The organism is Variovorax humicola (assembly GCF_037889915.1).
Taxonomy (GTDB): Bacteria; Pseudomonadota; Gammaproteobacteria; order Burkholderiales; family Burkholderiaceae_C; genus Variovorax; species Variovorax humicola.
This window is the reverse complement of sequence record NZ_JBBKZV010000006.1, coordinates 1-222,962: the sequence shown is the minus strand read 5'-3', so window position 1 is coordinate 222,962 and position 222,962 is coordinate 1. Positions and strand designations below refer to the sequence as shown.

Here is a 222,962-nt window from a genome sequence, read left to right as displayed (position 1 = left end):
TGAGTAATCCCTTAAGCATTTCTTAGCAGCGCCCCGGGGCATGGATTTCTAGACTTCCCTTCAAGCAGGCAGGCGCATCCGGCACCCGTCGCTTCCAACCACCATGAAGGACCGATCACCATGAAGAACGACCTCGGCGAACTGCAACAAGTGGCACAGGCCGCATCCGCACAGGCCCCACGCGTCGACTTGTATGCGGGCATCCACAAGGGGCTGCGCGCGCTGATGGCAGACACGCTGCTGGCAGTAGGCCGCATGGACTGCGACGATGCGCTCGAACTGGCCCAGACCACGCAGCGCGTGATGCAACTGCTCGACTTCTGCCGCTCGCACCTCCACCACGAGAACGAATTCGTCCATCCGGCGATCGAGGCGCGTGCGCCGGGCGCAAGCGGGGTCATCGCGCATGAGCATGAAGAGCACGAGCGCGACATCCGCCTGCTCGCCGACATGGTTTCGGCCCTGCTTCAATGCGCGCCGGCAGGCCGGGCGCAGCTCGCGGCGACGCTCTACGGCCAGCTCTCGCTCTTCGTGGCGCACAACTACGAGCACATGCACATCGAGGAAACGGCGCACAACGCGGTGCTGTGGGCGCGGTACACGGACGCCGAGCTGATCGGCATCCACAACGCGCTGCTGGCCTCGATTCCGCCAGAGGAAATGATGTTCGCCGTGCGCTGGATGGTGCCGTGGCTGAACCCTGCGCAACGCACGGCCATGTTCGCCGACATGCAGGCCCACGCGCCCGCGCCCGCATTCCAGGCCGCGCTCGACGTGGTGCGTCCGCACCTGCGCGAGCATGAATGGGCCAAGCTCATGAAAAGCCTTGGCTTGCCCGTGACGCGCGGGCCGCTGGAAGGCTGTTAGCCCATCTGCAGCATCGTCACCGGTCGGTCGACGCGCAGGCGAAAGCGTCCGCGGCCGGTTTTCTCGATGCGGATGTGCGGGCTGTTCTCCACCAGCCGGCGCTGCAGCAGCACCAGGCGCGCCTCGAGGTTGTCGGCCACGTCGGGCAGGCCGATGCTCTGGTCGAGCCGCAGTTCGCGGTTGGTGAAGTCGCTGCGGCCCATGCTGGCATGGTCGCGCAGCAGCTTCCACAGGATGGCGCCGGCCACGCCCTTGATGAGGTACTGCCCGTCGATGAACACGCTGTCGTTGGCCCGGTAGTGCCTCAGCTCCAGCGCCGGTCCGCCCGCGTGTGCGCGCGGGGGCGCAGTGTCTTGCGTGGACGAAGCCTCGAGGGCCGGCTCCGCGGCGTTCTGCAGCAGCTCCAGCGCAGCGCCCAACTGCCCGGCGATGGCAACCAGCGCGTCCTCGTCCTCGTAGCCGAAGCGCATCTCCAGCGGGCTTTCGACAAAGAGCACGCCCAAGAGCCGGCCGGTCGAGACGATCGGCACCGCCAACTGGCTGTGCGGCTCGGGCAGGCCGGGGTAGGGGATGTCGGTGTCGAGCGCCACGCCCGGCTCCAGCAATTGCATGCTGCTGCGCACCGCATGGCTGTAGCTGGCCGCGTTGGTCACGTGGCTGATGCGCACCGGCGTGCATTCGCGCGCCGCAACGCCGATCACGCCGTGGCCCATCTCGATCTCGGAGCCCACGCCCGACGTGGCATAGCCCGCGCTGGCCACCGTGTAGAGGCGGTGCGCGGTGGCGTCCAGCATCAGCACCATCGCGTGCTGCACGTTCATCTGGTCGTTCAGGGTGGCGAGTGTGGCCTGCAGCAGTTCGTCGGTGCCGCTGCACCGCATCAGCCGCTCGGCCGAACGACGCAGCGCGCCCAGCAGGCCGATGGCCGGCGCGGGCGGCGCGGGCAGCGGGGCGCCGTCCACGCATTCGATGGCCAGCACTTCGTAGATGTCGGCGCCCAGCAGCTTGAACACGCCGGCCATGCCGGTGTGCGAGGCGATGCCGGCCAGTTGCGCCTTCATGCTCTCGAAGGTCGGGCCGCTGGTTTCGGTGCGCAGGTAGTGCAGGTGCAGCCGGAAGAAGGCGGCGGTGCGCGGGTGCATCACCAGCGCCGACGCGTACGGATTGGCCAGGATGTTCTGGCGGGTCTTGTTGAAGAACTGGAACGACAGCGCCACGTGCCGGTTGTCCACATAGCAGACCTGCGACAGGTAGGCGACGTTGGGCGTGCCGTCCTGCGCGCATGTCGCCATCATCGACGGCACCGCGCCTTCGAGACAGCCGCGAATCGCGGACAGCTCGATGGTGGCCATGGTTGTCATCGGGTCGGGCGGGTGGTTCAGGTCGTCGCGGTCAATGCGCTGCCGGCGCGCGGGCCGGGCGTCTGGTCGAAGGCGGCGGCCGGCGTGAAGCTGATCGCCACCAGGTCCTCGAGCCGGCAGGCCAGCATGGCGTCGACCACGCTGGTGTCGTAGCCGATGGAGCTGATCTCGCGCTCCATGGCAAGCAGGTAGCGTCGCAGCAAGGCGGTGTCGCCGACGTCGGCGTTGCGGATGTCGACCGCGCCCGCTTTTACCTGGACGGTGCGGTGGGTGGTCGGCTCGCTGAACACCACGGCAATCTGCCCGGTGGAAGCCACGTCCAGCAGCAATTGCCTTCCCTGGCTGCGCGCGACGTACACCGTGACGCGCGTGCCGTCCACCGAGATGCTGCTGCCCATGGCACGCATCAGGCTCGGCCGCAGTGCCGCGTCGCGCGACGCGACGACGGTCGACACACCCCTGTTCACCATCGCGATGAACTCGGGCGTGAGCAAGGTGCCGGGCGGGGCCGCGGTCATTGGGCTTGGGCCGCGTTTCTCAGTCGCCCACGGCCTTCACCAACATCACCGGAATGGCGGCTCCGTGCACCACCGAGTGGGAGACCGAGCCCAGCAGCGCACTTCGCAGGTCGCCCGCGCCGCTGGTCTGCATGATGATCATGTCGCAGCCGAACCCCTCGGCCATGTCCACCAGCGTGTGGCCTGGGTCGCCCCTGCCGACTTCGCTTTCGAACGCCAGTCCCGCGTGCCGCAGCAGCGCCTCGGCCGACGCCAGCAGGTGCGTGCCGGCGGTGGTGCTGACTTCCTCGAGCACGCCGATGTCGGGTGCCGACACCATCTCGTAGAGGTTGGCCGGCGTCTGCACGTTGGCGACGACGAAGCTCGCCTTCAGCCCCTCGTCGACGAGTCGGATCGCATGCCGCACCGCGGCCAGTGCGACGTCGGAGCCGTCGACCGGCAGAAGAATCTTCATCATCGCTTTCCCCCGGGAGCTGTGGATAGGCCGAGGATACGACGGAGGCACCGCTGCGTCACAGTAGAGTCAGTCCCTATGTCATTCGCGCCATCCATTCGCCCCGTTGCGCCCTTGCCCACGCGCGATGGTGTCGGGCCGAGCGTGGTGGCCCTGCCGGAGGGCAACTGGCCAACGATGCTGGACTTCCTGGTGGAACGCTTTCCGGCGATTGCCCGCAGCACCTGGCTGGAGCGCATCGCGGCGCGCACCGTGGTCGACGAGCGCGGCGAACCAGTCACGCCGACGCGGCGCTACCAGCCGCGCCTGCGCCTTTTCTACTACAGGGCGCTCGGGCCGGAGCCTGACTTGCCCGAGTATGAAACCGTGCTTCATCGAGACGCCGATCTTGTCGTCGTCGACAAGCCGCACTTCATGCCCGTCACGCCCTCCGGGCCGTACTTGCAGCAGAGCCTGCTGGTGCGCGTGAAAAGGGCGCTGGGCATCGACGCGCTGGTGCCGCTGCATCGCATCGACCGGGCAACCGCGGGGCTGGTGCTGTTCTCGGCCAACCCGGCCACGCGCGGCCGCTACCAATCGCTGTTCATCGACCGTGCGATGCGCAAGGAATACGAGGCCATCGTGCATTGGCCGCACGGCACGACGCTGCCAGCCACCTACAGAAGCCGCCTGCAGCCTGACGCGCACTTCATGCGCACGCAGGAGGTGCCCGGCGAGCCCAACGCGGAGACGCACATCGAGGCGCTCGAGGTGCGCGGTGGCCATGCGCGGCTTCGGCTGTCGCCCGTCACCGGCCGCAAGCACCAGTTGCGCGTGCATTGCAACGCGCTCGGCGTGCCGATCGTCAACGACGAGATCTATCCGTTGCTGAAGCCCTTCGGCCCCGACGACTTTGCGCGGCCGATGCAGTTGCTCGCCTGCAAGCTCGCTTTCGTCGACCCGGTCACCGGCGCGCCCAGGGCGTTTGCCAGCGCGCGTTCGCTCGCCGGCTGGCCCGCTGCGGCCTGAGGGGCAAAAAAAGCAAGCGCCGTCGTTGCCGTCACGTCGGATGGCAGGCGCAAGCTTCTCCGTGCGCGGCCATGACCAGCTCGTTGAGGATGCCGCAGTCAGCCGCCTCGTGCGGCTCGGCGCAGCGGCTGCGCAATAGCGTGAGTTGCGATTCCAGCGCCTGCAGGCTGGCAATTCGGGCGCGCACGCGGACGATCTGGTCGTCGATCAGGCGGTTGATGTCGCCGCAGTCGCCGTCGGGCTTGGCGCTGAATGCCAGCAGGCGGGCCACGTCGGCCAGCGGAATGTCGAGCGCCCGGCAATGCCGCACGAAAGACAAGCCCTCCACATGCTCCGGGCCGTAGGCGCGATAGCCGTTCGACTCGCGCGCGGGGGAGGGCAGCAGGCCAGTCTTCTCGTAGTAGCGGATGGTGTCGGTGTCGACGCCGGTCGCCCGGCTCAGTTCGCTGATTTTCATGATTTGCCCCCGCACGTTTTCAGGAACGCATGCTACGCGCTTGACCTTGGAGTGGCTCCAAGGTGTGAAATGCCCCTGAAAGAAAAATATGGCAAATCACACACACACAGACGGCGCAAATGCAGGCGCCTGCTGCGAGCCCGAGCTGGGCCCGATGGCACCGGCCGCGACCCTGGTCGCCGCTCCCGGCACGTTTCGCATCGCGACGATGGATTGCAGCATCGAGGAATCGGAAATCCGCCGCGTGGTCGAGCCGATCGCGGGAATCCGGGGGCTGCATTTCCAACTCGGTCGGCGGTTGTTGCGTATTGATGGCAGTGACGACGCGTTGCCCATGGCGCTGGCCGCGATCCGCAAGGCGGGCTTCGTGCCGGAGGCGGTGGGTGCCGGGCCGCTGGCGAGCGCCGACGCGCTCGGGCATGGCCATGTCCCCGCGCACGACCATTCGCGCGAGCACGATCAAGCGGCCGTGTCAGGCACGTCGATCTACGCGCGACTTGCCGCCGCACTGGGTCTCGCACTGGCTGCCGAATGCGTTCACTATTTCGCGCCCGACACGATCGCCTGGCGGGTCGGCGGCATGCTGGTTGCCGCCGTGGCGATCTGGCTCGCGGGCATCGAGACCTATACCAAGGGCCTGATAGCGCTGCGCCGCGGTCGCCTCAACATCAATGCCTTGATGTCGGTGGCCGTGACCGGCGCCTTCGTCATCGGCCAGTGGCCGGAGGCGGCAATGGTGATGGCGCTCTATGCCATTGCGGAATTGATCGAGGCGCGCGCCGTCGACAAGGCCCGCAATGCCATCCAGGGGCTGGTCGAACTGGCGCCGGACGATGCCGAGGTCATGCTCGACGGCGCCTGGCAACGCAGGAAGGCTGCCGCCATCGGGATCGGCACCATCGCACGCGTCAGGCCGGGTGAGCGCGTGGCGCTCGACGGTACGGTCCTCAAGGGGTACGGCAGCGTCGATCAAGCCTCGGTCACGGGAGAGAGCATGCCCGTCGACAAGGGACCGGGCCTGCCGCTCTTCGCGGGCACCATCAACGTCGACAGCGAACTCGAATACCGGGTGACGGCCGCGGCCAACGACACCACGCTGGCCCGCATCATCCACGCGGTGGAAGAGGCGCAAGGCACTCGGGCGCCGACACAGCGCTTCGTCGACCGCTTTGCCACCATCTACACGCCGACCATCTTCGCGCTGGCGCTGGCCGTGGCGGTGCTGTCGCCGTTGCTGCTGGGCTGGCCGTGGCTCGAAGCGGTCTACAAGGCGCTGGTGCTGCTGGTCATCGCCTGCCCTTGCGCGCTGGTGATTTCCACACCTGTCAGCGTGGTCAGCGGGCTGGCGTCCGCGGCGCGGCGCGGCATTCTCATCAAGGGCGGCACCTACCTGGAGACGGCCCGGCTGATCAAGGCGGTGGCACTCGACAAGACCGGAACGCTGACCGAAGGCAAGCCCAAGCTCGTCGAGGCACGGGCATGGGGCGGGGCGGACGATGCGGGCGCTTGGCAATCGTTGGCCAAGAGCCTGGCCGCGCGCTCGGATCACCCGGTCTCGCGGGCGATTGCGGCGGGACTCGACGTGGCGCCGGCCGAGGTCGATGCATTCAAGGCACTGGTCGGCCGCGGCGTCGAAGGCGTGGTGGCCGGCCGGCGACTGGTGCTGGGCAACCACCGGCTCATCAAGGAGCGCCAGCAGGCCACCGCCGCGCTCGATGCCGAACTCGAAGCCCATGAGGCGCAGGGCCGAACCGTGACGCTGCTGGCCGATGAAGCGGGCGTGAGGGCGCTGTTCGCGGTCGCCGACACGCTCAAGCCGGGCTCGGTGAAAGCCGTCGCGCAGCTGGCGCGCATGGGCGTGACGGCGGTCATGCTCACCGGCGACAACCCGACCACGGCGCAAGCGGTCGCTCGCGAGGCAGGCATTGCCGATGCGCGCGGCGGCCTGCTGCCGCAAGACAAGCTCGGCGCCATCGGCGAAATGCAAAAACGCTACGGCCTGACCGCCATGACCGGCGATGGCATCAACGATGCGCCCGCGCTCGCACAGGCCGACATCGGCTTCGCGATGGGCGCGGCCGGCACCGACATCGCCGTGGAGACCGCGGACGTGGTCATCATGAACGACAACCTCGGTCGCATTGCCGAGACCATCGCGCTGTCGCGCCGCACCCACGCCATCCTGTGGCAGAACATCGTCATCGCGCTGGCGATCAAGGCGGTCTTTTTCGTGCTCGCGGTGTTCGGCAGCGCGACGATGTGGATGGCCGTGTTCGCTGACATGGGCGCGAGCCTGCTGGTGGTGGCCAACGGCTTGCGCCTCATGCGCGATTGATATGACGCACCCCCGAAGCGCCTGCGGCGCCTCCCCCTCGAGGGGGCGCACCCGGCGGCCCGGCAAAGCCGGTTCCGCGGGTGCCCACGAACAGACCTCGCAGTGCTGAAATGAACCACCCCCGAAGCGCCTGCGGCGCCTCCCCCTCGAGACCCCTCGAGGGGGCGCACCCGGCGGCCCGGCAGAGCCGGTTCCGCGGGTGCCCACGAACAGACCTCGCAGTGCTCGTCCTGGTCCGCGAGGCGCCTGCGGCGCCTCCCCGTCTAGGGGCGCATCTGGGGGACTGGCGAAGCCGGTTCCGCGGTATTGCTGGCATTTGATCGCGCTGGTTTCATGCATCACGGGTCACGTGAAGGCGGCACCCATCGCGCGCGGCAAGCAGCTTCAGGCCGTGCCGGGCTGGGAGCTTCGGGCTGCGCGGACGTGATGCAGCCATTTGCCGATCAATACAGGCACGGCTGCAAGCACGCTGCCGAGAATCAGTCCGCCAGCAATGTCCAGGGGGAAATGAATCCCGACATACACGCGCGCCCAGCCGGTCAGCAGCGCCAGCGCAGCCAGGACCCAGCCGATCGGGCGCAACCGGGGCACGTACAGGAAGCACAACGCCACGGTGAACATCACGCTTGCGTGCGTGCTGGGCATCGAGCCGCGGCTGCCGTGCGGAACCCACAAGGGGCTCAATCCCACCATGAATGGCCTGGGCTGGTCCAGCAGGGCCGCGAACGCGTGTGTCAGCATGCCGGCCGCCGCAGCCATCAGGCACGCCGCGAGGATGTACCGCCGGTCGGCCCGGCGGCGCCAGGCTGCGACCGCGACGACGATCGCGGCAACCCAGGACGTGCCAACCGCCAGATGCGATGCCATCCACAGCAAGCTGGGGTTGGGCGCAAAGCCGCCCCCGATCCATTGAAAGAGTTGCTGGTTCAGCTGGCTCAGGAGGTTCACGATGAAGATCGCCTTGCTTGCACAAGGACGGGGGCAGAACGCTCCCCAGGACTGGCAGATCGCATGCGAGCAGCCTAACGCATGCGATTGACCAGTACCTGAATCATTCGTTCAGAAACTGGCCGGTCAGATCGGCGCTGCCCATGTGTTGCCTGGTGCATGGGAGTTGTGCGGAGCCCTGAACGGTGGCTTTGCGAGGCCATGCCGGTACATGTCGGGCGTCTGGCCGGTCCAGCGCTTGAAGGAACGGAAGAAGGAGTTGGGATCGACAAAGCCCAGCAGGTAGGCGATCTCGGTCAGGCTGGCCCGACCGGCCGCGAGATGGTGGCGCGCCATTTCCAGCCGCACTTCGTCCAGCAACGCGGTGAACTGTGCGCCTTCGCGCGCCAGCCGACGCTGCAGGGTGCGCTCGCTGACGCACAACATGCTGGCCACCTGCTCGATGGTGGGCAACTCGCCGCGCAGCGTCTCGCGCAGCGCGTCGCGCACAGCCTCGGTCATGTTGCAGGGCGCCCGGCAGGCGACCAGGTCCCGCTCGGCGGCGTCGTCGAACAACGCTGTGACCTTGGGGTTGGCGCTGACCAGCGGCAGGTCCAGGTCTGCGCGGCGGAACACGATGGCATCGTGTGCCTGTTCGAACAGTGCAGGACACGAGAACACCTCGGCATAGCGCGCATGGTAGGGCGGGCGCTCGCCGCGCAGTGTCACGCGCACGGGCTTGATCGGCTGCTCGGTGAAGATGCGTCCGAAGCTCAGCAGCGAGCCCATCTGGATGTCAATGCGGCAGCGGCTATAGGGGCGTTGCGGGCCGCTGTAGTGCATGCGGACTTCGGCCTCGCGCGCGTCCTGCGCGATCTGCAGGTCGCAGCCCGACATCAGGGTGTTGTAGCGGACGATGCGCGCCAGCGCCGCGCCGAAGTTCGGGCTCGTCATGGCCGAGAAGCCGACCACGCCAAACAACTCGGGCCGCATCTGCTTGCCGAGCACAAGCCCTGCAGCAGGATCGCCGACGCGCTCGTAAGCGACGGTAAAGAAGCGGTCGGCCTGTTCGTCGGTGAGGGGTTTCTTCAGGTCGTCGATGGCCAGGTTGGCGCGTGAAGCGAGTTCGGCCAGATCGATGCCGGCCTTCTGCAGGGCATGCAGCATGTTCAGCGGCAGGGGAACTGAGGGCGCCACGACGACCAGCCTTGTGCGTAAAAAAAGCCCGGCCGCGAACCTCGTTCAAGCTTGGCGCGATTGGCGAGTGGATTGGCGGCTGCGGACAGTCTTGCTCCCCTCATGAAGCTTAATCTGTGTCAGTAAGCAAACACAAGTATTACTTTCTGTATGGACATCGCGGCCCCCGCCATCGAGGCCGGAACGGGCGTGCGCAAGACCGGCCCGGGGGTCGGGCATGGCCGGCGCGCGCGCATCTTTCGAATCCGAGGTCGCCCGTGCCGCGCATCCTGATCGCGGAAAGCAGCGACGTGGACCGCGACTTGCTCTCGCGCCGGTTGGTTCGGCAGGGCTTCGAGATTGCCGTGGCGAGCGATGGTGCGGCGGCCATCGAGCGCGCGCGCATGGAGTCGCCAGACCTCATCCTCCTGGAAATGAACCTGCCCCTGATCGATGGCTGGGAGGCCGCGCGCCGGCTCAAGGCCGACGCTGGAACGCAGTCGATCCCGATCATCGGGCTGGCCACGCATGCAGTTGCCGGCGACCGCGAGCGGGCGCTCGAAGCGGGCTGCGATGACTTCGACTCCAAGCCCATCAACCTGTCGCGCATGGTCGACAAGATCAACGGTGCACTCGGCTTGCCAGGCAGCACGAAGATGGCGGCCAAATCACCCCGGGGAGACGCTTGACGCGCGACTCTTCCAGCGCGGAAATTGCATGCCGTCGCACCTGCTGCGCGCGTCATCCGGGCGTCGCGCGACGGGCGTAAAACCTACGGCGCTTCAACCGCCACCCGAACACAAGGAATCAGCCATGAGTACCATCAAGACCGAGGACGGGACAGAGATCTACTACAAGGATTGGGGCACCGGGCAGCCCATCGTGTTCTCGCATGGCTGGCCGCTGTCGGGCGACGACTGGGACAACCAGATGCTCTTCTTCCTGCACAAGGGCTACCGCGTGATCGCGCATGACAGGCGCGGGCATGGACGCTCCAGCCAGACCTGGACCGGCAACGACATGGACACCTACGCCGACGACCTGGCCGCCCTCACTGAATCGCTCAACCTCAAGGACGCGATCCACGTCGGCCATTCGACCGGCGGCGGCGAGGTCGCGCGCTACCTGGGCCGCCACGGGTCGAAGCGCGTTGCCAGGGCCGTTCTCATCGGCGCCGTGCCGCCGATCATGCTGAAGACAGCGGCCAACCCTGGCGGCCTGCCCATCGACGTATTCGACGGAATCCGTGCCGGCGTCGCGGGCAATCGCGCGGAGTTCTACCGCGACATCACGATGCCGTTCTATGGCTACAACCGGCCGGGCGCGAACATCTCCGAAGGCATCCGCCAGCACTGGTGGCTGCAGGGGATGATGGGTGGTGTCAAGGCGCACTACGACTGTGTCAAGGCATTCTCCGAAACCGACTTCACCGAAGACCTGAAGAAGATCGACGTGCCCACGCTGGTGATGCACGGAGACGACGACCAGATCGTGCCGATCGGCGCCTCGGCCATGCTGTCGGCCAAGCTCCTGAAGAAGCCCACGCTGAAGGTCTATCCCGGGCTGCCTCACGGCATGTGCGCGACGCACTCGGACCTCGTCAACGCGGACTTGCTGGCCTGGATCCAGAATGGATGAAACACCCCCGAAGCGCGTGCGGCGCCTCCCCCTCGAGGGGCCTCGAGGGGGCGCACCCGGCGGCCCGGCAAAGCCGGTTCCGCGGGTGCCCACGAGCAGACTTCACAGGGGTCGACCCGGCTTCATGCGCCGAGGGTCACGGGATGGTGGAAAACTGAATCGAAGCGCAAAGTCACTCCGATCGCAGCGCCTTTGGAACCTGGTAGCGCTCGCCGTCGTACTGCAGCTTGAAAGTGCGCAGCTTCGTGGGCAGCACCTTCTGGCTGCACTCGCCGCCTTCCTGTGACTCGGCGCGGCTTTCGGTTTGGGCGCGTTGCACGACCAGATCGGCAAAGCCCTCGTTCGAATCGCGGCTGACCGCCAGCGTGCCGCGCACCTGTTCGAAGTGTCCGGTACAGGTGGTGTCCCATTCGCCACCGTCCATGTCGAGCTCGATCTCGTCGAGTACCTTGCGCACCTTCGAGCCCTGCGCCACGTAGAGCTGAAGTGTCTCGCTGGCGTAGGGGTTGCTGCGCGACGCGCCGCGATAGCGCACCCGGATGCCGAAGGCGCGCGTGTTGGTCGCCAGCGAGTAGCGGCCGGTGTCGATACGGATGTCCTGGATGGCGATCGCATCTTCGGTCAGCGCATTGGGCTCGAACGCGCGTGCGAGGATGGTGTCGCGCTCGGTGTTGCCGTTGTCGGGCCGCTGGATGACGAGCAGTTCCAGGTCGTATCCGGTCACGCCGGGTTCGGAGGAGGGGCGCGGCATCGGCAGCACGACGATGCTGCGCCCCGGATACGCAGGCCAGGGCTTGCAAGCCGCGCGCTCTTCGTCGAGCCGGCGTTCGGGATGCAGCTTGCCGTGCATGCGTTCAGCCAGACCGCTTTCGCATGCCGCCTGCGCCGCCAGGGGCGGCAGGACGAGCAGCAGGGCGGCGGCAAATCGGGAGGCGCGCACGTTCGTTTCGAGGGGTCAACAGGCCAGGGCCGCGGGCCGATGCAGCCAGCGCGATGCGGCGGCGGCCAGCGCTTCGGGCGTGCCGCTGGTTTCGAGCACGGTGGCGATGTCGTCGTCGCCTTTGCCGGCCAAGGTGTGCGTGGCGTCCAGCAGGCGCCGCGTCTGTTGGGCGACCGGCGCGCCCGTGTCGATGAAGCGCACGATCGGGCCCGCATGACGCCGCAGTTCCTCGGCCACGAAGGGATAGTGGGTGCAGCCGAGCACCAGCGTGTCGATTTGATCTGGCGCCGTGCCGAAACGGCCGGCTGCATGCATGTAGCGGGCGCAGAGCTCGGTGATTCTGGCGGCGTTCGAGGTTTCGATCGCAGCGGCCAGTCCGTCGCAGGGCACCAGGCTGAAAGTCGCCTGGGCCGCCAGGGTGTCGCGCAGCTTCTTGAATTTCTGGCTGTCGAGGGTGCCACGCGTTGCCAGCACGCCGATGTGCCGGGTGGAACTGAGCGCCACCGCGGGCTTGAGCGCAGGTTCCACACCCACGACGGGCAGGTCTGGATACGTTGCGCGTACCAGGTGAATGGCGGCGGCCGTCGCGGTGTTGCACGCCACCACCAGCGCCTTGATCCCGTGTCGCTCGATCAGGTCGGCTGCGATCGCAAGCGTGCGCTGCGCGACGAAGCCGTCCTCACGTTCGCCGTAGGGCGCATTCGCGGCGTCGGCAAAGTACACGAAGCGCTCGTGCGGAAGTTCGGCGCGCAGCGCGTTGAGGACGCTCAGTCCGCCAACGCCGCTGTCGAACACGCCGATGGGCCGATCGGCGTTTGCGGGCGCGCCGATGGGCCGATCGGCGTTTGCGGGCGCGCCGATGGGTCGACCGGCGGTCGCGTGCGCGCCGGTCGGCCGCGCTGCGCTCGAACGACTACCGAGAAGCGAAGCGGTCAAGCCGGTTCCAGCGTGATGGTCTTGAACTCGCCCGAGGCAATGCGCTTCTGCCACTCGGCCGGGCCGGTGATGTGGGCACTGGTGCCGCCGGCATCGACCGCGACGGTCACGGGCATGTCGACCACGTCGAACTCGTAGATGGCTTCCATGCCCAGGTCCTCGAAGCCCACGACCTTCGCCGTCTTGATGGCCTTGCTGACCAGGTAGGCCGCGCCGCCCACGGCCATGAGGTAGGCGCTCTTGTGCTTCTTGATGGCTTCGATGGCGACCGGGCCGCGCTCGGCCTTGCCGATCATCGCAATCAGGCCGGTCTGGGCCAGCATCATCTCGGTGAAGCCGTCCATGCGGGTCGCGGTGGTCGGGCCGGCCGGGCCGACCGCCTCGCCCTTGACCGGATCGACCGGGCCGACGTAATAGATCACGCGGTTGGTGAAGTCCACCGGCAGCTTCTCGCCCTTCGCCAGCATGTCCTGGATGCGCTTGTGCGCGGCATCGCGGCCGGTGAGCATCTTGCCGTTGAGCAGCAGCGTGTCGCCCGGCTTCCAGCTCGCGACTTCCTCGGGCGTGAGCGTGTCGAGGTTGACCTTTTTGCTCTTGTTGTAGTCGGGCGCCCAGTTCACGTCGGGCCAGAGGTCGAGCGAGGGCGGCGTGAGGTAGACCGCGCCGCTGCCGTCGAGGACGAAGTGCGCGTGGCGCGTGGCCGCGCAGTTCGGGATCATCGCCACCGGCTTGCTGGCCGCGTGCGTGGGATACATCTTGATCTTGATGTCGAGCACGGTCGACAGACCGCCGAGGCCCTGCGCGCCGATGCCGAGTGCGTTGACCTTTTCATAGAGCTCGATGCGCAGCGCCTCGACCTTGCTGAGTTCGGCGCCCGAGGCCTTCTTGGCCTGCAGTTCGTGCATGTCGAGGTCGTCCATCAGGCTTTCCTTGGCCATCAGCGCGGCTTTCTCGGCCGTGCCGCCGATGCCGATGCCCAGCATGCCGGGCGGGCACCAGCCGGCGCCCATGGTCGGTACGGTCTTGAGCACCCAGTCGACCACGCTGTCGCCGGGGTTGAGCATGACCAGCTTGCTCTTGTTCTCGCTGCCGCCGCCCTTGGCCGCGACCGTGACGTCGACGGTGTTGCCGGGGACGATCTCGGTGAAGATCACGGCCGGCGTGTTGTCCTTGGTGTTCTTGCGGTCGAACTGCGGATCGGCCACGACCGAGGCGCGCAGCGTGTTGTCGGGGTGGTTGTAGCCGCGGCGCACGCCTTCGTTGATGGCGTCGTCCAGGCTGCCGGTGAAGCCGCTCCAGCGCACGTCCATGCCCACCTTGAGGAACACGTTGACGATGCCGGTGTCCTGGCAGATCGGGCGCTGGCCGGTCGCGCTCATCTTGCTGTTGGTGAGGATCTGCGCGATCGCGTCTTTTGCGGCCGGGCTCTGTTCGCGTTCGTAGGCCTGGGCCAGGTGCGCGATGTAGTCGGTCGGGTGGTAGTAGCTGATGTACTGCAACGCGGCAGCGACGGATTCGATCAGGTCGTCTTGGCTAATCGTGGTCATGAGGGGCTTTATAGGGTTGTCGGCTGGCGCGATACTGGCCAGCCCTCCATTTTCGCAGATCGAGCGCTCATGACGACCCGTACAGAAAGTGACACTTTTGGACCCATCGCAGTGCCTGCCGACAAGCTCTGGGGCGCGCAGACGCAGCGTTCCCTGCAGAACTTCGATATTTCCGGCGAACAGCAGCCGCGCGAGATCATCAAGGCGCTGGCGCAGGTGAAAAGGGCATCGGCCGTGGTCAACCACGCGCTCGGCCTGCAGGACGAGAAGAAAACAAACGCCATCGTCGCCGCGGCGGACGAGGTGATCGCCGGCAAACATCCGGACGAATTCCCCTTGGTGGTCTGGCAGACCGGTTCCGGCACCCAGACCAACATGAACGTCAACGAGGTGCTGGCCAACCGCGCGAGCGAATTGCTGGGTGGCGAGCGCGGCGAAGGCCGGCTGGTGCACCCGAACGACGATGTGAACCGCAGCCAGTCGAGCAACGACGTGTTCCCCACGGCGATGCACGTGGCGGCGGTCGAGGCCATCACGAGCAAGCTCTTGCCGGCGATTGCCAGGCTTCGCGGCACGCTGGACCAGAAGGCGAAGGACTTCGCCGACATCGTGAAGATCGGCCGCACCCATCTGCAGGACGCGACGCCGTTGACGCTGGGCCAGGAGTTCTCGGGCTATGTGGCGCAACTCGCACACGGCGAGGCGCATGTGCGTGCCGCGTTGCCGCATCTGTGCGAGCTGGCGCTGGGCGGCACGGCCGTCGGCACCGGACTCAATGCGCCGAAGGGCTATGCCGAGCAGGTGGCCGCCGAACTGGCGAAGATCACGGGCTTGCCGTTCGTGACTGCGCCCAACAAGTTCGAGGCGATGGCCAGTGTCGATGCGCTCGTTCACGCCCACGGCGCGCTCAAGACGCTCGCGGCCAGCATGACCAAGATCGCCAACGACGTGCGCTGGCTCGCCAGCGGCCCGCGCAGCGGCATCGGCGAACTCAGCATTCCCGAGAACGAACCGGGCTCGTCGATCATGCCGGGCAAGGTCAATCCGACGCAGAGCGAGGCGGTGACCATGCTGGCCGCGCAGGTGTTCGGCAATGACGTCGCCATCAACATCGGTGGCGCATCCGGCAATTTCGAGCTCAACGTGTTCCGCCCGATGGTGGCCCACAACTTCCTGCAGAGCGTGCGGCTGCTGGCCGACGGCATGGTGAGCTTCAACGACCATTGCGCCGCCGGCATCGAGCCGAACCGCGAGCGCATCACCGAACTGGTCCAGCGCTCATTGATGCTGGTGACCGCGCTGAATACGCACATCGGCTATGACAAGTCCGCCTTCATCGCCAAGAAGGCGCACAAGGAGGGCACGAGCCTGCGCGAAGCGGCGGTTGCCTCGGGTCACCTCACGGGCGAGCAGTTCGACCAGTGGGTGATCCCGGAGAACATGACCGGCCGCTGAATGGCTCAGTGCCGGTCCTCGGCGATCGCCGTCATGATCTTGTCGGTGTAGGCGATGGCCATGGCGGACAACAGGAAGGTGATGTGAATCGCCGTCTGGGCGATCAGCACCTTGTCGGTGTAATTCTCGGCATTGATGAAGGTCTTGAGCAGGTGGATCGAGCTGATGCCGATGATCGACATCGCCAGCTTCACCTTCAGCACCGACGCATTCACGTGGCTCAGCCACTCGGGCTGGTCGGGATGGCCTTCGAGGTCCATGCGGCTGATGAAGGTCTCGTAGCCGCCGACGATCACCATGATGAGCAGGTTCGAAATCATCACCACGTCGATCAGCGCGAGCACCACCAGCATGATCACCGTTTCGTTCAGCGTGGTGATGGGCGTGCTGGTCTTGTAGCCGATACCGGTGATGAGCGCCTGCAGCGCCTCGTCGCTGCCGAACGCGGCCTGCACCAGGTGCATCAGTTCGACCAGGAAGTGAACGACGTACATGCCCTGCGCGATGATCAGGCCCAGGTAGAGGGGCAGTTGCAGCCAGCGGCTTGCGAAGATGAGCTTGGGCAGGGGACGCAGCGGCGATCCGTTGCGGGGCTGGGCGGAAGTTGGATCAGTGAGTGACATCGGACGGGGTCAGGGGCGAAGGCGCGATTCTAGAAGCGCTTGTTTTGCGAACGGGAGATGCCCTTACGCCGTAGGATGTGAACGTCAGTGACCCGTAAGTGCCACCATCGACATTACGCCCCCGCAACCACCCCAAGGCCGAGGAGACATCCAGTCATGAGCAGCACATCGAAGAACATCGAGTCCGTATTGGTCGAGACCCGCGTGTTCCCGCCCGACGAACGCGCCACCAAGGGCGCGCGCATCTCCGGCATGGCCGCCTACGAGGCGCTTTGCAAGGAGGCGGAAACAGACTTCGATGGTTTCTGGACACGCCTGGCCCGCGAGAACATCCAGTGGACGAAACCGTTCACCCGCACGCTCGACGAATCCAACGCCCCGTTCTACCAATGGTTCGGAGACGGTGAACTCAACGCCAGCGCCAATTGCCTCGACAAGCACATCGGCACGCCGACCGAGAACAAGACCGCGATCATCTTCGAGGCCGACGACGGCGCCGTCACGAAGATCACCTACAAGGATCTGCTCACGCGCGTTTCGCAGTTCGCCAACGCGCTGAAGGCGCAGGGCATCCGGAAGGGCGACCGCGTCATCGTCTACATGCCGATGACCATCGAGGGCGTGATTGCGATGCAGGCCTGTGCGCGTATAGGCGCCACCCACAGCGTGGTGTTCGGCGGCTTCTCGGCCAAGGCGCTGCAGGAGCGCATCATCGATGCCGGCGCCGTGGCGGTCATCACGGCCAACTACCAGTTGCGCGGCGGCAAGGAACTGCCGCTCAAGGCCATCGTCGACGACGGCATTGCGCAGGGCGGCTGCACCACGATCAAGACCGTGCTGGTCTATGAGCGCACGCTGACGGACTGGAAGCGGGTCGAGGGCCGCGACATCAGCTTCACCGAAGCGCTGGCAGAAGTGGAAGGGCAGGGCCCGTGCGCACCGGAACCGGTCAACGCCGAGCACCCGCTGTTCATCCTCTACACCTCGGGCTCAACCGGCAAGCCCAAGGGCGTGCAGCATGCGACGGGCGGCTACCTGCTGTGGGCCAAGCTCACGATGGATTGGACCTTCGACCTGCGCCCGGAGGATGTGTTCTGGTGCACTGCGGACATCGGCTGGATTACCGGCCACACCTACGTAGCCTACGGCCCGCTGGCAGCCGGCGCGACGCAGGTCGTGTTCGAAGGCATCCCGACTTATCCGAGTGCCGGGCGCTTCTGGCAGATGATCGAGAAGCACAAGGTTTCGATCTTCTACACCGCCCCGACGGCGATCCGCTCGCTGATCAAGGCCGCCGAATCCGACGAAAAATCACACCCGGACCGCTTCGACCTCTCCAGCCTGCGCATCCTCGGCACCGTGGGAGAGCCGATCAATCCCGAAGCGTGGATGTGGTACCACCGGAACATCGGGCGCGAGCGTTGTCCGATTGTCGATACCTTCTGGCAGACCGAGACCGGCGGCCATGTCATCACGCCGCTGCCGGGCGCCACGCCGCTGGTGCCGGGTTCGTGCACCTTGCCGCTGCCGGGCATCATGGCCGCGATCGTCGACGAGACCGGCAAGGATCTGCCGAACGGCGCCGGCGGCATGCTGGTGATCAAGCGGCCCTGGCCCTCGATGATCCGCACGATCTGGAACGACCCGGAGCGTTTCAGGAAGAGCTATTTCCCGGAAGAGATGGGCGGCACGATCTACCTGGCTGGCGACGGCGCGGTGCGCAGCGCGGACCGTGGCTACTTCCGCATCACCGGTCGCATCGACGACGTGCTCAACGTGTCCGGGCACCGGCTGGGCACGATGGAGATCGAATCGGCGCTGGTGTCGAAGACCGACCTGGTGGCCGAGGCCGCAGTGGTGGGCCGGCCGGACGACGTCACGGGCGAGGCAGTCTGCGCCTTTGTGGTGCTCAAGCGTGGCCGCCCGACCGAGGATGAAGCCAGGCAGATCGCGGCCGACCTGCGCAACTGGGTGGCCAAGGAAATCGGACCGATCGCCAAGCCGAAGGACATCCGCTTCGGCGACAACCTGCCCAAGACCCGCAGCGGCAAGATCATGCGGCGCCTGCTGCGTTCGATTGCCAAGGGCGAGGCGATCACGCAGGACACTTCGACGCTGGAGAACCCCGCCATCCTCGAGCAATTGGGACAAGCCTACTAGTTGCATGAACTCACGGATCATGGGCACCTGACGCCCACAGATTCCTTGAGCACTTGCGTGGGGCCGATAGCGGTCACCCGAAGCGCGTGTGAGGTTGGCTTGGTCGCAGCGAGGCTATCAAGCGCCGCGCTTGTCGAGCACGAAAATAGTTTCTGCTTAGCTACATTCCGCGGCGATAAGAACAGCGCATTGCGCTTGGGGGGAACTACTTGAAGGTCTTGGTCTTGGGGGGATACGGCAATTTTGGCGCACGCATTTGCCGGGCCTTGAAAACCGAGCCCCAAGTTGAATTGCTCGTCGCAGGGCGGAGCGAATCGCGGGCTCGCGAGTTTGCGAGAACTTTGGGAAAACGTGCGACCGGTATCGCAGTCGATGTAGACACAGGATTTGCGAACACGCTTCGAGCTTTGGCGGTCGAGTTGGTCATTCATACGGCCGGACCGTTTCAGGCCCAAGGCTATGCCATTGCCGAGGCAACGGCCGCTGCCGGCGCACACTACATCGATCTTTCCGATGGCCGTCGATTTGTTTGCGACTTTCCCTTGGCGATGGACAAGGTCTTCCGGTCGGCCGGGCGCACTGCCATCAGCGGCGCGAGCACGGTTCCTGCGCTTTCGTCTGCCGTCGTCGGCCATCTGTGTGAAGGTTGGCAGCGCATCGAGAGCATTGACATTTGCATCGCGCCGGCGCAATCCGCGCCCCGGGGTGGTGCAACGATTGCAGCAGTGTTGAGTTACTGCGGCGAGAAAATTTCCGTTTGGGAAAACGGCCAGTGGCGGGCTCGCCGCGGCTGGGCGCATCCACAAGCCGTGACGTTCGCCCGGATGAGGCCGCGCATCGGTGCGCTCTGCGATATCCCTGACCTCGAACTCTTCCCGACACATTTTGGGGTCGCCGGGCGGGTCATGTTTCGCGCGGCGCTCGAGGTCAAGCTGACGCAGTGGGGATTTGCGACGCTGGCTACCGCACGAATGGCGAGGCTGATTCCCAATCCATCACGGTTCGCGCGGCTGCTGACCGCCGCCTCTCCGATGTTCGATCGCCTGGGCACCCAACTCGGAGGGATGGTCGTCCGCACAGCGGGCCTGGACGCAGTTGGGCGCCCGGTTCACCGCGCTTGGCACATTGCAGCGGATAACGATCATGGTCCGGAGATTCCCTGCATGGCAGCTATTGTGCTGGCGCGCAGGCTCGCCGCTGGTGGCAATGTTCCCGTCGGAGCGCACACCGGTACGGGACTTCTTGCACTCTCCGAGTTTGAGCCTGAGTTCGCCAAATGGGGCATGGTCATCGACACGATCGAGGAGGCCTGAGCCCATGGCGCGGATGCTGCGACATCAAGCATGGCAGAAGGGTCAGCCAAGATGACCCCGTTGAAGGCCATGCGGTTCAGCCTCGCTTTTGTCTGGCTAGCCACTGCACTCGTCAGCGTGCTGGAGCGCCACGGCCAAGCCGCGCAATTGTTGGCATCAGGTGGCATCCACGACGACGCAGTGGCCCAGTCGCTCATCCTCTCCGGTGCATTCGTCGACGCCGCACTTGGACTCTTCATGTTGCTGCGTCCGGCCCGCGCGGTGTTTCTTGCGGCGCTCGCTGTCATGCTGTCAATGACCGTGATTGCCACAGTGGTCGATTCCGCACTCTGGCTCGCGCCGCTGGGCCCGCTGACCAAGAATTTTCCTATTGCGGTTGCGCTTTACATCCTTGCGCGTGCGTCGAAATGAATCTGTATCTCACCCTCAAATTCCTCCACATCCTGTCGAGTGTGGTCCTGGTGGGCACGGGCTTCGGATCTGCCTACTACATGTACTTCGCGAACCGAAGTAGATACCGCGCCGCCCAATCGGCAGTGGTGCCGCTGGTCGTCCGCGCCGACTGGTGGTTCACGGCGCCGACCGTCATCATCCAGCCGATCACTGGTGTCGCATTGGCGCACATGGCCGGATTTCCACTCACTGCACCTTGGCTGGCTGCATCGATAGCCCTGTATTTCATGGCGGGGGCGTGTTGGCTTCCCGTGGTCTGGCTGCAGATTCGCATGTCGAAGCTGCTTGCGAATTCCGACCGCACGGGGAGCCCGCTCCCACCGCAGTATTGGACATATGCCCGTCTGTGGGAACTCCTTGGCTATCCTGCGTTCTTGGCCATGATCGCGGTTTTCTATCTGATGGTTGTCAAGCCGTCTTGGGGCAATTGATTTTGGCGCTCGCGGTGACAAACTACTAGCGGTCGAGCGCTCGTCGGACGGTGTCCATGGGCTCGTGTGAGTTACAAACGGGCCTCTACCAATGACACGGAGGACGAAATCATGGGCGTTAGAACAGGCTTTCTGCTTTTGCTTGTGCTGCTCATCGTGGCGCTTGCCGCGTTGAACTGGGGCATCATCATTCAGCCCACGTTGATGTCGCTCGGGTTCATGCAGGTCACCGCACCGTTCGGGGTCATCATGCTGGGCCTGACTTCGCTGCTCGGCGTGTTCTTCCTGGCGTATGTGTTCTATCTGCAGAGCTCGGTGATGCTGGAAACGCGCCGCCACACGAAGGAACTGCAATCGCAGCGCGAGCTGGCCGACAAGGCCGAGCTGTCGCGCTTCACCGAGCTGCGCAGCTTCCTCGAGGCCCAGGAACTCACGCGGGTGACGCAGGCCAACCAGCGGCAGGAGGCGCTGCTGGCGCGCGTGCAGCAGCTTGAAGCGTCGTTGCGCCAGCGCGCGGATCAGTCGGACAACACCACGGCTGCGCACGTCGGCCAACTGGAAAATCGCTTCGAGCCGCGCCCCGCCATCGGCGACGTGGTCCCGCAGCGCGGTTGATTACTTCGTCGAGAGCACCCAGGCCGCCAGCCGGGCGGCTTCGCTCTCGCTGACTTGCGGATTCGCCGGCATTGCCAGAGGTCCCCAGACACCGGCGCCACCCTTGACGATCTTGACCGCAAGCTTCTCGGGCGCAGTCTTGTCGTCCTTGTACCTGGCGGCGACGTCCTTGAACGCGGGGCCGAGGATCTTGCGGTCGACCGAGTGGCAGGCCATGCAATTCTTTGCCGTGGCCAGTGCCAGGTCGGCCATCGCCGGGCCGGCCATGACCTGGGCGAGGGCAGCCAGCAGCAGGGTTCTTCTCATGGGGAATTCGTATCCGTTGCGTTACAGTCGATCCGATGAGATTGTAGGGAGCACGGTGCGTGGCGAGGTGTGGCGCATCAATGAACTTTCCCGAGGGGCTTGCGCCATGTGGTTTCTTCTGTTGGGTGTGCTCGGTGTCGCTCTCAAGTTTTTCGAGATCGGACCGGTGGCCACGCTGAGTTGGTGGATCGTGCTGATTCCGTTTGCCCTGGCCATGGCCTGGTGGGCTTGGGCGGACTGGTCGGGCTACACCAAGGCCCAGGTCATCAAGAAGGAAAACGAGCGCAAGGAGGAGCGCATCGACCGGCAACGCAGCCGGTTGGGCATGCTCGGCGGCCCTTCCGGCCGCAAGCGCCGTGGCAAGGGCTGACACTGCCGCGGGCTTTTGGGCTCGCTTTCAGAACTTGTCGAGCACCGCGCCCGAACTGGCGCTCGACGCATTGAATGCGAACTTGGCCTGCACGCCGCGCGTGTAGCGCGGGGCCGGTGCCTTCCATCCTTCGCGGCGCTTCGCGATTTCCGCCTCGGGCACGTTCAGTTCCAGCACCAGCTTGTGTGCGTCGATGGTGATCGAGTCGCCCTCGTTCACGAAGGCGATCGTGCCGCCGGCATAGGCCTCGGGCGCGACGTGGCCGACCACCATGCCCCAGGTTCCGCCCGAGAAGCGGCCGTCGGTGATGAGGCCGACCGATTCGCCGAGGCCTGCGCCGATCAGTGCGCCGGTGGGTGCCAGCATCTCGGGCATGCCGGGGCCGCCCTTGGGACCGAGGTAGCGCAGCACCATCACGTCGCCGGCCTTGATCTTGCCCGCGAGGATCGCCTGCAGGGCCGATTGCTCGTCGTCGAACACGCGTGCCGGGCCGGTGATGACAGGGTTCTTCAGGCCGGTGATCTTGGCGACCGCGCCTTCGGGTGAAAGGTTGCCCTTGAGGATGGCGAGGTGGCCTTCGGCATACATCGGATTCGTGATCGGGCGGATCACGTCCTGGTCGGTGCGCGGAACGTCCGGCACGTCCTTCAGCACTTCGGCGATGGTCTGGCCGGTGATGGTGATGCAATCGCCGTGCAGAAGGCCCGCCTTCAGCAGCACCTTCATGACCTGCGGGATGCCACCGGCCTTGTGCAGATCGACCGCGAGGTACTTGCCCGAGGGCTTCAGGTCGCACAGCACCGGCACTTTCTTGCGCATGCGCTCGAAGTCGTCGATGGTCCAGTCGACCTCGGCCGCGTGAGCAATGGCGAGGAAGTGCAGCACCGCGTTGGTCGAGCCACCCGTGGCCATGATCACGGCGACGGCGTTCTCGATCGCCTTCTTCGTGACGATGTCGCGCGGCTTCAGGTCTTTCTTGATCGCCTCGATCAGCACCTTGGCCGATTCCTTGGCCGAGTTCTGCTTCTCGTCGTGCGGGTTCGCCATGGTGGACGAGTAGGCCAGTGACATGCCGAGCGCCTCGAACGCGCTCGACATGGTGTTGGCCGTGTACATGCCGCCGCAGGAGCCGGTGCCGGGGATGGCGCGCTTCTCGATCTCCAGCAGATCTTCGTCGCTCATGTTGCCGGCGGCGTTCTGGCCCACGGCCTCGAACACGCTGACGATGTTCAGGTCCTGGCCCTTGTAGCGGCCCGGCAGGATGGTGCCGCCGTAGACGTAGATGGCCGGCACGTTGGCGCGCAGCATGCCCATCATGCCGCCGGGCATGTTCTTGTCGCAGCCGCCGACGACGAGCACGCCGTCCATCCACTGGCCGCCCACGCAGGTCTCGATGCAGTCGGAGATGACCTCGCGGCTGACCAGCGAATACTTCATGCCCTCGGTGCCCATGGCCATGCCGTCGGAGATGGTCGGCGTGCCGAACACCTGCGCATTGCCGCCGGCTTCCTCGATGCCGGCGATGGCCGCATCGGCCAGTTTCTGCAGGCCCGAGTTGCAGGGCGTGATGGTGCTGTGGCCGTTGGCCACGCCGACCATCGGCTTCTTGAAATCGCTCTCTTCGTAGCCCATCGCATAGAACATCGAGCGGTTGGGCGCGCGCGACTTGCCGTCGACGATGTTGATGCTGCGGCGGTTGATGGGGGTGTCAGCCATGGTGTGTGCCTCTCTCGGGGAATATCTCGTGGGGCGCCAAGTATCGGCGCCTTCTGTGATTGCCGCCAATCCATTTCAAGGCGGCTATTGATATGCTGTGCGAATGACAGCCTCCATCGACCTGCGCGTCTGGCGCCAGTTTCTGGCGGTGGCCGAGGAACTCCATTTCGGCCGCGCCGCCACGCGCCTGCACATGACGCAGCCGCCGGTGACGCAGGCCATCGCACAGCTTGAAAAGGCCATCGGTGCGCGTCTTTTCGACCGTACGCGCCGCAGCGTCTCGTTGACGCCTGCGGGCGAAGCGCTGGTGCCCGAGGTCCGCGATTTGCTGGCGCGAGCGCAAGCGCTGCCGGCGCGGGCCCGTGCTGCGGCGGCGGGCGAAGTGGGGCGAGTGCGCCTGGCCTTTGTTTCGACCATCGGCTTCGAGCAACTGCCGGCCTGGGTGCGCGAATTTCGGGCGCTGTGTCCAGGGGTTGCGTTGGAACTGGTCGAGGCTACTGGCGACGTGCAGCTCGAAGCGCTAGCGCGCGGCGAAATCGATGCGGGCCTGATGCTGCATTCGCCGGGGTTTGCGCCGCCGGGGCTGGCGCATCTTGGCGTTGCGATGGAGTCGCTGGTGCTGGCCGTGCCGTCGCAGCATCCGCTTGCGCAAGCGAACGAACTTGCGCTCGATGCGGTGCTGGCGGAACCGCTGGTGGCGTTTCCGCGCCGCATCCTGCCTTCGGTATACGACGCGATCCTGGCGCTTTACCACGGGGTCGGGCGCGTACCCGATGTTGCGCAGGAAGCCATCCAGATGCAGACCATCGTCAACCTGGTGTCGGGCGGCCTCGGCGTGGCGTGGGTGCCGGAAAGCGTCACTCAGTTCCGGCGGGCCGGCGTCGTCTATCGCACGGCCGCGGAGTTCGCCGCTGCGCCCGGCCGGCGCCGCACCGCTCTGGCGCTGCCTGGCTGCGAAACCAGCCTGGTCTGGCCGGCAGCCAGCGACAACCCGGCGCTCGCGCGCTTCGTCGGCTTTGTGCGGGAGCGCGGGTTGGCACAATAGCCGGATGCTCATGTATCCCCACATCGACCCGATTGCACTGCAGCTCGGGCCGATCGCCATTCACTGGTATGGCCTGACCTATCTGGCTGCCTTCGGTCTGTTCTGGTTCCTTGGCACGCTGCGCCTGCAGCACGAGCCGTTCCGCTCGCTCGGCGGGCCGGGTGGCTGGAACCGCAAGGACGTGGAGGACATACTTTTTCTCGGCGTTGCAGGCGTCATCGTCGGCGGGCGGCTCGGCTACTGTCTTTTCTACAAGCCCGGCTACTACCTCTCGCATCCGCTCGAGATCTTCATGGTCTGGCAGGGCGGCATGAGTTTCCATGGCGGACTGCTGGGCGTGATCGCTTCGATGGTCTGGTTCGCGCGCTCGCGCTCGCGTCCGTTCTGGCAGGTGATGGATTTCGTTGCACCTTGCGTGCCGACCGGCCTGGCGGCTGGGCGCGTCGGCAACTTCATCAATGGCGAGCTATGGGGCCGCTTTTCGAGCCCGGACCTGCCCTGGGGCATGGTGTTTCCGCAGAGCGGATCAATGCTGCCGCGCCATCCTTCGCAGGTCTACCAGTTCCTGCTGGAAGGCTTGCTGCTATTCGTGCTGCTCTGGCTGTACGCGCGCAAGGAGCGAAAGCAGGGGCAGGTGGCGGCGATGTTCATGATCGGCTATGGCATGTTTCGCTTTGTCGCCGAGTTCTTCCGCGAACCCGACGACTTCCTGGGATTGCGGGCGCTCAACCTGAGCCAGGGGCAGTGGCTCAGCTTGCCGATGATCCTGTTCGGCGTCGGCCTATGGCTTTGGGCTGCACGGCGACCGTCCGCCGTCGTCACTGCTCGCTGATCCGGCGCGCGCCAGGCAACGCCAATTCCGCGCGTCGCGCATGGGGTTGAGTGGCCCGGGCAATCGCAAGAAGATAGGCATCCCGCAGCGCGCGTCCCGCAGGTCGGAGCGCTTGCGCCAGCTTCCACGAAGACTTGCCGAAGGCGTACGCTTGCGGGTCAACTCTGGAGCACATCATGGCCAGGAAAGCACTGATAGCGGCTTGTTACCTGATGGCGATCAGTTTGCCGGCATGGTCGGCCGGCAGCGAAAACGACGCCTCGCCGAGTAGAAGCGACCCCGATTTCGTGGCGGGCGAAAAGGCAGTCAAGGCCGAGCAATGGCCGGTCGCGGTCAAGTACCTGACCAACGTCGTGCAACGCGACGCGGCAAGCGCCGACGCATGGAATTACCTCGGGTACTCATACCGGCACATGAACGAGATGGACAAGTCGTTTGCCGCGTATGACAAGGCGCTTCAGATCAATCCGAAACATCGCAATGCGCGCGAGTACCTCGGTGAAGCCTACCTGCAAGCGGGCCGCCTGGAGGATGCCGAGGGGCAGTTGAAAGCGCTCGACAAGCTCTGCTTCCTGCCGTGCGAGCAATACCGCGAACTGAAAGAAAAAATCGCGGATTACAAGAAAGCGCACGTCGCCAAGTAACGGGGGCTTCACGCATCCATCTTCTCACTGGCCCACAATCATCGGTTGGCGCAGGTGCACTGCGCATGATCGTCAAGCTGGCGCGGCAAATGCGAGGCACTGCGCGAGATGGCGAAGCGGCAACAGAAACCGAGGGTTTGGCAACGTGAGTGCAACGGAATGGTTCAAGTCAAAAGTGCCGATGGCGCTGACCCGGCAGCGTCTGCCGGCTTCGAAGTCGATCGCGAAGCCGAGCGCGCGCTCGACCCATGAGCGCCTGCAGGCGACGCTGCGCAAGGCCGATGAGGTGTTGTCGCCGCGCGCGCTGCGCAAGGTGCTGACCGTCCTGGAAGCCGTTATCGATGCGCGCGTCAGCGAGGTCGAAGGCGGGCGCCGCGCGCATGCCGTCGCACTGGATTACCTGGCGGCCGATGCCGACGAGCGCCGGGACTACTGGTCGCTGATGAGCGAGCATTTCGCCGCCGACGCGCAGGCGCTGAGGTCTGCACGCGACCAGCATCAAGCCGCTGTCGGCACTGTCGAAGAAGGGCAGGCCGAGATGCGCTTGCGCCGCGCGCTGGTGTCGCCGCGCATGCGCCTTCTGCAACGCTTTGCGGTCGAACCCGAGGGCATGCGCTTCCTGGTAGACCTGCGCGCCGAGCTGCTGCCGCACCTGAAAGCCGACAAGCGCCTGCTCGCGCTCGACGGCGAACTGGAGCACCTGTTTTCCACCTGGTTCGACGTCGCCTTCCTGGAGTTGCGCCGCATCGACTGGGATTCGCCCGCATCGCTGATCGAGAAGCTGATCCGCTACGAGGCGGTGCACGACATCAAGAGCTGGGACGACGTGAAGAACCGGCTCGACCATCAAGACCGGCGCTGCTATGGCTTCTTCCATCCGCGGCTGCCGAACGAGCCGCTGATCTTCGTCGAGGTGGCGCTGGTCGACCGCATCAGCGACGGCATCACGCCGCTGCTCGACGAGACGGCGGAACCAGTGCAGCCCGCAAAGGCGACGACCGCGATCTTCTACTCGATCAGCAACACGCAGGCTGGCCTGCGCGGCGTGAGCTTTGGCGACTCGCTGATCAAGCGCGTGGTCGAGACGCTGCAGGACGAACTGCCGCGACTGAAGGTGTTCGCGACGCTGTCGCCGATTCCGGGATTTCGAAGCTGGCTCGCCAGGAACGCTGCCACGCTGGTGCCGCTGCTCGACGAGAAGCGTGCGAACGAACTCGGCAAGTTGACCGGTTCGCTGCCGCCGACGGCCGAGCGCTTGCTGGCCGCGGTCGAGGCGCCCGGCTCGCTCGACGATGCCAGGTCGCCGCTGCGCCAGTGGCTGACGCAATGCGCGGCTGAATACCTCGGCCGTGCGATGACGGATGCCAAGCCGGCCGACCCGGTGGCGCGCTTTCACCTGGGCAATGGTGCGCGCGTGGAGCGGCTCAACTGGGCTGGCGACCCGTCGCCCAAGGGGCAGAAGCAGTCGTGGGGTCTCATGGTTAACTACCTGTACGACCTCAAGCGCCTCGATAAACATCGAGCCTGGCTCGCCAATGGCAAAGTAGCCGTATCGGGCGACATCGAGAGCCTGTTCTTCAAGAGTTGAAAGATTGATTTGGGATGAGCGGTTCTGTTGACCTGCGGCGCGAAGGCGCCATTGCCTTCGTGACGCTGTCGCACCCCGGCCGCCTCAACGCCATGTCTCGCGCCATGTGGCTCGGGCTGCGGGCGAGATTCGCGACGTTGTCGGCGGACGAGGCCTTGCGCTGCATCGTCGTGCGCGGCGAGGGCGGGGCTTTTTGCGCGGGCGGCGATATTTCGGAGTACCCGTCGTTTCGCTTCGAGGAGGACAGCCTGCGCGCCTTCCACGAAGACGAGGTGTGGGCCGCGTTGCAGGCAATGCTCGATTGCCCGGTGCCCATGGTCGCGCAGATCGAGGGCGCCTGCATGGGCGCTGGCATCGAGATCGCAAGCTGCTGCGACATTCGGCTGGCCGCTGCGTCCGCGAAGTTTGGCGCACCCATCGCAAAGCTCGGTTTTCCGATGGCGCCGCGGGAAGCTGCGCTGGTGCAGCGTGCCGTCGGCGACGTGCTGGCGCGAGACATGTTGCTGGCGGCTGGCGTGCACGGCGCGCAACGGCTCTACGATGCGGGCTTTCTTCTGCAAGTGCTGCCCGACGCCGACTTGCCCGCCGCCGTGCTCGCCCATGCGACCCGTGTCGCCGCGCTCGCGCCCGCGGCCGCCAGGCTCAACAAGGCCACGTTTCTTGCGCTGGGCCGGTCCGCAGCGTCAGACCTTGTCGCGACCGCCTACCTCTACGCCGACTCGCCTGAGCACCGCGAAGGCATCGCCGCTTTCCTTGCCAAACGATCTCCCGTTTTTTGAGACATCCATGACAACGACAAACGCCAATCTCTTCGCAGCCTTGCGCGCTGCCTTTCCGGCCGATCTCGACGATGTTGCCGTCGAAACCGACGGCGGGCTTTTCTATTCGTGGCGCGACCTGGAGCGGGCCACCGCGATGATCGCCAACCTGCTCGACGCACTGAAGCTCGAACCCGGTGCGCGCATCGCGGTGCAGGTCGAGAAGTCGGTCGAGGCGATGTTGCTTTATCTTGCAACGCTGCGTGCCGGCTATGTGTTCCTGCCGCTCAATACGGCCTATCAGAGTGCGGAGATCGAGTATTTCATCGGCAACGCGGAGCCGGCCGTCGTCGTGTGCACCAGCGACAACGCCAATTGGGTCGGCGCGATTGCGCAGGCCGCCGGCACGCGCCACGTGTTCACGCTCGACGACGACCGCACCGGCTCGCTGCTCGACTTCGCGGCGCAGTGCAGCGACCAGCACGCCATCGCGCACAAGGCCGAGGACGACATGGCCGCCATTCTCTACACCAGCGGCACCACCGGCCGAAGCAAGGGAGCGATGCTGACCCATCGCAACCTCCTGTCGAATGCCGAGGTACTGAAAGACTATTGGGGCTGGAAGGAGGGCGACGTCTTGATCCACGCGCTGCCCATCTTCCATGTGCATGGCTTGTTCGTGGCGCTGCACGGCGCATTGCTCAACGGCAGCAGGATGCTGTGGTTCGGCAAGTTCGAGCCCAAGCGCGTGGTCGCGAAGTTGCCCGATGCGACGGTGTTCATGGGCGTGCCGACCTTGTATGTGCGAATGCTGGCCGAACCCGGGCTCACGAAAGAAGCGGTGCGCAACATGCGCCTGTTCGTCGCTGGCTCGGCGCCGCTGCTGATCGAAACCTTCAACGAATGGCGTGAGCGCACCGGCCACACCATCCTCGAACGCTATGGCATGAGCGAAACGGCCATGCTCACCTCCAACCCCTACAACCCGGTGCAGGGCGAGCGGCGGGGCGGTACCGTGGGCTTTCCGCTGCCGGGCGTGCAATTGCGCGTGATGTCGATGGAAGAGGGCGCCGATGGCCGCGAATGCACTACCGACGAAATCGGTGCCATCGAGGTCAGCGGCCCCAACGTCTTCGCCGGCTACTGGCGCATGCCCGAGAAAACGCGCGAGGAGTTCACGCATGACGGCTTCTTCAAGACCGGTGACGTCGGCAAGATCGATGGGCTGGGCTACGTCACCATCGTCGGCCGCAGCAAGGACCTGATCATCAGCGGCGGCTACAACGTCTACCCCGCCGAGATCGAGGGCTACATCAACGAACTGCCAGGCGTGGCCGAAAGCGCCGTCGTCGGCGTGCCGCATTCGGATTTCGGAGAGGTAGGCGTGGCCATCGTCATTGCCAAGTCCGGTGCGACAGTCGATGCCGAGGCAGTGCTGGCTACATTGAAGACGCAGCTGGCCAATTTCAAGATTCCGAAACGCTGCTTCGTGGTGCCCGAGTTACCGCGCAACAGCATGGGCAAGGTGCAGAAGGCCCTGCTGCGCGAGCAGCACAAGGGGCTGTTCAGCCAGCGCTGACGACCTACTGAACCAGCATCACCGAGATGTTGGTTTCGGCGACGACCTTGGTGGTGACCGAGCCCATCAGCGCGCGGCCGAAGATCCCGTGGCCGTGCGTGCCCATCACGATCAACTCGGCGTTGGCGGCGGTGGCTGCCTTGAGGATTTCCTCGGCCGGGTTGCCGTGCCGCAAGTCGAGCGTGTAGCCTTCGATCTTGTGTTCTGCCAGGCTGACCTTGACCGGGTCGATGACCTTGCCGCTTTCCTCCGCGTAGTAGCCATCGAGCACGTCCCTGCCCAGGTGGCGCGCGGCGCGATGCGGAATGCCGCTGCAAACATGCACAACCACGAGCTGATGGCCATCGACAAAGGTGGACCGATGCTTCGCCAGGTAGTCGATTGCCTTCTGCGTGTGCTTGCTGCCGTCGACCGCGATCACGATTTTCATGTCGATCCTCTTTCGATTTCCCTGGCTGAAAGGGACCGACGGCCCCGTTGGAGGGGCCGCCGATCGCTGAATAGGTGTCTGCAGTGGGGGCGCCGGACCCGCATCCTGAACCAGGGTTCAGGTGGGCGAGGGCAGCAAGGCTTCGGGTTCATCTGACGCGAGATGATCACGCCCGCCAAGCGATGTACCAAGCCCGGCTCCGGAGAGCATTGGAACAAGGAAATATTAAGCCCGACGCGTACTGCAGACAGTGCGGATTTTACGCCCGCGATCCTGTCGCGGCGGCCCTAAATTTCAGAGCAAATGGCCATCGCCGGCCAGTACCTGGTCGAGTCGACGAATGAGTTGCGGCAAGCGTGGATCGGTGGTATTTGCATCGTCCGCCGCGGGCGTTGGTGCAGGTGCGGCGGCGGCCTGGGCTGCGGAGGCGGCCTCGGCCTGCACCAGGTCGAAGGCCAGATTCAACGATGCCAGCACTGCGATGCGGTCGCGTGCCTTGACCTTGCCGGCATCGCGGATCTTGCACATGGCGGCATCGACCCGCTCGACTGCGCTGCGCAATTGTGCTTCTCCGTCTTCGGGGCATCCGAGCAGGTAGCTCTGGCCCATGATCTGAACTTCGATCTGCTTCATCGTCTCGTTCTCGAATTATTCCGTAGCGGGTGGTTCTTCCGGCAGGCGCTCGAGCATCGCGTCGATGCGCGTGCGCGCTGCTGCGAGTCGCGACTTGAGCGCATCGCGTTCCCGCGTGAGCGCCTCGACCTGTTCCTGCAACAGCGCGTTGGTGCGTTGCACCTCTTCATGGCGTACGAGCAATCGTTCGACTCGCTCGGCAATCTGGTCGATGGGGCTGGGGGCGGACATGGCTGGGGATTGTATGTGGCCCCCAGCGCGCTGCCTTGTGTGCCTTGCCACCCGGAGAGCGGGGAAAACACTGCCTTCCCGGAGCCATCTGGCGGGTGCCGCCGTGCGCCTAAAATCCGGCGCGTTGGTGCTCGCGCCGTGGTTCACGCGGCGCAGTTCAACGGGAAGCAGGAGTCGACGCCGTGTCACCGGCCGACGCCACCTGCGCTGCCCCCGCAACGGTCAAGCAGACGGTGCCCGAAGCCCAGGCTTCTGACGCCACTTTCATTCCTCAAAGCCACTGGGCGCCCTGAAACAGGCGCCTGGGAAGGCGGGTGAAAGAAGCGCTGCCAGCCCGGATACCGGCCAACGAGGCGGCTGCCTGCGCAAGCAAGGCGGCCATACGCCCACCCGCTGGCGGGGAAGCCGGTGACGGGCATTTGTCTGCGAGTCTTTCTTCCTTCTCATCATGATTCCCTGCGAAACCACCTTTCGGGCACCTGCGCGTGTTTCGGCCATCACGCTTGCGCTCGGCGCGCTCACGATGCTGCCCGCGCATGCGCAGCAAACCGAGCCCCGAACGCTGCCTGAAACCGTGGTCACCGCCACGCGCACACCGACCCGCGCCGACCAGCTGGTGTCCGACGTCGTCGTCATCGACCGCGCGCAGATCGACGAGTTGAGCGAGCGCACCTTTCCCGAGTTGCTGGCCCGCACGGCTGGCGTGCAGGTTGCTTCGAATGGCGGGTCCGGCAAGTTGAGCAGCGTGTTCATCCGGGGCACCGAGGCGCGCCACACCATCCTGTTGATCGACGGGGTGCGCTACGGCTCGGCGACGGCGGGTACGCCGATCTGGGACAACATTCCGGTCGACATGATCGACCACATCGAAGTGGTGAAGGGACCGGCCTCGGCGCTCTACGGCAGCGATGGCGTGGGCGGCGTGGTGCAGGTGTTCATGCGCAAGGCCCAGCCGGGCGACCCTGCATTCGTGCCGCGCGCATCGGCCACGATCGGCACGCAGGGCTATTCGCAGGAGGGGCTCGGCATGAGCGGGGCGGAAGGTGGGTTCACCTATTCGCTGGACGTGCAGCACACGCGCGACAAGGGGTTTTCGGCAACCAACGCCAACGTGCCCTTCGGCCTTTTCAACCCGGATCGCGACCCGTTCACCCAGGACGCGGGCAGCCTCTCGCTTGGCTACCAGTTCAACAACGACTGGAAGCTCACCGCGGGCGCGGTCTATGCCAATGGCGAGAACCACTATGACGACGGCCCCAACCGCGATACCTTCGGCATCGTGCGTACTCAAACCCAATACGTGGGCCTGCAGGGCAAGGTGATGGACAACTGGACGACGCAGCTTCGCGTGGCGCAGGGCATCGACCTGACGCGTGCGAAGGTCGCGGATGCCTTCAGCGTGCCCGGCCTGTTCGAAACCACGCAAAATCAATTCAGCTGGCAGAACAATGTGGCAACGCCGATCGGCGTTGTCATCGCAGGCCTGGAGCGCAACGTGCAGAGCGTGGAGAGCGACACGGCCTATGCCGTCACCAGCCGCTCCATCAACTCGGCCTTCATCGGGTTGAACGGCAATGCCGGTGCGCACAGCTGGCAACTCAACGCGCGGCGCGACGAGAACTCGCAGTTCGGCGACCACGACACCTGGTTTGCCGGCTACGGCTACCGCATCTCGCCGAACTGGCGCGTCAACGCGTCGTACGGCACGAGCTTCGTCGCACCGTCGTTCAACCAGCTCTACTACCCGTTCTTCAGCAACCCCAGGCTGCTGCCCGAGGAAGGGAAGAACGCCGACATCGGCATCACCTGGACGCAGGGCGCTCACAGCGTGAAGCTGGTCGGGTTCGACAACAAGATTCGCGGCTTCATCACGAACACCACGATTCCCCAGAACGTCCCGCGTGCGCGCATCCAGGGCTGGACGCTGGGCTACGACGGTACCTTCGATGCGCTCGGCGTGCATGCAAGCTACGACAGCCTGGACCCGCGCAACGAGCTCACCGGCAAGATGCTGCCGCGCCGTGCCAAGGACCAGGTCAACCTGGGCGTCGACTATTCGACCGGCCTGTGGAAGTTCGGCGTGACGGCGCTCTATGTCGGCCAGCGCTACGACGACGTTGCCAACACGGCTTCGACGCGTCTCGGCAGCTTCACCACGGTCGACCTGTTCGGCGAATACAAGTTGACACCCGACTGGACACTGCAGGCGCGCGTGGCCAACCTGTTCGACGCCACCTATGAAAGCGCCTATGGCTATAACCAACGTGGGCTGAGCGGCTTCCTGACGGTGAAGTGGTCGCCGCGCCGATGATGTCGCGGCTGCTGTGCCTCATTGCGCTGTGCTGGCTGACGTGGCCGGTGCACGCGTGGAGCGCGGTCAGCCTCGTCGACGACCGTGGCGTTCAGGTCACGTTGCCGCAATCGCCGCAGCGCATCGTGTCGATGCTGCCGTCGTTGACCGAAACCGTTTGCGCGCTTCACGCATGCGAGCGGCTGGTCGGCGTCGACGCCTATTCGAACTGGCCGGTGTCCGTGCAGGCGCTGCCGCGCGTGGGCGGGCTCGAGGATGCGAACGTCGAGCGCATCGTTGCGCTCAAGCCGGACCTGGTGTTGCTGGCCAAGTCCGCTCGCGTGACGGACCGGCTGGAGGCGCTCGGACTCAAGGTGCTGACGCTCGAACCCCGGTCGATGAAGGACATGGAGCGTGTGCTGGGGCAACTCGGCCGCGTGCTCGACAGCGAGGCTGAGGCGACGACGCTCTGGCAGCAGATCGACGGCGGCTTGAACCGCGCCGTCGCCGCGCTGCCCGCGGAGGCGCGCGGCAAGCGCGTGTACTTCGAGGTCAGCAGCGGGCCCTATGCGGCCAGCGAGTCATCGTTCATCGGCGAGACGCTGGCGCGGCTTGGCGCCGCGAACGTCGTGCCCGGATCGCTCGGGCCGTTTCCCAAGCTCAATCCCGAGTTCGTGGTTCGCGCCGACCCGCAGGTCATCATGGTGGGGGACCGCAATGCGGTGGCCTTGGCGGGGCGTCCCGGGTGGGAGCGCATCGATGCGGTGAAGTCGGGGCGCATCTGCGTGTTCACGCCGGCGCAGGGCGACGTGCTCGCGCGCCCCGGACCGCGCATGGCCGAAGGGGCCACCATCATGGCGAACTGCCTGAAGGACAAGTTCAAGTGACCAAGCCCGGGTTCGCCGTTGCGATCGTCGCCGTGAGCCTCGTGCTGGGACTCGTGGGCGTCAGCATCGGCAGCACCGGGTTCGAGAGCGTATTGGGCGCGTCGAGCGACGCGACTGCCATGCAGATCGTGCGGGACATCCGGCTGCCGCGCACCGTCGGCGCGTGGCTCGCGGGTGCACTGCTGGGGCTGGGCGGTGCACTGGCGCAGGGGCTGTTTCGCAACCCGCTGGCCGACCCCTATCTGCTCGGCAGTGCATCGGGCGCGAACTTCGGTGTGTCGTTGCTGCTCGTGGTGCTGGGCACATCTTCTGCGCTCGGACCTGCGGCGGGGGGGTGGGCTGCGCGCCTTGGCATGACGGGCGCCGCCTTCGTCGGCGCGGTCCTGGCCGTGCTGCTGACGCTGAGCCTGGCGCGCGGCGTGCAGCAGACGCTGCGTCTGCTGCTGGCCGGCGTCGTGGTCGGCATGGTGCTGGGAGCGGCGAGCGCGCTGGTCGTGCTGTGGGTGCCCGACATCATGCGGGCGATGCAGGCATTCATGCTGGGGACCACCGGCTTTCTCGGCTGGCCGAACGTGACGCTGCTGGCGGGTGCCTTGGTGCTATGCCTGCTGCCGTCGATCGCGTTTGCGCGCGCGCTGGATGCACTCACGCTGGGCGAGGCCAGTGCGGCCAGCCTCGGCATTGCCTTGCCACAGGTACGCGTCGCGCTGGTGGCTGCGCTGGCGCTGGCCACTGGTACGGCTGTCGCGCAGGTGGGGCTGGTGGCCTTTGTCGGGCTGGTCGCGCCGCATCTGGTGCGCGGCGTGGTCAAGCCGACACACAGGTGGCTCGTGTGGCTCGCTTCATTGATGGGCGGTGCATTGCTGCTCGCGGCCGACGTGCTGGCGCGCTGGCTCATGGCGCCGCAGGAATTGCCCGTGGGTGTGGTGACGGCCCTGCTGGGCGGCGGCTATCTGTTGTGGCTGATGCACAGGAGGGCGCTGTGACGACGGTTCCCGCGTTGGCTGCGCAGCGGCTTCAGGTCTCGTTGAGCGGACGGATCATCGTGGACGTCGAGGCGCTCGCATTGCCCGCGGGCCGCTGGACCGCTGTGGTGGGCCCCAACGGCGCCGGCAAGACCACCTTGCTGAAGGCGTTGGCGCACTTGCTGCCGGTGCAAGGCAGCGTGCAACTCTGCGGGCGCCCCATGGAGGATTGGCCCGCCAAGGCACGCGCCCGAGCGCTGGCATGGTTAGGCCAGGGCGAGCCCGGCGCCGACGACCTGCTGGCGCACGACGTTGCGATGCTGGGACGCCTGCCGCATCAGCCGTGGCTCGCCGCGCCGAGTGCGGCGGACCATTTCGCCGTCGAGCGTGCGATGCGCAAGACGCAGTGTTGGGATTGGCGCGACAGGCCGTTGGGCCGGTTGTCCGGCGGCGAGCGCCAGCGCGTGCTGCTGGCGCGTGCGTTTGCCGTCGAAGCGGAGGTGTTGCTGATGGACGAGCCGCTGGCCAATCTCGACGCACCGCACCAGGCCGACTGGTTGCTCGTGGTGCGCGAACTGGTAGCAGCTGGTCGAACGGTGGTGAGCGTGCTGCATGAACTCGGCATGGCGCTGCACGCCGACGAGTTGCTTGTGCTGCAGCGAGGCCGCATCGCGCATCAGGGCGCGAGCGCAAACCCCGACACACATGCAGCACTGCGGGACGTGTTCGACCACCGGATCGAGATCCACGAGGTCGCCGGCCAGTGGGTGGTCGTGCCGCGCTGAAGCGGGCACGGCTTTTGCGCAAGTTCAGAAAACGCCGAAGACCTTGAGCAGGATGATCACGCCGATCGGCACGCCGCAAAGCCAGAGGATGATGCTTTTCATGAGGTGCTCCAGGTAAGTTTGAGTACCCTGGAATCTCGCCTGCGATGTATGTCGTTCGTGCAGGATGGCGCACGCGCTTCGGGTGAGCGGGGGACTACACCTTTGTCCGTAAGACATTGCCTCTACTGGTGCAACGGCCCTGCACGTACGATGATTCCAATCCTCCATGCCCCTTAGTTTCATGCTTCCTTCATCGTCTTGCGCATTCCATCGCGCCGGGGTTTCGCCTTGACTGCGCGCTGCGTCATGGTGCTCGGCACCACCAGCGGCGCCGGCAAGAGTTGGCTCACCACGGCGTTGTGCCGCTGGCATGCGCGCCAGGGCTTGAAGGTCGCGCCGTTCAAGGCGCAGAACATGAGCAACAACGCGCGCGTGGTGGTGGGCGGCGAGATCGGCAGCGCCCAGTACTTTCAGGCACTGGCCGCGGGCGCCACGCCGGATGTGCGCATGAACCCGCTGCTGCTCAAGCCCGAACGCGACACGCACAGCCAGGTCGTGCTGATGGGGAAGGTGAGCGAATCGCTCTCCGCATTGCCGTGGCGAGGCCGCAGCGAAAAGGTCTGGCCGCACATTTCACATGCGCTGGACGAGCTTTGCGCCGCGAACGACGTGGTGGTCATCGAAGGCGCGGGCTCGCCGGCCGAGATCAACCTGATGGGCAGCGACATCGTCAACCTGCGCGTGGCGCGGCATGCGGGCGCGCGCTGCCTGCTCGTCACAGATATAGACCGCGGCGGTGCGTTTGCGCACCTGTACGGCACCTGGGCGCTGCTGCCTGAAGAGGATCGGGCGCGGCTCGCGGGTTTTGTGCTCAACAAGTTCAGAGGCGACGCCGCACTGCTGGCCCCGGCGCCGCAGATGCTGCAGGACATGACGGGCATCCCGACCGTGGCAACGCTGCCGATGTGGTGGCAACATGGGCTGCCGGAGGAAGATGGCTTGTTCGATGACCGCACGTCCGCATCCCAACCATTGCCCTCGGGGGCGAGGGTGGAGATCGTCGCGGTCGTGGTGTATCCGCGCATCAGCAACCTCGATGAGTTCCAGCCGCTCAAGAACATTCCAGGCGTGCGGCTTCGCTGGGCGCGCAGCGCGGCCGACCTGGCCGATGCCGACACGCTGATCCTGCCCGGCTCCAAGCACACCAGCGGCGACCTTGCCTGGCTGCGCGAGCAGGGGCTGGACCGGGCCATTGCCGCGCACGCCGCAAGGGGCGCGCGGGTGCTTGGCGTGTGCGGCGGCTTGCAGATGCTCGGTGAAGCACTGATCGATCCGCACGGCATCGATGGCAATGGCCCCGGCCTGGGCTTGCTGCCGGTGGTGACGCGCTTCGAGCGCGACAAGACGGTGCGGCACCGCACCGCCAGCTTCGGCGTACTGCGCGGGCCGTGGAGCGCGTTGTCGGGAATCTCGATGCAGGGCTACGAAATCCACCACGGCCAGACCCTCGAGCACACCGCGATGGCGGCAGCCGGCGCTCATGCGCATGCCGTGATGGCCGACGGACTGGCCTGGCAGAACGATGCAGGCAACGTGCTCGGCATCTACCTGCACGGCTTGTTCGAGGACCCGACGGCATTGCATGCGCTGTTCGGCGCAACGGCCCCGACGCTGGACAGCGTTTTCGATGGCCTCGCCAACTACATTGACCGGCACTTCGACGCAGGCGTTCTGCGTTCGCTCGCGCTGCAAGCACCATGAAGCTCTGGCTGTTGCGCCATGCACAAACCGACGCCGACCCCGGCGTGTGCTTTGGCTCGACCGACATCAGCGTGCCGCCCGAGGCCACGCATGCGCTGGCCCGGCAGGTCGCGCCCCTGATTCCCGCCGACGTGGTGGTGAGTTGTTCGCCGTTGCAGCGATGCGCCGACCTGGCGCTGGCCATCGAAGCCATCCGGCCGGAGTTGGCGGCCAGTGCCGACACCCGGTTGTCCGAGATGGATTTCGGCGCGTGGGAAGGCCGCGAATGGGCCGCGATTTCGCGCGCGGAGTTCGACGGCTGGATCGGCAACTTCGCGGACGCCCATCCCGGCGGCACCGGCGAGAGCACGCGGCAGTTCATGCGGCGCGTGGGCGACGCGTTCGACGAATGGCAACTCTCGGAGCGCGACGGCTTCTGGATCACTCACGCGGGCGTGATGCGCGCCACGCAATTGCTGGCGCGCGGCATGCGCGTCGCGATGCGCGCCGATCACTGGCCGCAAGCGCCGATCGACTTCGGCGAGTGCCTCATGGTCGAGCTCTGATCGGACCGTTGTTCAGCGACTTTGCTGTCGCCACTGGGCTTTCCACAGCCGCCGCAACTCGGTGGCGACGACTGGCGGTGGATTGCCCACCAGCGTGTCGCGGCTCAGGCGATGGACCAGCGCGAAGACCACGCCAGTCTCGGGCGCGTAGAGCTGGACGGCATTGTTGTCGAAGCAGTCGTGATCCTTGCAGAAGGCGTTGAACGCATAGCGCGAACCCGCCACATTGACCCATCGCGGCGGCGGCGCCGGCCCGTTCATCTGCGCGAGCCAGGGTTCGCGGGCATCCGGGCCGAGCGCCCTGCGCCAGATGGCGCTGAAGCGTGGCGAGGCAATGGCCACGTCGACACTGCCGCCTGCCGCCGCCGCGGGCGGGGCGGGTGGGGGTGGCGTCGCAGCCTTCATTTGTTCCGCAGCCGGGTTGCATGCGCGATAGTGCAGTGCCTGCAAGCGCGGGCCGAGCGCGGCTGCTGTCTTCGGGCCGGCGTTGATTTCAATGAAGCGGCCGCGTGTGTCGTGGTAGATGATGAACAGCAGCTCGGAGCCGCCCCGTACCTCGCTCATCAAGGCGATTTCGTAGTTGCGCGGCGGTGAATTGCCGAAGTAGCTGGCCGTGGCTTGCGGCCGGCTGCCGGTGAGCCGCTGGCCGTCGCGTTCGACCAGTAGTCCGTCGGCTTCGACCCGCAGCCGTGGCGCGGCCGGATTGGCGCAATCGGCCGACCAGATGCCACCGTAGAGTGCCAGCACATCCGGCGGCAGGCGCTGTGCCCGGGCCGGCATGGCAGCCGTGGCGCAGAGCAAGCCGGCTGCCAGGGCGGCGAATGCACGATGCGTCGGGAGGGAAGCCACAGGATTCTCCTGAAGTACCTCCGCGAAGCGTACACGCGAATCCTTCGCGCGGGGCTTCGAGGCAACCGGCTCTCAACCGGCTCCCGGCGTCGGCGTCTTGGGCTTGAAGTCGCAATACGCCGCCACCGCGCACTGCCAGCACTGCGGCTTGCGCGCGATGCAGACGTAGCGTCCGTGCAGGATCAGCCAGTGGTGTGCATGCAGCCGGTATTCGGGCGGTACGCGCTTCTCGAGCTTCAACTCCACCTCGAGCGGCGTCTTGCCTGGGGCAAGGCCGGTGCGGTTGCTCACACGGAAGATGTGCGTGTCGACCGCCATCGTCGGCTCGCCGAATGCCACGTTCAGCACCACGTTGGCGGTCTTGCGGCCGACACCCGGCAAGGCCTCGAGTTCGGCCCGCGTGCGCGGCACCTCGCCGCCGTGCCGCTCGACCAGCATGCGGCAGGCTTCGATCAGGTGCTTCGCCTTGCTGCGGTAGAGGCCGATGGTCTTGATGTAGCCCTCCAGTCCTTCGACGCCCAGGTCGAGGATGGCCTGCGGCGTGTTGGCCACCGGATAGAGCTTGCGCGTGGCCTTGTTCACGCCCACGTCGGTGGCCTGCGCGGACAGCAGCACGGCGGCCAGCAACTCGAAGGGCGTGCTGTATTCGAGTTCGGTCTCCGGCGTCGGGTTGGCGGCCTGCAGGACGGCGAAGAAGGGGGCGATGTTGTCTTTTTTCATGGGGATCGTGGTGAGCGCGGCAGTCCGGATTCGAAGCGTTGGCATTGTGCGAGGACGCCGGCCTGCACGGTGCGCCAGACGCGCTCCGGGAAAGTTGCGGGCAACTCGCGTTCGACCTTCAGCAGGGCCTCGGGCGCGTTGCGCACCAGGCCCAGCATCTTCTCGAACGCGTCGTCCACGCCCGATTGCATGGCCAGCGCCTGCCAATGGCGTGCCTGTATCGCTGCCAGCGCGTAGTGCACGTTCTTCGACCGCAGCGCCATGGCGAGCCTGGCTTTCTGGAACGGCACCTGGCTGGCTCCCTTGCCGATGATGGGCCATGCCGAGAGGACGTCGTACAGCGGCGTCATGGCATAGCCCCCGCCGCGTTTCAGGAAGACGGAGAAGTTCTTGGCATGGCCGTCCGTGGCGGCAAGCAGCCAGAAGGCCAATTGCGTGAGCACGAATCGCCGGCGGTCCGCCCGCGCGTCGTCGCTGGCGGCGAGCAGCGAGAGGCAATCCTGCATGCCGGGGCCGCCGTCGCTCTCGTACTTGAGCCGGGCGGGTGTGGCCGTGGCCTGGCAGAAATCTTCCTGCGGCAGGCGGGCGATCCAGCGGCCGTTGTCCATCCAGCGCCGATCGAAGCGCTCCACGACCAGCGCCTTCTGATCGCCGAAACGACCCATCTCCGTGCGGGCCACTTCGAAGCCGAGCGCCGCCATGACGCGTGCGCAAAGCCATTCGTTCTCGACCGAGTCGCTCATGTTCGCGCGCATGTTGCCCACCAGGCCCAGCGGCAGCTTGAGGATGTGCGTGGTGGGTGTGGCGCCATGCGGGCGATGCCAGCCGTCGCCGATGCGCAGCAAGGCGGTTTTCTCCTGCGCGCCGGCGATGGAGATGCGAAAGTCGCCTTCATCGCCGGCCGTCTGGCCCAGCACCGGATCGGCCGTGACGTTGCGCAGCGCCTGGGCCACCTGTGCCTCGGTCAGCGGCTCGCTGTCGATCCGGTCGAAGGGTTCGGGCGCCTGGCCTGCCGGCAGCAACTGCACGGCACCCACGCAATCGCGCCCGATCGCGGCCAGCAGGTCGGCGGCCTCGACGCTGGCAGCGCGGAAGCGCCGGCGCAGGCGTTCCCGGATGCGGTCGCTGTCGGGCAGCAGGTTGTCGAAGTAGCTCTCGACGGCAGGGCCGCGCAGTTCCTTGGTGCCGGCGGGTATCGGCAGCGAGAGGGATAGCGCGCGCACGTTCGGAGAGCGCAGCCAGGCGTCGTCATAGCGCAGCGCCGGCACGCCGGTGCGCGTCCAGTACCAGGCGCCGACATATTCGCCGTTCATCCATACGTCGAGCTCAGGGTGCGCCACGGGTTACCAGTCCGCCGGCGGCATTTCCGCGGTCATGACGGTGGCGGCCCCGGGCGGGACCAGCAGCAGCCGCGCATCGAGCGCATGAAGCAGTTGCATCAGTTGCGCGACGCTGACCGCCCCGGGGTTCTTCTCGATGTCGGCGATGCGTGTCTGCCGGACGCCAATGCGCGCGCCCACCTGCGCCTGCGTCAGCTTCTGCGATTGGCGCAGCGATTTCAGGTGTGTCGACAACTGGGCCGGCGAGTGGAGAGGGATGTTCATGAATATCGCCTCAAGGTAGTGAACGCAGAATATCGCCTTAAGGCGATGCTGTCAAAATATTGCCCTAAGGCGATATTCACTGCGGCCGATATTCGCCACAATGTCAGCCCCGAACGCGAGTCCTCCGAGATCTTCCCCATGCAATTCGCCACCCGCCTCGACAACGTCGAAACCTCCGCCATCCGCGAACTCTTCAAGCTGCTCGGCACGCCCGGCATCATCAGCTTTGCCGGCGGCTTTCCGGACAGCGCGATGTTCGACGTCGAGGGCCTGAAGGAAGCGAGCGCCAAGGCCTTGGCCGAGGAGCCGGGCGGGGCGCTGCAGTACGGCGCGACCGAGGGCTACGATCCGCTGCGCTCGCAACTGAGCAGCTTCATGAAGACCAAGGGCGTCGACGTCGATCCGAGCGGGCTGATCGTCACCACCGGCAGCCAGCAGGCGCTCGACCTGCTCGGCAAGACCATGATCTCGCCCGGCGACAAGGTCATCGTCGAAGGGCCGACCTTCCTGGCCACGATCCAGTGTTTCCGGCTGTACGGCGCGGAACTCGTCAGCGCGCCGATCGACGCCAACGGCGTGAAGACCGACGAACTCGAAAAACTCATCGCCGAGCACAAGCCGAAGTTCGTCTACCTGATCCCGACCTTCGGCAACCCGAGCGGCGCGATGCTGAACCTGGAGCGGCGCAAGAAGGTGCTGGAGCTTGCCGTGAAGTACCAGACGCTGGTGGTCGAGGACGACCCCTACGGCGACCTCTACTTCGGCGAGGCGCCGCCGCCGTCGATCATGGCGCTGACGAAGGACGTCCCGGGCAGCCGCGAACTTGTCGCGCACTGCGGCTCGCTCAGCAAGGTGCTGAGCCCCGGCCTTCGCATCGGCTGGATGATCGCGCCGGCCGCACTGCTGGCCAAGGCCACGATGTGCAAGCAGTTCAGCGATGCGCACACCAGCACGTTCGCGCAGGCCACCGCCGCGCAGTACCTGAAGAGCGGCCGCATGCCCGGCACGCTGGCCAATGTGCGCAAAGTCTATGGCGAGCGCGCCGCCGCGATGGGGGCGGCGCTCAAGAGGGAACTCGGCGACGCGATCGCGTTCGAGCAGCCCGGCGGCGGGCTGTTCTTCTGGGCGCGCCTCACCGGCGCCAACGGCAAGCTGGCCGATGCCAACGTGTTCGCGAAGAAGGCCATCGAGAAACTCGTGGCCTTCGTGCCCGGTGCGCCGTTCTTCGCAGCGAATCCCGACGTGTCGACCTTGCGCCTGAGCTTTGCCACGGCCAATGTCGAGAAGATCGAGGAAGGCATCGCGCGCCTCGGCAAGGCGCTCTGAGCCTCAGGGCGAGCGGTGCAGCCGCGGCGCCGACAGCAGCGCCAGGTTGTCGGTGATCGCGGCGTCCAAGTTGCGGTACTTGCCCGTCATCCGCGACAGCGTCATGATGGTCTGCAGCGCCTTCAGGTCCTTCACCGTCGGCGCCACCTTGATCTGCGCTATCGCGGCCGCCGTATTGCCGCCGTTGATCAGCGCCATCACCTTGCCTGCCCAGTCGTTTGCGCGCGCCATGTCTTCACCTGCCTTCCGTTGAACGGTCGACTGTACACAGCGAGGTACGATCGATCATGAGAAAAACCTTTCAGCTTCGCCCCGAAGGCAAGCACCCCGACCGCGTCCTCGACGCGGTCAAGCACGAGATCCGCAAATACCTCAAGCGCGAGCGCCGCCGCGAACTGCCGGCCGGCGTCGACTTCTGGGACTTCGACTGCAAGTTCGGCACGACGCAAGACACCGCCGCCGTGGTCCATCTCGCCGAAATCATTGACCTGATCGATGGCGTTGCGAAAGAGGCTGGCCCGCAGTTCTACGTCGAGATACTGGCGAAGCACGGCCATCGCAAGGCGAAGCCGGCAGGGGAGGAAACCGAATAGCGTCCTGCAACGCTCCATGCACGCTCCAGCACGCTCCATGCACGCGCCGGCCAGCGCGAGGTCGTGCGTGTCAGTTCAGAATTTCCAGCAGGCGGTCGAGCCCGCCTTCGTTGATGGCCACCATGGCCTGTTCACGCACCTTCGGCTTGGCGTGATAGGCCACCGACAGGCCGGCTTCGCCCATCATCGGGAGATCGTTGGCGCCGTCGCCGACGGCAATGGTCTCGGCCGGCGAGATGCCCAGCAGCGAGGCCACTTCGAGCAGCGTGCGCCGCTTCTCGGCGCCGTCGCAGATGTCGCCCCACGATTGCGTGACGACCCGGCCGGTGAGCTTGCCGCCGGCTTCGTCGAGCAGGTTGGAGCGCGCGAAGTCGATGCCGAGGCGGTCCTTCACGCGATTGGCGAAGAAGGTGAATCCGCCGGACACCAGCAACACCTTGAGACCCGCAGCCTTGCAAGCCGCCACCAACTCGGCAGCGCCGGGGTTGAGCCGCAGGCGCTCGTCGTACACCTGCTGCAGCGACGAAGCCGGCACGCCCTCGAGCAGCGCCACGCGCCGGCGCAGGCTTTCCTTGAAGTCCTTGATCTCGCCGCGCATCGTGGCCTCGGTGATCGCCGCGACCTCGGCCTTCTTGCCGACCGCGTCGGCAATCTCGTCGATGCACTCGATGTTGATCAAGGTCGAGTCCATGTCGAACGCGATGAGCTTGAAATCCGACAACTGCAACGGAGGCGCCACGCGCTGCACGACCAGGCCGGGGGAATATTCAGGGGAACTCATGCGATCGCGCTTTCTGCTTTCTTGGGTTGTCCGAGGCTGCGCAGGATATCCCGCACCATCTGCGCGCGGTCCTTCGGCTCCTTCAGCTCGCGCTCGATGCGCAGCTTCTCGTTGCCGGCCAGCTTGATGTGCTTGTTCTTCTGGATCAGCTGGATGATCGCCAGCGACTCCACCGGCGGATCCTTCTTGAAGGTGATGTGGATGACGCCCGGCGCCGCATCGACCTTCACCACGCCGTAGGGCCGGGCCAGCACGCGCAGGCGGTGCACGTCGATCAGCGTCTGCGCCTGCGGCGGCAGCTTGCCGAAGCGGTCGACGATTTCCTCGAGCAGCACGTCGATCTGGTCGGAGGTCTTCGCCGTGGCCAGCTTCTTGTAGAACGACAGGCGCAGGTGCACGTCGCCGCAGTAGTCGTCGGGCAGCAGGGCAGGGGCGTGCAGGTTGATCTCCGTCGTCACGCTCAGCGGCGCGAGCAGGTCGGGCTCCTGGCCGGCCTTCAGCGAGCGCACGGCTTCGCTGAGCATCTCGTTGTAGAGCTGGAAGCCGATCTCCATCATGTTGCCGCTCTGGTTGTCGCCCAGCACCTCGCCGGCGCCGCGGATCTCCAGGTCGTGCATCGCGAGGTAGAAGCCGGAGCCCAGTTCCTCCATCTGCTGGATGGCTTCGAGGCGCTGCGCGGCCTGCTTGGTGAGGCCATCGACGTCGGGCACCATGAGGTAGGCATAGGCCTGGTGGTGGCTGCGGCCCACGCGGCCGCGCAGCTGGTGCAACTGCGCCAGGCCGAACTTGTCGGCGCGGCTCATCACGATGGTGTTGGCGCTGGGCACGTCGATGCCGGTCTCGATGATGGTCGAGCACAGCAGGATGTTGAAGCGCTGCGCCACGAAGTCGCGCATCACGCGCTCCAGGTCGCGTTCGGGCATCTGTCCGTGGGCTACCGCAATGCGCGCCTCGGGCAGGATTTCTTCCAGCTTCTGGCGGCGGTTCTCGATGGTCTCGACCTCGTTGTGCAGGAAGTACACCTGTCCGCCGCGCTTCAGCTCGCGCAGCACCGCCTCGCGGATCACGCCGTTGCCCTCGGTGCGCACGAAGGTCTTGATGGCCAGCCGGCGCTGCGGCGCGGTCGCGATCACGCTCAGGTCGCGCAGGCCCTCCAGCGCCATGCCCAGCGTGCGTGGGATCGGCGTGGCGGTGAGCGTGAGCACGTCGACCTCGGCGCGCATGGCCTTCATCGCCTCCTTGTGGCGCACGCCGAAGCGGTGTTCCTCGTCGATGATCAGCAGCCCGAGGTTCTTGAACTGGACGCTCTGCGACAGCAGCTTGTGCGTGCCGACGACGATGTCGACCGTGCCATCGCCCAGCCCCTTGGCTGCGGCGGTGATCTCCTTGGCCGAGCGGAACCGGCTCATCTCGGCGATCTTCACCGGCCACTTGGCGAAGCGGTCGATCAGCGTCTGATAGTGCTGCTCGGCCAGCAGGGTGGTCGGTGCCAGGAAAGCCACCTGCTTGCCGCCCGTCACAGCGACGAAAGCGGCGCGCAACGCCACCTCGGTCTTGCCGAAGCCGACGTCGCCGCAGACCAGCCGGTCCATCGGCTGCGGCGAGATCATGTCCTGGATCACGGCGTGGATGGCGGCCTTCTGGTCGGCTGTTTCCTCAAAGCCGAAGTCGTTGGCGAAGGTCTCGTAGTCGCCCGGCGAATAGCGGAAAGCGTGTCCCTGGCGGGCTGCGCGGCGAGCGTAGATGTTGAGCAGCTCGGCCGCCGAGTCGCGCACCTGCTCGGCCGCCTTGCGCTTGGCCTTTTCCCATTGGCCCGATCCGAGCTTGTGCAGCGGGGCTTCGTCCGCGCTCACGCCGGTGTAGCGGCTCACCAGGTGCAGTTGCGACACGGGCACGTAGAGCGTGGCCTTGTCGGCGTATTCGAGGTGCAGCATTTCCTGCAGCACCGGCGAGCCGTCGGCGTTCCTGCCCTGGCCCAGATCCATGTTGACCAGGCCGCGGTAGCGCCCGATGCCGTGCGCCGAATGCACGACCGGGTCGCCGATGTTGAGCTCGCTGAGGTCCTTGATCAGCGCCTCGACGTCGCTGACCTGTTCCTGCTTCTTGTTGCGGCGGCGCGTGGTGGGCGCGGTGGCGAACAGTTCGGTTTCGGTGACGAGGTCGATGCCGGCTTCGAGCCAGGCGAAGCCGGAGGCCAATGCCGCGGTCGCGATGCCGATGCGTTCGTCGGTGTCGGCCTGGAACTCCGCCAGCGTGTCGAAGGCCGGCGGGTTGACGCCGCTGGCACGCAGGAAGTCGAGCAGGCTTTCGCGCCGGCCGGCGCTCTCGGCCAGCACCAGCACGCGCTGCTGCGTGTTGCGCAGATGCGTTTGCAGCCGTTGCAGCGGCTCTTCGGCGCCACGCACCACAGAGAGCGGCGGCAGCACCTCGAATTCGGCGAAGGGGGCAGCCTCCGCGTCGCTGCTGCGCAAGGCCAGTTGCGCATGCGGCTTGGCGCGCGCGTAGAACTGCTCGGCATTCAGGAACAGCGCTTCCGGCGGCAGCGCGGGCCGCTCGGGATCGTTCCGCACCAACCGGAAGCGCTCGCGCGTGTCCTGCCAGAAATGCTGGAACGCCGGCTCCAGGTCGCCGTGCAGCACCACGGTCGCTTCGGCGCCGAGGTAGTCGAACACCGTCGCCGTCTCTTCGAAGAACAGCGGCAGGTAGTACTCGATGCCGGCCGTGGCAACGCCGTTGCCCATGTCCTTGTAGATGCGGCTCTTGGTCGGGTCGCCTTCAAGCAGTTCGCGCCAGCGGCTGCGGAAGCGCGCGCGCGCGTCGTCGTCCATCGGGAATTCGCGGCCGGGCAGCAGGCGCACCTCGGGCACGGGGTAGAGGCTGCGTTGCGTGTCGGGGTCGAAGGTGCGGATGGAGTCGATCTCGTCGTCGAACAGGTCGACGCGGAACGGCTGGGTCGAGCCCATGGGGAACAGGTCGATCAGCCCGCCGCGCACCGCGTATTCGCCCGGGCTCACGACCTGCGTCACGTGGCTGTAGCCGGCCAGCGTGAGCTGCGCCTTGAGCTTGGCCTCCTGCAGCTTCTGCTTGGTCTTGAAGTGGAAGGTGTAGCCGGCCAGGAAGGCCGGCGGCGCCAGGCGATACAGCGCGGTGGTCGCGGGCACCAGCACCAGGTCGGCCTCGCGCTGGCTGATGCGCCAGAGCGTGGCCAGCCGTTCGCTGATCAGGTCCTGGTGCGGCGAGAAGCTGTCGTAGGGCAGTGTTTCCCAATCGGGGAACAGCGCGCAGCGCAGGCCGGGGGCGAAGAAGGCGAGTTCATCGATCAGCCGCTGTGCATCGTTGGCGTCGGCCGTGAACACGGCAACGGCGCGGCCGGCCGATTTCTCGCGCTCGGCCAGGCGTGCAATCAGCAGCGCATCGGCGGAAGAGGGCGGCCGCGGCAGCGTGAAGCGCTTGCCGGGGACGAGAGAGGGGAGATCCATGGCTTGGTGCAGACAATGCAGAACACCCCGCGCCGACGGGCGAGGGGTGTGCGGGGCGAATTCTAGAATGGCGGCCCTTTCGCTGCCGTGCCCCATGTCCCAATCCCCTGAGCGCCTGTTCGTCGTCATTCCCTGTGCGGGCACGGGCAGCCGCGCGGGCGGCGAGGGGCCCAAGCAGTACCGGCCGGTGGCCGGCGTACCGATGGTTGCGCACACGGTCGCCGTTTTTCGCGCATTGGCAGATCGGTTGGCCGGCTTGGCCCTGGTGGTTTCCCCGGGCGACGAAGCGGTGCATGCCGCCTTGCCGGACTTCCCGCGCGCTGGCGAACGCCTGTTGCACTGCGGCGGCGCGACGCGCGCCGCGACCGTGCTCGCGGGCCTGCACGCACTGCTGGCCGAAGGCGCAGGCGAGCAGGATTGGGTGCTCGTCCACGATGCGGCGCGATGCCTGGTCACCCCGGCGCAGGTCGAGGCCCTGATCGCGGCTTGCGCAGGCGATGCGGTGGGCGGCCTGCTGGCCCATCGGCTCGCCGACACGCTCAAGGCCGCGACGCCCGACGGGCGCGTCGGCGCCACGCTCGACCGCACCGACAAATGGCTGGCCCAGACGCCCCAGATGTTCCGCATCGGCATGCTCGTGGAGGCCCTGGAGCGCGCCGGAGACACCGTGACGGACGAAGCCGGCGCCATCGAGGCCATGGGCCTCGCGCCCAGGCTCGTGCCGGCCAGCGCCCAGAATTTCAAACTCACCTACCCGGAAGACTTCGCTCTGGCAGAAGCCATCCTGAAAGGCCGCACCTCGCCATGACCACTGGCTTTCCATTCCGAATCGGCGAGGGCTGGGACGTCCACCAACTCGTCGCCGGCCGCAAGCTGATCCTCGGCGGCGTCGAGATCCCGCACAACACCGGCCTGCTCGGCCATTCCGATGCCGACGTGCTGCTGCACGCCATCACCGACGCCTTGCTCGGCGCGGCAGCGTTGGGCGACATCGGTCGCCACTTCCCCGACACCGATGCGCAATTCCGCGGCGCCGATTCCATCGTCCTGCTGGCCGAGGCTGCACGCCGTGTGCGTGCTGAAGGCTGGCAGATCGGCAACGTCGACAGCACCGTCATCGCGCAGGCGCCGAAGCTGGCACCGCACATCGCCGCGATGTGCACGCGCATCGCGGAAGCCCTGGCCATCGAGCCGGGCCAGGTCAACGTGAAGGCCAAGACCGCCGAGAAGCTCGGCCCGGTCGGCGAGGGCCGCGCAATGGAAGCGCGCGCGACGGTGCTGCTGCACCGCTGATTCAAACGACCGGCTTCGGCACCGGTGGCTTGACCCCGGCAGCCGCGCGCGGCATCCGGATGTGCGCCGCCAACCCGCGCCCCGGCGTGCTGGTGAGCGCGAAGGTGCCGCCCATCCGGTCAATGTTCTTGGCCACGATCGAAAGGCCGAGTCCCGCGCCTGCAGCCGAGGTCCGCGCCGCATCTCCGCGGAAAAACGGCTTGGTCAACTGCGACAGCAGGGCAGGCGCCACACCCGCACCATGGTCGCGCACCTTGATCAGTACCGCGTCGTTGTGCGCCTGCGCCTGGATATTGATGTCCGCCACGCCAGTGGCCGGCGACTTGCCGTAGCGCCGTGCGTTCTCCACCAGGTTCGAAATCACCCGCGTCAGCTCCACTTCGTCCGCCATCACCGCGAGCTCGGGCGCCACGTCCACCTTGATCTTCACGTCTTCATGATCCTGCACGGCGTAGGTGCAGGCGTCTATCACGTCGCGTAGCAGCACCGGCTTGAAGTCCACGTGGTCCGGCCGCGCGTAGTCCAGGAATTTGTCGATGATCGAGTCGAGCTGCGAGATATCGGCCGCCATGTGGGCCCGCGCGTCTTCATCTTCCACGCTCATCTCGGTTTCCAGCCGCAGCCGAGCCAGCGGCGTGCGCAGGTCATGCGAAATGCCGGCGAGCATCACCGCTCGGTCCTGCTCGATCTTGGCCAGCTGGTCGGCCATGCGGTTGAAGCCGATGTTGACTGCGCGGATTTCGTTCGTCCGGGCCCGCTCGTCGAGCCGGTGCGCCTCGTACTCCCCGTCCCGCACCTCGCGCGCCGCCCGCGACAACTGGCTCAACGGCCGGTTGATGAATCGCGTGATCAGTGCCGCGCCGGCCAGCGACAGCGCCATCGCCGTGATCAGCCACACCAGCCAGGTTCGCCCGCCGACCCGGCTGAAGCGCGTCGGATCGAGCAGCAGCCAGTAGTTGTCGGTCTCGATCGTGAAGCCGATCCACAGGCCCGACTGGTTGTTGACCTGGCTCGCGACGACCGTGCCCTCGCCCAGCCGGTCGATCAGTTCCTCGGTCACGCGCTCGTCCAGCGTGCCGCTGGTGTAGGGCTCGAAGCGGTCGATCGGCTCGCGCGGCAGGATGCGCACGCCTTCCTGGTCGGCCAGGGTCTTGATCAGCGAAACGCGCGTGATCGCGTCCGAATACACCAGCGCCGCCCGCGTCAGGTTGACCAGCGAGGCGATCTGGTGCGCCGTCTGGATCGCGCGCGGCTCGTACTCCAGTTGCCGGAAAGTCTGCAACCACGCCACCGTGCTACCCACCAGCAAGAGAGCCAAAAGGAAGAAGGTGCGCCAGAACAGGCTGAAGCCAACTTTCAGCCGGGCGCCGCGCGATGCCTGCCCGCCGCCTTCGAGCGGGCTCGGCAGCGTCAACTGCGAGCTGTCTTCGGCCAGCGGGGAGCGTTGTGTTGTCCGGGGTCCGTTGGGGAGGGGCACGCTGTTCAGGTCGTGCCGTCCGGCACGAATACGTAGCCGACGCCCCAGACCGTCTGGATATATCGCGGCGCCGCGGCGTCAGACTCGACCAGCTTGCGCAAGCGCGAGATCTGCACGTCGAGGCTTCGGTCAAAGGGCTCGAATTCGCGGCCGCGCGCCAACTGCGCCAGCTTTTCGCGCGACAGCGGCTGGCGCGGATGGCGCACCAGTGCCTTGAGCATGGCGAATTCGCCGGTGGTCAGCGAGAGTTCCTCGCCGTCCTTGCGCAGCGTGCGCGATCCCAGATCGAAGCTGAAGGGGCCAAAATTCACGGTCTCGTTGTCGGTGGACGGTGCGCCCGGGGCTTCCAGCGGCGGGCGGCGCCGCAGCACCGCATGCACGCGCGCCAGCAGCTCGCGCGGGTTGAACGGCTTGCCGAGGTAATCGTCGGCGCCAACCTCCAAACCGACGATCCGGTCCACGTCCTCGCCCTTGGCGGTCAGCATGATGATCGGCGTGCGGTCGTTGGCGGCGCGCAGGCGGCGGCACACCGAGAGGCCGTCTTCGCCGGGCATCATCAGATCGAGCACGATCAGGTCCACCGTGTCGCGCAGCAGGATGCGATTCAGCGCCTTGCCATCCTCCGCGACGATCACCTCGAAACCTTCTTGCGTCAGATAGCGGCGCAGCAGGTCACGGATGCGGGCGTCGTCGTCGACGATGACGATCTTGTCGGTGCGGGCAGGAACTTGAGTCATTTCAACAACGGTGAATTTGTAACAGCGCTGATTCTGTATGCGTTGCCGCCCCATTGAGGTAGTTTTAGCATTTGCCTGACAATAAGTTACAAAACTTGCGGACGCACGCTTTACCGCTGCCAACCGTGTGGCTGACGGTGGCAGAGTGCTTCTGATACGACTTCTGGCTGCCCATGCGACCCGCCCTCTGCACTTTGTTTTTGATGTTCGCCGCTTCGTCTGCTTCCGTGCAGGCGGCGCAGGAAATCGACGTCGGCGGTGGTTTTCGCCGGAGTGAGTTGCGGAATGCGGTCGACGCGCACCGTGCGGCACGGATCGCCCAGGTCCAGCGTGAGGACGCAATGGCGGGGCGGCATCTCACGGCCGCCGAGCGACTTGAACTGCGGGAGCAGTTGCGGCGCCAGTGGGCCGAATCGTCCACGTCCAATACACTACGTTCGGCCGAATCGCAACCCCCTGAGCGCATCGTTCCCGCGTCTGCACCGATGGCGATGCCGATCGCCGACGCCCAACCGGCGCGTTTGTCGGCGGGGACCGCGCGGGACCAGCGCCCCTGAAATCGGGCGCCCAGCCGGCGCCTTCCACTCGAAAGTCCCGATTTGAATGTCATTCGATGGACAGCGGCAAGTGCCTTGTTGGCAGTTGCCAACGCTGCCTCTGCCCAGACTCCTCCGCCCCAGAACGTCTTGCAGTTGTCCGCCAGCGGCACCGTCGTGGCGCAGCAAGACCTGCTGAGCATGACGCTGTCCACCACGCGCGACGGACCCGATCCAGCCGCGATCCAGAGCCAGCTCAAGACCGCGCTTGACGCCGCGCTGGCCGAGGCTCGCAAGAGCACGCAATCCGGGCAACTCGATGTCCGCACCGGCAACTTCAACCTTGCCCCTCGCTACACGCGCGACGGCAAGATCAGTGGTTGGGCAGGCTACGCCGAACTGGTGCTCGAAGGACGCGACTTGCCCCGCATCGCGCAAGTGGCAGGCCGCATCACGACGCTGACGGTCGGCAATGTCGGTTTTGCCCTCAGCCGCGAACAGCGCGCCAAGGTCGAAGTCGAAGCCCAGACCCTCGCCATCAACGCGTTCAAGCAAAAGGCGGATGAACTCGCGAAGGGTTTCGGCTTTGCCGGCTACACGCTGCGCGAGGTGTCCGTCAACGCGAACAGCGACGAGCCGGTCCGTCCGCGCATGATGGCGGCGCAGGCCAAGTCCCTGGCGTCTGACGCCGCTGTGCCGATCGAGGCGGGCAAGACCAACGTCGTGGTCAACGTGTCCGGATCCGTGCAACTGAAATAGCCGGCGCCGGATCGCGAGCTTATTGCGCTGTCCAGCCGCCGTCCATCTGCCATGCCACGCCGCGCACCTGCTCGGCCGCCGGCGAGCACAGGAACACGGCCAGGCCGCCAAGTTGATCGACCGTCGTGAACTGCAGCGAAGGCTGCTTCTCGCCCAGAAGTTCGTTTTGAGCCTGGCTCACTGGAATGCCTTCGCGCGCCGCGCGGTCGTCGATCTGCTTCTGGACCAGCGGCGTCAGCACCCAGCCCGGGCAGATTGCGTTGCACGTCACGCCCGTCCTTGCGGTTTCCAGCGCTACCGACTTGGTAAAGCCTACGACGCCGTGCTTGGAAGCCACGTAAGCCGACTTCTGTGCCGAAGCCACGAGCCCGTGGGCGGATGCGATGTTGACGATGCGCCCCCAGTTGGCCTGACGCATGGCCGGAATGGCAAGGCGCGTGGTATGGAAGGCGCTGGTCAGGTTGATGGCGATGATTGCGTCCCACCGCTCGGCTGGAAAGTCCTCGACGTTGGCGACGTACTGAATGCCCGCATTGTTGACCAGGATGTCGACGCGGCCGAACCTGGACGCGGCGAACTTCATCAAGTCCTCGATCTGGTCTGGCTTGCTCATGTCGGCGCCGTGATATTCGGCTTGGACGCCCAGCGCCTCGACTTGCGCCTTCGGCCCCTCGGCATCGCCGAATCCGTTGAGCACGATGTTCGCGCCTTGCTGCGCGAGAGCTTTCGCGATACCCAGTCCGATACCACTGGTGGACCCCGTCACGAGGGCGGTCTTGCCTTTGAGCATGATGATCAAATCTCCGGATGAATTAGGATGCAACGAGAAGAATTATCAGCGGCCGCAAGGCCTTCTTTCATGACCGAACCCACCCTCCATTTCACCCCCTGTAACGACGCCGCAGGCGGCCACCGCATGGCCTGGTGGCAATGGGGAAATCCCGCAAGTTCGCACCTGGTGATGTGCGTGCACGGCCTCACGCGTCAGGGCCGCGATTTCGATGAACTCGTGAAGGCGTTGCTGATGCGTGCCGGCGGCAATGTGCGCGTGGTCTGCCCCGACGTGGTGGGGCGCGGCGCGAGCGACTGGCTGCGCGACCCCAATGAATACCAGCTTCCGCTGTACGCCGCCGACATGCTCACGCTGCTTGCGCAGTTGCAGCGCGAACAATCCATCGCCACCTTCGACTATGTCGGCACCAGCATGGGAGGGCTGATCGGCATGGTGCTTGCGGGCAATCGCGAACTGCCGTTGCCGGCGCCGATCCGTCGCCTGGTGTTGAACGACGTCGGCCCGGTCATCAACCCCGATGCAATCAAGCGCATCAGCGCCTACGTGGGGCAGAGCGGGCGATTTGCCTCGGTGGCCGACGCCGCGGCCGCGATGTGGGCGATCTCGACCACCTTCGGCCCGCATACGCCGACGCAATGGATGGAACTGTCACGCCACATGGTGGTCCCTGCCTCGCAGCGCAGCGCCGACGGGCGTGCCAAGGTCGCGCCCGAAGCCGGCGTCGACGACCATGCTTTCCTGCTGCACTACGACCCGGCCGTCGGCACGCCATTGCGCGCGCTGACGCCGGAGGGCATTGCGCAGTCCGAAGCTGTCATGTGGTCGCTCTATGACGGCATCACCGCGCAGACCATGCTTCTGCGCGGCGCGGTGTCCGACTTGCTAAGTTCCGCGACGGCGCAAGCCATGACGCAGCGCGGCCCCCGCGCGAAGCTCGTCGAGTTCGAGGGCGTCGGGCACGCGCCTACGCTTGTGGCACCGGATCAGCACGACGCGATCAATTCGTTCCTTCTTTCGCCGTGAAGCGAGAACTCACCAGTCCTGCGGCCGGAAAGCCATCGGAGTCGATGGTCGACTACCCACTGTCGGCCGCCACGGCCGACAAGACGCCCGTGCAAGCCAATATGCTGGCCCGTGCCCGCGCGTTTGCCGAGCCGTTGATCGCGGACGAGACGCTCGACACCGGCGAGAACACGCTGGCCCACGCAGACGCTGTCGCTGCCATCGTCGCCGCGATGGGTGGGTCGGAAGCGATGCGGGCCGCCAGCTACCTGGTTTATTCGTGCCAGCACCTGAACCGTCCGCTCGAAGTGATCGCCAAGGTGTTCGGCGACAACTTCGCGGCGCTGGCGGTCGAGACGACCAAACTGGTCCATGTCCAGAAGCAGACCCGCTCGGCCGCGGTCGGCGCGCATGCCGACGGCGGCACCAACCAGACCGAGAACGTGCGCAAGATGCTGCTGGCGTTCTCGCGCGACCTGCGCGTGGTGATGCTGCGGCTCGCCTCGCGGCTGCAGACGCTGCGCTATGCGGCGGCCAGCAAGCGGCCTGTGCCCGAGAGCGTGGCGCGCGAGTCGCTGCAGGTGTTCGCGCCGTTGGCCAACCGGCTCGGCATCTGGCAGGTCAAGTGGGAAATCGAGGACCTGTCCTTCCGCTTTCTCGAACCCGAAACCTACAAGCTCATCGCGCGCCTGCTCGACGAAAAACGGATCGAGCGCGAAGGCTACGTCGAACATCTGCGCACCCGCCTGGAGCGCGACTTGAAGGGCCAGGGTGTGCAGGCCGCGGTTCACGGACGACCGAAGAACATCTACAGCATCGTCAAGAAGATGCGCGGCAAGTCGCTCGACTTTGCGCAGGTGTTCGACATCCTCGCGCTGCGCGTGGTGGTAAAAGACGTGAAGGATTGCTACGCTGCGCTGGCCTGGGTGCATTCGCATTTCCAGCCGATCGACGCCGAGTTCGACGACTACATCGCACGGCCCAAGCCCAACGGCTACCAGTCGCTGCACACGGTGGTGCGCGAGGTGGTGGGCGGTGTTGCCGGCAAGCCCATCGAGATCCAGATCCGCACGGAGGAAATGCACGACCATGCCGAGCATGGCGTCGCTGCGCATTGGGCCTACAAGGAGGCCGGCCCCAAAGGCTATGTCGGGGTGTGGGCCGGTGGCGAATACGACGCGAAGATCGCGGTACTGCGCCAATTGCTGGCATGGGAGCGCGACCTGTCTGGCGGCCAGCACGGCCAGGGCCTGTTTGACGATCGCATCTACGTCCTGACGCCCGACGCAGCCATCGTCGAATTGCCGCAAGGCGCGACGGCAGTCGACTTCGCCTACACGGTGCACACCAGTCTCGGCCATCGCTGTCGCGGCGCGCGCATCGACGGCGCGATGGTGCCGCTCAACACGCCGCTGCAGAACGGCCAGACCGTCGAGATCATCGCGGCCAAGGAGGGCGGGCCTTCGCGCGACTGGCTCAATGCCGACCTCGGCTACCTGGCCAGCCATCGGGCACGCGCCAAGGTGCGCGCTTGGTTCAATGCGCAAATCACGCACGAGACCGTGGCAAGGGGACGGGAGGCCGTCGAGAAACTGTTGCAGCGCGAGGGAAAGACCGCGCTCAAGCTGGAAGACCTGGCTTCCCGGCTTGGCTTCAAGTCTGCGGACGACCTGTTCGAGGTCGTCGGCAAGGACGAGTTTTCGCTGCGCACCATCGAGACGCTGCTGCGCCCGCCCGAGCCGCCGCCGAGCCCCGACGACGGCGTGCACATTCGCAAGTCGCGCGCCACCGAAAAGGCTGTGCAGGGCGGCGTGCTGGTGGTCGGCGTGTCGTCGCTCATGACGCAGCTTGCCAAATGCTGCCGGCCGGCGCCACCGGATGCCATCAGCGGATTTGTCACGCGCGGTCATGGTGTCAGTATCCATCGTTCGGATTGCAGCAACTTCCGCACGATGAGCACGAACAATCCCGAGCGCGTGATCGAGGTGGAGTGGGGCGCGAAGAAGGGCGAAGAGGGCGCCGTCTACGCTGTCGATGTGGCCGTGGAGGCGTCGGACCGCCAGGGCCTGCTGCGTGACATCTCGGAAGTCTTTGCACGCGAGAAGATGAACGTGATCGGCGTGCAGACCCAATCGATCAAGGGCACCGCGTGGATGACGTTCACGGTCGAGATTCCCGATGCAGCACGACTGATGCAGGTGCTGGCCGTCGTCGGCATGGTCGACGGCGTGCGCCATGCGCGCCGCCGTTGATGCGTTGATGATTGCGGCGAGGTCGAGGCCGGCGCCAAAAAAGCATGTTATAGTCGATGGCTTCACACATCAGGCCCATAGCTCAGCTGGTTAGAGCGCTTCCTTGACATGGAAGAGGTCGGCGATTCGAATTCGTCTGGGCCTACCAAATTTCCCGGTGTTGAATGAATCAAAGCCACTTGAACAAGTGGCTTTTTTCTTGGGCGGATCATCTGATCGTCCACCGCACAAGGGAGTTAACCCGTTCGTTCAGTGGCGAATGCCGTTGTGATTGTGTTAACTTGGGTGTCTCTCGTGACAACTCGGAAGCCCAGCGAATCCATGGCCTCGACGCCGCCTTATCCGGCGACCGAAGAACTTCGGCTCGCTTCCCTTCTGCGGCAGGCGCCGCTCGAATTCGCCCGCGTGGTCTACGGCCTGAATGACCGGGCCAGCGGTCGTGCCGGCACCATGGCGGCCGAAGAGGTGGCCCGCACCGTGCGCCAGGGTGTCCCTGTCACGCGCGAACGTGCCGAGCAACGGGCCCGTGCGTACCTTCCGGTCGCAGGCCACGAGCACTGCCCGCGTTGCTGGGTTTTCAACGGCATCAAGAGCCCGCTGCACTTCCGCGAAGCGAGCGACGATCGTCCCGAAACCGCAATCTGCAAGGTCTGCGGCGCTGAGTACACAAGCTCCCTGGACTAGCCTTCAGGATTCTCGAAAACCACTACGCAGGCGGTCAGGGTAAACCTTGGCGCAGTGCAGCAAAACCGCTCCCTAGAATGCCTCGGGCGTGGTCGATTCCGACCTCAAGGAGTTCTAGTGCAGAGTAAGAAAGTCGGTGGAAAGCCGGCCTTGCGGGTCATCAAGAAATACCCGAACCGGCGGCTGTATGACACTGACACTTCCACCTACATCACGTTGGCGGAGGTCAAGCAACTTGTCATGTCGAATGCGTCGTTCGTAGTGCGCGATGCCAAGAGCGGCGACGACCTGACGCGAAGCATCCTGCTGCAGATCATCCTGGAAGAAGAGGCGGGCGGCGCACCAATGTTCACCGAGCAGGTGCTCGCCAGCATCATCCGTTTCTACGGTCAGGCGATGCAGGGCTACATGGGCCCCTATCTCGAGAAGAACATACAGGCCATGACCGAGATGCAGGCGCAGCTCAAGGAAAAGGCCCAGGGGCTGACGCCCGAGATGTGGTCGAACTTCATGAGAATGCAGTCACCCATGCTCCAGGGCCTGATGGTCAACTACGTCGAGCAGTCCAAGAACGTCTTCGTGCAGATGCAGGAGCAGATGCAGAAGAACACCGAACAGGTCCTGGGCGCCTTTGGCATCAAGCGCCCCTGAATCCGGCAAGGCCGGCGATAGCTGGGACAATACGGGGCTATGAGCGAAGTTGCACTCCCCGAACGCGCGGCCACGTCGGCCGCCCCCAAAGTCGGCTTTGTCAGCCTGGGCTGCCCCAAGGCCTTGACCGATTCCGAATTGATCCTGACCCAACTGAGTGCTGAAGGCTACGAAACCTCGAAGACTTTCGAAGGCGCCGATATCGTCATCGTCAATACCTGCGGCTTCATCGACGATGCGGTCAAGGAAAGCCTCGACACTATCGGCGAAGCGCTGGCCGCCAATGGCCGCGTCATCGTCACCGGCTGCCTCGGCGCCAAGTCGGGCGAGGACGGCGGCAACATGGTCCGCCAGATGCACCCGAGCGTGTTGGCCGTCACCGGCCCGCATGCGACGCAAGAGGTGATGGACGCGGTCCACGCCAACCTGCCCAAGCCACACGATCCGTTCATCGACCTGGTGCCCAACACGTTCGGCATCGCGGGCCTCAAGCTCACGCCACGGCACTACGCCTACCTGAAGATCAGTGAAGGCTGCAACCATCGTTGCACCTTCTGCATCATCCCGTCGATGCGCGGCGACCTGGTGTCACGGCCGATCGGCGACGTGCTGAACGAAGCCAGGGCATTGTTCGAAGGCGGCGTGAAAGAGCTTCTGGTCATCAGCCAGGACACCTCGGCCTACGGCGTCGACACCAAGTACCGCATGGGCTTCTGGAACGGCAAGCCGGTGAAGACACGCATGCTCGACCTGGTGAAGTCGCTCGGCGAAATCGCGGAGCCTTATGGCGCATGGGTGCGCTTGCACTATGTGTATCCGTACCCGAGCGTCGACGAGGTGATTCCGCTGATGGCCAGCGGCCATGTCCTGCCGTACCTCGACGTGCCGCTGCAGCACAGCCATCCTGGCGTGTTGAAGCGCATGAAGCGGCCGGCGAGCGGAGAGCGCAATCTGGAGCGCATCGCGAAGTGGCGCGAGATCTGTCCGGAATTGGTGATTCGAAGCACGTTCATTGCGGGCTTTCCTGGCGAGACCGAAGAGGAGTTCGAGCATCTGCTCGACTTCATCCGGGAGGCTGAGATCGACCGTGCTGGATGTTTCGCCTACAGCCCGGTGGCTGGCGCGGCGGCCAATGAAATTCCCGGCATGTTGCCGGCTGCCGAACGCGAAGCGCGCCGTGCGCGGTTCATGGAAGTGGCCGAGTCGGTGTCGATCGCGCGCCTGCGCCGCCGCATCGGCGCCAGCATGCAGGTGCTCGTCGATTCGGCACCCGGCATGGGCCGCAAGGGTGGCGTGGGCCGCAGCTATGCGGATGCGCCGGAGATCGATGGCGTGGTGCGTTTATTGCCGCCTGAAAAGTTCAGCAAGACGCTGAAAGTCGGAGAATTCACGCGCGCCCGCATCGTCGGCGCGGAAGGCCACGACCTGGTGGCGGTGCCTGTATGAGGGCGCAGTAATAATGCGCCCAGGCGCTGCCGTTCAGGCAACAAAAAAGCCACCGGAGACCGGTGGCTTGATTTGCAAGATCCTGGTAGGGGATCTAATTGATTTGGTGCCCAGAAGAGGACTCGAACCTCCACGATGTTACTCGCTAGTACCTGAAACTAGTGCGTCTACCAATTCCGCCATCTGGGCCCACATATCTGCCGAAGCAGCTATGTTTTGAATTTCAGGAAAGAAAGAGATTGTATCATCAAAAATAACGGCCATCCCAGCGGCTTGCTGGATGAAGTTGAAGGCACGGTTCAAGGCCATCGCGACGGGCACGGTTTCGTGCAGCGCGACGACGGTGAAGCCGACATCTACCTCCCCCCCAACGAGATGCGCGCGGTGCTGCACAAGGACCGCGTCAAGGCGCGTGTCGTGCGGCAAGACCGGCGTGGACGTCCCGAAGGACGGGTCGTCGAAATCGTCGAGCGGCCCGAGCAGCCCATCATCGGCCGACTGCTGCATGAAGGCGGCATCTGGCTGGTGGCGCCGGAAGACAAGCGCTACGGCCAGGACGTCCTGATTCCCAAGGGCGCAACCGGCACTGCCAAGACGGGGCAGGTCGTCGTCGTGCAACTCACCGAGCCGCCCGCGCTCTTTGGCCAACCCGTGGGTCGTGTGAAGGAAGTGCTCGGCGAGATCGACGATCCGGGCATGGAGATCGAGATTGCCGTGCGCAAGTACGGCGTTCCGCACGAGTTTTCCGAGGCCTGTATCGCAGCTTCGAAGGCATTGCCCGACAAGGTTCGCCCCACGGACAAGAAGGACCGCATCGACCTCACCGACATTCCGCTGGTCACCATCGACGGCGAGGACGCACGCGACTTCGACGATGCCGTGTACTGCGAGCCCGCCAAGGTCGGCCGCGCCAAGGGATGGCGCCTGCTGGTGGCCATCGCCGATGTCAGCGCCTATGTGCAGACCGGCTCGGCCATCGACATCGATGCATACGACCGCGCGACAAGCGTCTACTTTCCGCGCCGCGTGATTCCGATGCTGCCGGAAAAGTTGTCGAACGGGCTCTGCTCGCTCAATCCAGAGGTCGAGCGCCTGTGCATGGTCTGCGACATGCTGGTTGCCGCCGATGGCGAGATCTACGCCTACCAGTTCTACCCGGCGGTGATGTTCAGCCACGCCCGCTTCACCTACACCGAAGTCGCCGCCATCCTTGCCAATACGCGTGGCCCGGAAGCGGCCAAGCGCAAGGACCGCGTCAAGGACCTGCTGAACCTGGCCGACGTCTACAAGGCCCTGCTCAAGCAGCGCGGCAAGCGCGGCGCGGTCGACTTCGAAACCACCGAGACGCAGATCATCTGCGACGACGCCGGCCGCATCGAGAAGATCGTGCCGCGCACGCGCAACGAGGCGCACCGCCTCATCGAGGAAGCCATGCTTGCGGCCAACGTCTGCAGTGCCGACTTCATCGCCGAAGGCAAGCACCCGGGCCTGTACCGCGTGCATGAAGGGCCGACGCCCGAGAAAAAGGAAATCCTGCGCGGCTACCTCAAGGCGATGGGCGTGGGCCTGTCGATCACCGACGATCCGAAGCCGGGCGAGTTCCAGGCGATTGCCGATGCCACGAAGGAGCGGCCGGACGCGCAGCAGATCCACACCATGCTGCTGCGCTCGATGCAGCAGGCGATCTATACGCCGATCAACAGCGGCCACTTCGGCTTGGCCTACGAGGCCTACACGCACTTCACGAGCCCGATCCGGCGCTATCCGGACCTGCTGGTCCATCGCGTGATCAAGGCGATTCTGAGCAAGAGCCGCTATCAACTTCCGATGCTGCCTACGCCGGGCGAAGCCCATGCCAAGCTGGCCAAGCGGCTGGCTTCGCGCGTCAAGGCGCCGAGCGCCAAGCCCGCCAAGGCCACCGTCGCGCCGACGAAGGAAGTGCAAGCCTGGGAAGCAGCGGGCCTGCACTGCAGTGCCAACGAACGGCGCGCCGACGAAGCGAGCCGCGACGTCGAGGCCTGGCTCAAGTGCAAGTACATGCGCGAGCATCTGGGCGAGGAATACAGCGGCGTGGTCAGCTCGGCGACGACCTTCGGTATCTTCGTCACGCTCGATGCGATGTACGTGGAAGGCCTCGTGCACATCACCGAACTCGGTGGCGAATACTTCAAGTTCGACGAGCAGCGGCAGGAACTGCGCGGCGAGCGCACAGGCATTCGCTATGCCATCGGAACGCGTGTGCGTGTGCAGGTCAGCCGGGTCGACCTCGACGGCCGCAAGATCGATTTCCGCCTGATCCGGGAAGGCGAGGACCTCATCGCGCGCGCGATGAAGGAAAAAGGCGTGAAGGAAAAAAGCGGTTCGTCCGGCGGTGGTGGTTCGTCGTCCAAGGCCTCGGACAAGCGCTCGTCGCGGCAGCCGCGCTTGCACGGCGACAGCAAGGCTGAAGCCGTTGCGGCCGTGATGGCAAGTGACCGTCCATCGCAGCAAAGTGCCATGCAGGCCTTCAAGTCGGCCGTCAAGAAGGCCGCCAACAAGATGAAAGGGCGCAAGCCGCGCCGCCCCTGATCGATCAACCAGCAAGAAAGTGATGATGGAATGACAGCAGTGACAACCCCGGCTTCGCGCATCGCGATCGTGACCGGCGCCGGCACCGGTATTGGCCGCGCTGCCGCACTGGCCCTGCTCGCCGACGGCTGGAGCGTGGTGCTTGCCGGGCGGCGAGCCGAGCCGTTGGAGGCGGTTGCCAATGAATCCGGCGCGGGTGCGCGCGTGATCGCGGTGCCGACCGACGTGGCGAGCGCGGCATCCGTCGAGGCGCTGTTTGCGGCGGCGGTGAAGCAATTCGGCCGGGTCGACCTGCTGTTCAACAACGCCGGCATCGGCAATCCGCAGGGCCCGTTCGAGGACTGGACCGCCGAGCAGTGGAAGGGCGTGGTCGACATCAATCTGAACGGGATGTTCTATTGCATCCAGCAGGCCTTCCGCACGATGAAGGCGCAAACGCCGCGCGGTGGCCGGATCATCAACAACGGTTCGATCTCGGCCACGACGCCGCGACCGAACTCGATCGCATACACGGCGACCAAGCACGCCGTTCAGGGCATGACCAAGACGGCGTCGCTCGACGGCCGCAAGTACGACATCGCGGTCGGCCAGGTCGACGTGGGCAATGCGATGACGGCCATGGGCGGCCGCATGGCGCAGGGCGTGCCGCAGGCCAACGGCGAAATCGCCGTCGAGCCGGTGATGGATGTGGAGATCGTCGGCCGCTCTGTGCTCTACATGGCCAACCTGCCGTTGGAAGCCAACGTCTTGTTCCACACGGTCATGGCGACCAAGATGCCCTTCGTGGGCCGCGGCTGAGACAGCGGGTCAACGCCCGCCGCGCGCCAGCGCGCTGGCGGTGAGCGGCGTGGCCGGCCAGTGGTCGGCCAGGTCGCCGTGATGCCACACCGCTTCCTGCGCCGCTTCGAGCGCGGGCAGGCCGCCGGCCAATGCCGAGCCGACCATGCCGGCCAGCACGTCGCCCGTGCCGGCGGAAGCAAGGCGGGCATTCCCGGTCAGGTTGATGCGGGGCCGCGCGCCCGGCGCCGCGATCACGGTGCCGGAACCCTTGAGCGCGACCACGCTGCCGAAGCGATCTGCAAGGCGTTGCGCGGCGCTGAGCCGATCGGCCTGAACTGCGGACGTGCCGACGTCGAGCAGGCGCGCGGCTTCCAGCGGATGCGGCGTGAGCACAGTCGGAAGGCCGCGACGGCCGCGCGCTTCGAGCAGAGTCTGCAATGCAGGATCGAGTGCGATGGCGTTGAGCGCATCGGCGTCGATTACCGCTCGCTGCGCCGTCGACAACACGCGTGGGAGCAATGCGCGTATCGCGGCGCCACCGCCGCAGCCGGCAACGGCTGTCATTTTGCTCAAATCCAGCGAGGCAGGATCGCGCAGCATCAGCTCTGGTTGCGAAGTGTCCAGTGCCGCGTGGCCATCGAGCAGGGCCGCGAAGACGCGGCCTGCCCCGGCGTGCAGGGCTGCGGATGCTGCCAGCAATGCGGCGCCTGCCATGCCGGGTGCGCCGCCGATCACGGCGACGTCACCATAGCTGCCCTTGTGCGAGGACTGCAGGCGAGGGCGGTTCGGCGGAGCGCCTGCGAGCCAGGCTGCGGGTGTCGCCGCGGACGCGCTGCAATCCAGGTCATCGAGCCAGACTTCGCCTGCGGCATCGCGGCCCTGGGCGGTGAACAGGCCGGGCTTCAATGTCAGGAGGCTGAGGCAGAAGCGGGCCGCGTGGCCGTTGCCCGGCGGCGTTCGATCCAATGCAAGGCGGCCGGTGTCGGCGTCCAGGCCCGAAGGCACGTCGACGCTGAGCACCGGCGCCGTGTCGCCATGCATGCGGCGAAGCCATTCGGCCATTTCGCCGTCTGGCGCGCGGCTGGCGCCAATGCCGAGCAATGCGTCGATCGCCAGATCCCAGGCCACAGGTGGCGATTCGGCGAAGGCCACGCCCGCGGCACGGGCCCGCTCGAGCGAGGCGCGGGCGTCGGGCGGAACGCGGTCCGGATTGCCAAGCCAGGTGACGATCGGCGCGAAGCCGCGCAGCTTCATTTGCGCCGCGGCTTCCAGCCCGTCGCCTCCGTTGTTGCCGGGACCGCAGGCGATCCACACCGTGCGTGCGTGCGGCGCAATGGCCATCGCAAGCCTGGCGACTGCAAGGCCTGCCCGCTGCATCAGCGTGTGCGGCGCCAGGGTGGCAGCCGCGACCTGCTCCAGAGTGCGCGTCCCGGCGACGTCGAACAGGTCTGCAACCGTCGAAGGGGTGACGCGCTGCATGGACTTCACCTCCGTGTCAGTGCACCAGCAGGCGCTCGACGCCCAGGCCTTCGAGATCGACGCCGGGGTCGTTGCCGCCGATCAGGTCGGCCAGCACGCGCGCGCTGCCGCATGACAGCGCCCAGCCGCTGGAGCCATGTCCCAGGTTCAGCCAAACGCCGGGGATGCCGCTGGGTCCGAGGATCGGTGGACCATCGGGCAGCATCGGGTGCGCGCCTTTCCACTGTTGTACGCCCGCTTGCAGCGTCACCGCGCCCGGGAACCAGTCGTGCAGCACCTTGTACAGCGTCCGCAACGCGGCGGGATTGACCTCGTCGCGCGAGCCACCGAGTTCGGCGCCACCGGCCACGCGCACGCGCAGGCCAAGACGCGAGATGGCGACCTTGTAGTGCTCGTCCATCACCGCGCTGCGCGGCGCGTTGAGCGGCTCGCGGATGTTGGCGCTGATCGAATGGCCATTGATCGGCGCCAGGGGAATGCGCAAGCCGAGTGGCTTAAGCATGCGGGCCGAGTCGACGCCGGCGCACATCACGATGGCATCGAACTCATGCGCCTCCGAGCCGCCGGCGAGCGATATCGCCCGCGGTGCCGCGCGCGTCAGCGGTGCGATGTCGCAGCCGAAGTGAAACTGCGCGCCGAGCGCCTCGGCCTCGCGCTTGAGCAGCAGCGCGAACTGGCGGCAGTTGCCGACCTCGTCATCGGGCAGGTGGATCGCGCCGCTGAGCGAAGTCTCGGTGCTGAGCGCTGGCTCGATCTTGCGTGCCTCGTCGGCGTCCAACTGCTGGAACTTGGTGCCCACGGCCCGCAGCACGTCGAGGCCGGGTTGCACCAGTTTCAAGTCGCGCTTCGATCGCAGAAGCACCAGGTAGCCATCGCTGCGTTCGTAGGTGAGTTCGCAGGCCTCGGTGATCTCGTGCAGACGCGTGCGGCTGTAGAACGCCAGCCGTTGCATTCGGGTGCGGTTGGCCAGGTAGGTTTCGAGCTTGCAGGCGCGCTGCCATCGGCTCATGAATGCCAAGTCGCGCATGGCGAGCGGCCAGCGCATCTTGATCGCGCCGTGTCTCGACAGCAGCGAACGCAAGGCCTTGGCGCGCATGCCGGGCGCCGCCCACGGCGTCACGTAGCCGGGTGCGACCACGCCCGCATTGGCAAAGCTGGCTTCTTCAGCGGCGGCGCCACGGCGCTCGAAGACCATGACTTCATGGCCGTCGCAGGCCAGTTCCCAGGCAGTGGTGACACCGATGATGCCGGCGCCCACGATTGCGATTTTCATTGGATTCGAAAAGTCAGAAGAGGGCGCGGCGTAGCGTGCCAAGTGCCGAGGATAGACGACGCGAGGCCGGCCGCATCGTCCGCCTGGCGAGGATTCGGTGCGACGTTGTGCCAGCGCAGCAATTACCGAGCCGGATCGGCCGCGTGCGGCACCCATTCAGGCGGTGCGTGCTACACGGTTTGCAGCGCCTGCTCGGCTTGTGCGGCGACGGCCAGCACGGCATCGTCGTGCAGCGCGGCGTGCCAGATCATGAGGCCGACGGGCAAGCCGCCCGCCACGGGACACGGGATCGAGATCGCGCAGCCGTCGAGCATGTTGATGATGGTCGGATTGCGCAGCAGCAGGCCGTTGACGCGGAAGAACTCGTCGTCCCGTTCGACGCCGGGCGCCACGCTGGCGATGGCCGGTGCGGTGATCGGCAGGGTGGGCGACAGCACGGCGTCGAAACTCGACAGCAACCCTTCCATCCGATCGATCCAGGCGCGCCGCGCGTGCACCAGTTCGATGTATTCGTGTGCCTTCATCCCCGCGCCGTTGACGATGCGCCTGGCGACGCGCGGGTCGTAGCCGGCCCCGCTGCGCTCGAGGAGCAAGCGGTGCCAGGCATAGGCTTCAGCGGCCGCGAAGCCGCCCGTCGCGTTGATGGCTGCCAGGTCGGCGAGCGGCGGCAGCGTGATCTGGTCGATGCGAGCGCCGGCCGCACGGAGACGATCCAGGGCCTCGTCGAAGGCAGAGGCGACGGCCGGTTCGAGCCCTTCCAGGAACACGTTGGTGACGACGGCCAGGCGGTACGCAGCCAGTGGCGCGTTGCCGCGCGTGACGCGGCGTGCGGCAAGGATTTCATGAGCGATGACCGCGTCGCGCACCGAGCGCGTCATGGCGCAGACGGTGTCGAGCGTGGTCGACAGCGGCAACGCGCCGTCGGTCGGCACCAGTCGTGCAGTGCTCTTGAAGCCGACGATGCCGTTGAGCGCGGCCGGAATGCGAATCGAGCCACCGGTGTCCGAGCCCAGGCCGATGAAGGCCGCGCCGCTGGCCACGGACACAGCCGCGCCGGACGATGAGCCCCCGGGAATGCGCGGCAGGGCCGCGTCACGCGCATTGGCCGGGGTGCCGTGGTGCGGGTTCACGCCCACCCCCGAGAAGGCGAACTCGGTCATGTTGGTGCGGCCGATCAGCGTGCCGCCGGCGGCGCGCAGGCGAGCCACGGCCACCGCGTCGGCCTTCGCGGCGGGCGCATGGCTCAGCACCCTGGAACCGGCCGGTGTGGGCTGGCCTTCGATGTCGAACAGATCCTTGGCCGAAAAGGCGAGGCCGGCAAGCGGCCGGTCGGGGTCGGAGCGATCCGCTTCGTTGCGCGCCTGGTCGAACATGGGGCGCGTGAAGACATGGAGGCACGCCGGCGATTCGGCGGCTGCGATGGCGCGCGCCATTTCGGTGCGCGCATCGGTGCGGCCCGCGCGGAGTGCGAGGCGTGTGGCGTCAAGGTCAGGCATGCCCCCATGCTATACTCCTTGGGTTTCGCTGAGAGGGCGCCATCGGGGTCTACCCGGACAATTCAGGCGACCTTCAGTTAAGAAACACATCCGCAAACCAGCCCACTCAAGGTGTTGCGTGTCGCTCGCAGATTGCAGGTGGCCGCAAAACGGGCTGGATTTAAGACACAACCTTTGGAGTTATTCCTATGTCGACCACCATGCGCGAAATGCTGGAAGCCGGTGTCCACTTCGGTCACCAAACCCGCTTCTGGAACCCCAAGATGGCCCCGTATATCTTCGGCCATCGCAACAAGATTCACATCATCAACCTGGAAAAGTCGCTCCCGATGTTCCAGGACGCGATGAAGTACGCCAAGCAACTCACTGCCAACCGCGGCACGATCCTGATGGTCGGGACCAAGCGCCAGGCCCGTGAAATCGTCGCGACCGAAGCCCGTCGCGCCGGCGTGCCTTTCGTCGATACCCGCTGGCTCGGCGGCATGCTGACCAACTTCAAGACGGTCAAGACCTCGATCAAGCGCCTGAAGGACATGAAGGCCCAGCAGGAAGCCGGCCTCGATTCGCTGAGCAAGAAGGAACAACTGACCTTCTCGCGCGAAATCGCCAAGCTCGAAAAAGACATCGGGGGGATCCAGGACATGGCTGCGCTGCCGGACGCGATCTTCGTGATCGACGTGGGCTTCCACAAGATCGCCGTGGCCGAAGCCAAGAAGCTCGGCATCCCGCTCATCGGCGTGGTCGACTCGAACCACTCGCCTGAAGGCATTGACTACGTGATTCCCGGCAATGACGACTCGTCGAAGGCCGTCACGCTGTACGCACGCGGCATCGCCGACGCGATCATCGAGGGCCGCAACAGCGCGACCGGCGACGTGGTCAAGGCCATCGCCGAAGGCAACAGCGACGAATTCGTTGAAGTCGAAGAGGGCGCCTCCGCCTGATAGGGCGCTTCTGCGCGCCTGAAGAAGGGGCTTCGTGGCCCCTTTTTTTTAATCTGAATACTGAGAAAACCGGAGAAATCAAATGGCTGCAATCACCGCAAGCATGGTCGGCGAACTGCGCGCAAAGACCGATGCGCCCATGATGGAATGCAAGAAGGCCCTGACCGAGGCCGAAGGCAACATGGAAAAGGCCGAAGAGTTGCTGCGCATCAAGCTCGGCAACAAGGCTGGCAAGGCGTCGGCCCGCGTGACGGCTGAAGGCGTGGTCGCCGCGTACGTCGACGGCAACGTCGGCGGCATGATCGAAATCAACTGCGAAACCGACTTCGTCACCAAGAACGACAGCTTCCTGGCCATGGCCAAGGCCGCCGCCGAACTGGTTGCCAAGGGCAATCCGGCCGACATCGCCGCGCTGGGTGCGCTGGCCTACTCGCAAGACGGCTTCGGCCCCACGCTCGAGGAAGTGCGCAAGGGCCTGATCGGCAAGATCGGCGAGAACATGAGCTTCCGCCGATTCAAGCACTTCAATTCCGGTGCCAAGCTGGCCTCGTACCTGCACGGCACGCGCATCGGCGTTCTGGTCGAGTTCGAAGGCGACGACACGGCCGCCAAGGACGTGGCAATGCACATCGCCGCCATGAAGCCGGTCGCGCTGTCGACCGCCGACGTGCCTGCCGACCTGATCGAAAAAGAGCGCGCAGTGGCGATGGGCAAGGCCGAGGAAGACCGCAAGGTCGCCGAAGCTGCCGGCAAGCCGACCCAATCGGCTGAAATCGTCGCCAAGCGCGTCGAAGGCGGCGTGCAGAAATTCCTCAAGGAAGTCTCGCTGCACAACCAGCCCTTCGTGAAGAACGACAAGCAAACCGTCGAGCAGATGCTCAAGGCCGCCAGTACCTCGATCAAGGGCTTCACGATGTTCATCGTGGGCGAAGGCATCGAGAAAAAGGTCGACGACTTCGCTGCCGAAGTGGCTGCCCAGGTGGCTGCCGCCAAGGGCGAGAAGCCCTCCGCCTGACCGACGCGAACAACGGGGGCGCGCGTGCGGCCCCATCACGCTCCCCGCTTAAACTCGCCCTCGCGAACCACTCAAGGAATCTCTTCATGCCCAATGCCCGTCCAGCCCACAAGCGCATCTTGTTGAAGCTGTCGGGAGAGGCGCTGATGGGAGACGATGCCTTCGGCATCAACCGCGCGACCATCGTTCGCATGGTTGAAGAAGTGGCCGAGGTGGTGAACATGGGCGTGGAAGTCGCCGTCGTCATCGGCGGCGGCAACATCTTTCGCGGCGTGGCCGGCGGGTCGGTCGGCATGGACCGCGCGACGGCCGACTACATGGGGATGCTGGCCACCGTGATGAACGCGCTGGCGCTCGCCGACGCGATGAACAAGCAGGGGCTGATCGCCCGCGTGATGTCGGCGATCGCCATCGAGCAAGTGGTCGAGCCCTATGTGCGTCCCAAGGCCCTGCAGTACCTCGAAGAGGGCAAGGTCGTGATCTTCGCGGCCGGCACCGGCAACCCGTTCTTCACCACGGACACCGCTGCCGCGCTGCGTGGCGCAGAGATCGGTGCCGAAATGGTGCTGAAGGCGACCAAGGTCGACGGCGTCTACACCGCCGACCCCCAGAAGGACCCGAGTGCCACGCGCTATGCGACGCTGAGCTTCGATGAGGCCATTGCACAGAATCTCGGCATCATGGATGCCACCGCTTTCGCGCTGTGCCGCGATCAGAAGCTGCCGATCAAGGTGTTCTCGATCTTCAAGAACGGTGCGCTCCGGCGCGTCGTGATGGGCGAGGACGAAGGCACGCTGGTTCACGCTTGAGGCTTGAGGAGTATTTGAAGTGACCATTGCAGACATCCGCAAGGCGACCGACACCAAGATGGACCAGTCGCTCGCAGCATTCCAGAACAACCTGACGAAGATCCGCACGGGCCGCGCCAATCCGGCGTTGCTCGACTCCATCCATGTCGACTACTACGGCTCGCAGGTGCCGCTGAGCCAGGTCGCCAATGTGGCGTTGCTCGACGCACGCACCATCAGCATCCAGCCGTGGGAAAAGGGCATGGGCGCCAAGATCGAGAAGGCGATCCGCGAGAGCGACCTGGGGCTCAATCCCGCTTCGATGGGCGACCTCATCCGCGTGCCGATGCCGCCGATGAGCGAAGAGCGCCGCAAGGAAATGACCAAGCTCGTGCGCAACGAAGGCGAGGCCGCCAAGATCGCCACGCGCAACCTGCGCCGCGACGCGAACGAAGCGGTCAAGAAGCTGGTCAAGGACAAGGCCGCGTCGGAAGACGACCAAAAGCGCGCCGAGGCCGAGATCCAGAAGGTGACCGATCGCCACATCGCGGATATCGACAAGCTGGTCGCGGCCAAAGAGGCCGAGATCATGGCGGTCTGACCAGCTCATGAGTGCCTCGCCTGCAGTCCCCCATCACATCGCCATCGTGATGGACGGCAACGGACGTTGGGCGACGCGGCGCTTCATGCCGCGCGTGGCAGGGCACAAGCAGGGCGTGGAATCGCTTCGGCGCTGTGTCAGGGCCTGTGCCGATCGCGGGGTCGGCGTGTTGACCGTCTTTGCCTTCTCGTCTGAAAACTGGAATCGTCCGGTCGAGGAAGTGTCCGGGCTCATGGACCTGATGGTCGGCGCGCTCAGCCGGGAAGTTCCCCGACTCCGCGAAGACGGCGTGCAGCTCCATTTCATCGGCGAACGCGGTGGCTTGTCCGACAAGATGATTGCGGGCCTGGTGCAAGCCGAGGCTGCGACCGCCCACAACACGCGCCTTGTATTCAATGTCTGCTTCAACTACGGCGGTCGCTGGGACATCGCCCGTGCCGCTGCGCAACTGGCAGCGCGCGGCGAGCCGTTGACCGAAGGGAATCTCGATCGCGCGATGGCGCTCGCCCATGTGCCCGACCCGGACCTGTTCATCCGGACCGGCGGCGAGCAGCGGCTTTCGAACTTCCTGCTCTGGCAAAGCGCGTATGCCGAGCTGTTCTTCAGCGACAAATTGTGGCCCGAGTTCGACGAGGCCGCGCTGGACGAGGCCATCGCCGCGTTCAGCAATCGCGAACGCCGCTTCGGCAAGACTTCGGCGCAACTCACCGGCGGCGCGCCGAAGTCGCCCCGGCAACCGGCCTGAGGCGCATGCTCAAGCAACGAATCATTACCGCGCTGGCACTGCTGGCCGTCTTGCTGCCTGCCCTTTTCTACAAGTCGTACGAGCCCTTTGCCGTCGTCATGCTGGTGCTGATTGGTGCCGCCGCATGGGAGTGGGGCCGGCTCAACGGCTACGGGCCGCGCATGTCGCTGTTGCTGGGTGCCGAGATGGTGCTGCTGTGCTCGCTGTCCTGGTGGGTCGGTCTGCTGGGGCAATCGCTGGGTCTGGTGTGGATCGTTGCCAGTGCCGCGTGGGTGCTCGGCGGTGCGGCGCTGCTGCGTGTCGCGGTGCCGGGTTGGCCGAAAATCCCGCGCGGGATTCGCCTCGTCGGCGGTCTGCTGGCCTTGTGGGTCGCCTGGCTGGCGGTTGTGCAGGCGCGCATCGTCGGGATCAATTTCCTGCTGTCGATCCTTTTGCTGGTCTGGGTGGCCGACGTGTTCGCCTATTTCTCGGGACGCGCGTTCGGACTCAAGTTCACGAAGGGGAAGCTCGCGCCATCGATCAGTCCCGGCAAGAGCTGGGAGGGCGTATGGGGCGGCATGGCTGGCGTCGTCGTGCTGGCATTTGTGTGGGTCTGGTCGGATCGTCGACTGGAAGCGTCGGTGTACAGCCTTTACACTCGCCTGGACGCGCGCGGCTGGTGGCTGCTTTTGTTGGGCGTGCTCTTTCTGGCTGCGATGAGCGTGGTTGGTGACCTCGTCGAATCGCTCATCAAGCGCAGCGCTGGCGCCAAGGACAGCAGCAACCTGCTGCCGGGCCATGGCGGGGTACTGGACCGGGTCGACGCGCTGCTGCCGGTGCTCCCGCTGGCGCTGATGTTGGTGTCGCTGTGAACGAAGAACGCAAGCTTTGCGTGACGGTGCTCGGATCGACCGGTTCGATTGGCCTCAGCACGCTCGATGTCATCTCGCGCCACCCGGAGCGTTTCGAGGTGTTTGCGCTGTCGGCCGCCACGAAGGTGGATGAACTGTTGGCCCAATGCGCGCGCCACAAGCCCCGCTACGCCGCCATGGCGAGCGCGCCGCACGCTGCCCAATTGGCCGAGAAGCTCAAGCAAAACGGCCTTCGAACGACTGTGCTGACCGCGCACGGTGCGATGGAAATGATTGCGTCGCATGAAGAGGTCGATGCCGTCATGGCCGCCATCGTCGGCGCGGCGGGCCTCGGGCCTTGCCTTGCAGCGGCGCGGGCCGGCAAGCGCCTGATGCTGGCCAACAAGGAGGCTATCGTCGTCGGCGGCGAACTGTTCATGCGCACGGTGCGCGACGGCGGTGCCAACCTGATGCCCATCGACAGTGAACACTCCGCCATCTTCCAGTGCCTGCCGGAAGACCGCAGCACCTGGGCCGAGCGTGTCGATCATGTCCTGCTGACAGCTTCCGGCGGTCCCTTCAGGTTGCGCGACCCGAAGACGCTGGGGGCCATCACTCCCGAAGAAGCCTGCGCGCATCCGAATTTTTCGATGGGGCGGAAGATCTCTGTCGACTCTGCCACCATGATGAACAAGGCGCTCGAGGTAATCGAGGCCAAGTGGTTGTTCGACCTGACACCCGAACAGGTCAAGGTGGTGATCCATCCGCAGCAAATCATTCATTCGATGGTGCAGTTCCAGGACTCTTCGATGATCGCTCAGCTTGGTACGCCGGACATGCGGGTACCGATCGCCTGCGGCCTGGCCTGGCCGGAACGCATTGCAAGCGGCGCGGAGCGACTCGACTTCGCATCGTTGTCGGCCCTGACGTTCGAAGAGGCTGACGTGGCGCGCTTTCCAGGCCTGCACCTTGCATGGCAGGCGCTGCGCGCCGTGCCTGGCACCACGGCCGTGCTGAACGCAGCAAATGAAGTCGCCGTCGAGGCTTTCCTGGCACGCCGACTGCGCTTCGATCGCATCCATGCAGTGAACCTTGAAACTTTGGCAGCGGTCGCGCCCTCCAAGCCTGGATCACTGGCCGAATTGCTGGCGCTCGATATCGAGGCACGCGCGGCTGCCAACGCCGCGGCACTGCGGCTCGCCGCCTGACGCGCTGCATCGCATTACAGGGGATACCGGATGCTCACCATCGTTGCCTTTATCGTCGCGCTCGGCCTGCTGATCACGGTGCATGAATATGGTCACTACCGGGTGGCGGTGGCGTGTGGCGTGAAGGTCAAGCGCTTCGGCATCGCGACTTTGCCGTTCGGCGATCCCGACAGTCCCAGCTTCGTGTCGCGATTCCTGTGGCGCATCAGCAAGCCGGTGTGGGTCTTCAAGCCGAAGCGGCAGCACCGGGGGCAGGACACCGAATTTGCGCTGGGCGTATTTCCGTTTGGCGGCTATGTCCAGATGCTGGACCAGCGCGAGGGCGATGTCGCGCCCGAAGAGTTGCATCTTGCGCTCAACACCCAGCCGCTGCGCTCGCGCGTTGCCATCGTGGCCGCTGGTCCGATTGCCAACCTGCTGCTCGCGGTGTTGCTCTATACGCTGGTCAACTGGATCGGTGTGCAGGAGCCGGTGGCCCGGCTGGGGCGCCCCGTGGTGGCATCGCTGGCCGAACAGGCCGGCCTGCGCGGTGGTGAACTCATCGGCGCCGCGGCCTATGTCGGCGACACGCTGGAACCGGTGCAGTCTTTCGAAGACTTGCGCTGGCGCATGACGCGCGCAGCACTGGACGGCCACGACCTCGAACTTGAAATCGCGGGCGAGGCCGGGCGGCCGACGCGCATGCTGGTGCTGCCGCTGAGCCGCATCGAGGCCAAGGATGCCGACGCGCAGCTGTTCCGCCGGATCGGTGTAGTCGCGCCGATGACCCGGCCGGAAATCGGCGAACTGGTCGCTGGCGGCCCCGGCGCAAAGTCCGGTCTGCAACGCGGCGATCTGGTGCGAATGGTCGGCAGCGAGGCGATCGTCGACGGGCAGCAACTGCGCGACGTCATCCGTGCGTCGGTGGACGTCGACAAGCCGCGCACTCAAGCCTGGCGAATCGAACGGAGCGGGCACAGCATCACGGTCGACGTCACGCCCGAAGTGCGCGAAGAGGGCAAGGTCAAGGTTGGCCGGATCGGAGCCTATGTGGGCACCGCTCCCGACATGGTCACGGTGCGGCAGGGCCTCGTGGATGGCGCGTGGCACGGTGTGGTGCGAACCTGGGAAGTGTCCGCGCTGACCGTGCGCATGTTGGGCAAGATGGTGATTGGCGAGGCTTCGCTGAGAAACCTCAGCGGACCACTCACGATTGCCGACTACGCCGGCAAGTCCGCCAATATCGGCTTCACGCAGTACCTATTGTTCCTTGCACTGATCAGCGTGAGCCTCGGTGTGCTGAACCTGATGCCGTTGCCGGTCCTCGATGGAGGACACCTGATGTATTATCTTTGGGAGGGGCTGACTGGCAGGGGCGTCTCCACGGCTTGGATGAACGGGCTTCAAAACGGTGGGCTCGTCTTGCTGCTGGTCATGATGTCGATCGCACTTTTCAACGACGTCTCACGGCTCTTTGGTTAACTTTCCTCCGGCCCTTTCCGTGCCGGCTTATTTCTCAGATGAACAAATCAAACAGTCGCTTTCGTATGCGCAGCGTGGTCGCTTTGGTTGCGGGCGCGCTGGCCGCCACCGCCGCCTGGGCCGTAGAGCCCTTCACGGTGCGCGACATCCGCGTCGAAGGACTGCAACGCGTCGAACCCGGCACCATCTTCGCTTCGCTGCCGTTTCAGGTGGGCGACACCTATAACGACGAGCGCGGCTCCGCTGCCATCCGCGCGCTGTTCGACCTGGGCCTGTTCAAGGATGTGCGCATCGACGTGAATGGCAACGTGCTGGTCGTGATCGTCGAGGAGCGGCCCACCATCGCCGGCGTCGATTTCGCCGGCACCAAGGAGTTCGACAAGGCGGCACTGACCAAGGCGCTGCGTGAAATCGGCCTGGCGGAAGGCCGGCCGTTCGACAAGGCGCTGGCGGACCGTGCCGAGCAGGAACTCAAGCGCCAGTACATCAGCCGCAGCCTCTACAACGCGCAAATCATCACCACGGTCACGCCGACCGAGCGCAATCGCGTGAACCTTACTTTCTCGGTGAACGAAGGCGACTCCGCCCGCATCAAGGAAATCAAGATTGTCGGCAACAAGGAGTTCAGCGAATCGACCTTGCTGGGCCTGTTCGACCAAGACAGCGGCGGGTGGCTCTCCTGGTACACCAAGTCGAACCAGTACTCGCGCGCCAAGCTCAATGCCGACCTCGAGACGCTTCGCTCGTACTACATCACGCGCGGCTACCTCGAGTTCCGAGTCGACTCGACGCAGGTCGCGATTTCCCCCGACCGGCAGGATCTTTCGGTCACGGTGAACATCACCGAAGGCGAGAAGTTCACAGTCGCCGGCGTCAAGCTCAGTGGCAACTACCTGGGCCGCGACGACGAGTTCAAATCGCTCGTGAGCATCAAGCCGGGCGAGCCCTACAACGGCGAGGCTGTTGCCCAGACCACCAAGGCTTTCACGGATTACTTTGGCACCTTCGGCTATGCATTTGCACGCGTGCAGGCGCGTCCGGACGTCGACCGCACCAACAACACCGTCACCATGAATCTGGTGGCCGAGCCGGCGCGTCGTGTCTACGTGCGCCGTGTGAGCATCGGCGGCAACAACCGCACGCGCGACGAAGTGGTTCGGCGCGAGTTCCGCCAGTTCGAAGCTTCCTGGTACGACGGCGACAAGATCAAGCTGTCGCGCGACCGTATCGACAGATTGGGTTACTTCACCGAAGTCAGCGTCGATACGCAGGAAATCCCCGGCACCCCCGACCAGGTCGACCTGACCGTCATCGTCGCCGAGAAGCCCACAGGCACGCTGCAATTGGGCGCCGGCTTCTCGACGGCCGACAAGGTATCCATCACGTTCGGCGTGACGCAGGAAAACGTATTCGGTTCGGGCAACTACCTGGGCCTGCAGGTCAACACCAGCAAATACAACCGGACGATCTCGATCAACACGACCGATCCTTATTTCACCAAGGACGGGATCTCGCGCACGTTCAGCCTGTATCACAACTCGACCAGCCCGTACTACACGGTGGACGGCAACTACAGGCTTGTCAGCGAAGGCGGGAGCATCCGCTTCGGTGTCCCGTTCAGTGAGGTCGACACCGTCTTCTTCGGGGTCGGCATCGAGCGCTACAACTTTGATCCGGGCAGCAACATCGCGGCCTACACGCCGCAGTCCTATCGCAACTATTTCGATTGTTCGCCCACGCCGGCTTCCGCGCTCAATTGCGCGGAGCCCAACAAGTGGGGCATCCCCCTGACGGTGGGCTGGGCCCGTGACGATCGCGACAGCGCGCTGGTGCCGACGCGCGGCAGGCTTCAACGCGCCAACCTCGAAGTGGGCGTGGCCGGTGACATGCAGTACGTCCGGACCGGTTACCAGTACCAGCAGTTCTTTCCGCTGAACAAGCAATACACGTTTGCCATCAATGGCGAGGTGGGCTATGGCAAGGCATTCGGCAGCAAGGAATATCCGATCTTCAAGAACTTCTATGCGGGCGGCCTGGGTTCCGTGCGCGGGTTCGAGCAGAACTCCCTCGGCCCGAAAGACGTGCCGATCCTTGGCCAGACGGAAGGCGCAGCAATCGGCGGTACCAAGAAGGCCGTCTTCAATGCCGAATTGGGCACACCATTCCCGGGTGCGGGCAACGACCGCACATTGAGGCTCTATGGTTTCTTTGACGTCGGCAACGTGTTTGCCGATCACAGGACCATCGAAACGGAGGCGCAATGGGAGGCCCAGCAGAAGCTTCGCGCGTCCGTGGGCATCGGCATCAGCTGGGTTTCGCCGCTCGGACCCTTGCGGATCGCGTACGCGATTCCGGTCAAGCAGCAAAAGGAGATTCCGGATCCGAACAACCCGCTGATCCCATTGGTGTCCAAGGATAGAATTCAGCGCGTTCAATTCCAGATCGGAACTGCCTTTTAATGACTCATTTGGTCCGTGCCTTCGGCGCCCTGTTGATCCCCGTTTTTGCGCTGTGTGCCGCGCCAGCACAAGCGCAGCAGGACACTTTCCGGGTCGGCTTCGTGAATCCCGACCGTGTCCTGCGCGAGGCCACGACGGCGAAGGCGGCCCAGGCGAAACTGGAGGCGGAATTCTCCAAGCGGGACAAGGATCTGCAGGCTCAGGGTGAGGCACTGAAAGCGGCTTCGGAAAAGTTCGAGCGCGAGGCGCCGACATTGACGGAAACGCAGCGCGCCACGCGCCAGCGCCAATTGGTCGACCAGGACCGCGAATTCCAGCGCAAGCGCCGCGAATTCCAGGAAGACCTGAACGCGCGCAAGAACGAAGAATTGCAAGCGGTCTACGAACGCGCCAATCGCGTGGTCAAGCAAGTCGCCGAAGCAGAGAAGTACGACGCGATCCTCCAGGAAGCGATCTACATCAATCCCAAGCATGACATCACCGACAAGGTGATCAAGGCGCTGAACGCTTCCACAGCGGCGGGTACGGGTACGGGCGCGGGCACAGGCAAGTAAGGCAGCGACGGGAGTGGCGCTACGCCTTGGAGCCATTGTCGAAGCCCTTGGGGGAGAACTCCAGGGTGATGCGGAACTGAACATTGCGCGGCTCGCGCCGCTTCAGAATGCCAGTCCCGATTCGCTCAGTTTCCTGAGCAATCCGAAATTCCTGAAAGAACTCGCAAGTTCGGTTGCCGGTTGCGTCATCGTCTCACCCGCGCTTCGCGAGCAGGCCGCCGCGCGCGGCGCCTTCATCGTCACGCCCGATCCGTACCTGTACTTCGCGCGCCTGACGCAGCACTGGAAGCGCGCCCATGCCCGGCCGGACGGACCGCGCATCCATCCCAGCGCGGTGGTGGACCCGGAGGCTGTGGTCGATCCCACGGCGCGCATTGGCCCGCTCTGCGTGGTCGAGCGGGGCGCGCGCATCGGCGCTGGCACGGTGCTGAAGTCGAACGTGACCGTGAGTGAAGACTGTCAGATCGGCGCGCGATGCCTGGTGCATCCCGGTGCCGTGATCGGTGCCGACGGCTTCGGCTTGGCGCCAGACCGTGGCACCTGGGTCAAGATCGAACAACTGGGCGCCGTGCGCATCGGCGACGACGTCGAAATCGGCGCGAATACCTGCATCGACCGCGGCGCGCTGGAAGACACCGTGATCGAAGACGGCGTCAAGCTCGACAACCTGATTCAGGTGGGCCACAACGTCCGTATCGGCAAGCACACGGCAATGGCAGGATGCTCGGCGGTCGCAGGCAGCGCGGTCATCGGCCCGCATTGCACCGTCGGCGGCGCAGGCATGGTGCTGGGGCATCTCACGCTGGCAGAAGGCGTCCATATTTCGGCCGCATCGCTCGTGACGCGGTCCATCCACAAGCCGGGCCAGTACACCGGCGTGTTTCCCATCGACGACAATGCCGCGTGGGAGAAGAACGCCGCCACGCTAAGGCAACTCCACGGCTTGCGCGATCGCATCAAGGCCCTTGAAAAGAAGTGATAGCAGGACACGCAATATGACGACGCTCGACATCCACCAGATTCTCAAACTGCTGCCGCATCGCTATCCGTTCCTGCTGGTGGACCGGGTGCTCTCCATGGAAAAGGGAAAGCGCATCACGGCACTCAAGAACGTGACGATGAACGAGCCATTCTTCAACGGCCACTTTCCGCATCGCCCCGTGATGCCGGGCGTGCTGATGCTCGAAGCCATGGCGCAAGCTGCCGCCCTGTTGTCCTTTCATTCGCTGGACATGGTGCCCGACGACAACACCGTCTACTACTTTGCGGCCATCGACGGCGCGCGCTTCAAGCGGCCGGTGGAGCCGGGTGACCAACTCACGCTGGAGGTCACCATCGACCGCATGAAGGCGGGAATCTCGAAGTTCACCGGCCGTGCACTGGTGGGCACGGAACTCGCCTGCGAGGCCACACTGATGTGCGCGATGCGGCAGATCAACTGAACAGCGTCCGGGCATGACGCAAGTCCACTCGACGGCCATCGTCGACCCCGGGGCGCAGCTCGACCTCACGGTCTCGGTCGGCCCCTATGCAGTCATCGGTCCTCACGTGAAAGTAGGGCCCGGTACCACCATCGGGCCCCATTGCGTGATCGAAGGGCGCACCACCATTGGTGCCGACAACCGGGTCTTCCAGTTCTCCTCGATCGGCGCAATTCCGCAGGACAAGAAATACGCAGGCGAGCCGACCGAACTGGTGATCGGCGACCGCAACACCATCCGCGAGTTCTGCACCTTCAACCTGGGCGTGCCGGGTGCAGGCGGCATCACGCGCATCGGCCATGACAACTGGATCATGGCCTACACCCACATCGCGCACGACTGCCATGTGGGCAACAGCACCACGCTGGCCAACAACACGACCCTGGCAGGCCATGTCGAGCTGGGCGATTGGGTCACGGTCGGCGGATTGGTCGGCATACACCAGTTCGTGAAGATCGGCGCGCACGCCATGGTTGGATTCGCCACGGCTGTGTCGCAGGACGTGCCGCCTTACATGCTGGTCGATGGGAATCCGATGGCTGTGCGGGGTTTCAACACCGTCGGCCTGCGCCGCCGTGGCTTCACTGCGGAACGGCTGGCGGCGGTCAAGCAGATGCACCGCCTGCTGTACCGACAGGGCCGCACGCTCGACGACGCGCGCGGTGCGATCGATGCATTGGCAACCGAGATGCCCGAAGCAGCGGCCGACGTCGCGCTGATGAGCGACTTTCTCGCGGCCAGCACGCGCGGTATCGCGCGGTGAAATGAAACACCCCCGAAGCGCCTGCGGCGCCTCCCCCTCGAGGGGGCGATACCAGCGGCCCGGCAAAGCCGGTTCCGCGGGTGAAGTGAAACACCCCCGAAGCGCCTGCGGCGCCTCCCCCTCAAGGGGGCGATACCGGCGGCCCGGCAAAGCCGGTTCCGCGGTATCCCTGGCATTTGGCGGCGCCGGTTTCGTGGGTCGCGGGTCACGCGGTAGCGTGTCTCGAGGGGGCGCACCCAGCGGCCCGGCGAAGCCGGTTCCGCGGGTGCCCACGAACAGACTTCGCCGTGCTCGTCCTGGTTCCATGCGCCGAGGGTCATGCGGTAGCGTGGTGGAAAACTGAAATGACGACCCCCACCGCACAGCGCCAGTTTTCACTGGTCGCGGGCGAAGCGTCCGGCGATTTGCTGGCCAGCCTGTTGCTTGAAGGCTTGCAGGCGCGCTGGCCCGACATGAAGGCCGCGGGTATCGGCGGCCCGCGCATGCTGGCGCGCGGCTTCGAAAGCTGGTGGCCGCAGGAAAAGCTTGCGGTGAGCGGCTATGTCGAGGCACTGCGCCACTACCGGGAAATCGCCGGCATCCGCCGCCAGCTCAAGGCGCGGTTGCTGCGGGAGTGGCCGCAACTCTTCATCGGCGTCGACGCACCTGACTTCAACCTGGACCTGGAAGCTGGTCTGCGCAGCCGCGGAATGAAGACGGTTCATTTCGTCTGTCCCTCTATCTGGGCCTGGCGCGCCGACAGGGCCGACAAGATTCGCGCGGCGGCCGACCGTGTCCTGTGCATCTTTCCATTCGAGCCGGCGCTGCTCGACAAGCTGGGCATCGCCGCCAGCTATGTCGGGCATCCGATTGCCAACGTGATCCCGATGGTGCCGGATCGAGGAGCGGCGCGAGCCGCGCTCGGCATCGCGCCCGAGGCGCCCGTGGTCGCGTTGCTGCCGGGCAGCCGGCGCGCCGAATTGCGCTACATCGCACCGAGGTTCTTCGCGGCCGCAGCGTTGATGCATCTCGCACGACCTGAAATCAAGTTCATCGCGCCCGCGATTCCAGCGCTGCGCGGCGAGCTCGAGCAAATGCTGAAGTCCAGTCCGATGGCCGGCAAGGTGCAGGTGCTCGAAGGCCAGTCGCATGCCGCGCTGGCCGCCTGCGATGCCACGCTGATTGCGAGCGGCACTGCCACGCTGGAGGCCGCGCTGTTCAAACGCCCCATGGTGATTGCCTACAACATGCATTCGCTGTCGTGGCGGCTCATGCAAAGGCAGCAGTTGCAACCCTGGGTCGGATTGCCGAACATCCTGTGTGGCGAGTTCGTCGTGCCTGAGTTGTTGCAAGACGCTGCCACGCCCGAGGCGCTGGCCGAGGCCACGTTGGCTTGGATGGGGTCGCCGGAAAGGGTGGCCGCATTGGAGCAGCGATTTGCGACGATGCACGACGAGTTGCGCCGCGATACACCGACACTTTGCGCCGATGCGATCCAGAAAGTTCTTGAAAGCTGAGCAGGCCACGCTGGTCTGGGACGCGCCGGGCCTGATGGCCGGCGTCGACGAGGCCGGCCGCGGCCCGCTGGCCGGTCCGGTCGTCGCGGCCGCGGTGATCCTCGACGACCTGCGGCCGATTCGCGGGCTGGCAGATTCGAAGACGCTGACGGCGCTGCAGCGGGAGCGCCTGCACGATCAGATTCTTGCGAAGGCGCTTTGCTGTTCCGTGGCGCAGGCGAGCGTCGAGGAAATCGACCAGTACAACATTCTGCAGGCGACGATGATGGCCATGCGCCGCGCCGTGGAAGGACTTCGCCTCAAGCCGGCCAAGGTGCTGGTCGATGGCAACCGGCTGCCGGTGCTCGATGTGCTGGCCGAGGCCATCGTCAAGGGCGATGCGCGCGTGAAGGCGATTTCGGCGGCCTCGATCCTGGCCAAGGTGCATCGCGATCGCCTTTGCGAACAACTGCACCTGGAGTTTCCGCACTACGGGTTCGCCAATCACAAGGGCTACGGCACGCCGGAACACATGGAGGCGCTGGAGCGGCATGGCGCATGCATTCACCATCGGCGCTCGTTCAGTCCGGTGGCAGCGGCTTTCGCACGCATGGCCGTGTGCGAGCCGCAGGAAGCCCCATGACTTCGCCCGAAGTCCAGCACATCACGTCGCGCGACAACCCGCTGCTGAAGGATCTTCGCAAGCTGGTGCATGACCCCGGCGCCTATCGCAAGCTGGGCAGGCTCTGGCTCGAAGGCGACCATCTTTGCCGCGCGGCGCTCGCGCGTGGCGTGCTTCCGTCCGTAGCCGTTTTCTCCGAATCCTTCTGGCCGTCTGCGCCTGCGGACTGGGCGCGGTCCGCAGGCAAGACAGTCGTGGTGGCCGACGCCCTGTTGGTCGGCATCAGTGGGCTCGAATCGCCAGCGCCGATGGGCTTCGTGCTCGAACTGCCGCCGCGGCCCGAACTGATTGCAGATGCCGCCACGGTCGTGCTGGATCGATTGCAGGACGCGGGCAACGCTGGTTCGATTCTTCGCAGTGCTGCCGCGTTCGGATTTACGCAGGTCATTGCACTCAAGGGCACCGCGGCGTTGTGGGCTCCGAAAGTGCTCCGTGCGGGGATGGGTGCGCACTTCGGCCTGCGCTTGATTGAAGGCGCGGCCATCGACGCACTCGATGCATTGCAGGTGCCGCTCATTGCCACCAGTTCGCATCGCGGCGAGTGGCTTCACAAGGCTCGCCTGCCGAATCCTTGCGCATGGCTCATGGGCCACGAAGGGCAGGGCGTTGCGCCCGAGTTGGAAGCCCGCGCGACGCACCATATCCGCATCGCGCAGCCCGGTGGCGAAGAGTCGCTCAACGTTGCCGCGGCGGCGGCGATATGCCTTCATGCAAGTGCCGCCTCGGCGAAACCGTGAGTGCCGCCGGCTATAATCAAGGGCTTTCCCGCTCACACCCCGCCCACAGCGCATCAAGCCTAACTCCTCGACGAAAGTCGCGACCCATCGATTCAGGTCCTGGGTGCACTCTGGGCGTCATCCATTCGGAGAATCCCAGTGCTTTTGTCTCTCAAGGGAGCTTTCCCGCCCGCCATCCTGGCGCTTGCAGACGGCACGGTCTTTCAAGGCAACTCGATTGGCGCCACCGGCGCCACCACCGGCGAAGTGGTGTTCAACACCTCCATGTCCGGCTACCAGGAAATCCTGACCGACCCCAGCTATTGCCAGCAGATCGTGACGCTCACGTATCCGCACATCGGCAACTACGGCGTCAACACGGAAGACATCGAGGCCGACAAGATCCATGCCGCCGGCCTGATCATCAAGGACCTCCCGCTGGTCGCGTCCAACTTCCGCAAGACCGCCACGCTCAATGAATACCTGGTGGCCGGCAAGACGGTCGCCATCGCCAACATCGACACGCGCAAGCTCACGCGCCACCTGCGCACGCATGGCGCGCAGAACGGTTGCATCCTCGGCCTGGCCGAAGGCGAGGCGGTGACGCAGGCGTTGATCGACAAGGCGGTCGCCGCGGCCAAGGCGGCGCCGAGCATGTCGGGCCTCGATCTCGCGAAGGTGGTGTCGGTCCGGCAAACCTACGAGTGGAACCAGACCGAGTGGAAGCTCGGCGCGGGCTACGGCGTGCAGATCACGCCCCGGTTCCACGTCGTCGCCTTCGATTTCGGCGTGAAGAAGAACATCCTGCGCATGATCGCCCAGCGCGGCGCGCGCATCACCGTCGTGCCGGCGCAAACGCCCGCGGCGGACGTGCTCAAGCTCAAGCCCGATGGCATCTTCCTGGCCAACGGCCCGGGCGACCCGGAGCCTTGCGACTACGCGATTGCCGCCGTCAAGGAACTGATCGAAACCGGCATCCCGACCTTTGGCATCTGCCTCGGCCACCAGATCATGGCGCTGGCCTCCGGCGCCAGGACCTTCAAGATGAAGTTCGGCCACCATGGCGCGAACCATCCGGTGAAGGACCTCGACAACGGCCGCGTGAGCATCACGAGCCAGAACCACGGCTTCGCGGTCGACGAGAAGTCGCTGCCTTCCAACCTGCGCCCCACGCACATCAGCCTGTTCGACAACACGCTGCAGGGCCTGGCGCGCACCGACAAGCCGGCTTTCTGCTTCCAGGGCCACCCGGAAGCTTCGCCCGGCCCGCACGACATCGGCTACCTGTTCGACCGCTTCACGGCATTGATGGAAAAGAAATGAACCCCCATGTTTGCGGCTACGCCGCTGCACTGCCCCCCGAGGGGGCGCTCGCCTCCTTGAGCCGGCCCAGCGGAGACGAAAAGAATGCCTAAGCGCACAGACCTCAAGAGCATCCTCATCATCGGCGCTGGCCCGATCATCATCGGCCAGGCCTGCGAGTTCGACTACTCCGGCGTGCAGGCCTGCAAGGCCCTGCGCGAAGAAGGCTACAAGGTCATCCTGATCAACAGCAACCCGGCGACGATCATGACCGACCCGGCCACGGCCGACGTCACGTACATCGAGCCGATCACCTGGCAGACGGTCGAGAAGATCATCGCCAAGGAACGCCCCGACGCCATCCTGCCGACCATGGGCGGCCAGACCGCGCTGAACTGCGCGCTCGACCTGTGGCGCAACGGCGTGCTCGACAAGTACAAGGTCGAGCTGATCGGCGCGACGCCAGAAGCCATCGACAAGGCCGAAGACCGCCTGAAGTTCAAGGATGCGATGACCAAGATCGGTCTCGGCTCGGCACGCTCAGGCATCGCGCATTCGATGGAAGAGGCGTGGGCCGTGCAGAAGAGCGTCGGTTTCCCGACGGTCATCCGCCCGAGCTTCACGCTCGGCGGCACGGGCGGCGGCATCGCCTACAACCCGGAAGAATTCGAGACCATCTGCAAGCGGGGCATCGAGGCCTCGCCGACCAACGAACTGCTGATCGAAGAATCGCTGCTCGGCTGGAAAGAGTACGAGATGGAAGTGGTGCGCGACAAGGCGGACAACTGCATCATCGTCTGCTCGATCGAGAACCTCGACCCGATGGGCGTGCACACCGGTGACTCGATCACCGTGGCGCCGGCCCAGACGCTGACGGACAAGGAATACCAGATCCTGCGCAACGCCTCGCTGGCCGTGCTGCGCGAGATCGGCGTGGACACCGGCGGCTCGAACGTGCAGTTCTCGATCAACCCGAAGGACGGCCGCATGGTCGTCATCGAGATGAATCCGCGCGTGTCGCGTTCGTCGGCCCTTGCTTCCAAGGCCACCGGTTTCCCGATCGCCAAGGTCGCCGCCAAGCTGGCCGTGGGCTACACGCTCGACGAACTGCGCAACGAGATCACCGGCGGCGCGACGCCGGCGTCGTTCGAGCCGTCGATCGACTACGTCGTCACCAAGATCCCGCGCTTTGCCTTCGAGAAATTCCCGCAGGCCGATTCGCGCCTGACGACGCAGATGAAGTCGGTCGGCGAAGTCATGGCCATGGGCCGCACCTTCCAGGAATCGTTCCAGAAGGCGCTGCGCGGCCTCGAGGTCGGCGTCGACGGCCTGAACGAAAAGACGCAGGACCGCGAAGTGCTCGAGAAGGAACTGGGCGAGCCCGGCCCCGAGCGCATCTGGTACGTCGGCGATGCCTTCGCGATGGGCCTGAGCGTCGACGAGGTGTTCGCGCTGACGAAGATCGACCCTTGGTTCCTGGTGCAGATCGAGGAGATCGTGAAGATCGAGCTCGAGCTGGAGACCAAGTCGCTCGACGACATCGACCGTGAAACGCTGCTCGCGCTCAAGAAGAAGGGCTTCTCGGACCGCCGCCTCGCGCGGCAGCTCAAGACCACCGACACCGCGATCCGCGAGAAGCGCCACGCGCTGGGCGTGCGTCCGGTCTACAAGCGCGTCGACACCTGCGCCGCCGAGTTCGCGACCAACACCGCCTACATGTACTCGACCTACGAAGACGAGTGCGAAGCCGCGCCCACCGACAAGAAGAAGATCATGGTGCTCGGCGGCGGCCCGAACCGCATCGGCCAGGGCATCGAGTTCGACTACTGCTGCGTGCATGCCGCGCTGGCGATGCGCGAGGACGGCTACGAGACCATCATGGTCAACTGCAATCCCGAGACCGTGTCGACCGACTACGACACCAGCGACCGCCTGTACTTCGAGCCGCTGACGCTCGAAGACGTGCTCGAGATCGTCGACAAGGAAAAGCCGCTCGGCGTGATCGTGCAGTACGGCGGCCAGACGCCGCTGAAGCTCGCGCTCGGCCTCGAGGCCAACGGCGTGCCCATCATCGGCACCAGCCCCGACATGATCGACGCGGCCGAAGACCGCGAGCGGTTCCAGCAGTTGCTGCACAAGCTCGGCCTGCGCCAGCCGCCGAACGCCACCGCCCGCGCCGAACCCGAAGCGCTGGCCAAGGCCGCCGAACTGGGCTACCCGCTGGTGGTGCGTCCGAGCTACGTGCTCGGCGGCCGTGCCATGGAAATCGTGCACGAGCAGCGCGACCTCGAGCGCTACATGCGCGAGGCCGTGAAGGTGAGCAACGATTCGCCCGTGCTGCTGGACCGCTTCCTGAATGACGCCGTCGAATGCGACGTCGACTGCATCCGCGATGCCACCGGCGCCACGCTGATCGGCGGCGTGATGGAGCACATCGAGCAGGCCGGCGTGCACTCCGGCGACTCGGCATGCTCGCTGCCGCCCTACAGCCTGAAGGCTGCGACGATTGCCGAACTCAAGCGCCAGAGCGCCGCAATGGCCGACGCGCTGAACGTGGTCGGCCTGATGAACGTGCAGTTCGCCATCCAGGAGAAGGACGGCCAGGACGTGATCTACGTGCTGGAAGTCAACCCGCGTGCCTCGCGCACCGTGCCCTACGTGAGCAAGGCGACCGGCATCCAACTCGCCAAGGTCGCGGCGCGCTGCATGGCCGGCCAGTCGCTGGCGGAGCAGGGCGTGACGAAGGAAGTCACGCCGCCGTACTACAGCGTCAAGGAAGCCGTGTTCCCGTTCGTCAAGTTCCCGGGCGTGGACACCATCCTCGGCCCCGAGATGAAGTCGACCGGCGAAGTGATGGGCGTGGGCAAGACCTTCGGCGAGGCCTTCGTGAAATCGCAACTGGGCGCCGGTACGCACCTGCCCAAGTCGGGCAAGGTGTTCGTCTCGGTCAAGAACAACGACAAGCCGCGCGCGGTCGAAGTCGCCCGCGGCCTGGCCCAGCTCGGGTTCGAGTTGATCGCCACGAAGGGCACGGCAGCGGCGCTCAGCGCTGCCGGCGTCACTTGTGCGGTGGTCAACAAGGTCACCGAAGGGCGCCCGCACATCGTCGACATGATCAAGAACAACGAGATCGCCCTCGTGATCAACACCGTTGAAGAGCGCCGCAACGCCATCGCCGATTCGCGCCAGATCCGCACGTCGGCACTGCTGGCTCGCGTGACCACGTTCACCACGATCTTCGGTGCCGAAGCGGCCGTCGAAGGCATGAAGCACATGAACGAGCTGAGCGTGATTTCGGTGCAGGAGATGCACGCGCAACTGCTGCAGTAACCTTCGCCCAGCTCTGGACGTGTGTAATTTCAGCGGGCCGGCGGATGCCGGTCCCGCGTCGGTTCTGAACGGAGTACCAGTCTTATGGAATCTCAAGTCGTAGAGATCGATCTTGCCGACTGGGCCGGTGCGAAGCCCAACGATGCATGGATTGCCGCGCTTGAAGCCGGCAAGGTGCTGTACTTTCCGCACCTCGGCTTCGAGCTGCTGCCTTCGGAGAAAAAGCTGCTCGATCCTGCCCTGCTCGCCAAGGGCGTGCGCAACATCAGCCTGGACGGCAATGGCAAGCTGAAAGGCGTCGAAGGCGACGATTCTGTGCAGCAGGCGGCTGGAGCGATGATCGGACGATTCCGCTCACAGGCCCGCCAACTGATCGATGGCCTGCTGCCGCACTACAGCCCCTCGTTGCGCATGGCGCCGACCAGTTTTCGGCCAGCGCAGGTCGAGACGCGTGTGCAATCGTGGCGTGCAGATGACCGCCGCCTGCATATCGATTCATTTCCGTCGCGGCCGAATTACGGCGAGCGCATCCTGCGCGTGTTCACCAATCTCAACCCCCAGGGCGCCCCGCGCGTCTGGCGTGTCGGAGAACCGTTCGAGGCCGTTGCCAAGCGCTTCCTGCCGCGCGCCAAGCCGTATTCGCGCCTGCAAGCCAAGCTGCTGCAGAAGCTGCGCGTCACCAAGTCATTCCGCAGCGAATACGACCATCTGATGCTGCAACTGCATGACGGGATGAAGTCCGACATGGAGTATCAGGAAAAGTCGGCGCAGGAAACCATGCCGTTCCCTTCAGGTTCGGTTTGGGTGTGTTTTTCCGACCAGACATCGCATGCCGTCATGTCGGGCCAATTCATGGCCGAGCAAACCCTTCATTTGCCCGCTGCTAGCCAATACAATCCGTCGGCAAGTCCGCTGGCCATCCTGAGCCGGCTGACCGGACGAACTCTCGTCTGAACCCTCACCCCACATACCGCCGGACGGCGACGTTCGGCGGTTTCGCTTTTTGAGACAACAAACCATGGCCACTATTCCGATTACGAAGCGCGGTGCCGAGAAGCTTCGCGAAGAACTGCATCGCCTCAAGACCGTCGACCGCCCCTGGGTCATCAATGCGATTTCCGAGGCCCGCGCCCAGGGTGACCTGAGCGAAAACGCCGAATACGAAGTCGCCAAGGATCGCCAGGGCTTCATCGAAGGCCGCATCCAGGAGGTCGAAGGCAAGCTGTCGGCAGCGCAGATCATCGACCCGACGGCGCTCGACGCTGGCGGCAGAGTGGTGTTCGGCTCCACGGTTGAACTCGAGGAAGAAGAAACCGGCGAGGCCGTCAAGTACCAGATCGTCGGCGAGGACGAGGCCGACTTGAAGCTGGGCCTCATCAACATCTCCAGCCCCATCGCACGCGCGCTGATCGGCAAGGAAGAAGGCGACACGGCCGAAGTTCAGGCGCCCGGCGGCCTCAAGCGTTACGAAATCGTGGCGGTCCAGTACATCTGATGATGATGCGGAGCCTCATCGCGCGCCTGCCGAGTTTCGTCGCGGCGCTCTGGTGGGGCAGTCTCGGCACGATCGGTTTCCTGGTGGTGCCGCTGCTGTTCAGGAACTTGCCGTCGCCGGCGATGGCGGGCGGCATGGCGGCCAGGTTGTTCACTGCCCAGGCCTGGGTTTCGCTTGGCTGCGCCATGCTGCTGTTGATGTTCAGCCGGTCGGTCCGCATGCCTGAAGCGGGGGCTCGGGTCCACACGGCGCTGCCATTCGTCTTGCCGGGCCTCCTGCTGGCCTTGCTGGGCGAGTTTGGCGTTGCGCCGCGCATCGTGGCCCGCGACAACCTGCCGCTGTGGCACGCGGTTGGCAGCGGAATGTACCTCTTGCAATGGGCCTGCGCGGCCGTGGTGCTCTGGCGCGTGCTGCCGCAGACCGGGCCGCGGCCGAACTGATTATTTATTCGTGCCAGTGGTCGGCGACCCAGGCCGCCGGTCGAATGAATCGAAACCGGCGGTTGCGGCGGCCGGCCAGCGCATCGGGCGGATTGCATTCGCCGTGAAAGATCATCACCCGTGCGCCTTCCGGGACGAAGGGCGGGCGCCAGTAGTTGGTCGGCCAGATTGGAATCCCGCCGTACTTGAAGCTCGGGCACCAATCGCTTGGCCAATACGACAGCTTGCCCTGCGCATGCACGTAGTCCGACAGGTAGGTCTGCTCGTTACGAAACTTCTCGCGCATCGCAGTTTCGTTCGCGCGGAAATAGTCGAGCACATCAGCATGCGCACCGATCGTGAAGCGGTAGACCGACGAATTGCCGGTCACGCGCCAAGGACGGCGGTAGTCCTTGATGATCACGAACTCGCCGGGATAGGTGAAGAACTCGTCCAGGCTGCCGACCACCACGATGTCCAGGTCGAGGAACAGGGCCTGACCTTGCAGCCCGTAGACATCCGGCAGGTCGCGGCTCAGCGTGGTGAGCTTTCTCCAGGCGCGGTCGCGCACGCCAGCGGCCTCCGGTCGGATGTCCAGCCGCGGGATCGGGAAGCACTCGACTTCGCTGCGGATGCCGGCGCTGTCGTCGGTCAGGCAAATGAAGCGAAAGTCACCGGTGAGATGGCGGCGTGCCATCGCATAGAGCTTGTTGACATAGGTGGCCTCGTATTTCGTGCCCCACTTCATGCAAACGATGTGGCGCATGGGTTGCGCCGTTGGCCCTGCCGCCATCCTTCAATCCGCCTGTCGTTGCTTCTTGACCGACAGCGGCTTGCGCGGCTTGGCGCGCTTGATGTTGCCGCCCGCCGTCAGCCGCTGGTTGCCCAGCACGCGCAGCGTCTTGATCTCGGGCCGCTGGCCGGCACGCTTGCTGTATTTGACGACCTTGATGTCGCGCGGGCCGGGCATGCGGTCTTCGTCGATCTCCTTGACCTTCTCGGCCTTGGGGCGCCACAGCACCAGCAGCTTGCCGATGTGTTGGATCGGGGCGGCGTCGAGCTCATTGGCGAGCGTCTGCAGCATCGCATCGCGCGCCAGCCGGTCGTCGGAAAACACGCGGATCTTGATCAGGCCATGGGCCTTCAGGGCGGCGTCGGCTTCTTTCGTCACGGCCGGGGTCAGGCCGTCGCTGCCGATCATCACGATCGGATTGAGATGGTGCGCTTCGGAGCGGTGCACCTTGCGCTGGGCGGGGGTCAGTTGAATGGCGGGCATGCCCGTATTATCGAACCACTGTGAAACCATCCATTGCATTCCTCGCTTTTCATTGCTGCGCCAGTCCCCGAGGCCGGTCCGAATCGGGCGCCGCGCCTGGCCGCCCCAAGAAGGCTCGCGTCCCTGCGGGGGGCGGCGAGGACGCAAGTTGCCGAGCGCGCGGGCTCCCATGAGCACCAAGTCCACCGGCAAGAAGGTCAACAAGGCCTGGCTGCACGACCACATCAACGATCCGTGGGTCAAGCTGGCGACCCGGGAAGGCTATCGCGCCCGCGCCGCCTACAAGCTCAAGGAAATCGACGAGACGCTGGGCCTCATCAAGCCGGGTCAGCTCGTCATCGATCTCGGCTCGACGCCGGGTGCCTGGAGCCAGTACGCGCGGCGCCGCATGGCCCCGGGCGGCGCGGCGTCAGGCCAGCTCGGCGGAACCATCATCGCGCTCGACATGCTGCCGATGGAGCCGATCGAAGGCGTGACCTTCCTGCTCGGCGATTTCCGTGAGCCGGACGTACTGGCGCAACTGGAGTCCGCATTGCAGGGCCGCAAGGCTGACGTGGTGGTGTCCGACATGGCGCCGAATCTCTCGGGCATCGCGTCGGCGGATGCGGCTCGCGTCGCGCACCTGGTGGAACTGGCGGTTGATTTTGCCAATCATCACCTGAAGGCCGAGGGCGCGCTGGTCGCCAAGCTGTTCCATGGCAGCAGCTACGACCCGCTGAACAAGCTCTTCAAGGACACCTTCAAGGTGGTCAAGAAGGTCAAACCGAAGGCTTCGCGCGATAAGTCGGCGGAGACCTTTCTGGTGGGCATCGGCCTGCGGGTTGCAGATACGCCTTGATACCTGCGTCCCTGAAGGCACGGTTTTTCGGACAAACCCGTGCTTGGCGAGTGGCTGCTCGGCCTGAATAAGGCGATTTCGTAGCTTGAAAAGCCTAAAATGACCGCCAATTGCCTGCCTGGTGCGCGGATTGTCCGCCTTGTCTCACGCACCGCCCTGACTGGAGTTTCAGTTTGAATAATCAGTGGTTTTCGAAAATTGCCGTTTGGCTCGTCATTGCGATGGTGTTGTTCACTGTGTTCAAGCAGTTCGACACCCGCGGCGGCGCGGGGGCTGGTGCCGTGAGTTATTCGGAATTCCTGGACTTGGTTCGCAGCAAGCAGATCAAGACTGCGTCCATTCCAGAAAGCCTGATGGGCGGCGAAATCGTCGCGGTCAGCACCGATGATCGCAAGATCCGCACCAATTCCACCGGCCTTGACCGCGGACTCGTTGGCGACCTGGTCGACAACAACGTCAAGTTCGACGTGCGTCCGCGTGAAGAAGGCTCATTGCTGATGACGCTGCTGGTCAGCTGGGGTCCGATGCTCCTGCTGATCGGCGTGTGGGTCTACTTCATGCGGCAGATGCAGGGCGGTGGCAAGGGCGGGGCGTTCAGCTTCGGCAAGAGCAAGGCCCGGATGCTCGACGAGAACAACAACACCGTCACCTTCGCCGATGTTGCCGGCTGTGACGAGGCCAAGGAAGAAGTGAAGGAAGTCGTCGACTTCCTGAAAGACCCGCAAAAGTTCCAGAAGCTTGGCGGGCGCATTCCGCGCGGCTTGCTGCTGGTCGGCCCTCCGGGCACTGGCAAGACGCTGCTGGCCAAGTCGATCGCCGGCGAGGCCAAGGTGCCTTTCTTCTCGATCTCGGGTTCCGACTTCGTTGAAATGTTCGTCGGCGTGGGTGCGGCCCGTGTGCGCGACATGTTCGAGAACGCCAAGAAGAACGCCCCCTGCATCATCTTCATCGACGAAATCGACGCGGTCGGCCGCCAGCGCGGTGCTGGCCTCGGCGGTGGCAACGATGAGCGCGAGCAGACCCTGAACCAGATGCTGGTCGAGATGGACGGCTTTGAAACCAACCTGGGCGTGATCGTGGTGGCTGCCACCAACCGCCCGGACATCCTGGACGCTGCCTTGCTGCGCCCGGGCCGTTTCGATCGCCAGGTCTACGTCACGCTGCCCGACATTCGGGGCCGCGAGCAGATCCTCGGTGTGCACATGCGCAAGGTGCCGCTGGGCCAGGACGTCAACCCAAGCATCATCGCCCGCGGCACGCCTGGCATGTCCGGCGCCGATCTGGCCAACCTTTGCAATGAAGCCGCCTTGATGGCCGCCCGCCGCAGCGCGCGCGTCGTCGAGATGCAGGACTTCGAGAAGGCCAAGGACAAGATCTTCATGGGGCCCGAGCGCAAGAGCATGGTCATGCCCGAGGAAGAGCGCCGCAACACGGCATATCACGAGTCCGGGCACGCGCTGATCGGCAAGCTCCTGCCCAAGTGCGACCCGGTCCACAAGGTCACGATCATCCCGCGCGGACGTGCGTTGGGCGTCACCATGAGCCTGCCCGCGCAAGACCGCTACAGCTATGACCGCGACTACATGCTGAACCAGATCAGCATGCTGTTCGGTGGCCGTATCGCCGAGGAAGTGTTCATGCACCAGATGACCACCGGCGCCAGCAACGACTTCGAGCGTGCGACGCAAATTGCACGCGACATGGTGATGCGTTATGGCATGACCGAATCACTGGGCCCGATGGTGTATGCCGAGAACGAGGGTGAGGTGTTCCTCGGCCGCTCGGTCACCAAGACCACCAACATGAGCGAGTCGACCATGCAGAAGGTCGACGCTGAAGTGCGACGCATCATCGACGAGCAATACGCCCTGGCGCGCCGCCTGATCGAGGAGAACAGCGACAAGATGCACGCGATGGCCAAGGCCTTGCTCGAATGGGAAACCATCGACACCGAGCAGCTCGACGACATCATGGCCGGCAAGGAGCCGCGCCCACCGAAGGACTGGACGCCGCGCATTCCGCCGTCGGGCAGCAGTGGCGGCGGCACAGGTGGTACCGCCGTCAAGCCGGACCCGGCACCGACCGCGGCGTGAACGTCTTGCGTCGACAAGCAACGGGGCCATTGGCCCCGTTTTTTTCTTGAGAGAATGGGTCGGCCATGAGCTTTTGGCAGACCTCGCGGTTTCGCATCGACCTCACGCAGCCGCGCGTGATGGGAATTGTCAACGTCACGCCGGATTCGTTCTCGGACGGCGGTGCTTTCGATGACGCCACCGCTGCGTTGCGCCATTGCGAAGCGTTGATCGGGCAGGGCGCCGACATTCTCGACATCGGCGGCGAATCGACCCGGCCCGGGAGCCCGGCGGTACCGTTGGAGCTTGAACTGGCGCGCGTGTTGCCGGTCGTGCGCGAAGCGGTAACGCTCGGCGTGGCGATTTCTGTCGACACCTACAAGCCCGAGGTGATGCGCGCCGTGCTCGACATGGGCGCCGATATCGTCAACGACATCTGGGCATTGCGCCGACCGGGCGCGCGCGACGTGGTTGCCGCACATCCGGCCTGCGGCGTCTGCCTCATGCACATGCACCGCGATCCGCAGACCATGCAGGTAGCGCCGATGCAAGGCGATGTCGTGCCGCAGGTGCAAGCTTTCCTGGCCGACGCGGCGCGCAAACTGCGGGCGTTGGCAGTCGATGCATCGCGCATCGTGCTTGACCCGGGAATCGGCTTCGGCAAGACCGTGGCGCAGAATTTCGCGCTGCTGGCACGACAACAGGAATTGTTGGCGCCGGGCTATCCGTTGCTGGCTGGCTGGTCGCGCAAGTCTTCGCTCGGCGCAGTGACGGGTATTGCCGACGCGTCGGAACGGCTATTGCCGAGCGTGGTGGCGGCGGCGCTTGCAGCGGAGCGCGGCGCGCGAATCGTACGTGTGCACGACGTGCGCGACACGGTGGAAGCGCTCTCGGTGTGGCGCGCAATGAATCAAGAACAACCAAGGAAGGAAGAAACATGACACGTCAATATTTCGGCACGGATGGCATCCGGGGCAAGGTCGGTGTGCCGCCGATCACGCCTGACTTCGTCTTGCGACTTGCACATGCCGTAGGGCGGGTGCTGAAGCAGAAGGAGGCGCGCCCCACCGTGCTGATCGGCAAGGACACGCGCATTTCCGGCTACATGCTGGAGTCGGCCCTGGAATCGGGCTTCAACTCGGCGGGTGTCGACGTCGTGCTGCTTGGTCCGCTGCCAACACCCGGCGTGGCCTACCTCACGCGGGCGCAACGTGCCAGCCTGGGCGTGGTCATCAGCGCGAGCCACAACGCCTTTCCGGACAACGGGATCAAGTTCTTCAGCGCACAGGGCACCAAGCTCGACGACGATTGGGAACTGGCGGTCGAGGCCGCGCTCGAACAGCCGCCGGTGTGGGCTGATTCGGCCAACCTCGGCAAGGCGCGACGGCTGAACGATGCGACCGGCCGCTACACCGAATTCTGCAAGAGCACCTTCGCCAATGACCTGACGCTGCGTGGCCTCAAGCTGGTGGTGGATGCGGCCCACGGTGCGGCATACCAGGTGGCGCCTCAGGTGTTTCACGAACTCGGCGCGGACGTGACGGTCATCGGCTGCGCGCCCGACGGCCTCAACATCAACAAGGGTGTTGGCGCGACGCATCCGCAGGCGCTGATCGACACGGTCAACGCGCAGCATGCCGACTACGGCATTGCGCTCGACGGCGACGCCGACCGGCTGCAACTGGTCGATGCCGCCGGGCGACTGTTCAATGGCGACGAACTGCTGTACCTGATGGTCAACGAACGCCTCGCGCGCGGGGAGCGGCTGGAAGGCGTTGTCGGTACGCTGATGACCAACAAGGCCGTCGAGGTCGCGTTGCGCGCGAAGGGGATCGATTTCGTGCGGGCCAAGGTGGGCGACCGCTATGTGCTCGAAGAATTGACCAAGCGCCGCTGGGTGCTCGGCGGTGAGGGCTCGGGCCATCTTCTGGCGCTCGATCGCCACACCACGGGCGATGGCATCGTCAGCGCCCTGCAGGTGCTGCAGGCGTGCGTGCGGTCAGGCAAGAGCCTCTCGCAGTTGCTGACCGACGTGTCGCTGTTTCCACAGACGCTCATCAATGTGCGCCTGCGCGACGGGCAGGATTGGCGCAACAGCAAGGGGTTGGCGGACGAAACGAAGCGAATCGAGGGGGAACTCGGCGATGCGGGCCGCGTGCTGATTCGCCCCAGTGGCACCGAGCCGCTGCTTCGCGTGATGGTCGAGGCACGCGATCCAGCGCAAGCGGATCATTGTGCGCGCCGACTCGTCGCAGCGGTCGAGGCCGCTTGAAATCCGTATCGCATGGACCCGGAGCCCTTGTGATCGAAATCAGGCTCGCGAACTATGCCGACGATGTGGACGGTGCCGCGGTCATCTCGTTGCTCGACGCCTACGCACGCGACCCGGCGGGCGGTGGCACTGCCATTCCGCTCAAGTTGCTGACACGACTGCCGGGCGAGCTTGCGAAAAGACCGCAGGCCTTCACCGTGCTGGCGTTCGACGGCGACATGGCAGTCGGGCTGGTCAATTGCATCGAGGGCTTTTCGACCTTTGCCTGCAAGCCCCTCGTCAACGTGCATGACGTGGTCGTGCTTCCGGGATATCGGGGCCTGCGCATCACGCAAAGGATGCTCGAGTGCGTGGAGCAGGAGGCGAGGGCGCGCGGCGCCTGCAAGCTCACGCTCGAAGTGTTGTCGGGGAATAGCAGTGCGATTCGCGCTTATGAGCGCGAAGGTTTCGGGCCGTTTGCACTCGATCCTGCCTTCGGCACTGCGGTATTCATGCAGAAGAAACTCTGAGCAAGCTCAATTAGAAGCGCGTGATCGGCATGTCCGCTTCGCGCTTGTCGGCCGAGTACTTGCCCAGTTCCCACTTGGCGATCGCATTGCGGTGCACTTCGTCCGGACCGTCCGCAAAGCGCAGCGTGCGGGCGTGGGCATAGGCCATGGCGAGCGGGAAGTCGTCGCACATGCCGCCGCCGCCATGAACTTGCATGGCCCAGTCGATCACCTGGCAAGCCATGCTCGGCGCGACCACCTTGATCATCGCGATATCGTTCTTGGCGACCTTGTTGCCGGCCACGTCCATCAGCCACGCGGCCTTGAGCGTGAGCAGGCGGGCCATGTCGATCTTGCAGCGGGCTTCGGCGATGCGTTCCTGCGTGACGGTCTGCGATGCCACGGCCTTGCCGAAGGCGACGCGCGACGAGGCGCGCTTGCACATCAGTTCGAGGGCGCGTTCCGCGACACCGATCAGGCGCATGCAATGGTGGATGCGTCCCGGGCCCAGGCGGCCTTGTGCGATCTCGAATCCGCGGCCTTCGCCAAGCAGGATGTTGTCGACAGGCACGCGCACGTTCTCGAAGTACATCTCGACGTGGCCGTGCGGTGCGTCGTCGTAGCCCATCACGTTGAGCGGGCGCACGATGCGGATGCCCTTGGCGTCGGCCGGCACGATGACCATGCTCTGCTGCGAATGCTTCGGCGCATCCGGGTCGGTCTTGCCCATGGTGATGTACACGGCGCAGCGCGGATCGGCCGCGCCGGAGATCCACCACTTGTGGCCGTTGATCACGTATTCGTCGCCCTGGCGCTCGATGCGGGTCGAGATGTTGGTGGCATCGCTCGATGCAACTTCCGGTTCGGTCATTGCGAAGGCCGAGCGGATCTCGCCGTCAAGCAGCGGCTTGAGCCAGCGTGCCTTGATGGCTTCGGAGCCGTAGCGCGCGATGGTTTCCATGTTGCCGGTGTCGGGCGCCGAGCAGTTGAACGCCTCGCTGGCCCAGGTCACCGCGCCCATGATTTCGGCGAGCGGTGCGTATTCCTGGTTCGTGAGGCCCGCGCCTGCATAGCCTGCGACGTGCGCGCTGTCGACCGGCAGGAACAGGTTCCACAGGCCCTGGGCCTTGGCCTTGGCCTTGGCCTTCTCGACGGTCTGCAACGCGGACCAGCGCTTGCCTGCCGCCGTGTTCGCGGCCAATTCGGCCTTGTAGTCGCCTTCGGCCGGGTAGATGTGTTCGTCCATGAAAGCGCGCACGCGCTTTTGCAGGTCTTGCGTCTTGGCCGAATATTCGAAGTCCATCGTTGCTGTCTCCAGGGGTGAAATCGGGGTCAGGCACGTCGGGCAAATGCCCAGGCCATCTCCGCCATCGGGCGGGCGCCGCGGCCCGAGGCCACGGCTTGCTCGCTCGATGCGGTACCGGCCTCGACCCGCTTGGCAATGCCCTGCAGGATCGCGGCCATGCGGAACAGGTTGTAGGCCTGATAGAAATTCCAGTCGGGTGCGAGCGCCTCGGGGGTGGTGAGGCCGGTGCGCTCGCAGTACTTGCGGATGTATTCGCTCTCGGTTGGAATGCCGAGGCTCTTGTGATCGAGCCCACCGGTGCCGCGGCCCATGTCCTGCGGGATGTGCCATGACATGCAGTGGTAGCTGAAGTCGGCGAGCGGGTGCCCCAACGTGGAAAGCTCCCAGTCGAGCACCGCGATCGGACGCGGCTCGGTCGCGTGGAACATCAGGTTGTCGAGCCGGTAGTCGCCGTGCACGATGCTCGTCATCTTCTCGTCGCGCGCGCTGTCCGGCATGTTGGCGGGCAGCCATTCCATGAGCTTGTCCATCTCGGGGATGGGCTGCGTGATGGAGGCGACGTATTGCTTGCTCCAGCGGCCGATCTGGCGCTCGAAATAGTTGCCCGGCTTGCCGTAGTCGGCCAGGCCGCGCTCGGCGAACTTGACCGTGTGCAGCGCAGAGATGACGCGGTTCATCTCGTCATAGATCGCGCCGCGTTCGGCATTCGTCATGCCGGCCAGCGACTGGTCCCACAACACGCGGCCGGCCATGAATTCCATGATGTAGAAGGCGCGCCCGATGACGCTTTCGTCGGTGCACAGGCAATACATCTGCGGCACCGGGACATCGGTGCCGGCCAGGCCGCTCATTACCTTGTATTCGCGTTCGATGGCATGTGCCGATGGCAGCAGCTTGGCCACCGGACCTGGCTTGGCACGCATCACATAGCTCTTGCTTGGCGTGACAAGCTTGTAGGTCGGGTTCGATTGACCGCCCTTGAACATCTCGATCGTGAGCGGACCCTTGAAGCCATCGAGGTTCTTCTCGAGCCAGGCGCGCAGCGCATCGATGTCGAAGGCATGCTGCTGCGAAACGGCACGGGTGCCGATGAAATTCTGGTAATCGGTCATGTCAGATGTCTGCTTCGGAAATGCGCATCAAGGCAGAGCGATCGAGCACCACCAGCCCAGCCGGCTCGATGCGGATCGCGTTCTCGCGCTCCATCACTTTCAGTTCCTGGTTGACGCGCTGGCGCGAGGCGCCAAGCAGTTGCGCCAGCTCTTCCTGTGCCAGTTGCAGGCCGATTCGCATCTGGCTGCCGTCGTCCAGGTTGGGCACGCCGTAGCTGCGCACCAGGTGAATCAGTTGCTTTGCGAGTCGTGCGCGCAAGGGCAGCGTGTTGAGGTCTTCCACCAGCCCGAAAAGCGTGCGGATGCGGCGTGCCTGCAGGCGCATCAAGGCTTCGTAGAGTTCCACGTGCGCCGCAAGGATCTTCTGGAAATCGGCGCGCGCCACGTTCAGCGTGGTCGTGTCGCCATGCGCATAGGCATCGTGCGTGCGCCGGTCCCCGTCGAACATCGCCACATCGCCGAACCAGATACCCGGCTCCACATACGTCAGCGTGACTTGCTTGCCCGACACCGCCGTCGAACTCACGCGTACCGCGCCCTTGGCGCAGGCAATCCAGCTTTCGGGCGGATCGCCGCGTGCGGCCAGCAGGTCGCCGTCTTTGTAGCGTTTGACGAAAGCGCATCGAAGGATGTCGTGACGAAGCGAGGGTGAAAGTGATGAGAACCAGCGACCAGCATTGATCGCCTCTCGTTCTTCGATGGTAAGAATGGGGTCGTCCATTGTTCTGTCCTGTCGGCGACTGAAAGGGGGGCGGATTGTCGCTGTCGCGACCCGGTGCTACGTGTAGTGCGGCTTCGTCTTGGCGAGGAAGGCGGCAATGCCGATGCCGGCATTCGGATGGTGAAGGTTGCGCACGAAGTGGTCGCGCTCCTGCGAAAGTTGGTTCACCAGCGTGGCGCCTCGGCCTTCGTTGAGCAACTCCTTGATGCTGGCCAGCGCGTTGGGTGCACGCGCGCTGAGCGTGTCGGCCAGCGCCAGCGCGCCTTGCAGGGCCTGGCCTGGTTCGGTCAATGAATTGACCAGTCCCAAGTCATGCAGCCGCGTCGGCGAAATGCGCTCGCCGTTCATGAGCCACTCGGTCGCGATCTGGCGTGGCAGCATCTGTGCCAGTTGCCAGCTCAGGCCACCGTCGGGCGAAAGCGCGACGTTGCTGTACGACGCGGCAAACACCGCATCGCGTGCCGAGATCACAAAGTCGCAGGCCAGCGCGAGCGAGAAACCCGCGCCTGCGGCCGCGCCCTCGACGGCGGCGATCACCGGCTTCGGAAATGCGCGGATCGAGTCGATCCAGTTGTGCAGCCCGTCGATGCTTTCAGCCTGCACCGATGGATCACGTTCACGGTTTGCGGCCAGGCGCTGCAACGAGCCGCCTGCGCAGAACCAGGCGCCTTCGCCGACGATCACGACGTTGCGCACGTCGCTGCTGTTGTCCGCGCCGTTCAGCGCCTCGACGCCCGCGGCATACATCTCCGGCCCGAGCGCATTGCGCATCGACGGGTTGGAGATCGTCAGCACCATGGTCTGGCCTTCGGTGCGGCTCTTGAGCTCTGCGGTCATGGGATCTTTCTATTCCTCTTCGTGCAACATGCTCAGGCCCAGCGCACCGCGGCGGCGCAACCACGGGCTGGGGCGATAACGCGGATCGCCATAGACGGTCTGCAGGTTGAACAGTACTTCGAGGATGTTGGTGGGACCGTAGAGGTTGCCCATCGCCAGAGGCCCTTGCGGATAGCCGAGTCCGCGCGTCACCGCGGTTTCAAGATCGGCCGGTGTGCTTACGCGCTGCTGGCACATGTCGGCGGCGACGTTCACGATGGCTGCGATCACGCGTTGCGTGACGAAGCCGCCACTGTCGCGAATCACGCTCACGGCCTTGCCGTCGCGCGCAAACAGCGCATGTGCTGCGTTGCGCATGTCGATGCGGGTGGCCGGATTGGTGGCCAGCACGCGCCGCTTGGTGGTGGTGTCGTCGACCAGCATGTCGATGCCGACGGTGCGCGTGGCGTCGAGGCGTTCGACTGCGGCCACGGTGGTCACGTCGAAGCCAAGCGGTGCCACGAGGATCAGCGCGGCCGAGGAGGGGGTTGCGCCCGACTCGATCTGCCCGCCGAGTTCATGTACCAGCTTGATCAGTTCGGCACGGCGCGAGGCGCGTGGCGAGATCCAGAACGACGGGAGCGTGTCGACGACCGGTGTCGGAGGCTCGGCAGCTACCTGCATGACGCCTTCAGGGTAACGATAGAAACCCTCTCCAGACTTGCGGCCAAACACACCGGCTGCCACGCGCTGGGCTGCGATCGCGCTCGGGCGATAACGAGGCTCTTCGTAGTATTGACGGTAGATCGACTCCATTACCGGATGCGACACGTCCAGCCCGGTCAGGTCGAGCAACTCGAACGGTCCAAGCTTGAAGCCGGCCTGGTCCTTCAGGATGCGGTCGATGGTCGCGAAATCGGCCACGCCTTCACCGGCAATGCGCAGCGCCTCGGTGCCATAGGCACGGCCCGCGTGATTCACGATGAAGCCCGGCGTGTCCTGTGCCTGTACCGCTTGGTGTCCCATCTGCTGCGCATAGCCGGCCAGGCGCGCGCAAACCTCGTTGGCCGTCTTGAATCCGGCGACGACCTCGACCACTTTCATCAATGGAACCGGGTTGAAGAAATGAAAGCCGGCGAAGCGCTCGGGGTTCCTCAATGCCTTGGCGATTGCGGTTACAGATAGCGACGAGGTGTTGGTCGCCAACACCGTTGAAGGCGAGACGATTTCCTCCAGTTCGCGAAACAATTGGCGTTTCACCTCAAGGTCTTCGATGATTGCCTCAATCACCAGATCGCAATGGACCAGTTCACGGGTCGTTGAGACTGCATGAATCCTTGCAATGAGTGCATCGCGCTCAGTCGCTTCGAGCCGGCCCTTGTCGTGCAATTTTCTCCATTGCTCCGCAAGCGTGGCCAACGCCCGTTCAGCGGCACCGGGCATGCTGTCGACAAGCAACACCTTGCTGCCGGCCTGAGCGGCCATCTGGGCGATACCCCGCCCCATTGCGCCAGCACCCACAATGGCGACATTGGAAAAATTCACGGTCATTTGATAAAAGTCTCCTGATGAAAGAATTTGGTGTATCAGCGTGTCAGAATGTGTTTACTTTAGATTGCAAAGTGTCCGCCCAATCTTGAAACATCAACGCACCGCGGCAACCCTGATCCTGTTGGGGCTCGCATTCCCATCGTTCGCATTGACGATCGGCCGCCCGCAAGGTGCGGCGTGGATCGGCAAACCGCTCGATCTGGTGATTCCGCTGACGCTCGGGGACAGTGAAAGTGGAAATGCGTTGTGCCTCGAAGGCGACGTTGTGCAGGGCGATACACGCATCGACGACAAGCGTGTGACTTTATCCCTTGAGCCGGGTGCATCGGCGAACGCCCCGCGTTTGCATGTGCGATCAACCGTTCCGATCGAAGAGCCGGTGGTCAACGTCACCGTTCGCGCCGGCTGCGATTCGCGCTCGAATCGTACCTTCGTCCTGCTGGCGGATGTGCCGGTGGAAACTGCGAGCTTGCCCTCCACGTCGCGGTTTGCGGCGACGCCATTGCCATCTGCCGGTTCGTCGATGGATTCGGCGGGTGGGGAGCGCAGCGGGCGTGCGTCGCGCGGCGTGGGCGGCAGTGGGTCCGGATCGGGTGCAGGATCGTCGGCCCCGGTTCGTCGGGCTCCGCCGCCACGTCCTCGCGCTGAAGATGCCGGAGAAGCGCCCGTCCCGGCAGCGCGTCCGTCCCGCCGCATCATCGCCGCCCAGGCGCCGGTGGTCCGCCCTGCGCCGCCGCCGGCGCGCCCACCTGCAGTAGCTGCACCCGCGCTGCTGGTCGCACCGCCGCCGGCACCCGCAGCCCGCGTCGAAGCGCCTCCCGCAGGTCCGCGCCTGAAGATCGAGGCACTCGAGCCAGCGCTGTCGCGCGAAGGCAGCCTGAAGACTTCGTCCCAATTGGCGTTGCCCGCGACCGAGGATCTCGCCAAGCGTGCCCAGGCCGCAGCTCAATGGCGTGCGCTCGCGGCACCACCGGAGGACGCGCAACGCGAATCCCAGCGTATTCAAACGCTTGAAGCGACTCTGGCTGCCCTGCGCGAACAAACTGCGCAGAACCAGCGCGCCCTGCTCGAGATGCGAAGCGAACTGGCCGATGCGCGCGAGAGCCGCTATCGCAATCCGCTGGTCTATGCGCTTGTTGGGCTGCTGGCCCTGGCATTGCTGGCGATCGGATTGCTCTGGCGCCTGTCGCGTCGCGCCACCGCGCCGGCCTGGTGGGGTGAGGGCACCGAGCCGCGTCCGGTAAGCGGTGGCGGCAAGACGGTGCTGCCAGCAGACAGCAAGTTCGACGAGGAAGACGACGACGAGCACGAGCCAACACAGCGTGCGCCCTTGGGAGGTCGAGAACTCGATCCGCGCCATGTTGCATTGCTGGCAGCGACCAACGCCGACACGACCTACGGCCCGACCGGTGTCCCGGTCGTTGCCCCCATCGAGGTCGCGGCGACGCGTCCGGTCAATACCGAGGAACTGTTCGACGTGCAGCAGCAGTCGGATTTCTTCCTGTCGCTTGGTCAGCACGACCAGGCCATTGCAGTGCTGGTCGAGCACATCGCGGCCAATCCGGGCACCAGCGCATTGGCGTACCTTGACCTGTTCAAGATCTACCACGCCCTGGGGCGCCGCGAGGAATACGCCCAACTGGCGACCGACTTCGAGCGTGCGTTCAATGCCGAGGTCCCCGAGTTCGACGAATTCTCGCTCGGCGGCCGCGGCCTGGAGCACTACCGCAGCGCGCTCGCCCGTATCGAATCGCAGTGGCCGACCGCCGGCACGCTCGCGCTCATCGAGGAACTGGTGTTTCGCAAGCCAGGTGTGCATGAGGATGAGGCCTTCGACCTTGCCGCATACCAGGAACTGCTGCTGCTCTACGCGATCGCCAAGGAAGTCGTCGACCCCGATACGGCGCCCGCACCGATCACGCCTATTCCGTTCGTCGACACCTTCAGCCACGATATGCAGCCCACTGCGCGCGCCACGCTGACGACCGAACCGACCGTGATGATGCCGGTTGCGTCGGCTCCTGTTGCGCCTGCGGTGACCGCCCCAAGGCCGCCGGTGGAACCGTTTCCCTCGATCTATGGCGGCATCGACGACGGCCTGCTTGCTGAAACCGAGATGAGCCCGGTCGAGCCGTCGCAGCTTGAGCCGGCTGTCGACATGGATCTCGCGCAGTTCGACAAGACCGCGTTCGAAACTCTCGCGGCGCCGATCGAGCCCGCGGCGACGGCCCCGGCTCCGACCGATCCGCACGTCATTGATTTCGAATTGTTCGATCCCGAGACCGAGGCGGCGATCGCGCCACGCATCATCAAGCGCTGACTGAGCGCGGCGTCCTCGGTCCCCCAGTCAAATCCTGGGTCAATCAAGCGGGCCGCGGCAAGCGGTCGACCGCGATGCTGAGGGTCATGGCGACCAGCATCGCGCCCAAGCCGGCCCAATGCATCCAGCTTGCAGCATCGTGCGCCAGCAGCCACCCTCCGGTGGCGGCGCCAATTGCCTGCCCGATGAACATGCCCGAACTGTTGAGCGCCACCGAGCCCGCAGCCATTGCCGGCGCCAGGCCGACCAGCCGTGCCTGTTGAGCCGAGTTGGCCGCAAAGCAGCCGAGCCCCCAAGGCATCACCACCAATGCGAACACCACAAAATTGACGCCCAGCGGCCACAGCAACAGACTCGTTGCCATGAGCGCGGTGGTCAACAGCGCCGCTCTGCCGGCGCCAATGCGGTCGATGTAGCGACTGACCAGGATATTGCCGACGAGTCCGCATGCGCCAAACCAGGCCCACATGAAGCTTTGCTGCGTCGCGTCCGCACCGAGTTGCTGCTTCAGCAGCGGTGCAAAGTAGGCGAACACCACGAACTGGCCGGTGCTTTGCAGTGCGGTGACCGTCACCACTCCCATCAACGCAGGACTCTTGAAGACCCGCGCCCAGGCTGCGCGCGTGAGTGCAGCGGGGCGAACACCGGTCGGCATCGTCGACCAGATCCAGGCGGCGCTGCAGATTGCGGCAACGGCGATGACGAGGAACGCAGCGCGCCAGCCGTAGTGGCCGCCAAGCCAGGCACCCAGCGGCAGCCCCAGTACCGACGCCATCGACCAACCCAGGAAGACGAAGGTCACGCCCCGGCCGCGTTGATCGGGCGGCACCAGCATGCCCGCCGATGCCGCGGCTTGCGCCGTAAAGATGGCCGGGGCAAGCATCGTCAGCATGCGCACCACCAGCAGCTCGAAATAGCTGGGCATCAGGGCCGCGGCCACATGGCAGACCCCATACCAAACCATGGTCAGCGCAAGAAGCATGCGTCGGTCCCAGCCCGCTACGAGCGCCGCAAGCAGCGGCGCTCCGAAGCAGACAACCAACGCGCCCGCGGTCATCAACTGGCCCGCCGCCGAAACGCTCACGCCGAATGACCCACTGATTTCGTTCAGCGTGCCGGCGACGAGCATGACACCGGTACCGATAACGAAATTACCCGCCAGCAACGCCCAGAGTGAGGCGGGGAGCGGGGCCCGACTCAACGGCGAACCTGCAGTGCGCCAGGATTGACGATGTTGGTCGGATTGCCTTTGATGAAGCTTGCGACGTTGTCGAACGCCTGGCCGAAATAGAGCTCGTAGCTCTCTTGCTCCACGTAGCCGATATGCGGGGTGCAGATGCAGTTCTCGAGTCGCAACAGCGCGTGTCCCTGCAGAGGTGGTTCGCTTTCGAACACGTCGATTGCGGCGAGGCCGGGCCGGCCGCGATTGAGCGCGGCGAGTAGCGCGTCGGGCTCGACCAACTCAGCACGCGACGTGTTCACGAACAAGGCAGTTGGCTTCATCCGCGACAAGTCCGCCAGTGTCACAATGCCGCGTGTTTCGTCCATCAGACGCAAGTGGACCGACAGCACGTCCGACATTTCGAAGAGTGCCTCGCGGCTTGCCGCGACTTGCAGTCCGTCTGACCGCGCCTTCGCGCAACTTGCTTCACGGCCCCAGACAATGACCTGCATGCCGAAGGCCTGTCCGTAGCGCGCGACCAGTTGCCCGATCCGCCCATAACCCCAGATACCAAGCGTCTTGCCCTTGAGCACGGACCCCAGGCCGAAGTTCGGCGGCATCGAAGCCGATTTGAGGCCGGACTGCTGCCACGCGCCATGCTTGAGATTGCTGATGTACTGCGGCAGGCGGCGCATCGCGGACATGATCAATGCCCAGGTCAACTCGGCCGGGGCAAGCGGCGAACCGCTGCCTTCGGCCACCGCGACGCCCAGTTCGCTGCATGCATTCACGTCGATGTGGCTGCCCACCCGGCCTGTTTGTGAAATGAGCTTGAGCTTGGGCAGTTTCTCGACCAGTTGCCGCGAGATCTGCGTACGCTCGCGAATCAGCACGATCACGTCGGCATCTTTCAGACGCACTGACAATTGGCCGATGCCCTTGACTGTATTGGTATAGACCTTGGCGGCATAGGCGTCGAGCTTGGAGGCGCAGCGCAATTTACGCACCGCATCCTGGTAGTCGTCGAGGATCACGATATTCATGGCACGTTATTGTGCCTTGCACCCTCTGCGGCCGCGCGTTCCCGCCTTTGCCACGTCAATGCATCAGGCGCCTTGCATCGTCCGCGGCCTCCAGGGCGGCGAGCCGATCGAGCTCGGCGCAGACATCGGCCATACGGCCCGAGATGACTACGCGGCCCGTGCCACCGGCTGTGCGCTGCGTATCCAGAACGCGTATCACCCGCAGCGGCCTGGCGGCCGATGCTCCCTTGGTCGCGGTTGTGCGGGCCATGCACCCGGGGCGAATCGCCACGTAGCGCAGCGCCCTCGTGCGCTGTGCGCGGCGCGTTGGCATCCAACGGTTGGCCAGCGATTGCAGGGGCGTGAAGATTTCAGCCAAGGTCAGAAAAGCGATTCCCATGTGAACTCCAGATAGTGAGGTTGAACACAGGCAGGATTTCTTCGGTCGACTGCAACAGGGTGATGGCCTCGTCGCCATACGCCCGCCACCTGGTGCATTCGTTAAGGTGGCTACATCAACATCGTGTTGCGGATCAGGCCGACGGCCAAGCCTTCGATTTCGAAGGGCTCACCCGGCTGGACAATGATCGTCGGGTAGTCGGGGTTTTCGGCGTGCAGCTCAATAACATTCTTGTTGCGCCGGAGTCGCTTGACAGTGACTTCGTCGCCAATGCGCGCGACGACGATCTGGCCGTTTCGCGCTTCCTTGGTGGACTGCACGGCGAGCAAGTCCCCGTCCATGATGCCGGCGTCGCGCATCGACATGCCGCGTACCTTGAGGAGGTAATCGGGCTGGCGCTGGAACAACGTGTTCTCCACGTAGTAGGTTTGGTCGATGTGTTCCTGCGCGAGGATGGGTGAGCCTGCCGCGACACGGCCGATCAGCGGAAGCGCGAGTTGCGCCATGCCGGGCAAGCCAAGTGAATACTGGCTGGAGCGCGTTTCGTTGATTGCGCGCAGGACATCGCCCTTCAAGCGGATGCCGCGCGAGGTGCCGCTGACCAGTTCGATGACGCCCTTTCGCGCAAGCGCCTGCAAATGCTCTTCGGCCGCGTTGGCGGACTTGAAGCCCAGCTCCGCCGCGATTTCGGCGCGCGTGGGCGGTGCGCCGGTGCGTGCAATGGCGCTCTGGATCAGGTCCAGGATCTGCTGCTGGCGGGCGGTAAGCTTGACGGCAAAGTTCGACAGGTTGAGCATGCGCTTGACTCCTCACGGCACTGGCTGAATATCCAGTAGCTGTATTTTTAACCAGTTTCTGAAAGTTGGCAAGCATGGTGGCGAGCACGGCAGCGAAGGAGTCCAGGCGTGTGGTGGTGCTCGGCACAGGGGGCACCATTGCGGGGAAGGCCGCCAAGCCGGGCGACAACATCGGCTACACGGCGGCGGAAGTTGGCGTGGCGGAGTTGCTGGGCGGCATCGAGGTGCCCGGCGTCGCACTGCATGCCGAGCAGGTGGCGCAGGTCGACAGCAAGGACATGGACTTCGCGGTCTGGCAGCGCCTTGCCGCGCGTTGCACGCATTGGCTGGCACAACCCGACGTCGCTGGCATCGTGATTACGCATGGCACAGACACGCTTGAGGAGACGGCGTTCTTCCTGCATTCGGTGTTGCGGTCGCACAAACCGGTTGTGTTGACCTGTGCGATGCGGCCAGCGACAGCGCTGGCGCCCGATGGGCCGCAGAACGTACGGGACGCGGTCGTGGTGGCTGCCACTGCGGGTGCGGCAGGCGTCGTGGCGGTTTGCGCGGGTGTGATCCATGGCGCGCTCGACGTACAAAAGGTGCACACCTACCGGCTCGATGCGTTTTCCTCCGGTGATGGCGGGCCGATCGGTTACGTCGAGGAGGGCGCGGTTCGCTCAGTGCGGAACTGGCCCTCGGCGACCACGGAGCGGTCAGAGGCGGAGATCGATGCCATTGCAAGTGCCGCCACTGCGCCTCGCGTAGAGATCATCGTGAGCCACGCCGGCGCGAGCGGCGCGATCGTTGATGCGCTGGTCCAGGAGTTTCAGGCCGCACGCGCAGGCAGCGCCGAAGGTCTGGTAGTGGCCGCGACGGGCAACGGAACGCTGCATCACGAACTCGAAGCAGCGGCGATGAGAGCGCAGGCAGCCGGCATTGCCGTGTTGCGGGCCACACGTTGCAGCGGTGGTCGCATCCTGCCAAAGCCCGGCGATGCACTGCGTGATGCCGGCTTGCTGAGTCCGGTCAAGGCGCGGATCGCGCTGATAGTGGAATTGCTGCTGTGTCGTTCGACGCCGCAATGATGCGCCGTATCAGCGGCGGGGCACTCGAGCGCCCCGCGTGACCATCAACTGCCGAGGGCCGCGAATGCGCGCTGCGTAATGTCTTCCACGCTGCCAACGCCAGCGATGGCGCGGTACTTGGGCGCGAGCGCAGGCTCGGCATTGGCCCAGTTGGCGTAGTAGTTCACCAGCGGACGGGTTTGCTGGCTGTACACATCGAGCCGATGGCGCACGGTTTCTTCGTTGTCATCGGGGCGCTGGATCAGCGGCTCGCCGGTCACGTCGTCGATGCCTTCTACCTTCGGTGGATTGAACTTCACGTGATAGGTGCGGCCCGATGCGGAGTGCGAGCGGCGGCCGCTCATGCGTTCGATGATGTCGGAGAAGGGGACCTCGATCTCCAGCACGTAGTCGAGCTTGACGCCTGCGGCCTTCATGGCCTCGGCTTGCGGAATGGTGCGGGGAAAGCCGTCGAACAGGAAGCCGTTGGCGCAGTCCGGCTGCGAGATGCGTTCCTTGACGAGGTTGATGATCAGGTCATCGCTGACCAGTCCGCCGGATTCCATGACCGACTTGGCTTGCAGCCCGAGCGGCGTGCCGGCCTTGACCGCGGCGCGCAGCATGTCCCCGGTCGAGATTTGCGGAATGCCATACCTTTTGCAGATGAAAGTCGCCTGCGTGCCTTTACCTGCCCCGGGGGCGCCCAACAAAATCAGTCTCATGGTGTCCTCGAAAGGGTTCTTTAGGATATTTATCGACGCCGCGCGCATGCCGCTTCGGGCAGGGCTGGGCCGTATTGCTTCGAGGATAGCATGGGCTTTTGCCCGCGCCCGCCCGGAAAAACCGGTGCCGGCTACGAGATCGCGGCGATGCGGGCGCGTACTCGCACCAGGTCTTCGGGCGTGTCGACGCCCGGACCCGGCGCGTGGTCGCTCACGTGCACTGCGATCCGATGACCATGCCACATCGCGCGCAATTGCTCGAGCGCTTCGAGTGACTCGACAGGCGCCGGCGGCAAGCTCGGAAACTGGCGCACAAATCCTGCGCGATAGCCGTAGATGCCGATGTGCCGCAGCGGCGCAGGCGAGGGCAGCGCTTTCAGGGGCTGGCTGGCAAAGCCGTCGCGCCACCACGGTATCGGTGCCCGGCTGAAGTAGAGCGCGTGGCCCCGCGCGTCCAGCACGGCCTTCACCACATTCGGATTCAGGAAGTCCTCTATCGAGTCGATGGCGTGCACGGCGGTGCTCATCGACGCGCCGGGTTCATTGGCGAGCGTGATCGCCACGGCGTCGATCAAGGATGGATCGATCAGCGGCTCGTCTCCCTGTACGTTGACCACGATTTCATCGTCGGCCAGCCCGAGCAAGACGCAGGCCTCGGCCAGCCGGTCACTTCCGCTCACGTGGTCCGTGCGGGTCAGGAGAGTTTCGACGCCGTGGGTCCGGCAGGCGTCCATGATGCGCGCGTCGTCGGCGGCGACGACGACGCGCGCCGCGCTGGACAGACGTGCGCGCTGCGCAACCCGAACCACCATGGGAATGCCGCCGATATCGGCCAGCGGCTTGTCCGGCAGGCGGGTTGATGCCAGCCGTGCGGGAATGAGCACGACAAAACGGATGCCCGCGGCGGGCACCTGCATGGTGTCGTCGAGAACTCCAGCAGAAGCTGCAGCGCCCGGGAGTGGTCCCGTGCTGCTCAAAGCCCCAACTCGTCGTCGGAAAGAGTTCGCGCCTCGTTCTCCAGCAACACCGGAATGCCGTCGCGTACCGGATAGGCAAGACGCGCGGTGCGGGACGAGAGCTCCTGCTTCTCCGGGTTCCAGGTCAGCGGCCCCTTGGTCACGGGGCAGACCAGCAATTCAAGCAACTTGGTGTCCATCGACCGATGATAGCTTTGCGTCGAGCGCGATGAAGAACGCAGGTTCGGGTGTGAACACCAGCGGCACGGCCAGAGCATCGGGCGCAATGCGCCACAGCTTCACGGCGTCTTTCTCGGTGCAGACGAGGCGATGAGTCTCGCCGGGCGGACGATTCCAGCCGTCGAAGTCGTAGTGGTCAGGCAATGGCTCGCAGCGCTCCGGTTGGATGCCACGGGTGCGCAGCATCTCGAAAAAGGCCTCGGGCTTTGCAATGGCTGCCAACGCAATGACCCGCTGCCTGGCCAACTCCGCAAGCGGGATGCGGCTGCCGTCGTTGCGCAATGCATAGTCCGCCAATGTGCGTTGCGCCCGGTAGCCTTCGGCAAATGCGGGGCGCGCGCCCGTGTGCAGGACCAGGTCGCAGCGGCGCGGCCAGTGTTCGCGCAATGGCCCGGCTGGCAGCAGCCATCCGTTGCCGGTGCCGCGGTCGTCGAACACACAGATCTCGATGTCACGCGCCAGCGCCAGGTGCTGCAGGCCGTCGTCGCTCACGATCAGCCCGGTCCGTGGGTACCGTTGCAGCAACGCGCGCGCGGCCTCGATGCGCTTTCCGGCGACGAACACCGGCACGCCTGTCAGGCGGTGCGTCAGCGCCGCTTCATCGCCAACATCGCGCGGGTCGGCGCCGGGCAGGACTTCGCGGCAATCATTCGTCTTGCGGCCGTAGCCGCGCGAGATGACGCCAACCTCGACGCCGCGCGCGCGCAAATAGCGGACCAGGGCGAGCACCACGGGCGTCTTGCCCGAGCCACCTGCGATCACGTTGCCGACGATCAGCACCGGGACGCCGACGCGCTCGGTGCCCAAGACGCCAATCCGGTACAGCCACCGTCGCACCGTCGCAATTGCGCCAAATAGCAACGAGACCGGCCACAGCAGCCACGCCAGCGGCCCGCGTGCCAGCCATGCCCGCTGCAAATCCAAGGCTCAGCGCCCGGCTTGCGCAGCGGACTGCGTCGCGAACGTAATTTGCATCAGGCCGGCGCGGCGTGCCCCTTCCATTACCGTGATCACCGATTGATGCGAGGCGTTGGCGTCGGCGCTGATGACCACCACGGAGTCCTTGCCGCCACGGGAGGCGGAGGCGAGCGCGGCGGCCACCGTTTCCACGCTGCGATCGGGCAGGATGGTCTTGTTGATCGAGTAGCGACCATCTGCCGATACGGCTGCGATGATTTCCTTCGGGTAGTCGCGTTGCGCGTCCGCGTCGGCCACCGGCAGGCGCAACTGCATCTCGGTGAACTTGCTGTAGGTGGTGGACAGCATCAGGAAGATCAGCACCACCAGCAGAACGTCGATGAACGGGATGAGGTTGATCTCGGGCTCGTCGCGCGCGCCGTGGCGAAAGTGCATGCGGTCGCGCGTCATGACAAGTCTCCACCGGGCCGCCCCAAGGAGGCCGCGGCCCCGTCAGGGGGCAGCGAATACACGGAAAGAGGGCGCATCGGAATTATTTCCTCAGCGCGTTCAAGTGACGCGCGAAACGCTCACCGGCAAGTTCGAGATTCAACAGGTATTCGTCGACGCGTGTACGGAAGTATCGCCAGAAGATCAGCGTCGGAATCGCGACGATCAGGCCGAAAGCCGTGTTGTAAAGCGCAATCGAAATGCCGTGCGCAAGTTGTGCCGGGTTGCCCGACCCTACGCCGCCACTGGCGGGCGACTGCGAGCCGAAAATCTCGATCATGCCGATCACCGTGCCGAGCAGGCCCAGCAAGGGCGCTGCGGAGGCGATGGTGGCCATTGCCGGCAACCAGCGCTCCAACTTGTGCGCGACCGTGCGACCCGCTGCTTCCATGGCGGCACGGAGATCGTCCTCCGTGCAGCGCGGGTTCGCGTTGAGCGCCCGGAAGCCCGAGGCCAATACTTGTCCGAGCGCGGAATTCTGTTCCAGCTTGGTCACCACATCCGGCCCGGGAATCGAGGAGTGCGATACCGTGATGGCTTCGTCAAGCAGCTTGGGTGGAAGGACACGAACAGTCTTGAGGTTGACGAAACGCTCGATCACCAGCGCAAGCGCCAGCACCGAGCAAGCGAGCAATGGCCAAATCGGCCAGCCCGCGGCAACTATGATCGATAACAAATGATTCTCCGGCCGGGTGGATTGCGAAATTCGGCGCGATTATCTCCGAGCGACCGAGCTTGCAAGGGAGCGCCAACCCTGTAAGACGCGACGCACAGTTTCTGTGGACAACTTTGTGAGTAACCGCGTTGGAAAGACATCTGGAGCCGCATGAACAGGGGCTCCCGCTAGATCGACTTAATTTTGAGCAGCGTTTTCTTCCATAAAATCAATGACTTGCACGGCGGCGTATGTGCGTGTGGCTACATGGGTGGCTTGCCCACGCTTGGTGCACGCGGCTGTGGAGCAATCACCAGGCCAACTTGCTTTTCCGTGGGTTCGGCATGAATGAAATTAGTGAGAACTCACCGTCCGGCCCACGTGTCTGGCGGGTTGGCGCGCTGTGTCGCGCCGTCGCCGACGCGCTCGACGCGCGATTCAACCCCGTTACCGTGCGCGGTGAGATTTCAGGCTTCTCAAGGGCCTCGAGCGGCCACTGCTACTTCTCGTTGAAAGATGAGGCGGGCCAGTTGCGCTGCGCGATGTTCCGGCGCGCGGCAAGCCTGCTCGACTTCAATCCGCGCGATGGCGACCAGGTTGAGGTGCGCGGCCGCCTTGCGGTGTACGAGCCTCGCGGCGACTTGCAACTGGTGGTGGAGAGCCTGCGCCGCGCCGGCCAAGGTGCGCTGTTCGAGCAGTTTCTGCAGCGCAAGGCGCGTCTTGAGGCCGAAGGCCTGTTCGACCCCGCCCGCAAGCGCCCGCTGCCCATGATGCCGACGCGTATCGGACTGGTGACGTCGCTAGGCGCAGCCGCGTTGCACGACGTCGTGACGGCGTTGCGTCGGCGCGCGCCGCACATCGAAGTGGCGCTGGCGCCGGCAGCCGTGCAGGGTGCGCAGGCGCCGGCCGAATTGGTCGCGGCGCTGCACGCGCTCTACGCGCTGGCACCCGCGCCCGATGTCATCTTGCTGGTACGCGGCGGGGGTTCCATCGAGGACCTCTGGGCCTTCAATGACGAGGCATTGGCGCGCACGATCGTGAAAAGTCCAGTGCCGGTCGTGAGCGGCGTCGGGCATGAAACCGACTTCACCATTGCAGATTTTTGCGCCGACGTACGCGCACCTACGCCAACGGCTGCAGCCGAACTTGCGGCCTCCCCGCAGATGCTCTGGCTGGAAGCGCTCGACCTCATCGACGAGAGACTTGGCGACGCGCTCGACCGCCGGCTTGACGTGCTTGGCCAGCAACTCGACCTGGCTGCGAGTCGACTCGGACGGCCCTCTGGCCTGGTCGCACGACAGCGCCTGGGCCTGGCCCATCAGGCCCAGCGACTGCACTATGCGGTGGTCTCGAAAACAGAGCGGCTGGCCCATGCACAGCGGGCATTGCAAGATGAGTTGCCGTTGAAACTGGCGCGTTCGCTGGCGCAGCGGCGAGACCGGCTCGAGCGAATCGGCGATCGATTGCAACTGCTCGACCCGGCCCTCGTGTTGCAGCGTGGCTACGCGTGGCTGACCGATGAGGAAGGGCATGCGATCACGAGCGCGCGACAACTTGCGCCCGGCGATGCGGTGCGCGCGCGTCTGGCGGATGGGACTGTCGCGATGACGGTCGATGCAGGCTGAGGGGAAGCGCCCCCGTCCGACGTGAAGCGCGGCAATCCTTTCTAGAATGCTCGACTCCCACAACCAACTCACGAGTCAAAACATGGAACACGTACTTCCTCCGCTGCCGTATGCAATGGATGCGCTGGCCCCCGAGTATTCGAAGGAAACGCTCGAGTACCACTACGGCAAGCATCACAACGCCTACGTGGTGAACCTGAACAATCTTCAGAAGGGCACCGAGTTCGAGTCCATGACGCTCGAAGAGATCATCAAGAAGTCCAGTGGCGGCATCTACAACAACTCCGCGCAGATCTGGAACCACACCTTCTTCTGGAACTGCATGAAGCCGCAGGGCGGCGGCGCTCCCACCGGCGCACTGGCCAAGGCGATCGATGCCAAGTGGGGTAGCCTCGATGCGTTCAAGGAAGCCTTCACCAAGTCGGCTGTCGGCAACTTCGGTTCGGGCTGGACCTGGCTGGTGAAAAAGCCTGACGGCACCGTCGACATCGTGAACACGGGCGCTGCCGGTACGCCGTTGACCACCGCCGACACGGCGCTGCTGACCATCGACGTCTGGGAGCACGCCTACTATATTGACTACCGCAACCTGCGCCCGAAGTTCGTCGAGGCTTTCCTGGCGAAGCTGGTCAACTGGGATTTCGCGGCAAAGAACTTCGGTTGACCCGAAGACCGCACAAAAAAAGCCGACCCGCGGGTCGGCTTTTTTTGTGGGCGAGGGGATCAGCGATGTGCCTCGAATGGGGCGCCGCCAAGCTTGGTGCCCTTCTTGATGTTCTTCTTCGCGAACCAGCCCTGGTTCATCTCGAGCACATAGCGCACCGGCGCCTCGGAGCAGTGCGTGTTGGTGGTTTGCGGCTGCATGTCGACGAGGTTCACGATGCGCCCGTCATCGCCCACAAAGGCGGCGGTGAGAGGCAGGATCGTGTTTTTCATCCAGAAACACTGGGTGGACGGCTCCTCGAACACGAACAGCATCCCTTCCTGTTGCGGCATTTCCTTGCGGAACATCAGTCCAATCTCGCGTTCGCGCGGTTGCAGCGCGACTTGGGCATCAATCTGGTACATGCCCGCAGTCAGCCGAACGCGCTGCAGATTCATCTGCGGCTCTTGTGCCAGGGCGGGTGACAGGGCCGACAACGACAGGGCAAGCAATGCAAGAAGACGCTGGAACATAGGAAACTCTGGGCGTAAAACAGGCAGGTCGGTCACAAAAATGTCCGCGGAACCAGATGTCCGTGCGGGCTGCGAAGCTTACATCGTGTGCTGAACAGCCGCTTTGTGCTGGCGCCCGGGCGAGTGCCTCGCCCAGGGCGCATGGGTGTCGGAAAAAGAAAAGCGCCCCGAGGGGCGCTTTCGAAAGGCACAGATACGAATTACTTCGCGCCCGCCATGTCAGGCGTACCGCCTTGGGTCGAACGGCGCTTCTTGGTGCCGTCCTTGTTGGTGCGGCGGGTGTCTCGCGTTTGGGCACGCGCTTCGCCGGACATGGCTGCCTTGTCGGTGCCGATCGCGCCGCCTTCAGGCGTCTTGGCGATGTCGCCGGCGGGAGCCTTCACCTGGCCTTGTGGCTTCGAGTCCTTCCTGGCCTCGGCACGTTGCTGCGACTTGCTATTGGTGGCGTTGCCTTGCTCAGCGGAAGTACCGGCCGGGTTTTGGGCGTACGCACCAGCTGCGAACAGGCCGGCGATCATGACTGCGAGAATCTTGCTCATTACTGAATTCCTCATGGATGGTTTGAAAACGCCTCCCGGCCAGCAGAAGGTCTGCCAACAACGAAGGCGCCTTATCTGCGGTTGACAGATGTTTAGCCTTTGCCGGTTGCGTCTAAAATTCTACGGCCATTCAGCCGACGGGAAACAACACACTGTCTCCTCGTCACCACTCTCCATCATCCTCCGGAGCTTTCGCCCACATGCCCAGCTATCAGCACATCAAAGTCCCGACCGAAGGCCAGAAGATCACGGTCAACGCCGACAATTCCCTGAATGTGCCCGACCAACCCATCATTCCGTTTATCGAAGGAGATGGTACCGGTCTCGATATCACGCCAGTGATGATCAAGGTGGTGGATGCGGCGGTGGCCAAGGCCTACGGCGGCAAGAAGAAAATCCAGTGGATGGAGGTTTACGCCGGCGAAAAGTCGACCAAGGTCTACGGTCCGGACGTGTGGCTCCCCGAGGAAACTCTGCACGCCGTGCGCGACTACGTGGTTTCCATCAAGGGCCCGCTGACCACGCCGGTCGGCGGTGGCATTCGGTCGCTCAATGTCGCATTGCGCCAGGAACTGGATCTTTATGTGTGCCTGCGCCCCGTGCAGTATTTTCAAGGCGTGCCCAGTCCGGTGAAAGAGCCGCACAAGACCAATATGGTGATCTTCCGTGAAAACTCGGAAGACATTTATGCCGGCATCGAATTCGAAGCCGAAAGCGAAAAAGCCAAGAAACTCATCAAGATCCTGCAAGAGGAATTCGGCGTCAAGAAAATCCGCTTCCCGAATACTTCGGGCATTGGCGTCAAACCGGTTTCGCGCGAAGGCACCGAACGCCTGGTGCGCAAGGCCCTGCAATATGCGATCGACAATGACAAGCCAAGCGTGACCATCGTGCACAAAGGCAACATCATGAAGTTCACTGAAGGTGGCTTCCGTGACTGGGCTTACAACCTCGCGGCCAAGGAATTCGGGGCCGAACTCGTCGACGGCGGTCCGTGGATGAAGTTCAAGAATCCAAAGACCGGCAAGGAAATCACCGTCAAGGACAGCATCGCCGATGCGTTCCTGCAACAGATTCTGCTGCGCCCGGCCGAATACTCGGTGGTCGCCACGCTGAACCTGAATGGCGACTACATCTCCGACGCCCTGGCGGCCCAGGTCGGCGGTATCGGCATCGCCCCCGGTGCGAACCTGAGCGACACCGTCGCCATGTTCGAGGCCACCCACGGAACGGCGCCCAAGTACGCCGGCAAGGACTATGTGAACCCCGGGTCCGAGATCCTTTCCGCCGAAATGATGCTGCGCCACATGGGCTGGAAGGAAGCAGCCGACCTGATCATCAAGTCGATCGAGAAGTCGATCGCGAGCAAAAAGGTCACCTACGACTTCGCCCGCCTGATGGACGGCGCCACGCAGGTGAGTTGCTCGGGCTTTGGCCAGGTAATGATCGACCACATGTGATTTCGACGGCTGGCGCCTTCGGGCCCGGCAACGTCCAGACCCTGGTGTCCGGAAGGCACCAGGGTTTTTTTGTGCCGTGCACCCGTGTGCCGTGCCGTCTTTCACAGTGGGGCGGCCTTGTTTTGTCGGGAAGACGCCACCAATTCCTGTTGCGCCGGCATGGCGCTTGCTCGATCTATAGAATGATTTTCATGGCAACCAGAATCCCCTCGACTCCGAAAACGCCGCCGGTCACGAAGCCGGCGCGCGACGACGGCGACGCGGTCGTGCTGGAACGGCGCCCGCAGAAAACAGCACCTCCGCAGATGTACCAGGTGGTGATGCTGAACGACGACTACACCCCGATGGAGTTCGTGATCGTCGTTATCCAGGAATTCTTCAACAAGGACCGCGAGACCGCGACCCAGATCATGCTCAAGATCCACCTCGATGGCCGAGGCGTGTGCGGGGTGTTCTCGCGCGACCTGGCGGCTACCAAGGTGAATCAGGTGATGGAGGCGGCGGCCCAGGCAGGCCACCCTTTGCAGTGCGTCAGCGAACCCGTTGAATAAATTGCAATCCAACCCATATCGAACATATTTACAGCAAGGCAAAAAGGAAATCACATGATTGCCCAAGAACTGGAAGTCAGCCTGCACATGGCCTTCGTCGAAGCCAGGCAGCAGCGCCACGAGTTCATCACCGTGGAACACCTGCTGCTCGCCCTGCTGGACAACCCAAGCGCCGCCGAGGTGCTGCGGGCCTGCTCTGCGAACGTCGACGACCTGCGCGCGTCGCTCACCAACTTCATCAAGGACAACACGCCGCAAGTGGCGGGCACCGATGACGTGGACACCCAGCCGACGCTGGGCTTCCAGCGCGTCATCCAGCGTGCCATCATGCATGTGCAGTCCACCGGCAACGGCAAGAAGGAAGTGACGGGCGCCAACGTGCTGGTCGCGATCTTCGGCGAGAAGGACTCGCACGCCGTGTACTACCTGCACCAACAAGGTGTGACGCGCCTCGATGTGGTGAATTTCATCGCGCACGGCATCAAGAAGAGCGATCCGCCGGAAGCCGCCAAGGGCAGCAGTGAATCGTCCTCGAACGAGAGCGATGAGGGCGGCGGCGAGAAGAACGAGAAGTCTTCGCCGCTCGAGCAGTTCACGCAAAACCTCAACCAGGCGGCCAAGGACGGCAAGATCGATCCGCTGATCGGGCGCGATTACGAAGTCGAGCGCGTGATCCAGATCCTGTGCCGCAGGCGGAAGAACAACCCGCTGCTGGTCGGTGAGGCCGGCGTGGGCAAGACCGCGATTGCCGAGGGCTTGGCCTGGCGCATCACGCAGGGGGAAGTGCCGGAAATCCTGGCCGAGTCGAACGTGTTCTCGCTGGACATGGGTGCGCTGCTGGCCGGCACCAAGTACCGCGGTGACTTCGAACAGCGCCTGAAGGGCGTGCTCAAGTCGCTGAAGGACAAGCCGAACGCGATCCTGTTCATCGACGAGATCCACACCCTGATCGGTGCCGGCGCCGCTTCAGGCGGCACGCTGGACGCATCGAACCTGCTGAAGCCGGCGCTCTCGAGCGGCCAGCTGAAGTGCATCGGCGCGACCACGTTCACCGAATACCGCGGCATCTTCGAGAAGGACGCTGCGCTGTCGCGTCGCTTCCAGAAGGTCGACGTCGGCGAGCCGACCGTGCAGGAAACGGTCGAGATCCTCAAGGGCCTGAAGTCGCGCTTCGAGGAACACCATGGCGTCAAGTACGCGGTCGCGGCCCTGCAGGCTGCGGCGGAGCTGAGCGCCAAGTACATCAACGACCGTCACCTGCCCGACAAGGCCATCGACGTGATCGACGAGGCGGGCGCTGCGCAGCGCATCCTCGCGCCGAACAAGCGCAAGAAGACCATCAGCAAGACCGAGGTCGAGGACATCGTCGCGAAGATCGCGCGCATTCCCCCCGCCAACGTCAGCAACGACGACCGCGGCAAGCTGCAGACCATCGAGCGCGACCTCAAGAGCGTGGTGTTCGGCCAGGACAAGGCACTGGAAGTGCTGGCCTCCGCTGTCAAGATGGCGCGTTCGGGCCTCGGCCGCGCCGACAAGCCGATCGGCTCGTTCCTGTTCAGCGGCCCTACAGGTGTCGGCAAGACGGAGGCTGCGAAGCAACTGGCCTACATCATGGGCATCGAGCTGATCCGCTTCGACATGTCGGAGTACATGGAGCGCCATGCTGTGAGCCGCCTGATCGGCGCGCCTCCGGGCTACGTTGGTTTCGACCAGGGCGGTTTGCTGACCGAGGCGATCACGAAGAAGCCGCACGCAGTGTTGCTGCTCGACGAAGTCGAGAAGGCGCATCCGGACATCTTCAACGTGCTGCTGCAGGTCATGGACCATGGCACGCTGACCGACAACAACGGACGCAAGGCCGATTTCCGCAACGTGATCATCGTGATGACCACCAATGCGGGCGCCGAGACCATGAACAAGTCGACCATCGGCTTCACCAACCCGCGTCAGCAGGGCGATGAAATGGCCGATATCAAGCGCCTGTTCACGCCGGAGTTCCGCAATCGCCTGGACGCCATGGTGAGTTTCAAGGCGCTGGACGAGCAAATCATCCTGCGCGTGGTCGACAAGTTCCTGCTGCAGCTCGAAACGCAACTCGCCGAGAAGAAGGTCGATGTCACCTTCACCGACACGCTGCGCAAGCACCTGGCGAAGAAGGGTTTCGATCCGCTGATGGGTGCGCGGCCGATGCAGCGCCTGATCCAGGACACGATCCGGCGCGCACTGGCCGACGAGTTGCTGTTTGGACGCCTGATCGACGGCGGCCGCCTCACGGTGGACCTCGATGACAAGGAGGAAGTGCAGCTCGACATCACGCCGCTGCCGAAGAAGGAAGGCAAGTCGAAGCCTGAAGCCGAGGAAGCGGCTACCGGCTGATACGATTTCAGCCGTCAAACCAAAGGTCGGTAGCATTCGCTCCCGACCTTTTTTCTTGCCCCCACCGCCAATCGCCTTGAATTTTCTCGAACTCAGCCACGAATGGAAAACCGGCCTCTCGCTGGCATGGAGCGGCTATATCGCGGTGCTGTCGGTGTGGATCGTGATGCAGAAGCGGGCGCCGGTGTCGACCCTCGGCTGGATCCTCTCGCTGGCCTTCATCCCGTTCGGAGGCTTTCTCATCTATTACTTCCTGGGGCCGCAGCGGCTCAGGAAGCAGCGGCTCAGGCGGCTGCGCAGCCGGGCCGGCGCGCACAGTGCGGCTGACCTCGCGAGGCTCGGGCAGGCTGCTGAGCGTGCACCGCCCGCATTGCGCCAGATCGCCGGACTCGGCATGGCGGCGTGCGGCTTGCCGGTTTCGAGTGCCACGTCGGTCGAACTGCTGTCGGGTGGTGCGCGAACCTTCGAGGCCATCTTCGAGGCCATTGCCGCTGCCCGCAACCATGTGCACCTCGAGTACTACATCTTCGAGCCCGACCATGTCGGCACCGGGCTGCGCGACCTGCTGATTCAAAAGGCGAAGGAAGGCGTCGTCGTGCGGCTGCTGCTGGACGCGCTCGGCTCGAAGCGGGTGGGGCGCAAGTTCATGGCGCCGATGCACGCGGCAGGCATTCACGTTGCCTTGTTCCACGACACCCGCATAGGCCGGCGGCTGCGCCCGGTGACCAACTACCGCACCCACCGCAAGATCGTGGTGTGCGACGGGCGCGTCGGCTTCACTGGCGGTGTGAACATCACCGACGAAGAAGACAAGCGCACCCGACCCGACGCCTACCACGACGTGCATGTGCGTATCGAAGGCACTGCGGTGCGCTGGCTTCAGACTACCTTCATCGAGGACTGGACTTATGCGACCGGCGAGCAGTTGCGCCATCTCGACGAAGCGCTCGGCAGGCTGATGCCGCACGTCGAATCCGGCGACATCCCGGTGCAGATCGTCACCAGCGGCCCGGACAACCCACTGGAACCGATCCATCGCATGCACGTTTCGGCGATCAACTCGTCGACGCGTCGCGCGTGGCTGACCACGCCGTATTTCGTGCCGGGCGAGCCGGCGATGATGGCGTTGACCAGCGCCGCGTTGCGCGGCGTGGATGTGCGGCTGCTGGTGCCGCGGCGCAGCGACTCGGTGATCGTGAGCGCCGCCGCGAGGTCGTACTTCGACGAACTCATTGCCGCGGGCGTGAAGGTCTGGGAGTACAAGGAACGCATGCTCCACTCCAAGACGCTGGTGGTGGACGACAACTGCGCGATGCTCGGAACAGCCAACTTCGACAATCGCAGCTTCCGCCTCAACTATGAAGTGATGGCGGTGGTATATGGTCCAACGTTGCTCGAGCCATTGGCGGCGCAGTTCGAGACCGACCTGCAAAGCGCATCACCCGTGCGCGGCATGCGGCGCCAGAGCTTCTGGAAGCGCCTTGGCGATGCCACTGCGCGATTGTTTTCACCCCTTCTTTGACCATGCCCCACACCTTTCTCTGGCACGACTACGAAACCTTCGGGGCCAATGTCCGGCGCGACCGTCCGGCGCAGTTTGCGGGCATTCGCACCGATGCCGAACTCAATGAAATCGGCGAGGCGCTGATGCTGTATTGCAAGCCGGCGCCGGACTTCCTGCCGAGCCCGGAGGCTTGCCTGATCACCGGCATCACGCCGCAGGTGTGCCTGGAGCGCGGCATTCCCGAAAACCAGTTCGCCGCGCAGATCGAGCGGGTGTTCTCCGAGCCCGGCACCATCGGCGTGGGCTACAACACGATCCGCTTCGACGATGAGATCACGCGCTTCATGTTCTGGCGCAATCTGATCGACCCCTATGCACGCGAGTGGCAAAACGAATGCGGCCGCTGGGACTTGCTCGACGTGGTGCGCCTGACCTACGCGCTGCGTCCTGATGGCATTCAGTGGCCGGTGAAGGAGGATGGCCGGCCCAGCTTCAAGCTGGAAGATCTGGCGCGCGCGAACGGCCTTGCGCACGAAGCGGCCCACGATGCGCTGTCGGACGTGCGTGCCACCATCGCGCTGGCGCGATTGATCCGTTCGAAGCAGCCGCGCCTGTTCGACTTTGCATTGCGGCTGCACAGGAAGGACCAGGTCGCCGCCGAGCTTGGCTTCCCAGCCACACGCGAGACAGCCCGGCCATTCCTGCACGTCTCGGGCATGTTTCCGGTCGAACGTGGTTGCCTGGCCGTGATGTGGCCATTGACCAGCCACCCGACCAACAAGAACGAACTGCTCGCATGGGACCTGGCCCATGACCCGAGCGAATTGCCGCTGATGGACGTGGCCACGTTGCGCCAGCGCCTTTTCTCGCGCACGGCCGACTTGCCCGAAGGCATGACGCGATTGCCCGTGAAATCGATCCACCTGAACAAGTCGCCGATGGTGGTCGGCAACCGCAAGACGCTGGTGCCCGAGATGGCCCAGCGCTGGCAGATCGACATGGACCAGGCCATGCGGCACGCCGAGATCGCGGCCGGGCTGCCCGACATGAGCGCGATCTGGCCCCAGGTTTTCAAGCGACCGGCCGAAGGCAAGCCCGATGTCGACGAAGACCTGTACGGAGGATTCATCGGCAACGCCGACCGGCGTCGACTGAACCAGTTGCGCAGCCTTTCGGGCGCCGAACTCGCCCATGCGAGGACCGGCTTCGACGATGGGCGACTGGAGGAACTGCTGTTCCGCTACCGGGCACGCAACTTCGCCGACACCCTCAGCCCCGACGAAAGCGGGCGTTGGGAAGCGCATCGGGCGGCGAAGCTGCTGGAAGGCGAGGGTGGAGCGCTCAATGTCGACCGGTTCTTTGCCGAGATCGACACGCTCGCCGTGACGGCCGATGAGCGGGCCGAAACGATTCTGGGCGCGCTGTACGAATACGCCGAAGCGATCGCGCCGGAGGCCTGAGCGCTGGAGCCGCGCCCGGCCCACCGCAGCGAAAATGGAGCCCCGGCTGACTTTTCCCATCACATCAACAAAGAGAGACAAGATCGTGATACTCGTGACCGGCGCCATCGTCGCAACCGCCGCGACCTTCGATGAAGCGCTCAAGCTGAGCCTTGAACACGTTGATCGTTCGCGGGCTGAACCCGGCTGCATCTCGCACGCGGTGTTCCGTGACACCGGAAACCCGTGGCGGCTGGTGTTCTTCGAGCAGTGGGCCGATGCGGCGGCGCTGAAGGCGCACTTCGTGGTGCCCGCGTCGCGTGCCTTTGCCAAGGCGGTCGGTGCGCTCGCGGCCGAGTTGCCGACGATCCAGATCTACAACGCCGAGGTCGTCGCACCTGCAAGCCTGTGACGGCGCAGGTGGTACGGCGGCTCGTTCCGTCCGACGCGCCGGCCTATCGGGCATTGATGCTCGACGGCTACGCGCGCCATCCGGACGCCTTCACTTCCAGCGTAGCCGAGCGCGCAGCCTTGCCCATGTCGTGGTGGGAAGCACGTTTGTCCGCAGAGCCGACGCCAAGGGAAGTGGTGTTCGGTGCCTTCGATGGCACCGCGCTCGTCGGTGCGGCGGGCTTGTCGTTCGAGGCGCGGGAGAAGGCACGGCACAAGGCCAATTTCTTCGGCATGTACGTGACGCCGGGGTCTCGCAAGCACGGCTTTGGCCGCCGGATCGTTGACGCGGCCCTCGATGCGGCGCGCGCCCGCGACGGAGTCCGCTTGGTCCAGCTCACGGTGACCGAGGGCAACGCCTCGGCACGAACGCTTTACGAGCAATGCGGCTTCAGGGCTTTCGGGCTGGAGCCGATGGCGGTCGCCGTGGACGGCGCGTACGTGTCGAAGGTCCACATGTGGTTGCTGCTCTCGGCCTGAAGCGCGCTCGACGATTCGGACGGGCGGGGCTTCGGTGCGGGAAATCCCCGCAGCTCACGTCGGCCCGGCCGAGAGGGTCAATGCTGCGGAATGTCCTCGTGCAGGCACAGGATGTTGCCCTCGGTGTCGAGGAACCATGCAGCCTTTTCGGCACCCAGCACGCAGACGTGTTCCACGGTCTTCAGGTTGGGAAAGTCGTAGTCCTCGAACACGACGCCAGCGCCTTTCAATGTGCGGATGGCGCTTGCAATGTCCTTGACCTGGAAGCTCACCGCCGTGTGGTCGGCCTTGGTGCCGCCATCCTTGGGAAACAGCGCCAGCGTGGTGCCTCCGCAGCGATATGTGAATTTGCCATCGGGCCTCAGTCCCTCGGGCTTGAGCCCGAGCTGTCCTTCGTAGAAACGCCGGGCGCGGTCCAGGTCTTTGACCGGCAGCATCGTTGTCACGGGAGCATCCAGGAGCATGGCAATCCCCTTTGCGGTGGTGCGTATATTTTGCGCCAATGCAGATGCAAATGACACGAATGCGGCCCGCAGATTGCGGCATTGCCATGTTCAATCCCGCCGCGGTGGCCCCTTGAGTTCGACGACGTTGCCTTCGGGGTCGGAGAGGTAGATGGAAGGACCGTTTCCTTCGGCACCGTAGCGCGACTCGACGGGGCCGGCCTCGACGCCGTGCGCACGAAGGTGCTCGCGAATGCCGGTTTCGTCGAAAGGCTCGACGCGCACGCAGAAGTGGTCGAGGTTTCGCCCCTCCGGGCCAGGAGCTGCGCCGCCCATTCGGCCGAGCTGCCCGTCAATCGGCACGAGGTCGATGAGCGAACGGCCGGCGCGCAATTGCACGAGGCCGATGTCGTCCTGGCGCTTTTCGACGGTGCATCCGAGCGCGTCGCAGTAGAAGCGGACCATGCCTTCAAGGTCGACCACGCGCAGGACGAGATGGTCGATTTCGCGGATATGGATCATGGTGTGGACCCCCCGGACATGAATGCCGTGGCGGCAGGCCGCCCCGCCAGATGCAGCGCCGCGGTCGCTTCGGGTGTCTCTGCCAACAGCCTGCCCTTGCGATACACCTTCAGTCGCGTCGCGCGGAGGCGAATCGCTTCCACCGGGTCGCGCGCCTGCAGCAGCACGAAGCTCGCATCGCATCCTGCCTCGAGCCCGTAGCCCGGCAAGTGAAAGATCTTCGCGGCATGGGTCGTGACAGCATCGAAGCATTGCCGGATGCCGGCCTGGCTGGTCATCTGCGCCACGTGCAGCCCCATGTGCGCCACCTCGAGCATGTCGCCCGAACCCATGCCGTACCACGGGTCCATCACGCAGTCGTGGCCGAAGGCGACATTGACGCCGGCGGCCATCAGATCGGGCACGCGCGTCATGCCGCGTCGCTTCGGATAGGTGTCGTGGCGGCCCTGGAGCGTGATGTTGATGAGTGGGTTCGCGATCACGCTCACGCCGGCTTCGGCGATCAGCGGCAGCAACTTGCTGACGTAGTAGTTGTCCATGCTGTGCATCGAGGTGCAGTGCGAGCCGGTGACGCGGCCCTGCAGGCCCAGGCGCTGGGCCTCGAAGGCCAGCGTCTCGATGTGGCGCGAATGCGGGTCGTCCGATTCGTCGCAGTGCATGTCGACCAGCTTGCCGCGTTCGGCCGCGAGTTCGCACAGCAGCTTCACGCTGGCGGCGCCGTCGGCCATGGTGCGCTCGAAGTGCGGAATGCCCCCGACCACGTCGACACCCTTGTCGAGCGCGCGCCGGAGGTTGTCGATGCCACGGGCGGTGCGCAGCACGCCATCCTGCGGGAAGGCGACGAGTTGCAGGTCCAGGTACGGGGCCACCCGGCGCTTGACCTCGAGCAGCGCGTCGACTGCGAGCAGGCTGGGATCGCTGGTGTCGACGTGGGAGCGGATGGCGAGCAGGCCCTTGGCGACCGCCCAATCGCAATACGCCAGCGCGCGATCGATCAAGGCTTGTGCCGTCAGCAGCGGCTTGAGTTCGCCCCACAGCGCGATGCCTTCGAGCAGCGTGCCGCTTTGGTTCACGCGCGGCAGGCCGTAGCTCAGCGTGGCGTCCATGTGGAAGTGCGGGTCGATGAAATGCGGCGTGACGAGCATGCCCTGCGCATCGAGGGTTTCATGCGCGGGTGCGACCAGGCCGGCGGTGACTTCGGCGATGCGGCCGTCCTGCACGGCGATCGACATGTCGGTGCGGCCATCGGGCAGGGAAGCGTGGGTGAGAAGCAGGTCGAGCATGGTTATCTTTCGCCCTTGCGATAGGGCTTCATCAACGCTTGCGGATAAGCGGCCTTTCGCGCGACGAGCACCAGCGCAAGGATCGACAACAGGTAAGGCAGCATGAGGTAGAGCTGATAGGGCAGCACGGCATCGCCGGATTGCTGAAGGCGCAATTGCAGCGCATCGAAGAAGGCAAACAGCAGGGCGCCCAGCAGCGCCTTGCCCGGACGCCATGACGCGAACACCACCAGCGCGACGCAGATCCAGCCGCGGCCGTTGACCATGTTGAAGAAGAAGGCGTTGAACGCCGACAGGGTCAGGAATGCGCCCGCGATGCCCATCAGCGCGGAGCCCGCCACGACCCCGCCGGTGCGTGTGCCGACCACCGACACGCCCTGGCCCTCGGCCGCCTGCGGGTTCTCCCCGACCATGCGTACTGCCAGGCCGAGCGGCGTGCGGTACAGCACCCAACCGATCAGCGGCACCAGCAGCAGCGCGAGCAGGGTGAGCGCGGTTTGCGCATTGAGCACCGGGATCGGCAGCCAGTCCATCGGCGCGAAGGGTGTGATGGTCGGCGGCGTGTTCACCTTGGGAAAGCTCACGCGATAGCCGTAGTAGCTGAGCGATGTCGCCAGCAGCGTGATGCCCAGCCCTGATACGTGCTGCGACAGCGCCAGCCCGACCGTGAGCCACGCGTGCAACAGCCCGAACACGGCGCCGGTCAGCGCAGCCACGCCCACGCCGATCCACAGGGGTTGCCCGGCATACACGGCGAGCCAACCCGTGAATGCACCGGCGACCATGATCCCTTCGATGCCCAGGTTCAGCACACCGGCGCGCTCGCAGAGCAACACGCCCAGCGTGCCGAAGATCAGCGGCGTCGCAATGCGCAGCACCGCGACCCAGAAGGCCGGATTGGCGAGGATGTCGAGCAGGTCGGCCATGGCAACTACTTCCACCGCACTCTGTATTGCCCCAACAGCATCGCCACCAGCACCGAGATGAGCGACGTCGCCACGATCACGTCGGCGATGTAGGTCGGCACGCTGATCGCGCGGCTCATGCTGTCGGCGCCGACCAGTACGCCGGCGACGAACACGCTCGCCGCCATCACGCCGAGCGGATGCAGACCGGCCAGCATCGCGATCACGATGCCGCTGTAGCCGTAGCCGGGAGACATGTCGAGCGTCACGTAGCTGGTGCGGCCCGCCACTTCGATGGCGCCGGCGAGTCCCGCCATTGCGCCGGAGAGCAGCGCGACGGCCACCACGGTGCGCGTGGTGCCAACGCCGGCGAATGCAGCGGCACGCGGATTCGCACCAACCGCGCGAATGTCGAAACCCAGGACCGTGTGCTTGAGCAATGCCCACAGGGCGACCGACAGCACCATCGCCCACAGCAAGCCGGTGTGCACCCGCGTCTGCTCGATCAGCTTGCCGAGTTCCAGCTCGCCTTGAAGCGCGACGCTCTGCGGCCAGCCCATGGCGGTCGGATCCTTCATCGGACCGTCGAGCAGGGCGCTGACGCCCAGCAGCACGATGAAGTTGAACAGCAAGGTGGTCACGACTTCGTCGACGCCGAGCTTTGCCTTCATCAATGCAGGGCCGAGCAGAAGAAGGGCTCCGGCCAGGGCCGCGGCTGCCATCATCGCGGGGAACAGGATCCACGCCGACACGTCGAAGCCGGTGCCGTCGTGCATTCCGCCCACGGCGATGGCGGCCAGCGCACCGGCGTAGAGCTGGCCCTCGGCGCCGATGTTGAAGAGGCGGGCCCTGAATGCGACCGCGGCAGACAGGCCGGTGAGCGTCAGCGGAATAGCGCGCGTCAGCGTCTCGCTCAACGCGAACACCGAACCGAAGCCGCCCTTGAGCAACAGCGCGTAGGTTTGCGTGACCGGCTGCCCCGCCCAGAGCACCAGCAGCGCGGTGATGGCCAGCGTGAACAGCACCGCGCCGAACGGTGCGAACACCAGCGCGGCGCGAGAGACGGCAGGGCGCTTTTGCAGCCTCATGCCGGCATGTCCGCGTCGTGAGGCGCGCCCGCCATCGCGAGGCCGATGCTCTCGCGCGTCCATGCCCCGGCGGGCCGCGCTTCGCCCAGTTCGCCGCCGTGCATGACGGCGATGCGATCACCCAGCATCATCACCTCGTCGAGGTCGTCCGATATCACCAGCACCGCGGCGCCGGCGTCGCGCGCGGCGATGAGTTGCTGCTGCACATAGGCCACCGCGCCGATGTCGAGGCCCCATGTCGGCTGGTGCGCGACGATGAGCTTCGGCGTCGCGACGGCCCCGTCGGGCGCAAGCAGCGCGCGGCCCAGGATCAGCTTCTGCATGTTGCCGCCCGACAGCGAACGCGCGGTGGCGTCGAGCCCGCCGCCGCGCACGTCGAAGGCCTTGACGATGCGTTGTGCCTGCATCCGCGCCGCGTTGCGGCGCACCAGTGGGCCACGCCGGAAAGCAGGACCGCGCAGGCGCTCGGAGACGGCGTTCTCCCACAGCGGCAAGTCGCCCACGACGCCCACCGCGTGCCGGTCTTCCGGGATACGCGCCACGCCCTGTTCGACCAGCACGGCGGGCGAGGGGCGCAGCGGCATGCCGAGCAGATCGACCGTGCCCACGGTGGCGCGACGCGTGCCGCATAGCAGTTCGGCCAGCGCAACCTGTCCGTTGCCGGAGACGCCCGCGACCGCAACGATCTCGCCCGCATTCAGCGTGAGCGAGACGCCGCGCAACGCATCCCGTGAATCGCCATCGGTTCGCACATCGCGCAGCACGCAGACGGCGTTGTCGGCCGGGAGGCCCGGATGCCGCTCCGGCGGTTTTACCGCATGCCCGACCATCGCGTTCGCAAGCTGCGCCTGCGTGGCGCCGGCCGCCGGCAATTCGGCAACCAGCCTGCCGCCGCGCAGCACGGCAATGCGGTGCGACACGCGCAGCACTTCGCCGAGCTTGTGGCTGATGAAGATGATCGACAGGCCCTGCGCCACCATCTGCGCCAGCGTGTCGAACAGCGCCTCGCTTTCCTGCGGCGTGAGCACGGCAGTGGGCTCGTCGAGGATCAGGATGCGGGCGCCGCGGTACAACGCCTTCAGGATCTCCACGCGCTGCCGTTCGCCGACCGAGAGCGCGCCGACGCTGGCTTCCGGCACGACCGGCAGGCCGAAGCGCGCGGCAACCTCGAGCAGCTTGAGGCGCGCCGTGGACCTGCGCGTGAAGGGCTGCCAGAGCGGCTCGCTGCCCATCATCACGTTGTCGAGCACGCTGAGGTTGTCGGCCAGCGTGAAGTGCTGGTGGACCATGCCGATGCCGGCGGCCAGCGCGGCCTTGGGATTGCCAGGCAGGAGCGGTTCGCCGAAAGCTTCGATGTCGCCTTCGTCCGCGCGGTAATGGCCGAACAGGATCGACATCAACGTGGACTTGCCGGCGCCGTTCTCGCCGAGCAGCGCCAGCACCTCGCCGCGATCGAGCGTCAACGAGATCGCATCGTTGGCGACCAGCGTGCCGAAGCGCTTGGTGATGCCTTGAAGACGCAGGACCGTGGTCGTCACGGCGAGGAGCGCGCAGTCACTTTGCGGTTGACTTGGGTTGGCTGTCGTCGACCTTTACCGTGAACTTGCCGCCCTGGATGTCGGCTTCCTTCGCCTTCACCTTCGCCATGATGGGCGCCGGCACCTTGGCCTCGAACGTGCCGAGCGGTGCGAGTTCCGAGCCCTTGTGCTTCATCGTGGAGTACGGCCCGTAGTCTTCGGCGACGAACTTGCCTTCCTTCGCGAGCTTGATGGCCCGGTCGGCCGAGGGCTCGAAGTTCCACAGGGCGGACGCGACCACCGTGTCCGGATACTGCGCCTGCGTGTTGATCACGTTGCCGATCGCGAGCTTGCCCCTTTCCTTGGCTGCGTCGCTCACACCGAAGCGCTCGGCGTACATCACGTCCGCGCCCTTGTCGATCATGGCGAAGGCGGCTTCCTTGGCCTTGGGCGGATCGAACCAGCTGTTGATGAAACTCACGCTGAACTCGACCTTCGGGTTGGTCTCCTTCGCGCCCGCCATGAAGGCATTCATCAGGCGGTTCACCTCGGGAATGGGGAAGCCGCCGACCATGCCGATCTTGTTGGTCTTGGTCATGCCGCCGGCGATCATTCCGGTGAGGTAGGCCGGCTCCTGGATGAAGTTGTCGAACACGCTGAGATTGGGTGCCTGCGGCTTGCCCGAGGAGCCGAGCAGGAAGTACGTCTTCGGGAAGTCCTTGGCCACCTTGCGTGCCGCGGCTTCCACCGCGAAGGCCTCGCCCACGATGAGTTGGTTGCCGCCGGTCGCGTACTCGCGCATCACGCGCTCGTAGTCGGCGTTGGTGACGTTCTCGCTGGCCTTGTATTCGATCTCGCCGCGTGCCTCCGCCGCCTTCAGCGCCTTGTGCAGCCGGCTCGCCCACTGCTGCTCGAAGGGCACCGTGTAGACGCCGGCGACCTTGAGCTTGGCGCCTTGCGCCAGTGCGAGGCCGGGCAGGGCGCCAGCGCCCAGGGCGGCGCCGATGGCAGCAGTGCGGACGATCAGTTGACGACGTTTCTGGCTCGACAGGGACATGGCGATTTCTCCTCGTGGGTGGCTGCAAAAAAATCAGGCGTCACAGACCGCGGGCGCCAACAGGCGCCTCATTGGCATGCCGTGCACAAGACACCAGTAGTCGACAAAAGTGCTCGACGCGTGAATGCGGTGGATTTCGACGCAGCGCCCGAGCGTGAACCAGTCGTGCAGGGCCGATTCGATGGCGGGTCTTGCCCGATCGTCGTCGTGCTCCGGGCGCCGCAACTCGCTGCGGATCACCGTGGACGAGAGACCGGGCAATTCGGTGTCGCTGGCGAGGAACACCGTGCCCTTTTCGGTCAGCGCATTGACCTCGGCAGTCGCGTGTGCCAAGTCGCAGTCGATTTCGGAATGATGCGTGCGCACGTGTACGCCGATGGTGCCGGGCGGCAGCGACTGCCCGCCTTCGCGCAGTCGCAACTTGCTGGGCAGGTTGCCCGTGATGACGTTGCCACTCCAATGCCAATGCCAATCATGCAGCTCGTCCGGCGCCACGCCTTCGTGCTGCGGATGGTGTTCCGGCGTGCCGAGCCTGGCGATGTCGATGTTCGGGAACAACCAGACGTACTCGCCACCTTTTTCTTCGGTCAGTTGCAGGGCCTCGGGATTCAGGAACAAGTCTTCGGGCCGGAGTTCGCCCGTGGCGCGCCAGCGCAGTGGCCGGCCGGACACCTGCGCCGCCCACGCGGCGTTCATGCAGTTGCCGATGCCGCCGCGGGCTTCGATGGCTTTCAACTACTTGGTTCCGAAGATCCGGTCGCCCGCATCGCCCAACCCCGGCAGGATGTAGCCGTGGCTGTTGAGCTCGCGGTCGACCGCGGCGGTGTAGATGGGCACGTCGGGGTGGGCGTTCTGCATGGTCTTCACGCCTTCGGGGCAGGTGAGCAGGCACACGAACTTGATCGACTTGGGATTCAGTTCCTTCAGGCGGTCGACCGCAGCGACGGCCGAGTTGCCGGTGGCCAGCATCGGGTCGACCACGACCACGTCGCGGTTCTCCATCTCGCCCGGCATCTTGAAGTAGTACTCCACCGCCGTCAGCGTCTTCGGGTCGCGGTACAGGCCGATGTGGCCGACGCGCGCGCCGGGCACCACGCTCAGCATGCCGTCGAGGATGCCGGTGCCCGCCCGCAGGATGGACACCAGCACCAGCTTCTTGCCGTCGATGACACGGGCGGTCATCGTCTCCAGCGGGGTTTCGATCTCGATGTCCTGCATTGCCATGTCGCGCGTGACCTCGTAGGCCATCAGCATGCTGAGCTCGTTCAACAGGCGGCGAAAGCTGTTGGTGGAGGCATCCTTGCGACGCATCAAGGTGAGTTTGTGCTGGACCAGCGGGTGGTCGATCAGGTGGACATTGCTCATGATCGGGAAGATGTTGTCGTTGTGGAAGCCGCGAGACTAGCAGTTGAGTGCCCAGGACTAGAAAACGGTGCCATCGCTTTCGATACGCAGGGGGGGCGAGCCGTCGCGCAAGCGTTGTGCCAGAGCCCGGCCGGCGGCCCATGTGCCTCCCTCGAGAACGCAGGCCAGCGGCAATTCGTCGATGCCGCGATCGAGCACATGACGAACGCGTGGCGCCACCTCGTCGAGCAGGGCGACGGTGAGGGCGCGCCATTCGACGATGAACTCGTCGTGCACCTTCCAGTTGCGCTCCAGCAGTGAGGCGCTGCGGGGCACGATCACGCCGCTGTCGATGAAGAGGCCGCCGTTGCGGTATTCGGGCAGGCCGGTCAATTGGTCGAGCCCGCTGACGCGCACGCCGGCCCACTCGAAGGGTTCGAGCAGCGAATAGGTGAGCCACTGCGACAGCTTGTGGAAAGGCATCCAGCCGTTGGTCAGGCCCGGCCCGGTCACGGCGCTGTGGCGCCAGCAATCGCCCAGTGCGAAGGCCGGATCGCCGGAGGCAATGCCGCCGGGCATGTCGCTGCCGTCGGCCGCAATGCTGTCCACCGCGTTGGCGGCCGGCCAGATGCCCGACAGCGTGTCGAGCAATAGCGTGAGGATCTCGTGCGCCCTCACCTCGGCCGTGGGCGGAACGGCAGGTCCGTAGGGGCCCAGCAGCGCATCGAACAAACCGCCCGGACGGCCGTCCTCGCCGAACACTTCGGGCTGCGCCGCCATCGCTTCGCCGAGGCGGCGCAGCAGCATCGCGCGGCCTGCCAATCCGACCAGGGGATTGCTGGCACTCACCTGGAACGCGTCGCCGAGCCGGTCGGTGACCAGCCCGCGCAGTCCGGCCGCATCGGCGCGCAAAGGGTGCGCCGGATCGGACGAGAACAGCCCGCTCGTGAAGGCATGGAAACTCGCGACGCCAAGACCTTCGGAGCGCGAGAAACGCTGCCTGTTGGACGATTCGACATAGTGCCAATCCGGGCCTGCACCGGCATCCAGCAGCACGCTGACCAGCACCAGGTCGATACGTGCACGGGCTCGCTCGCGCTCATGCACGGCGGGACCCAGCAGGTCGTCGAGTTCCTTGAGCCGGTGGATGCCGCCGGCCTCGAAGTGGCGCCAGCGGCTGTGGTACGGGATCGGCCCCCACGTGTAGCGGTCGCGCGTGACCTCGGCGACGATGCGGGCGGTGTCTTCCATCTTCGCGTCGTCGCCGATGGTGAACCACTCCGATTCGCCGCGCCGCGCGCGGGCCAGCAGTGCGCGCGCCCGCCCACGCACCTCGGTCGTCGAACGAAGGTAGGCCGCGGCGCCTGCCGGGTGGGCGGTGTCGACGGCCAGTTCGGTCGCGGGGTCGATCTGTCGGTGGGTTCCCTCGCTCATTCCGACAGACCCCGCCCCTTGGCCTTCTTCAACTCCTCGGCATCGGGCACCGCGCCGGGCGTGAAGTAGCCCGCGGCCATCTTGGCGTCCATCTCGACGCGTGCATCGGCGGGGATCAGTTCGTCGGGAATGTTCACGCGCTCGCCGATCTCGATGCCCGAACCGGAGATGGCATCGAACTTCAGGTTGCTCATCGAGACAAGGCGGTGGATCTTCTTGATGCCGAGCCAGTGGAAGACGTCTGGCATCAGTTCCTGGAAGCGCATGTCCTGTACGCCGGCCACGCATTCGGTGCGTGCGAAATACTGGTCGGCCGTGTCGCCCCCGACCTGGCGCTTGCGCGCGTTGTAGACCAGGAACTTGGTGACTTCGCCGAGCGCGCGGCCTTCCTTGCGCGAGTACGCGACCAGGCCGACGCCGCCGCGCTGCGCGCCCATGATGCATTCCTCGATGGCGTGCGTGAGGTAGGGCCGGCAGGTGCAGATGTCGGAGCCGAACACGTCCGAGCCGTTGCACTCGTCGTGGATGCGCGCGGTGAGTTCGACCTCGGGGTTGGCCAGGTCGGCCGGGTTGCCGAAAATGTAGAGCGTCTGGCCGCCGATGGGCGGGAGGAACACCTCCAGGTCGGAGCGCGTGACCAACTCGGGATACATGCCGCCGGTCTCCTCGAACAGCACGCGGCGCAGGTCCGCTTCCGAGCAGCCGAAGCGCTTGGCCACCTCGGGCAAGTACCACACGGGTTCGATCGCCGCCTTGGTCACGATGGCGGCGCCGTTGGGGGTGAGGAACTTGCCGTCCGCCTTGAGGCGGCCCGACTGCAGCGCCTCGATCACTTCCGGCAGGATCACGTGGGCCTTGGTGATCGCGATGGTCGGGCGGATGTCGTAGCCGGCCGCAAGCTCGTTGGAGAACACGTTGGCGACGGTCGCGCCCCATGGGTCGAGCGACACGATCTTGCCGGGCTCGCTCCACTGCGGGTACGGGCCGATCACGTCGGTCGGCGAGGTGTTGGTGAGGTCGGCCTTGTGCTGCGGATCGAGCGCGCCGGCGGCAACGGCCAGGGCGCGGTACACGCTGTACGAACCGCTGTGCGTGCCGATCACGTTGCGGTGCGCGCGCTTGGTCGTCGTGCCGACCACCGGGCCGCGCTCGGTGGCCGTGGCTGCCGCCCAGTGAAGGGGCAAGGCGCCGAAGCCTCCCGCATGCGAGGTCAGCCGGATATGCCGAGGCGAAGCTGCAGCGGCGCCAGCGGCCGGAATGATCGGCGAGAGCGAAATCGACTCGGCCACGACCGTCGGGCCAGTGGCGTCGGCAGAGACCTGAGGGGGAGTCGTTGAAGCGGGCGTGGCGGATGAAGAAGTCGATGCGGTGTCTAAAGACATTGCGGTCCCTCAAAAACAGCAATGTAGCGACCACCTACCCGACTGGCAAGCCGGCCGTGGCGCGGGTACGCCATCCGCCGTACCGGGCTTCGCCAGGCGATCTTCGGCAGTCGGTCGAGCGAGGAGGTGCCGCCGCCGCGGACTGAGAGGCAAAGCAGGACGACTGCCGATGACAATGGCGTGGGCCAGGCAATCCATCGACCTTGGTACACCCGACATGAAGAAGATGGCCGCGATCTGGAACCGGCCGGCAATCGCCCTCACGTCATGCGTGATCAGGCGCGACAGGCCGTGAGCGACTGCATTCCAGGATCCACGCAGTCCGCTGGGAGGCGCATCGCTCATGGAGGCGCAGGCTTGGGTCATGGCGTACTTGGGCGCCGGTGACAGCGCGCGGCACAATCCGCCGAATCTCTTTTTTTCCACACGGCTGTAACCAATCGACTCGATGGCACGAACAACAGCTGGGAGCCTGGTGCAAGCAAGCGAAGCCGAGGCGAATTTGCGCGGCTTGTTTCTTCGCGGCCTCGACGGCGATGCCGCGGCCTATCGCCAGTTCCTGCAAAAGCTCAGCGCGCATCTGCGTGCCTTTCTGGGAAAGCGACTGTTTGGCTGGCCCGATGAAGTGGAAGACCTCGTACAGGAATGCCTGCTCGCCATGCACAACCAGCGCCACACGTACCAGCTCGACCAGCCCTTGACGGCCTGGGTGCAGGCCATCGCGCGCTACAAGATGATCGACCTGCTTCGCGCCAAGTCAAGCCGCGAGGCACTGCATGAACCGCTGGACGACGATCTTGCCGTGTTTGCCGAATCGGACACCGATGCCAGCGACGCCAGGCGCGACCTGGCCGGGCTGCTCGAAACCCTGCCGGACCGCCAGCGCCTGCCGATCGAGCACGTCAAGCTGCAAGGGCTTTCCGTGGCGGAGACGGCGGCTGCGACCGGGATGTCGGAGTCGGCCGTGAAGGTCGGCATTCACCGTGGGCTGAAGGCGCTGGCCGCCCGCATCAGAAGCAGCGCGTCATGAAAACCGACGACTTGATTTCGCTGCTCGCTGCCGACACCTTGCCGGTGCCGCATCGCGCGGCATCCCGGCGCATCGCGCTCGCCCTTGTGTTGGGTGTGCCGTTGGCGCTGCTCCTCATGCAGGTGGAGTACGGCGTGCGGCGCGACCTGGTGCAGGTCATGTTCTGGCCCATGTTCTGGATGAAGCTGCTGGTGCCCGTCACGATGGGCGTGGCGGGCTTCGTCATGCTCCAGCGGCTGGCCCGGCCGGGCGCCAAGGTCGGCGCAAGCTGGCTCGGATTGGCGATCCCGGTGCTGATGCTATGGGCCATGGCCATCGTGAGTTACCTGATGGCGCCGGAGGACCGCCGGCCCGACATGGTCTGGGGCCAGACATGGCGAACCTGCGCGCTCAGCATCGGGGAGATATCGCTGCCTGTTTTCGTGGCCGCGCTGGTGGCGTTGCGCGGCCTGGCGCCGACCCGGCCGGCATGGGCCGGGGCCTGCGCAGGCGCCATGGCGGGTGCGGCGGGAGCCGCGGTATATGCGCTGCATTGCACCGAGCTGGCAGCGCCGTTCCTGGCGATCTGGTACGTGGCCGGCATGGCGCTGCCGGGATTTGTCGGCGCATTGCTCGGCCCGCGCATTCTCAAGTGGTAGGGGACGGCGGATCACTCGTCGTGGCGATTGGACGTGGGCCGGTTCGTTCGACGGCCTTCCTGCGCCTTGATCCGACCGCCTGCCTGGCGGCCTACCGACTCTTCGAACCGAATATTCCCCCGAGCACCCCGCGCAGGATTTCCTTGCCGACACTGGTGCCGACGGTGCGCACCGCCGACTTGGCCATGGTCTGGACCAGCCCGTCATGCTTGCCGCCGCGCGGGCCGGTGGTGCCGAAGAGCAAGTCGTTCAGCCCATCCATGATTCCGCTCGACGCGCCGCCTCCCTGCGCGGTGCCGGGCAGGCCCGCGGCCACCGGCGGCGCGCCGGGTGCCGAGGCGGCGCGGCCCTTGAGTTTTTCGTAGGCCGATTCACGGTCGACCGCCTTTTCATACACGCCGGCCACCAGCGAACTGGCAATCAACGCCTGCCGTTGCGCGGGCGTGATCGGGCCGAGCTGGCTGCCGGGCGGCATGACGAATACGCGCTCGGTCACGCTGGGCCGGCCTTTTTCATCGAGCAGGCTCACCAGCGCTTCGCCCACCGCCAGTTCGGTGATGGCCGCTTCGATGTCGAGCCCGGGCTTCTGACGCATCGTGGTTGCCGTGGCCTTGACCGCTTTCTGGTCGCGCGGCGTGAAGGCGCGCAGCGCATGCTGCACTCGGTTGCCCAGCTGGGCCAGTACCGAATCGGGAATGTCGAGCGGATTCTGCGTCACGAAATACACACCGACACCCTTGGAGCGCACCAGCCGCACCACCAGTTCGATGCGCTCGATCAGCGCCTTGGGCGCTTCGTTGAACAGCAGGTGCGCTTCATCGAAGAAGAAGGCCAGCTTGGGCTGGTCGGGGTCGCCGATTTCGGGCAGTTGCTCGAACAGCTCCGACAGCAGCCACAGCAGGAAGGTCGCATACAGCCGCGGCGAATTCATGAGCTTGTCGGCCGTGAGGATGTTGATCACGCCCTTGCCGCCGACGGTCTGCATGAAGTCGGCGATGTTCAGCATCGGCTCGCCGAAGAACTTGTCGCCGCCCTGCGTTTCGATTTGTAGCAGCCCGCGCTGGATCGCACCGACGCTGGCCGCGCTCACGTTGCCGTACTGGGTGGTGAACTGGCTCGCGTTGTCGCCGACGTACTGCAGCATGGCGCGCAGGTCTTTCAGGTCGAGCAGCAGCAGGCCGTTGTCGTCGGCGATCTTGAACACCAGGTTCAAAACACCCGCCTGCGTTTCATTGAGGTCGAGCATGCGGCCCAGCAGCAGCGGGCCCATGTCGGAAATGGTGGCGCGCACCGGATGGCCCTGTTCGCCGAACACGTCCCACAGCGTGACGGGACAGGCCAGCGGCACCGGCAAGTCGAGGCCGCGTTCCTTCAGCACGCCGGCCAGCTTGTCGCCGATGCTGCCGGCCTGGCTGATGCCGGTCAGGTCGCCCTTGACATCTGCCAGGAACACTGGCACGCCGATGGACGAGAGCTTTTCGGCCATGGTTTGCAGGGTGACCGTCTTGCCGGTGCCGGTGGCGCCGGTGATCAGTCCGTGGCGGTTGGCCAGTGCGGGCAGCAGTGCGCACTCGGTCGTGGCGTGGCGGGCAATCAACAAGGGTTCGGCCATGGGTTCTCCGGGGCATGTGAGGGCGCCAGTCTATCCAAGCGGCCTCCTATAATTCCGGGCGCCTTGCCCAATAGTTCCCACTCACTCGTCCCGGAGTTTGCTTTGTCATCGACCGCCCAGTCTTCCCTTTCCGCCGACGGCGATATGTTCTCGCAAACCGCACTCGAAAATGAGTTGGCCGTGTTGTTGGTCGAGTCGCTCAATCTCGAGATTGCCGCGGACGAAATCGTGCCCACCGCCCCCCTGTATGGCGAAGGACTGGGCCTCGATTCAATCGACATCCTCGAAGTTGCACTCGAGGTGTCGCGCAAGTACGGATTCCAGTTGCGCTCGGACGACGAACGCAACCAACAGATCTTCGAATCGCTGCGCAGTCTCGCGACCCACGTCGCCCAGCACCGCAGCGCTGCGTGATCCGCTGCGCATGACGCGCTGGCGCCTGGCCATCCTGCTGTTGGGCGGTGCCGCTTACGCGGTGCTGTCGCACTGGATGATGCTGTATCACGCCACCGATCCGTGGGCCATGCTTGTGCTGCTCGTGCCGTTGTGGCTCACCGCGCTCGGCGTTGCGGGGTCGTATTTCGGACGCTGGGGCCTGCTGGCGGTCGCGGCGGCCGGCGCGGCCCTGTTCTGGCTGGTGATGAATGGCGAGGCGGGTGACACCAACCGCCTTTACGTGGCGCAGCATGTCGGCATCAATGCCTTGCTGTGCGGCTGGTTCGGCAGCACGCTGCGTGGCGATGGCTTGTCGCTGATCGGGCAGCTTGCACAGCGGGTGCATCCGCTCGTGGGCGAGATGCCTCGCTACACGCGCCAGGTCACGATGGTCTGGACGGCGTTCTTCGCACTCGTGGTCGTGTCCTCCATCGTGGTGTACCTGGTCTTGCCGTTCGCGGCATGGTCGCTGCTGGCAAACGTGCTGTCGCCGATCGGGGTGGTTTCGCTGTTTATCGGCGAGCACCTCTTGCGCTATCGCATCCATCCCGAGTTTCAACGCTCGCGCCTGATCGACGCGGTGCGGGCCTTTTCCGGGCCGGGCGATCGCCGAACCCCCTGATGAACGCACGGTTGAATACACAAAGCGCCGCGCTCCTCCCCTTGCTGGGGGCGCGCGACCTGGATGCACCGCTGGCCTGGCGTGCCGGCCGTGCCATTTCCGGGCGACAGTACCTTGCAGATGTGGCGCAATTCGCCGCACAACTGCCGGAACGCGGGCCGGTGGTGAACCTCTGTGTCGACCGCTACGCCTTCGCGATCGGGCTCGGCGCGGCGTTGCTGCGCGGGCTGCCGAGCCTGCTGCCGCCCGATGCGCGCCAGGACACGCTGGACCGCCTGCGCGAGGGCCAGCCCGACGTGTTCGCCGTGGCCGACGACCACCGGCTCGACGTGCACGGTATTTCGGTGGTCTGGATCGATCCGGCCGCGCATGCCACGGTCGACCCGGCTGCAGCCGTGCCCGAAATGGTGTCTGCCATGCACGCGGTCAGCCTGCTCACGTCCGGCTCCACCGGCGTGCCGCAGCCGCATGCCAAGAGCTGGCACACGCTGGTCTACGACGTCGCGGCGGCAGTGCCGCGTCTCGCTCAACTGCTGGGACTGCCTTCGCTCGCCGGCCTGAACCTGGTGACCACCGTGCCGGTGCAACACAGCTATGGGCTGGAATCGTCGGCGCTGCTTGGGATGCTGGGTGGTGCGGCATTCGACAGCAGCCGGCCGTTTTTTCCGGCGGACGTGGCTGCGTCGCTGGCCTCGGTGCCACGCCCGCGCGCACTGGTGACCACGCCGTTCCACCTGAAGAACCTGCTGCTCGCCGGCATCGAATTGCCGCCGGTCGACTTGATCCTGTCGGCCACCGCGCCGCTGTCGCCGCAATTGGCAGTCCAGGCGGAGCAGGCCACGGGCGCGGTGTTGATCGAGATCTATGGCAGCACCGAGTCCGGCCAGGTGGCCACGCGCCACACCGCGCAGAGCGATGTCTGGCATGCCCTGGGCGTGATCGAGGTGCACGTCGAAAAGGACGAAGGGGGCGACGAACGCTTTGTCTTCGATGGCGACTTCATTCCGCAGCCGACGCCGATGGCGGACATGCTCGAACTGATCGACGCGCAGCACTTTCGCCTGCTCGGTCGCGCCAATGACCTGATCCACGTCGCCGGACGGCGCAGTTCGCTGGGACATCTGAACTTCCACCTCAACAGCGTGCCGGGTGTGCTGGATGGCGCCTTCTGGTTGCCGGACGACGTGACCGATGGCGTGGTGCGGCCGATTGCCTTCGTCGTGGCGCCGGACCTGGATGCGCACGACATCATCGCGGCGCTGCGGCAAAGGCTCGAACCCGTTTTCGTGCCGCGCCGCGTGGTGCACGTGGCGTCGCTGCCGCATGAAGGCACGGGCAAGCTCACGGCGCGCGCGATGCGCGAATTCGCGCTGGCGCAGATCGCGGGCGATGGCACGGCGGTGCAGGTGACGCGCGAAGTTCCCATGGACCACCCCGTGTTCGCGGGGCACTTTCCCGGTCAGCCGCTGCTGCCTGGTGCCTTGCTGTTGTCCGAGGTGCTGGAGGCTGCGCACAGCGTGCCCGCGCTGGCCGCGCGCCTCGGCCTGCATCCGACGCTGGCGGTGGTCAAGTTCTCGGCGCCGGTGCGCCCGGGCAGCGCGCTGGTCATCGAGCTGCAATCCGAGGAAGGCGCCGCGCGAGGCGTGCGCTTCGAGGTGCGCTGCGGCGACAAGGTTGCCGCCAATGGCCGCTGGTTGCCGCGCACGAACGCTTTGTGAAGAGCGCGCCGCGATGAGCGTAGTCGACCCCTCCGACAATCAACGCCCGGCCGACTGGTCGCGCAAGCCCGAGCGCAGCAACATGCTGGCGCTGCGCGTGATCGTCTGGATCGCGTTGACGTGCGGGCGCCGCGTGGCGCGGCTGGTGCTGCATCCGATCTCCGTCTACTTCCTGCTGTTCTCGCCATCGGCGCGGCGCAACATCAAGCGCTACCTGCAGCGCGCCATCGGCCCGAACGTCGGGTGGCGCGACGGCTATCGGCTGCTGTATGCCTTTGCATCGACAGTGCTGGACCGGGTGTATTTCCTGCGCGGTCGCTGGGACTTGTTCGACGTGAGCATCAACGGCAACGTGCCGGTCGAAGCCGAGGCATTGGCTGGCCGCGGCGCCTTCCTCCTGGGCGCGCACATGGGCAGTTTCGAGGCGCTGGGCGCCTGCAAGCACAGAAGCCCGGACGCGCCCCGGCTGCGCGCGGCGATGCTGATGTTTCCAGACAATGCGCGCCAGATCACCGCCATCCTCAACGCGATCAGCCTGCCCGAAATGCGGCCGCATGTCATTGCGCTCGGCCGAGCGAATTCGATGCTGGCCCTGCGCGACTGGCTCGATACCGGCGGCATGGCCGGCTTGCTCGCCGATCGCACCTTGCCGGGGCAGGAAGGCGACCCGGGCGTGCAGCGTGGCAACAACCTCTCGATTCCGTTCCTCGGCAAGCCGGCCATCTTCAACGACGGCCCGTTCCGCCTGGCCGTGCTGCTGCGCCGGCAGGTGTATTTCATGTCCGGCCTCTACCTGGGCGGCGCCCGCTACGACGTTCAGTTCGAGCCACTGGCCGACTTCAGCAAGCGCATCACCGACCCGGCCGAGCGGGAACGCCGCATCCTGGAAGCGGTCGAAACCTACGTTGCCCGTCTCGAGTATCTTTGCCGCAAGTACCCGTACAACTGGTTCAACTTTCATGATTTCTGGCTGGAAGATGCGCGCTGACATGGTGTTGCGCCGGTTGCGCCCGCTATGGCTCTTGCTGCTGTTCGCGGCCGCGCCGGCATGGGCTTTCGACCTGAACGAACTGATGGGGTTGCTTGCCAAACGAAAGCAGGGCGAGGGCACCTTCACCGAGCAGCGCTATGTGCATGGCCTCGAAGGCCCGCTGTCGGCCAGCGGCACGCTGAGCTTCGTCGCGCCCGACCAGATGACGCGGCGCACGCTCACGCCGCGGCCCGAATCGATGGTGGTCGACGGCAACAACCTCACGCTCACGCGCGGCAACCGCACGCGCAGCATGTCGCTTGACAGCATGCCCGAGTTGCTCGGCATGGTCGAGGCGATGCGCGGCACGTTGAGCGGCAACGGCGCGGTCTTGCAACGCTACTTTCGCAGCACGCTCAAGGGTGGCAGCGCCGACTGGACGCTGGACCTCGAGCCGATCGACGACCGCCTGTCCGCGCAGGTCGCCTCCATGCGCCTGAGCGGCAAGGGCGGCGAAGTACTTGGGGTAGAGATGGAGTTTCGCGGCGGCGACCGTTCGGTCATGACGATCGTGCCGCAGCGCAACGGCGCGGTCGGGCCGATGCAGGCGCCGGCAGGGCGCACCACGCCGTGACCGCAGCTTCGGCCGGTCCCAGCCGCTCGCAAAGGGCGCTGGTGCTGCTGATCTGGCTGGCGGCGGTGCTGGCCGGCGTGGCCGTCATTTCCCGCACGCACTTCAGCGCCGACCTGTCGGCCTTCCTGCCGGCCAGCCCCGACCCGCGCCAGCGCGTGCTGATCGAGCAACTGCAGACCGGCGTCGCCTCGCGCACCCTGCTGGTCGGCATCGAGGGCGGCAAGGACGCGGCGCAGCGTGCCGACGTGTCGCGCGCCCTCGGCAAGGCCATGCGCGCGAGCGGTCTTTTCGATCAGGTGCAGAACGGCGACAACAGCGAATGGGAGGAGGCGGGCACTTTCGTGTTCGACCATCGCTATCAGCTCTCGCCCGAGGTCACGCCCGACCGCTTCACCGTCGAGGGCCTGCACAACGCGATCGACGAAACACTGTCTCTGCTGGGCACGCCCGCGGGCAACATCGTCAAGCCGCTGCTCGAGCGCGACCCGACCGGCGAGACGCAGCGCATTGCCGAGGGCCTGCTGCCTGCCAGTTCGCCGCGCAGCGAACAGGGCGTGTGGGCCTCGCGCGATGCGCCTCGCGCGATGCTGCTGGCCGGCACCAAGGCTTCCGGCAGCGACCTCGATGCGCAGGCCAGGGTCATCGCACGCGTGCAGGCCGAATTTGCCAAGGCCACGCAAGGACTCGGCGCCGGCGCACCCAAGCTGCTGATGAGCGGCGCGCCCGTGTTCTCGGTGACCAGCCGCGACCAGATCAAGCACGAGGCCACGCGCCTCGCGATCATCGGCGGCGTCGTGATGAGCGGCTTGCTGATGCTGGCGTTCGCCTCGCCGCGCGCGTTGGTCATTGCCTTGCTGCCCGTGGCGACCGGCGTGGTCGGCGGCACCGCCGCGGTGTCGCTGGTGTTCGGCCATGTGCATGGGCTGACCATGGGCTTCGGCAGTACGCTGATCGGCGAGACCGTCGACTACGCCATCTACTACCTGATCCAGGCGCGCGGCGCCCGCGTGCACGGCACCGGCTGGCAGCGCTGGCGCGACCTCAACTGGCCGACCGTCCGGCTCGGCCTGCTCACGTCGGTGTGCGGATTCGCGGCGCTGGTGTTTTCGGGATTCCCGGGCCTGGCGCAGCTTGGCGTGTTCTCGATTGCGGGGCTGGTCGTGGCTGCGCTGGCAACGCGCTACGGCCTGCCGATGCTCGCACCCGATGGTGCCACCGGCATGGGCATGCGCCACCTCATGGCCCGCGCCGCCGGGGCCATCGCGCGCACGCTGCCGAAGCTGCGTTGGTTGATCCTGGCAGTGAGTATTGGCGCGGCCGGCCTGGTGGCTTGGCAGGGCGGCGACCTGTGGCGGGCCAAGTTGTCGTCGATGAGCCCGATCAAGCAGGAGATGAGCGACCTCGATGCCAAGCTGCGCGACGATATCGGCGCCAGCGACGGCCGCACGCTGGTCGTGGTCCAGGCGGCAGACCAGCAGGCCGTGCTGCGTGCCACGGAAGCCGCCGGCGCGCGGCTCGATGCGCTGGTCGAGGGCGGCGAGTTGCTGGGCTTCGAAACCGTCACACGCATCCTGCCGAGCCTCGCGGCCCAGCAGGATCGCATCGCGAGCCTTCCTGACGCGTCGACGCTGCGCACCCGCCTGGCCGAAGCCACGGCCGGTGGGCCGCTGCCGGCCGCGCGGCTCGAACCCTTCATCGCCGAGGTCGACAAGGCGCGCACGCTGAAGCCGATCACGCGCGCCGACCTCGTCGACGGGCCGCTCGGCGCCGTCGTCAACGCGATGTTGTACGAGCGGCCGGGCGGCGGCTGGGCCGCGCTGATCGCGCTGCATACCGGCCCCAAGTTCGATGCGGTCAGGCTTGCAGCGGCGCTGTCGACGCTGCCCGAGGTGCAGGTGATGGACGTCGGCAACGAACTCAACAGCCTCTATGCGCACTACCTGCACGAAGCTTTCGTGCAGGTGATGGTCGGCGCGTTGGCGGTGGTGGTGCTGCTCGGCATTTACCTGCGTTCGGGGCGCAGGCTGCTGGCGGTGTGCGAGCCGCTGGCGCTGGCCGTCCTGCTCACGCTCGGCGGCATGGCGGCATTGCATGTGGCGCTTGGCATCCTGCATCTCGTGGGGCTGCTGCTGATCGTGGCGGTAGGCTCCAACTACGCGCTGTTCTTCGACCAGTTGCAGGAAGCCGGCAGGGCGGATGAAGACACGCTGGCATCGCTGATGCTGGCCAATCTGACGACAGTGGTGTCGTTCGGCTTGATCGCGATTTCGGATATCCCGGCGTTGTCTGCGATTGGCCGCGTGGTGGCGCCGGGCGCCTTGCTGGCGTTGCTGTTGTCAGCGGCGTTCATGCACAGGAAGACCACTGCGCGCGTTGCAAGCAAAATATCCATCTGATGTCGACCACTGCTTCACCCGCTTCCGAGATGTCCGGTTCATCGCGCATGCCGCCGATATTTCTTGCCAGCGTGGGCCTGCACCTGATGGCGATCGGCGGGGCGATCCTGGTTCCGGGTGCTTGGCCTTGGGCCCTGGCTGCCGTCGTGCTGAACCATGCATTGATCACCGGTGCGGTGCTCATGCCGCGCGGCCATTTGATCGGGCCGAACATCACGCACTTGCCGCCGTCGGCTGTCGCGCGTCGCGAACTCGCGCTGACCATCGACGATGGGCCGGACCCCGAAGTCACGCCGCAGGTGCTGGACCTGCTGGATACGGCGGGCGAGCGCGCGACCTTCTTCTGCATTGCCGAACGCGTGAGGACGCATCCGGCAATCGCACGCGAAATCATTGCGCGTGGGCACAGCATCCAGAATCACACGGCCCGGCACCGCCACAACTTCTCGCTGCTGGGGCCGCGCGGCTACGCCGACGAGATTTCGCGTGCGCAAGACATGCTGGTGGAAGTCATCGGCAAGCGACCGACCTGCTTTCGTGCACCTGCCGGTTTTCGGAATCCATTCCTGGCGCCGGTGTTGAGCCGGCTCGGACTTTCTCTCGTGAGCTGGACGCGCCGCGGCTTCGACACGCGCGAGCGTGATCCGGCCAAGGTGCTGGCGCGTCTCGTGCGCAACCTCGCCGCGGGCGACATCCTGCTGCTGCACGACGGCAATGCGGCGCGCACGGTCGACGGCAAGCCGGTCGTGCTGGAAGTCCTGCCGCCGTTGCTGCTGAAGATCAGGCAAGCGAAGCTGCGCGCCGTCACGTTGCCAGAAGGCTTGGCGGCATGAGCGGAGTGCGTACAAACGATGCCGCGTGGCGGCAACTGCATGAGGCTGCCACCGCGCCCTATCGAAAGGCGGGGAAGTTCGCCTACGAATTCGCGCGCGGCAAGCTGGGCCGCGATCCGGTCTTCCGTGGATTGATCGAGCGCGGGCTGATCGGCGCCGGACGCAGCCGCGTGCTCGACATCGGCTGCGGGCAAGGCCTGTTCGCCAGCCTGCTGTCGTCCATGGCAGGGATGCAGGCACGCGGCCAGTGGCCGCCGGGCTGGGCCGCCACGCCCGCGGCGGCCGACTACACCGGCATCGAGTTGATGCCACGCGACGTGGCCCGTGCGCAGTCGTCCATCGGACATCTTCAGCCGGCGCCGCGTTTCGTCTGCGGCGACATGTGCTCGGCCACGTTGCCCGACAGCGACCTCGTGGTGATCCTCGACGTACTGCACTACGTCGATCTCGATGCGCAAGAGGGCGTGCTGCGGCGCGTTCGCGATGCCTTGCCCGTCGGGAGCGGCAGGTTGCTGCTGCGCGTGGGCGACGCGGCGAGCCGGCGCGGCTTTGCCATCAGCCAGTGGGTCGACCGCACTGTGACGCGCGTTCGCGGCCACAAGGTGTCGCCGACCTGGGGCCGCACGCTGCAGGAATGGACTGCAGTGCTGCAACGGCTCGGCTTCAGCGTGCAAGGCATTCCCATGAGCGAGGGCACGCCGTTTGCCAACGTGCTGCTCGTCGCCGATCGCATCCAAGAATGACCCATCCACAAACAATGGACCGAGAAGCGATCGAGGTCCGCATTCCACACAGCGGCAAGATGTGCCTGCTGGAGCGTCTTGAAAGCTGGGACGCTGAGGCGATCCACTGCACGACCTCGACGCATCTGCAGCCCGACAACCCCCTGCGTACGGCGGGCGGCCTGATGGCGCCGAACGCGATCGAGTACGCCGCGCAGGCGATGGCCCTGCACGGCGGCCTGCTGATGGCGGAGGGCGAACCGCCGTCTGCGGGTTTCATTGCCAGCGTGCGCAACGTGCGCTTTGCCGTCACTCGACTCGATGACGTACCGGGGGCCTTGCAGGTGCGCGCCACGCGCCTGTCGGGCGATGCGCGCCAGGTGCTCTACGAATTCAGCGTCACCGACGTGAACGGCGCCGCGCTGGCCGACGGCCGCGCGGTGGTCGTGCTCAACACTCCCTTGCCCACATGACTGCAACGAATCTTTCCGGAAAGCGCGCCCTGGTCACCGGCGCGAGCGGGGCGTTGGGCGCCGCCATTGCACGACGCCTCGCGCGCGACGGCGCCACCGTGTTGCTGCATGCCAGCTCGCGCCCCGAAGCCATCGAGCAGCTTGCCGAATCGATCAAGGCCGCAGGCGGCCATGCCGAATGCCACGTGTTCGACCTGCGCAGCGACGAGGCCACGGCCGCCGCCTGCGCCGCGATGCTGCAAGGCGGTCCGGTGCAGGTCATCGTCAACAACGCCGGCGTGCATGACGACGCGGTGCTGCCCGGCATGCGGCCGGAGCAATGGCACAGGGTCATCGACGTGTCGCTCAACGGCTTCTTCCGCGTCACGCAGCCGCTGCTGTTGCCGATGCTACGCACGCGCTGGGGCCGCATCCTGAACATCTCTTCGGTGGCATCGCTTACCGGCAATCGCGGCCAGGTCAACTACGCAGCGGCCAAGGGCGCGCTCAACAGCGCGACCAAGGCGCTGTCACTCGAAGTCGCCGCGCGGGGCGTCACGGTCAACGCGATTGCGCCCGGCATCATCGCGTCACCGATGGCCGATGCGGCGTTCGATCCGGCGGTGATCCAGCAGATGGTTCCGGTAAAACGCGCCGGCACGCCAGACGAGGTGGCGGCGCTGGCCGGCTTCCTCGCGAGCAACGAAGCGGCCTACATCACGGGGCAGGTCATCTCGATCAACGGCGGAATGATCTGAGCTGCGTTACTCGCCGGTCTTCGGCACGAACTCGGTCAGGTACCGGTACTTGATGCTCTGCTCCCAGACCGGGTTCTCGCTGACCAGCAGCCGGAGGGTCCGCTCGAAGTTGTTGATTTCGCGCAACTCGGCCACGGCCTGGCTGTTGTCCTTGCCGAGGTGCGTGGTCGGAAAGATCTTCTGGACCGCGCGCCTTGCCGACTTCATCGTGGTTGGAACATCGAACAGTTCGAGGTGCGTCGAGCCGGCTTCCGGAAGTGCCTGGATGTAGAACGGGAAGTCGCGCAGCGCGCCGGGCTTCTTGGTGTCGCTGTTGCTGATGACAACCTGTGTCAGCCCCTTGATCAGGCTCTTGAGCGCTGCATGTTCCACCAGCTTCAAGTCGTCCGGAATGACAATGTTGAGGGTGAAACTCTTGTATTCGATCTCCCGCGCGCCGGCCGCTTCCTTGATGACCAGTGGCTGGTAGTTGTCGAGCTGGTCGCAGATCCGGGAGACGAAATTCTCGTAGTAGCCAATCGCCAACGCCGTGGAGGGAAGCTGCGTGAACTCGGCCGAATGCGCGTGGCGATCGAGGATTTCGCCGACGATGCGATCGGCCATCTTGACGAATGCCGCATCGGGCTTGCCGTCTGCGCGCCGCTTGAACTTGTCGAAGTGGATACCCTGGAGATCGGAGGGCACATGAAGCTTGTCCAGCACCAGCCCGTAGGTGCGCCGACGGCCCACGCGGCCAAGGAACAGGCCGAATTCGAACAGGATGTTGTCGCGGGCCGTGGCGTGCGTCTGGTCCCGGCTGGTCGTCTGGTCGTCCGAGGTGAACACCAGGATCGCGAATTCGTAGAGGCTGGATGCAGTGAGCAGCGAATCCAGGTAGCTCTCCATGCTGCGGAAAACATTGCCCGCATCCCATACATCCACGAGCGCCTTGTCGCCGAATCGCTTGGCGAAAGCGTTGGCGACGGGCAGCCCTTCGCTCGAAGAACCGATGAAGACGGTGGGTCTCTTGTCCATGGCGCGGTCCGATGCTGGTTGGGGCCAAAAACGGCCCCGTCATCGTGACCGCCGCGGCGCCCGAATGCAACCGGCCTTTTTGGGGATGCAGCGCCGGCTAGCCCGACCTCACTCGATCGAGACCCGGACTCACATTCAGTTGCTCCACCGAGCATCGCGCGACCCGCGATGCATGAAACCGACGCTGTCGCATTCCAGGGATACCGTGGTACCGGCTCTGCCGGCCGCCGGTATCGCCCCCTTGAGCCGCCACGACAGGCAGCAGGGGGGCTCATACTCAGTTTTCGACCAGGCTATCGCGTGATCTGCGATGCATGAAACTGGCACCGTCAGATACCAGGGATACCGCGGAACCGGCTTTGCCGGGCCGCTGGTATCGCCCCCTCGAGGGGGAGGCGCCGCAGGCGCATCGGGGGTGGGTCATTCCTGCCGCGGAACCGGCTTTGCCGGGCCGCTGGTATCGCCCCCTCGAGGGGGCGGCGCCGCAGGCGCTTCGGGGGTGTTCACTTCTGGAACGGTGGCATCCGCAGCAGGCGCTTCACCAGCAGCCACGGCAGGCGCAGCACGAACTCCACCATCAGGCGCATGTGCATCCAGGTCAGCAGCACGTTGTCGCGCCCGTAGCGGAAGTGCGAGACGCCGCCTTCGGCCGCGGTGAGGTACTTGACCGGCGCGTCGATGTTCACCGGCTTCACGCCGCGCCAGGCCAGCCGCACGACGGCCTCGGTGTCGAAGTCGAACCGGCGCATCCAGGGCTGCCGCGTCATCACGCTAATCAGCGCGTCGATGGGATAGACACGAAAGCCATAGAGCGAATCGCTGACCCCGGCAAACAGCGTCTCGAGTTGCGTCCAGCTGTTCGACACGCGCCGTCCACGCACGCGCAGAAGCGGAGCGCTGGCATCGAACACCGGGCGGCCGAGCACCATGGTCTCGGGTCGCGCGACGGAGGCCTGCATGAAGGCCGGGATCAGGTTCGCCGGATGCTGACCGTCGGAGTCCATGGTCAGCGCATGCGTGAAGCCCGCTTCCTGTGCCTTGCGCAGGCCGAACAGCACGGCGGCGCCCTTGCCCTGGTTTTCGGGCAGTTGCAGTACCTTGAGTCCGGCGTCGTTGGCGGCGAGCTGCGCCAGCCGCTGGCCGGTGCCGTCGGTGCTGCCGTCGATGACCACCCAGACGGTTGCCCATTGGGCACGTGCTTCACTGACAGTCGAAAACAGTCGCTCGCCGGTGTTGTAGCTCGGGATCAGTACGAGGTGTGTGCGCGAGTCGGCGTCTTGGGGCATGCGGGCTGCGCGTCGAGGGCGCGCTGTTCCAGGTTTTGGCGGAAGTACTGTTCGAGTTGCTTCAACAGCGCATTGGAGTCGTGCTCGGGCGCAAAGCGCTGGCCGAGGCGCAGCTTGAAGACGATCGGCAGCGGCGGCACCTTCCATATTGGCCAGCCCTTGGCGAGGTAGGGGGAATCGGTGTCGATGAAAACGGTCTGGATCGGCGCCTGCGCGAGCTTGGCAATGAGCGTGACGCCGGGGCGAAAGTGGTTGACGGGCTGTTCGACAGTGCGCGTGCCTTCGGGGAACAGCACCAGTTGGCCACCGGCGCGCAGGTCTTCGACGGCCAGGCGCACCATCGAGCGCGCCGAGTCGTTGCGGATGTATTGCGCAAGCCGCGCGCCGGCGCCGAGGAAGACATTCTTCATCAGGTCGGCCTTCATGATGCAGGCGCTGCGCGGCAGGTGCGCCACCAGCAGGAGTGCGTCGAGCATGGTCGGGTGGTTGGCGACGAAGATCAGCCCGCGCTCGTCGCGCAGGGCGTCCAGGCACTCGGCGTCGATGCGCATCATGCCGGTCATCGATGAAATCGCCCAGAACCAGCGGTAGGCCAGTGCAATGGTCGCCCGACCCAGCGTGCGCGCCAGGCGGGTGGGCAGCACCGGCTGCAACAGCATCGCGATGAAATTCCATACCAGCGAGATGAAACCGAGCAGCGTCAGCAGCGCGTAGAGCGGCAGGGCCAGCAAGGCTTTCTTGAGCGCGCGGAGAAGCAGCATCGCGAATCAGCCCCTCACTCGGCAAGCTCGCCGGCTTCGGTCGCGTGCGCTTCGATTTCGACCAGCAGATCGCTGCGGCAGATGTCGGCCTCGAGATACACGGCTTGCCGCATGAAGCGCGAGCCTTTACCGAGTGCCTGCTCGAGTTGCTGGCGAATCCCGGGTGCATCGGCGGGGCGGCGGACATACACGACGGCATCGCTGTGTTCCAGCGAGAACTGCGCGCTGGTGCGCTGGTTGGCCGCGGCGATCACGGTGCGCAGGTTGACCAGCGTTTCGGCCAACTGCGCCTGCACGTCGCCGGCATGCACGGTTTGATGACCGACGATGCTGGCCGTGCCGGAAATGAACAGCGCCACTTGGCCCGCACCCAATTCAGCCAGCGCGGCACGCGAGAACGTCGGCGACCGCGGGCCGTAGTCGCTCGGGTAATGGTAGGCCGATACCTGGCGCGGGTTTTCCACGGGAACCGGCGGCATGCGCCCGGCCAGGAAGCGCACGCACAGGGCGCCCTCGTGCACGCCCAAGGCGCAGGCAGCGGGCGCGCCCTCGAACGCCGCCTGGCCGGCTTCGAGAAAGGCCTGCTGGCGTCCGGTATTGAACTGCCGGTAGCGCTCCATGCCGCCGCCGTCCGCGTTGATGCGCGGCAGGTAGTTCCATATGCGCAGCAGGTGCGGGCAACCCGCGTGCTTCATGGCCTCGAACACATTGTGGTAGGCCCGATATGAAAGCGCGGTGAGGTCTTCGCCGACGGCGTTTTCGTCAAGGTCGACCACGCCGAGCAGCCAGTGCCCATCGGTGCGCCAGCGCACCACGCCGGTGGTGCCGGACTGCACCGCCTTGCCCGCATGCCACAGGTCGACCACGGGTTCGCTGTCGAGCAGCACGCGTGCCGACACGCCACTGATCCAGGAGTTGTTGCCGTCGGCGCCGTAGCTCAGCGCAGCAAACGGGCGGGCGCCACGGGCGGCGCGGGCCAGGCCCTGTGCCAGGGTCAGTCTTTCGACGCGAAGGGGCGGCGCTTCCGCCGCAATGCTGGCCGTCACTTGAGTTCTGCGAAGTTTTGGCCGACCAGGAGCCCGAGGTCAAGGCGGATCGGTGACTTGTCGTGAGTGCCTCCTGCCGGCCGCACGTTCTCCACGCGCAACGGATCTTGCAGGAACAAAGGGTCGCGCGGGGCGTCGTCGTTCTCCGGGCCCGTCGCGACGAGGGCGGCTGTTGTCAGGTCGTTCGGGTTGTTCATGCCGGTCGGGGGCTCGGAAGCAAAAAGTTGGACCGGTCCCTGCACGAAAGAGAGGCGCGTGCAAGTTGGTGTGCCAAGTGGGGCAGCCGGGCGTTTGGCTTCGGCGTCATCGGCGGATTATCCCAAAAAGCTTGGACGGCCCATTCGCCGAACCGGCGGCGTTGCGTTCGCCGGACAGTAAACTCGTGGACTCCTTTGCAAACACGAGAACGCGAGATAAAGAGTTATGGCCGGACACAGCAAATGGGCGAACATCCAGCACAGGAAAGGCCGGCAAGACGAGAAGCGCGGCAAGGCCTGGACCCGGGTAATTCGCGAAATCATGGTCGCCGCGCGGCTCGGCGGCGGTGACCTGGGCACCAACCCACGGTTGCGGCTCGCCGTCGAAAAGGCCAAGGCCGTCAACCTGCCCATCGACACGGTCAAGCGCAACATCGACAAGGCCACCGGCAACCTCGAAGGCGTCGACTACGAGGAGATCCGCTACGAGGGCTATGGCATCGGCGGCGCGGCCATCATCGTGGACACCATGACCGACAACCGCGTGCGCACCGTCGCCGAAGTGCGGCATGCATTCAGCAAGCACGGCGGCAACATGGGCACCGAAGGCTCGGTGGCTTTCCAGTTCAAGCATTGCGGCCAGTTCATCTTCGCGCCCGGTGCGAGCGAGGACAAGATCATGGAAGCGGCTCTCGAAGCTGGCGCGGAAGACGTCATCACGGACGACGACGGCGCCATCGAAGTGTTGACCGCTGTCGGTGACTTCGAAGCGGTGAAAAACGCGCTGGAAGCCGCGGGCCTGAAGCCGGAGGTTGCCGAAGTCACGATGCGGGCCGAAAACACCGTCGAGGTCGCCGGCGAGGATGCCGCGAAGATGCAGAAACTGCTGGATGTGCTCGAAGACCTCGACGACGTGCAAGAGGTTTATCACAACGCCGAGCTCTCCGAATGAAAGTCCTCGTCATCGGCAGCGGCGGACGCGAGCACGCGCTGGCCTGGCGTCTAGGTCAGTCGCAACGCGTGTCGAAGATCTACGTGGCGCCCGGCAATGGCGGTACCGCGCTCGACCATCGCTTCGAGTGCGTGCCCATCACCGATCCGGTTGAATTGCGCCAGTGGGCCGCCAAGGAAAAAATCTCTCTCACCGTTGTCGGCCCCGAGACGCCGCTCGCGGCGGGCGTGGTCGACGAGTTCCGTGCGCACGGCCTGCGCATCTTCGGCCCGACCAAGGCGGCAGCGCAGCTTGAAAGCTCGAAGGCTTTTTCCAAGGCCTTCATGAAGCGCCACAAGATCCCGACGGCCGAGTTCGAGACTTTCACGGACCCTGCCGCGGCCCATGCATACATCGATGCGAAGGGCGCCCCGATCGTGGTCAAGGCCGACGGCCTGGCCGCCGGCAAGGGCGTGGTCGTGGCGACGACGCTGGCCGAGGCGCACGAGGCCGTCGACTTCATGCTCGAAGGCAACAAGTTCGGCGTGACCCACAACGAAGGCGGCGCGCGCGTCGTCATCGAGGAATTCCTGCAGGGCGAGGAAGCCAGCTTCATCGTGATGTCAGACGGCCGCAACGTGACCGCGCTGGCCACGAGCCAGGACCACAAGCGCCTGCTCGACGACGACCAGGGTCCGAACACCGGCGGCATGGGCGCCTATTCGCCCGCGCCCGTCGTCACGGCCACGGTGCATGCGCGCGCGATGCGCGAGGTGATCATGCCGACCATCCGCGGCATGGAGCGCGATGGCATCCTCTTCACCGGCTTCCTGTATGCCGGCCTGATGATCGACGCGGAAGGGCACGTCAAGACGCTCGAATTCAACTGCCGCATGGGCGATCCGGAAACACAGCCGATCATGATGCGGTTCAAGTCCGATCTGTTCGAAGTGCTGTGGCATGCCACCGACGGCAAGCTCGACCAGGTCGAACTGCAATGGGACCGCCGCATCGCACTTGGCGTGGTGATGGCCGCGGATGGCTATCCGCTGGCGCCGCGCAAGGGCGACCTCGTCACGGGTCTGCCGCCCGAGGCGCCGGATGCCGTGGTGTTTCATGCCGGCACCGCGCTTGCGAATGGTGAAGTCCGCACCAGCGGTGGCCGCGTGCTCTGCGTGACCGTGCTGGCCGACAGCGTGAAGCAGGCCCAGCAACGTGCCTACGAAGTCGCGGCGCGCATTCATTTCGACGGTGTGCAGTACCGCCACGACATCGGCTTCCGAGCCCTGCCGCACCGTTGATGGACGAGGTCAGTTCGCCCGAGGCGGTCGCCGACTGGCTGCGGGGGCTGCAACAGCGCATCGTCGCGGCGATCGAGCAGGCGGATGGCGGCAGGGCCGTGCGCGATGCGTGGCAGAAGGCGCCCGGTGAACCGCTGCAAGGCCACGGGCTGACCTGCATCCTCGAAGGCGGTGCATTGTTCGAACGTGCGGGCTGCGGGTACTCGCAGGTGCGCGGCGCGAAGCTGCCGCCGTCGGCGACACAGCACAGGCCCGAACTGTCGGGTGCGCCATTCGAAGCGATGGGCGTCTCGCTCGTGTTCCACCCGCGCAACCCTTATGTGCCGACGGTGCATATGAACGTCCGCATGCTGGCGGCGTTGCCGGCTGGTGGCGAGCCGGTCTGCTGGTTCGGCGGCGGCATGGACCTCACGCCGTACTATGCCTTCGAGGAAGACGCGCGGCACTTCCACCAGACCTGCCACGATGCGCTGGCGCCGTTCGGCGATGACAAATATCCGCGCTTCAAGACCTGGTGCGACGACTACTTTTTCCTGAAGCATCGCAACGAGGCCCGGGGCGTTGGCGGCATCTTCTTCGACGACTTCTCGGAACTCGGCTTTGGGCAGAGCTTAGCGATGCTGCAGGCGGTGGGGGATGGCCTGTTGCCCGCCTACATGCCCATCGTCGAGCGTCGCCGAAGCACGGCGTATGGCGAGCGCGAGCGTGAGTTCCAGTTGTACCGGCGCGGCCGCTACGTGGAGTTCAACCTGGTCTGGGACCGTGGTACGCACTTCGGCCTGCAATCCGGCGGGCGCACCGAATCGATCCTGATGTCGATGCCGCCGCTGGCAAGCTGGTCCTACCGGCGCGAGCCCGAACCGGGTTCGCCCGAGGCCGCGTTGACGAGTGATTTTCTCGTTCGGCGCGAGTGGGTGTGACGCAAATCCGGCCGCGGATCGGTGTGTTCGGGGGGGCCTTCGACCCGCCGCACAACGCGCATGTGGCGCTGGCGCAGGCAGCGTTGGCGCAACTCGATCTCGCGCAATTGCGCATCTTTCCGACCGGCCAGGCCTGGCACAAGACACGCGGGTTGAGCAGTGCGGAACATCGCCTCGCCATGGCCGAACTCGCGTTCGAACGCTTGCCCGATGTCGTCGTCGACGCGCGCGAAATTCGCCGGTCCGGGCCAACCTATACACTAGACACCCTGCTCGAACTCAAAACCGAGTGTCCGGACATGCAACCTGTGTTGCTGATCGGCACTGATCAGGCCGCTGCGTTGCGCAGCTGGCATGGCTTTGAGGAGATTCTCTCCATCGCTATCATTTCAATAGCGCATCGGGCAGACCCCATACGCTCTGCAGCCCGATTCGATCCGCAGACTCTGGCGCCGCTTCCCCGCGGCGCACGATTCGAACAGCTCGATCTGGTGCCGATGGACATCAGCGCCACCGATATTCGCGCCCGCGTTGCCCGCGGCGCCGACATCTCTGGTCTGGTTCCACCTGCCGTTGCGCGCTATATTGCCCGACACCATCTCTACGCACCCGCCTGATGACCACTGAAGCCGCCGCCAAGAAAGACACCCAAAAACTCCAGCGGGCCATCGTCGATGGACTCGAAGACGTCAAGGCGCAGGACATTCAGGTTTTCGACACAGAGCATCTTTCACCGCTGTTCGAGCGCGTCATCGTGGCCTCGGGAACATCGAATCGCCAGACCAAGGCGCTGGCCGCGAGTGTGCGCGATGCGGTGCGCGAGGCCGGCTTCGGCAAGCCGCGCATCGAGGGTGAAGACAATGGCGAGTGGATCATCGTGGACTGCGGCGCGGCGGTGGCGCACATCATGCAGCCGGCGATTCGCCAGTACTACCACCTCGAAGAGATCTGGGGCGAGAAGCCCGTGCGATTGAAGTTCGGCGCGGCCAAGCCGGTAGCTGCAGCCAGCGCTGCACCCGCCCCGGTGGCGAAGAAGGCGACAACCTCGCTGCGGCGGACCAGCGCCGCCAAGACCGCCATTCGCGAAGCCGAGCAAGCCGCCAAGGCCGACAAGCCGTCGAGCCGCAAGCCAGCCGCCAAGAAGACCGCAGCCAGGAAGGCCGCACCGTCGAAGCGGACCGTGGCCAGCAAGACACCGATCAAGACCGTTGTCGCCGGCAAGCCGGCCGCGAAAAAACCCGCAGCCAAGAAGGCAGCACGCAAGACCACTGCCTCGCGCAGCAAATGAAGCTGCTGGTGGTCGCGGTCGGGCAGCGCATGCCTGACTGGGCGCAGACCGCCTGGGACGACTATGCCAAGCGCTTCCCGCCAGAACTGAAGCTCGAACTCCGCGCCGTCAAGACCGAGCCGCGCGGTTCCAAGACCCTCGAGACCCTTTATGCCGCCGAACGCGAGCGCATCGAAGGCGCGATCGCCAAAGGCATGCGCATCGTCGCGCTCGATGAACGCGGCACCTCGCTCACGACCAGGGCATTGGCCGCGCGACTGCAAGCCTGGCAGGGGGAGGGCGACGACGTGGCGCTGGTCATCGGTGGGCCCGATGGGCTCGACCCTGCCTTCAAGGCGGCGGCTCATGAGCGCATTCGCCTGTCCGACCTGACCTTGCCGCATGCGATGGCGCGCGTGCTGCTGGTCGAGCAGTTGTATCGCGCGTGGTCGGTCAACGCGGGCCATCCCTACCACCGCGAATGAAATCCCCGTTCATCTACCTCGCTTCCCAGAGCCCACGCCGCGCGCAATTGCTCAGCCAGCTCGGCGTCCGGCACGAGTTGCTGCTGGCCGCGCCCGACGAAGATGCCGAGGCGCTCGAGGCCGTCCGCGGCGGCGAGTCGCCGAGCGCCTATGTGCAGCGCGTGACCGACCTGAAACTCGATGCCGCGGTCGCTCGCCATGCACGTCTTGGCTTGCCGCCCGCGCCGATCCTCTGCGCCGACACCACGGTCGCACTGGGCCGCACCATCCTCGGCAAGCCCGAAGACGCACGGGACGCACATCGCATGCTCGCGATGCTCTGCGGCCGCACGCATCGCGTGCTGACCTCGGTGGGGGTGCAGAACGGCCGGCGACGGGTGGCCGCGCTGAGCGTTTCCCGTGTGACGTTCGGTGACGTCAGCCGCAAGGAAATCACCGACTATGTGGCGAGCGGCGAGCCGCTCGGCAAGGCCGGGGCCTATGCGGTTCAGGGCCGCGCGTCTGCGTTCATCGAGCACATGACGGGGTCGTATTCGGGCATCATGGGCCTTCCGATGTACGAGACATACGCATTGCTCAAACAGGCCGGTTTCCGGGCCTGACCCACAACCCATGCAAGACATCCTGATCAACTGGTCTCCCCAGGAGACCCGCGTGGCGCTGGTCGAATACGGTTCGGTGCAGGAGCTTCACGTCGAGCGAACGCTGGAGCGCGGACTGGTCGGCAACGTCTATCTCGGCAAGGTGTCGCGCGTGCTGCCCGGCATGCAATCGGCCTTCATCGACATCGGCCTGGAGCGCACCGCGTTCCTGCACGTGGCCGATATCGTCGCGCCATTCACGCCGGGTTCGCGACCGATGAGCGCGTTGCCCGAACGGGACCATCGCGGCAATGCCGGCGCGATGGTGCCCATCGAGAAGCAGGTGTTCGAGGGCCAGTCGCTGCTGGTGCAGGTCATCAAGGACCCTATCGGCAGCAAGGGTGCGCGGCTCTCGACGCAGATCAGCATCGCGGGCCGGCTGCTGGTGTTCCTGCCGCAGGACAACCACATCGGCGTGTCGCAAAAGATTCCGTCGGACCTTCGCGATGCGCTGCGCACGCGCATGCAGGCACTGATCGAGGCTGCGGCCGTCGCGGATGGCAACGGCACGGTGCCGGCCAACACGGGCGGCTTTATCCTGCGCACCAATGGCGAGGACTCGACCGATGCGGAGCTGGCCGACGATATTGCCTATCTGCGCAAGACATGGTCGCGCGTGCGCGACCTGTCGACCCGGCTGCCGCCGATGTCGCTGCTGCACCAGGACCTGAGCCTGCTGCAACGCGTGCTGCGCGACCTGACCAACGAAGAAACCCAGACCATCCGCATCGACTCGCGCGAGCAGTTCGAGGCGCTGCAGAAGTTCGGGCAGGAGTTCATGCCCAAGGCCGCCGAAAAACTGCAGCTCTACAAGGGCGAGCGGCCGATTTTCGACCTCTGCTCGGTGGACGAGGAAATCGCCCGTGCACTGGGCCGGCGCGTGGACCTCAAGTCGGGTGGCTACCTGGTCGTCGACCAGACCGAGGCGCTGACGACGATCGATGTGAACACCGGCGGCTTCGTCGGTGCGCGCAACTTCGACGACACCATCTTCAAGACCAACCTGGAAGCCGCGCAAGCCATCGCGCGCCAGCTTCGGCTGCGCAACCTGGGCGGCATCATCATCGTCGACTTCATCGACATGGTGCGAGACGACCATCGCGAACAGGTGCTGGCCGAGTTCCGCAAGCAGCTTGCGCGCGACAGGGTCAAGACAACGGCCGGAGGCTTCTCCCAGCTCGGCCTGGTCGAGATGACGCGCAAGCGCACGCGCGAGTCGCTGGCGCACATGTTGTGCGAACCCTGCCTGGCCTGCAACGGCCAAGGCATCGTGAAGACGGCGCGCAGCGTGGCCTATGACGTGCTGCGCGAAATCCTGCGCGAGGCGCGGCAGTTCACGCCGCGCGAGTTCCGCATCGTGTCGTCACCGCAGGTGATCGAGTTGTTCCTCGACGAAGAGAGCCAGCATCTGGCGGGCTTGAGCGACTTCATCGGCAAGCCGATCTCGCTGCAGGCGGAGCCTGCGATGGGCCAGGGCCAGTACGACATCGTGCTACTTTGATGCCCAGCCAGCGCCGCTAAACGGTCGCTGGCTGGCCCGCGTGCGCAGTCCGCATCGCATGGGTCTGCAGGCGCGCATACAAGCCATCGAGCTGCATCAGCTGCGCGTGGCTGCCAAGTTCGGCAATACGGCCGTGCTCCATGACGACGATGCGGTCGGCATGCTGGATGGTGCTGAGGCGGTGCGCCACGATCAGCGTGGTGCGGCCTTTCATCAGGCGGGCCAGGGCCTCCTGCACCAGGCGCTCCGATTCGGTATCGAGCGCGGAGGTCGCCTCGTCGAGCAGCAGGATCGGCGCATCCTTATAGAGCGCACGCGCAATCGCCAGCCGCTGCCGCTGGCCGCCCGAAAGTTGCGTGGCGTTGTGGCCGAGCACGGTGTCGATGCCGTCGGGCAGGCTGCCGACATGCTTGGCGAGGTTCGCAGCCTCCACGCAGGCGATCACGCGCTCGCGGTCCACCGTTGCACCCAGCGCGACGTTGGCAGCCAGCGTGTCGTTGAGCATGACGACGTCCTGGCTCACCATCGCGAATTGGGCGCGCAGGTTTTGCACTTTCCATTCGCCGATCGGATGCCCGTCGAGCAATGCGGTGCCGGCGCTTGGCAGCACGAAGCGCGGCAGCAGGTTCACCAGCGTGGTCTTGCCGGAGCCCGAAGGGCCGACCAGCGCGATGGTCTCGCCGGATTCGATCGTCAGGCTCACGCCGTCGAGCGCGCGCGCTTCGTCTTCTCCGCGGTAGTTGACCCGGATGTCGCGCAACTCGATGTGACCGGTCGCGCGTCTTGATTCGTAGGTGCCTTGCTGCTCGGGTTCGACATCGTCGATCAGTATCAGGCCGCGTTCCAGTGCGGCAAGGCCGCGCGTGATGGGGTTGGCCATGTCGGCCAGGCGGCGGATCGGCGCGATGAGCATCAGCATGGCCGTGATGTAGGCGACAAAGCCACCGACGGTCAGGCCCTGCTCACCGCTTTGCCACAGCGCGATCACCACCACGATCGACATGGCCACCGCGGCGAGCAATTGCGTGAGCGGCGTCATCGCGGCCGACGCGATGGTCGACTTCACCGCCAGCCGGTTCAGGCTGTTGCTCAGCTTTTCGAAGCGGCCCAGTTGGCCGGCTTCGGCGCCGTGCAGTCGCACCATGCGAAAGGCCAGCACGTTTTCCTCCACGACGTAGGCCAGCTCGTCCGTGGCCTGCTGGCCGAGCCGGGTGAAGTGGTAGAGCCGCTTCGAGAAGAACTTCATGATCCAGGCCACGCCCGGCAGCAGCACGCCGATGATGAGCGTGAGCTTCCAGTTCAGGTAGATCAGGTAGAACAGCAGCGCCACCGCCGTGAAGCCGTCGCGCGAGAGGCCCAGCAGCGCCTGAACCAGCAGCATCGCGCCGGTCTGCACCTCATACACGACGGTGTTGGACAGCGCGCTGGCCGACTGCCGCGAGAACAGCGCCAGTTCAGCACCGAGCAGGCTCTCGAACAGCACGCGCCGCAACCGCTGCATGCCCTCGTTGGCGATGCGTGCAAGCGCATATTGAGATACGAACTGGGCGAGCCCGCGGACTGCGAACAAGCCGATGACGAAGGTCGGCACCAGCCACATCGCCAGCTTGCCGTTGAAGCCTCGGTCGAGGAGGGGCTTGAGAAGCGCCGGTATCAGCGGCTCGGTGAGTGCGGCGATCATCGCGGACACGACGCCGAGCGCCCACCATTGGCGCGACTGGCCGAACCACGTCATGAGCCTTGCCAACCGGCGCGTCAGGGGAGGGCGCACGGTCGCGTCGTCTGTAGAAGGCTGCATGGCGGCGCATTCTACGGGTGGCCCTCGGGGGTCAGGTTGTACACAGTTTGTGACGTAGGGGCCGGCGCAGTGTGTACCATGTCGCTTCGTTACGCCCGGCTCAGAAACTTTCTGTCCGGAAACATCTCCGAACCGCATGATCAAGCCGTTGCACGACTACAACCCAACTCCTTCTTCATCGTTCCTCGCTCGCCGCAGCCTTATCGCGGCTTTTGCTGCCTCTCCCGCGCTTCCAGCACTCGCCCAGTTCCGGGTTGAAGTGACGGGCGTCGGCTTGACGCAGTTGCCCATTGCGCTGGTGCCGTTCAAGGGGCAGGACGCTTCCCCGCAAAAGATCTCCGCCATCGTGCAGGCCGACCTCGAACGCAGCGGCCAGTTCCGCGGCGTCGATGCGTCCGGGCAGGTGATGGACGAAGCCTCTCGACCCGATCTCAGCCTGTGGCGCCAGCGCACCGCGGACTCGGTGGTGGCCGGCAGCGTGACCCGCCTTGCCGACGGCCGCTACTCTGTGTTGTTCCGCTTGTGGGACGTGGTGCGCGGGCAAGACCTTGGCGGCCAGAGCTACACGGTTCCGCAAGCCGACCTGCGGCTGGCGGCACACCGCATCGCCGATTTCGTCTACGAAAAACTCACCGGCGAAAAGGGCATCTTCTCTACCCGCATCGCCTACGTCACCAAGGGCGGCCGCTACACGTTGTGGGTGGCGGATGCCGACGGCGAAAACGCGCAGGCGGCGTTGACCAGCCCCGAGCCGATCATTTCCCCGCGCTGGTCGTCCAACGGAGGGCAACTGGCGTATGTGTCGTTCGAGTCGCGCAAGCCGGTGGTGTATGTTCACAACGTGGCGAGCGGGCAGCGTCGCCTGGTGGCCAACTTCCGCGGCAACAACAGTGCACCGGCGTGGTCACCCGACGGTGGCACACTGGCCGTGACACTGAGTCGCGACGGCGGATCGCAGCTCTACACCATCTCTTCGAACGGCGGTGATGCGAAGCGCCTCACGCAAAGCAACAGCATCGACACGGAACCGGTCTACTCTTCCGACGGCGGCACGATCTACTTCGTGAGCGACCGCGGCGGTGCGCCGCAGATCTACAAGATGGGCGCTGGTGGCGGCAACCCGACACGGGTCACCTTCACGGGCACCTACAACATCTCTCCCTCCGTCAGCGGTGACGGACGGTGGTTGGCCTACATCTCCAGGGTGGGTGGTGCCTTCAAACTCCACGTGATGGAGTTGTCGTCCGGCAACGTATCAGCCATCACCGACACCACCGCCGACGAGAAGCCCAGTTTCGCACCCAACAGCAAGCTGATCGTGTATGCGACGCAGCTCGGCGGCAAGGAAGCGCTGATGACAACAACGCTGGACGGGAAGATCAAGGCCCGGTTGGCAGGACAGGCAGGCGACATACGCGAACCGGACTGGGGTCCGTTTCAAAAGCAATGATTAACACCGAGGAGTTCCAAATGTTGAAACGCACGATTTACTCGCTGGCCGTGGTGGCCCTGATTGCCGGTTGCTCGTCCAGCACCAAGCTGAACGACGCGCCCGTGACCGACACGCGCGGTGGCACCGGGCAAGGGCAAAGCTCCGTCGCACCGGTCAACGTCGACCAGAGCGCGCTGAATGCGCAAGGGCCGGTGGGTGTCGCGCGCATCGTGTACTTCGACTTCGACAGCTATACCGTCAAGCCCGAGTTCCAGTCGCTGATCGATGGACATGCACGCTTCCTCAAGGCGAATCCATCGCGCCATGTGTTCATCGAAGGCCACACCGACGAGCGCGGCGGCCGCGAATACAACCTGGCGCTCGGCCAGAAGCGTTCCGAAGCAGTGCGCCGTGCCCTGGCGCTGCTGGGCGTTGCGGACTCCCAGGTCGAAGCCATCAGCTTCGGCAAGGAGAAGCCGGCCGCTCAAGGCTCCGGAGAGGACGTGTGGGCGCAAAACCGCCGCGCCGAGATCTCGTACCGTTGATGAACCCCGCATTGAGTTTGCGGCGTATCGCTTGCGCCGCCGTTGTCATGTGCGCGTCGATCGGCGCAAATGCCGCGCTGTTCGAAGACGACGAGGCGCGTCGCGCCATCCTCGACTTGCGCCAGCGCGTCGAAACGATGCGCACGCAATACGAAGCCGCGGCCCAGCGCGCGGGCGAACAGAACGCGCGCACCGTGCTCGAGTTGCAAAACCAGATCGAGGGGCTGCGCAGCGATGTCGCACGCCTCACGGGGCAGAACGAGCAACTTGCCAAGACGGTCTCCGACTTGCAATTGCGCCAGCAGACGGCGGACGACAAGGTGAAGCGGAGCGAGCCCGCTCCCGTGAACGTGGACGGCCGCGAATTCACCGCCGACCCCAAGGAGAAGAGCGACTTCGATGCGGCGCTCGGCATCTTCAGAGCGGGCCAGTTCGGGCAGGCGCAATCGGCCTTTGCGGACTTCGTCAAGCGCTACCCGCAAAGCGGCTACAACCCGTCGGCGCTGTTCTGGCTCGGCAATGCGCAGTACGCCACGCGCAACTACAACGAGGCGATCGCCAATTTCCGCTCGATGCTCTCGCTCGCGCCGGACCATGCCAAGGCGCCCGAGGCCGTGCTCTCGATCGCGAACTGCCAGATCGAACTGAAGGACACCAAGGCCGCGCGCCGGACGCTGGAAGACCTGGTCAAGGCCTACCCGCAGTCCGAAGCCGCTTCTGCTGCTCGCGAACGGCTGGCGCGCCTGAAGTAGCAGGGCACCTGGACAACGCGATCGTGACCGTCGTTGCCTCGCCCGAAGCCGTCGCGGCCGACATGGCGCGGCGCTTTGGCGGCCTTGAGCGGCTCTATGGGATTGCGGGCGCGGCGCGCATTCGCGATGCGCACTTGATGGTCGTCGGCATCGGCGGTGTCGGTTCGTGGGCGGTCGAGGCGCTGGCCCGCAGCGGCGTCGGCAAGTTGACGCTGGTCGACCTGGACCACATTTCCGAATCGAACATCAACCGACAGATCCACGCACTCGATGACACCGTGGGTCAAGCCAAGGTGGAAGCGATGGCGAGCCGCATTGCGCACATCAATCCCGACTGCAGGGTCCTGGCGATCGACGATTTCGTCGAGCCCGACAACTGGGCGGCGATGCTAGCGCGCGCAGTGGACGCGCACGGGCCTTTGAATGCCGTGATCGACGCATGCGATGAAGTGCGCGCCAAGCTCGCGATGGCGGTGTGGGCGCGTAGCGGCAAGCATCGCTTCATTTCCGTCGGCGCCGCGGGTGGCAAGCGCCTCGCGCACAAGGTCGAGATCGACGACATCGCCCTGGCCACGCACGACCCATTGCTTGCGCAGATGCGCAATCGCCTGCGCAAGTTGCATGGCGCGCCGCGCGAGGGCAAGAAGATCGGCGTGACCTGTGTTTTCAGCCGCGAGGCCGTGGCGCCGCCTGATGCATCGTGTGCCATCGAAGAAGGCGACGGCAGCCTCAATTGCCACGGCTACGGTTCCGTCGTGAGCGTCACCGCAACCTTCGGCCAGTGCGCTGCAGGCTGGGCGCTCGATCAGATTGCGCAGGACTCCAAGCTATAATCTTTGGCTTTGCCGCGCTTGAGGCACGGTGAAGGAAGAAAGAGTGGGACGTTAGCTCAGTTGGTAGAGCAGCGGACTTTTAATCCGTTGGTCACTGGTTCGAATCCAGTACGTCCTACCAGAAATGACAAGGGTTAGCGGGTGAGCATCCGCTAACCCTTTTGTCTTTTTGGTCGCTCCCTCTCGACGAGGTCCATGGCCGCGATGAACCCTTGTGGCTAATGATCGCGGCGGGGCAGGAGCGGGCGTAGACGGATGCTTCGCCTACTGTCGCAGTCGGCCATCAGCAGAAGTTCGTGAACGTCCGCTATCTGGTTCCAGGATTCGCGTCCAATCAAAAAAAAAGCGGCCGTTGCGACGAGCGCGTGCGATTCGCGCTTGGTGCAACAAAGCCTCCGCTGAGCGTGCCGTCAGTTTTCCAACGGCCTGGGCCACTGTCTCAGCGAACCAGTTCGATCTCGGTCGGCCGCCACGCCTTGGTGAAGAATGCTTCCTCCGGGCTGTAGAGGCGCAGGAGCGTGAACCAGCCCTTGCCAGGAGTCGTCTGGATCCAGGTTCCCTCTTTGGCCGCTGCTGGTTTGGAGGGCGCGAAATAGACGGTGGTTGAACCGTCCGGGTTTGCTGCCGCCGCCGGCGACGGGTACGCTTGGCTGCCGGCGCGCGGGTAGCGCTGCGGTGTCTGTAGCATCGAGCGGGTTTGATTGTCGTAAACGGTGAACGACCAAAATTTGGCCGCTGGAATGTTGGCCGGCAAGGTCACCTTGTAGGTCTTGCCGCCGTCGAACGCATTCTTCTCGGCGTCCGTGAAGCCCATCAGGTACTGCGATCCGACATTGGGCACTCGCATGATCATGCCTGGTGAGTCCATCGTGTAACCGTAGTAGAACGCGGCGCGGGAATCGAGGGTTCGAGCACCGGTCGGGGGCAGAGGCTTGAACCCGTCCTTAGTGAACATGGGCGGTGGCGTCTCGAAATTGAACCCGCCTTGCCAGAGCATGTTGGCCCACATCGAGCCAGGGTAGTACGCCCAACCCGGGTAGTCGGCCCCACGCCAGTTCAGTGACCGGCCGGCCGCATTGCCCACCGCTGCAGCGTCCGTGAGAATCGCCCGCATCCTCGCATCCGGCTTGAAGGGCTTGCCCTTGACGACGCCGATGGCCGCAAGTTGGCCCAGGAGTTCCGGATCGAACGACGTGGCCGGCTCGAGCTGGACCAACTTGTCTACCATCTCGAAGTAGGAGAAGTCGCTCGGCGGAATCGTATTGAAGGCCTTGCCGCTTGCTTCCACGAACTTCGTCAGCGGAATGGGCGGGTTGGCCGCAAGCCGGACCTTCCCGTCCAGTGCCGTCGCAATGCTGGTTCCGTAGCCCCCTGGCGTGTAAGGATAGATCTTCAGCCCGTTCTTGATCGTCGCGACGGCCGGTTTGGGATCGTTGTTCTCCATGAACGCTCGCACCGCATAGAGGGCGTGCGTGGTTTTCGAGCGCCCTACAAAGAAGCCGCTGTCCGGAAGCGGGCCGTCATAGCCCGGCGGCACGATCAAGTACTTCCCTCCTTCGCCTCGATCGGGGCCGGGAGCGCCGATGTCGATGATCCATCCGAACCACATGTCGTTGAGGGTGCCGAGTTGCTTCGGCGGCACTTCAACCACCAGTGGGCCCTTTGTCAGGTCCAGGACCGCGAGGTTGTATATGGTGTCGGCATTGGCGGTGAGGAAAAGGGAGTTCGAGTCCATGAGGTCTGGGAAGATGACCACCGTGTTGTCCTCGGCCCCGATGCTCTTGAAGCCCTCGCGGATCGCGTAAGCCGATGCCCCTGAGAAGCTGTTCATGAAGGCGCTGATACCGCGCGCAAAGTCCACACTGTCGTATGCCTTGCGCGTGGTCTCCACGCTTGGGGCTCCGTCCTTGAACTCCAGAGTCCCTATGCGCGTTTCGACCCTGTCGGCCGTCCGGATGTTGTCTGGGATGGCTGCCGTCTGCGCAATAGTCAGGCCGTGCATCGTCAGCAGCGACAACGCTACGACGAACTCAGTAGTCGTTGTTCTCATCCGGTTCTTCTCCTCGTTTGTTGGTCGCAGGATAGGCCGAAAGAAATTCACGTGCCACTCGGCCTAAAGGGCAGTTGACAAGCCACCTCCACGAACATTCGCTTTTTCAGGTGGAAGCGGTCATTGAGGGCGACGGCCCGAACGTCTGTTACTGACCAAGCGGTCGGTGGCCGACCGGCATAAGCTAACCTTCGCGGCTACCACGAGTTCTGGGCGCAGAACCGCATCAAGGGCGACGCGGTCTTTGCAACGCTGGTGCTTCCGCTAGGCAAATGAGTTCCCGTTGTTTCCTGCGCGAAAGACGAGGCTTTTCCTGTAGCTCCTTGCCCCTTCAAATCGGCGCGAACGGCAGCTCTGTGGCGTCGAATCTTGACAGCGGAATTTCGCTTGTGAGCCCGTTGCAGACATACGAATCGATCGGCAGCGGACGTTCAGGCGCCTGGGAAACTTGTGAGGCTGCGACGTGCATTCGGCGAGCCGTTCGCGTTAAACAAGCGAAGGCGGTCGCTTCACAAAGCGATCTCACCTCGCTGCCCAGAACCATGTTGTCAAAGCATGCGGCCCGTCGTCCATGCCACCACGCATGTCGCCTGCGCATGGCGCTGCATCTCGTCCCGCGATCGCCCAGTGGGGGCGAGCCCGGTTCGATCGCGGACGCTCAGCCGGTTCAACGGAAGTGCAGCAAGGCCAAGCTGCCGACGAGGCCGCGTAGCGTAAGCCGATGTGGGTGCGGTGCAATACCGGCCAGGCTGTCCTGCGGTTCGATGCGGGCGAATCACACGATGTAATCCTGCGGTTGATCGTGACCGCCCAACCTATATTGCGGGGAATCGCCCGTCGGTTCAATGGGTACGTACGGAAGCGATGCCCGCTACGATGCTACGCCTCACGACCGCCGAGTGTCGGACGCCGGATCCACCTACTCCAGGAGACCCACAAATGGCCGATCTAATGTCCCTGCTGATGGACCTGTTCTCCGCGGAGGAACCGCCGGAGGTGCTGGGCCGCCGTATCCAGCAGAGCCTGCAGGTGATCCTGGCGGGCCTCGACGGACGCGAGACCTTGTCGGAAGCAGACACCGAGACATTGCGACGCGAACTGCGCATGCTGCTGAAGCTCGAAGGCATCCAGATCGCCGCCGCCGAGATCGACAAGGCCGAGCAGGTGTTGCAGTACATGCTGCGACCGAACATCGAGGAATGCCTCAACCTCTGGTTCGGCAAGTCCGAGCAGACCGACCAGGAGATCTGGACCCGCTTCGGCGCCGATGTCGCGATGGCCGCCAAGGGCCACTACGACCACTGGGCACTCGACGTCGACCACCCGCGCCTGCTGGTGGCGCTGGTCATCATCCTCGACCAGTTCCCGCGCAACATGTACCGCGACACGCCGCAGATGTACGCCTGCGATGCGCGTTGCCGCGACCTCGTGAAGCGCGGCCTGCGCGTCGGCGTGGCCGAGCGGCTGCGCCCGGTCGAAAGGGTCTTCCTGTGCCTGGTCCTGACCCACTCCGAGGCGCTCGACGACCAGCACCTGTGCATGGAGGAATGGGGGCGTGCGATGCTTGAACTGGCGTCCGACGACCCGCTCAACGCCTTCCACGAGATCTTCCACCGCCACGTCGCCGTGATCCAGCGCTTCGGCCGCTTTCCCCACCGCAACAAGGTGCTGCAACGCGCCAACACGGCGGCCGAGAACGACTTCCTCGACAACAGCTCGTTCCGCTTCGATCTGCCGCTGGTGCGCGGCCCGGGCGGCGACTTCGTCTTCGCGGGCTCGGTGAAGCGGCGCATCGTGAAGCTGCTCGACCATGAATACCGGACGCTGCTGCCGGATGTCGACGAGGCCCCGCACGGCGCCTTCGAGTTCAAGTACCTCGGGCCGGACAGGGTCTTCAGCAAGACACAGGAACAGCTCAAGAAGCAGGGCTACATCCGCATCGGCGACAGCGTGCCCGACTTCCATGCCGAGACCAGCCTGGGCCCCATCGACTTCCACGCCTTCATCGGCGAGTGCTGGTGCGTGCTGTTTTCGCACCCTGCCGATTTCACGCCGGTGTGCACCACCGAGCTCGGCGTCACCGCCAAGCTGGCGCCCGAATGGAGCGCGCGCAACGCCAAGGTGATCGGCCTCAGCGTGGACAGCACCGAGGACCACGCGCGCTGGATGGTCGACATCAACGAGACCCAGAACACGACCGTCAACTTCCCGATCATCGCGGACAAGGAACGCCGCGTGTCGATGCTGTTCGGCATGCTCGATCCGACCACCTTCCGTCACGGCGAGCATCTCGGCGAGACCATGACGGTGCGCAGCGTGTTCATCATTTCGCCGGCCAAGCGGGTCGAGCTGATCATCACCTACCCGGCCTTTATCGGCCGTAGCTTCGACGAGATCCTGCGCGTGCTCGATGCACTGCAACTCTCGGCCCGGCACCATGTCGCGACGCCTGCCAACTGGCACCCGGGCGACGACACGGTGGTGCTGCCGTTCATCTCGGACGAGGAAGCCGAACAGATGTTCGCTGAGCAGGGCGGCTTCCGCAAGGTGCGTCCCTATCTGCGCTACGTACGCGATCCGTCGTTGCGCATCTTCTGATTCATCAATCTGGCTAATGCACCAAATAAGTCGGCCGCGGCTGCGGGTTGTCCGACCCGGCGCGCCTCGTAGCATCGGGCCGCAGCCTGCCGACAAGGCGCTTAGCGTCCGTTCAACGCAAATTCTCAGACGACTTCGAATGACTCCTCCTGGCCGGCAACGCCATTCCGAGGTGGTTCCAGGAAGCTGCCGTTCGGCCGGGCCGCACGGAAATCCCCGGGAAGGCGGGCATATCGACCGATCGCTTCGCCGAGCTCTGGGATCGACGGCATGCCCGATTGATTGCCGCCCGGATCAGATCTCAGTTTGCTCAGAGATCTCCAATGCGTCGTCCACCTCGATGCCGAGGTATCTCACCGTCGACTCCAGCTTGGCATGGCCAAGCAGCAACTGCACGGCGCGCAGGTTTTTGGTGCGGCGGTAGATCAACGTTGCCTTGGTTCGCCCATCGAACGCGTGCCGTACTCAGCGGGATCGAGACCAAGTTCCTCGACCCAGCCTCGAGAATTCGAGCGTACTGCCGTGTGCCCAGGTGTGGTGAGGCGTGAACGCGGCTGGGGAACGAGAAGTCGTCGGATTTCAGCGCCGATTGCTTGATCCACTTCTGCACAGCTTCGCGCGTCGCCGACGTGATCTCGAACTGCACGGGGCGCTGGGTCTTGTGTTGCATCACTACGGCGCGGGTTGCCACCTGATCGCCGTGGCAGACGTCCCGAACCCTGAGACTGACGAGGTCGCAGCCGCGCAACTTGCTGTCGATTGCTGCTGTCGCCTTCGACGGAACGAAGATTCCTTCGCCTATCGGCGCTCTTGATTTTGTGCCGGGACTCGACGCGCTCACCATGAAGTTAGCTTTAACGACGATAGGAAGCGCTATCTCGAGAATATCGACGAAGGCTCAGATACAGGATTGGCCGAACAGATGGGCGAGAGGATTCGTGACCTTCTTCTCGCGTGGTGTTTCAGGGAGGTGGTCAGAGATACAGGATTGCAGCCCATAAATAGTCCGGGCCTTCGTGACCAATACGACGCGGCTCACTCGGACATGCAAGCCTATCTCACGGCGATTGCTTCACAGTGTTCCATACTTCGAACAACCGGCGAAGAGCCCGTCGTGCTGGTCGGTCGCTCAGCAGCAGCGACGTTGCTACATGAATATCGTTGGGGGAACGAACACTGGAAGTGCCCGCTTCCCACGGGTATCACTGTAAGTGCTGAGAAGGCGAGCGAAGCGCGTTCGATCGCACTCATCAACGGCGTGCCCGTGTTCGAGTTTGAAACGCCGTATGACGACTGCTTTGTATTGTCGACAACGATGCTTAAAAAATTGGCACTGGCTGGCTCGGGAGCCGACAGCGCCCTAGCAATCGATTGGCACGCTCAGGGCGACGATCGCTTGGTATTCGCTTTGACCTGGGAAGGCGATTTCCTCCCGGCACCAGGATAGCGTCCGCTTTCAAATTCCTCCAATGACGGCAGCGGGCCCAACGCGGTCTTCCTCTGCCCTCCCGGGCATGACCGCAGTACAAGCAGCCTCTCGAGCGGCCAGGCCAGTTGCTTGGACCGGCCTTGGGTCCAGGGATCTGTGCGCTTACTGGCGCGCCATCGCAATGCGCAGGGCCTCTTCCGGCGAGATCAGATGATCAACGCTCTCTGCGGCATCGGCTATGGCAAGTTGCACTCCCTTGACGCGCCCGTTGAACGCGTTGTCCTTGGGTCCGTAGTCGGGGGACACTGGCGCGCCGCTGTCTTCGCCCACGTCGCAGCCGTCGTCGGCCGAGAACACCATTGCCTGGGTGATCGGGACAGAGCCCTCGCCGGCCTTCTTGCCATCGACGAACAAGCTCACTTGGCCACCTTTGCCCAGGCCACCACCTGCATACGCGAACTCCATACGCACCTGATGCTCGCCGGCCGGCAGCGGATCTGCGGATTCGACGAAGTAGTGGTTCACGCCCGCAACGTTGTAGCAGTACTTGAGCTTGCCCCGGTGCGCATAGAGGCTCCATCCGCCGATGTTCGCGCCCTGCGCGATGATCACGCCCTGTGCGCCTGAGCCGGGCACCTCGACCTGGGCGGTGACGGAGTGGGACTTGTTCTTGAGGTTCAGAACACAGTTCTCCGACAGCCGGCTCATGCCGCCGAACAGCAACTGCGTCTTTCCCCTGATCAGGACGGGCCGGCCCGCGGTGTCGGGGTTCATCTTCTCGACCACCCGATCGTCGACGGGCAATACCTTGTAGCGTGTGGCCTCGATCAGCCACAGGCGCTGCAGATCATGCAGCTTCTCGGGCATCTGCTTGGACAGGTCACGGGCCTGGCTCCAGTCCTTGCTCGTGTCGTAGAGCTCCCAGACATCGTCGTCGAGCGGCACTGTCTTGCGGCCGACGAGGACCCACGGCGTCCCATGCTTGGTGACCGCGGTCCAGCCCTTGTGATAGATGCCGCGGTTGCCGAACATCTCGAAGTACTGCGTCTCGTGCCGCTCGGCCGCGTTCGCGTCGTTGAAGGTGTACAGCATGCTGACGCCCTCGAGTGGGTCTTGTGCCACGCCGTTGACCTCAACCGGCTGGGGCAGGCCCGCTGCCTCGAGGATCGTCGGCGCGATGTCGATCACGTGATGAAACTGCGAGCGCATCTCACCCTTGGCTTCGATCCCTTTCGGCCAATGGACGATCGTGCCGTTGCGCGTGCCGCCCCAGTGGGAAGCCACCTGCTTGGTCCATTGGTAGGGGGTGTTCATGGCGTGGGCCCAGCCCACTGCATAGTGGTTGTACGACTCCGGTCCGCCGAGCTTGTCGTAGCGCGCCATCAGGAACTCGGGCGTCTCGAGGGCGGCGAGTCCGTTGAAATTGGCCATCTCGTTGTAGGCTCCGTTCAGCGTGCCCTCGGCGGAGGCGCCGTTGTCGCCAACGATGTAGTAGACGAGCGTGTCGTCCAGGATGCCGAGCTTCCCAAGGCTGTCGAGCAGGCGACCGACATGGTGGTCGGTGAACTCCATGAAGCCCGCATACACCTCCATCTGCCGACGCAGGATCGGCTTCATCGTTTCGGGCATTTCGTCCCATGCCGGGATTTCAGCGTGCCGCGCGGTGAGCTCGCAATCGGCCGGGACCACGCCCAGCGCCTTCTGCCGGGCAATGGTTTCCTCGCGCAGCTTGTCCCATCCTTGGTCGAACTTGCCCTTGTACTTGTCGGCCCACTCCTTGGGTACGTGATGGGGCGCGTGCGTGGCACCGGGCGCGAAGTAGGCGAAGAAGGGCTTGTCGGGTGCCAGCGCCTTCTGCTGCCCGATCCAGGCCATCGCCTTGTCGGTCATGTCCTCCATCAGGTGATAGCCCTCCTCGGGCGTCTTCTTCGGCTCGACCGGGTTGGTGCCTTCATAAAGACTCGGATACCACTGGTTGGCTTCGCCCCCGATGAAACCGTAGAAATACTCGAAGCCGCCGCCGCCCGTCGGCCAGGCGTCGAAGGGGCCGACCGAGCTCGTCTCCCACACCGGTACCTCGTGGCACTTGCCGAATTGCGCGGTGGAGTAGCCGTTGAGTTTCAGAGTGCGGGCCAGGGGCGACATGGAGTTGGGAAGCACAGAGCTGTAGCCCGGCGCGCCCGTGGCGATCTCGGTGATGCCGCCCATGCCGCAGGAATGGTGGTTACGGCCGGTCAGCAGGGCCTGTCGCGTCGGCGAGCAAAGCGCGGTGGTATGGAAGCGGTTGAACTTCAGGCCGGCTGCGGCCAGCTTCTCCGCGTTCGGGGTCTGGCAAGGGCCGCCGAAGGCACTTGCCGAGCCAAAGCCGGCATCGTCGATGAGGACGATCAGTACGTTGGGCGCGCCCTTGGGCGGACGCAACTGGTCGATCGGCGGAAAGTGGGTGTCTGGGTCCTTGGCGTCGTAGGTGATGAGCCCAGGTCTGGCCGTGTTGCGCATCGGCAGATGGGTACGAATCCGCCCATCGTCCGAAACCGGGCCCTTCAGCTTGGCTTGTTCGCTCATGAGATTCACTCCTCGATTGAATCGATGAAGCGAATTCACATCACGGATGCGCCCGCTCCTTGGTCCCTCCCATCTGCTCGACGCAACGAGCGTACTCGGAACACGGCGCACCCGCCACAGGAAATTTCAACGCTGACGATACCTACGTTGTAGCCCCACAGTGACCTGCCCCTCTCGCCGTGCCATTCATGACGACGAGCCCGGGGCCACTGCGTTCGGACGCTGCAGAGTCGGCGACGATGTCCCCGACGCGGCGCCGGAGCGGGCTCACACATTGTTCGGGTTCATCCGGGGCCGCGGTACACACTGTCATCACTGCGGCGCAGACGCTGGCGGCCATGCGCGCGGCCGGAGCGCCTCGGCGCCAATCTGGATTTCGCAGCCTGCCGACGCCCCGGGGACCGCATCGGCCTGCGTTCATCTGCTCCGCGCAAGCGACCGCCGCCAACCCGATCCCGGGTGGCACGGAACGTGATATCCGAAGCCTTGCACTGGCCAGTGGGGCCGGTGTCCTCGTGCCCGGGAACGCATACAGGAGACTGAAGACCATGGCAAAAATTGATCGCATGATGGTGGGTGAATCGTTGGTGGGTGAGGGCAATGAAGTGGCCCACATCGACCTGATCATCGGGCCGCGCGGCAGCCCTGCCGAGAGTGCGTTCGCGCACGCGCTGACCAATCAGAAGGACGGCTTCACCTCGCTGCTGGCGGTGATTGCGCCGAACCTGCTGGCCAAGCCGGCGACGGTGCTGTTCAACAAGGTGACGATCAAGGGGGCCAAGCAGGCGGTGCAGATGTTCGGGCCGGCGCAGCGCGCGGTGGCCATGGCGGTGGCGGACTGCGTGGAGGACGGCACGATTCCGGCGGACGAAGCGGACAACCTGTTCATCTGCTGCGGGGTGTTCATCCACTGGCAGGCGGATGACGACAAGAAGATCCAGGACTTCAACTACCAGGCGACCAAGGAGTCGATCAAGCGCGCGGTGGCGGGTTCGCCCACGGCCGCGGAGGTGGTTGCCAAGAAGGGCAGCGTGAGCCATCCTTTCGCGGCGAACTGAACCGCAGGAGGCTCCGGCCCGGGGCCGGCAGCGGCCCGGGCCTTCGCGGCGGACTGTGGCGCGGTGTCGGGCGGTGCGCGATGAAGTGTGGAGCAGCGAATGGCGCGGCCAGGTCTGCCGCCGCGAGTGTGGCGACTCGTCAGCGCTTGCCCGGCACCATTCCCGAACCGATCAGGCGCAGCACGGCGCCACCGCGCGGGAACTGCGCTTCGGGCGGCGGTGCCCTGCGCTCGATCTGCACTCCCACGGCGGCCACGTCGCTGAATTTTCGTGGCTTGACCACCTTGACCCTGACCCAGTTCGCACCGAACTCACCGATCGCGATGTCGGCGATGGCTTCAGCGAAGGCCTCCAGCAACTGCAGCTTGTGCTCGGCCATCAGGCGGCGCAACCGCTCGCAGACGGCACCGTAGTCGATGGTGTCGACGATGCGGTCGGTGTCGCAGGCCCGTGCACGCGGCAGGCCCATGTGCACGTCGATGACCAGCGGCTGTGTGCGGTGCAACTCGGTCTCGTGGATGCCGATCACCGTATCGCCGACGAATCCCTCGATGAATATCACGTCCATCGCGGACAGATCCGGCATCTGCGCGGAGGCAGTCGAAGGTGGGCGAATCGACGGATTGGTGGGGTTCAGCATGCTCTTTCGTCCGGGAGGATCGTGCCGCCTGGGAGGAATTCCCTGCGAGATGATCCCCCCATATGTACCCCCGGTTTGCAAAATGCGGGCCACCCACTGCCGCTTTGTGCGACCGGGCGTTCGGCGCGCACCCGTGCACACCCCGTTGCGTTCGGTGGTCACTGCGCTCCAAAATCAATGAACCGGCGCCAATCGGCGCCGGGTGGAGACCTCGATGGCGCTGACGCTGCGTAATTCGGGACGTTCGGCGGATTCCCACGCCGATCGTGTTCTGGAAGTGGTGCGCGGTGGGTACCAGGAGCATAGCGACGATGTGGTGACGCTCTCCTGGATCCGCTGTCTCAACCAGTACAACCTGCGACCCGACAAGCCGCGCGACCCGGCCGTGATGGGTCGCGTACTGCTCGAGGAGCGCCGTGCGCGCCACGCCGCGGTTCTGGAGTGCGCGCGCTACGAGATGACGACGCTCTACCAGCAGCTGGCCGACACCGAGATGGCCGTGCTGTTGACCGACACCGACGGCGTGATCCTGCACATGGTGTCGTCGCCGGAGTTCGCTGCCGAGGTCGGACCTTTGGGCTTGCGCGCCGGCGGCGTCTGGAGCGAAACCGAGGCCGGCACCAACGGCATGGGCACTTGCATCGCCGCCGCAAGCCCGGTGTGCGTGCGCCGCGAGGACCACTTCTATACGCAGTTCACGCAGTTGACCTGTTCGGCCGTGCCGGTGTGCGACCCTTCCGGCAACGTCGTCGCCGCCCTCGACGTCACGAGCCGTTCCAGCCTGATGCAACAGCACTTGCTGGTGCTGTTGGCGATGACGGCGCGGATGATCGAGAACCGCCTGATCGATCACCAGTTCCGCAGTGCGCATCCGCTGCACTTCCACAGTCGCCCTGAGTTCGTCTATACCTTGCACGAGGGCAAGCTCGCAGTGGACGACGACGGACGCATCCTGGCCGCCAATCGCAGTGCCTTGTTCCAGCTGGGCCTGGAGTCGATGGACGAGATTCGCTCGCGGCGCATCGAGGATCTTTTCCAGACCTCGCTTCAGGACATGCTGCAGCGCAGCGCGTCATCGTCCTTCCACCCGGTCGTGACATATCGCACCAACGCGGCGTCGCGATTCTTTGCGGTGGCGCGGCGGCCGGCCGCTGCGGCTGACGCGCTGTGCCTTCCATCGTCGGCGGTCAGCGCCTCGCCATCGGCAGGCGCGTCGCTGGCGATTTCGCGCTCGAGGGCACGTCCGCCTGTCAAGCGCGCCCCGGCCATCGGTTGCGTCTTCGAAGACCCGCGCCTCGTCGCGCAAATGGAAATCGCCCGTCGTGTGATCGCGCGCGGCACGCCGGTCCTGCTCTGCGGCGAAACCGGGTCGGGCAAGGAAGTCTTCGCGCGCTCGTTGCACGAGGGGAGTCCGCAGGCCTCGGGCGCATTCGTTGCGATCAACTGTGCGAGCCTGCCGGAGGCGCTGATCGAATCCGAGCTCTTCGGCTATTGCGCCGGCGCGTTCACCGGCGCCCAGCGCTCCGGGCGCCGCGGGAAGATCCAGCAGGCCGACGGCGGCACGCTGTTCCTCGACGAAATTGCGGACATGCCGCTGGAGTTGCAATCGCGCCTGCTGCGGGTGCTGGACGAGCGCCGCGTCACGCCGCTGGGAACCGAGGAAAGCCATGCGGTCGACTTCCAGCTCATCAGCGCCAGCCATCGCCATCTTCCGACCCTGGTGCGCGACGGCCGATTCCGCGAAGACCTGTATTACCGGCTCGCCGGCGTCGAGGTGCAACTGCCGCCGCTGCGGGAGCGCAGCGACAAGCTGGAGTTGATCCGCGGCATGCTGGCCACCGAAGGCGGGCCCGACGCCATCCTGAGTGCCGAGGCCGAGCGCATGCTCATGGCGCACAGCTGGCCCGGCAATGTCCGTCAACTAGGGCATGTGTTGCGTACGGCGGCGGCGCTGGCCGATGGCGCGCCGATCACCCGCGTGCACCTGCCCGCGCTGGCCGTCAACCTCCATGCCGGCCACGAGGGAGAGCATGCTGCGTCGATGACTGGCGAGCGCGCCGGCGTCGTGGCCGCAACGCCTCCCTGCTCTCCGCCGGGCGCGCTTCACGGCGAACACCACGACGATGCCCACTCTTCGGCCAAGCTCAACCCGATCCAGACCAATGAGCGGCAGTTGCTGCTGCAGATGCTCGAGCAGCACCGCTGGAACGTGAGCAATGTGGCAAAGGCGCTCGACATCAGTCGCAACACCCTCTATCGGAAGATACACAAGCTCCAGATCGAGGTCTCGCACCCCGAGCAAGGTGCGTGAGCGAGCGTAAGGCCGGGGCCGAGGCGGCCGGCAAGGTGCCCTCCGGCAATCTGGCGTTGTTCGACCTCGACCATACGCTGGTGCCGTTCGACAGCGGCATGGCGTGGATTCGCTTTCTGATCCGCCGAGGCTTTCTTCCGGCCGATGCCGAAGAGCGCCACCTCGCCTTCTGTCGGCTCTATGTGGCGGGCACGCTCGACATCCACGCGATGCATCGCTCGAACATGCAGCCACTGCTTCCGGTCCCGCGGGCGACGCTGGCCCAGTGGCAACGCGAATTCGAAATCGAGATGGCACCGTGCATCCCGGCGCCGAGCATGGCCGCGGTCGAGCGGCACCGGGCGAACGGCGACCTGTGCGCCATCGTCACGGCGACCACGCGGCTGATCGCCGAGCCGATTGCCCGACTGTTCGGCATCGACGAATTGGTGGCGACGCGACCCGCGACCGTGGATGGCTCGCCGGATGCTGCATTCACCGGCGAGATCGACGGCGAACCTTGCTTCCGGCACCACAAGCTGAGCCGGGTGAACGAGTGGCTGGCGGCGCGGCCGGGAGGGTCGAGGACCAGCCTGGCCGAATTCGGGCGGTCGTGGTTCTATTCCGATTCCATCAGCGATTTGCCTTTGCTCGCTGCGGTCTCCGACCCCATCGCGGTCTGCCCGGACGACCGCTTGCGCGCCCACGCGCTGCAGTCCGGTTGGCCTGTTCTCGACTGGGCCTGCGCTTCAGCAGGCTGTTGAAATGCCTTGTTCGAAGTTCCCCCGCAAGTGGGCTTGGGCTGCCTGATCGTCGCCGTGGTGATCTCCCTCAACTCCGGGAAAGCAATTTGTGCCACGATGCACCCTCACTTCGGGCCTGACGCTGGAGATTCCGGGGGTCGACGCCGGGACCCAGGTGCAGGGATTCGCAAACGGACGCCCACCGGGCGAAGCAAGAGGAGCATGCAAATGATCGATTCGAGAAAAGCATCCTTTGGCCGGACAGTCGAGGTGCTCGCAGCAGCCGGCCTTCTGGCGCTGTCGGGCACTGCGCTGGCAACCAACCAGTCGCAGCAGCGCCAGGTCGGCCGGGACGTGAATCAGGCGGCCAAGCAAGACGCACGCTCGACCAAGGTCGACTGCAGGGCAGCGAACCAGCAGAGCAACGCCGCTTGCCGCCACGACAAGCGCGACACCAAGCAAGAGGGTCGCCAGGACAAGCGGGACATCAAGTATTGACCTGCTTTCTCGATCGGTGGCCCCGAGAATGACCCGTTTGAGCCATCGCTCTACGGGGTCCTCGTCCGTGCCTGCATTGCGCTTCTTGCTAGCCGTTGCCCTGGCCTTGCTGATGTCGGCCTGTGCCAGCCTGCCCGATCGGGTGGAGCGTGTCGAGTCGACGGCGCTGGCGGGCACCGAAAGCACCCACCTCGGACAGGCGCTGCGTGCGGAACTCGCGGCCCACGCCGGCAAGTCGGGGATCTATCCGCTCGGCGAGGCCAGGGATGCCTTCGCCGCGCGCATCCTGCTGGCCCAGGCGTCGGATCGCAGCCTCGACCTTCAGTACTACATCTGGCACGGCGACACCACCGGTCAACTGCTGTGGCAGGCCATCTGGCAGGCGGCGCAGCGCGGGGTGCGCGTTCGGATGCTGCTGGACGACGCCAACACCGGCGGCCTCGATCCCGTCCTCGCTGCGCTCGACGCGCATCCGAACATCGAGGTCAGGCTCTTCAATCCCTTTGCCAACCGCGGATTCCGCGTGGCCGACCTGGGTGATTTCGCGCGCCTCAATCGCCGCATGCACAACAAGTCCTTCACGGGCGACAACCAGATGACGATCGTCGGTGGCCGCAATGTGGGTGACGAGTACTACGGCGCGGACCTCAATGTCGGATTCCAGGATCTGGACGTGCTCGCCGTCGGGCCCGTGGTGGGCGAGGTCTCGGCCGAGTTCGACCGCTATTGGAACAACGAGTCCGCCTATCCCGTGGCGAGCTTGCTGGGCCCGGCGCCGAAGGACGGTGCCACCCTTCTGAACGAGAACTGGCAGAAGGTGCAGCAGGATCCGAAGGCACAGCGCTACGTCGATGCACTGCGGCAGTCGCCGCTCGTGCAGCAGGTGGCCGAGCGGAAGATCGCCTTCGAGTGGACCACCGCGCAAGTCCTCAGCGACGACCCTGACAAGGTGCGCTTTTCGCCGGAGCGCAAGGACCTGCAGATGATGCCGCGGCTCTCGGAGGTGTTCGGCAACGGGCAGCGCGAACTCGACCTGGTCTCGCCGTACTTCGTGCCCGGCCAGGGCGGTGCCGATGCCCTGGAGAAGATAGCTGCGCGCGGCGTGAAGGTGCGCGTACTGACGAACTCGTTCCAGGCCACCGATGTCGCACCAGTGCATGCCGGCTACGCCCGGTACCGCAAGGAGTTGCTGCAATCCGGCGTCAAGCTGTATGAACTCAAGCCGGGCCTGGCCGACGTCACGTCGAGGGACGACGACGGTCGCGGCGTCGGCGTCCCCGGCAGCAGCGGCTCGGGCGGGAGTTCTTCCGCGAGCCTGCATGCCAAGACCTTCGCGGTGGACCGGAGCCGCGTCTTTGTCGGCTCCTTCAACCTCGATCCCCGTTCGGCGCGCCTCAACACCGAGATGGGCGTGCTCATCGACAGCCCCGCGCTGGCTCAGCGCCTCTCCGGCCATTTCGACAGCGTGATCCCGGACCAGGCTTATCAGGTGCGGTTGCAGCCGGACAGCACCCGTATGGAATGGATCGACCGCAGCCCCGCTGGCGAGACCCGCTACACGGACGAGCCGGGCATCGGCCCGTGGCAGAGGCTGTGGATCAACTTCCTGTCGATCCTGCCGATCGAGGCAATGCTGTAGCCCCGCAAGGACGTGTTCAGGACGGCATCTTCAAGCCCGATGGGGCTTGCGGGGTGGGCGCAGCGCGCGCCTGGAGATCGTTGCGCACAGACCCCGTTGCGGCATCCACCGCTTCGACATCCGCATGCGCGGCAACGCCTTGCGCCCTGGCCATCACGGTTTGGCGAACCAGGCCGATGTGCTCGCGCAGCGTGTAGGCCTCGCTGGCATAGCTCAACGGGGCCCGGATGCGCGTGGCGGCCTGCTCGATCCGGCCGAGATCGACGAGCCATTGCTCGATAGGCAAGGGGCCAGTCCGTGACCGGACGTCGCGTTCGAGCAATGCCAGCTCTCCATACCAGCGATAGATGCGCGAGCGTATGCGCCAGCGGAACAGGCGCGGCAGGACGTTGGTCAGGGGAACGATCACGAACAGCACCGGCACCAGCAGCATGATCAGGCGCTCGAGATAGGCCGCGATGGTGAACGGCAGGTAGCGGTGAAGCACGCTGGGCCCGAAGCGGTGGTGGCGATCCGCATCGGTCGACACGGGAAGGTCCACCGCAGTAGTGTTCGGAAACTCGTCGTCCCTTTCGAAGTAGCTCTGCTTCCCATGCAGTTCGCGCGCGGCTTCGAGGAGCAGGTTGATGATGGGCGGTGACAGATCGTCGCGCGAAACCAGCATCGCCTTGGTGCCGATCAGCTTCACCTCCTGCTGCGGAATGTGCTGCTCGAGATCGATCGTTCCAGGAGGCAAGGTCAACTTCGTGATGTACGGAACCCTGCGCGGATAGGCTTCTGCGCGTGCCAGGCTCATCAGCTTGAGGTCCGGGTCGTGCAAGGCCTGCCAGACCGCCGGGAACTGCACGGGCCCGACCAGGAAGGCGGCGTCGACCTGTCCCGCCTGCAACGCGCGCAGGGCTTCCAGATTGACCAGGGGCACCAGGTCTGTGTTGAAGCGCGTGATGCCGTTCGCGGCGAGCAAGGGCTCCATGAACGCGCGTACGCCGCTGTCCGCCGAACCCACGGCGATCCGCTTGTAGCGAAGTTCATCGAACTGCTCGCGCACGACGCTGTCACGATAAAAGATCCACAGCGGTTCGTAGTACAGCGCGGCCAGCATGACCAGCGACCCGCGGTCATCCGGGCGCACCACGCCGCCATGCACGAAGGCCACGTCCACGCCGGATTTGGGATTCCGCAGCAAGCGCTCGTTCTCGTCCGCGCCGCCCGTCATGCGCTCCTCGACCGTCACGCCCTCGCGCGCCAGGATTTCCTTGTAGCGCTGCGCGTACTGGTGGTACGTGCCGTCGCGCAGGCCGGACGCGAGAACGATGTGGCGCGGAATGGCGCTTTGCAAGAACCATGCGCCCAAGAAGGCGACGGCCACGCATGCCACCGCGAGCAACGTCCAGCGCGCGTTCTCCTGTCGCGGTCCTGCAGGCACTTCATCCAGTTGCATACCGTGTCGAGTTTTCCGGCAATGTTTGGACCGGGTCCGCGAATGCGTCCCCGATTCCGTGACAACTCCACTTGTTCGGCGCAATCTACTCGTTCTGAATGCTGCCGTCTTGAGAGTTGTCACGTCAAAGGGCAAGCATTGCAAGACAATCGCATGTCTCAACCTTCGGAGGTCGACACATGACGACACCCACGCCAGACCTCGTGCGCGAGACACGGCTGTCCATGAAGCTGATGGATGTGTTCATCCGGGCCGGACTGGTGCTGGCCCTGACGCTGTTGTGCTTCCGGATCTTCGCGCCCTTCATCTCGATGATGGCCTGGGCGCTGATCCTTGCGGTGACGGTCTATCCGGGCCATCAGGCGGTGGCCCGCAGGCTCGGCGGAAAGCAAGGCCTGGCGGCCACCTTCGTGGTGCTGGTCGGCATTGCGTTGATCGTGGTGCCCATGGCCGTGGTGCTGGGTTCGATGGGCGATTCGGTCCACGCGACGGTCGAACGGGTGCGCGACAACAAGGTGGAAATCCCGGCGCCGTCGCCCGGCGTGGCCGAATGGCCCGTGATCGGCCCGAAGGTGTACGGCGTCTGGTCGCTGGCGCACACGGACATGCCCTCGGTCGTCCGGAGGATGCAGCCGCAACTCGGCGAACTGGCCGGCAAGGCGCTGGAGATGGTGGCCAGCATCGCCGGAACGGTGCTGCTGTTCATGGCCTCCTTCATCATCGCCGGCATCATCATGACCTTCGGGGAGTCGGGCGCCGAAGCCGCACGGAAGATCCTCGGGCGCATCGTCGGCACCGAGCGCGGCGTGCAGTTCGCGACGCTGTCCACCGCGACCATTCGCGCGGTGTCGCTGGGCGTGGTCGGCGTCGCGTTCATCCAGGCCATGGTCGTGGGCATCGTGATGATCGTGGCCGCCATTCCATTTGCCGGCGTGCTGGCCATGGTCGTGCTGGTGCTGGGCATCGCGCAGGTGCCGGCACTGCTGGTCACCCTGCCGGTGATCGCGTACATCTGGTTGGGCGGTAACCACGATACCGTGCCGGCCGTGATCTACACGGTGCTGCTGGCGATCGGCGGCATGCTCGACAACGTGTTGAAGCCGCTGCTGCTCGGCCGCGGCGTCGATGCGCCCATGCCGGTGGTGTTGCTCGGCGCGCTGGGCGGCCTGGCGGGCGCCGGCATCCTGGGGATGTTCATCGGCGCCACCGCGCTGAGCCTGGGCTACCAGATCCTCATGGCCTGGGTGGCGACTCATCCGGACGTCGTCACGGAAAGCGACCTGCCGCCAGCCACCTGAGCGCTGGAAGGCTATCTCGCCTGCGACGATCCAGACTTTGAAGCCAAGGCCGCCGACGTGATTGAAGTAGAAGTACTTCAACCCGACACGGCGAACTACTCCCGATGCAATCGTTGCAGGCCACTAGCTAGGCGCCTAGGCCTGGATCAATCCCCAGCGCAGCGCGACCAACGTCAGTTCCGACTGGTTGTTGGCACCCAGCTTCTGCTTCACGTGATACAGGTGCGTGCCTACCGTGCTTGGCGACAGATTGAGCGTCTCGGCGATCTGGGCCACGCTCTGGCCGCGCGCCAGTTGCAGGAACACCGAGAACTCGCGTTCGCTCAGCGTGTCGGCCGGACTCGCGTCGCCTTGGAATTGGGCCAGCGCCAGGGCCTGCGCCGTTCCGGCATCGACATAGCGCTGGCCGCGCGCCACGGCAGTCACAGCGGCGATCAGCGCATCGGGCGCGCTGCGCTTGGCCAGGTAGCCGAGCGCGCCGGCGCGCAGCGCACGTCGCGGATGGACCGTGTCCTCATGCGCCGACAGGACCAGCACGCGCGCCTTCGGGTCTTGCGCAAGCAGGCGGCGCATGGCCTCCAGGCCACCGATTCCGGGCATCGAGAGGTCCATCACGACCACGTCCGGCTGGACCCGTGCGTACTCGATGCAGGCCTGTTCGCCGGTGTCCACCTCGGCCACCACCTCGACCTGCGCGTCGAACAGCAGCATGCGAAAGCCCATGCGCACCAGGGCGTGGTCGTCGGCCAGCAACACGCGAATCATGCGGACTCCTTGCTCCCTGACGCAGGCAAGCGCACCTGCAGACGCGCGCCGTGGGGCTGCACGCTTTCGATTTCGAAGGCGCCGCCCAGTGCCTGCACGCGCTCGGCAAGCCAGCGCAGGCCGTAGTGCTCGCCACGATGCAGGTCTTCGGGTGCGAAGCCGGTGCCGTCGTCGAGCAGCGCCAGTCGCACCTCGCCAGCACGGCTTTCCAACGTCAGGCGCAGCCGGGTGGCCTTGCCATGGCGCATCGCATTGGTGATCCCTTCCTGTGCCGCACGGTACAGGGCCAGCGATGCGTCGGCGCCAAGCACGGCGTCGGCCAGGTCGACCTCGAGTGCGATCTGCACGTCGGCATGGGTGCGCTGCGTGCGCTCGATCAGGTCGTTGAGCGCCTCGGCAAGGCCGAAGTTGTCCAGCACCAGCGGCGTCAAGCGCGGGATGATCCCGTGCATTGCGTCGTATAGGCGTGAAGACTCGTCGGCGATCAGGCGAGCCGCCTGCTCGGCCTGCGGGTCGAGCGGGCGCATGCGCGTCGCGATCGACAGGGCCATGCTGCGCATTGCCGTGACCGACTGGCCGAGTTCATCGTGCAGTTCGCGCGCGATCAGGCGGCGCTCGGCTTCGATGTGCTTGTCGATCCAGCGCGTCAGTTCGCGGCTGTCGGACAACTGCGATTCGGCGCGCACCGCGCGGCGCTCGGTCTCGATGTTTCCCTGCAGCTCGCGGACCATGCGATTGAAGGCCGCGCCGATGGCCGCGGCCTCCTTGCCCGCCAACGGCGGCAGCACGGCGTCAAAGCGGCCGCCCTGAACCTGATCGAGCGCCTGGACGATCTGGCCGAATGGCCGTACGGCCCGCCCGACCAGCCAGAACACCATCGCGTTGACAGCGACCAGGAACGCAAGCGCACCGAGGCCGAGGTTCAGCATGTAGTCCCAGGCGTCGATCTCGGCGCGCGAGGCGTTCGCCCGCACGACCAGCTTGCCGTCGGGGAACGCGATGGACTGGACCGATGGCGTTGGCGAAATCAGGTCGCTGAACCATTCCGGCGCGTCGCGGCCGGCCTTGTAGGTGGGGGAGGGCGAGCGATAGAGTTCGTTCCCTTGCGCGTCGAACAGCGTCAGGTCGTTGGAGCGAATCCGCCCGATGCTCTGGAGGAATGCCAGCATCGCGGGGGTGCCCTGTGCCGCGTAGCGCAATGCCTGTCCTTGCAGCAGCAACGCTGCGACCCGATTGGCGGCCACCGTTTCCTCGTGCACGGACTCCCGCATGCTGCGCATCTCGATCGCCAGGATGGCCGCGGTGAAGATGACGGTCAGCGCAACGACGATCAGGTTGATCTTCAGCCGAAGACTCATCGGGCCTCCAGCGCGTAAGGGACCGTGGTGGGAGCAGACACCCGCGGGATGGTAGCGGCTTGGGCGGGCGTTGGCTCGATTCATGAAAATCATGAGTCTCGAATCATGATCCGAGGTCTGTTGCGATCCTGCTCAAGGCGCCACCATGCATCACGGGACTCGAGAAATCCCCGCGACTGCCAATCGGCAGCCGTGCAATCGTGCAAAGGAGACTGCTTATGCAATGGGAAACCCCAACAGCTCAAGACTTCCGCTTCGGCTTCGAAATCACGATGTACGTCGCCGCCCGCTGAGTTGGGCTGCTTGACCTCGAACCCGCGGGCCTGGCCTGCGGGTTTTCCTTGTCTTCGCCGGTCCGCCGACGCACTGACACTTGCCCATGCGCATCACAGTCCTGGGTTCAGCGGCCGGCGGCGGGTTTCCGCAGTGGAATTGCAATTGCCGCAATTGTGCGGGCCTGCGCGCAGGCACTTTGAAGGCCAAGGCGCGAACCCAGTCGTCGATCTTCGTGCAGCCTGACGAGGGCACCGATGGCGTGCTGTTCAATGCATCCCCCGACATCCTGGAACAGATCCGGAGCAAGCCCGCGCTGCAGCCAGCGCGCGCGATGCGCGATTCGGCCATCGCCGGCGTGGTGCTGATGGATGGCCAGATCGACCACGCCACGGGGCTTTTCATGCTGCGCGAACGCACGTCTGCACTACCGCTGTGGTGCACCGATCCGGTCGAGGAAGACCTGAGCCGTGGCAATCCGGTGCTGGCCGTGCTGGGCCATTACTGCGGCGTGGATCGGCATCGCATCGCGCTGGACGGCCGCTCGTTCACGGTGCCCGGTGTTGCTGACCTGAGCTTTCGCGCGTTGCCGCTGTCGAGCAAGGCCGCCCCTTATTCGCCGCACCGCGACAACCCGGTCGAGGGCGACAACATCGGCATGCTGATCTCCGATGGCCGCAGCGGCACGCGGGTGTTCTACGCGCCCGGCCTCGGGCAGATCACGCCCGCGGTGTTCGACGACATGGCTGGCGCCGACGCGGTGCTGGTCGACGGCACCTTCTGGACCGACGACGAAATGCCACGCTTGGGCCTGGGTACCAAGACCGCCCGCGACATCGGCCACCTGCCGCAGTCGGGGCCGGGCGGCATGCTCGAGTGGATGGCGAAGTTGCCGCCGCGCACGCGACGCATGCTGATCCACATCAACAACACCAATCCGATCCTCGACGAAGATTCGGAAGAGTTCGCGACGCTCGCGCGCGCCGGGGTCGAAGTCTGCGAGGACAACATGCTGATTCGCATATGAGCCAGACGCCTCCGGGCGTTGCCGGTGTCCACGAGCCGCCCATGCAACCGCCCATGCAACCTCTCACGCAACCTCTCACGCAACCCCCAGCGTGGTCGCGCGAGGAATTCGAAGCGAAGTTGCGCGAGCGCGGCCGCGCCTATCACATCCACCATCCGTTCAACGTGATGCTCAACAGCGGCCGTGCCACCCCCGAGCAGGTGCGCGGCTGGGTGGCCAACCGCTTCTACTACCAGATCGCGATCCCGATCAAGGACGCGGCCGTGCTGTCCAACTGTCCCGATCCCGAAGTTCGCAGGGGCTGGGTGCAGCGCATCCTGGACCATGACGGCTTCGAATTGAATGGTGTGCGCGACGAAGGCGGCGTGGAAGCCTGGCTGCGGCTCGCCACGGCCGTGGGCCTGACGCGCGAAGAGGTGATCGACTTGCGCCACGTGGCTCCGGCGATGCGTTTCGCGGTCGATGCCTACGTGAACTTCGCGCGTCGCGCGCCCTGGCAGGAAGCAGTCTGCTCGTCGCTGACCGAACTCTTTGCCCCGGAGATCCACAAGCAACGGCTGGCGAACTGGCCGGAACACTATCCATGGATCGAACCCGAGGGCATGGCGTATTTCCGCAACCGGGTGAGCCAGGCGCGGCGCGATGTGGAGCAGGGTCTGGCGATCACGCTCGCGCATTTCACGACCCGCCCCCTGCAGGAACGGGCGCTGGAGGTGCTGCAATTGAAGCTCGACATCCTGTGGGCCATGAACGATGCGATGGCCTTGAAATATGGGGTGACGGCATGACCGCGCTCACGGCCGCCACGCTTCCACGCGTCGGCGAGGGCTTCCGGCTGCAATGGGAGCCGGCTCAGAACGCCCATGTGCTGCTGTACCCGGAGGGCATGGTGAAGCTGAACCAGAGCGGCGGCGAGATCATGAAGCGCTGCGACGGACAGCGCAGCATCGCGGCCATCGTGAGCGAGCTGGAGACGGCGTTCTCGACGCGCGGGCTCGACAAGGACGTGCTCGCCTTCATCGAGATGGCCGGAAAGCAGAGGTGGCTCGCATGGGACTGATGCCGCCTGCCTCCCCCGGACCGCCGCTTTGGCTGTTGGCTGAACTGACGTACCGCTGCCCGCTGCATTGCGTGTTCTGCTTCAACCCGATCGACTTCGCGCGGCAGGAAGAAGAGCTGCAAACCGAAGACTGGTTTCGCGTGCTGCAGCAGGGACGCGAACTGGGTGCCGTTCAGTTGGGGCTTTCCGGCGGCGAGCCGCTGGTTCGCGATGACCTCGAGGAGATCGTCGCCGAGGCCCATCGACTTGGCTACTACACCAACCTGCTGACATCCGGCGTTGGCCTGACGGCCGAGCGCGCCGTGCGGTTGAAAGCGGCGGGGCTCGACCATGTGCAGTTGTCGTTCCAGGATTCGACGAAGGAGATGAACGACTTCCTGTCGCACACCAAGACCTTCGACCTGAAGAGCCGCGTCGCGAAAATCATCAAGGACCAGGGCTGGCCGATGGTGTTGAACGTGGTGATCCATCGGATGAACATCGACCACATCGACCGCATCATCGGCATGGCGGCCGACCTGGGGGCCGAGTACCTGGAGCTGGCGAACACGCAGTACTACTCGTGGGCGTTCCTGAACCGCGACCAGTTGCTGCCGACGCACGCGCAGTTGAAGCAGGCGGAGCGCACGACGGACGTGTGGCGCGCCCGGATGGGCGAGCGCATGCGCATCTTCTTCGTCGCGCCCGACTACCACGAGGGCAGGGCGAAAAAGTGCGTCAACGGGTGGGGCAACATGTTCCTCACGGTGGCGCCTGACGGCACGGCCTTGCCCTGCCACACCGCAAAGATGCTGCCGGGGCTGAGCTTTCCCAACGTCCGGGCTCACGACCTGCGCCACATCTGGGTCGAGTCCGAAGGCTTCAACCGCTATCGCGGCACCGGCTGGATGAAAGAGCCGTGCTCGTCTTGCGAATTCAAGGAAGTGGATCTGGGCGGCTGCCGCTGCCAGGCCTACCTCCTGGCCAACGACCCGGACGTTGCCGACCCGGCTTGCTTCAAGAGCCCGCACCATCAGCTGGTTGAAGAGGCGGTGGCGCGCGCGGGCAGACTGTCGCCGGCACAGGCAGTGGAGCATCCACTGGTGTTTCGTGAGCCCGCGAATTCGCGCAGGCTGGGGTGAATGAAACACCCCCGAAGCGCCTGCGGCGCCTCCCCCTCGAGGGGGCGCACCCGGCGGCCCGGCAAAGCCGGTTCCGCGGGTGCCCACGAACAGACTTCGCCGTGCTCGTCCTGGTTTCATGCGCCGCGTGGTCACGCGGTACCTGGTGGAGAACTGAGGTGGGGGCGCCGGAACCTGCCCGGCTTCGCAATGGGTCGACGACGTGTCGATGAGTGGGCCGCCGCTCCTGAAAAAGCGTCACTTCACGCCTCTCGCGGCAGTTCTCCATGCGCCTCGCGGGCGCCCTGCAAGGTCGCGCGACGTTCCTGCATGCGCCCGAGCGTCGCGGACAGCAGGAACCACGCAAGCGCCATCGGTACGGCACACAGCGCGATGGCGCCGATCTTGAGTCCGATCGCCTGCAGACTGTCGAAGACCCAGCCATAGAGCGCGTCGGAGCCGCGGTAGACCACCACGTCGATCATGTTCTTCGCCTTGTATTTCTCCTCGCGCCCGACGACCGTGAAGAACACCTGCCGTGCAGGATTGGCGATCGCGAAATTCATACACCGTTGCGTCACCTGGAACACGAGTACCACCGCGAGGACCGGCATCCACGCCAACACCAGGAAGCCGACCACATACACGATCGGCAACGCGGCGGCGGCCACGCCGGTGCCGAAGCGCTGGAGAAAATGCCCTGTTGCGAAGACCTGCGTGGCCAGTGTCAGCAGCCCGACGATCAGGTCGATGCTGGCGAAGATCCGTGTCTGCGCGCCCGCGCCCTGAACGCTCGACGCCACCACGTTGGCCTGTATGAGGTAGAGGATCGTTGCGCCGCAGGACAGCATGCTGACCCACGCAGCGACGCCGAGCAGGTAGGGCGACCGCACCAGTCCCGACAGCGCCGCAAAGGCACTGCCGCCAACACGCCGCTCGTCGCGCCGTTGCCCCTGCAGCGCACCGACGCTGCGTTCCAGACGCGCAGCGCAGAAGACCGCGATTTCCAGGAAAACGATGGCGGCAATCAACAGGTTGTGCGGCCCCAGCGGCACTGCCAGCGCGATCGTGATGATCGGTCCCAGCAGCCCGCCGGCGGTTCCACCGGCACCGATGAAGCCGAACAGCCGCTTGCCCTGCTCGCTGGTGAACAGATCCGCCATGAACGACCAGAACACCGCGACCGCGAACAGGTTGAACACGCTCACCCAGACGAAGAAAGTGCGCGCCACGATCACCGGCGCGATGCCCAGCGCCATCAGCAGCCAGAACAGCACCAGGTTGAGGACGAAGAAGTGATAGACGATCGGGATGAAGCGCGGGCGCGGCAGCCATGCGACCAGCGCGCCGTAGACCGGCTGCGCCAACAGCAGCGTCACGAAGGTCGCGGTAAACAACCAGGGCAGCGCCCGGGTGCCGCCTGCGATGCCCATCTGGTCGCGCAGCGGACGCAGCACGTAGTAGCCCGCCAGGAGCGCGAAGAAATAGCCAAAGGACCATAGCGCCGCCGCCAGTTCTTGCGGCGTCGCCGGAATCGCCCGCCGCAACCAGCCCTGCAGCGGCGTCATGGCGCCAGCGACAGCTTCTGCCTCAGTTCGGCTGCACTCACTGGCTGGCCGTAGCCCGGCCCACCGCGCTGGAATCGCCGGGCGTCGGCCAGCTTGCCGACCACAACCGGGTCGAAGCCGGCGTCCCGGACCAGTCCCGCCGCCACCTTCACGGCGTCCGGGTCGTCGCCGGCGATGGGGACCGCCAGCTTCGGATCGGGCCTGTTGGCCTCGCGCGTGAAGATCGTGTAGGACATGGTGTTGAACGCGCGCACCAGCCGCGCGCCGGAGAGGTATTTCTGCGAGACGACGCCGATGCCCTCCTGCTCGACCTCGTCGGCCACGGAGCCGTCGCGCGACGCCACGGCGTTGCAGGCATCGAGCATGACTTTGCCCTTCAGGTCGCGGCCGTAGTCCGCTCCGATCTGCGGCAGCGCGCCATAGGGCACCGCGATGAAAAGCGCGTCACCGAAGGCGATCGCTTGCGCCACGGTGCCCGCGCTGGCCAGCGGGCCGAGCCCGGCAGCGAGGTCCTTGAGTTCCTCAGGGTGACGCGAAGAGAACATCACCGGATGACCTGCCTTGACCCATAGCGCGCCGATGGCACCGCCGATGCGGCCCGCGCCGATGATGCCGATGCGCGTGCGGCTCGCGGCTGCCTGGGCCGATGCGGGGTGCGGCTTCAGCGCCAGGATGGCGGCCCATGCGCCGGCCGCTGCGAGCAGGCCGCGGCGGACGCGGCCCAGAGAAGATGGATGTCGCTGCATCGACTACCTCCTGCGTTCATCGAGCCCTGTGACGCGGGTTCGCATCGCATCATGTGCCGCAGGTTCCGGACGCGCAAGCCCGGGAGCTGGGCAACTCACGCTGTCCTAAGAAAAGCCGGCAAGGCCGGGCAGGACGGTGGCTCATGCCGACGGCTGCACGACCGGCTTGACCTGCACTGCGGTCACCGTCAGTTCAACTGGTCTCGCTGCATGCGAACGAAGAGGGTCGAGGCGTTCTTGCCGTTCAGCGTTTCGTACTGGTCCCAGCCTGCGAACTCCGGCAGCGCCGCCGCATTGGGCACGTCGCTCAGCGCGGTGCCGCCTTGCAGCAACTGCGCGACGCGTGCGCGCAGCTGCGTGAGGTAGCGCTGCTGCGCATCGATGGCCGCGACGGTCGTTCGTGCCCCATGTCCGGGCACGATGACCTGGACGGGCAACTGGCGCAGCGAGTGCAGTGCACCGAGCCAGCCGTCGAGATCGCCATCCATCGCGTCGGGAACACGCGCCTGGTCGAGCAGGCCGCCTGCGAACATGACGCCGCTTTGCGTGTCGAGCACCGCCACATCGCCGGGTCCGCTGCTATGCCCGAAGTAGAGCAGGCGCACCGGTCTGCCGATCGTGTCCAGCGTTTGCGTCTCGTCGAATTGCTGGTCCGGCGTGAACATCACCGTGCCCGTCATTTCTTCTTCGCCGAGGGTCTCCTTGAGCATCCTCAGGCACCGCTCGCAGCGAGATGCCATCAAGGCCGCGGCCTTGCGATGCATGAGCACAGGGATGCCGCGCGTACGAAACGCGGCAGCGCCGAAGAGGAAGTCTTTTTGTGCGTGGGTGACGAGTGCCAACCGTATCGGCTTGTCCGTCACGCCCCGGATGGTTGCCAGCAAGGCCTCTCCGTGGCGGTATGACGTGCCGGTGTCGATCGCCAGCACGCCGGTTTCGCCGACGATGAACCCCGCATTGCCGACGCGGCCGAGGGTGTGGGTGTCCACGCCACCGGCCATGCCCTGGACCATGAAGACACCGGCGCCGATCTCGATTGCCTTCGGCGCGACGTACGGTTGTGCGGACGGGGTGGGCGCAGCCGTAGCCGTCGCGGTCGCGGTCGCCGCCGCCGCAGACGCAGACGCAGACGCAGACGCAGACGCAGACGCAGACGCAGACGCAGACGCTCGCCCGGCGCCGGGTGCGGTGCAACCGGCGAGAAGCACCATGCCTGCCATCGCAACCAAGACTCCGAATCGCATCGCGACCCTCGGGCGCGTCGTCGGCATCACGGATGCAAGCCGCAAGCGAAGTCTCCCTGGAGATTCCCCGGCGTCATTCGGGCCGCCGGTATTTCAGCGAGCTTTCGAATCGGAGGTCATGCGAATCGACCACTTCGGCCTTCAGTTCCCCGTCGCCGCGCGGCACGAAGTAGAAGCGGAAGTTCGGGTTCTCGCTGATCGAGAAATCCACGTCGGCCGACATCACTGGTTGGCCCGCATACGTGATGTCGACCTGCCGCACGAAATGCGGCGGCGTGTAGAGCCGCGTGACCTGGTCGAGGGCCAGGCCGGAGTTGTTGGGGTGGCTGATCATCAGTTGCGCGAGTTGCGGCTGGTCGCTGTCGGCATGTCCCTCGACGCTCAACTTCATGCGGCCGAGCGTCTTCAGCGCAGCCTCCGCGTCCTTGCCCGGCGGCGCCGAGCAGCCGCCGGAAGCCTTGACGAAAGCGGTCGCCATCTGCAGCTTGCCGTCGTTCGTTTCGGCGATGGCGCGGATGTGGGTGTACTCGTCGACGCGCACGCGGGTCTCGATGTCGGCCCGTCCGCTCTGCGGCGTGAAACGGAAGATTGCCGAGATGGGCGAGGGGTTGTTGTCGATGATGAGGTACACCTTGTCGATATATCGCGCATGCGTCTGCCTCATGCGCGTCTTGATCGCGATGGGCACAACGGCGGCGTCTTCTGCGCGCACCGGCACGACGAGCGAGATCACGTCGTCGCTCGCGGCGGCAATCGGGCGCGACTGGAACAGGCTCACCCGCACCTTCTTCCAGATCGGGCTCGCGTCCGGGTTGTCGGCTGTCTTGATCTGCGCTGCCGTGTTCTGTCCCATGCCGAGGGGCACGATGGAAAGCAGAGCGATGAATAGCGGCGCGCAATAGCCCACGGCGCGCCTCGAGAGGGTCTTGAACCTGGAGATGTTCATGGCCTCGATGCCTTGGCCGCGGCAGGGGATGGCGCGGCGGAGGGCGTTGGATCGGCGTCTTCCCATTCCAGTTCCGCGAACGCCGCTGTCACGTTGCGTCGGTGGAAGCGATCCGCCAACAGCCATTGCGGGCCGGGCGCGACGCCGATGCTGTCGACGGCCTGCTGGATCGTCTGGTGCTTGCGGATTGCCGAGCGGGTGTCGCGAAGAAGGGCGTTCAGGTAGCCGGCTTGCGCCTCCATCACGGCGGGAAAGCCGGTGCTGACCGGCCCATGCCCCGGAACGACGACGTCGACCGGGAGGCGCCTCATGTCGGCCATCACCGAAACCCAGCCGCGCAGGCTGCCGTCGAGCGCCGGCAAGTGCTGCACGAAGAGGAGGTCTGATGCGAACAACGTGCGGGTACGCTGGTCGTATACCGTGAGGTCGTTGTCGGTGTGCGCCGTGGGCCAGGCCTGCAACGTGAGCACCCGGTCGCCGAGATCCAGGTCCATGGACTTGTCGACGCCGATGTCCGGGTAGACGATCGACGCATGCGTCAACCGGATGCCGAAGTCGCGTTGCAGCGCATTCAGGTAGAACGGTTCGCGCGCGGCCAGCGCGCGGGCGAAACGGGCGCTGGCGGCGAAGCGCGGCGCAGGTCCGTTGGGGTCGACGAAGGCCACGTTGCCGAGAACATGGTCAGGATGCGCGTGCGTGTTGATGACATAGCAGACCGGCAGCGGTGTCGTGCTCGCAACGGCGGCCTTCAATGCCCGGCCGATGGCGGGCGTGCCGCCGGTGTCGATCACCGCGACACATCGGCTGCCGACGACGAATCCCAGGTTGGCCACGTCGCCGCCGTTGGCGGGCGCCCAGTCCTCCAGCGCGCCGGTGTGAACGTACACGCCGGGCCGGACTTCATCGAGCGTGAGGGCCATTGCGTTGTTGGCGGCCTGCGCCAATGCACCTGCGACGCACAGGAGCGTTCCAGGCAGCAAGCCTCGCAGCAAGCCCCGCAGCAAGCCCCGCAGCAAGCCCCGCAACCAGCCTCGCAGCGACAACAGCAGCGACGCAAGCATCGGGAACGTGCTGCCTGCCATCACGTCACGCGACTACTTGATGTCGGCGTCGTTGATGAAGCATCCCTTTTCAGCCTTCGCCTGAAGGTCCTTGTAGCGCTTGATCTGCGGCTCCAGCGAAGGCGCATCACGGATCGCGCCGCCGCGCTCGCCGCCGATGGAGATGGCCTTGGTGATGGTGCTCATCGTGACGTAGTCGTCGTACTTCACCGTGCTTGCCAGCGCGTCGAGCACGCACGAGCACTTGTTGATCATTTCAAATTGCGGGCCCGGATGCGCGCGCATGCATTGCTGGACGTAGAGCACGCGCTCGACGGTCGGGAAGTCGTTGGTGGTGGCGGCACCGGCCGCATGGGCTGCGCCCGCAACCATCGAGAGCCAGAACAGGGTGAGCAGCGCGGGCGTTCGAAATGGTGTTTGCATGGGGATTGGGTTGAACTCCGTCAGGGTTGGCGCCGCCTCACGGCTTCAGCGGCGCCTTCGACATACATCTCTTCGACCATCAAGGGTTGCGCCTCTATCGACTCGCCCTGGATGCGTGTGCGAATGCCGTAGAGGCCGCCCGGAACGGCGTCCGACATCATGAACACATACGCCTTGTTGGCCAGCTTCTCGTAGCGCGGGCGCATCGGGTCGTCGACATAGGGGGTGATGCTGAACTCCCGCACGTCCACCGGCTTGCCGCGGTATTCGAGCGAGACGTCGCGCAGCGTCGCGCCCTGGTAGACAGCCATGCGGATGCGCTTGCGGAAGTAGTTGGGCTGGCCCTTGGTCAGGCGCTGCATCTCACGGATGTCGCGTTCGAGGAAGTAGAGAATCGCCGGGTTGCCCTGGGCGCTTTCCACCTCGGGCTGGCGCACGGCACGCGCGCCGGTGAAGAACTGCGGGCGCACGGCGCAGCAGGCGCCATCGGCTTGTGCCGTCAGCACCAGGTCCACCTTGTCGTCGAAGGCTTCTTCCAGCGTTCCGGTCTTGCGAAAGACGTAGTGCAAGGTAAGCGGAGGCTTCAGCTTGCCGATCTGGTTCTCCATGAAAAGCGCGCGCTCGGCGACTGAATAGTCGTTCTCGGCCCTGGCGATCCAGGGGGTCAGCATCGCCAGCCCGAGTGCCAGTCTCAGGACGATGTCGGCGGGGCTCGGGCGCTTCATCGCGGGGGAGAGAGAAGAGGGCGAAGTGGACGAACAGGGCGCCGCTACTTGGCCGGCGACGAGTACGAAGCGTCGACCAATGGCACGCCGTATTCCTTCAGGATGGCCTGGATCTGAGGCCCGTTCGAGTCGATGAGCCCTTCAATCTGCTTCTTCCATTCGCGTTCGCCGTAGCGAACGCCCATCGCCATCTCGTAGTCGAACTTGACGCCGGGCTCCGACTTCAACGGCACGACCACCATTTCCGGCGTCTTGACGCGCTGCGCGAAATAGCCGGCGATCGGCCCCCACACGATGGCCGCGTCGATCTTGCCCTGCGCCAGGTCGTTCACGATGATCTGGCCGGGGTATTGGTCGGGGTCGGGGCTCATCGAGGGGTAAGGCACGCCCCGGTCGACCAGGTTGTGCTTGTTGAGCCACGCCGACGCGGGCGAGACGTCGAATACGCCGATGCGAAGTTTGGAAAGCCTGGCAGGGTCGAGCTTCAGCAAGTCTTCGGCCGAGGCGACATGGTCCATGCCCTTGCCCTTGGGGTAGACCAGCGCATAGGTCGAGCGGTAATAGGGCTTGGTGACTGAGACCTGGTCATAGCCGGCGGGCACGCCGATCACGACGTCGCAGGGGTAGTCCGAGTCCGGCAACTTGAACTTCAGCGTGTTGCGGATGAAGGCCAGGCGCTGCGGAAAGGAGTAGTAGACGACCGGCAGGCCCATCGACTTGCCGAAGGTCTCGGCAATCTTGTTTTCGATGCCTTCGCCCTTGAGGTTGGAGAAGGGCAAGTTGTTCGGGTCCTGGCAGACTTTCAGCGCGGTGCGTGGTGCCGGCGCATCCTGTGCCGCCGCGCTCGCCGCCAGCGTTGCCATCGACGTTGCGACGGAGATTCCGATTGCCGCCCGTGCCAGCCCGCGAGCTGCACGGAGGCCGGTCTCATGGAGGCGTGAATCTGCATGGGTCATGGGGCAGGCATCTCTTCGACCTTGGCTCGCGTGATGGCGCCGTCGGACCGGCCCTTCAGGTAGGCATAGAGCTGGTTGATGTTCTGCATGACCTGCGGGCTGGTGGAGAAGCCGACCATGCCCTTGTCCAGCCGTCCGTTGGTCACCGTCTTGACGAAGTCGTCTTTCGACAGGGTCTTCAGGCTGGTGATGAGCGATGGCCCGACCATTCCTTCCTGGTTGGCGCCGTGGCAGCGGTCGCAGGCTGCGGCGCGCCAGGTTCGAAAGCCTTTCATCGTCTCGCTGTCGACCTTGTAGCCATCGACCACCTTGTATAGCGGCTTGTCGTCGGCATGGACGGCTGCTGCAAGACACAGCAATGCGGAAGCGGTGAGCAGTGCCTTCTTCGTCAACTTCATGATTCAAGGATCCTTCTTGTCTCGTGGGAATGAAAGATGGCAGCCGGGTGGCTGCCATCTCCGGATCTGGTCAGGGTTTGCCCGATGTCCCACCGCGCAAATCCTGACCCTGCTCTTCTTGCCCCGACGAGCACCCCGAAGCCTGTTCGCAGGCACCCGTGGAACCGGCTTTGCCGGGGGTCCGCCGGGTGCGCCCCCTCGAGGGGGAGGGGGAGGCGCCGCAGGCGCTTCGGGGGTGCTTCATCAGTTCGGCAGCGCAAAGACGGTCAATGAACCTCCGAGTTCGGTGTACTGGCTAAGTTCCTTGTAGCCACCCACTGCACCCAGGCCATCCTGGTCTTTTTCAAGCCCGGCTGCCATGCCGATGCCGGCCCAGCCGCCAATGCCCGAGAACACGCCGATGAATTGCTTGCCCTTGTGCTCATAGGTGAACACATTGCCGATGATCCCGGAAGGCGTCTTGAACTTGAACAATTCCTTGTTGATGTTCTTCTTGTCGACGCACTTCAGGTAACCCTCGAGCGTTCCGTAGCACGACAGGCCGCCAGCCGTGTTGAGCGCGCCGCTCCACACCGAGAACTTCTCGGGATGGCTCTGCACGATCTTGCCGGTACCGGCGTTCCAGGCGATGTAGTTGCCCATGCCGCCATGGCTGTTGGGCGTCGGGAACATCGAGAGGGTTGCACCCACGTAGGGTTGGCCGGCGGTGTACTCGACCTTGAACGGCTCATAGTCCATGCACACGTGGTTGGTCGGCACATAGAAGAGCTTGGTTTCCGGGTCGAAGGCAGCCGGTTGCTGGTCCTTGCTTCCCAAGGCGGCCGGGCAGATGCCCTTGGTGTTGACGTCCGGTCCGCCTTGCGCGGTGGAGTACTTCTTGACCACTTGCGGCCGGCCGGTCTTCATGTCGACGTTGGTGGCCCAGTTCACGTCCGGGTCATACTTTTCGGCGACCAGAAGCGCACCGGTCACGCGGTCCAGCGTGTAGCCGAAGCCGTTGCGGTCGAAGTGCACGAGCGCCTTGGTCGGCTTGCCCTTCACGTCGATGTCGGCCAGGATCATTTCGTTGACGCCGTCGAAGTCCCACTCGTCATATGGCGTCATCTGATAGACCCACTTGGCCATGCCGGTGTCGACGTCGCGTGCAAATACCGTCATGGACCACTTGTTGTCGCCGGGGCGTTGCGCCGGATTCCAGGTCGACGGATTGCCCGTGCCGTAATACATCAGGTTGAGGGCCTTGTCATAGCTGTACCAGCCCCAGGTGGTGCCGCCGCCCGTCTTCCACTGGTCGCCCTGCCAGGTCTTCAGCGAAGAGTCCTTGCCGACCGGCGCCATCTTGCCGTCGGTCCAGGTCATGGTCTTGTCGGGGTCGATCAGCATTTCGGCATCCGGCCCGACGCTGTAGCCCTTCCAGACCGGCTTGCCGGAGGTGATGTCGTACGCCGCGATAAAACCGCGCACGCCCCACTCGCCGCCGCTGATGCCGGTGATGACCTTGTCCTTGAAGATGTGCGGCGCGTTGGTGTTGACGGCGCCGAGCTTCGGATCGCCGTTCTTCACGCTCCAGACCACCTTGCCGGTCTTTGCGTCGAGCGCGACCAGGGTGCTGTCGGCCTGCTGCAGGAACACCTTGCCCTCTGCATACGCCAAGCCGCGATTGACCGTGTCGCAGCACATCTGCGGGATCACCGCCGGGTCTTGCTTGGGCTCGTATTTCCAGACGATCTTCTGCGTGTTCAAGTCGATCGCGAAGACCTTGTTCGGGAAAGGCGAGTGCAGGTACATCACGTCGCCGATGACCAGCGGCGAGCCTTCATGCCCGCGCAGCACACCGGTGGAAAAGGTCCACGCGACCTGCAACTTGCCGACGTTGCCTGTGTTGATTTGCTTGAGCGTGCTGTAGCGGTGGTTGGCCATGTCGCCCGCCTGCATCGCCCAGTTCTTGTTGTTGGAGATATTTTTCTCGACATCGGCATTGGCAAAAGCCAGCAGCGGCACGGCGAGTAGCGCCGTGGCCAGGTGACGCCATGAGCGCCAGTGAGAATGCGCAGAAATTCCCATCGAAGTCTCCTTGTTCAGGTCACCAAAGCACGCCCGCACGGGGCAACCGCCGGGCTTTTTAGTAGCCGGCGAGGACACTAAATGCAATTTGCGCGCCTGCTTGAAAACGCATGGATCCAGGTGCCGGCAATAACGGTCCACGACCCATGGACGCCGTGAGGCAGCGTTTTGCGTTAGGGGGAAACCCCATGAATACCTCGCATCCGGGGCGCGAATTTCGATGCGCTGCGGGATGAATTGCGCCAGGTTTCCCTCGCGGATTTCCCCTGTGGCCGGGCTGTCTCGAAACTGTGGCAACCACTTTCGACACAGAGTGTTTCACCGAATATCAAAAGCCCCGGCGCCTGCAATCATCAAGATCTCGTAATTGCATCCCAGGCCAATTGATCGGACCGCAGAAGCGGGGAAGCCGATGGGTCCGGGTATTGCTTGCAACAACAATTTCATGTCACAGACGCCGCACCCGACCACGATGCTCCGCCTCACCGGCCTGACCAAGCGCTACGGCGCCCGGGTTGCCTTGAAGGCCCTGTCGTTGAGTCTGGTGCCGGGGCAGTTCGTGGCCCTGCTCGGTCCCAATGGCGCGGGCAAGTCGACCCTCTTTCAGGTGCTCACGGGGCTGTTTGCCGCGGACGAAGGCGAAGTCGAAGTGGCCGGCCATTCGCTGGGCCGCTCCGCGACGGCGGCACTGCGGCACATCGGCGTTGTCTTCCAGCAGATGTCGCTCGACCTGGACCTCAGCATCCGGCGCAACCTGCTGTTCCAGGCGGACCTGCATGGCCTGCCGCGGCGGCTTGCCAGGCAGCGCATCGAGGAGGGCTGCGCCCAGCTTGCCGTCGATGCCGACCTCGATCGCAAGGTGCGCGAGTTGTCCGGCGGCAATCGACGCAAGGTGGAACTCGTGCGTGCCTTGCTGCATCAACCCTCTGTGCTGCTGATGGACGAAGCCACCGTCGGCCTGGACCCGAAGTCACGCCTCGATCTGATGAAGGCCATGCGTGCCAACGTGAAGGAGCGGGGCGTCTGCGTGCTGTGGGCGACGCATCGGGTGGACGAGGCGGAACAAGCCGACCGTGTGCTGGTGCTGCACCGCGGCGAATTGCTGGCGGACGGCTCCCCGGCCCAGGTGACGCAGGCGCTGGGCGAACCCACGCTGGAGGCGGGCTTCATCCGGCGCACCAGCTGACCGAAGCCATGCGCGTCGCGGAACGAATCAAAGAGACAAGGAACATCGACATGAATGGAGCCTCGGGTTTTCTCGCACGGACCGTGCGCCTGGGCGTGGCGCTGGCGGGTGTTTCCGTCGGCGCAGCCTCGCTGGCGCAGGGGACCGCCTATGTGACGAGCGAGAAGGACCAGGCGTTGACACTGATCGACCTGGCCAGCATGAGCGTCAAGGGGACGATTCCGACCTGCAAGCGGGGACGCCACATCCAGCTCACGGCGGACCGCCTGATCATGGTGGCCTGCGGCGACTCGAACGCCGCCGATGTGATCGATCCGGCGACGGGGAAGTCGGTGCGCCGCATACCGCTGGGCGACGACCCCGAGGCCTTCGACCTGTCGCCGGACGGCAAGACCATCTACGTGTCCAACGAGGACGACGGCGCTGTCAACTTCGTCGATGCGGCGAGCGGCAAGCTGCTCAAGTCGATCCCGGTCGGCAAGGAGCCCGAAGGCGTCAAGGCCAGCGCGGACGGCAAGACGCTGTATGTGACTTCCGAGGTTGCCAGCATCGTCCATGTGATCGACGTGGCCAGCGCGTCGGTGGTCAAGAACATCAAGGTCGGCAAGCGGCCGCGCCGCATGGCGCTGACGCCCGACGGCAAGGAACTGTGGGTGACCAACGAGCTCGATGCCAGCCTCAGCATCATCTCGACCGAAACCCGCAGCGTGATCGGTGGCGTGAAGCTGGAGGTCAAGGGCGCGCGCAGCGAAGACATCACGCCGGTGGGCATACAGATGACGCGCGACGGCAAGCGCGCCTTCGTTGCGATGGGGCGGGCCAACCGGGTCGCGTTCATCGACGTGCCGCAGCGCAAGGTGACCGATCTCGTGCTGGTCGGCAAGCGCGCGTGGAACGTCACGCTCGACAAGGCCGAGGCACGCCTGTATGTGGTCAACGGCCTGAGCGACGACGTCACCGTGGTCGACGTGGCCGCCGCCAGGCCGCTCAAGAGCATCCCGGTCGGGCGCGTGCCTTATGGCCTCGTGGTGGTCGAATGACGTGGTCCGCCTGGTGCCTGTGCGTGGCGTTGCTGCTTGCGGGGTCGACATCGGCCGCGCAGGCGGCGGGTGCGATCGTCACGCTCAAGGCCACGCTGATCTCGCCGGCCGACGACCCGCGGCTCGAGCGCACGCGCGTCGAACGGCATTACCTGGGCCACGTCGAAGGTCCCGCGAGTGACGGCGTGCAGGTCGCGCTCGACGAAGCCCAGTTCGAACTCCAGGCCGTCGATGCAGCCGTCGCGCTTTCGAAGCAGCCCGCCGATTCGCTGGAGGCCGCGCGCACGGCTGCCCAGGCGGCCGAACGCGCGGGCGCTGCCGTGCTGCTGGTCGACCTCCCCACCGACTGGACGCTCGCGGTGGTCGATGCCGTCAAGCTGCCGGTCGTCAACGTCGGCGATCCCGCCGACCGGCTGCGCGAGAAGGACTGCCGGGCGCGCCTGTTCCACATCATCCCGAGCGAGCGCATGCGCGCCGACGCGCTCGCGCAGACGCTGGTGTCGCGCAAGTGGAGCAAGGTACTGATGCTGGTGGGACCGAGTGCCGAGGACCAGTTGCGCGCAGCCACCGCGCAGGCGTCCCTCAAGCGCTATGGCCTGCAAGTGGTCGCCACCAAGGCGTTCAAGCTCTCCGGCGACCCGCGCGAGCGTGACCTTGCGAATCCGCTGCTGCTCACGGCCGGCAACGCCTACGACGTCGTATGGGTGGTCGACAGCGACGGCGAATTCGCGCGCGGCCTGCCGTACCGCATCGTGCTGCCGCGTCCGGTGGTGGGCGACGCGGGGCTGGTCGCGCTGGCCTGGCAGGCGCAGTTCGAACGCTATGGCGCGCCGCAGGTCTCGCGCCGCTTTGCCAAGGCCGCCGGCCGGCCGATGACCGCCGCCGACTGGTCGGCATGGATGGCGGGCAAGGCGCTGGTCGCAGCCGTCACCGCGGCCCCCAAGGGGCCGGCTGCCGCGTGGGCCAAGGCGCTTGCCGACACGCCGCTCGACGGCTCCAAGGGCGGCATCCTGACCTTTCGCCCCTGGGATGGGCAATTGCGTCAGACCGTCCTGCTCAGCGACGGGCAGGGCGTGATTTCGCAGGCACCAGTCGATGGCCTGCTGCACCCGACCAACGTGCTGGACACACTGGGCGGAGACGCCCCGGAAAAGCTATGCAAGACGACACGCTGAACCCGCAAGTCGGCCTGGCGCAGCTCGCACCGCGCCGCGGTATCGCGCACGCGCTGCAGGGCCTGCAGGCGATCGTCCTGCGCGAACTGATCAAGTTCTCGCAGCAGAAGGGGCGCCTGCTGTCGGCGCTGGTGCGGCCGCTGCTGTGGCTGGCGGTCTTTGCGGCGGGCTTTCGCAACGTGTTCGGTGTGGCGATCGTCGAGCCCTATGACACCTACATCCCCTACGACGTCTACATCGCGCCGGGCCTGGCGGGCATGGTGCTGCTGTTCAACGGGATGCAGTCGTCGCTGGCAATGGTGTACGACCGCGAGATGGGCCTGATGCGGCTGTTGCTGACCTCGCCCTTGCCGCGCGCGTGGCTGCTGTTCTGCAAGCTCTGCGCCACCGCGTTGCTGTCGGTGCTGCAGGCGCTGGCCTTCGTGATCGTGGCCGTGCTGCTCGGCACCGACCTGCCGCTGCTGTCGCTCGGCGGGTTGAATGCACTGCTGGCGCTGGCCTGCGGGGCGATGATGCTGGGCGCCCTCGGCCTGCTGCTGTCGGTCTACATCAAGCAGCTCGAGAACTTTGCCGGCACGATGAACTTCGTGATCTTCCCGATGTACTTCATGTCCACCGCGCTGTACCCGCTGTGGAAGCTGCAGGAGTCGGGCGCCGAGTGGGTGTACCAGCTGGCGCGCTTCAATCCGTTTACCCACGCGGTGGAGTGGATCCGGTTTGCCCTGTACGGGAAAGACCCGGGCCTGGCGCCCTGGGTCGTGCTTGGATGCCTCGCGGTGTTCTTCATGCTGGCCTGCTGGGGGTACGACCCGCAGCGCGGATTTGGCGGATTGACCAAGCGGGGCGGGGGGCCACCGTGAGCGTGGACCGCAGGCATTGGCTGGCCGGCGCTGCGGCACTGGCGCTGAACACGGTCCCGCTGGGTCGTGCGCTGGCCGATGAAGCCTTCCCCACCCGGCCGATCATGATGTGGGTGCCGTGGGCGGCGGGTGGCGCGACGGACCTGTCGCTGCGGCTGCTGGCCGAACTCGCGGCGCCGGCACTGGGCCAGCCCGTGGTCGTCGGCAACCGTGGCGGCGCCGGCGGCACGATGGCGATGCCGATCCTGCAAACGGCGGAACCCAACGGCTACACCATCGCGCAGATGCCGCAGCCGGTGTTTCGCGCGCCTTTCATCCAGCAGGTGCTGTGGGACCCGATCCGCGACGTCACACCCATCATCCAGTTGTCCGGCGTGACGTTCGGGGTGCTGGTTGCGCAAGACAGCAAGCTGCGCAAGCTGGAGGATCTGTTCGAGTTCGCGCGGGCGCGGCCCGGCGAATTGAGCATTGCCACCAATGGCATCGGCACCACGCCCCATCTCGTGCTCGAGGCGCTCTTCACCGACCGCGGGCTGCGCTACATCCATGTTCCGTACAAGGGGACGGCCGAGCTGACATTGGCAGTGGAGGGGGGCCAGGTCATGGTGGGCGTCAACTCCAGCGGCTTCGGGCCGGAGGTCGACGCGGGGCGCCTGCGCCTGCTGGCGACGATGGGGGCACAGCGCACCAGGCGCTGGCCACAGGTGCCGACATTGCGCGAGTCGGGTTTCAACATCGTGGCCATGTCGCCGTACGGCCTGGCCGGCCCGCGCGGCCTGCCGCCCAATGTTCTGGCGGTGCTGCACGATGGCTTCAAGAAGGCCTTGTTCCATCCGCGCTTTGCCGAGAACCTGGCCAGGTACGACCAGGAGGTGGCCTACCTCGGGCCGGAAGACTATGCGCAGGCTTGCCGCGAAGAGTACGAGAAGGAGCGCGCGGCGGCCGGTAGGCTGGGGGTGCCGCGCAGTTGAGAGGGGCGCCCCGGCGCGGGGCCGTGTGATCTCGAGAGGAGTGCGAATGGACCGGGACGATGCCCTGATGAGCGACTGGCGCCAACGCGCGCTGGTCCTCGAAACCGAAGTTGCCAAGGCGGTGATCGGACAGGCGCGCGCGATCCGCCTGATCACCACTGCCGTCTTCGCACGCGGCCACGTGCTGCTGCAAGGGGATGTCGGCGTCGGCAAGACGACGCTGCTGCGCGCCTTTGCGCGGGTGCTGGGAGGCGACTTCGCCCGCATCGAGGGCACCATCGACCTGATGCCCAACGACCTCGTCTACTACACCTACATCAGCGCCGAGGGCAGGCCGGCGGTCGAGCCCGGGCCGTTGATCCGGCACGGCGAGGATCTGGCGATCTTCTTCTTCAACGAGATCAACCGGGCACGACCCCAGGTGCATTCGCTGTTGCTGCGGGTGATGGCCGAGCGCAGCGTGTCGGCATTCAATCGCGAGTTCCGCTTCCCGCACCTGCTGGTGTTCGCCGACCGCAACCGGGTCGAGCGCGAAGAGACCTTCGAGATCTCGGCGGCGGCGCGCGACCGGTTCATGCTGGAAGTGACCATCGATGCGCCCGCGGGCGATGCCGAGCGGCGCCAGTTGATGTTCGACCCGCGCTACCACGACAGCGACCGGCTCGTCGGCGCGCTCGCCCCCGCACTGGTCGCCCACGCGGAACTCAACCAGGTCTCGGAAATGATCCAGCGCGGCGTCCAGGCGTCCGACGCGTTGCAGGCCTACGCGCTGGCGCTGTGGCGCGCGACGGCGACGCCCGCCGAATATGGTGTGCGGCTGCCGGACCTCGACGCCGCCCAGTTGATGCTCGCAGGTGCCAGCCCGCGCGGCATGAGCATGTTGCTGCAGGCCGCCCGCGTCGCGGCCTGGCTCGATGGCCGCGGCTACGTCACGCCCGAGGACGTGCAGGCGGTGTTCGTCGAAGCCATCGCACATCGGCTGTGCTACCAGCCGGTCTACGAATTGCGGCGCCAGGAGATCTCGGGCCGCTTGATGAGCGCCATCCTTTCGAGCGTGGCGGCGCCGTGAACGAGGCGGGCCGGTCGGCCGAAGGAGCGACGCGAATGACGCAGGCGCCCGCGGTGCGCGAGCTTCACTACCGGATCGGTGCGCCGGCCCTGGGACACTTTCCGGGCCATCACCGCAGCCCGCGCGGCGACAGCGGCTTCGAGTTTCGCGGCCATGCGTCGCTGCTCGACGCGCCGGACCCGCGCCGGCTCGACCTGCATGCCAGCCTGCGCGACCCCTTCGGCGGCTGGATCGTCAGGGTCTACAGCCAGCGCAAGTCGATCGCGGTGTCGATGGTGGTCGACCTCTCGGCGTCGATGGGCTTTGCTGGGGCGCGCCGCAAGCTCGACGTGGTGGCCGAGTTCGTCGACAGCCTGGCCTGGTCGGCCTGGCGCACCGGCGACAGCTTCGGCTTCGTCGGTTGCGACGACAAGGTCCGCGAAGACCTGCTGCTGCCGCCGACGCGCGCGCGTGGTGTGGGGACTGCGCTGGCCGATGCGCTTCGCACGCTGCAGCCCGAAGGGCGCTCGGCGCAGGCGCTGTCTCGGGCGCATCTCTACCTGGGCCGGCAGCGTTCGCTCGTGTTCCTGGTTTCCGATTTCCACCTGCCGTTGCCGCAGGTCGATGCCGTGCTGGCCTCGCTGGTGCAGCACGATCTGGTGCCGGTGGTGCTGTGGGAGCCGCAGGAGTTCGGCTTGAGCGCGCGACGCGGCCTGGCGCGTGTCAGCGACCCGGAAACCGGCGCCGTGCGGACGGTGTGGTGGCGGCCCGCCCTCCGCGACAAGTGGATGGCGGCCCGGGCGCGGCGCCGCGATGCGCTCCTGCAGGTCTTCAGCGCGCATCGGCTCAAGCCGCTGTTCATGGAGGGCGGCTTCGATGCCGACGCCGTGACGAGGTACTTTCATGCCTGAGCCGGCCATGATCACCCTTGGGCGCGTGCCGTGTGCCCGCCGACGCGGCTTCCGCGGGGTGATGGTGGGATTGGCCGCATGGGCGGCGTGCGCCGGCGCGCTCGCCGCAATGCAGCTGGACGCTGCGTTCAGCGAGCCGAGGGCCTTCGGCTACCAGGTCGGCGACCTGGTCTCGCGCTCGGTCACGGTGGACGCGCCGGACGGCCTGGTGCTCGACGAATCGAGCGTGCCCCAGCCGGGCGTGCGCGGCAACGCGCTGGAACTGCGCAGCGTCGCGCGCCTCGACAGTGGCGTGTCCGGCGGGCGTCGCCTCGAATTCAGGCTCACCTACCAGGTGTTCCTTTCACCGCCGCAGCCGCGCACCCTCGAAATGCCGGGCTTCGTCCTGCGTTTCCACGGCGAGCCGCGCGAACAGGAGATACGCGTCGAAGCCTGGCCGGTGACCGTGTCGCCGCTCGTGCCCGAGGACGTTTCTCCCCGGCGTGGACTCGGCGAACTGCAGCCCGACGCGGCTCCTCTGCTGATCGATACCCGAGCCGCCCGCTGGCGCCTCATGGCCTACGGCGGTGTCGCGCTGGTGCTGCTGGCCTGGCTCGCCCACGTCTACATCGGCCTGCCGTGGTGGGCACGCGCGCATCGGCCTTTCCTGCAGGCCTGGCGCGCATTGCGCGGGCTGACACCGGACAGTCCGGATCCGCAATGGCGAGCCGCTTTCCAGCGCCTGCACGATGCCTTGAACCGCACGATGGGCGAGGTCGTCTTCGAGCAAGGGGTCGACCGCTTCGTGGCTGCGCGCCCGCGCTTCGGGCCCTTGCGCGAGGATCTGGCCACCTTCTTCCAGCAGTCGCGGCGCGAGTTCTTTGGCGATGAGAGAAGCACTACGGCCGACCGCCAATGGGTCGTCGAGTTCTGCCGCCGTTGCCGCGATGCAGAGCGTGGGGGCTGAAGTGAACTTCGACCATCCCTGGCTGTTGTGGGCGTTGCCGCTGGCAATGCTGCCGCTGCTCGGGCAGCCGGGCGGCGCGCTCGCCAATGCCTGGGCTGCCTGGACGCCGAGGGACCGCCCCTCGGAGATCATGGGCTGGGCGCTGCGCATCCTGGGTGCCCTCGCGCTCGCGGCGCTCGTCGTCGGGCTGGCTGGCCCCTACCGGCCGGAGTACGACGTGAAACGCATCGGCAAGGGCGCCGAGATCGTGCTGGTGCTGGACCGGAGCCGCAGCATGGACCAGGGCTTCGCCGGCGCCCGCCCTCCCGGAATGAAGGGCACCGGCCCCGAGGCGATCGACTTCTATTTCAGCCAGTCACCGGGTCGGCTGCGCGAGTCCAAGGGCAAGGTTGCGCGGCAAATGTTGTCCGAGTTCACCGCCAAGCGGCCCGATGACCGGTTCGGCATGATCGTCTTCAGCACACTGCCCATCCGGGTGCTGGAGTTCACGCAGAAGAACGACGTGGTTCAGGCCGCCATCGCGGCCGGCGACATCGGGCGCGGCCTGTCCGAGACCAACATCGGGCTCGCGATGGAACTGGCGCTGTCGTCCTTCGACGACCAGCCATATACCGGTTCGCGCATCGTCATGCTGGTGTCGGACGGCGGCGACCGGATCGAACCCGGCGTCAAGGATCGCATCGCCTATGCGGCACGCAAGCACCGCGTCGCAATCTACTGGCTGTACCTGCGCTCGGCCAACAGCCCGGGGCTCGTCCTGGCCCAGGGTGAAGCGGCTGAGAACGCCGATGTGGTGCCGGAATACGCCCTGCATCGGTTCTTCGAATCGATCGGAGTCTCCTACCGTGCCTACGAAGCCAGCGATCCCGAGGCGCTGCGCAAGGCCATCGAAGCCGTGGATCGCCTGCAGAACCTGCCCATCACCTACCTCGACACGGAGCCCAGGCGAGAACTGGCGTCGCCGGTGCTGGGCCTCGCATTCGCCTGCATCCTGCTGCTCCTGGCGGCCAGCCTGGTGGAGGTCCGGCGATGGGCCTGAACTCGCGGCGGCGCACGCACCTTGTACTGGGCCTGCTTGCGGCGCTTGCCATTGCCGCGGCGATCGATGGCGCGCATGCCTGGCGGCAGTCTCGGTGGAATGAAGCGATCACCTCCGGCACGCTGCCGGCCGAGGGCGAAAGCGTGCCGCCGCAGGTGCAGTTCGCGCGGGCGTCGGCGCAGGCGGAGAGCGGCGCCGGCGAACAGGCCCTGCACCTGTATCGCAGTCTCGACGGCGATTCGGATCTGGGCCTGGCGGCCCGCTACAACAGCGCCAACCTGCTGATGCGCCAGGCCGTCGTGGTGCGCGCCGGCGCCGAACCCGGCAAGGCGATCGCGTTGATCGAACTGGCCAAGGAAACCTATCGCGACGTGCTGCGGGTCGATCCGCAGAACTGGGATGCGCGCTACAACCTGGAGCGCGCCCAGCGGCTTCTGCCCGATCCCGACGAGATGGACGCCGCACCGCCCGAAAACCGGCGCGATGCCGAGCGTGCGGCCACCACGATGCGCGGCTTTTCGCCGGGACTGCCATGACGCGGCGGCATGGGTTGCCCCAGTGGTTGCCCGCGTGGCCGCACGGCGCGGATCGCTGGCTGCTCGGCGCGGCCGCCCTGGCGCTTGGCGCCGGCCTGCTCGATCCGGGTGTGATGACCGAGCAATTGCTCGTCGACCACGTGATCGTGCTCGACGTGACGCAGAGCATGAACGTCACCGACGAGCAGATCGAAGGCCGGCCGGCCTCGCGGCTGGCCGCCGCCAAGCATGCGCTGGGACGGTCGCTGCTGCAATTGCCGTGCGGCTCGAAGGTCGGCTGGGCGATATTCACCGAGTACCGGGCGCTGCTGCTGCTCACGCCGGTCGAGGTCTGCGCCAACCTGAGCGAACTGCGCTCGACGCTGTCGAGGATCGATACCCGCATGGCCTGGTCCGGCAACAGCGAGATTGCCAAGGGCTTGCACAGTGCGATCGGCATTGCGAAGCAGTTGCCCGGCCAGCCGTCGCTGGTCTTCATCACCGACGGCCAGGAAGCGCCGCCGCTGGATCCGCACTACCGCCCGCCCTTCGACGACAAGCCCGGCGACGTGCGCGGGCTGATCGTCGGCGTGGGAGACCTGCTGCCGTCGCCGATCCCGAAGAGCGACCCGCAAGGCCGGCCGCTGGGCTTCTGGCGTGCCGACGAGGTGATGCAGACGAGTCCGCGCAACCAGGGACGCGGCGCCAGCGTCCGCGACGAAGCGATGGTGGACGATCGTGCGGGCCTGGCCGCGCCCATGCTGGGCGCCACGCCGGGGCTGGAGCACCTGTCGGCGCTGCGCGAAAGCTATCTGCGCTTGCTGGCCGGGGAGCAGGGCCTGGCCTTCGTCCGCATGCAATCGCCCGAGCGGCTGGCAGGTGCATTGATGGCGCCCGGACTGGCCCGGCCGGTGCAGGCCCGGGCGAGCGGACGCGCCGCGCTGGCGGCGCTTGCGCTGGGCCTGCTGCTGGCGCGCTATGCAGGCCCGCTGCTGTTCCGGCGCCGGAACACCAGGGTGCTGTAGAAGTAGAACTCCGCCTCCAGCGCCCACTGGATGTTCATGGCTTGCCGAAAGCCGTGCTGCTCGCCCGCGAACAGCAGGTATTGCGCGGTGATCCCCTTTTCGCGCAATGCAGTGACCATCAGTTCGGTCTGGCTGGGCGGGACGATCTTGTCCTGGGCACCCTGGAAGAAAGCGACCGGCGCGGCCAGCCGGCCGGCGTTGCGAACCGGGGAGCGGTCGCCGTAGACCTTGCGATGGGTGGCTTGCGCGAGGGGATCGCCGGCCTCCGTGTACGGCGCGACCAGCCAGTCCAGGTACCGGGACTCGAACTTGTGCGTGTCCCGGGCCAGCGCCTCCAGGTCGCTCACGCCGTAGTGGCTGCTACCGGCCTGGAACATCCCGCGAACCGCCGGATCGCCGGCGGTCAGGCAAGCCAGCGCGGTGAAGCCTCCCGCACTGTTGCCGGTGATCACGATTCGCCCTGGATCGACCCATCCCCTGTCGACCAGGTGGCGCGCGGCGGCGGCGCAGTCCTCGACGTCCACGACGCCCCACATCCGGTGCAGGCGCTCGCGGAACGCGCGGCCGTAGCCGGTGCTTCCGCCGTAGTCCACATCGACCACGGCGACGCCCCGGCTGGTCCAGTACTGCGTGCGCAGGTCGAGCGTGCTCGATGCCGACGAGGTCGGTCCACCGTGGCACTTGACCAGGAGTGGCGGCAATTCCCCGTCGGGTGCCACATGGTCGGCGTTCGTCGGCGGATAGAAGAGGCCGAAAGCCGTCCGGCCGCGCGGCGTTGGAAACTCGATGGGCTGGGGAACGGAGAAGTGCCGATGGATCGCGGGATCGTCGGCGAGTGCATCGGACTTTCGGATCACGGTGGCCTGGCCGGTCAGCGGATCCAGCACGACGATGGCGTTTGCAAGCGTCGGCCCTCCGGCCTTGAATGCCACTTTTCCGCCTTGCGCGCGAACCGAGGAAAAGTCGGTGAAGGGCAGCTCGAACACTGTCAGCCTGCCGCTGTCGAGATCCAGCAGCGCGAGCTTGCCGATGCCGCCCTCGATATAGCTGCAGACCGCTTGCTTCGCGGAGAGAAAGGCGTATGTCGATATCCCGAGAACCCATTGCGGCCGGCCGAATTCCGCCGCCGTCGGGCACACATTGACGGCGAGTCCGTCCGCTTCGCAGCGATGGAGGTTCCACCACCCGGAGCGATCCGACACGAAGTAGAGGACGCCATCGGGCGACCACTCCGGCTGGAACACGGATTCGCCGGGACCGCCGGCGATGCGGGTCGCGTTCCGCACCGAAGCGCCGTCGAAATCCGCGACCCAGAGCTCGGTGCCAACCCACGGCATCTGCGGGTGGTCCCACGCGAGCCAGGCAAGCCGGCGACCGTCCGGGCTGAGCCGCGGCGAAGCGTAGAAATCATTGCCCTCGACCAGCACGGTCCCGGCGCCTTCGGAAGCCGCATCCAGCGCCACGATCGTGTTGGTTGCCTCCTCGCCGGGTGCCCGATGATCCTCGCGCACGCCGATCCACAGGTGGCGGTTCGTGTCGACCTGGCCGTCGGCGTACCGGAGTGCGGCGAGGGGCTGGCCCGAGGTTGGCGCCGGCGTCAGGGGCACCGGGACGCCGCCGCGTTCGAGTCGGTACAGCCGCTGGTCCGGGAAGTCGCTGAAGTAGCTGGTGCCGCCGGCAACGACCACTGCGGCGCCGCCGTATTCGTGCACCCGCGTCCGCGCGGAACAAGAGGCGGGTGTGACATTTCGGGACGTTCCATCCACGGTGTGCCGAACCAGCACATGGCGTCCGGCTTCCTGCGGCCTGGCCTCGACCCAGTACACGTCGCTGCCGTCGAGCAGCACGTCGACCAGGTTGATCGTTGCGCTTGCCACCAGCTCGGCCGTGATCGGTGATGACCACGAACCGAAGGGCGCCACAGTCGGATGGGGCATGAACATTGCGGGTGTGTCGACGACGGCCGTCGAATCGATTCTACGAATGCACGCGATGTCGGCCACTCGGGTGAGTCCGGGGGCGCAGGCGGGTTCGGCGGCGATCAAATGGAGACATGTCGATGAGACCTGAATGGCGATTGCTGCGATTGCCGCGACTGCGTGCGTGGACCCCGGAGCGATTCGACCTGGCCTGGGTGCTGCTGGGGACCGTGCTCACCTTCGTGCTTTCCAGCAAGCTGGAACTGCAGGAACGCCTGGCCACCGTGCTGGCGCGCGGCGAGGCCTGGCAGGTCGACGAGGTTCCGTTCTCGTTGCTGGCCCTGTCGCTGGGCCTGGCCTGGTATGCGCGGCGCCGGCGCCAGGAGGCTTCGCGCCTGCTTGCCAAGAACCGCGAACTCACGCAGAAGCTGATCGCACTGCAGGACAGCGAACGCCAGGCGCTGGCACGCGAGCTTCATGACGAATTCGCACAGCATTGCACCGCGATCCGCATCGAGGCCACCTACATCCAGCGCTCGAATTCACTCCCGCAGATCGGAGAAGCTGCGCGGCGCGCCGCGGCCTCTGCCGAATCGCTGCAGGTGGGCGTGCGGCGCCTGGTGCGCCGGTTGCGGCCGGCGGAGCTCGACCAACTCGGCCTGGTCCCTGCGATGCGGTCGCTGTGCGAGGACTGGACCACGCGCAGCGGCGTGCCATGCCTGTTCCGTTCCCGGGGCAATCTGTGTCAACACGGCGAGGCCATTGACACCACGATCTATCGCGTGACCCAGGAAGCCCTGGCCAATGTCGTGCGGCACGCCAATGCCACGCGAGTGAACGTCGAGCTGGCCGCGACTGCGGAGGGCTTGAGCCTGTGCGTCGATGACGATGGCCGCGGCTTCAGCGTGACGTCGCCCGAGCGCGGCTTCGGTCTGCTCGGCGCAACCGAGCGTGCCGCGGCGCTGGGCGGCAAGTTCGAGGCCGACAGCGCGCCCGGTATGGGCACGCGCATCCGCATGGAGTTGCCTCTGGTTGCGGAACTTCACGCGGAGGCGGCGTGATCCGGCTCCTGCTGGTCGACGACCATCCCGTGGTGCGGGCAGGGTACCGCCACCTGCTGGAACAGGACGGGGACATGAAGGTCGTTGCCCAGGCGGCCAGCGTCGATGAAGCCTGCATCCAGTTCGCCATCCACGAACCGGAGATCACGATCAGCGACCTCGCGATGCCGGGCAGCAGCGGGCTCGAGTTGATTCGACGCCTGCGCGAGCGTGATCCACGCGCGCGCACATTGGTCTTCAGCATGCACGACACCAACCTGCTGGTGCAACGCGCGCTCGAACTCGGCGCGCTCGGTTTCGTTTCCAAGAGCAGCGCGCCGGAGTGCCTGATCGAAGCCGTCCACAGCGTGCGCTACGGACGCCGCTACCTGAGCCCGGCGCTGGCCGAACGGCTGCGCAACAGCGCTTTCGAGTCGCAGGCCTTCGATTCGCTGACCCAGCGCGAGTTCGAACTGTTCCGGCTGTTGTCGCGCGGCGAGTCGCTGGCAACCTGCGCCAACGTGTTGCACCTGAGCCAGAAGACGGTTTCGAACCTGCAGAGCCTGCTCAAGGACAAGCTGGGCGTCAATACCACGGCCGCGATGGCGCACCTGGCGTTGCGGCACGGGCTCATTCCCGGGGAGCACGAGTACTCCTGAAGGACATCGCCAGCGCCACGGCGTTTCAGCGAACGATCTTGTCGCGATTCACCGCGCGGTCGAGTCCCTTGGCCTCGGCGAAACCCTTCACGTCGCGAAAGATCGTTCCGTCCAGGTCGGCTTCGGTGAAGTCGGCGCCGGCCACGTCCGCGCCGGTGAGGTCGGCGCCGGCCAGCCTGACGAGAAAGAAGTTGACGCCGCGCAGGTTGCTGTCCCGGAGATTGCAGAAGTTCATCACCGAGCGGTTGAAGTCGGCGCCTGCGAGCGTGGCCCCCGCGAGGTTGGCGCCCGCCAGATCGGTTCGCATCTGCCCCATCCCCTGGTTCTTGATGTTGACGCCGACGGCCGCGTTGCTGAAGTTGGCGCCGGAGAGATCGGCCCCGGGCAGGTCCGCGATCATCTTGACCCCGGTCATGTTGGCGCCCTTGAAGATCGGCATCTTCTTCACCTCGCCACCCAGGATCACGACCGACAGCAGGCTGGCCCGGGTCATGTTGGCGCCGGTGAAGTCGGTACCCATCAACCAGGCGCCGTTCAGGTTCGCGCCTTCCAGGTTCGCGCCGCGAAAATCGGACAGCACCAGCTTGCTGCCGAAGAAACTGGTGCCGCGCAGCCTGGCATGGCGAAAGTCGAGTCGGCTCAGGTCGAGGTCCGACAGGTCCTTGCCGGCCAGGTCCGCCGGGGTGGTCGGCGATGCGCCCTTCAACAGGGCCGTGACCTGATCGAGCGACAACTCGGCACCCGCGGCATTCGTCACGCCGTAGGCAGAAAGCAGCGCGAGCAGGGTCGGGATCGCGAAACGTTGGGCACGGTTCATTCGGCTACTCCTCTCGATGTCGCGGCTATCCAGAACGCCATTCGCCTGGCGACCCCCGGGCGCCATAGGATCGGCGGTCAGTCACCACTTTGAAGGAGACCGAGATGACCCAATGGCGCAAGAAATCCGCATCCGAGGTGTTCACGCCCGAGGAGATCACCGCGAGGCTCGCCGAGGAACTGCCGAAATGGTATCTGGAAGACGGCTGGATCCGACGCAAGTTCAAGACCAGCGGCTGGAAGGGCACGCTGATGGTGGTCAACACCGTGGGCCACCTCGCCGAGGCCGCCTGGCACCATCCTGACTTGACCGTGTCCTACGCCTTCGTGACGGTCAAGCTGATGAACCACGCTGCCAAGGGCATCACCGAGAAAGACTTCGAGCTTGCCAGGAAGATCGAGGAAGTCGTGATGTGGCAACCGGGCGCGGTCGAGGGGGCCGTGCTGGAAGGGACACCGGACGATCCACGCTTCAAGTACCTGAAATACGACTAGAGGATGAAACACCCCCGAAGCGCCTGCGGCGCCTCCCCTCGAGGCCCTCGAGTGGGGGCGCACCCGGCGGCCCGGCTCCGCGGGGGAAATGAAAACACCCCCGAGGCGCCTGCGGCGCCTCCAGGAGGCGCACCCGGCGGCCCGGCAAAGCCGGTTCCGCAGGGTGGCCGCGAACAGTTCTACGCACGCGGCCTGAGCCAGCACCATGCCGCCGCGCCAATGGCCAGCCACAGCATGACGACGAGGACTGCACCGGCCCGGCTGCTGGGCTTCGAGCCCTTCGCTGCGATCCACTCGTCTGCCTGGCGGCGACATTCGGCTAGCACCTCAGGCGGCAGGAGCCTGACGGTCAACCAGATCAGGCCCGGGAGCAGCAGGACGTCGTCGACGTAGCCCAGCACCGGGATGAAGTCCGGTATCAGGTCGACAGGACTCAGCGCATAGGCCACCACGAACATGCCCAGGGCCTTTGCATACCAGGGCGTCCGGGGGTTCTTGCCCGCAAACCAGAGCGTCACGCCGTCGCGCTTGATTCGCCTGGCCCAGGTCTTCAGGTTGTCGCCAACACCCATGACACCCATGACGGCCGACCTCTATGGCCTACCGATCACGCTCACCGATCCGTCTGTTTCGAAGATCGCGCGCTTGACGTCTGCGAGGCTTTCCCGGCCCAGGCTTTGGCGAATGGCCGCGTCGAGGTTTTGCCGCGTCAGGAGTGCCTGGCGCATCTTCGCGGGGTGGATTTGCCCGTCGGTCACCACTTCGATCTCGCGGCCCGCGACGAGATTTTCGACCCATTGCCACCGCGTGCATGCCAGTGCCACGCCTCGGTGCGCGAGCACCAGCACCGTCGCGGATGCAACCGTTGCCCAGAACGGAGAGGCGCCGACGACCGCCCGACTCAGCACGGCGCCGAGCAGCACGCTGACGCAGGCGTCGAACGGGATGTGCTGGCCGAACGACCGTCGGCCCGAAGTGCGGATCAGCGCCAGCGCGAAAAAGAAGATCACCACGGCACGCGCCGACATCTGCCAGACCTCGAGGTCCGGCCCGGCACCAAAAACAAGTTCGACGAAGTCCATTCCGGATTTCTCCTGCTTCCAACGGAACGCCATGGTGCCACTGTCATCGCGCGCTGGGAGTCCGGCGAGCGCCAAACCGATTCACCGCCCGCCCGCATTCATCGCACGATCTTCAAATGCGAAGTCGCCTGAGGCTTGCGTCCGAGCCGGCAGGCACCCCTATGTCAAATGACAAAAGGACCGCGAATTCCTTTCCGGATTGCCTACAAGCGGCGCCTCATGTCGCTGACGAAGGAGGGCTGTGCGCATGGTCATGGTTGTGTCTGACGCGCCGGCCTCGAGGCCAGCGTATTTCAACCAACCGAGGAATCAATATGGCCAATGTTCGAGACATTCCCGAAACACGCGACGCAAATCGAGACCCGATCACGGGCACGCCCGGTGCGCATCCCGTAGGAACAGGCGTAGGCGCGGCAGGTGGTGCGGTGGCAGGTGCGGCGGCAGGCGCATTGGCCGGACCCGTCGGAGCGGCCGTCGGGCTGGTGGCGGGTGCGGTGGCTGGCGGGCTGGGCGGCAAGGCAGTGGGCGAACACGTCAATCCGACCGCCGAGGAAGCCTATTGGCGCGAGAGCTACGTCAAGGAGCCCTACTACCAATCAGGGCTGGGCTATGAGGACTACGGGCCCGCTTACGAATTGGGCTATGTCGGGCGCGGCACGCTGGGAAGCGATTTCGACGCCGTCGAGCCGACGCTTGCGAGCCGTTGGGAAGCCGACCGCGGCCGCTCTCAACTCGACTGGCCGCGGGCGCGCAATGCCACGCGAGCCGCATGGGAGCGAGCCGATCGAACCTACTTCAACGCCGCCGAGGGCCCGCAATACGAGGACCCGCTTTCCAACGACGACGTGGTCGACGTGCTCAACGATCTGCTCGAAACCACGCGCGACGGCGGCTACGGCTTTCTGGCCTGCGCGGAAGAAGTGAAGACACCGGCCACGAAGCAGCTTTTCCTGGGCCGTGCCGAAGGTTGCCGGCACGCAGAAGCGGAACTGGTCCAACTCATCCATGCATACGGCGGCAAGCCCGCCGAGGGCGGGACGGCGGCGGGCGCCCTGCATCGCGGCTGGGTCCATGTGAAGGGGTCGCTCGGAGCGAATAGCGAGTTGTCGATCCTGGAATCGTGCGAGCGCGGTGAAGATACCGCTGTCGCCCGCTATCGCAAGGCGCTGAAACAGAACCTGCCCGCCGACGTGCGAAGCGTCGTGCAGCGTCAGGCCGACGGGGCACAGCGCAACCACGACCAGATCCGCGACTTGCGCAATGCCGCGCGCGAGCGACGCCAAGCCTGAAATTGAACCACCCCCGAAGCGCCTGCGGCGCCTCCCCCTCAGGGGGCGATACCAGCGGCCCGGCAAAGCCGGTTCCGCGGGTAGATGAACCACCCCCGAAGCGCCTTCGGCGCCTCCCCCTTGAGGGGGCGATACCAGCGGCCCGGCAAAGCCGGTTCCGCGGTATCCCTGGCATCTCACTGCGCCGGTTCCATGCGTCGCGGGGCACGCGATAGGTTGGTGGACCACTGAACTGCGAGGTCGTCCACCGCTTCGATGCGGGAGGCCTGACAGCTACTTCGCGTTCAGCGTCAGCGCCTGGAGATATTCCGCGAGGTCGAGAGACCCGTCGTTGTCCGGGTTTGCGGCGTCGAAGGTCTTTTTGCTCTTGATGCCGGCCTTCGCCGCTTCCTTGCGGTCGAGCGTCTTGTCCTTGTCGGGATTTGCCTTGTTGAATTGATAGGTGATGGCCGCGAGGAACTCCTTGATGTCGAGCGTACCGTCCTTGTCCGGATTCGCGTGCTCGAAGGCCTCCCGGGTGATGCCGAACTTCCTCGCTTCAGCCCGGCTGACCGTGCCATCGTTGTCCGGGTCGGCTTTCTTGAACGCCGCGGCAATCGCGTCTTGCGTCGGCTGCGCGTCGGCACCAAATGTTGCAAGGGACATCAACGCCATCGCGCCTGCTGTGATGAGTGCTTTCATGGACCACCTCGTTTGGATGCGCAGTTTAGTTACTCAAAGTTGATTACGCCATAACCGCCACCTGCGATCTCCTATTGGGTTGCTCCTCAGTCGATGTCGACTGCGATGCGGCGCGCTGCCGATGCGGGTGGATCGCCCTGCGTCACCACGATGTCCACCCGTCGATGGCGCGCCCGGCCGGCAGCGGTGATGTTGTCGGCCACCGGCTGCGTGTCGCCCTTGCCCTCCACCACGAGGCGCTCCGACGCCACACCGCTGGTCTTGAGCACCTCCGCCACGGCGGCGGCGCGCTTCTCGCTCAGCGCCTGGTTGTCCGGGAACTGGCGCGTCTTGATCGGCCGGTTGTCCGAATGCCCCGCGACCCGCACCGTGCCCGAGACCTCGTTGATCTCGTTCGCCACCTTGGCAATCGTCTGCACAAGCTTCGCGTTCACCTGTGCTTGCCCGGGCACGAACATGTCGTCGCCCTTGAAGCTGACGGCACTGTGCGCGACGTCCTCTTCCACACTCACCGTGCCGCGCGCGATTTCCGGCGCGAGCAATTCCTTCAGGCGCAGCGACTTGTGCACCGGCGCGGGCGGCGGACGCAAAGCGCCGATCGCGCGGAGACCCGTTTCCACCTCATTGGTCTTCTGCACCAGCTGGTACTTGTACCAGGAGAACTGCGCCAGCAGCACCAGCGACAGCAGCGATACCGTGACCCATACAGGCACCGTGCGCAGCAGCCGGAACTTGCCCACGCTGCCCACCCCCTTCCAGTGCGGCGAAAGGTCGCGGGGCACTTCGCCGCGCGCGGCCATCACGATCTCGTAGAGGCGGTGACGGATGGCATCGTGATCGCGCCGGCCATTGGGGAGCGAGCGATAGCGGCCCTCGAAGCCCAGCGACAGGATGAAGAACAGCAGATCGATCAGATCGATGTGCTCCTGCGGCGAGGCGGCCAGGCGGCCGATCAACAGGAAGACCTTTTGGCCACCGTGTCCATCGTTGTGAAACTCCTGGGCCAACTGTTGTCCGGCCCAGACGCCGGTGGCGCCGCCTTCTCCGCCGCCCCATTCCGTGCGATTGACGGCTTCGTCGATGGCGGTGCACAGCGCGTAGCTGCCGGCCACAATGTGCTCGTGCTTGATCTGCGCGCTGGTGCAGATCGACTGGAAGGTGGTGACCTCACGCGTCAGCAGTCGATGAAACACATCGAGCTGCGTTGCATCGAGCTCCTTGGGCATTTCACACAGCACGCGAATCAGTGGCTGCGCCGCTTCGAGCAGTGGATTGACCGCCGCCTTGACGGCGGCGAGACGAGCCTCCCGGGGCGGCTCTACCGCGAGGCGGATCGTCTTGGGCAGATCGACGATCGGCGTGTCGTTCGTCTCCTCCCGCAGCAGGGCCTGGTCCGCGATCAGCGCGTCAAAGGTGTTCGAATCTGAAGTCATTGCCGCCCCTCAGCTCTTGTCGAACACACGCCGAAAGCGCACGTGCCCGCCCAGTTCGCGGCGCGTGCCCCGGGTGACAAGACGAACCGCGCCGCGCGTGGTGAAGTCTTCCAGCGCCAGCAGGGCGTCGCGATCCTCATCCGTGAGCAACGGGAATTCACCGGGGTGCGTCTTTTGATACGCCAGGATGCGTTGCTCCAGGTCTGACAGCGTCTCCTCGCGCGGCGGCCATGGTGGGGGCGTGTTCCCACGATGCATCGCGGTGGCGCGCGCCTCGCGGGCCGCCTTGATCTGTTCGTCCTTGCGCTGGATCTGCGCGATCTTTTCGTCACGGTCGGCCTGGGTGATGGGGCCGATCATGTAGAACGAAGCGTGCGAGTCGTGCACCAATTCATCGAAGAAGCGGTGGACCTTCGGATGAACTTCGCCGCGGGCGAGCTTGAACTCCTGTTCGAGCTTGAGAAACTCGCGCTGGGCCTCGCTCAACGGCTGGGGCCTCTGGTTCTGGCCGCCCCCTTCGCGGGTGAACCTGCGATGGCTTTCGTCCAGCGCGTGCGCCTGCATGGCGTCGGAGCGAAAGTCCACGTTGCTTTCGTCCAGGTCGATGCGGTCTTGATCTGAGGAACGCTTGGCGCTCTCCAGGTCGAGCTTGTCCTGATAGCGCAGGCGCCAGAACCAGTAGTTGCGCATGTGCCCGTTCAGCGTCTCCTCGATGCCCAGGCCCGCTTCGACGGGTTTCCAGCGGCGGTAGATGTCGAACAGTTCGGCGGTTTCGGGGTCGACCTTGAGGTCGTTGGCGATTGCACTACCTTCGTCGTTGGCTCGAAGTTCGACTTCCGACAGGAGAGGCACCCCCGCAATGAATGCTTCGCGGTACATGTCGTTGAGCGGAATCTGCGACAGCAGCCTGGAGCGCTGGCCCATCGACTTGCCCTGATCGCCTGGCGCATAGCCGCCGCCCACATTCGAGTGCGCGCCGGGATAAACCCGCTCGGCGATGTTGCTCGGGTAGCGCGAGCCCGTGCGTCCGCACGAGAGCGGGAAGTTCTGGCGGATTTCGTGACCGGCCACCAGATGCAGGGTGCGCTCCACGTTGGGCGCGATGTCCATGGTGCCGTTGGCCCAGCCGCCCAGGCCGTGCCAGAAGGGCGACGAGTCGGCCAGGCCCACGGAGGCCACGGTGTCGAACAGGCCCAGGAACTGCACGCGCAGCGCCACGCCCGCAAGGGTGTAGTCCTTCTTGCCGCCGACGTTCTCGACTTTCAGGAGCGCTTCGTGCAGGAAGTGGCAGAAGGCCCGCGCCTGCGCCGCGCCGCGCGAGAAGCCGAAGACGGAGAGGTTGACCTGCAACAGCTTCTTGGGCGGGCGGGCCTTGAGGGCGCGCTCCAGTTCGGCCAGCTTGCCGCCGTTGCCGTCCTCGCCACGGAAGAATTCGCGCTTGCCCTCGACGTTGGCGCCGGGGCCCATGACGTGCAAGGGGGCGCTGGTTGCGAGGCGGCCGACTTCATCTTCTTCAATAAGCCGCTTCCCGTGAATCTCTCGATGCATCGAGTTGATTAACTGGATCAGCGCCCAGTTGATGCGTGCGTCGCCGCCGCTGGCCTTGGCCTTGCCGTCCTGCGACTCCTTCAGCTCTCCGATGTCCTTGAACGGTGTGCCCACGCCGGGGACGTAGTAGCGGTGGTAGCCGTTCTTGGGATGGTCCTTGTGGGTTTCAAACAGCACTGCGATGTTGCTGTGGTAGCACTGGTTGGGATCGTTCGTCTTCTTCATCACCTCAACTTTGTCGCGGTCGCGGTTGTTGTTGGTGCCATCGAAGAAGATGCCCACGTAGATCATCGAGGCGCACAGGTTCTCGCGCTGCTTGTAGTCGATGCAGGTCATGGCGGCGCCGCGGCGCATCTCCTCCTGGAGCGTCAACGGACGCTGGCCGGAGACGGCGGATGGCATGGGTTCAACTGGCATGGAAAGGCTCCCTTGGTTCTTGTTGCATTGGGTGTTGCCGCGTGACGGCTTATGGCTTGGCTGCGGGGCGCTCGGGATAGGCCATGCCCGAGGGGTGGTCCTCGTGGCCGAGATCCATATTGCTGACATAGACCTTGATCTCGTCGCCGGGCAGGAAGAACACTTGGAGTGCCCCACCTTTTTCGTAGCGCTCGATGGACACGGTCTTGCTGAGGGTGCGTTCGGTAAAGCAGCAAGCGGCTTGCTCGCTGACTGAGAGGTGCTTGCGTGTCTCGTACGGTGTAGTCCAGTGCCCGATGACCCAATCCACCTTCACGGTGAGGTCCGGTTGCCATTGGCTGGGCAGTCGCACACAGCATGAAGTCGAACCACCGCCTCCGTAAGACCGAAGGTTCGAGCCGTAGTTGCCGTCGACGTAATACTCTTGCACCCCTTCGTTGGTGAAGTTGTAGCCTGTGATGCCGGACGCGAACGACTTGGCCTTCTGTGGCTGCGATGGCGACGCGGTGGAGATGACCGACTGACAGCCGGTCAGCACCCAGCCCGCCACGGCAAGCGCAGCGAGCCAGCGCAGCAAGGCGCTCAGGCGATTCATGGGGGTACGCGGGAGACGCTGCAGGCCGGACACGGCGGAGGTCATGGGTTCAACGGGCACGGATAAGCTCTTTGGTTCTTGTTGCAGGATGGGTGTTGCCGCGTCACGGCTTATGGCTTGGTGGCGGGCCGCTCGGGATAGGCCATGCCCGAGGGGTGGTCCTCGTGGCCGAGCCCCAAGTCCGAGACATAGACCTTGATTTCGTCGCCGGGCAGGAAGAACACTTGAAGCCCATCGTCATCCGGTCCGTAGCGCTCAATGGGCACGGTCTTGGTGAGGGTGCGCTGCGTCCAGCAACAAGCTGTCTCTTCCTCCAGCGTCATGTGTTGACGCTTCTCCCAAGGCTGCGTGTAGTGCCCGATGACCCAATCCACCTTCACGGTGAGGTCCGATTGCCATTGGCTGGGCACTCGCACGCAACATGACGTTGCCCCGCCCCCTCCGTACGGCGGGAGGTTCGAACCGTAATTGCCGTCGACGACGTAGTACTGCACGCCTTCGTTGGTGAAGTTGTAGCCCGTGATGCCGGACGCGAACGACTTGGCCTTCTGTGGCTGTGATGGCGACGCGGTGGAGGCGACCGACTGACAGCCGGTCAGCACCCAGCCCGCCACGGCAAGCGCAGCGAGCCAGCGCAGCAAGGCGCTCAGGTGATTCATGGGGGTACGCGGGAGACGCTGCAGGCCGGACACGGCGGAGGTCATGGGTTCAACGGGCACGGATAAGCTCTTTGGTTCTTGTTGCAGGATGGGTGTTGCCGCGTCACGGCTTATGGCTTGGCGGCGGGGCGCTCGGGATAGGCCATGCCCGAGGGGTGGTCCTTGTGGCCGAGATCCATGTTGCTGACGTAGACCTTGATCTCATCGCCGGGCAGGAAGAACACTTGGAGTGCCCCGCCTTTTTCGTAGCGCTCAATGGGCACGGTCTTGCTGAGGGTGCGCTGCGTCCAGCAACAAGCTGTCTCTTCCTCCAGCGTCATGTGTTTACGCTTTTCCCAAGGCTGCGTGTAGTGCCCGATGACCCAATCCACCTTCACGGTGAGGTCCGATTGCCATTGGCTGGGCACTCGCACGCAACATGACGTTGCCCCGCCCCCTCCGTACGGCGGGAGGTTCGAACCGTAATTGCCGTCGACGACGTAGTACTGCACGCCTTCGTTGGTGAAGTTGTAGCCCGTGATGCCGGACGCGAACGACTTGGCCTTCTGTGGCTGTGATGGCGACGCGGTGGAGGCGACCGACTGACAGCCGGTCAGCACCCAGCCCGCCACGGCAAGCGCAGCGAGCCGGCGCAGCACGGCGCTCAGGTGATTCATGGGGGTACGCGGGAGACGCTGCAGGCCGGACACGGCGGAGGTCATGGGTTCAACGGGCACGGATAAGCTCTTTGGTTCTTGTTGCAGGATGGGTGTTGCCGCGTGACGGCTTATGGCTTGGCGGCGGGGCGCTCGGGATAGGCCATGCCCGAGGGGTGGTCCTCGTGGCCGAGATCCATGTTGCTGACGTATACCTTGATCTCATCGCCGGACAGGAAGAACACTTGGAGTGCCCCGCCT

General features: G+C 65.4%; 218 protein-coding genes, 3 tRNA genes, 2 pseudogenes and 1 riboswitch. Of the genes and pseudogenes, 130 read left to right on the top strand and 93 right to left on the bottom strand.

The features are described from left to right. The first annotated feature begins 120 nt into the window (after positions 1–120). Positions 121–867, top strand: a complete 747-nt coding sequence (locus tag WKW80_RS13355) for a hemerythrin domain-containing protein (RefSeq protein WP_340364036.1) — start codon at positions 121–123, stop codon at positions 865–867. On the opposite strand, the gene WKW80_RS13350 is transcribed toward WKW80_RS13355, so the two are convergent. From WKW80_RS13350 to WKW80_RS13340, 3 genes are read right to left on the bottom strand one after another with little or no spacing between them, the layout of a single operon-like run. After that, a complete protein-coding gene (locus WKW80_RS13350) occupies positions 864–2,219 on the bottom strand; it encodes a GAF domain-containing protein (RefSeq protein WP_422822903.1) in 1,356 nt (451 codons plus the stop codon). The two genes, WKW80_RS13355 and WKW80_RS13350, sit on opposite strands and share 4 nt — an antisense overlap. 26 nt (positions 2,220–2,245) lie before the next feature. Beyond that, entirely contained in the window at positions 2,246–2,746 is a 501-nt protein-coding gene (locus WKW80_RS13345) for a hypothetical protein (RefSeq protein ID WP_340364034.1), read from the bottom strand. Between the two features lie 19 nt (positions 2,747–2,765). After that, positions 2,766–3,203 (bottom strand): universal stress protein, encoded by a 438-nt coding sequence (locus WKW80_RS13340; RefSeq protein WP_340364033.1) that lies wholly within the window; start codon positions 3,201–3,203, stop codon positions 2,766–2,768. Positions 3,204–3,278: 75 nt separating this feature from the next. On the opposite strand from WKW80_RS13340, the gene WKW80_RS13335 reads away from it, so the two are divergent. After that, on the top strand, positions 3,279–4,208 hold the full coding sequence (locus WKW80_RS13335; protein ID WP_340364032.1) for a pseudouridine synthase: 930 nt from the start codon (positions 3,279–3,281) through the stop codon (positions 4,206–4,208). Between the two features lie 31 nt (positions 4,209–4,239). Here WKW80_RS13335 and cadR read toward each other — a convergent pair whose 3' ends face one another. Beyond that, a complete protein-coding gene (cadR, locus tag WKW80_RS13330; RefSeq protein ID WP_340364031.1) occupies positions 4,240–4,665 on the bottom strand; it encodes a Cd(II)/Pb(II)-responsive transcriptional regulator in 426 nt (141 codons plus the stop codon). An 88-nt stretch (positions 4,666–4,753) separates the two neighbouring features. On the opposite strand from cadR, the gene WKW80_RS13325 reads away from it, so the two are divergent. After that, positions 4,754–7,000: a heavy metal translocating P-type ATPase gene (locus tag WKW80_RS13325; protein WP_422822899.1), complete on the top strand. Its 2,247-nt coding sequence runs from the start codon at positions 4,754–4,756 to the stop codon at positions 6,998–7,000. 384 nt (positions 7,001–7,384) lie between these two features. On the opposite strand, the gene WKW80_RS13320 is transcribed toward WKW80_RS13325, so the two are convergent. After that, a complete protein-coding gene (locus tag WKW80_RS13320; RefSeq protein ID WP_340364030.1) occupies positions 7,385–7,948 on the bottom strand; it encodes a phosphatase PAP2 family protein in 564 nt (187 codons plus the stop codon). A 126-nt stretch (positions 7,949–8,074) separates the two neighbouring features. Then, positions 8,075–9,094, bottom strand: coding sequence for an AraC family transcriptional regulator (locus tag WKW80_RS13315; RefSeq protein ID WP_340364029.1), 1,020 nt, complete (start codon positions 9,092–9,094; stop codon positions 8,075–8,077). 287 nt (positions 9,095–9,381) lie between these two features. Here WKW80_RS13315 and WKW80_RS13310 point away from each other — a divergent pair, with 287 nt between their 5' ends. Both WKW80_RS13310 and WKW80_RS13305 read left to right on the top strand, forming a co-directional pair. Then, positions 9,382–9,792 (top strand): response regulator, encoded by a 411-nt coding sequence (locus WKW80_RS13310; protein WP_340364028.1) that lies wholly within the window; start codon positions 9,382–9,384, stop codon positions 9,790–9,792. A gap of 124 nt (positions 9,793–9,916) precedes the next feature. After that, positions 9,917–10,741, top strand: a complete 825-nt coding sequence (locus tag WKW80_RS13305) for an alpha/beta fold hydrolase (protein WP_340364027.1) — start codon at positions 9,917–9,919, stop codon at positions 10,739–10,741. Between the two features lie 172 nt (positions 10,742–10,913). Here the strand turns inward: WKW80_RS13305 and WKW80_RS13300 are convergent, their stop codons facing one another. The 3 genes from WKW80_RS13300 to WKW80_RS13290 form a co-directional block, all read right to left on the bottom strand. Then, complete coding sequence (locus tag WKW80_RS13300) at positions 10,914–11,681, bottom strand: PA3715 family protein (protein WP_340364026.1); 768 nt, start codon at positions 11,679–11,681, stop codon at positions 10,914–10,916. A gap of 15 nt (positions 11,682–11,696) precedes the next feature. After that, a complete protein-coding gene (gene murI, locus WKW80_RS13295; protein WP_340364176.1) occupies positions 11,697–12,512 on the bottom strand; it encodes a glutamate racemase in 816 nt (271 codons plus the stop codon). 101 nt (positions 12,513–12,613) lie between these two features. After that, on the bottom strand, positions 12,614–14,164 hold the full coding sequence (locus WKW80_RS13290; RefSeq protein ID WP_340364025.1) for a fumarate hydratase: 1,551 nt from the start codon (positions 14,162–14,164) through the stop codon (positions 12,614–12,616). A 69-nt stretch (positions 14,165–14,233) separates the two neighbouring features. Between WKW80_RS13290 and fumC the strand changes: the two genes are divergently transcribed. Beyond that, on the top strand, positions 14,234–15,619 hold the full coding sequence (gene fumC / locus WKW80_RS13285; RefSeq protein ID WP_340364024.1) for a class II fumarate hydratase: 1,386 nt from the start codon (positions 14,234–14,236) through the stop codon (positions 15,617–15,619). A gap of 5 nt (positions 15,620–15,624) precedes the next feature. Here fumC and WKW80_RS13280 read toward each other — a convergent pair whose 3' ends face one another. Further along, positions 15,625–16,242 carry a TIGR00645 family protein gene (locus tag WKW80_RS13280; RefSeq protein WP_340364023.1) on the bottom strand — a complete coding sequence of 206 codons (618 nt, stop codon included), beginning with the start codon at positions 16,240–16,242 and terminating at the stop codon, positions 15,625–15,627. Between the two features lie 156 nt (positions 16,243–16,398). On the opposite strand from WKW80_RS13280, the gene acs reads away from it, so the two are divergent. The 5 genes from acs (at position 16,399) to WKW80_RS13255 (ending at position 21,214) form a co-directional block, all read left to right on the top strand. Further along, positions 16,399–18,402 carry an acetate--CoA ligase gene (gene acs, locus WKW80_RS13275; RefSeq protein WP_340364022.1) on the top strand — a complete coding sequence of 668 codons (2,004 nt, stop codon included), beginning with the start codon at positions 16,399–16,401 and terminating at the stop codon, positions 18,400–18,402. Positions 18,403–18,611: 209 nt separating this feature from the next. Next, positions 18,612–19,715: a saccharopine dehydrogenase family protein gene (locus tag WKW80_RS13270; RefSeq protein ID WP_340364021.1), complete on the top strand. Its 1,104-nt coding sequence runs from the start codon at positions 18,612–18,614 to the stop codon at positions 19,713–19,715. Positions 19,716–19,766: 51 nt separating this feature from the next. Next, positions 19,767–20,126: a DoxX-like family protein gene (locus WKW80_RS13265; protein WP_340364020.1), complete on the top strand. Its 360-nt coding sequence runs from the start codon at positions 19,767–19,769 to the stop codon at positions 20,124–20,126. Then, positions 20,123–20,599: a DUF2269 family protein gene (locus WKW80_RS13260; protein ID WP_340364019.1), complete on the top strand. Its 477-nt coding sequence runs from the start codon at positions 20,123–20,125 to the stop codon at positions 20,597–20,599. Before WKW80_RS13265 ends, WKW80_RS13260 begins: the two co-directional genes overlap by 4 nt. A gap of 111 nt (positions 20,600–20,710) precedes the next feature. Then, a complete protein-coding gene (locus WKW80_RS13255) occupies positions 20,711–21,214 on the top strand; it encodes a LapA family protein (protein ID WP_340364018.1) in 504 nt (167 codons plus the stop codon). Here the strand turns inward: WKW80_RS13255 and WKW80_RS13250 are convergent, their stop codons facing one another. After that, entirely contained in the window at positions 21,215–21,520 is a 306-nt protein-coding gene (locus WKW80_RS13250) for a c-type cytochrome (RefSeq protein ID WP_340364017.1), read from the bottom strand. A 106-nt stretch (positions 21,521–21,626) separates the two neighbouring features. Between WKW80_RS13250 and WKW80_RS13245 the strand changes: the two genes are divergently transcribed. After that, positions 21,627–21,890, top strand: a complete 264-nt coding sequence (locus tag WKW80_RS13245) for a TIGR04438 family Trp-rich protein (RefSeq protein WP_340364016.1) — start codon at positions 21,627–21,629, stop codon at positions 21,888–21,890. Between the two features lie 27 nt (positions 21,891–21,917). Here the strand turns inward: WKW80_RS13245 and ilvD are convergent, their stop codons facing one another. Next, positions 21,918–23,606: a dihydroxy-acid dehydratase gene (gene ilvD / locus WKW80_RS13240; protein ID WP_340364015.1), complete on the bottom strand. Its 1,689-nt coding sequence runs from the start codon at positions 23,604–23,606 to the stop codon at positions 21,918–21,920. A gap of 103 nt (positions 23,607–23,709) precedes the next feature. Between ilvD and WKW80_RS13235 the strand changes: the two genes are divergently transcribed. From WKW80_RS13235 to WKW80_RS13210, 6 genes are all read left to right on the top strand, one after another. After that, positions 23,710–24,651, top strand: a complete 942-nt coding sequence (locus tag WKW80_RS13235) for a LysR family transcriptional regulator (protein ID WP_340364014.1) — start codon at positions 23,710–23,712, stop codon at positions 24,649–24,651. A gap of 4 nt (positions 24,652–24,655) precedes the next feature. Then, on the top strand, positions 24,656–25,483 hold the full coding sequence (gene lgt / locus WKW80_RS13230; protein ID WP_340364013.1) for a prolipoprotein diacylglyceryl transferase: 828 nt from the start codon (positions 24,656–24,658) through the stop codon (positions 25,481–25,483). Positions 25,484–25,659: 176 nt separating this feature from the next. Beyond that, on the top strand, positions 25,660–26,127 hold the full coding sequence (locus WKW80_RS13225; protein WP_340364012.1) for a tetratricopeptide repeat protein: 468 nt from the start codon (positions 25,660–25,662) through the stop codon (positions 26,125–26,127). A gap of 181 nt (positions 26,128–26,308) precedes the next feature. Then, positions 26,309–27,715: a malonyl-CoA decarboxylase gene (locus tag WKW80_RS13220; protein WP_340364175.1), complete on the top strand. Its 1,407-nt coding sequence runs from the start codon at positions 26,309–26,311 to the stop codon at positions 27,713–27,715. 14 nt (positions 27,716–27,729) lie between these two features. Further along, positions 27,730–28,494 carry an enoyl-CoA hydratase/isomerase family protein gene (locus tag WKW80_RS13215; RefSeq protein ID WP_340364011.1) on the top strand — a complete coding sequence of 255 codons (765 nt, stop codon included), beginning with the start codon at positions 27,730–27,732 and terminating at the stop codon, positions 28,492–28,494. Positions 28,495–28,501: 7 nt separating this feature from the next. Beyond that, complete coding sequence (locus tag WKW80_RS13210) at positions 28,502–30,052, top strand: malonate--CoA ligase (protein WP_340364010.1); 1,551 nt, start codon at positions 28,502–28,504, stop codon at positions 30,050–30,052. Positions 30,053–30,056: 4 nt separating this feature from the next. On the opposite strand, the gene WKW80_RS13205 is transcribed toward WKW80_RS13210, so the two are convergent. The 3 genes from WKW80_RS13205 to WKW80_RS13195 form a co-directional block, all read right to left on the bottom strand. Beyond that, on the bottom strand, positions 30,057–30,482 hold the full coding sequence (locus tag WKW80_RS13205; RefSeq protein ID WP_340364009.1) for a universal stress protein: 426 nt from the start codon (positions 30,480–30,482) through the stop codon (positions 30,057–30,059). A gap of 294 nt (positions 30,483–30,776) precedes the next feature. Continuing rightward, positions 30,777–31,115 carry a cell division protein ZapA gene (locus WKW80_RS13200; protein WP_340364008.1) on the bottom strand — a complete coding sequence of 113 codons (339 nt, stop codon included), beginning with the start codon at positions 31,113–31,115 and terminating at the stop codon, positions 30,777–30,779. Between the two features lie 15 nt (positions 31,116–31,130). Further along, entirely contained in the window at positions 31,131–31,346 is a 216-nt protein-coding gene (locus WKW80_RS13195; protein ID WP_340364007.1) for a DUF904 domain-containing protein, read from the bottom strand. A gap of 108 nt (positions 31,347–31,454) precedes the next feature. Continuing rightward, positions 31,455–31,710: riboswitch (cobalamin riboswitch) on the top strand. 84 nt (positions 31,711–31,794) lie between these two features. Here WKW80_RS13195 and WKW80_RS13190 point away from each other — a divergent pair. The 6 genes from WKW80_RS13190 (at position 31,795) to WKW80_RS13165 (ending at position 38,621) form a co-directional block, all read left to right on the top strand. After that, positions 31,795–33,657, top strand: a complete 1,863-nt coding sequence (locus WKW80_RS13190) for a TonB-dependent receptor domain-containing protein (RefSeq protein WP_340364006.1) — start codon at positions 31,795–31,797, stop codon at positions 33,655–33,657. After that, positions 33,657–34,523: an ABC transporter substrate-binding protein gene (locus tag WKW80_RS13185; RefSeq protein ID WP_422822902.1), complete on the top strand. Its 867-nt coding sequence runs from the start codon at positions 33,657–33,659 to the stop codon at positions 34,521–34,523. The genes WKW80_RS13190 and WKW80_RS13185 overlap by 1 nt, the downstream gene beginning before the upstream one ends. Beyond that, positions 34,520–35,509: a FecCD family ABC transporter permease gene (locus WKW80_RS13180; RefSeq protein ID WP_340364005.1), complete on the top strand. Its 990-nt coding sequence runs from the start codon at positions 34,520–34,522 to the stop codon at positions 35,507–35,509. The genes WKW80_RS13185 and WKW80_RS13180 overlap by 4 nt, the downstream gene beginning before the upstream one ends. Further along, positions 35,506–36,273, top strand: coding sequence for an ABC transporter ATP-binding protein (locus WKW80_RS13175; RefSeq protein WP_422822898.1), 768 nt, complete (start codon positions 35,506–35,508; stop codon positions 36,271–36,273). Before WKW80_RS13180 ends, WKW80_RS13175 begins: the two co-directional genes overlap by 4 nt. A gap of 330 nt (positions 36,274–36,603) precedes the next feature. After that, on the top strand, positions 36,604–38,076 hold the full coding sequence (locus WKW80_RS13170; protein WP_340364004.1) for a cobyric acid synthase: 1,473 nt from the start codon (positions 36,604–36,606) through the stop codon (positions 38,074–38,076). Then, positions 38,073–38,621, top strand: a complete 549-nt coding sequence (locus WKW80_RS13165; protein ID WP_340364003.1) for a histidine phosphatase family protein — start codon at positions 38,073–38,075, stop codon at positions 38,619–38,621. The genes WKW80_RS13170 and WKW80_RS13165 overlap by 4 nt, the downstream gene beginning before the upstream one ends. Positions 38,622–38,633: 12 nt before the next feature. Here WKW80_RS13165 and WKW80_RS13160 read toward each other — a convergent pair whose 3' ends face one another. The 4 genes from WKW80_RS13160 to WKW80_RS13145 form a co-directional block, all read right to left on the bottom strand. Beyond that, entirely contained in the window at positions 38,634–39,470 is an 837-nt protein-coding gene (locus tag WKW80_RS13160; protein ID WP_340364002.1) for an Ivy family c-type lysozyme inhibitor, read from the bottom strand. A 72-nt stretch (positions 39,471–39,542) separates the two neighbouring features. Beyond that, positions 39,543–40,190, bottom strand: coding sequence for an endonuclease III (gene nth / locus WKW80_RS13155; RefSeq protein ID WP_340364001.1), 648 nt, complete (start codon positions 40,188–40,190; stop codon positions 39,543–39,545). Then, on the bottom strand, positions 40,187–41,530 hold the full coding sequence (locus tag WKW80_RS13150; RefSeq protein WP_340364000.1) for a type II toxin-antitoxin system HipA family toxin: 1,344 nt from the start codon (positions 41,528–41,530) through the stop codon (positions 40,187–40,189). Before WKW80_RS13150 ends, nth begins: the two co-directional genes overlap by 4 nt. 3 nt (positions 41,531–41,533) lie before the next feature. Next, on the bottom strand, positions 41,534–41,794 hold the full coding sequence (locus tag WKW80_RS13145) for a helix-turn-helix domain-containing protein (protein WP_340363999.1): 261 nt from the start codon (positions 41,792–41,794) through the stop codon (positions 41,534–41,536). A gap of 138 nt (positions 41,795–41,932) precedes the next feature. Between WKW80_RS13145 and WKW80_RS13140 the strand changes: the two genes are divergently transcribed. Then, on the top strand, positions 41,933–43,120 hold the full coding sequence (locus WKW80_RS13140; RefSeq protein ID WP_340363998.1) for an aminotransferase-like domain-containing protein: 1,188 nt from the start codon (positions 41,933–41,935) through the stop codon (positions 43,118–43,120). A gap of 3 nt (positions 43,121–43,123) precedes the next feature. Here WKW80_RS13140 and WKW80_RS13135 read toward each other — a convergent pair whose 3' ends face one another. Beyond that, positions 43,124–43,351: a hypothetical protein gene (locus WKW80_RS13135; RefSeq protein ID WP_340363997.1), complete on the bottom strand. Its 228-nt coding sequence runs from the start codon at positions 43,349–43,351 to the stop codon at positions 43,124–43,126. 56 nt (positions 43,352–43,407) lie between these two features. Between WKW80_RS13135 and WKW80_RS13130 the strand changes: the two genes are divergently transcribed. Further along, positions 43,408–43,713 carry a DUF6172 family protein gene (locus tag WKW80_RS13130; protein WP_340363996.1) on the top strand — a complete coding sequence of 102 codons (306 nt, stop codon included), beginning with the start codon at positions 43,408–43,410 and terminating at the stop codon, positions 43,711–43,713. Positions 43,714–43,783: 70 nt separating this feature from the next. On the opposite strand, the gene serB is transcribed toward WKW80_RS13130, so the two are convergent. Both serB and mfd read right to left on the bottom strand, forming a co-directional pair. Further along, entirely contained in the window at positions 43,784–44,494 is a 711-nt protein-coding gene (serB, locus tag WKW80_RS13125; RefSeq protein ID WP_340363995.1) for a phosphoserine phosphatase SerB, read from the bottom strand. Next, on the bottom strand, positions 44,491–47,973 hold the full coding sequence (gene mfd, locus WKW80_RS13120; RefSeq protein ID WP_340363994.1) for a transcription-repair coupling factor: 3,483 nt from the start codon (positions 47,971–47,973) through the stop codon (positions 44,491–44,493). The genes serB and mfd overlap by 4 nt, the downstream gene beginning before the upstream one ends. A gap of 94 nt (positions 47,974–48,067) precedes the next feature. Between mfd and ispD the strand changes: the two genes are divergently transcribed. Beyond that, positions 48,068–48,781 carry a 2-C-methyl-D-erythritol 4-phosphate cytidylyltransferase gene (gene ispD / locus WKW80_RS13115; protein WP_340363993.1) on the top strand — a complete coding sequence of 238 codons (714 nt, stop codon included), beginning with the start codon at positions 48,068–48,070 and terminating at the stop codon, positions 48,779–48,781. After that, positions 48,778–49,266, top strand: coding sequence for a 2-C-methyl-D-erythritol 2,4-cyclodiphosphate synthase (ispF, locus tag WKW80_RS13110; RefSeq protein ID WP_340363992.1), 489 nt, complete (start codon positions 48,778–48,780; stop codon positions 49,264–49,266). Before ispD ends, ispF begins: the two co-directional genes overlap by 4 nt. Position 49,267: 1 nt before the next feature. Here the strand turns inward: ispF and WKW80_RS13105 are convergent, their stop codons facing one another. Further along, positions 49,268–50,674 (bottom strand): sensor histidine kinase, encoded by a 1,407-nt coding sequence (locus WKW80_RS13105; protein ID WP_422822901.1) that lies wholly within the window; start codon positions 50,672–50,674, stop codon positions 49,268–49,270. A gap of 74 nt (positions 50,675–50,748) precedes the next feature. Next, on the bottom strand, positions 50,749–51,480 hold the full coding sequence (ompR, locus tag WKW80_RS13100) for an osmolarity response regulator transcription factor OmpR (RefSeq protein ID WP_213954263.1): 732 nt from the start codon (positions 51,478–51,480) through the stop codon (positions 50,749–50,751). A 173-nt stretch (positions 51,481–51,653) separates the two neighbouring features. Between ompR and WKW80_RS13095 the strand changes: the two genes are divergently transcribed. Continuing rightward, the gene (locus WKW80_RS13095; protein WP_340363991.1) at positions 51,654–52,037 is read left to right on the top strand and encodes a hypothetical protein; all 384 of its coding nucleotides are present in this window, start codon (positions 51,654–51,656) and stop codon (positions 52,035–52,037) included. 42 nt (positions 52,038–52,079) lie between these two features. Beyond that, on the top strand, positions 52,080–52,775 hold the full coding sequence (locus WKW80_RS13090; RefSeq protein WP_422822897.1) for an SIMPL domain-containing protein: 696 nt from the start codon (positions 52,080–52,082) through the stop codon (positions 52,773–52,775). A gap of 19 nt (positions 52,776–52,794) precedes the next feature. Here WKW80_RS13090 and WKW80_RS13085 read toward each other — a convergent pair whose 3' ends face one another. Further along, entirely contained in the window at positions 52,795–53,568 is a 774-nt protein-coding gene (locus WKW80_RS13085; protein WP_340364170.1) for a 3-hydroxybutyrate dehydrogenase, read from the bottom strand. Between the two features lie 66 nt (positions 53,569–53,634). On the opposite strand from WKW80_RS13085, the gene WKW80_RS13080 reads away from it, so the two are divergent. The 6 genes from WKW80_RS13080 to rimO all read left to right on the top strand — a co-directional run bounded on the left by WKW80_RS13080 (position 53,635) and on the right by rimO (position 59,603). After that, the gene (locus WKW80_RS13080) at positions 53,635–54,591 is read left to right on the top strand and encodes an alpha/beta fold hydrolase (RefSeq protein ID WP_340363990.1); all 957 of its coding nucleotides are present in this window, start codon (positions 53,635–53,637) and stop codon (positions 54,589–54,591) included. A gap of 44 nt (positions 54,592–54,635) precedes the next feature. After that, positions 54,636–56,822 carry a RelA/SpoT family protein gene (locus tag WKW80_RS13075; RefSeq protein ID WP_340363989.1) on the top strand — a complete coding sequence of 729 codons (2,187 nt, stop codon included), beginning with the start codon at positions 54,636–54,638 and terminating at the stop codon, positions 56,820–56,822. Positions 56,823–56,893: 71 nt separating this feature from the next. Then, positions 56,894–56,970, top strand: a tRNA-Val gene (locus tag WKW80_RS13070). 173 nt (positions 56,971–57,143) lie between these two features. Then, positions 57,144–57,506, top strand: a complete 363-nt coding sequence (locus WKW80_RS13065; protein ID WP_340363988.1) for a hypothetical protein — start codon at positions 57,144–57,146, stop codon at positions 57,504–57,506. Between the two features lie 117 nt (positions 57,507–57,623). Then, positions 57,624–58,157, top strand: coding sequence for a polyhydroxyalkanoate synthesis repressor PhaR (phaR, locus tag WKW80_RS13060; RefSeq protein ID WP_340363987.1), 534 nt, complete (start codon positions 57,624–57,626; stop codon positions 58,155–58,157). A 39-nt stretch (positions 58,158–58,196) separates the two neighbouring features. Then, a complete protein-coding gene (gene rimO, locus WKW80_RS13055; protein ID WP_340363986.1) occupies positions 58,197–59,603 on the top strand; it encodes a 30S ribosomal protein S12 methylthiotransferase RimO in 1,407 nt (468 codons plus the stop codon). 104 nt (positions 59,604–59,707) lie between these two features. Here rimO and WKW80_RS13050 read toward each other — a convergent pair. After that, positions 59,708–59,792, bottom strand: a tRNA-Leu gene (locus WKW80_RS13050). 84 nt (positions 59,793–59,876) lie between these two features. Here WKW80_RS13050 and rnr point away from each other — a divergent pair. Then, positions 59,877–62,171, top strand: a complete 2,295-nt coding sequence (rnr, locus tag WKW80_RS13045) for a ribonuclease R (RefSeq protein WP_340363985.1) — start codon at positions 59,877–59,879, stop codon at positions 62,169–62,171. Positions 62,172–62,201: 30 nt separating this feature from the next. Beyond that, entirely contained in the window at positions 62,202–62,969 is a 768-nt protein-coding gene (locus WKW80_RS13040; protein WP_340363984.1) for an SDR family oxidoreductase, read from the top strand. A gap of 9 nt (positions 62,970–62,978) precedes the next feature. On the opposite strand, the gene WKW80_RS13035 is transcribed toward WKW80_RS13040, so the two are convergent. From WKW80_RS13035 to WKW80_RS13025, 3 genes are all read right to left on the bottom strand, one after another. Continuing rightward, complete coding sequence (locus WKW80_RS13035) at positions 62,979–64,430, bottom strand: NAD(P)H-hydrate dehydratase (protein ID WP_340363983.1); 1,452 nt, start codon at positions 64,428–64,430, stop codon at positions 62,979–62,981. A 16-nt stretch (positions 64,431–64,446) separates the two neighbouring features. Next, the gene (locus tag WKW80_RS13030; RefSeq protein WP_340363982.1) at positions 64,447–65,703 is read right to left on the bottom strand and encodes a D-amino acid dehydrogenase; all 1,257 of its coding nucleotides are present in this window, start codon (positions 65,701–65,703) and stop codon (positions 64,447–64,449) included. Between the two features lie 170 nt (positions 65,704–65,873). After that, positions 65,874–67,199, bottom strand: a complete 1,326-nt coding sequence (locus tag WKW80_RS13025) for an amidase (RefSeq protein WP_340363981.1) — start codon at positions 67,197–67,199, stop codon at positions 65,874–65,876. Between the two features lie 188 nt (positions 67,200–67,387). On the opposite strand from WKW80_RS13025, the gene rpsB reads away from it, so the two are divergent. The 21 genes from rpsB to WKW80_RS12920 all read left to right on the top strand — a co-directional run bounded on the left by rpsB (position 67,388) and on the right by WKW80_RS12920 (position 89,488). After that, positions 67,388–68,143: a 30S ribosomal protein S2 gene (gene rpsB / locus WKW80_RS13020; RefSeq protein ID WP_340342527.1), complete on the top strand. Its 756-nt coding sequence runs from the start codon at positions 67,388–67,390 to the stop codon at positions 68,141–68,143. Between the two features lie 82 nt (positions 68,144–68,225). Further along, a complete protein-coding gene (gene tsf, locus WKW80_RS13015) occupies positions 68,226–69,158 on the top strand; it encodes a translation elongation factor Ts (RefSeq protein WP_340363980.1) in 933 nt (310 codons plus the stop codon). 86 nt (positions 69,159–69,244) lie between these two features. Continuing rightward, positions 69,245–69,967: a UMP kinase gene (pyrH, locus tag WKW80_RS13010; protein ID WP_340363979.1), complete on the top strand. Its 723-nt coding sequence runs from the start codon at positions 69,245–69,247 to the stop codon at positions 69,965–69,967. Between the two features lie 19 nt (positions 69,968–69,986). Further along, on the top strand, positions 69,987–70,547 hold the full coding sequence (gene frr / locus WKW80_RS13005) for a ribosome recycling factor (RefSeq protein ID WP_340363978.1): 561 nt from the start codon (positions 69,987–69,989) through the stop codon (positions 70,545–70,547). A 7-nt stretch (positions 70,548–70,554) separates the two neighbouring features. Next, complete coding sequence (uppS, locus tag WKW80_RS13000; protein ID WP_340363977.1) at positions 70,555–71,292, top strand: polyprenyl diphosphate synthase; 738 nt, start codon at positions 70,555–70,557, stop codon at positions 71,290–71,292. A gap of 5 nt (positions 71,293–71,297) precedes the next feature. Continuing rightward, positions 71,298–72,143: a phosphatidate cytidylyltransferase gene (locus tag WKW80_RS12995; RefSeq protein ID WP_340363976.1), complete on the top strand. Its 846-nt coding sequence runs from the start codon at positions 71,298–71,300 to the stop codon at positions 72,141–72,143. Further along, positions 72,140–73,330, top strand: coding sequence for a 1-deoxy-D-xylulose-5-phosphate reductoisomerase (locus WKW80_RS12990; RefSeq protein ID WP_340363975.1), 1,191 nt, complete (start codon positions 72,140–72,142; stop codon positions 73,328–73,330). The genes WKW80_RS12995 and WKW80_RS12990 overlap by 4 nt, the downstream gene beginning before the upstream one ends. Positions 73,331–73,360: 30 nt before the next feature. Further along, entirely contained in the window at positions 73,361–74,791 is a 1,431-nt protein-coding gene (gene rseP / locus WKW80_RS12985) for an RIP metalloprotease RseP (RefSeq protein WP_340363974.1), read from the top strand. A 38-nt stretch (positions 74,792–74,829) separates the two neighbouring features. Beyond that, positions 74,830–77,250 carry an outer membrane protein assembly factor BamA gene (bamA, locus tag WKW80_RS12980; protein WP_340363973.1) on the top strand — a complete coding sequence of 807 codons (2,421 nt, stop codon included), beginning with the start codon at positions 74,830–74,832 and terminating at the stop codon, positions 77,248–77,250. Further along, positions 77,250–77,804, top strand: coding sequence for an OmpH/Skp family outer membrane protein (locus WKW80_RS12975; RefSeq protein ID WP_340363972.1), 555 nt, complete (start codon positions 77,250–77,252; stop codon positions 77,802–77,804). Before bamA ends, WKW80_RS12975 begins: the two co-directional genes overlap by 1 nt. 13 nt (positions 77,805–77,817) lie before the next feature. Next, on the top strand, positions 77,818–78,783 hold the full coding sequence (gene lpxD, locus WKW80_RS12970) for a UDP-3-O-(3-hydroxymyristoyl)glucosamine N-acyltransferase (protein WP_340363971.1): 966 nt from the start codon (positions 77,818–77,820) through the stop codon (positions 78,781–78,783). Between the two features lie 16 nt (positions 78,784–78,799). After that, positions 78,800–79,246: a 3-hydroxyacyl-ACP dehydratase FabZ gene (gene fabZ, locus WKW80_RS12965; protein WP_340363970.1), complete on the top strand. Its 447-nt coding sequence runs from the start codon at positions 78,800–78,802 to the stop codon at positions 79,244–79,246. Positions 79,247–79,259: 13 nt separating this feature from the next. After that, on the top strand, positions 79,260–80,048 hold the full coding sequence (gene lpxA / locus WKW80_RS12960) for an acyl-ACP--UDP-N-acetylglucosamine O-acyltransferase (RefSeq protein WP_340363969.1): 789 nt from the start codon (positions 79,260–79,262) through the stop codon (positions 80,046–80,048). Between the two features lie 344 nt (positions 80,049–80,392). After that, entirely contained in the window at positions 80,393–81,544 is a 1,152-nt protein-coding gene (lpxB, locus tag WKW80_RS12955) for a lipid-A-disaccharide synthase (RefSeq protein ID WP_340363968.1), read from the top strand. Further along, complete coding sequence (gene rnhB / locus WKW80_RS12950; protein WP_340363967.1) at positions 81,516–82,166, top strand: ribonuclease HII; 651 nt, start codon at positions 81,516–81,518, stop codon at positions 82,164–82,166. The genes lpxB and rnhB overlap by 29 nt, the downstream gene beginning before the upstream one ends. Beyond that, positions 82,163–82,942 carry a TrmH family RNA methyltransferase gene (locus tag WKW80_RS12945; RefSeq protein ID WP_340363966.1) on the top strand — a complete coding sequence of 260 codons (780 nt, stop codon included), beginning with the start codon at positions 82,163–82,165 and terminating at the stop codon, positions 82,940–82,942. Before rnhB ends, WKW80_RS12945 begins: the two co-directional genes overlap by 4 nt. 138 nt (positions 82,943–83,080) lie before the next feature. Further along, positions 83,081–84,244 (top strand): glutamine-hydrolyzing carbamoyl-phosphate synthase small subunit, encoded by a 1,164-nt coding sequence (gene carA / locus WKW80_RS12940; protein WP_340363965.1) that lies wholly within the window; start codon positions 83,081–83,083, stop codon positions 84,242–84,244. A gap of 84 nt (positions 84,245–84,328) precedes the next feature. Continuing rightward, a complete protein-coding gene (carB, locus tag WKW80_RS12935; RefSeq protein ID WP_340363964.1) occupies positions 84,329–87,553 on the top strand; it encodes a carbamoyl-phosphate synthase large subunit in 3,225 nt (1,074 codons plus the stop codon). 84 nt (positions 87,554–87,637) lie between these two features. Then, positions 87,638–88,507, top strand: coding sequence for a Kdo hydroxylase KdoO (locus WKW80_RS12930; RefSeq protein WP_340363963.1), 870 nt, complete (start codon positions 87,638–87,640; stop codon positions 88,505–88,507). Between the two features lie 64 nt (positions 88,508–88,571). Next, complete coding sequence (greA, locus tag WKW80_RS12925; RefSeq protein ID WP_340363962.1) at positions 88,572–89,048, top strand: transcription elongation factor GreA; 477 nt, start codon at positions 88,572–88,574, stop codon at positions 89,046–89,048. Positions 89,049–89,053: 5 nt separating this feature from the next. Further along, positions 89,054–89,488, top strand: a complete 435-nt coding sequence (locus tag WKW80_RS12920) for a DUF4149 domain-containing protein (protein WP_340364169.1) — start codon at positions 89,054–89,056, stop codon at positions 89,486–89,488. Positions 89,489–89,492: 4 nt separating this feature from the next. Here the strand turns inward: WKW80_RS12920 and WKW80_RS12915 are convergent, their stop codons facing one another. Further along, positions 89,493–90,260: a glycosyltransferase gene (locus WKW80_RS12915; RefSeq protein WP_340363961.1), complete on the bottom strand. Its 768-nt coding sequence runs from the start codon at positions 90,258–90,260 to the stop codon at positions 89,493–89,495. Between the two features lie 3 nt (positions 90,261–90,263). Continuing rightward, on the bottom strand, positions 90,264–90,743 hold the full coding sequence (locus WKW80_RS12910) for a YhbY family RNA-binding protein (protein WP_340363960.1): 480 nt from the start codon (positions 90,741–90,743) through the stop codon (positions 90,264–90,266). Positions 90,744–90,912: 169 nt separating this feature from the next. Between WKW80_RS12910 and WKW80_RS12905 the strand changes: the two genes are divergently transcribed. The 5 genes from WKW80_RS12905 to WKW80_RS12885 all read left to right on the top strand — a co-directional run bounded on the left by WKW80_RS12905 (position 90,913) and on the right by WKW80_RS12885 (position 96,434). Further along, entirely contained in the window at positions 90,913–91,581 is a 669-nt protein-coding gene (locus WKW80_RS12905; protein WP_340363959.1) for an RlmE family RNA methyltransferase, read from the top strand. Positions 91,582–91,754: 173 nt separating this feature from the next. Continuing rightward, positions 91,755–93,674 carry an ATP-dependent zinc metalloprotease FtsH gene (gene ftsH, locus WKW80_RS12900; RefSeq protein WP_340363958.1) on the top strand — a complete coding sequence of 640 codons (1,920 nt, stop codon included), beginning with the start codon at positions 91,755–91,757 and terminating at the stop codon, positions 93,672–93,674. A 65-nt stretch (positions 93,675–93,739) separates the two neighbouring features. Further along, positions 93,740–94,594 carry a dihydropteroate synthase gene (gene folP / locus WKW80_RS12895; RefSeq protein WP_340363957.1) on the top strand — a complete coding sequence of 285 codons (855 nt, stop codon included), beginning with the start codon at positions 93,740–93,742 and terminating at the stop codon, positions 94,592–94,594. After that, complete coding sequence (gene glmM, locus WKW80_RS12890; protein ID WP_340363956.1) at positions 94,591–95,925, top strand: phosphoglucosamine mutase; 1,335 nt, start codon at positions 94,591–94,593, stop codon at positions 95,923–95,925. The genes folP and glmM overlap by 4 nt, the downstream gene beginning before the upstream one ends. A 29-nt stretch (positions 95,926–95,954) precedes the next feature. Further along, a complete protein-coding gene (locus tag WKW80_RS12885; RefSeq protein ID WP_340363955.1) occupies positions 95,955–96,434 on the top strand; it encodes a GNAT family N-acetyltransferase in 480 nt (159 codons plus the stop codon). A 10-nt stretch (positions 96,435–96,444) separates the two neighbouring features. Here the strand turns inward: WKW80_RS12885 and WKW80_RS12880 are convergent, their stop codons facing one another. The 5 genes from WKW80_RS12880 to WKW80_RS12860 are packed head-to-tail and all read right to left on the bottom strand — an operon-like array spanning position 96,445 to position 101,919. After that, positions 96,445–97,716: an acyl-CoA dehydrogenase family protein gene (locus tag WKW80_RS12880; protein ID WP_340363954.1), complete on the bottom strand. Its 1,272-nt coding sequence runs from the start codon at positions 97,714–97,716 to the stop codon at positions 96,445–96,447. Positions 97,717–97,745: 29 nt separating this feature from the next. Then, positions 97,746–98,831 carry a phosphotransferase gene (locus WKW80_RS12875; RefSeq protein ID WP_340363953.1) on the bottom strand — a complete coding sequence of 362 codons (1,086 nt, stop codon included), beginning with the start codon at positions 98,829–98,831 and terminating at the stop codon, positions 97,746–97,748. A gap of 1 nt (position 98,832) precedes the next feature. After that, complete coding sequence (locus tag WKW80_RS12870; RefSeq protein WP_340363952.1) at positions 98,833–99,552, bottom strand: Crp/Fnr family transcriptional regulator; 720 nt, start codon at positions 99,550–99,552, stop codon at positions 98,833–98,835. 57 nt (positions 99,553–99,609) lie between these two features. Beyond that, positions 99,610–100,389, bottom strand: a complete 780-nt coding sequence (locus WKW80_RS12865) for an oxepin-CoA hydrolase, alternative type (RefSeq protein WP_340363951.1) — start codon at positions 100,387–100,389, stop codon at positions 99,610–99,612. A gap of 9 nt (positions 100,390–100,398) precedes the next feature. After that, entirely contained in the window at positions 100,399–101,919 is a 1,521-nt protein-coding gene (locus WKW80_RS12860) for a 3-hydroxyacyl-CoA dehydrogenase (RefSeq protein ID WP_340363950.1), read from the bottom strand. Positions 101,920–102,004: 85 nt separating this feature from the next. On the opposite strand from WKW80_RS12860, the gene WKW80_RS12855 reads away from it, so the two are divergent. After that, positions 102,005–104,239 carry a hypothetical protein gene (locus WKW80_RS12855; protein ID WP_340363949.1) on the top strand — a complete coding sequence of 745 codons (2,235 nt, stop codon included), beginning with the start codon at positions 102,005–102,007 and terminating at the stop codon, positions 104,237–104,239. Between the two features lie 43 nt (positions 104,240–104,282). Here the strand turns inward: WKW80_RS12855 and WKW80_RS12850 are convergent, their stop codons facing one another. The 4 genes from WKW80_RS12850 to lexA all read right to left on the bottom strand — a co-directional run bounded on the left by WKW80_RS12850 (position 104,283) and on the right by lexA (position 107,620). Next, positions 104,283–105,440, bottom strand: a complete 1,158-nt coding sequence (locus WKW80_RS12850; RefSeq protein ID WP_340363948.1) for an MFS transporter — start codon at positions 105,438–105,440, stop codon at positions 104,283–104,285. Next, positions 105,437–106,444, bottom strand: coding sequence for a D-2-hydroxyacid dehydrogenase family protein (locus WKW80_RS12845; protein ID WP_340363947.1), 1,008 nt, complete (start codon positions 106,442–106,444; stop codon positions 105,437–105,439). Before WKW80_RS12845 ends, WKW80_RS12850 begins: the two co-directional genes overlap by 4 nt. Before the next feature lie 55 nt (positions 106,445–106,499). After that, complete coding sequence (locus WKW80_RS12840; protein ID WP_340363946.1) at positions 106,500–106,823, bottom strand: hypothetical protein; 324 nt, start codon at positions 106,821–106,823, stop codon at positions 106,500–106,502. A 110-nt stretch (positions 106,824–106,933) separates the two neighbouring features. Then, positions 106,934–107,620, bottom strand: a complete 687-nt coding sequence (gene lexA, locus WKW80_RS12835) for a transcriptional repressor LexA (RefSeq protein WP_340363945.1) — start codon at positions 107,618–107,620, stop codon at positions 106,934–106,936. A 74-nt stretch (positions 107,621–107,694) separates the two neighbouring features. Here lexA and WKW80_RS12830 point away from each other — a divergent pair, with 74 nt between their 5' ends. Then, positions 107,695–108,690 carry an asparaginase gene (locus WKW80_RS12830; RefSeq protein ID WP_340364168.1) on the top strand — a complete coding sequence of 332 codons (996 nt, stop codon included), beginning with the start codon at positions 107,695–107,697 and terminating at the stop codon, positions 108,688–108,690. A 44-nt stretch (positions 108,691–108,734) separates the two neighbouring features. Here the strand turns inward: WKW80_RS12830 and adk are convergent, their stop codons facing one another. The 6 genes from adk to WKW80_RS12800 all read right to left on the bottom strand — a co-directional run bounded on the left by adk (position 108,735) and on the right by WKW80_RS12800 (position 112,670). Next, positions 108,735–109,391: an adenylate kinase gene (adk, locus tag WKW80_RS12825; RefSeq protein ID WP_340363944.1), complete on the bottom strand. Its 657-nt coding sequence runs from the start codon at positions 109,389–109,391 to the stop codon at positions 108,735–108,737. 131 nt (positions 109,392–109,522) lie between these two features. Then, a complete protein-coding gene (kdsB, locus tag WKW80_RS12820) occupies positions 109,523–110,308 on the bottom strand; it encodes a 3-deoxy-manno-octulosonate cytidylyltransferase (RefSeq protein WP_340363943.1) in 786 nt (261 codons plus the stop codon). Positions 110,309–110,364: 56 nt separating this feature from the next. Continuing rightward, entirely contained in the window at positions 110,365–110,547 is a 183-nt protein-coding gene (locus WKW80_RS12815) for a Trm112 family protein (protein WP_340363942.1), read from the bottom strand. Beyond that, positions 110,528–111,511 (bottom strand): tetraacyldisaccharide 4'-kinase, encoded by a 984-nt coding sequence (gene lpxK, locus WKW80_RS12810; protein WP_340363941.1) that lies wholly within the window; start codon positions 111,509–111,511, stop codon positions 110,528–110,530. Before lpxK ends, WKW80_RS12815 begins: the two co-directional genes overlap by 20 nt. A 3-nt stretch (positions 111,512–111,514) precedes the next feature. Next, complete coding sequence (locus WKW80_RS12805; protein WP_340364167.1) at positions 111,515–111,940, bottom strand: ExbD/TolR family protein; 426 nt, start codon at positions 111,938–111,940, stop codon at positions 111,515–111,517. 97 nt (positions 111,941–112,037) lie between these two features. Continuing rightward, positions 112,038–112,670 carry a MotA/TolQ/ExbB proton channel family protein gene (locus WKW80_RS12800; protein WP_340363940.1) on the bottom strand — a complete coding sequence of 211 codons (633 nt, stop codon included), beginning with the start codon at positions 112,668–112,670 and terminating at the stop codon, positions 112,038–112,040. A 323-nt stretch (positions 112,671–112,993) separates the two neighbouring features. Between WKW80_RS12800 and xseA the strand changes: the two genes are divergently transcribed. After that, positions 112,994–114,274, top strand: a complete 1,281-nt coding sequence (xseA, locus tag WKW80_RS12795; protein WP_340364166.1) for an exodeoxyribonuclease VII large subunit — start codon at positions 112,994–112,996, stop codon at positions 114,272–114,274. Between the two features lie 82 nt (positions 114,275–114,356). Then, entirely contained in the window at positions 114,357–114,938 is a 582-nt protein-coding gene (locus WKW80_RS12790; protein WP_340363939.1) for a superoxide dismutase, read from the top strand. 59 nt (positions 114,939–114,997) lie between these two features. Here WKW80_RS12790 and WKW80_RS12785 read toward each other — a convergent pair whose 3' ends face one another. Together WKW80_RS12785 and WKW80_RS12780 are read right to left on the bottom strand one after the other, a co-directional pair. Beyond that, positions 114,998–115,450, bottom strand: coding sequence for a DUF192 domain-containing protein (locus WKW80_RS12785; RefSeq protein WP_340364165.1), 453 nt, complete (start codon positions 115,448–115,450; stop codon positions 114,998–115,000). Between the two features lie 200 nt (positions 115,451–115,650). Beyond that, on the bottom strand, positions 115,651–115,989 hold the full coding sequence (locus WKW80_RS12780; protein WP_340363938.1) for a cell envelope biogenesis protein TolA: 339 nt from the start codon (positions 115,987–115,989) through the stop codon (positions 115,651–115,653). A gap of 200 nt (positions 115,990–116,189) precedes the next feature. Here WKW80_RS12780 and icd point away from each other — a divergent pair, with 200 nt between their 5' ends. From icd to WKW80_RS12745, 7 genes are all read left to right on the top strand, one after another. Next, positions 116,190–117,449: an NADP-dependent isocitrate dehydrogenase gene (gene icd, locus WKW80_RS12775; protein WP_340363937.1), complete on the top strand. Its 1,260-nt coding sequence runs from the start codon at positions 116,190–116,192 to the stop codon at positions 117,447–117,449. Positions 117,450–117,640: 191 nt separating this feature from the next. Continuing rightward, complete coding sequence (gene clpS, locus WKW80_RS12770; protein ID WP_340364164.1) at positions 117,641–118,000, top strand: ATP-dependent Clp protease adapter ClpS; 360 nt, start codon at positions 117,641–117,643, stop codon at positions 117,998–118,000. Between the two features lie 54 nt (positions 118,001–118,054). Beyond that, positions 118,055–120,376: an ATP-dependent Clp protease ATP-binding subunit ClpA gene (gene clpA, locus WKW80_RS12765; RefSeq protein WP_340363936.1), complete on the top strand. Its 2,322-nt coding sequence runs from the start codon at positions 118,055–118,057 to the stop codon at positions 120,374–120,376. Positions 120,377–120,452: 76 nt separating this feature from the next. Then, the gene (gene cls, locus WKW80_RS12760; protein WP_340363935.1) at positions 120,453–121,898 is read left to right on the top strand and encodes a cardiolipin synthase; all 1,446 of its coding nucleotides are present in this window, start codon (positions 120,453–120,455) and stop codon (positions 121,896–121,898) included. 2 nt (positions 121,899–121,900) lie between these two features. Then, positions 121,901–123,340, top strand: coding sequence for an exodeoxyribonuclease I (sbcB, locus tag WKW80_RS12755; protein WP_340363934.1), 1,440 nt, complete (start codon positions 121,901–121,903; stop codon positions 123,338–123,340). Between the two features lie 85 nt (positions 123,341–123,425). After that, a complete protein-coding gene (locus WKW80_RS12750; protein ID WP_340363933.1) occupies positions 123,426–123,731 on the top strand; it encodes a putative quinol monooxygenase in 306 nt (101 codons plus the stop codon). Then, complete coding sequence (locus WKW80_RS12745; protein ID WP_340363932.1) at positions 123,728–124,249, top strand: GNAT family N-acetyltransferase; 522 nt, start codon at positions 123,728–123,730, stop codon at positions 124,247–124,249. The genes WKW80_RS12750 and WKW80_RS12745 overlap by 4 nt, the downstream gene beginning before the upstream one ends. 77 nt (positions 124,250–124,326) lie before the next feature. On the opposite strand, the gene WKW80_RS12740 is transcribed toward WKW80_RS12745, so the two are convergent. The 11 genes from WKW80_RS12740 to WKW80_RS12690 form a co-directional block, all read right to left on the bottom strand. Continuing rightward, positions 124,327–124,713: a VOC family protein gene (locus WKW80_RS12740; protein ID WP_340363931.1), complete on the bottom strand. Its 387-nt coding sequence runs from the start codon at positions 124,711–124,713 to the stop codon at positions 124,327–124,329. 90 nt (positions 124,714–124,803) lie between these two features. Then, a complete protein-coding gene (locus WKW80_RS12735) occupies positions 124,804–125,214 on the bottom strand; it encodes a VOC family protein (protein WP_340363930.1) in 411 nt (136 codons plus the stop codon). Continuing rightward, on the bottom strand, positions 125,211–126,497 hold the full coding sequence (locus tag WKW80_RS12730; RefSeq protein ID WP_340363929.1) for an amidohydrolase family protein: 1,287 nt from the start codon (positions 126,495–126,497) through the stop codon (positions 125,211–125,213). The genes WKW80_RS12735 and WKW80_RS12730 overlap by 4 nt, the downstream gene beginning before the upstream one ends. Positions 126,498–126,499: 2 nt before the next feature. Further along, complete coding sequence (locus WKW80_RS12725) at positions 126,500–127,423, bottom strand: ABC transporter permease (RefSeq protein WP_340363928.1); 924 nt, start codon at positions 127,421–127,423, stop codon at positions 126,500–126,502. A gap of 5 nt (positions 127,424–127,428) precedes the next feature. Continuing rightward, positions 127,429–128,490, bottom strand: a complete 1,062-nt coding sequence (locus tag WKW80_RS12720; RefSeq protein WP_340363927.1) for an ABC transporter permease — start codon at positions 128,488–128,490, stop codon at positions 127,429–127,431. Further along, positions 128,487–130,028: an ABC transporter ATP-binding protein gene (locus tag WKW80_RS12715; RefSeq protein WP_340363926.1), complete on the bottom strand. Its 1,542-nt coding sequence runs from the start codon at positions 130,026–130,028 to the stop codon at positions 128,487–128,489. Before WKW80_RS12715 ends, WKW80_RS12720 begins: the two co-directional genes overlap by 4 nt. Before the next feature lie 16 nt (positions 130,029–130,044). Beyond that, complete coding sequence (locus WKW80_RS12710) at positions 130,045–131,064, bottom strand: BMP family protein (protein WP_340363925.1); 1,020 nt, start codon at positions 131,062–131,064, stop codon at positions 130,045–130,047. 33 nt (positions 131,065–131,097) lie between these two features. Beyond that, positions 131,098–131,799 carry a hypothetical protein gene (locus WKW80_RS12705; RefSeq protein WP_340363924.1) on the bottom strand — a complete coding sequence of 234 codons (702 nt, stop codon included), beginning with the start codon at positions 131,797–131,799 and terminating at the stop codon, positions 131,098–131,100. Next, on the bottom strand, positions 131,800–132,429 hold the full coding sequence (gene upp / locus WKW80_RS12700; protein ID WP_340363923.1) for a uracil phosphoribosyltransferase: 630 nt from the start codon (positions 132,427–132,429) through the stop codon (positions 131,800–131,802). Between the two features lie 57 nt (positions 132,430–132,486). Continuing rightward, positions 132,487–133,842, bottom strand: coding sequence for a URC4/urg3 family protein (locus WKW80_RS12695; protein ID WP_340363922.1), 1,356 nt, complete (start codon positions 133,840–133,842; stop codon positions 132,487–132,489). Then, positions 133,839–135,224, bottom strand: coding sequence for a GTP cyclohydrolase II (locus tag WKW80_RS12690; protein WP_340363921.1), 1,386 nt, complete (start codon positions 135,222–135,224; stop codon positions 133,839–133,841). Before WKW80_RS12690 ends, WKW80_RS12695 begins: the two co-directional genes overlap by 4 nt. A gap of 169 nt (positions 135,225–135,393) precedes the next feature. On the opposite strand from WKW80_RS12690, the gene WKW80_RS12685 reads away from it, so the two are divergent. From WKW80_RS12685 to WKW80_RS12675, 3 genes are all read left to right on the top strand, one after another. Next, positions 135,394–135,519, top strand: a complete 126-nt coding sequence (locus WKW80_RS12685; RefSeq protein ID WP_340363920.1) for a hypothetical protein — start codon at positions 135,394–135,396, stop codon at positions 135,517–135,519. Positions 135,520–135,672: 153 nt separating this feature from the next. After that, entirely contained in the window at positions 135,673–136,254 is a 582-nt protein-coding gene (locus WKW80_RS12680; RefSeq protein ID WP_340363919.1) for a sigma-70 family RNA polymerase sigma factor, read from the top strand. Next, positions 136,251–136,892, top strand: a complete 642-nt coding sequence (locus WKW80_RS12675; RefSeq protein ID WP_340363918.1) for an NrsF family protein — start codon at positions 136,251–136,253, stop codon at positions 136,890–136,892. Before WKW80_RS12680 ends, WKW80_RS12675 begins: the two co-directional genes overlap by 4 nt. Before the next feature lie 91 nt (positions 136,893–136,983). On the opposite strand, the gene WKW80_RS12670 is transcribed toward WKW80_RS12675, so the two are convergent. Then, complete coding sequence (locus tag WKW80_RS12670; protein WP_340363917.1) at positions 136,984–138,504, bottom strand: helicase HerA-like domain-containing protein; 1,521 nt, start codon at positions 138,502–138,504, stop codon at positions 136,984–136,986. Positions 138,505–138,606: 102 nt separating this feature from the next. Between WKW80_RS12670 and WKW80_RS12665 the strand changes: the two genes are divergently transcribed. From WKW80_RS12665 to fabG, 10 genes are read left to right on the top strand one after another with little or no spacing between them, the layout of a single operon-like run. Beyond that, positions 138,607–138,918 (top strand): phosphopantetheine-binding protein, encoded by a 312-nt coding sequence (locus tag WKW80_RS12665; RefSeq protein WP_340363916.1) that lies wholly within the window; start codon positions 138,607–138,609, stop codon positions 138,916–138,918. A gap of 10 nt (positions 138,919–138,928) precedes the next feature. Continuing rightward, positions 138,929–139,561, top strand: coding sequence for a COG4648 family protein (locus WKW80_RS12660; RefSeq protein ID WP_340363915.1), 633 nt, complete (start codon positions 138,929–138,931; stop codon positions 139,559–139,561). Between the two features lie 11 nt (positions 139,562–139,572). Next, positions 139,573–141,279: an ApeI family dehydratase gene (locus WKW80_RS12655; RefSeq protein ID WP_340363914.1), complete on the top strand. Its 1,707-nt coding sequence runs from the start codon at positions 139,573–139,575 to the stop codon at positions 141,277–141,279. Between the two features lie 13 nt (positions 141,280–141,292). Next, the gene (locus WKW80_RS12650; protein ID WP_340363913.1) at positions 141,293–142,267 is read left to right on the top strand and encodes an acyl-CoA synthetase; all 975 of its coding nucleotides are present in this window, start codon (positions 141,293–141,295) and stop codon (positions 142,265–142,267) included. Then, complete coding sequence (locus WKW80_RS12645; RefSeq protein ID WP_340363912.1) at positions 142,239–142,883, top strand: LolA-related protein; 645 nt, start codon at positions 142,239–142,241, stop codon at positions 142,881–142,883. The genes WKW80_RS12650 and WKW80_RS12645 overlap by 29 nt, the downstream gene beginning before the upstream one ends. Next, positions 142,880–145,279 carry an MMPL family transporter gene (locus tag WKW80_RS12640; RefSeq protein ID WP_340363911.1) on the top strand — a complete coding sequence of 800 codons (2,400 nt, stop codon included), beginning with the start codon at positions 142,880–142,882 and terminating at the stop codon, positions 145,277–145,279. The genes WKW80_RS12645 and WKW80_RS12640 overlap by 4 nt, the downstream gene beginning before the upstream one ends. Beyond that, positions 145,279–146,112 carry a polysaccharide deacetylase family protein gene (locus WKW80_RS12635; protein WP_340363910.1) on the top strand — a complete coding sequence of 278 codons (834 nt, stop codon included), beginning with the start codon at positions 145,279–145,281 and terminating at the stop codon, positions 146,110–146,112. Before WKW80_RS12640 ends, WKW80_RS12635 begins: the two co-directional genes overlap by 1 nt. Then, entirely contained in the window at positions 146,109–146,855 is a 747-nt protein-coding gene (locus WKW80_RS12630; protein WP_340363909.1) for a class I SAM-dependent methyltransferase, read from the top strand. The genes WKW80_RS12635 and WKW80_RS12630 overlap by 4 nt, the downstream gene beginning before the upstream one ends. Further along, positions 146,852–147,307: a hotdog family protein gene (locus WKW80_RS12625; protein WP_340363908.1), complete on the top strand. Its 456-nt coding sequence runs from the start codon at positions 146,852–146,854 to the stop codon at positions 147,305–147,307. Before WKW80_RS12630 ends, WKW80_RS12625 begins: the two co-directional genes overlap by 4 nt. Continuing rightward, positions 147,304–148,044, top strand: coding sequence for a 3-oxoacyl-ACP reductase FabG (gene fabG, locus WKW80_RS12620; protein WP_340363907.1), 741 nt, complete (start codon positions 147,304–147,306; stop codon positions 148,042–148,044). The genes WKW80_RS12625 and fabG overlap by 4 nt, the downstream gene beginning before the upstream one ends. Positions 148,045–148,050: 6 nt before the next feature. Here the strand turns inward: fabG and WKW80_RS12615 are convergent, their stop codons facing one another. From WKW80_RS12615 to WKW80_RS12595, 5 genes are all read right to left on the bottom strand, one after another. Continuing rightward, on the bottom strand, positions 148,051–149,058 hold the full coding sequence (locus tag WKW80_RS12615) for an STING domain-containing protein (protein ID WP_340363906.1): 1,008 nt from the start codon (positions 149,056–149,058) through the stop codon (positions 148,051–148,053). Positions 149,059–149,561: 503 nt separating this feature from the next. After that, positions 149,562–150,344 (bottom strand): glycosyltransferase family 2 protein, encoded by a 783-nt coding sequence (locus WKW80_RS12610; protein WP_340363905.1) that lies wholly within the window; start codon positions 150,342–150,344, stop codon positions 149,562–149,564. After that, positions 150,305–151,105: a lysophospholipid acyltransferase family protein gene (locus WKW80_RS12605; RefSeq protein ID WP_340363904.1), complete on the bottom strand. Its 801-nt coding sequence runs from the start codon at positions 151,103–151,105 to the stop codon at positions 150,305–150,307. The genes WKW80_RS12610 and WKW80_RS12605 overlap by 40 nt, the downstream gene beginning before the upstream one ends. A 14-nt stretch (positions 151,106–151,119) precedes the next feature. Continuing rightward, a complete protein-coding gene (locus WKW80_RS12600) occupies positions 151,120–152,151 on the bottom strand; it encodes a chorismate transformation FkbO/Hyg5 family protein (RefSeq protein WP_340363903.1) in 1,032 nt (343 codons plus the stop codon). Then, a complete protein-coding gene (locus WKW80_RS12595; RefSeq protein WP_340363902.1) occupies positions 152,148–152,348 on the bottom strand; it encodes a hypothetical protein in 201 nt (66 codons plus the stop codon). The genes WKW80_RS12600 and WKW80_RS12595 overlap by 4 nt, the downstream gene beginning before the upstream one ends. 226 nt (positions 152,349–152,574) lie before the next feature. Between WKW80_RS12595 and WKW80_RS12590 the strand changes: the two genes are divergently transcribed. The 8 genes from WKW80_RS12590 to rng are packed head-to-tail and all read left to right on the top strand — an operon-like array spanning position 152,575 to position 159,394. After that, positions 152,575–153,300 (top strand): YebC/PmpR family DNA-binding transcriptional regulator, encoded by a 726-nt coding sequence (locus WKW80_RS12590; protein WP_340363901.1) that lies wholly within the window; start codon positions 152,575–152,577, stop codon positions 153,298–153,300. Then, the gene (purD, locus tag WKW80_RS12585; RefSeq protein WP_340363900.1) at positions 153,297–154,580 is read left to right on the top strand and encodes a phosphoribosylamine--glycine ligase; all 1,284 of its coding nucleotides are present in this window, start codon (positions 153,297–153,299) and stop codon (positions 154,578–154,580) included. Before WKW80_RS12590 ends, purD begins: the two co-directional genes overlap by 4 nt. Continuing rightward, complete coding sequence (hemF, locus tag WKW80_RS12580) at positions 154,580–155,500, top strand: oxygen-dependent coproporphyrinogen oxidase (RefSeq protein WP_340363899.1); 921 nt, start codon at positions 154,580–154,582, stop codon at positions 155,498–155,500. The genes purD and hemF overlap by 1 nt, the downstream gene beginning before the upstream one ends. After that, positions 155,497–156,117: a nicotinate (nicotinamide) nucleotide adenylyltransferase gene (gene nadD, locus WKW80_RS12575; protein WP_340363898.1), complete on the top strand. Its 621-nt coding sequence runs from the start codon at positions 155,497–155,499 to the stop codon at positions 156,115–156,117. The genes hemF and nadD overlap by 4 nt, the downstream gene beginning before the upstream one ends. Then, complete coding sequence (gene rsfS / locus WKW80_RS12570; RefSeq protein ID WP_340363897.1) at positions 156,117–156,788, top strand: ribosome silencing factor; 672 nt, start codon at positions 156,117–156,119, stop codon at positions 156,786–156,788. Before nadD ends, rsfS begins: the two co-directional genes overlap by 1 nt. After that, positions 156,785–157,252 (top strand): 23S rRNA (pseudouridine(1915)-N(3))-methyltransferase RlmH, encoded by a 468-nt coding sequence (gene rlmH / locus WKW80_RS12565; protein WP_340363896.1) that lies wholly within the window; start codon positions 156,785–156,787, stop codon positions 157,250–157,252. The genes rsfS and rlmH overlap by 4 nt, the downstream gene beginning before the upstream one ends. Beyond that, complete coding sequence (locus WKW80_RS12560; RefSeq protein ID WP_340363895.1) at positions 157,249–157,854, top strand: Maf family protein; 606 nt, start codon at positions 157,249–157,251, stop codon at positions 157,852–157,854. Before rlmH ends, WKW80_RS12560 begins: the two co-directional genes overlap by 4 nt. Positions 157,855–157,864: 10 nt before the next feature. Then, positions 157,865–159,394, top strand: coding sequence for a ribonuclease G (gene rng / locus WKW80_RS12555; RefSeq protein WP_340363894.1), 1,530 nt, complete (start codon positions 157,865–157,867; stop codon positions 159,392–159,394). A 16-nt stretch (positions 159,395–159,410) separates the two neighbouring features. Here rng and msbA read toward each other — a convergent pair whose 3' ends face one another. Continuing rightward, complete coding sequence (gene msbA / locus WKW80_RS12550; RefSeq protein ID WP_340363893.1) at positions 159,411–161,192, bottom strand: lipid A export permease/ATP-binding protein MsbA; 1,782 nt, start codon at positions 161,190–161,192, stop codon at positions 159,411–159,413. A gap of 136 nt (positions 161,193–161,328) precedes the next feature. On the opposite strand from msbA, the gene tolB reads away from it, so the two are divergent. From tolB to WKW80_RS12525, 5 genes are all read left to right on the top strand, one after another. Continuing rightward, the gene (gene tolB, locus WKW80_RS12545) at positions 161,329–162,642 is read left to right on the top strand and encodes a Tol-Pal system beta propeller repeat protein TolB (protein WP_340363892.1); all 1,314 of its coding nucleotides are present in this window, start codon (positions 161,329–161,331) and stop codon (positions 162,640–162,642) included. A gap of 20 nt (positions 162,643–162,662) precedes the next feature. Beyond that, entirely contained in the window at positions 162,663–163,169 is a 507-nt protein-coding gene (pal, locus tag WKW80_RS12540) for a peptidoglycan-associated lipoprotein Pal (RefSeq protein ID WP_340363891.1), read from the top strand. Beyond that, on the top strand, positions 163,169–163,921 hold the full coding sequence (gene ybgF / locus WKW80_RS12535) for a tol-pal system protein YbgF (protein ID WP_340363890.1): 753 nt from the start codon (positions 163,169–163,171) through the stop codon (positions 163,919–163,921). The genes pal and ybgF overlap by 1 nt, the downstream gene beginning before the upstream one ends. Positions 163,922–163,983: 62 nt before the next feature. Further along, positions 163,984–164,754, top strand: a complete 771-nt coding sequence (locus tag WKW80_RS12530) for a tRNA threonylcarbamoyladenosine dehydratase (protein ID WP_340364163.1) — start codon at positions 163,984–163,986, stop codon at positions 164,752–164,754. A 45-nt stretch (positions 164,755–164,799) separates the two neighbouring features. Continuing rightward, positions 164,800–164,875 (top strand) — tRNA-Lys (locus tag WKW80_RS12525). Between the two features lie 318 nt (positions 164,876–165,193). Here the strand turns inward: WKW80_RS12525 and WKW80_RS12520 are convergent. Continuing rightward, entirely contained in the window at positions 165,194–166,804 is a 1,611-nt protein-coding gene (locus tag WKW80_RS12520; RefSeq protein WP_340363889.1) for a DUF1254 domain-containing protein, read from the bottom strand. An 864-nt stretch (positions 166,805–167,668) separates the two neighbouring features. On the opposite strand from WKW80_RS12520, the pseudogene WKW80_RS12515 reads away from it, so the two are divergent. Both WKW80_RS12515 and WKW80_RS12510 read left to right on the top strand, forming a co-directional pair. Continuing rightward, positions 167,669–168,505: pseudogene (locus WKW80_RS12515) on the top strand (DUF924 family protein); the annotation flags it as partial. Between the two features lie 231 nt (positions 168,506–168,736). Next, the gene (locus tag WKW80_RS12510) at positions 168,737–169,402 is read left to right on the top strand and encodes a peroxiredoxin (protein WP_340364162.1); all 666 of its coding nucleotides are present in this window, start codon (positions 168,737–168,739) and stop codon (positions 169,400–169,402) included. 294 nt (positions 169,403–169,696) lie between these two features. On the opposite strand, the pseudogene WKW80_RS12505 reads toward WKW80_RS12510, so the two are convergent. Beyond that, positions 169,697–170,162: pseudogene (locus tag WKW80_RS12505) on the bottom strand (tyrosine-type recombinase/integrase); the annotation flags it as partial. Between the two features lie 285 nt (positions 170,163–170,447). Between WKW80_RS12505 and WKW80_RS12500 the strand changes: the two are divergent. Further along, on the top strand, positions 170,448–170,849 hold the full coding sequence (locus WKW80_RS12500; RefSeq protein WP_340363888.1) for a hypothetical protein: 402 nt from the start codon (positions 170,448–170,450) through the stop codon (positions 170,847–170,849). Between the two features lie 144 nt (positions 170,850–170,993). Here the strand turns inward: WKW80_RS12500 and WKW80_RS12495 are convergent, their stop codons facing one another. Further along, positions 170,994–173,396 (bottom strand): arylsulfatase, encoded by a 2,403-nt coding sequence (locus WKW80_RS12495; RefSeq protein ID WP_340363887.1) that lies wholly within the window; start codon positions 173,394–173,396, stop codon positions 170,994–170,996. Positions 173,397–173,944: 548 nt separating this feature from the next. On the opposite strand from WKW80_RS12495, the gene fae reads away from it, so the two are divergent. Further along, positions 173,945–174,454: a formaldehyde-activating enzyme gene (fae, locus tag WKW80_RS12490; protein WP_340363886.1), complete on the top strand. Its 510-nt coding sequence runs from the start codon at positions 173,945–173,947 to the stop codon at positions 174,452–174,454. A gap of 139 nt (positions 174,455–174,593) precedes the next feature. Here fae and WKW80_RS12485 read toward each other — a convergent pair whose 3' ends face one another. Continuing rightward, positions 174,594–175,094 carry a dihydroneopterin aldolase gene (locus tag WKW80_RS12485; protein WP_340363885.1) on the bottom strand — a complete coding sequence of 167 codons (501 nt, stop codon included), beginning with the start codon at positions 175,092–175,094 and terminating at the stop codon, positions 174,594–174,596. Between the two features lie 214 nt (positions 175,095–175,308). On the opposite strand from WKW80_RS12485, the gene WKW80_RS12480 reads away from it, so the two are divergent. From WKW80_RS12480 to WKW80_RS12465, 4 genes are all read left to right on the top strand, one after another. Then, positions 175,309–177,405: a sigma-54-dependent Fis family transcriptional regulator gene (locus WKW80_RS12480; protein WP_340363884.1), complete on the top strand. Its 2,097-nt coding sequence runs from the start codon at positions 175,309–175,311 to the stop codon at positions 177,403–177,405. Beyond that, on the top strand, positions 177,402–178,148 hold the full coding sequence (locus WKW80_RS12475) for an HAD family hydrolase (RefSeq protein WP_340363883.1): 747 nt from the start codon (positions 177,402–177,404) through the stop codon (positions 178,146–178,148). Before WKW80_RS12480 ends, WKW80_RS12475 begins: the two co-directional genes overlap by 4 nt. A 207-nt stretch (positions 178,149–178,355) precedes the next feature. Further along, positions 178,356–178,625 carry a hypothetical protein gene (locus tag WKW80_RS12470; protein ID WP_340363882.1) on the top strand — a complete coding sequence of 90 codons (270 nt, stop codon included), beginning with the start codon at positions 178,356–178,358 and terminating at the stop codon, positions 178,623–178,625. A gap of 85 nt (positions 178,626–178,710) precedes the next feature. Then, positions 178,711–180,264, top strand: coding sequence for a phospholipase D family protein (locus tag WKW80_RS12465; RefSeq protein ID WP_340363881.1), 1,554 nt, complete (start codon positions 178,711–178,713; stop codon positions 180,262–180,264). A 16-nt stretch (positions 180,265–180,280) separates the two neighbouring features. On the opposite strand, the gene WKW80_RS12460 is transcribed toward WKW80_RS12465, so the two are convergent. Next, positions 180,281–181,705: a TAXI family TRAP transporter solute-binding subunit gene (locus WKW80_RS12460; RefSeq protein ID WP_340363880.1), complete on the bottom strand. Its 1,425-nt coding sequence runs from the start codon at positions 181,703–181,705 to the stop codon at positions 180,281–180,283. 179 nt (positions 181,706–181,884) lie between these two features. On the opposite strand from WKW80_RS12460, the gene WKW80_RS12455 reads away from it, so the two are divergent. Beyond that, on the top strand, positions 181,885–183,003 hold the full coding sequence (locus WKW80_RS12455; RefSeq protein ID WP_340363879.1) for an AI-2E family transporter: 1,119 nt from the start codon (positions 181,885–181,887) through the stop codon (positions 183,001–183,003). A gap of 135 nt (positions 183,004–183,138) precedes the next feature. Here the strand turns inward: WKW80_RS12455 and WKW80_RS12450 are convergent, their stop codons facing one another. Both WKW80_RS12450 and WKW80_RS12445 read right to left on the bottom strand, forming a co-directional pair. Continuing rightward, positions 183,139–183,768, bottom strand: a complete 630-nt coding sequence (locus tag WKW80_RS12450) for a response regulator (RefSeq protein ID WP_340363878.1) — start codon at positions 183,766–183,768, stop codon at positions 183,139–183,141. Continuing rightward, positions 183,765–185,126 (bottom strand): ATP-binding protein, encoded by a 1,362-nt coding sequence (locus tag WKW80_RS12445; protein ID WP_340363877.1) that lies wholly within the window; start codon positions 185,124–185,126, stop codon positions 183,765–183,767. The genes WKW80_RS12450 and WKW80_RS12445 overlap by 4 nt, the downstream gene beginning before the upstream one ends. A gap of 218 nt (positions 185,127–185,344) precedes the next feature. Between WKW80_RS12445 and pqqA the strand changes: the two genes are divergently transcribed. The 5 genes from pqqA to pqqE all read left to right on the top strand — a co-directional run bounded on the left by pqqA (position 185,345) and on the right by pqqE (position 188,607). Then, entirely contained in the window at positions 185,345–185,419 is a 75-nt protein-coding gene (pqqA, locus tag WKW80_RS12440; protein WP_213954950.1) for a pyrroloquinoline quinone precursor peptide PqqA, read from the top strand. An 86-nt stretch (positions 185,420–185,505) separates the two neighbouring features. Continuing rightward, the gene (gene pqqB, locus WKW80_RS12435; protein WP_340363876.1) at positions 185,506–186,426 is read left to right on the top strand and encodes a pyrroloquinoline quinone biosynthesis protein PqqB; all 921 of its coding nucleotides are present in this window, start codon (positions 185,506–185,508) and stop codon (positions 186,424–186,426) included. Positions 186,427–186,467: 41 nt separating this feature from the next. Beyond that, positions 186,468–187,214, top strand: coding sequence for a pyrroloquinoline-quinone synthase PqqC (gene pqqC, locus WKW80_RS12430; protein ID WP_340363875.1), 747 nt, complete (start codon positions 186,468–186,470; stop codon positions 187,212–187,214). Beyond that, positions 187,211–187,486 carry a pyrroloquinoline quinone biosynthesis peptide chaperone PqqD gene (gene pqqD / locus WKW80_RS12425; protein ID WP_340363874.1) on the top strand — a complete coding sequence of 92 codons (276 nt, stop codon included), beginning with the start codon at positions 187,211–187,213 and terminating at the stop codon, positions 187,484–187,486. The genes pqqC and pqqD overlap by 4 nt, the downstream gene beginning before the upstream one ends. Next, entirely contained in the window at positions 187,477–188,607 is a 1,131-nt protein-coding gene (gene pqqE, locus WKW80_RS12420) for a pyrroloquinoline quinone biosynthesis protein PqqE (protein ID WP_340363873.1), read from the top strand. Before pqqD ends, pqqE begins: the two co-directional genes overlap by 10 nt. Before the next feature lie 242 nt (positions 188,608–188,849). Here pqqE and WKW80_RS12415 read toward each other — a convergent pair whose 3' ends face one another. The 10 genes from WKW80_RS12415 to WKW80_RS12370 all read right to left on the bottom strand — a co-directional run bounded on the left by WKW80_RS12415 (position 188,850) and on the right by WKW80_RS12370 (position 198,717). Further along, positions 188,850–190,154 (bottom strand): NTP/NDP exchange transporter, encoded by a 1,305-nt coding sequence (locus WKW80_RS12415; protein WP_340363872.1) that lies wholly within the window; start codon positions 190,152–190,154, stop codon positions 188,850–188,852. Next, positions 190,151–190,900, bottom strand: a complete 750-nt coding sequence (locus tag WKW80_RS12410) for an NADPH-dependent F420 reductase (RefSeq protein WP_340363871.1) — start codon at positions 190,898–190,900, stop codon at positions 190,151–190,153. Before WKW80_RS12410 ends, WKW80_RS12415 begins: the two co-directional genes overlap by 4 nt. A 188-nt stretch (positions 190,901–191,088) precedes the next feature. Continuing rightward, a complete protein-coding gene (locus WKW80_RS12405; protein WP_340363870.1) occupies positions 191,089–191,913 on the bottom strand; it encodes an MBL fold metallo-hydrolase in 825 nt (274 codons plus the stop codon). Positions 191,914–192,217: 304 nt separating this feature from the next. After that, a complete protein-coding gene (locus tag WKW80_RS12400) occupies positions 192,218–193,090 on the bottom strand; it encodes a quinoprotein dehydrogenase-associated SoxYZ-like carrier (RefSeq protein ID WP_340363869.1) in 873 nt (290 codons plus the stop codon). Further along, positions 193,087–194,172: a quinoprotein relay system zinc metallohydrolase 2 gene (locus WKW80_RS12395; RefSeq protein WP_340363868.1), complete on the bottom strand. Its 1,086-nt coding sequence runs from the start codon at positions 194,170–194,172 to the stop codon at positions 193,087–193,089. The genes WKW80_RS12400 and WKW80_RS12395 overlap by 4 nt, the downstream gene beginning before the upstream one ends. A 12-nt stretch (positions 194,173–194,184) precedes the next feature. After that, positions 194,185–194,574 (bottom strand): hypothetical protein, encoded by a 390-nt coding sequence (locus tag WKW80_RS12390; protein WP_340363867.1) that lies wholly within the window; start codon positions 194,572–194,574, stop codon positions 194,185–194,187. A 20-nt stretch (positions 194,575–194,594) separates the two neighbouring features. After that, positions 194,595–195,299 carry a hypothetical protein gene (locus WKW80_RS12385; RefSeq protein WP_340363866.1) on the bottom strand — a complete coding sequence of 235 codons (705 nt, stop codon included), beginning with the start codon at positions 195,297–195,299 and terminating at the stop codon, positions 194,595–194,597. A 44-nt stretch (positions 195,300–195,343) separates the two neighbouring features. After that, positions 195,344–196,162 (bottom strand): substrate-binding domain-containing protein, encoded by an 819-nt coding sequence (locus WKW80_RS12380; protein WP_340363865.1) that lies wholly within the window; start codon positions 196,160–196,162, stop codon positions 195,344–195,346. A gap of 89 nt (positions 196,163–196,251) precedes the next feature. Continuing rightward, positions 196,252–196,653 carry a c-type cytochrome gene (locus WKW80_RS12375; RefSeq protein ID WP_340363864.1) on the bottom strand — a complete coding sequence of 134 codons (402 nt, stop codon included), beginning with the start codon at positions 196,651–196,653 and terminating at the stop codon, positions 196,252–196,254. Positions 196,654–196,896: 243 nt separating this feature from the next. Next, complete coding sequence (locus WKW80_RS12370; protein ID WP_340363863.1) at positions 196,897–198,717, bottom strand: methanol/ethanol family PQQ-dependent dehydrogenase; 1,821 nt, start codon at positions 198,715–198,717, stop codon at positions 196,897–196,899. A gap of 472 nt (positions 198,718–199,189) precedes the next feature. Between WKW80_RS12370 and WKW80_RS12365 the strand changes: the two genes are divergently transcribed. The 11 genes from WKW80_RS12365 to WKW80_RS12315 are packed head-to-tail and all read left to right on the top strand — an operon-like array spanning position 199,190 to position 209,433. Then, complete coding sequence (locus WKW80_RS12365) at positions 199,190–199,903, top strand: ABC transporter ATP-binding protein (RefSeq protein WP_340364161.1); 714 nt, start codon at positions 199,190–199,192, stop codon at positions 199,901–199,903. 50 nt (positions 199,904–199,953) lie between these two features. Further along, positions 199,954–200,943: a PQQ-dependent catabolism-associated beta-propeller protein gene (locus tag WKW80_RS12360; RefSeq protein ID WP_340363862.1), complete on the top strand. Its 990-nt coding sequence runs from the start codon at positions 199,954–199,956 to the stop codon at positions 200,941–200,943. Continuing rightward, complete coding sequence (locus WKW80_RS12355; RefSeq protein ID WP_340363861.1) at positions 200,940–202,118, top strand: type 1 periplasmic-binding domain-containing protein; 1,179 nt, start codon at positions 200,940–200,942, stop codon at positions 202,116–202,118. The genes WKW80_RS12360 and WKW80_RS12355 overlap by 4 nt, the downstream gene beginning before the upstream one ends. Then, entirely contained in the window at positions 202,100–202,978 is an 879-nt protein-coding gene (locus tag WKW80_RS12350; protein ID WP_340363860.1) for an ABC transporter permease, read from the top strand. Before WKW80_RS12355 ends, WKW80_RS12350 begins: the two co-directional genes overlap by 19 nt. Positions 202,979–202,980: 2 nt before the next feature. Continuing rightward, positions 202,981–203,949 (top strand): tripartite tricarboxylate transporter substrate binding protein, encoded by a 969-nt coding sequence (locus tag WKW80_RS12345; RefSeq protein WP_422822900.1) that lies wholly within the window; start codon positions 202,981–202,983, stop codon positions 203,947–203,949. Between the two features lie 46 nt (positions 203,950–203,995). Further along, positions 203,996–205,018, top strand: a complete 1,023-nt coding sequence (locus WKW80_RS12340) for an AAA family ATPase (protein ID WP_340363858.1) — start codon at positions 203,996–203,998, stop codon at positions 205,016–205,018. A 35-nt stretch (positions 205,019–205,053) separates the two neighbouring features. After that, a complete protein-coding gene (locus WKW80_RS12335; protein WP_340363857.1) occupies positions 205,054–205,908 on the top strand; it encodes a DUF58 domain-containing protein in 855 nt (284 codons plus the stop codon). Continuing rightward, positions 205,901–206,854: a hypothetical protein gene (locus WKW80_RS12330; protein ID WP_340363856.1), complete on the top strand. Its 954-nt coding sequence runs from the start codon at positions 205,901–205,903 to the stop codon at positions 206,852–206,854. The genes WKW80_RS12335 and WKW80_RS12330 overlap by 8 nt, the downstream gene beginning before the upstream one ends. 1 nt (position 206,855) lies before the next feature. Beyond that, the gene (locus WKW80_RS12325; protein WP_340363855.1) at positions 206,856–207,893 is read left to right on the top strand and encodes a vWA domain-containing protein; all 1,038 of its coding nucleotides are present in this window, start codon (positions 206,856–206,858) and stop codon (positions 207,891–207,893) included. Continuing rightward, positions 207,884–208,429 carry an MxaK protein gene (locus tag WKW80_RS12320; RefSeq protein WP_340363854.1) on the top strand — a complete coding sequence of 182 codons (546 nt, stop codon included), beginning with the start codon at positions 207,884–207,886 and terminating at the stop codon, positions 208,427–208,429. The genes WKW80_RS12325 and WKW80_RS12320 overlap by 10 nt, the downstream gene beginning before the upstream one ends. After that, positions 208,426–209,433, top strand: coding sequence for a vWA domain-containing protein (locus WKW80_RS12315; RefSeq protein ID WP_340363853.1), 1,008 nt, complete (start codon positions 208,426–208,428; stop codon positions 209,431–209,433). Before WKW80_RS12320 ends, WKW80_RS12315 begins: the two co-directional genes overlap by 4 nt. On the opposite strand, the gene WKW80_RS12310 is transcribed toward WKW80_RS12315, so the two are convergent. Then, complete coding sequence (locus WKW80_RS12310; RefSeq protein WP_340363852.1) at positions 209,385–211,370, bottom strand: S9 family peptidase; 1,986 nt, start codon at positions 211,368–211,370, stop codon at positions 209,385–209,387. The genes WKW80_RS12315 and WKW80_RS12310 overlap by 49 nt on opposite strands. A gap of 122 nt (positions 211,371–211,492) precedes the next feature. Between WKW80_RS12310 and WKW80_RS12305 the strand changes: the two genes are divergently transcribed. Both WKW80_RS12305 and WKW80_RS12300 read left to right on the top strand, forming a co-directional pair. Continuing rightward, positions 211,493–212,413 (top strand): sensor histidine kinase, encoded by a 921-nt coding sequence (locus WKW80_RS12305; RefSeq protein ID WP_340363851.1) that lies wholly within the window; start codon positions 211,493–211,495, stop codon positions 212,411–212,413. Continuing rightward, positions 212,410–213,051, top strand: coding sequence for a response regulator (locus tag WKW80_RS12300; RefSeq protein ID WP_340363850.1), 642 nt, complete (start codon positions 212,410–212,412; stop codon positions 213,049–213,051). The genes WKW80_RS12305 and WKW80_RS12300 overlap by 4 nt, the downstream gene beginning before the upstream one ends. 25 nt (positions 213,052–213,076) lie before the next feature. On the opposite strand, the gene WKW80_RS12295 is transcribed toward WKW80_RS12300, so the two are convergent. Further along, a complete protein-coding gene (locus WKW80_RS12295; RefSeq protein WP_340363849.1) occupies positions 213,077–213,868 on the bottom strand; it encodes a pentapeptide repeat-containing protein in 792 nt (263 codons plus the stop codon). Positions 213,869–213,972: 104 nt separating this feature from the next. Here WKW80_RS12295 and WKW80_RS12290 point away from each other — a divergent pair, with 104 nt between their 5' ends. Beyond that, entirely contained in the window at positions 213,973–214,362 is a 390-nt protein-coding gene (locus WKW80_RS12290) for a 4a-hydroxytetrahydrobiopterin dehydratase (protein ID WP_340363848.1), read from the top strand. 179 nt (positions 214,363–214,541) lie between these two features. Here WKW80_RS12290 and WKW80_RS12285 read toward each other — a convergent pair whose 3' ends face one another. Together WKW80_RS12285 and WKW80_RS12280 are read right to left on the bottom strand one after the other, a co-directional pair. After that, complete coding sequence (locus WKW80_RS12285; RefSeq protein WP_340364160.1) at positions 214,542–214,934, bottom strand: YkvA family protein; 393 nt, start codon at positions 214,932–214,934, stop codon at positions 214,542–214,544. A 21-nt stretch (positions 214,935–214,955) separates the two neighbouring features. Beyond that, entirely contained in the window at positions 214,956–215,444 is a 489-nt protein-coding gene (locus tag WKW80_RS12280) for a DUF421 domain-containing protein (RefSeq protein WP_340363847.1), read from the bottom strand. 314 nt (positions 215,445–215,758) lie between these two features. On the opposite strand from WKW80_RS12280, the gene WKW80_RS12275 reads away from it, so the two are divergent. Beyond that, positions 215,759–216,733 carry a ferritin-like domain-containing protein gene (locus WKW80_RS12275; RefSeq protein ID WP_340363846.1) on the top strand — a complete coding sequence of 325 codons (975 nt, stop codon included), beginning with the start codon at positions 215,759–215,761 and terminating at the stop codon, positions 216,731–216,733. Between the two features lie 273 nt (positions 216,734–217,006). Here the strand turns inward: WKW80_RS12275 and WKW80_RS12270 are convergent, their stop codons facing one another. The 6 genes from WKW80_RS12270 to WKW80_RS12245 form a co-directional block, all read right to left on the bottom strand. Then, entirely contained in the window at positions 217,007–217,414 is a 408-nt protein-coding gene (locus WKW80_RS12270; RefSeq protein ID WP_340363845.1) for an EF-hand domain-containing protein, read from the bottom strand. An 86-nt stretch (positions 217,415–217,500) separates the two neighbouring features. Then, positions 217,501–218,847: a type VI secretion system protein TssL, long form gene (gene tssL / locus WKW80_RS12265; RefSeq protein ID WP_340363844.1), complete on the bottom strand. Its 1,347-nt coding sequence runs from the start codon at positions 218,845–218,847 to the stop codon at positions 217,501–217,503. Positions 218,848–218,856: 9 nt separating this feature from the next. Then, positions 218,857–220,812, bottom strand: a complete 1,956-nt coding sequence (locus WKW80_RS12260) for a T6SS phospholipase effector Tle1-like catalytic domain-containing protein (protein ID WP_340363843.1) — start codon at positions 220,810–220,812, stop codon at positions 218,857–218,859. A 49-nt stretch (positions 220,813–220,861) separates the two neighbouring features. Next, entirely contained in the window at positions 220,862–221,467 is a 606-nt protein-coding gene (locus WKW80_RS12255) for a Tli1a family immunity protein (protein ID WP_340363842.1), read from the bottom strand. A gap of 50 nt (positions 221,468–221,517) precedes the next feature. Continuing rightward, on the bottom strand, positions 221,518–222,126 hold the full coding sequence (locus WKW80_RS12250) for a Tli1a family immunity protein (protein WP_340363841.1): 609 nt from the start codon (positions 222,124–222,126) through the stop codon (positions 221,518–221,520). Positions 222,127–222,176: 50 nt separating this feature from the next. Beyond that, a complete protein-coding gene (locus WKW80_RS12245; RefSeq protein ID WP_340363840.1) occupies positions 222,177–222,782 on the bottom strand; it encodes a Tli1a family immunity protein in 606 nt (201 codons plus the stop codon). Positions 222,783–222,962: the final 180 nt, after the last annotated feature.

What these genes read in the sequence shown, in the direction of transcription:
- WKW80_RS13355 (WP_340364036.1), top strand. Translation starts at nt 121, where the DNA reads ATGAAGAACGACCTCGGCGAACTGCAACAAGTGGCACAGGCCGCATCC.
- WKW80_RS13350 (WP_422822903.1), bottom strand. Translation starts at nt 2,219, where the DNA reads ATGGCCACCATCGAGCTGTCCGCGATTCGCGGCTGTCTCGAAGGCGCG.
- WKW80_RS13345 (WP_340364034.1), bottom strand. Translation starts at nt 2,746, where the DNA reads ATGACCGCGGCCCCGCCCGGCACCTTGCTCACGCCCGAGTTCATCGCG.
- WKW80_RS13340 (WP_340364033.1), bottom strand. Translation starts at nt 3,203, where the DNA reads ATGATGAAGATTCTTCTGCCGGTCGACGGCTCCGACGTCGCACTGGCC.
- WKW80_RS13335 (WP_340364032.1), top strand. Translation starts at nt 3,279, where the DNA reads ATGTCATTCGCGCCATCCATTCGCCCCGTTGCGCCCTTGCCCACGCGC.
- cadR (WP_340364031.1), bottom strand. Translation starts at nt 4,665, where the DNA reads ATGAAAATCAGCGAACTGAGCCGGGCGACCGGCGTCGACACCGACACC.
- WKW80_RS13325 (WP_422822899.1), top strand. Translation starts at nt 4,754, where the DNA reads ATGGCAAATCACACACACACAGACGGCGCAAATGCAGGCGCCTGCTGC.
- WKW80_RS13315 (WP_340364029.1), bottom strand. Translation starts at nt 9,094, where the DNA reads ATGCTGCATGCCCTGCAGAAGGCCGGCATCGATCTGGCCGAACTCGCT.
- WKW80_RS13305 (WP_340364027.1), top strand. Translation starts at nt 9,917, where the DNA reads ATGAGTACCATCAAGACCGAGGACGGGACAGAGATCTACTACAAGGAT.
- WKW80_RS13290 (WP_340364025.1), bottom strand. Translation starts at nt 14,164, where the DNA reads ATGACCACGATTAGCCAAGACGACCTGATCGAATCCGTCGCTGCCGCG.
- fumC (WP_340364024.1), top strand. Translation starts at nt 14,234, where the DNA reads ATGACGACCCGTACAGAAAGTGACACTTTTGGACCCATCGCAGTGCCT.
- WKW80_RS13280 (WP_340364023.1), bottom strand. Translation starts at nt 16,242, where the DNA reads ATGTCACTCACTGATCCAACTTCCGCCCAGCCCCGCAACGGATCGCCG.
- acs (WP_340364022.1), top strand. Translation starts at nt 16,399, where the DNA reads ATGAGCAGCACATCGAAGAACATCGAGTCCGTATTGGTCGAGACCCGC.
- WKW80_RS13265 (WP_340364020.1), top strand. Translation starts at nt 19,767, where the DNA reads ATGACCCCGTTGAAGGCCATGCGGTTCAGCCTCGCTTTTGTCTGGCTA.
- WKW80_RS13260 (WP_340364019.1), top strand. Translation starts at nt 20,123, where the DNA reads ATGAATCTGTATCTCACCCTCAAATTCCTCCACATCCTGTCGAGTGTG.
- WKW80_RS13255 (WP_340364018.1), top strand. Translation starts at nt 20,711, where the DNA reads ATGGGCGTTAGAACAGGCTTTCTGCTTTTGCTTGTGCTGCTCATCGTG.
- WKW80_RS13250 (WP_340364017.1), bottom strand. Translation starts at nt 21,520, where the DNA reads ATGAGAAGAACCCTGCTGCTGGCTGCCCTCGCCCAGGTCATGGCCGGC.
- WKW80_RS13245 (WP_340364016.1), top strand. Translation starts at nt 21,627, where the DNA reads ATGTGGTTTCTTCTGTTGGGTGTGCTCGGTGTCGCTCTCAAGTTTTTC.
- ilvD (WP_340364015.1), bottom strand. Translation starts at nt 23,606, where the DNA reads ATGGCTGACACCCCCATCAACCGCCGCAGCATCAACATCGTCGACGGC.
- WKW80_RS13235 (WP_340364014.1), top strand. Translation starts at nt 23,710, where the DNA reads ATGACAGCCTCCATCGACCTGCGCGTCTGGCGCCAGTTTCTGGCGGTG.
- lgt (WP_340364013.1), top strand. Translation starts at nt 24,656, where the DNA reads ATGCTCATGTATCCCCACATCGACCCGATTGCACTGCAGCTCGGGCCG.
- WKW80_RS13225 (WP_340364012.1), top strand. Translation starts at nt 25,660, where the DNA reads ATGGCCAGGAAAGCACTGATAGCGGCTTGTTACCTGATGGCGATCAGT.
- WKW80_RS13220 (WP_340364175.1), top strand. Translation starts at nt 26,309, where the DNA reads ATGGCGCTGACCCGGCAGCGTCTGCCGGCTTCGAAGTCGATCGCGAAG.
- WKW80_RS13215 (WP_340364011.1), top strand. Translation starts at nt 27,730, where the DNA reads ATGAGCGGTTCTGTTGACCTGCGGCGCGAAGGCGCCATTGCCTTCGTG.
- WKW80_RS13210 (WP_340364010.1), top strand. Translation starts at nt 28,502, where the DNA reads ATGACAACGACAAACGCCAATCTCTTCGCAGCCTTGCGCGCTGCCTTT.
- WKW80_RS13205 (WP_340364009.1), bottom strand. Translation starts at nt 30,482, where the DNA reads ATGAAAATCGTGATCGCGGTCGACGGCAGCAAGCACACGCAGAAGGCA.
- WKW80_RS13200 (WP_340364008.1), bottom strand. Translation starts at nt 31,115, where the DNA reads ATGAAGCAGATCGAAGTTCAGATCATGGGCCAGAGCTACCTGCTCGGA.
- WKW80_RS13195 (WP_340364007.1), bottom strand. Translation starts at nt 31,346, where the DNA reads ATGTCCGCCCCCAGCCCCATCGACCAGATTGCCGAGCGAGTCGAACGA.
- WKW80_RS13190 (WP_340364006.1), top strand. Translation starts at nt 31,795, where the DNA reads ATGATTCCCTGCGAAACCACCTTTCGGGCACCTGCGCGTGTTTCGGCC.
- WKW80_RS13185 (WP_422822902.1), top strand. Translation starts at nt 33,657, where the DNA reads ATGTCGCGGCTGCTGTGCCTCATTGCGCTGTGCTGGCTGACGTGGCCG.
- WKW80_RS13165 (WP_340364003.1), top strand. Translation starts at nt 38,073, where the DNA reads ATGAAGCTCTGGCTGTTGCGCCATGCACAAACCGACGCCGACCCCGGC.
- nth (WP_340364001.1), bottom strand. Translation starts at nt 40,190, where the DNA reads ATGAAAAAAGACAACATCGCCCCCTTCTTCGCCGTCCTGCAGGCCGCC.
- WKW80_RS13145 (WP_340363999.1), bottom strand. Translation starts at nt 41,794, where the DNA reads ATGAACATCCCTCTCCACTCGCCGGCCCAGTTGTCGACACACCTGAAA.
- WKW80_RS13140 (WP_340363998.1), top strand. Translation starts at nt 41,933, where the DNA reads ATGCAATTCGCCACCCGCCTCGACAACGTCGAAACCTCCGCCATCCGC.
- WKW80_RS13135 (WP_340363997.1), bottom strand. Translation starts at nt 43,351, where the DNA reads ATGGCGCGCGCAAACGACTGGGCAGGCAAGGTGATGGCGCTGATCAAC.
- WKW80_RS13130 (WP_340363996.1), top strand. Translation starts at nt 43,408, where the DNA reads ATGAGAAAAACCTTTCAGCTTCGCCCCGAAGGCAAGCACCCCGACCGC.
- serB (WP_340363995.1), bottom strand. Translation starts at nt 44,494, where the DNA reads ATGAGTTCCCCTGAATATTCCCCCGGCCTGGTCGTGCAGCGCGTGGCG.
- mfd (WP_340363994.1), bottom strand. Translation starts at nt 47,973, where the DNA reads ATGGATCTCCCCTCTCTCGTCCCCGGCAAGCGCTTCACGCTGCCGCGG.
- ispD (WP_340363993.1), top strand. Translation starts at nt 48,068, where the DNA reads ATGTCCCAATCCCCTGAGCGCCTGTTCGTCGTCATTCCCTGTGCGGGC.
- ispF (WP_340363992.1), top strand. Translation starts at nt 48,778, where the DNA reads ATGACCACTGGCTTTCCATTCCGAATCGGCGAGGGCTGGGACGTCCAC.
- ompR (WP_213954263.1), bottom strand. Translation starts at nt 51,480, where the DNA reads ATGACTCAAGTTCCTGCCCGCACCGACAAGATCGTCATCGTCGACGAC.
- WKW80_RS13095 (WP_340363991.1), top strand. Translation starts at nt 51,654, where the DNA reads ATGCGACCCGCCCTCTGCACTTTGTTTTTGATGTTCGCCGCTTCGTCT.
- WKW80_RS13080 (WP_340363990.1), top strand. Translation starts at nt 53,635, where the DNA reads ATGACCGAACCCACCCTCCATTTCACCCCCTGTAACGACGCCGCAGGC.
- WKW80_RS13075 (WP_340363989.1), top strand. Translation starts at nt 54,636, where the DNA reads ATGGTCGACTACCCACTGTCGGCCGCCACGGCCGACAAGACGCCCGTG.
- WKW80_RS13065 (WP_340363988.1), top strand. Translation starts at nt 57,144, where the DNA reads ATGGCCTCGACGCCGCCTTATCCGGCGACCGAAGAACTTCGGCTCGCT.
- rimO (WP_340363986.1), top strand. Translation starts at nt 58,197, where the DNA reads ATGAGCGAAGTTGCACTCCCCGAACGCGCGGCCACGTCGGCCGCCCCC.
- WKW80_RS13040 (WP_340363984.1), top strand. Translation starts at nt 62,202, where the DNA reads ATGACAGCAGTGACAACCCCGGCTTCGCGCATCGCGATCGTGACCGGC.
- WKW80_RS13035 (WP_340363983.1), bottom strand. Translation starts at nt 64,430, where the DNA reads ATGCAGCGCGTCACCCCTTCGACGGTTGCAGACCTGTTCGACGTCGCC.
- WKW80_RS13030 (WP_340363982.1), bottom strand. Translation starts at nt 65,703, where the DNA reads ATGAAAATCGCAATCGTGGGCGCCGGCATCATCGGTGTCACCACTGCC.
- WKW80_RS13025 (WP_340363981.1), bottom strand. Translation starts at nt 67,199, where the DNA reads ATGCCTGACCTTGACGCCACACGCCTCGCACTCCGCGCGGGCCGCACC.
- rpsB (WP_340342527.1), top strand. Translation starts at nt 67,388, where the DNA reads ATGTCGACCACCATGCGCGAAATGCTGGAAGCCGGTGTCCACTTCGGT.
- tsf (WP_340363980.1), top strand. Translation starts at nt 68,226, where the DNA reads ATGGCTGCAATCACCGCAAGCATGGTCGGCGAACTGCGCGCAAAGACC.
- pyrH (WP_340363979.1), top strand. Translation starts at nt 69,245, where the DNA reads ATGCCCAATGCCCGTCCAGCCCACAAGCGCATCTTGTTGAAGCTGTCG.
- uppS (WP_340363977.1), top strand. Translation starts at nt 70,555, where the DNA reads ATGAGTGCCTCGCCTGCAGTCCCCCATCACATCGCCATCGTGATGGAC.
- WKW80_RS12995 (WP_340363976.1), top strand. Translation starts at nt 71,298, where the DNA reads ATGCTCAAGCAACGAATCATTACCGCGCTGGCACTGCTGGCCGTCTTG.
- rseP (WP_340363974.1), top strand. Translation starts at nt 73,361, where the DNA reads ATGCTCACCATCGTTGCCTTTATCGTCGCGCTCGGCCTGCTGATCACG.
- bamA (WP_340363973.1), top strand. Translation starts at nt 74,830, where the DNA reads ATGAACAAATCAAACAGTCGCTTTCGTATGCGCAGCGTGGTCGCTTTG.
- WKW80_RS12975 (WP_340363972.1), top strand. Translation starts at nt 77,250, where the DNA reads ATGACTCATTTGGTCCGTGCCTTCGGCGCCCTGTTGATCCCCGTTTTT.
- fabZ (WP_340363970.1), top strand. Translation starts at nt 78,800, where the DNA reads ATGACGACGCTCGACATCCACCAGATTCTCAAACTGCTGCCGCATCGC.
- lpxA (WP_340363969.1), top strand. Translation starts at nt 79,260, where the DNA reads ATGACGCAAGTCCACTCGACGGCCATCGTCGACCCCGGGGCGCAGCTC.
- lpxB (WP_340363968.1), top strand. Translation starts at nt 80,393, where the DNA reads ATGACGACCCCCACCGCACAGCGCCAGTTTTCACTGGTCGCGGGCGAA.
- rnhB (WP_340363967.1), top strand. Translation starts at nt 81,516, where the DNA reads ATGCGATCCAGAAAGTTCTTGAAAGCTGAGCAGGCCACGCTGGTCTGG.
- WKW80_RS12945 (WP_340363966.1), top strand. Translation starts at nt 82,163, where the DNA reads ATGACTTCGCCCGAAGTCCAGCACATCACGTCGCGCGACAACCCGCTG.
- carB (WP_340363964.1), top strand. Translation starts at nt 84,329, where the DNA reads ATGCCTAAGCGCACAGACCTCAAGAGCATCCTCATCATCGGCGCTGGC.
- WKW80_RS12930 (WP_340363963.1), top strand. Translation starts at nt 87,638, where the DNA reads ATGGAATCTCAAGTCGTAGAGATCGATCTTGCCGACTGGGCCGGTGCG.
- greA (WP_340363962.1), top strand. Translation starts at nt 88,572, where the DNA reads ATGGCCACTATTCCGATTACGAAGCGCGGTGCCGAGAAGCTTCGCGAA.
- WKW80_RS12920 (WP_340364169.1), top strand. Translation starts at nt 89,054, where the DNA reads ATGCGGAGCCTCATCGCGCGCCTGCCGAGTTTCGTCGCGGCGCTCTGG.
- WKW80_RS12915 (WP_340363961.1), bottom strand. Translation starts at nt 90,260, where the DNA reads ATGGCGGCAGGGCCAACGGCGCAACCCATGCGCCACATCGTTTGCATG.
- WKW80_RS12910 (WP_340363960.1), bottom strand. Translation starts at nt 90,743, where the DNA reads ATGCCCGCCATTCAACTGACCCCCGCCCAGCGCAAGGTGCACCGCTCC.
- WKW80_RS12905 (WP_340363959.1), top strand. Translation starts at nt 90,913, where the DNA reads ATGAGCACCAAGTCCACCGGCAAGAAGGTCAACAAGGCCTGGCTGCAC.
- folP (WP_340363957.1), top strand. Translation starts at nt 93,740, where the DNA reads ATGAGCTTTTGGCAGACCTCGCGGTTTCGCATCGACCTCACGCAGCCG.
- glmM (WP_340363956.1), top strand. Translation starts at nt 94,591, where the DNA reads ATGACACGTCAATATTTCGGCACGGATGGCATCCGGGGCAAGGTCGGT.
- WKW80_RS12880 (WP_340363954.1), bottom strand. Translation starts at nt 97,716, where the DNA reads ATGGACTTCGAATATTCGGCCAAGACGCAAGACCTGCAAAAGCGCGTG.
- WKW80_RS12875 (WP_340363953.1), bottom strand. Translation starts at nt 98,831, where the DNA reads ATGACCGATTACCAGAATTTCATCGGCACCCGTGCCGTTTCGCAGCAG.
- WKW80_RS12870 (WP_340363952.1), bottom strand. Translation starts at nt 99,552, where the DNA reads ATGGACGACCCCATTCTTACCATCGAAGAACGAGAGGCGATCAATGCT.
- WKW80_RS12865 (WP_340363951.1), bottom strand. Translation starts at nt 100,389, where the DNA reads ATGACCGCAGAGCTCAAGAGCCGCACCGAAGGCCAGACCATGGTGCTG.
- WKW80_RS12860 (WP_340363950.1), bottom strand. Translation starts at nt 101,919, where the DNA reads ATGACCGTGAATTTTTCCAATGTCGCCATTGTGGGTGCTGGCGCAATG.
- WKW80_RS12845 (WP_340363947.1), bottom strand. Translation starts at nt 106,444, where the DNA reads ATGAATATCGTGATCCTCGACGACTACCAGGATGCGGTGCGTAAATTG.
- WKW80_RS12840 (WP_340363946.1), bottom strand. Translation starts at nt 106,823, where the DNA reads ATGGGAATCGCTTTTCTGACCTTGGCTGAAATCTTCACGCCCCTGCAA.
- lexA (WP_340363945.1), bottom strand. Translation starts at nt 107,620, where the DNA reads ATGCTCAACCTGTCGAACTTTGCCGTCAAGCTTACCGCCCGCCAGCAG.
- WKW80_RS12830 (WP_340364168.1), top strand. Translation starts at nt 107,695, where the DNA reads ATGGTGGCGAGCACGGCAGCGAAGGAGTCCAGGCGTGTGGTGGTGCTC.
- adk (WP_340363944.1), bottom strand. Translation starts at nt 109,391, where the DNA reads ATGAGACTGATTTTGTTGGGCGCCCCCGGGGCAGGTAAAGGCACGCAG.
- kdsB (WP_340363943.1), bottom strand. Translation starts at nt 110,308, where the DNA reads ATGCAGGTGCCCGCCGCGGGCATCCGTTTTGTCGTGCTCATTCCCGCA.
- WKW80_RS12815 (WP_340363942.1), bottom strand. Translation starts at nt 110,547, where the DNA reads ATGGACACCAAGTTGCTTGAATTGCTGGTCTGCCCCGTGACCAAGGGG.
- WKW80_RS12805 (WP_340364167.1), bottom strand. Translation starts at nt 111,940, where the DNA reads ATGCACTTTCGCCACGGCGCGCGCGACGAGCCCGAGATCAACCTCATC.
- xseA (WP_340364166.1), top strand. Translation starts at nt 112,994, where the DNA reads ATGAATGAAATTAGTGAGAACTCACCGTCCGGCCCACGTGTCTGGCGG.
- WKW80_RS12790 (WP_340363939.1), top strand. Translation starts at nt 114,357, where the DNA reads ATGGAACACGTACTTCCTCCGCTGCCGTATGCAATGGATGCGCTGGCC.
- WKW80_RS12785 (WP_340364165.1), bottom strand. Translation starts at nt 115,450, where the DNA reads ATGTTCCAGCGTCTTCTTGCATTGCTTGCCCTGTCGTTGTCGGCCCTG.
- WKW80_RS12780 (WP_340363938.1), bottom strand. Translation starts at nt 115,989, where the DNA reads ATGAGCAAGATTCTCGCAGTCATGATCGCCGGCCTGTTCGCAGCTGGT.
- icd (WP_340363937.1), top strand. Translation starts at nt 116,190, where the DNA reads ATGCCCAGCTATCAGCACATCAAAGTCCCGACCGAAGGCCAGAAGATC.
- clpS (WP_340364164.1), top strand. Translation starts at nt 117,641, where the DNA reads ATGGCAACCAGAATCCCCTCGACTCCGAAAACGCCGCCGGTCACGAAG.
- clpA (WP_340363936.1), top strand. Translation starts at nt 118,055, where the DNA reads ATGATTGCCCAAGAACTGGAAGTCAGCCTGCACATGGCCTTCGTCGAA.
- sbcB (WP_340363934.1), top strand. Translation starts at nt 121,901, where the DNA reads ATGCCCCACACCTTTCTCTGGCACGACTACGAAACCTTCGGGGCCAAT.
- WKW80_RS12740 (WP_340363931.1), bottom strand. Translation starts at nt 124,713, where the DNA reads ATGCTCCTGGATGCTCCCGTGACAACGATGCTGCCGGTCAAAGACCTG.
- WKW80_RS12735 (WP_340363930.1), bottom strand. Translation starts at nt 125,214, where the DNA reads ATGATCCATATCCGCGAAATCGACCATCTCGTCCTGCGCGTGGTCGAC.
- WKW80_RS12730 (WP_340363929.1), bottom strand. Translation starts at nt 126,497, where the DNA reads ATGCTCGACCTGCTTCTCACCCACGCTTCCCTGCCCGATGGCCGCACC.
- WKW80_RS12725 (WP_340363928.1), bottom strand. Translation starts at nt 127,423, where the DNA reads ATGGCCGACCTGCTCGACATCCTCGCCAATCCGGCCTTCTGGGTCGCG.
- WKW80_RS12720 (WP_340363927.1), bottom strand. Translation starts at nt 128,490, where the DNA reads ATGAGGCTGCAAAAGCGCCCTGCCGTCTCTCGCGCCGCGCTGGTGTTC.
- WKW80_RS12710 (WP_340363925.1), bottom strand. Translation starts at nt 131,064, where the DNA reads ATGTCCCTGTCGAGCCAGAAACGTCGTCAACTGATCGTCCGCACTGCT.
- upp (WP_340363923.1), bottom strand. Translation starts at nt 132,429, where the DNA reads ATGAGCAATGTCCACCTGATCGACCACCCGCTGGTCCAGCACAAACTC.
- WKW80_RS12695 (WP_340363922.1), bottom strand. Translation starts at nt 133,842, where the DNA reads ATGAGCGAGGGAACCCACCGACAGATCGACCCCGCGACCGAACTGGCC.
- WKW80_RS12690 (WP_340363921.1), bottom strand. Translation starts at nt 135,224, where the DNA reads ATGTCTTTAGACACCGCATCGACTTCTTCATCCGCCACGCCCGCTTCA.
- WKW80_RS12685 (WP_340363920.1), top strand. Translation starts at nt 135,394, where the DNA reads ATGACAATGGCGTGGGCCAGGCAATCCATCGACCTTGGTACACCCGAC.
- WKW80_RS12680 (WP_340363919.1), top strand. Translation starts at nt 135,673, where the DNA reads ATGGCACGAACAACAGCTGGGAGCCTGGTGCAAGCAAGCGAAGCCGAG.
- WKW80_RS12675 (WP_340363918.1), top strand. Translation starts at nt 136,251, where the DNA reads ATGAAAACCGACGACTTGATTTCGCTGCTCGCTGCCGACACCTTGCCG.
- WKW80_RS12670 (WP_340363917.1), bottom strand. Translation starts at nt 138,504, where the DNA reads ATGGCCGAACCCTTGTTGATTGCCCGCCACGCCACGACCGAGTGCGCA.
- WKW80_RS12660 (WP_340363915.1), top strand. Translation starts at nt 138,929, where the DNA reads ATGACGCGCTGGCGCCTGGCCATCCTGCTGTTGGGCGGTGCCGCTTAC.
- WKW80_RS12650 (WP_340363913.1), top strand. Translation starts at nt 141,293, where the DNA reads ATGAGCGTAGTCGACCCCTCCGACAATCAACGCCCGGCCGACTGGTCG.
- WKW80_RS12645 (WP_340363912.1), top strand. Translation starts at nt 142,239, where the DNA reads ATGATTTCTGGCTGGAAGATGCGCGCTGACATGGTGTTGCGCCGGTTG.
- WKW80_RS12635 (WP_340363910.1), top strand. Translation starts at nt 145,279, where the DNA reads ATGTCGACCACTGCTTCACCCGCTTCCGAGATGTCCGGTTCATCGCGC.
- WKW80_RS12630 (WP_340363909.1), top strand. Translation starts at nt 146,109, where the DNA reads ATGAGCGGAGTGCGTACAAACGATGCCGCGTGGCGGCAACTGCATGAG.
- WKW80_RS12625 (WP_340363908.1), top strand. Translation starts at nt 146,852, where the DNA reads ATGACCCATCCACAAACAATGGACCGAGAAGCGATCGAGGTCCGCATT.
- fabG (WP_340363907.1), top strand. Translation starts at nt 147,304, where the DNA reads ATGACTGCAACGAATCTTTCCGGAAAGCGCGCCCTGGTCACCGGCGCG.
- WKW80_RS12615 (WP_340363906.1), bottom strand. Translation starts at nt 149,058, where the DNA reads ATGGACAAGAGACCCACCGTCTTCATCGGTTCTTCGAGCGAAGGGCTG.
- WKW80_RS12610 (WP_340363905.1), bottom strand. Translation starts at nt 150,344, where the DNA reads ATGCCCCAAGACGCCGACTCGCGCACACACCTCGTACTGATCCCGAGC.
- WKW80_RS12605 (WP_340363904.1), bottom strand. Translation starts at nt 151,105, where the DNA reads ATGCTGCTTCTCCGCGCGCTCAAGAAAGCCTTGCTGGCCCTGCCGCTC.
- WKW80_RS12595 (WP_340363902.1), bottom strand. Translation starts at nt 152,348, where the DNA reads ATGAACAACCCGAACGACCTGACAACAGCCGCCCTCGTCGCGACGGGC.
- WKW80_RS12590 (WP_340363901.1), top strand. Translation starts at nt 152,575, where the DNA reads ATGGCCGGACACAGCAAATGGGCGAACATCCAGCACAGGAAAGGCCGG.
- purD (WP_340363900.1), top strand. Translation starts at nt 153,297, where the DNA reads ATGAAAGTCCTCGTCATCGGCAGCGGCGGACGCGAGCACGCGCTGGCC.
- hemF (WP_340363899.1), top strand. Translation starts at nt 154,580, where the DNA reads ATGGACGAGGTCAGTTCGCCCGAGGCGGTCGCCGACTGGCTGCGGGGG.
- rsfS (WP_340363897.1), top strand. Translation starts at nt 156,117, where the DNA reads ATGACCACTGAAGCCGCCGCCAAGAAAGACACCCAAAAACTCCAGCGG.
- rlmH (WP_340363896.1), top strand. Translation starts at nt 156,785, where the DNA reads ATGAAGCTGCTGGTGGTCGCGGTCGGGCAGCGCATGCCTGACTGGGCG.
- WKW80_RS12560 (WP_340363895.1), top strand. Translation starts at nt 157,249, where the DNA reads ATGAAATCCCCGTTCATCTACCTCGCTTCCCAGAGCCCACGCCGCGCG.
- rng (WP_340363894.1), top strand. Translation starts at nt 157,865, where the DNA reads ATGCAAGACATCCTGATCAACTGGTCTCCCCAGGAGACCCGCGTGGCG.
- msbA (WP_340363893.1), bottom strand. Translation starts at nt 161,192, where the DNA reads ATGCAGCCTTCTACAGACGACGCGACCGTGCGCCCTCCCCTGACGCGC.
- tolB (WP_340363892.1), top strand. Translation starts at nt 161,329, where the DNA reads ATGATCAAGCCGTTGCACGACTACAACCCAACTCCTTCTTCATCGTTC.
- pal (WP_340363891.1), top strand. Translation starts at nt 162,663, where the DNA reads ATGTTGAAACGCACGATTTACTCGCTGGCCGTGGTGGCCCTGATTGCC.
- ybgF (WP_340363890.1), top strand. Translation starts at nt 163,169, where the DNA reads ATGAACCCCGCATTGAGTTTGCGGCGTATCGCTTGCGCCGCCGTTGTC.
- WKW80_RS12530 (WP_340364163.1), top strand. Translation starts at nt 163,984, where the DNA reads ATGGCGCGGCGCTTTGGCGGCCTTGAGCGGCTCTATGGGATTGCGGGC.
- WKW80_RS12520 (WP_340363889.1), bottom strand. Translation starts at nt 166,804, where the DNA reads ATGAGAACAACGACTACTGAGTTCGTCGTAGCGTTGTCGCTGCTGACG.
- WKW80_RS12500 (WP_340363888.1), top strand. Translation starts at nt 170,448, where the DNA reads ATGCAAGCCTATCTCACGGCGATTGCTTCACAGTGTTCCATACTTCGA.
- WKW80_RS12495 (WP_340363887.1), bottom strand. Translation starts at nt 173,396, where the DNA reads ATGAGCGAACAAGCCAAGCTGAAGGGCCCGGTTTCGGACGATGGGCGG.
- fae (WP_340363886.1), top strand. Translation starts at nt 173,945, where the DNA reads ATGGCAAAAATTGATCGCATGATGGTGGGTGAATCGTTGGTGGGTGAG.
- WKW80_RS12485 (WP_340363885.1), bottom strand. Translation starts at nt 175,094, where the DNA reads ATGCTGAACCCCACCAATCCGTCGATTCGCCCACCTTCGACTGCCTCC.
- WKW80_RS12480 (WP_340363884.1), top strand. Translation starts at nt 175,309, where the DNA reads ATGGCGCTGACGCTGCGTAATTCGGGACGTTCGGCGGATTCCCACGCC.
- WKW80_RS12470 (WP_340363882.1), top strand. Translation starts at nt 178,356, where the DNA reads ATGATCGATTCGAGAAAAGCATCCTTTGGCCGGACAGTCGAGGTGCTC.
- WKW80_RS12460 (WP_340363880.1), bottom strand. Translation starts at nt 181,705, where the DNA reads ATGCAACTGGATGAAGTGCCTGCAGGACCGCGACAGGAGAACGCGCGC.
- WKW80_RS12455 (WP_340363879.1), top strand. Translation starts at nt 181,885, where the DNA reads ATGACGACACCCACGCCAGACCTCGTGCGCGAGACACGGCTGTCCATG.
- WKW80_RS12450 (WP_340363878.1), bottom strand. Translation starts at nt 183,768, where the DNA reads ATGATTCGCGTGTTGCTGGCCGACGACCACGCCCTGGTGCGCATGGGC.
- WKW80_RS12445 (WP_340363877.1), bottom strand. Translation starts at nt 185,126, where the DNA reads ATGAGTCTTCGGCTGAAGATCAACCTGATCGTCGTTGCGCTGACCGTC.
- pqqB (WP_340363876.1), top strand. Translation starts at nt 185,506, where the DNA reads ATGCGCATCACAGTCCTGGGTTCAGCGGCCGGCGGCGGGTTTCCGCAG.
- pqqC (WP_340363875.1), top strand. Translation starts at nt 186,468, where the DNA reads ATGCAACCGCCCATGCAACCTCTCACGCAACCTCTCACGCAACCCCCA.
- pqqD (WP_340363874.1), top strand. Translation starts at nt 187,211, where the DNA reads ATGACCGCGCTCACGGCCGCCACGCTTCCACGCGTCGGCGAGGGCTTC.
- pqqE (WP_340363873.1), top strand. Translation starts at nt 187,477, where the DNA reads ATGGGACTGATGCCGCCTGCCTCCCCCGGACCGCCGCTTTGGCTGTTG.
- WKW80_RS12415 (WP_340363872.1), bottom strand. Translation starts at nt 190,154, where the DNA reads ATGACGCCGCTGCAGGGCTGGTTGCGGCGGGCGATTCCGGCGACGCCG.
- WKW80_RS12410 (WP_340363871.1), bottom strand. Translation starts at nt 190,900, where the DNA reads ATGCAGCGACATCCATCTTCTCTGGGCCGCGTCCGCCGCGGCCTGCTC.
- WKW80_RS12405 (WP_340363870.1), bottom strand. Translation starts at nt 191,913, where the DNA reads ATGGTCCAGGGCATGGCCGGTGGCGTGGACACCCACACCCTCGGCCGC.
- WKW80_RS12400 (WP_340363869.1), bottom strand. Translation starts at nt 193,090, where the DNA reads ATGAACATCTCCAGGTTCAAGACCCTCTCGAGGCGCGCCGTGGGCTAT.
- WKW80_RS12395 (WP_340363868.1), bottom strand. Translation starts at nt 194,172, where the DNA reads ATGGCAGGCAGCACGTTCCCGATGCTTGCGTCGCTGCTGTTGTCGCTG.
- WKW80_RS12390 (WP_340363867.1), bottom strand. Translation starts at nt 194,574, where the DNA reads ATGCAAACACCATTTCGAACGCCCGCGCTGCTCACCCTGTTCTGGCTC.
- WKW80_RS12385 (WP_340363866.1), bottom strand. Translation starts at nt 195,299, where the DNA reads ATGAAGCGCCCGAGCCCCGCCGACATCGTCCTGAGACTGGCACTCGGG.
- WKW80_RS12380 (WP_340363865.1), bottom strand. Translation starts at nt 196,162, where the DNA reads ATGGCAACGCTGGCGGCGAGCGCGGCGGCACAGGATGCGCCGGCACCA.
- WKW80_RS12375 (WP_340363864.1), bottom strand. Translation starts at nt 196,653, where the DNA reads ATGAAGTTGACGAAGAAGGCACTGCTCACCGCTTCCGCATTGCTGTGT.
- WKW80_RS12370 (WP_340363863.1), bottom strand. Translation starts at nt 198,717, where the DNA reads ATGGGAATTTCTGCGCATTCTCACTGGCGCTCATGGCGTCACCTGGCC.
- WKW80_RS12365 (WP_340364161.1), top strand. Translation starts at nt 199,190, where the DNA reads ATGCTCCGCCTCACCGGCCTGACCAAGCGCTACGGCGCCCGGGTTGCC.
- WKW80_RS12360 (WP_340363862.1), top strand. Translation starts at nt 199,954, where the DNA reads ATGAATGGAGCCTCGGGTTTTCTCGCACGGACCGTGCGCCTGGGCGTG.
- WKW80_RS12355 (WP_340363861.1), top strand. Translation starts at nt 200,940, where the DNA reads ATGACGTGGTCCGCCTGGTGCCTGTGCGTGGCGTTGCTGCTTGCGGGG.
- WKW80_RS12350 (WP_340363860.1), top strand. Translation starts at nt 202,100, where the DNA reads ATGCAAGACGACACGCTGAACCCGCAAGTCGGCCTGGCGCAGCTCGCA.
- WKW80_RS12340 (WP_340363858.1), top strand. Translation starts at nt 203,996, where the DNA reads ATGGACCGGGACGATGCCCTGATGAGCGACTGGCGCCAACGCGCGCTG.
- WKW80_RS12335 (WP_340363857.1), top strand. Translation starts at nt 205,054, where the DNA reads ATGACGCAGGCGCCCGCGGTGCGCGAGCTTCACTACCGGATCGGTGCG.
- WKW80_RS12330 (WP_340363856.1), top strand. Translation starts at nt 205,901, where the DNA reads ATGCCTGAGCCGGCCATGATCACCCTTGGGCGCGTGCCGTGTGCCCGC.
- WKW80_RS12320 (WP_340363854.1), top strand. Translation starts at nt 207,884, where the DNA reads ATGGGCCTGAACTCGCGGCGGCGCACGCACCTTGTACTGGGCCTGCTT.
- WKW80_RS12315 (WP_340363853.1), top strand. Translation starts at nt 208,426, where the DNA reads ATGACGCGGCGGCATGGGTTGCCCCAGTGGTTGCCCGCGTGGCCGCAC.
- WKW80_RS12310 (WP_340363852.1), bottom strand. Translation starts at nt 211,370, where the DNA reads ATGCCCCATCCGACTGTGGCGCCCTTCGGTTCGTGGTCATCACCGATC.
- WKW80_RS12305 (WP_340363851.1), top strand. Translation starts at nt 211,493, where the DNA reads ATGAGACCTGAATGGCGATTGCTGCGATTGCCGCGACTGCGTGCGTGG.
- WKW80_RS12295 (WP_340363849.1), bottom strand. Translation starts at nt 213,868, where the DNA reads ATGAACCGTGCCCAACGTTTCGCGATCCCGACCCTGCTCGCGCTGCTT.
- WKW80_RS12290 (WP_340363848.1), top strand. Translation starts at nt 213,973, where the DNA reads ATGACCCAATGGCGCAAGAAATCCGCATCCGAGGTGTTCACGCCCGAG.
- WKW80_RS12285 (WP_340364160.1), bottom strand. Translation starts at nt 214,934, where the DNA reads ATGGGTGTTGGCGACAACCTGAAGACCTGGGCCAGGCGAATCAAGCGC.
- WKW80_RS12280 (WP_340363847.1), bottom strand. Translation starts at nt 215,444, where the DNA reads ATGGACTTCGTCGAACTTGTTTTTGGTGCCGGGCCGGACCTCGAGGTC.
- WKW80_RS12275 (WP_340363846.1), top strand. Translation starts at nt 215,759, where the DNA reads ATGGCCAATGTTCGAGACATTCCCGAAACACGCGACGCAAATCGAGAC.
- WKW80_RS12270 (WP_340363845.1), bottom strand. Translation starts at nt 217,414, where the DNA reads ATGAAAGCACTCATCACAGCAGGCGCGATGGCGTTGATGTCCCTTGCA.
- tssL (WP_340363844.1), bottom strand. Translation starts at nt 218,847, where the DNA reads ATGACTTCAGATTCGAACACCTTTGACGCGCTGATCGCGGACCAGGCC.
- WKW80_RS12260 (WP_340363843.1), bottom strand. Translation starts at nt 220,812, where the DNA reads ATGCCAGTTGAACCCATGCCATCCGCCGTCTCCGGCCAGCGTCCGTTG.